Below are 230,686 nucleotides of genomic sequence, written 5' to 3' on the forward strand. Positions count from 1 at the left end.
GATGGTGAACTTACGCGCCAGAATGATGATGTAGCCAATTGCCAGGCCAATCACCAGACCGGTGACCAGCGAGGCAGCAAAGTTAGCGACCGGGAAAATAATGCCAGCCCCCAGCAGCAGTGCCGGCACGCCCAAACCAACGCCGGTCTGGATGGCCCCGCCGATGTCCAGGATACCCACCAGCGAACCTTCAATAATGCGGGCAAACAGGAAGCTCGCACCAAACGCCGCTACCGCCCCGTAAGAACCGGTGTCCATTCCCGCTTTCAGCATTGCCACAAAGGCCACTTCGTTAAACGCACCGATGCCATACAGGTAGTACATGTGCGTGCCGGCAAAGACGCCGGAGGAGAGCAGTCCCACGAAGATCGGGAACGACCAGTCGGCGAACCAAAAACCTTTATTCTGTTCCATTGTGGCCTCCGTTATTTGCCGCTGAGTGAGTTGTGGATCAGTTCCAGCCAGTTAGGCACGGTCAGATGGAAGGATTCGATCATCTTCATATCGAAGCCGCGGAAGAAACCACTCAGCACGAACAGCGCCACGATCGCCACCATCATCACTTTAGTGACGTGGTTCCAGCCGCTCTCTTCGACGCCTTTACCAATCAAAATACCGAGCACCAGACCCGGTACGGCGTTGCCCATTATCAGCTGCGCCGCGCCGCCAAAGACGGTCGCCCAGAAACCCGATTTCTTCCCGGCATCGATTGCCGCCAGCCAGAAGATCACCGGCATCACGGTGTTGACCAGCAGGTTTGCCGCCGGTACCAGCACCTTCACGGCAGTAACCTGCAGCGCCGCCGGTACGGATGACGCGGTCAGGTTCAGGAAGGTCACGACAATCATGCCAATCACGCCACAGGCAATCGCCATGCGTCTGGGGTCATGCAGCGTCTCACCGACATTACGGTTTTTGAGCATCAATGCCGCCGCACCCCAGTTAGGGATGATGCGGTGGTCAACGTCCTGCGTGAACGCCCCCGCCGCAACGGATGAAGCCCAGGCGTTAAAGAAGAAGCCCAGGCCGAATGAGAAGTGAGAAGCAGGATCCCCTTCACAGGAATTCAGCTCCCCCAGAGTACGAAACGCGCCCATCCCCTGAGAGGTAGGCGCATGAAACATGCGTGCAGCCCCAGCGCCGACACCTACGCCAACCAGCGCGCCGATGATGAGCGATTTTATTAATATTATCAGGAACATAATTATGCCTTTTAATAGTGAATCAGCGTTGCGTGACGAAATCCACCTTCTCAAGATTGATGGCAGTCACGTTGACGGTCACATCCAGCTCCACGCTGAAAGTGCGTCTTTCGCGGCGCAAAAATAGGAATAAAAACGCCTCTTTACGCACCGTTTCACGCGCTTGAACAACCTGCACATCCTGTGGCTCAATACGCAGTAAGATATGCGGTGACCCTTTCATCACCGCGGCCTGAACGTGGTTCAGGGCATCGGCAAAGGCGCGCGCTTTGGCGTCACCCTTACCCGTGACTCTCACCGTTGTGGTGAATTGCTCTTTCATACTTAAGCGCCGTATTTCTTTTGCCACGCCTGCACCAGGCGCTCGCCGAGCTCTTCTTTGTCCATAAAGCCGAATCCCAGCACGTTACAACCTTCGTTGATGGCGGTGACGCCCTCTTCAACCGAGCGCATACCGTATTTGGCTTTGTAACCATATTTGGTCTGCGCGGTGATAGCCCCCGCGCCGCCGCTGCCGCAAAACGAAATGCCAAAGGTGGCATTTTCCGCTTTCATCATGTCACCCAGCTTCATATCTGCCGCCACGCCCGGTACCACGACCGCACGTCCGCCTGCTTTCTCAACGCCTGCCGCCACTTTCTGGCCTTTACCCAGACGATCGCCAATCACCACAGTAATCTGTTCCATCTTGTGCTCCTTAAAGGTTCTCTTTTGCGACTTCGAAATGTACCGACAGCAGCCAGGCCTCTTCTTCAGGAAGGTTGCCAAACTCCGCCACGATGTCGCGGGCAAGTGCCATTGATTCGGCTGAAATTTCATCAAATAAGCTGGCATCAACGTCGGGTAAAGGCTCACCCGTCACCGAGCGGTGCGCCATGGCGCGAACATGCGATGTCAGCATTTGTTCCTGTACGGCATTGGGAATGATGTGGCGTGCGCGCAACAGGGCATACACCTGCGCCAGCATGCGTTCGGCCAGTTCACCAGACGGTGTCACCGATTCCCCCCTGTCATTCATTACCGCTCCGTTATTCACTCGTCATACCCCACTAATGGCTCTAAGCGTAAACTAACGGTGGAGGTTAAAAGTTTGTAGCGAGTTGTTTTCCACTTCGAAGTGGAAAGACGGGTGGGGATGGCGATCTGTGTCGCATTTTGGGGAAGTATCGAAACACTATAGGTACTAATGATAGAAAAACAAAAAAACATAGTTTTATTGAATTCATTAATCCATTAGTTACCTTGAATATTATTGCTCTTTCATCGGGCATCAACAGATGATATATTTTTGACAAATGGTAAAAGGAGTTAACATGAAAACATTATCACCTCGACATTCATCAGGAAAGGCTAAACCATCTAAAAATGGTGAAGTTAATACTGTAACTGTACAAATCAGCAGAGAAGATAAATATATATTAACCGTTGGCTTTGAAGTTAATTACCCTGAGGCATTTCATAATAATGTACTTAATCTGTCTGTAGATTTTGGACATGCCTTCTTTTATGTCACCAGACGCCCAACCCTGTCTGACTACGATATCGTTGATACATTTTTCAGTTTTGGTCCGGCAGAACTCGGCGAGAGTGGAAAGATAACTGACGAGTATAATGGAGAAAGACCGGGAAATACAAAATATGAAATCACAGAAAAAACCAAAATGTTCCGACTGCGTATTTCTAAAGAGCAGGCGGAAAAAATAAAGATGAACAGCACTGAATTCACTAAAAAAGTCGATAACAAAACCATTTTTTATGATACATCGTTAAACAATACCTGTGCAGAAACGGCAAGAGATATTCTATCAACCAGTCGTGTATCAACTCCTGATGGTCATGGTTCGGTTATTGGGACAGGTAATAACGTTGTCGATATAGCGGCATACAGCCTTGCGCTGGTTAATCCTTATATGTGGTTTAAAAATTTTCAGGCGACCTGGGGCGATCCTATTTCCTGGTATGAAAAAACAGGAAAAATAAAAGCTCAACAAGGCGAAGAAAAAGATGAAGACGGATACAGGATTAAACTATATAAATCATGGGTTCTTTCTCCCGGTGATTCAGATCTTTTACCCGAAGATAAAAGGCAGGTAATACATGATGATATAAGGGAGTAATCAACATGCGCCTATTACTTTTGTTCATATTATCACTCCCATTTTTCTTTTCCGCAGTTCATCGTCCAAAAGAAAACGCATTAGAGGAAATTAATGATGAGGTGCTCAGACCAAAGGAGAGCAAAGAACAATATATTTTTAGTGCACAGGAAAAAGATGAACTTATCACAGGAATAAACCTGTGGATTGATCTTATCGCCAACAAGTCTCCAATGATAACTCAGGAACTCGTTTCATTTTTTGATGAAATAAGGAAAACATATCCTAAAAAAGGTCCCTCTGATGGTATTTCGGCTGAGAAATTAACGAAGTGGGGAAGGATATATTTATTCCTAAGGATGGATAAAAATCTGAAAGGGAAAAACTCTGGTAACATCTCCATTTCTGATACAGAATTTAACATTATTTTCCCCAATTTTAGTCAGGATAACTTTAGAAAAGATCTTGGATTACGATTTATAAACAAAAATAAAAAAGTAAATAGCGACTGTGCCAGACTACAAAAAGATGGAACCTGCATAAATACCTATACCAGTATTTATTATGAATATAAATACCAATCGATCAAACACCCAAACATTCTTATTACCTTTGGCATGGGAGATAAAGTTGAGAAGAACAACGATGGTGGCGTGTACCCCAAAAAATTTTCCAGCATCTTTATTGAGATGAAACCCAACCAATAAATAAGAACATTAAGTATCCTGAGTTCATATTATAAAATCCCATCAGATGCTCACCATTAAGAGCACCTGATGGGGATAGATAATAATAAATTAGCGGAACTTCTTGTGGTTTTCGTTGCGCGTGGTTTTCAGGTCTTCCGCAACGGCTTTTGCCTCTTTGACTTTACCTTCGTTCGCCAGTTTTAACGCGCCGTCGATCTGGCCGATCAGCGTGTCAAAGCCGTGACGGAAATCTTTCATCTCCGGGCTGTCCGGGGATTTAGTTTCCAGCTTCGGTGGCGTTCCTTTTTGTGCATCCTGCGCGGCTGCACGCATTTTGGTTAACGCGTCTTTCAGTTCAGTTGCGTTATCCGTTTTTTCCACGATTTTCAGGTTGTCGTTGAGGATCCCCATATCGTCTTCGAGATCGGCTGCAAACGCAGATGAACCTAAAACCAGCGTTGAAGCCGCGACGATCGCTAACAGGTGTTTACGCATTGCTCACTTCCTTTTTTATTATTAAGAATAACGCCAGATACCCGTAATAATTCACGCCGCAGCTCGAAGTATGACGGGTATTACTGCCCGGCGATTTTCATCTCCGGCAGTAGCACAGAACCACACTGTATATTACTGCGCGTTTCAATATCGTTACCGACGGTGACAATATTGCGCCACATGTCTTTCAAGTTACCGGCGATGGTGATTTCACTCACCGGGTACTGAATTTCACCGTTTTCGACCCAGAAGCCAGCCGCGCCGCGCGAATAATCGCCGGTGATACCACTCACGCCCTGCCCCATCAGCTCGGTTACGACCAGACCAGTGCCCATCTCTTTGAGCAACTGCTCGAAGCTTAGACCTTGTCCGGGAATACGCCAGTTATGAATACCACCGGCATGACCGGTGCTTTTCAGTCCCAGCTTGCGGGCAGAATAGTTGGTCAGCAGCCACTGAGTCAGGACGCCGTCTTTGATAATATCGCGACGTTCCGTACGCACGCCTTCGCTGTCGAACGGCGAAGAGGCCAGCCCTTTCAGCAGATGCGGGTGTTCTTCAATGGTCAACCATTCCGGCAGAATTTGTTGGCCCAGCGAGTCCAGCAGGAAGGTAGATTTACGATACACCGAGCCACCGGCAATGGCCCCGACCAGGTGTCCGAACAGGCCGGTCGCCACTTCATTGGCGAAAATAACCGGTGCTTTCATTGTGGACAGTTTACGCGGTGACAGACGGGATAAGGTGCGGCGCGCACAGTCGGCCCCCACCCATTCCGGCGTTTGCAGATCGCCGATTGCGCGGCCAATGGTGTAGGCGTAGTCGCGTTCCATATCGCCATTTTCTTCGGCGATCACGCAGCTGGAGAGAGAATGACGCGTGGAGCAGTAGCCCTGCAGCATACCGTGGCTGTTACCAAACACTTTGATGCCGTAGTGGCTGTTAAAGCTGCCACCTTCGGTGTTAGTAATGCGCTTATCGGCCTGCAACGCCGCTTGTTCAGCACGTGCCGCCAGTTCGATGGCTTCGTCAGGCGAGACTTCCGCCGGGTGGAACAAGTCTAAATCTGGCGCATCAAAGGCCAGCAGTTCTTTATCCGCCACGCCTGCGCACGGGTCCGGCGAGGTGTAACGAGCAATATCCAGCGCAGCCTGCACGGTACGCGCAATCGCCTGTGGACTTAAATCGGTGGACGACGCACTACCTTTACGGTTCTGGTGATACACCGTAATGCCCAGCGCCCCGTCGCTGTTGAATTCTACGTTCTCCACTTCACCATAACGGGTGCTGACGCTAATACCCGTCGTCTTGCTTACGGCGACTTCTGCACCGTCCGACTGAGCTGATGCTAATTCCAGTGCTGTCGAGACTGCTTCTTCCAGAATCTTACGCTGCGCTTCAACTTGTGAGATTACTTTCATCGCAAATGCCATAATGTAGAGAGAGTTTCTCTGAAGTCTAACAGAGAACCGTTTTTCAGTGCGCATCTTAACTGGTAACATTAGCCTCTTTTTTTAAGGAGCCTGACATGACTAAGCAGCCCGAAGACTGGCTCGACGACGTTCCCGGTGATGACATCGAAGACGAAGACGATGAAATTATCTGGGTCAGTAAAAGTGAAATAAAACGTGACGCCGAGGAGTTAAAGCACCTGGGCGTGGAACTGGTAAAACTGGGGAAAAACGCGCTGGATAAAATCCCGCTCGATGCGGATTTACGTGCCGCCATTGAGCTGGCTCAGCGTATTAAGATGGAAGGCCGTCGCCGCCAGCTGCAGCTGATTGGCAAGATGCTGCGTCAGCGCGATGTCGATCCTATCCGTCAGGCGCTGGATAAGCTGAAGAACCGTCACAACCAACAGGTTGTAATGTTTCACAAGCTGGAGCAGCTGCGCGATCGTTTGATCGTTGAAGGTGATGATGCGGTAGCGGAAGTCCTCAGACTGTGGCCGCACGCCGATCGCCAACAGCTTCGTTCTCTGGTTCGCAATGCGAAGAAAGAGCAGGAAGGCAATAAGCCGCCGAAATCAGCACGTCAGATTTTTCAGTATTTGCGTGAGTTGGCAGAAAACGAAGTCTAATTTCTCCGTATGCTGAAAGTGCCGGATGGCGGCGTAAACGCCTTATCCGGCCTACAGTCGATCGTAGGCCCGGTAAGCATTGCGCCACCGGGCATTTTTTTACTCTTCGGCTTGTGTTTGCGCTTTCTTCGCCAGGCCGTCCAGCAGTTTTTGATGAATACCGCCAAACCCGCCGTTGCTCATCACCAGAATGTGATCGCCAGGCTGCGCGGTTTTCACCACCATGTCCGCCAGCGCGTCAACATCACCGCTCCAGTGAGCAGGCTGCACGCAGGCTTCCGCGACTTCCGATACCAGCCACGGAATGTGCGGCGGTTGCAGCAGGAACACTTCATCTGCACGACCTAACGACGGCGCCAGATCGTCTTTGCACAGTCCCATTTTCATGGTGTTAGAACGTGGTTCCAGCACGGCAATAATGCGCGCCGTGCCACCGACTTTTCCGCGCAGCGCGGCGAGCGTTGCCAGAATCGCCGTCGGGTGATGGGCGAAATCGTCATACACCGTCACGCCATGGGCTTCGCCGCGCAGTTCAAGACGTCGACGTGCGTTAATGAACGAGCCCAGCGCATTGGCGGCATCCGCAGGCTGAACACCAACGTGGCGAGCGGCAGCAATGGCCATCAGGCCGTTGTGCATGTTGTGTTCGCCGACCAGGCCCCACTTCACTTCGCCCACTTTTTCACCGTCTAACAACACTTCCCATTCGGAGGCATCGGTCGTCAGTTTCTTCGCCTGCCAGTGACCTTGCTCACCAACCAGTTCCTGTTCGCTCCAGCAGCCCATCGCCATCGTCTGTTTCAGATTGATGTCGTTTTCCGGGTAGATGATGCGTCCCTGACCCGGCACGATACGTACCAGATGGTGGAACTGTTTCTGAATGGCTTTCAGATCGTCAAAGATATCCGCGTGATCGAACTCAAGGTTGTTGAGGATCAGCGTACGCGGGCAGTAATGTACGAATTTGGAACGCTTATCGAAGAATGCGCAGTCGTACTCGTCCGCTTCAATAACGAAAAAGTCGCTTTCACCCAAACGCGCAGAAACCTCGAAGTTCCCCGGCACACCGCCGATGACAAAGCCTGGCTTATAGCCGCAGACTTCGAGGATCCAGGTCGCCATTCCAGCCGTGGTGGTTTTGCCGTGAGTTCCCGCCACTGCCAGCACCCAGCGATCGCGCAGCACAAAGTCATGCAGCCACTGCGGGCCAGACATGTACGGAATGTTCTTCTCCAGCACCGCTTCCACGCACGGATTACCGCGTGTCATGGCATTGCCGATGATCACCAGGTCCGGTTGCGGGTCGAGCTGGCTGGCATCGTAACCCTGAATCAGTGAGATGCCCTGCTTCTCAAGTAAGGTGCTCATCGGCGGATACACATTGGCGTCCGAACCCGTTACTTCATGACCGAGCGAGCGAGCCAGCATCGCCAGACCGCCCATGAAGGTGCCACAAATTCCCAAAATATGAATGCGCATACGTCACTATCCTTTTTTAATCTGGGGGTCATTTTACGCACATGTCAGGCAACTGAGAAACGCATTTCAGGATAATCCGCAGTTTGCTGGCGCGATTCACCTAAGCGCGAGGGCTGAAATATTTGTTAAGATTATGGCGGTCGCTTTACTCCATACAATTTGCAGGGAAAGTGTTATGAAAACGTTAGGTGAATTTATTGTCGAAAAGCAGCACGAGTTCTCTCATGCTACCGGTGAGCTGACTGCTTTGTTATCGGCAATAAAGCTGGGCGCCAAGATCATCCACCGCGATATCAACAAGGCCGGCCTGGTCGATATCCTGGGTGCCAGCGGTGCTGAGAACGTGCAGGGAGAGGTTCAGCAGAAGCTCGATCTGTTCGCGAACGAAAAACTGAAAGCTGCACTGAAGGCACGCGATATTGTGGCGGGCATTGCCTCTGAAGAAGAAGATGAAATCGTCGTCTTCGAAGGCTGTGAACACGCAAAATACGTTGTACTCATGGATCCACTGGATGGTTCATCGAACATCGATGTTAACGTCTCTGTCGGCACGATCTTCTCGATTTATCGTCGTGTCACCCCTGTCGGTACGCCGGTAACGGAAGAGGATTTCCTGCAACCGGGCAACAAGCAGGTGGCGGCGGGCTACGTCGTTTACGGTTCATCCACCATGCTGGTGTATACCACCGGTTGTGGCGTACATGCGTTCACCTACGATCCTTCTCTGGGCGTATTTTGCCTCAGCCAGGAGCGCATGCGTTTCCCGGCAAAAGGCAGCACCTACTCCATTAACGAAGGCAACTACATCAAATTCCCGAATGGCGTGAAGAAGTACATTAAGTTCTGCCAGGAAGAGGATAAAGCCACCCAGCGCCCGTATACCTCGCGCTACATTGGCTCTTTGGTGGCGGATTTCCACCGCAATCTGCTGAAAGGCGGGATCTATCTGTACCCGAGCACGGCCAGCCATCCGGATGGAAAACTGCGCCTGCTGTACGAATGCAACCCAATGGCCCTGCTGGCCGAGCAAGCGGGCGGCAAAGCAAGTGACGGTAAAAACCGTATTCTGGATATCATCCCGGAGAGCCTGCACCAGCGTCGTTCATTCTTCGTCGGTAACGACCATATGGTTGAAGACGTTGAACGTTTAATCCGTGAGTTCCCGGACGCGTAAGACTCAGACGCCGGAGCAATCCGGCGTCCTTTACGTGCTTAGTTGACGAAGGTCAGTTTGACCCGTTTTGATACGCGGAAATACGGTATCCAGATAAGGATCTGGGCCGCGCAGGAGACAAACGCTTTTATATCGTCAGTGCTCAACCCCACGCCATAGAACATGGCACCCAACCAGCTGTCCATCGCGTAGTAAAGCGTGGTGCCTAAAATGAAGGCAGTATAAAACTTGGGTAGCTGACGTTTCTTTTTGAAAAACAAAAACGTCGTGTAAACCAGCAGCATTAAGAGAACAGCCATACAGACGAGTTCAAAAATAACCAGCGCACTCACGTCCGTTTCAGTGTGCAAAACAAACATCGCCACACCGAAAAAGCCAATGACCCCAGAAATGACGGACATCACCAGCGTCACCGCCGGTAAATAAAGCCAGCCGCCAATTCCCGTATATTTTTTATTCTCACAACGCGTGCAGTGGGTATCCGGAGGCAGTACGTTCTCCCCACAGCTGGCGCATGCTGTCGGTAGCCCTTCGCCTTCGATTCCTTTCATGCTTTTGATTCCATTAAGTAAGTGTAGCCTCCTAGTGTATACGCATTACCCGCTATACGCGAAAAACAGCCCACGACATCATTTTGACGCGCTCGTGGTATTCACCCGTGTGACCGGTGAACTTTGGCGGTTTTCCCATAGCACCGTCAGACCGCGCTGTAAGGCGATAAAAACAAACAGCAGAATACCGATGGCGATCTTCGTCCACCATGAGCTTAATGTGCCGTCAAAGTTAATGTAGGTCTGAATCAATCCCTGGATTGCCACGCCAAACAGGGTGCCCAGCACCGTGCCCACGCCACCGCTCAGCAACGTACCGCCGATCACCACCGAGGCAATGGCATCCAGTTCAACGCCGACGCCTGCCAGCGCATAACCGGCCTGGGTATAAATGGAGAAGACAATCCCGGCCAGCGTCGCCAGCCCAGTAGAAAGCATATAGATGCGGATTGTCGTGCTGCGGGTCGAGATCCCCATCAGGTTAGCTGACGTCGCGCTACCGCCAATGGCGTACACCTGATTGCCAAAGCGTGTACGGTGCGCAAGGAAGATACCGATCACCACTACGCCCAGCATCAACAGTCCCATAGCGCTCAGACGACCACCGCCGGGGATCTTCCAGGCAAGGCTGGAGAGCGTGTCATAAATCGGGTGGTTAATGGGGATAGACTCTTCGGAGACCAGATAGCTGACGCCACGCAGAAAGAACATTCCCGCCAGCGTAATAATAAACGCCGGTATCTTCAGGGCATCAATCAGTAACCCCATAAAGGCGCCAAACGCGCAGCCCATCGCCAGAACCAACGGGAACGCCAGCAGCGGGGAAATCCCCCAGTAACCAATGGCTTTTGCCAGAAATACGCCGGTAAAGGCAATCACCGAACCGACGGAAAGATCGATGCCGCCGGAGAGGATCACGAAGGTCATACCCACAGCGATAATGCCTAAAAAGGCGTTGTCGGTCAGGATATTGCAGATCACGCGCGTCGAGGCAAAGGCCGGGAACTGCGTCAGGCAGTAGAGGTAGCCCAGCACAAAGACGCCAAGGGTGATCATCAGCGGTAAGTTACGTTTTATCATGACCACGCACTCCTTTTATCAGGCTGATAAAGCGTTGCGACTGGACGACCAGCACGCACAGCACCACGATGGCTTTAACCACCTGGTTGAGCTCCGGCTGGAAGCCGGACAGTAAAATCCCGGTGTTCATGCCCTGAATAATCAACGCCCCTACCACCGACAGCAGCAGGTTAAATCGCCCGCCCATCAGCGAACCGCCGCCGATCACTACCGCCAGAATGGCATCCAATTCCAGCCATAACCCGGCGTTGTTGGCATCGGCTCCGCGAATATCCGCCGTGACGATAATCCCGGCAATGGCCGCGCACAGACCGCTCAGCACATAGGTGAGCATCACGATAACGCGGGTATTCACACCGGCATTTTTCGCCGCCCGAATGTTGATGCCGACCGCCTCAATAAACATACCCAGCGCCGTTTTACGCGTCAGCAGCCAAAAAGCGACCAGCGTTAGCAGCGCGATGATCACCGGCGTCGGGAACAGCAACAGCGATCCGCTACCGAACCATGACAGATCGGGCGAGTTAAACGTGACGATCTGCCCGGAGGTGATCAACTGCGCTACCCCACGCCCGGCCACCATCAGGATCAACGTGGCAACAAACGGTTGGATCTTGAGGATGGCCACCAGAATCCCATTCCACAATCCCGCCAGGATACCGGAGCCTAACGCCGCAAGCAGGACCACCGGGAGGCTGTGCCCGGCAACCGTCATCGCGGCGGTGGTTGCCCCCGCAATGGCCATCACCGCGCCAACGGAAAGATCGATACCGCCGGTGGCAATCACCAGCGTCATGCCAATCGCCAGCAGCGCCACGGGCGCGGCGCGGTTGAGAATATCAATCGGGCTGCCGAACAGACGGCCATCCTGCAAAATCACCTGATAAAAGTGCGGGGCGACCAGGCTGTCAACCAGCAGCACCAGCAGCAGCGCCACCAGTTGCGGCATGCCCTTCGGCCAGCGAAATCGTCGTTTCGTGGTGTTGGATTGAGGGAGAGATTGAGGCATCACAACAGTCTCCTTAGGCCGCAATGGCGTTCATGATTGCCGGTACGGACAGTTCAGCCAGCGGGATCTCGGCCACCTGTTTGCGATCGCGCATGATAATGACCCGATCGGCGTAACCCACCAGTTCTTCCAGTTCAGAAGAGATCACCAGCAGCGCCAGACCGTCGGCGCACAGTGTCTCGATCAGGCGAATAATCTCGGCGTGCGCCCCAACGTCGATCCCACGCGTGGGTTCATCGAGGATCAAAAACTGCGGTTTAGTCAGCAGCCAGCGCGACAGCAGAACTTTTTGCTGATTACCGCCGGAGAGAAACTCGATCGGCTGTTCGGCGTTGGGGGTGCGGATACCCAACTGGCGGATAAAACGCTCGGCAATGTCATTTTGCTCTTTGCGCGGAATCGGCCGCAGCCAGCCGCGCTGTGCCTGCAGGGCCAGGATGATATTTTCCCGCACCGAGGCGGCAGCAATAATGCCGTCCGTTTTCCTGTCTTCCGGGCAGAAGCCGATCCCCAGACACGAGGCCTGATGCGGCGATCGCAGGGTCTGCGGTTTGCCTTTGATCAGCGCACTGCCGCTGTCGGCAGGTTTAATGCCAAAGATCACTTCTGCGGTTTCTGTACGTCCCGATCCCAGCAACCCCGCCAGGCCGACGATCTCGCCGGGACGGACCTGCAGATCGAACGGTGCGATCGTGCCTTTTTTGCCAAAACCACTGAAGGCAGCCACCGGTTTGTCACTCAGCAACGTGCGGCCCGCACGCTGCAACGCGTGGGTATCTAGTTCCCGACCGAGCATCATCTTCACCAGTTCGATCTGCGGCAGTTCGCGGGTTTCGCGACAGCCGACAAAGCCGCCGTTACGCAGAACGGTGATCCGATCGCTGACTTGATAGACCTGATCGAGAAAATGGGTAACGAAGATCAGGCTGACGCCGCGATCGCGCAGATGCCGCATCAGACCGAATAGCATCTCGACTTCCTGGGTATCCAGGCTGGCGGTGGGTTCGTCGAGGATCAATACTTTCGCCGACAGATCGATAGCCCGGCAAATGGCGACAATCTGCTGCATCGCCACCGAAAAACGGTTTAACGGCTCGCGCACATCAAGGGAAAAACCGTAGGAGGCCATCAGCTCCGTAGCACGCTTTTCCATTTGCTTGCGCTGCAGCAGGCCAAAGCGTCGCGGCTCGCGGCCAATAAACAGGTTATCTGCCACCGACATATTGGGCAGCAGGTTCACTTCCTGATACACGGTGCCAATCCCCAGTTGCTGGGCATGGGCGGTATTCTTGGGTGAGATAGCCTGGCCTTCAAGCCAGATGGTGCCGCGATCGGCGTGGTAAACGCCGGTCAGCGCTTTGATCAGCGTCGATTTACCGGCTCCGTTTTCACCGAGCAACGCCATAATCTCGCCACGCCGCAGGCTGAAATCCACGTTATCCAGCGCTTTGACGCCAGGAAAAAATTTACTTAACCCTTCGGTGCGAAGGATTTCCTGATGTTGGTCGGTGGTCATGGTATTCCTCCGGCATTACGCCGGATGGCGCTACGCTTATCCGGCCTACAAAAGCGCTTAATGTAGGCCGGGCAAGCGCAGCGCCCCCGGCATTTTCATGAAGGCTTAGTAGCCCATGTTTTTCTTCTTCTCTAGCTCTTCTTTCGCGGTATCCGGCAGATAGAGGATAGATTTGGTAATGGTCAGCTTCTCAGGCATGGTGCCGTCTTTTTTGAATTTCTCCAGCGCGTCAAAGGCTGGACCGGCCATGTTTGGCGTCAACTCGACGCTGGCGTTGGCTTCCCCGTCAATCATCGCTTTATAGATATCCGGCACGCCGTCGATAGAGCCAGTCAGAATGTCTTTGCCCGGTTTCAGACCCGCTTCTTTGATTGCCTGAATCGCCCCGATCACCATGTCATCGTTGTGGGCGTAAACCATACAGATGTTCTTGCCGTTGTTTTCCGCTTTGATAAAGCTCTCCATGACTTCTTTGCCTTTACTGCGGGTAAAGTCGCCGGACTGAGAGCGGATAATTTTGATGTTTGGTGCCTTGGCAATGGCTTCAGCAAAGCCTTTTTTACGGTCAATCGCCACGCTGGCACCGACGGTTCCTTGTAGCTCCACAACGTTACACGGCTTGCCGTTCACTTCTTTAATCAGCCAGTCGCCAATCAATTTGCCTTCCAGCACGTTGTCGGCCGTCACGGTGGTCATATAGAGAGATTTGTCTTTAACATCGATGGAACGATCGAGCAAAAAGACCGGGATCTCGGCATCTTTCGCTTCTTTTAATACCGGCTCCCAACCAGTTGCTACCACTGGCGCAATGAAAATAGCATCCACGCCCTGCGCCACGAATGAACGTACCGCTTTAATCTGGTTTTCCTGTTTTTGCTGGCCGTCGGCAATTTTCAGCGTAATGCCGCGCTTCTCGGCCTCGCTTTTCGCTACGTTGGTTTCTGCTGCACGCCAGCCGGATTCAGACCCGACTTGCGAAAATCCTACGGTTAAAGGGGCGGCCATCGCCATAGATGACATGGCTGCCGAAACTGCTGTGACTAAAAGTAAGCGCTTCCACATAAGTGCGTCCTCGTAGGGTGATTATTGTTGATTAATAAACCGTCGCGAAAAAACTATAGACAATCGAGCATGTAACGGATTGCGTTACATCACACTTCAAAAAAGTAAATAAAACGTTAATCACAAGTTTGTAATCGCTTTCATTACCCTATGAAAAATGCAGCTGAAGTTATGGATTTTTCTGTCATCAAGACAGGGAGAAAAAGCGAAAATCCGAGGTGGCAAATCGAAAACAAGCGGAGACATTCAGCGCGAGTTGGCTATAATACCCGCCACTTGTTTGCCATAGCATATTTAAAGGAAACAGACATGAGCTTACTCAACGTCCCTGCCGGTAAAGATCTGCCGGAAGATATCTACGTTGTTATCGAGATCCCTGCGAACGCAGATCCGATCAAATACGAAGTTGACAAAGAGAGCGGCGCCCTGTTCGTTGACCGCTTCATGTCCACTGCGATGTTCTATCCGTGCAACTACGGTTACATCAACCACACCCTGTCTCTGGATGGCGACCCGGTCGACGTTCTGGTCCCGACACCGTACCCGCTGGAGCCAGGTTCAGTGATCCGCTGCCGTCCGGTTGGCGTACTGAAAATGACCGACGAATCCGGTGAAGATGCGAAACTGGTTGCGGTACCGCACACCAAGCTGAGCAAAGAATACGCTCACATCAAAGATGTGAACGACCTGCCGGACCTGCTGAAAGCGCAGATCACTCACTTCTTCGAGCATTACAAAGATCTCGAAGCAGGCAAATGGGTGAAAGTTGACGGTTGGGACAACGCTGAAGCCGCTAAAGCTGAAATCGTTGCATCCTTCGAGCGTGCGAAGAAATAAGTTCGCCTGAGCTCAAAACCCTGAACGCCAGCGTCTGGTTAGTAAGGGTTTTTTACTTCTCATTTTCCCTCTCTTCGTTTTTCCTTTCTCCGCTGTTTTCTTTTTGACCTACCAGATTGGGTAGTCACATTTTGCTCATCTTATTTGCGAATGAGACTAGATCTCATTATCATTCGCAACACGTAAATAAATGTGAATAAACGTCAATGAACCTCCACACTGTGAAGTCCCTGAAACACTATTCCGCCGTGGCCCTCGCCACAACATTGTTATTTACCAGCCTGCCCAGCGTGGCAGAGATGCTGTCTGAGAAAGATTTCCTGACCCGCGACGTCGGTAACGGGGTGTATGAGTTGGCGGTTGATGGCCAGCAGAAGGCGCTTTTTGCCGCCTCTTCACCGTCGTTTGATAAAGACAAAACCCGCGGGGTTATCTACAAACTCGATCTGGAGAAACTCACCACCACCGAAGTCATCGAAACCAGCCGCCGGGCGTTTGCTACCGCGCTGGATGAAGAAAATCAGGTGCTGTATGTCGGTAATACGCTGGAAGGTTCGGTGACGATTATCGATACCCGCAGCGGTAAAGAACGGGCGATACTGCAACTGAGCGATACCAGCAACCCGAAGGAAATCATCCATACGCGTGAAATGGTGCTGGATAAGCAACATCACCGCCTGTACGTTTCCGGCGTGGCTGAAAAAGGCGTTATCTGGGTGGTGGATACGCAAAAGCGTGAAAAAATAGCCACCCTTGAAAATATGGGCGAATACCCGACCGGCATGGCGATTGATGCTACAAACGATCGTCTGTACGTGGTGAACGGCAGAAACGAGCTGATTACGCTGGATACCACCCGCCACAAAATAATTAACCGTTTTTCCGTTGAACCCGCTAAAAAGCATTTCTTCCTGAATATCGCCCTTGATAGCAAAAATAATCGCGCGTTCCTGACCGATCCTGATTTAGCCGATGTTCTGGTTGTCGATATTCATACCGGAAAAGTCATTGCCCCAATCAAAGTCATTAATTCACTGGCCGTTCTCTATAACGAGACGCGTCAGGAAGTTTATATTACACACCGCAATGCCAAGCAGGTCAGCATTGTCGATAGCAACACCTATCAGGTAAAACACAGCATTGAAACCAATGCTTTACCTAACAGTCTGGCGCTTTCACCGGACGCTAACACCTTGTATGTCAGCGTAAAACAGCCGGAAAAAATGATTGGCGTCAAGCCCGACTACGTGCTGAAAATCGATTTATCTCAATACTAATAATCAAAAACTATTTTGCACCTTGTCGCCATGTTGCGCGGCAAGGTGGCGCTTTTATTTTTTACTTTTCAGGTGTCTTATATTATGAAAACGCGTCAACTTATTACGCTGACAGGGATCGTTGCATTCTCAGGCGGGGTTATTTTTCCCGCGCAGGCCGAAGAATTAACGGAAACCTCACGCAATAGCGAAGATGAAATGGTGATTACGGCGTCCGGTTTCTCGCAGCAAAAGCGTGAAGCCCCGGCGACTATTTCAGTTATCGACCGTAAAACGCTGGATATTCAGCCGGACCGCAACGTGGGGGAAGCCATTAAAAATATTCCCGGCGTCTCGGTGTCGAACAGCAGCGGCATGAATGCTGGCAGCATTATGATCCGCGGCATGGACCCGTCCTATACCGCCTTCATGGTGAACAGCGTCAAACAAAATACCGGCCAGTCACGCCCCTATGGGCACGACATCGGCACCGAAGCCAACTTCTTACCGCCAATGGAAGCCATTGAGCGCATCGAGGTTATTCGTGGGCCGATGTCATCATTGTACGGTTCCGATGCCATCGGCGGCGTGGTTAACGTCATCACCAAAAAGCCGTATGGGGCGAAAGACTGGACGACGGCAATTGCCGCGAATACCTGGCTTCAGGAACACCAGTATCTCGGCAATACCAGTCAGATGAATCTGTTCACCATGGGGCCAATTATTCCCGATGTTCTCGGCTTAAGCGTGGCTGCCGACTGGCTCGACCGTCGCGACGACGATCGGAATAATTACTTCGGCAAACATAACCGCAAATCCGTGGATATGACGCTGGGTCTGGCCGCCAGCGAAAATAACCTCTTCGATCTCAACGTTGTCACCGGCGAGCAGGAAAAAAACCGCACCCAGAAACGCGGTGCGCCGTGGTCATGGTTATATGATCGTAACGCCGCCACCCTGACCCATACCGGCTGGTATGCCGATGATACTATCGCGACAACTAACTACATTAACTACGAAAAAGGCCGCTCAAAATACGTTTATGACGGGCAGTCACCGCAGTATGTGCAGATGGAAAACTACGTCGCCAATTCACAAACCACCTTCACGCTCGACACCCATAAGCTGACCGTCGGGGCGAACTTCACCCGCGAAGAGTTAAACGACCGGTTTGATGTCGCCAACAAAACGCTGCCAGGCTCGGAGCCTGTTACCAAAATCAGCCGCAACGGTTGGGCGTTGTTCGTGGAAGACGGCTGGAGCATCAACGATTTCATCCTGACGACCTCCGCGCGTATGGATCAGGACGATAACTTTGGTACGCACATTACGCCGAAAATGTACGGCAACTGGGCATTCAACGATGCCTGGGCGCTGAAAGGCGGCGTCTCCGCCGGGTATAAAAAGCCGGAACTGCGAGCCACCTCCAGTAACTTCGTCACCCCTTACGGTTCAACCGTGCCCTATCCCTTCCTGACGGTCGGCAATGACGACTTAAAACCGGAGAAAAGCGTTAACTCTGAGCTGGGTCTGTACTGGACGGGCGATGTGTTGTCGCTCGATGGCACCGTGTTCTATACGCAATTCAAAGACAAGATTGCGGAACAAACCATTTGTGAAACCACGGCGACCAACCAGTGCTCAGTCAATGGCTACAACGCCGACTCGGTGAGTAAATACTTTAACGTCAGCGAAGCCGATGTGTACGGCGTCGAGCTCAACGCCGACTGGCAAATTAGCACCGACGTCAAAGCCAATGCCAACTACACCTACAACCACAGCGAGCAGAAAAGCGGCGTCAACAAAGGCTACGCGCTGAACGATTACCCACGCCATATGGCGAACCTTTCACTGAACTGGACGGCGACGCAAAGCCTCGACGTGTGGAGTACGGTGAACTACCGCAGCAGCAACCGCAACAGCGGTAATAACAACAAGTACGATGATTACACGATGGTGGATGTGGGCGTACGCTACCAGTTGAATAAGCACACACAGCTGATGGCGGGGGTCTACAACGTGCTGGATGAGGATCCGAAACTCACGACCGCATGGAGTGAGTCCGCTCAGGTGGAAGGACGCCGCTATAACCTTGGCGCGCGCGTGGAGTTCTAAATCCTAAAAAACAACGCCACCCGAGGGTGGCGTGTTATACCTGTCGTCTTTCAAACTGCCTCTGCGTTGGCTTTCCTCGCTTACCCCAGTCACGTACTGATGTACGTGACTGGGGATTCCTGCGTCGCCGCCTTGATGCAACTCGAAATCCATCAGGTATATGTTAGTACTTGTCGCGGTCTAACCAGTTACCGCTTTCTATCAGCGTTAACCCATCTACCGGACGTTGATATACATACATCCATGCACTTCCGTAAGGCGTCTGAATTAACTGGCGTGCGTACTCTCCGCCGCGCGAGCGCAGCGCATCAAGCTCTGCCAGCGTGGCGTTATCAATACGATAAACTTCCCCGTGTACCGTTCCGTTTCCCGGAACCGCGCCTGGATAGTGGCCCAGACTGTACAACTGGTAGTTATCGATGCTGAAATTACCCAGCAACTGGGCGTTGGTCATCCAGTGGCTGTTACCTTGCTTGGTACGTAAACTACCATAAACAAATATTCGCATTGCTAAAACTCGAACTGATAGAGCAAATCAAGTGCCTGATCAACGCCAGACACAGCTTCCAGATATAGCTTAGGCATCAGACGATAACGTAGCGTGAGTGTCGCTAAAGAGTCAAATATACCCACACCATATTTCACCTGCAGACCTGGCAGTACATATCCGCTGACAACCACCTGAGATGAATCGCCCACCCCTTGCGTGTCCAGCGCCAGATTGCTTACGCCAAACGTCTCCCCGATTTTACCCACAATCTGACCACTTTGTGCAACCCCTAAGCCAATAAGCATAGACGTCATTGCCGCACTATCGCTCTGTTCGCTGTCCAATCCTTGCCCGCGCAGCAGGTAAGAGAGTGCCATTTGCTGCGACATCGCCGGGTCGGAGAAGATTTCCGCTTTCGGTTCATCTGCCGTACCCGTTACGCGAACACCGGCGATCACGTCGTCTTCGGTGGCATCCGGGTTACGAATAGCCTCGATATTGAGCAACGGCTGATCCGGTGGACCGGAGAACAACAGCTCACCTTTACGTACAATCAAATCCTGACCATACGCATGGAAGCGGCCGCTTGGGATATTAATCTGCCCGTTGAGGCCCAGCCCCTGCTTATCCTGTGCCACTTTGAGATCGCCCGTCAAACGTGCTTTCAGACCAAAGGCATCGATACGCACGTTGTTGCCGACGTGGATGTTCAGGTTGCTGTTGATCGGGATCCCGGCGCTCTGCGGTTTCTCCGGCTGTAGATTGTCATTGAGCATCACCATATCACTGGAAACACCGACTGCGCTTTCCGGCAGGTCGTGCACCACAATACGCGCCCACGGCACATCAACATTGCCGTTCAGAGTAAACAGGTTCGGCGTGGCTTCAAATTCCACATCCGGCGAGACATCCAGGCGCACCATTGGCGGCACGGTGATACGCACCCGGCTGCCTTTGGCCGCAATGCGCGCTCGCCAGTTGTCTAGTTGACTCCAGTCGGCGTCACCGCTCAGGTTTATCTCTCCCTGCTGCGTGCGCACCACGCCCGCAATTGTCGAACGGGTCCCGGTGAAGTTAACGGCCAACTGGCTGGGTTGCATGTCGAACGGCATAAAGTTGCCGTCAACGTCCAGGCCGCTCAGCTGCAACTGGCCGAGCAATTGTGGACTTTGCAGGTCACCTCCGAGGCGCAGGTTGGCGTTTAGCATTCCGGCGGCTTTTTCGCCGCGCGAGAAGATAGGATTCACCATCGCTAAATTGAAATTGCGGATATTGACGTTCCCGCCCAGATTGCGTCGTCCTTGCGGGTCACTTATCTGCACCTGACCGTCAAACTGGCCGTTATTGGTCAGGCGGATCAGCCAGCCCAGTTCGGCACGGTTGTTGTGCAGGTCGGCGGTGAGATTCAGCGTGTCAAACGCCACCGGCAGCGGGGCATCGTTGACGCTTTGTGTCACCTTCACATTACGTCCATTCAGCGTCACCTGCCCCTGCGGCAGTCCTTCTTTGGTGGTGTCCCAGCTCACATCGGCCTTGCCTGTAAACACGCCGCTGGCCTGGGTGGCATCCGGCATAAACGGTTTCAGCATCGCCAGATCGAAACGGTTAAGGCTCACCACTGCGCGACCTTCCGCTCCGGCATCTATCGTCTGCGGTACGCACAGTTCCGCATTTGGGTTGTTCCAGCAGTGCGGCCCGATGCTGATTTTCTGTTCCTGATTGCGGTAATCCAGCGCAATGGCGCGGTTCAGCGACCACGGACCAACCGGGGTCTGGAAGCGGGTATTGCTTAATTCCCCTTTCCAGCGCTGCTCTTTGCGATCAAAACTCCCGGCCAGATCAAGCTGTCCCGAAACCGGCTCGCCCTGAATACGTAGCTGCAGCTCATGCTGCTTTTCGCTTCCTTTGGCGTTCAGCGTAACCAGATTGATGTTCACATCAGGTTGCACAATCCGCTCAACGCGCACGTTGAGGTTACCGGCAATCTGCTCCGCTGATTTCACATCGCCTTCAACACGCACCTGAGCCACGGACAGTTCCTGCCAGCGCAGGCCACGGGCGGTGATATCCGCCAGCAGTTCCGGCGCCTCTACCGTACCACGCACCTTGACCTGCCCCTTCGCCGTGCCGCCCAGCCCCGGCAGCGCGTTATCCAGACTTGGGGCATCAATCGTCGCGTCGAGATTGAGATCTTTGACGCCCAGCTCACCTTTCACCTCAGCGCTGTTGCGCCCCAGTTCCAGATGCAGGCCGGGGATGGTCCACTGCAGGTAGCTGTTACCCTTCAGCGAGCCGTTCACATTGACCTTGTTCTGCTTCACGTTACCGCTCAGCTTCAGCTCTGGCACCTCCATCTGCCAGCTTCCGCCGTACAGGCTACCGCGGGTTTTGATCACACCATTCAGTTTCGAGGGCCAGTCCGGCACCTCTTTCGCCGTATTGATGCCGTCCAGCGTCAGCTCCCCGCGCCAGCTAATGGCTTGCTGCCAGTCCACCAGCGCTTTCAGCTCGGTTTTACCTTCCAGCGCGGCAACGCTAAGTTTGTCGAGATTGATCTGCTGCTCATTGCCTTTGGCATCCAGCGTGATGATCGCCGGAGGAATATCCTGGCCTTTCACGGCGGCGTGCATCGAGAGCGTATAGTCGGTCATCTTACCAGTCAGCTTGAGCTTGATGTCATCGGCCTGGAACTGCTTATCGCCGGTAAATGGCCAGTAAACCTGCTTACTCACCACCTCCAGATTGAGCGGTAATCCCGCTTCCGCCAGACGTGTCTGTGCACGCAGATCCATGTCCACCGGACCAGACAGATTGACACCCACTTCCAGCTGGTCACGCAGCGCGCCGCCAACCTTCAGCTTCACCTTCTCGCCTTTTAACGGTTCGATGTTCAGCGTGCTGTTGAGGGTAATATCAACCGGCCATTTGTCGGTCAGTTGCGCCGTACCGCTGGCCTTCACTGCCCCCTGGCTGGAGTCGATATCCAGCGCGTCGAGCTTCATGTTGCCGTCAATGCTGCTCACCTTCAGCAGCATGCTGTGCACCGTTAAATCCGTATCACCAGTGACGCGCAACTGCTCACCGCGAAATTCTTCGATATTAAGATTCAGCGGCAGATGAACGTCGGTCATTTCCGGCAAAACAGGTTTTGAGAACAGATCTTTCAGCGTTTCGCCCAGCGGTTTTTCATCCGGCTGCGGGTTTTGGATCTTCGGTTCCACCACCTCTTCCTGCGCCACGTCCGCCACTTTTGGCAGGGCGATTAACAGCCCCTGCAATGACGTAGGTTTCAGGGTCAGCGTTTTTTCCTGCCAGTTCAGTCCGGAGGTAAAATCCAGCACCGACACCGTGGTGTCATCGATTTTGATATTGATGTTGTTAAGCGCCACGCGGGAAAGCGTGATCGGGTAAGGCGTGGAGAGGTTTAGCGGGCCGCTGTCTTCTTCCTCAACCGGCGCAGAAGGCGGCATCTTTTTGCTGTCGATCGCCACGTTGATGTCTTTCAGCGACAGATCGTTGACGCACAGGCTGCTGTCCCACAGGCAGTTAAGACCAACGGCCAGATGCACTTCACCGGCATTCACCGCCACACCAGGTTGGTCGTAGCGAATATTTTTAAGCGACAGATCCCGCCAGCCGCCGGTGACCTGGCCAATCTCCAGCCCTGGAACCCAACGATTAGCGGCCTTGAAGACCAAATGCAGGCCCGAGGTCGTGCCGACGAGGAACGCCACGGAGCCCAACAACAGCAGGATAACAATCAATACGCCGAGGCTTATCTTCTTCCATAAACTCATAATTCAGGCCCCAGACCGATGTAAAACTGTAAACCATGTTCATCTTTGTCGCCGATCGGCGCAGCTAAATCGAGCTTGATCGGCCCGACCGGTGACTGCCAACGAACGCCAACCCCAGCACCGGTTTTGAAATCGCTTCGGCGGATATCGCTCACCGCTTCACCGCTATCCACAAACATCGCCCCCCACCATTTACCGGTTACGTTGTACTGGTATTCCAGCGATCCTGTCGCCAGCTTGGAGGCCCCTTTCAGCTTGCCGTCACTCCCTTCAGGCGAAATAGATTTGTATTTATAGCCGCGAATACTGCGATCGCCCCCGGCGAAGAAACGCAGGTCCGGCGGGACTTTGTCGAAATCGCCGGTTTCAATCCAGCCGAGGTTGCCACGCATCACAAAGCGATGGCTGTCGTACAGCGTACGGATCCAGACGTTTTGCGCCTGAAAGACGGAGAAGTCGACGTCAGAGCCCCAGGCAGTATTGGAGTAATCAATGGAATAGCGCTGGGAATCGCCCCAGACGGGCATCAGGCCGCCGCGCGAGCGCGTCCGGCTGATCATCACGCCCGGATACAGCAGCATCGTGGTGTTGGTGACGTTACCCTGAGTAAAGTGGTCAAGACTCCAGCGCAGGTTGATCGCACGCTGCCAGCCGCTGGAGAGGTCCCAGTAGCGGGAGACGGCAAGCGTTGTTGAGTCCTGCTCGGTGTCGTTTAAATCGGTACGTTTAAAGCCCCCCTGCACCAGGTAATACTGCTCCAGCGGGTTCTTTAACAGCGGCATTTTATAGCTGAAATCCAGGACCTGCTCCGGCGCAGAGATACTGGCACTGGTGGTCAGGCTATGGCCGTAGGAGTTCATCCACGGCTTTTTCCACGTGGTTTTTAACCGTGGCCCGACGTCGGTTGAATAGCCCACCCCGGTTTCAATGGTGTTTTCCGTGCGTGGTGAGACCACGCCTTTCAGCGGTAACACTTTGGTTTCGCGGGCTTTGTCGAACTCTGGTGCCACAACGACAGAATTAAACCAGCCGGTTGCTGAGAGACGGCGGTTCAGCTCCGCCAGGTCCTTGGATTCGTACTCTTTGCCCTCTTTGAACGGCACCAGGTTTTGCAGGTACTCATCGCGAATTTGCGAACCTTCAAAGGTGACATGACCAAAGCGATAGCGCTCACCGCTGTTGTAATCGATATCCCAGAACGCCTGGCGACGATCGAGCGCAATCCCCAGCTGGCTTTTATTAAATTCACTGTCAAAGTAGCCTTTGCGCAGCGCCACGCTGGTTAATGACTTTTTGAAGCTGTCATAGTCTCCTTGATTGAGCACCGTGCCGATTGCCGGACGCGTTTTCAGCAGATCCAGGTAATCGCTATCGGTGCGCGCCCCGCCGCGTAAAACAACGTCGGTGCCACCAATAAGTACCGGCTCTCCGGGCGTCACTTTAGCGATTAATACCTGACGTCCCTTCGCCGGCGGCGGACGCAGTTCAAAATCAATGGTCGGCTCAAAATAGCCCAGCGCTTTTAACCCTTCGCGAATAGCGTCATCAACGCGCGCACGAAAACGTCGGTCCGGTGTGACTTCATCACTTTGAATCGTGGACAACTGCGCACGGACGTTTTTCTCCAGCGGTCCCGATAATCCTTCGACCTGTAAGCGAACATTTGCGGCGACGGCCGGGCCGCTTAAGCACAGCAACCCCACCCAACACAACTGACGGATATGTGGCACATTTTCTCCTGAATATCCTTTTTTCCCACCCCTGGAAAAAAATACTCTGCCGTTCCTCGGCTTAACAAAAAATCAACAATAAGAGTTGAAAAACAGACGGCAACCCAAATATTTCTTATGTTTAACTCTAGACGTATTCACGCCAGTTATTGTGGGCAAAGACGCGTCTTGTTACAACCTTAACCCAAATGACTGATTTCGGGAGAACGGCCATGAGTTTATTTGATAAAAAGCATCTTGTTTCTCAAGCAGATGCTCTACCTGGACGCAACACCCCGATGCCCGTGGCAACGCTGCATGCGGTGAACCAACATTCGATGACCCACGTACCCGAAGGGATGGAAATCGCCCTGTTCGCGATGGGCTGTTTCTGGGGCGTGGAGCGTTTGTTCTGGTCTTTACCCGGCGTTTACAGCACGGCTGCCGGGTATACCGGCGGCTACACGCCTAACCCAACCTATCGGGAAGTCTGTTCTGGCGAAACGGGCCATGCCGAAGCGGTGCGTATCGTTTATGACCCGCATGTTATCAGCTACGAGCAACTGCTGCAGGTGTTCTGGGAGAATCACGACCCGGCGCAGGGCATGCGTCAGGGCAATGACCAGGGCACGCAGTATCGTTCGGCCATTTATCCGCTCACGCCGGAGCAAAAGAGTGCCGCAGATGCCAGCCTCGCGCGTTTTCAGGCGGCGATGACCGCTGCGGGCGATGACCGCCACATCACGACAGAGATTAATACCGCCACGCCGTTCTATTATGCCGAGGACGATCACCAACAATATCTGCATAAAAACCCTTATGGATATTGTGGTATTGGCGGCATTGGCGTGTGCCTGCCGCCGCAGAACTAATCTGCTGCTGCCCGATGGCGCTACGTTTATCGGGCCTGTCGGGTCAACTATTGCTCCCGCGCCAGCGCGGCATGGCGCGTGGCATTGGCGACGGTTCCCCTTTCCGTCACTTTGCCCTTGAGCAGCAGATTAAACACCGGCGCAGCCGGGCGATTGAGGCGGTTTTGCAGCAAATGCACCGCTTCTACGCCTAATGCCCGACAGGGAATGGTAATGCTGGTGACCGCAGAAACCACATGGCCATCCAGTTCTTTGACGTCCGTGGTCATCAGCGAGATATCATCGGGAATGCGTACCCCCAACGCTTCCAGCACGCGACGAACGCCGCTGGACATTGACGCCCCGGCACAGAAAATCACTTCCGGCCATTCGCTCTGCGGCAGTTCACGTAGCCGGTCGCTAATCGCCTGTATCGCCTCTGGTTCAGAAAATCCTTCCGTCACCAACAGATCGCGCCGGGCATCAAACGGCACCTGATACTGCCGATAGATCTCCTTTATGCCTTCCAGACGCCAGTACAGGGTTTCACGTCGTAGGCTGGTGACGTGGAGAATGCGCCGATGCCCCTGCTCAAAAAGATACTGCACCGCCTGGTTGCCAATCGATCGGTGATCGGGCGAGACCGCGTCCAATACCCCTTCTTTATCCTGTGAGTTGATCAGCACGCAGGGTTTTCCCAGCGACTGCGCCAGCTTATGCACGGTGGGGTCATCAATGCCGATGAGAATAATAGCGTTGATATTCTTACTGTTGGCCTTTTGCAGAAAGAGCTTGATGTCGGCTCGCTGCTCATCTAACCCGCAGTAGCTCAGATAGACATCATGCGGCGCAATAGCTTCAGCAATACCGCGCGTCACTTCGAGGTAAAACACATCGCCCTGCGCAATGAATGTGCGCTGTGGAGCGAAGACCGCAATCCCGTTGATCAGCAGCCGCCCGCAGGCCAGCGTATCAAGCACCCCTAGCTGGCGCGCGCATTTCACGATGGCTTCCCGAGCTTTATCGCTGGTACAGGACTTCCCGCTCAGTACCCTCGACACGGTACTCACGGAGAACCCGGTTAAGGCAGCGATTTCATCCATTTTTAGCTTGCCTGACATTCTGTGACCTCGCTCGCAATCTATTTTTGCAAGTTTTTGCAAACCTAGTTCATTGACTCTAAAACACTTTTTTAATATCTGTGCGAACTTCTTCCTCATCCTGCAACCGCTCTCACAAAATCACATTGTCGATATTCCAGGCGTTTCTTATGGTCCGCTTATCCCTTATTTCTGATGAAAAGGCCTGACATGAAAAAATTACGCTTTGGCATTATTGGCGTGGGAAATATTGGCACCGTCCACGCCCGCTATCTGCTGGCTGGGACCGTAAAGGACGCCTGCCTGACGGCGGTCTGTGATAATAACGCCGACAAGCATGCCGCTATTCGCCAGTTAGTAGGCGATGCGGTTGCACTGTTTATCAGCGCTGAGGAGATGCTGAACAGTGGGCTTGTCGACGCGGTTATCGTCGCTACGCCGCACTATGCGCATCCGGGTTTATCGATGATGGCGATGCGTCTTGGCATTCATACGTTGTGCGAAAAACCGGCCGGGGTCTGTACCGCGCAGGTCCACGAGATGAACACCTGCGCCCGTGAATGCGATGTGGTGTTCGGCATGATGTACAACCAGCGCCCGAACCCGCTGTATCAGAAAGTAAAAGATCTGATCGACAGCGGCGAGCTGGGCGAATTGCGCCGCTCCAACTGGATAATCACCAACTGGTATCGCTCACAGAGTTACTACAACTCCGGCGGCTGGCGCGCGACATGGAAAGGCGAAGGCGGCGGCGTGCTGCTCAATCAAGACCCGCACCAGCTTGATTTGTGGCAATGGCTGGTCGGTATGCCCATACGCTTGCGCGCGTTTTGCCAGTTTGGCAAACACCGCCAGATTGAAGTAGAAGATGAGGTCACCGCCTACGCGGAATACGCCAACGGTGCAACCGGCGTGTTCATCACCACCGTCGCCGAAACCCCCGGCACCAACCGCCTCGAGATCGTCGGCGATCGCGGAAAAGTGGTGGTGGAAGAAGGCCGCCTGCGCTTCTGGCGACTGCGTGAATCCGAAACCGACTTCAACGCCCGCTGGCAAAACGGCTTTGGCGAGCCGGAGTGCTGGGAAGTGACTATCCCTACCGCACCAGAATGCAGTGAGCATCATGTCATCACCGCCAATTTCACCGCCGCGGTCCTGCACGGCGAACCGCTCATCGCCCCTGGTCTGGAAGGCATTCGCGGCCTGACGCTGTCCAACGCCATGCACCTCTCCACCTGGACCGATGACTGGGTTGAGCTGCCAATTGACGAGCAGCGCTATGCCCGGTTGTTGCAGGCGCGTATCGACTCATCGGTCGAGAAAACCACCGCCAGCCGCACGCTGGACGCCTCCGCAAGCTGGCAGCGTTAAGGGGATGACCATGCTGAATATTGCCATTGTCGGCACCGGAAACATCTCCCATAACCACATTCAAAGCTATTTACAGTTTGCGGATCGCTGCCGGATCGTCGCGCTGGTCGACATCTGGCCGGAAAAAGCCGAAGAGAAGAAAACGCGCTACGGCCTAAGCGAAGCACGGGTCTACAGCAGCCATCAGGCCATGCTGGACGCGGGTATTAATGTGGACGTTGTCGACGTCTGTACTCCGCCGTACGTCCACGCCGACATCAGCATTGATGCTCTGCACGCGGGCAAACACGTGCTGTGCGAAAAACCGATGGCCGCCTCGCTCGCAGAGTGTGATGCGATGATTGCCGCGCAGAAAGCCAGCGGAAAAATGTTATCGGTCATCGCACAAAACCGCTTTACCGATGCCTTCTGGCGCTTAAAAGCCGCCGTTGATTCCGGCCTTGCGGGCAAAATTTGCCACGCACAGGTGGACTCGTTCTGGTGGCGCGGGCATTGCTATTACGATCTGTGGTGGCGCGGCACCTGGCAGAAAGAAGGCGGCGGCTGCACGCTGAATCATGCGGTACACCACATCGATGCAATTCAGTGGATGCTCGGCTTCCCGAGCGAAGTGGTAGCGATGATGAGCAATGTCGCCCATGACAACGCGGAAGTGGAAGATCTCAGTGCGGCCATTTTCAAATATTCAGACGGGGCGCTGGCTCAGCTCACCGCATCCGTTGTGCATCATGGTGAAGATCAGAAAATCGTTATTCAGGGCGAAAAGGCGCGGATCTCCGCCCCGTGGAAGGTGTATGCCAGCCAGTCGGCGGATAACGGCTTTCCACAAGCGGACAATAATCGCGAACTGGAAGAGCAACTGGACGCGCTGTTTCATGCCATGCCTGCGCTTCAATGGACGTTGCATAGCGGACAAATCGACAACCTGCTCAGCGCTATCGAACAACAGACGCCCCCACTGGTCGACGGGGAACAGGGTAAACGTTCGCTGGAGCTGATTACCGCTATCTACAAATCCGCCATTATCCGCACGGTGGTAACGCTGCCCATCCCCAGCCACGACGATTTTTATCGTACCGGCGGCCTGATGGCAAAAGCCCCGCATTTTTATGAGAAATCCGCCTCCGTGAGCAATTTCACGGAAGTCGGTGCTATCCCTCTGGGTAAAGACTTAGATTCAGGAGCAGAGTAATGAACAAGACAGATGGAATGAACTACGCCCCGACCGGCAAACCGCAGCCGGTGGTAAAACCTGGTGAGTTTGTGATTGCCGCTGCCACGCTCGACCACGGTCATATCTACGGGATGTGCAACGGGCTGATCGAAGCCGGAGCCACCCTGAAGTGGGTGTACGACCCGGACCCGGCGAAAGTGGAGAAATTCCTGCAACAGTACCCGCAGGCGCAGGTGGCTGACTCACTGGAGACCATTCTCAACGACCGCGATGTCAGGCTGGTCGCCGGGGCGGCAATCCCCTCTGAACGCTGCCCGCTGGGACTAAAGGTGATGGCGGCGGGTAAAGATTATTTCACCGACAAAGCACCGCTGACTACTCTCGAACAGCTGGAAGACGCCAAAGCTATGGTGGCCAGGACCGGGCGCAAGTACGCGGTTTACTACAGCGAGCGCCTGCACGTTGAAAGCGCAGTTTTTGCGGGCGATCTGGTCAAGCGGGGGGCAATTGGCCGGGTGATCCAGACCCTGGGCACCGGCCCGCATCGTGAAGGCAGCGGACGTCCGGACTGGTTCTACGATCGACGCTATTTCGGCGGCATTCTGTGTGATATCGGCAGCCATCAGATTGAGCAGTTCCTGTTTTACACCGACAACCTCGAGGCGCGTGTGGTCGCAAGCCAGGTGCGCAACGTTAATCATCCACAGTATCCACAGTTTGAAGACTTTGGCGATGCGATGCTGGCGGGCGAGAACGGCGCAACGGGCTATTTCCGCTGCGACTGGTTCACGCCGGACGGCCTCAGCACCTGGGGGGACGGACGCCTGACGCTGCTGGGCACCGAGGGCTATATCGAGATCCGCAAGTATGTCGATATTACCCAAGGTGAACAGGATGTAGTGTATCTGGTTAATAAAGAGGGGGAATTCCGCTATCCGGTCGCCGGTAAGGTAGGGTTCCCGTTCTTCGGCGAGTTTATTCTCGACTGCCTGAACCGTACCGAAAACGCCATGACCCAGGCCCACGCGTTTAAAGCCGCCGAGCTGTGCGTGAAGGCGCAAATGCTCGCCAATGCGCATGCATAATGGGGGCAGCATGAAAACGTTAAATGCCGCCATTATTGGTGCCGGTGCCATCCACCGTAGTCACGTCAACGCCCTACGGCTCTTGCCGGGGGTGACGCTACGCGCGCTGGTCGACACCGACAGCGTCAACGGGCTACAGCAGGCGATGACCTATAACTGCCGCTTTTATCCCAATTACCGGGAAATGCTGCTGGATAACGACATTGACGTCGTGCATATCTGTACGCCGCATTTTGAGCATAAAAATATGATTCTCGCCGCCCTTGCTGCCGGGAAGCATGTGTTTTGCGAAAAACCGGTAGGCATGAATGGAGGGGAAGTTGCCGACATCGCTGACGCCGCAGCCTCGGCGCCGGGACTACTGGGCGTGTGTTACCAAAACCGACTGAATCCCACCAGCCTACGCATACGCGATGAACTGGCGAAAAATACGCTTGGCAAAATGCTCAGCATGAAAGCCGTGCTGACCTGGTCACGCTCCGGGGCGTACTACAGCGACAGTCCGTGGCGCGGGCGTTTTGCCCGCGAAGGCGGCAGTTTGCTGATTAATCAGGCCATTCATACTCTCGATCTGATGCAGTGGTTCGCCGGGGGCGTCACACGCTTAAAAGGCGTGGTGGATAGCAGCGAACTGGCAGCGGTGACGGAAGCAGAAGACAGCGCGATGGCAACGCTGCATTTTGCCAACGGTGCACGTGGCCTGTTTTACGCCAGCAACTGCAATACGCTCGATTCGCCGCTGCTGCTGGAGATCCACTGTGAAAACGGCATGCTTCAGCTAACTGACAACGCGCTATGGCGCGTCACAAAGGACCAGCGCCTGAAGCTGGAAAGCGATGGTTCACCAGACGGCAGCGCCAAAAGCTACTGGGGTCTTGGTCACCAACTGGCCATTCGCCAGTTCTATCATGCTATTACCCATCGCGGTCAGACAGAATATATCGATATCCATCAAGCCCAAAAATCGCTGTTGATGGTGGACGCTATTTATCGTTCATCTCTGACGCGACAATGGATAAATATTAATAATTAAAATTCATTAAGCATTCCATAAGTAAATAAATAAGCCGGGTAATACCGGCATACAGATACCCTATACACAAAATCATTCAAGATGCTTTAAGGCGGCAAGTCTGGTAACGCCCAGGCGCTTACATAAATAAGTGACTGGGTGAGCAGGCGTAGCCAACAAAGAGGCTGCTTGAAGGATGACGTATATATACACTGGAAAAATAATTATGGTTAAACCAACTGAACGCAGAGTCGGTTATGGTGTAGCAATTGGCTACGGCATCACTGATTTATTTGGCGGCGGGGCTTTCGCTATTATCGGCACCTGGCTGTTATTTTTTTACACTACCTATTGCGGTTTAAGCGTCCTGGAGGCAGGTTCCATATTTGCTATTGCCCGCGTGATTGATGCTTTACTCAGCCCGATTATGGGCTACGTCACCGATAATTTTGGCAATACCTGGCTTGGGCGGAAATTTGGCCGTCGCCGCTTCTTTTTATTACTCAGTTCGCCGCTCATGTTTCTCTATGCCCTGCTGTGGCTGACCGATATGGGTTACTGGTATTACCTGGGAACCTATTTGTCGATTGAATTGCTGTCGGCCATGGTACTGGTACCGTGGGAAACCCTGGCAGCAGAGATGACTAACCGTTACGAAGAGCGTAGCCGCCTTTCCGGCGTGCGCATGATCTGCTCGCAGCTCGGCGGCTTTCTGGCCGTCTCAGTTCCCGGCATTCTCATGCAGTTTACGGGCAAAGATAATCCGTTTACCTACACCCTGACCGGGATTATCTTTTCCGTCGTTTTCTGTATCGCCGTGTTTATTACCTGGCGCTGCACATGGGAGGCCAAAGATGTGCAAGAGGAGACATTTAAAACGGACCTTCAGCGCAGTAGCGGATTGTTCAATCATCTGAAGTACCTGGTACTCGATCTCTTCTCCTCGTTCAAAATTCGCGCCTTTCGTTTGCATATTATTATTTATATTTTCTCTTTCACCGCGATGGATGTATTCGGTTCAGTATTTACCTTTTACGTTATCTATTGTTTGAATCAGGATGCTGCATCGGTTTCCGGCTGGTTAAGCATTGCCGCGTTTGCGTCGGTGTTTGGCACCTATGGTTTTATGCTATTACTGAATAAACTCAATATTACGCCGTCCGCGGCGCTGCGACTCTCTTATAGCTGTATATTTGCGGTGCTGGCATTTTTATTTATTATCTATTACACCCAAACTCAGGTCTCCAACGTGTTGTTCTCCGCCGTCTTTATTCTGCTCGGCATGGCGCGCTCGGGTCTCTATTATATTCCGTGGAATATTTACAGTTTTATCCCCGATATCGACGAGATGGTGACCCAACAGCGGCGCGAAGGCATTTTTGCGGGCGTAATGGTACTCACCCGCAAAAGTACCGTGGCTATCGCTATCCTGCTGATCGGCATGGTGCTGGAGGAGTCGGGTTTTGTGAAAGGCAGCGGCGCCCAGCCTGCAATGGCGCTGCACGCCATTATCGGCTTGATGATCTTTGCTACCACCGCGCTGCTGGCCGTCAGTTTCTACACCACCTACAAATTCAAGCTTACGCGTGAGACGCATAAATTGCTGCTCAAAGAGATAGCCCGCCGCAAGCTGGGAGGCAACTATCGCGACTGCGATGAGGAAACACGGGTGGTGATAAAGCAGCTCACCGGCTACGAGTACGATGAAGTCTGGGGTGGCAGTGCAACGCAGCGGGCCACGGGGCGCGTCAGTCTTTCAGAAGCAGAATAAGGAGCGCATCATGTATAAACCCTGGAGCAAAACGCAGGCACAGCGCTGGTATCAGCAGCAACCTTGGGGCTGTGGTTTTAATTACTTACCACGTACTGCGGTCAACTGGCTCGACATGTGGCAAGCCGAGAGTTTCGATATCCACACCATCGAACAGGAACTTCGCTGGGCCAGCCAGTACGGCTATAACCAGCTGCGAACGAACTTACCGTTTACCGTCTGGCAGCATGACCGCGATGGCCTGATTGGCCGTATCGACACCTTTCTAAGCATTGCACACACCCACGGTATCAAGGTGATGTTGACGCTGCTCGACGACTGCGCCTTTTCCGGCGATGAACCGTTTATCGGCCTGCAAAAAGCCCCGGTTCCCGGCGTGCATAATAGCCAGGCGGCGGGCAGTCCGGGACGGGCCTGCGTAATGGACAGAACATGCTGGCCGCACATTGAAGCCTACGTTCGCGATATCATTCGATACTATCGTCATGACTCGCGCATCTGCGTCTGGGATCTCTACAATGAGCCCGGCAATGGCGGGATTTTCTGTAGCACAGGTGAATTTGCCCGTTACGACGACCGGCTGGAAATTTACGCCTTGACCCTGCTAACTCACCTGTTTAGCTGGGCGCGACAGGAGTCGCCGTCTCAGCCCCTAACCGTCGCCGCCTGGCATATTGACGATCGCGCAGCATGCGGGAACGCCTTTACCCATCCGATAGATGTTGCCGCACTGCGACTTTCAGATGTCATTAGCTACCATGCGTATGTTGATACCCCAGGCCAACTGTCTCTTTTGTCACAGCTCGCTGAGTTTGGCAGACCGGTTTTCTGTACCGAATGGCTGGCCCGCCACGTTGGTAGCCGAATAGAAGAACAGCTGCCGCTGTTTAACGCGCAGCGCGTTTCCAGCTATCACTGGGGGCTGGTGCAGGGCAAAACGCAAACCTGGCTACCGTGGCCGGATATCGCGCTCAACGACAAGACCGCACAGCTATGGTTTCATGATGTCCTGAAGCCAGACGGTTCACCCTATTGCGAACAAGAGATGCAGACCGTACGCCGGATTAACGCCGTTGGATAAGCCGCAATAATCCCCCTCTGGCGACTTTACAGTACCTTACGCTATACTAGCTTCTGAATTTACCGGCTCACTTCCACGAGCCGGTCTTTAGTTTGAATTCAATATAGATTCATACGGATTTATCCATTTCCCTTCCGAGGATCTGGCCTTAACGGCTGGATAAGATATGTTAAACAGTATTTTAGTCATTCTCTGCCTGATCGCCGTGAGTGCGTTTTTCTCGATATCCGAGATCTCGCTTGCCGCATCACGCAAAATTAAACTTAAGCTGCTTGCCGATGAAGGCAACATTAATGCGCAACGCGTAATGAAGATGCAGGAAAACCCCGGCATGTTCTTCACGGTGGTGCAAATTGGCCTTAACGCCGTCGCCATTCTTGGCGGTATCGTGGGTGATGCGGCATTTTCCCCGGTCTTTTACGGCCTTTTCTCAAAGTACTTTGCTCCAGAACTGTCCGAACAACTGAGCTTTATTTTGTCGTTCTCGCTAGTAACGGGTCTGTTCATCCTGTTCGCGGATTTAACCCCGAAACGCATCGGTATGATTGCGCCAGAAACTGTGGCTTTGCGCATCATCAACCCGATGCGCTTCTGTTTAATGGTGTTCCGTCCGCTGGTGTGGTTCTTCAATGGGCTGGCAAACAGTATTTTCCGGCTGTTCAAGATCCCAATGGTGCGTAAAGATGACATCACCTCCGATGATATCTATGCCGTATTTGAAGCCGGTGCGCTGGCGGGTGTCTTGCGTAAGCAGGAGCATGAGCTGATCGAAAACGTGTTCGAACTGGAATCCCGTACCGTACCGTCATCCATGACCTCACGTGAGAACGTCATCTGGTTCGATCTGCACGAAGATGAGCAGAGCCTGAAGAACAAAGTGGCGGAACATCCACATTCCAAGTTTCTGGTGTGTAACGAAGATATCGATCACATCATCGGCTACGTGGACTCCAAAGATCTGCTGAACCGTGTGCTGGCCAACCAAAGCATGGCGCTGAACAGCGGCGTGCAGATCCGCAATACGCTGATCGTCCCGGATACCCTGACGCTGTCTGAGGCGCTGGAAAGCTTTAAAGCCGCAGGCGAAGACTTTGCCGTTATCATGAACGAGTACGCGCTGGTGGTGGGCATTATCACACTGAACGACGTGATGACCACGCTGATGGGTGACTTAGTCGGTCAGGGTCTGGAAGAACAGATTGTAGCGCGTGACGAGAACTCCTGGCTTATCGACGGCGGTACGCCCATTGATGACGTGATGCGCGTACTGGATATCGACGAGTTTCCGCAGTCTGGCAACTATGAAACCATCGGTGGTTTTATGATGTTTATGCTGCGTAAAATCCCGAAACGTACCGACTCAGTGAAGTACTCAGGCTATAAATTCGAAGTGGTGGACATCGATAACTACAAGATCGATCAGCTGCTGGTGACGCGTCTGGACAGCAAACCCACCGTTCTGGTGCCAAAGCTGCCGGATGCGAAAGAAGACGGCGCGGCATAAGTTTGCCGACCTGAAAACATCAACGGCTCCTGTTACAGGAGCCGTTTTTTTATAGACTACTTAAACTACCGCATAGCACTTTGATCAAGCCATCTCAGTTTGCAGACGCAAGACCTGACGGTTAACTTCGGACATAACAGAAAAATGCAGTTTGTCCTTCACTTTTGGGATAAGAATCTTACCCTTATCAAATTCAAAAGCGCCTACGTCCTTGATATATAACCGTCCACGAAACAGGATCTTCACGTACTTCGCCACCTGCAGCGGGTTGTACCGTTGGAAAATTTTCATTGTTGTCTCCTGCTGAGCATTACGCCTTTGCGGTACCACAATCGGTCCGACAATCCTCAGGCGCAAATTTTAATGCCATATGACTATAGACTATCTCTACGTTGTTTCCAGCGTGTATAAGTTTATTTACCTTCAGGTTACAATTATTCAGAATTATCTTTTCAACGTTTCGCTGTCCTCAGTATAAGCCTTCATTTTTCACAGGATTTGTGCGCTCGTCCGCAAACTGGCATTGCGCTTGCGGGAAAAAGCATCAATCGCACATATGCTTAAACTCCACACCCAAGTGGTCGGATCACCTGCAAAATAAGAAAGAAGGAAACACCATGACCTTACAAAAACTGCTGGCACTGTCGTGCCTGTTGCTGCCGATGATGGCCTCTGCCCATAAATTTGAAACCAACCAGCGCGTGCCGCCGGTCGGGATCGCCGATCGCGGCGAACTGATTCTTGATAACGATAAGTTTAGCTACAAAAGCTGGAATAGCGCGCAGTTGCCGGGGAAAGTTCGCATTGTGCAACACATCGCCGGACGCACCTCAGCAAAAGAGAAAAACGCCACATTGATTGAGGCCATCAAAGCGGCGAACTTGCCGCACGACCGCTATCAGACCACCACCATCGTTAACACGGATGATGCCATTCCCGGCTCCGGCATGTTTGTACGCAGCAGCCTTGAGAGCAACAAGAAGCTTTACCCGTGGTCACAGTTTATTGTCGACAGCAATGGCATCGCGCGTAAAACCTGGCAACTGGACGAAGAGAGCTCAGCCATCGCGGTCCTCGACAAAGACGGTCGCGTTCAGTGGGCGAAAGACGGGGCGTTAACGCAAGAAGAGGTGCAGCAGGTTATCGCCCTGCTGCACAAATTGCTCAGTAAATAGAGACCCGGAAGCCGGGGTTAAGGAACGATTCACGCGGGGTGTAATCCAACGGTTTACCCTGCCAGTCGTGAACGTGCGCTCCGGCTGCCGCGGCAACGGCGTGGCCTGCTGCGGTGTCCCAGACGTTGGTCGGCCCAAAACGCGGGTACAGCTGTGCCTGCCCTTCTGCCACCAGGCAGAACTTCAGCGATGAGCCAATCGACGTGGTCTGGTGCTCACCGAGCTGTTGCAGATACTCTTTTAGCTCGTTGTCGGCATGCGAACGGCTTATCACCACCAGCGGTGGACGCGCGTCGCGCACCTGGATTTGTTTGTGCACGCCGCACTCTTCTTTCCAGGCTTTACCTTCGGCCGCGCTGTACATCACCTTCATTACCGGGGCATATACCACGCCCAGTACCGGTTTTCCTTTCTCGATCAGCGCGATATTAACGGTAAATTCACCGTTACGTTTGATGAACTCCTTGGTACCATCCAACGGATCAACCAGCCAGTAACGCTGCCAGTGCTGGCGGATATCCCAGCCCGGCGGGTCCTCTTCTGACAACACCGGAATATCTGGCGTCAGCGCCTGTAATCCTGCAAGGATCACCGTGTGCGCGGCAATATCCGCCGCCGTGACCGGAGAATCATCCTGCTTGCTGGTGATTTCTATCGGTTTGATTCCATCGTAGACCTGCATAATGGCATCGCCCGCGTTCCGTGCAAGCTGGCATACATGTTCTAGCATTCTCCACCTCATTTATAGCAGCGGTGTTAACTCGTTGTTTTACTTATACCCGATCGTCAGAGGATCCGCCAACTGTGATAGCGCCTGCGGTTTTAAACGCTCTATTCATGGCATGATTCACACTTCTGTAAGCAATAAGCTGTATATACATTTTCTTTTGTGGCCTGGTTCTAAAAAGGATGCCCTCTGATGATTAAGTTTAGTGCAACGCTTCTGGCCACGCTGATAGCGGCCAGCGTGAATGCCTCAACCGTCGATCTGCGCATAATGGAAACCACTGATTTGCATAGCAATATGATGGATTTCGATTATTACAAAGATACGCCAACGGAAAAATTCGGCCTGGTACGTACGGCAAGTCTGATCAATGCCGCCAGAAATGAAGTCAAAAACAGCGTACTGGTCGATAACGGCGATCTGATTCAGGGCAGCCCGCTCGGGGATTACATGGCGGCGAAAGGGCTGAAAGCCGGCGAAACGCACCCGGTTTATAAGGCGCTGAATACGCTGGATTACGCGGTCGGCAACCTCGGCAACCATGAATTTAACTACGGTCTGGACTATCTGCATAAGGCGCTCGCAGGCGCGAAGTTCCCTTACGTTAACGCCAATATCATCGACGTTAAAACCAAAAAACCGCTTTTTACCCCCTATTTGATTAAAGACACCGAGGTGGTCGACAAAGAGGGTCACAAGCAGACGCTGAAAATTGGCTACATCGGTTTTGTGCCACCGCAAATCATGACCTGGGATAAAGCCAATCTCAGCGGCAAAGTGACAGTGAATGACATCACCGAAACCGCACGTCAATACGTACCGGAAATGCGGGCCAAGGGCGCGGATGTGGTCGTCGTGGTGGCTCACTCGGGCCTTTCTGCCGACCCGTATCAGGCTATGGCGGAGAACTCGGTTTATTACCTCAGCGAAGTACCGGGTGTTGATGCCATCATGTTTGGTCATGCTCACGCCGTGTTCCCGGGGAAAGACTTTGCCAACATCAAAGGCGCAGATATCGCTAAAGGTACCCTGAACGGCGTTCCGGCAGTAATGCCAGGCATGTGGGGCGATCATCTGGGCGTGGTGGATTTGGTGCTGAATAACGACAGCGGGAAATGGCAGGTCACCCAGGCGAAAGCTGAAGCCCGCCCGATTTATGATGCGGCGGCAAAAAAATCCCTGGCCGCTGAAGACACGAAAATCGTTGAGATCCTGAAAGCCGACCATGACGCCACGCGCGAATTCGTCAGCAAACCAATCGGTAAATCGGCCGATAACATGTACAGCTATCTGGCACTGGTGCAGGACGATCCAACCGTGCAGGTGGTGAACAACGCGCAAAAAGCTTACGTTGAACGCTTTATTCAGGGCGATCCGGATCTGGCGAAACTGCCGGTACTTTCCGCCGCCGCACCGTTTAAGGTGGGCGGCCGTAAGAACGATCCGGCCAGCTTTGTTGAGGTGGAAAAAGGCCAGCTCACCTTCCGCAACGCCGCCGATCTGTACCTCTATCCCAACACGCTGGTAGTGGTAAAAGCCAGCGGTAAAGAGGTGAAAGAGTGGCTGGAATGTTCCGCAGGACAGTTTAATCAGATTGATATTCACAGCAGCAAACCGCAGTCGCTGATCAACTGGGATGGCTTTCGTACCTATAACTTCGACGTGATCGACGGCGTAGACTATCAGATTGATGTGTCACAACCCGCCCGCTACGACGGCGAATGCCAGACGATCAACCCGCAGGCAGAGCGTATTAAGCATCTGACCTTTAACGGTAAACCTATCGACCCGGACGCTACCTTCCTGGTAGCAACCAATAACTATCGCGCCTACGGCGGTAAGTTTGCCGGTACCGGCGACAGCCATATCGCCTTTGCCTCACCGGATGAAAACCGCTCGGTGCTGGCCGCATGGATAGGGGCCGAGACGAAGCGTGCCGGTGAAATTCACCCGGCGGCGGATAATAACTGGCGTCTGGCGCCGATCCACAGCGAGACGAAGCTGGATATTCGTTTTGAAACCTCGCCGTCCGATAAAGCCGCCGCGTTTATCAAAGAAAAAGGACAGTATCCGCTGCAAAAAGTCGCCACCGACGATATCGGTTTTGCGATTTATCAGCTGGATTTGAGTAAGTAATTTTAGTGCCGGATGCGACGCAATAGCGTCTTATCCGGCCTACGCATGAAGCCGACTTGTAGGCCGGATAAGCGCAGCGCCATCCGGCACATCGTTCACGCCGGGATCCGCTGCGCCAAAACCTGCGGTAAATTCATTTCGATCCAGTCCGCCAGTGCGGCAACTTTATCACTCACCTGCTCACCCAACGGCGTCAAACTGTATTCCACGTGCGGCGGTACCACCGGATACGACACCCGGTTGATAAACCCGTCCTGCTCCAGCGCCTGTAAGGATTGCGCCAGCATCTTTTCACTGACACCGCCCATCTTACGGCGCAGATCGCTAAAACGGTGCGTGCCGTCGCGCAGCGCCACCAGAATCAATACTCCCCAACGGCTGGTAACGTGTTTTAACACCTCGCGGGAAGGACACTGTTCAGCAAATAAGTTGCCGTCGCGCAGTTGCTGAGAAAGCGTCGAATCTGTCATTTTCATACTTACCTTTTTGTGCGTACTTACTAAAAGTAAGTTTAGGTGTTAGCGTGAGTCAACACAAGACAAAAACCTGGAGTTCCTCATGATTGCGATTACCGGCGCCACTGGCCAACTGGGCCAACACGTTATTGAAAACCTGCTGAAAACCGTTCCCGCCAGCCAGATTGTGGCGATTGTGCGTAACCCAGCGAAAGCCGCTACCCTCAGCCTGCAGGGTATTACCGTCCGCCAGGCGGATTACACCGACGAAGCCGCCTTTACCACCGCGTTGCAAGGCATCGACAAACTGCTGCTGATCTCCTCAAGCGAAGTCGGACAGCGTACCCCACAGCACCGCAACGTGATCAATGCGGCGAAATCTGCACGTGTGAAATTCATCGCCTACACCAGCCTGCTGCATGCCGATACCTCCCCGCTGGGGCTGGCAGATGAACACGTGGCAACCGAGAAGATGCTGGCAGAATCCGGCCTCGATTACGCGCTGCTGCGTAACGGCTGGTACAGCGAAAACTATCTCGCCAGCGCCCCCGCAGCCCTCGAGCACGGCGTGTTTATTGGTGCCGCCGGAGACGGCAAAATCGCCGCCGCCACCCGCGCGGACTACGCTGCTGCCGCCGCGCGCGTCATCAGTGAAGAAGGCCATGCCGGGAAAATCTACGAGCTGGCGGGAGATGAAGGCTGGACGCTGAGCCAATTGGCCGCCGAACTGGCTCAACAGAGCGGCAAAAAAGTGGTGTATCAGAACCTTAGCGAGGCCGATTTTGCCGCCGCGCTGAAAGGGTTTGGCCTGCCTGCCGGACTGGCAGAGATGTTGGCCGACTCTGATATCGGTGCCTCAAAAGGCGGGCTGTTTGACGACAGCCATACGCTGAGCACACTGATTAAACGCCCGACCACATCGCTGGCGGAGAGCGTCAGCGGCATCGTAAACTGTTAAAATTTGGTTAATTACGGTGGCATCCCCGCGCATCCTCTCTGATAATGATAAGACGATGTGTGGGGAGAGATAACGTGCAGGGTGTACCTGAGCAGTTTATTGATGAGAAAGACAGCGCCCGTTTTCGCCATCTGGCGCAGATACCGGGCGTTGAGCTGTATCATGCGCATATCTCGCGTTACGCGTTTGAGCCTCATACCCACGAAGCGTTTGGCATTGGCGCGATCGAAGCCGGCGCCGAGCGTTTTCGCTATCGTGGCACCCAGTACGTGGCACCGGCCCATTCCGTCGTGACCATGAATCCCGATGAGCTGCACACCGGCGAGGCTGAAACCGCCGACGGCTGGCGCTACCGGATGATTTATCTCGACCCCTCTCTTCTGCAAGAGGTCACCGGGATCCGCCACTGGTGGTTCCATGATGTGACGCGCCACGATCCCCACCGTTCACGCCAGATCTGTTCGCTGATCCACGGGATGTGGAACACCGAGGATCCGCTGGCACAAAAAGGATTGCTGCTCGATCTGATCGACACCTTCCAGCCACTGGCTCGTCATGCGCCGGTGTCGCGGGAAGGCGCGCATCGCTTTGATCGCGTGCGCGAATATCTGCATGATAACTACATGCACCCGGTTACGCTCGACGAACTGGCTCGCGTGGCTGCGCTCAGCCCCTGGCATTTTCAGCGCCAGTTCAAACTGCACTTTCACGTCACCCCGCATCAGATGCTCATGGCTGTTCGCCTGTGGCGCGCCAAAGATTTTCTCACGCGCGGTATGCCCGCCGCCGACGTTGCTGCGGCAACCGGCCTGACCGACCAGTCTCACCTCACCCGCGCGTTTACCCATCGCTACGGTATTACGCCTGTGCGTTATCAGAAGCAGGTTTATTCGCGCTAATGCGCAATCTCATACAATACAGCGGCATTTTCCCTGCCTACACTCGGCGCAATGTTCAATGATGTGGATGTCAAAATGATTAGCGGTGTGTTGTACGCCCTGCTGGCGGGGTTGATGTGGGGGCTGATTTTTGTCGGGCCGTTGATCGTGCCGGAATACCCGGCAGTATTACAGTCGATGGGGCGCTACCTGGCGCTGGGGCTGATTGCCCTGCCGCTGGCCTGGCTGGGTCGCGGACGTCTGCGTCAGCTATCGCGCAAAGACTGGAAAACCGCGCTGGCTCTGACGATGATGGGCAACCTGATTTATTATGTTTGTCTGGCCAGCGCCATTCAGCGCACCGGTGCGCCGGTCTCGACGATGATCATCGGCACGCTACCGGTAGTGATCCCGGTCTTCGCCAATCTGCTCTATAGCCAGCGTGACGGTAAATTATCCTGGTGGCGCTTGGCCCCGGCGCTGGTGCTGATCGGCATTGGCCTGCTGTGCGTGAATATTTCTGAGTTGAATCAGGGGTTACCTGATTTTAGCGGCTGGCGCTACGGGTCGGGTATCGCCCTGGCACTGGTTTCCGTGGTGTGCTGGGCATGGTATGCGCTGCGTAATGCCCGCTGGCTGCGTGAAAACCCTGATAAGCATCCGATGATGTGGGCCACCGCCCAGGCACTGGTGACGCTGCCCGTTTCTCTGCTCGGTTACATTGCGGCCTGCCTGTGGCTGAACGGGCAAACGCCGGACTTCTCCCTGCCCTTCGGCCCGCGTCCAGGCGTATTTATCGGCCTGATGGTCGCCATTGCGGTGCTGTGTTCGTGGGTGGGGGCATTGTGCTGGAACATCGCCAGCCAAAAGCTGCCAACGGTGATCCTCGGGCCGTTGATTGTATTCGAGACGCTGGCGGGACTGCTGTATACCTTTATCTTGCGCCATGAAATGCCGTCGGCGCTGACGATTAGCGGCATCGCGTTATTGGTTATCGGTGTGGTTGTGGCCGTCAAAGCCAAGCCGGAGAAACCGAGCGTCGTCGTGGTTCCACAATCATAATGTGCCGAATGGCGCTGCGCTTATCCGGCCTACGCGATAATAGGCCGGATAAGGCGTTTACGCCGCCATCCGGCGCGACACTTTAAACACCGCAACGGTCTGATTCAGGCGTGCCGCCTGTTCTTCGAGCGCAGCCGCCGCTGACGCGGATTCTTCCACCAGCGAGGCGTTTTGCTGCGTCACGCGATCCATCTCGGCAACGGCCTGACCAACCTGATCGATTCCCCGACTCTGCTCATCAGAGGCCGAAGCAATCTCACCCATGATATCGGTCACGCGGGTGACGGCGCTGACGATCTCCGCCATTGTTTCACCCGCCTCATGCACCAGTGCGGTACCGGCGTTGACCCGATGACCAGAATCATCAATCAGGGCCTTAATCTCTTTAGCCGCCTGCGCGCTGCGCTGCGCCAGAGTGCGCACTTCTCCTGCTACTACCGCAAAACCACGCCCCTGTTCACCGGCGCGTGCGGCTTCTACCGCCGCGTTCAGCGCCAGAATATTGGTCTGGAAGGCAATACCGTCAATAACAGTGGTAATTTGCGCGATTTTGCTGGAACTGGTGGCAATTTCATCCATGGTACGCACCACGCCATCAACCACCGTGCCGCCTTTTTGCGCCGTCTGCGAGGCATTTTTTGCAAGGCTAGTCGCCTGTCGTGCATTATCCGCATTCTGTCTCACGGTAGCGGTGAGCTGTTCCATGCTGGCTGCCGTTTCCTCCAGCGATGCGGCCTGCTGTTCGGTACGCGAGGAGAGATCGTTACTGCCCGCGGCGATTTCACCCGCCCCGGTGTAAATGGTATCGGCCCCATCACGCACCACGCTAACCGTGTTCGCCAGCGACTGCTGCATATCGCGGACGTTACGTGCCAGCAGCGCCATTTCATTGCTGCCGTCAGCACTGATGCTGTGGGTCAGGTCACCTGCGGCAATATGGCGAATATGTTCCATCACCTCGCGCAGTGGCTTCAACAACACGCGCTGCATGGCTATCCAGCTAACGACAATCACCGTGATCACAATCAGCATGACGGCAGACAGCAACCAGATAATTTTCTGGTAGTCATTCTCGTTATCCTGCACGCCCGCATTTGCCAGCGCGGATTGTGCCGCACGCCATTCCTGATACACACCCTGCATTGCCGTCTGCTTTTGTTCAGCATTCTGTTTGAACATCTCTTCCAGTTTGCCTTCCGCCAGCAGCGCGTTCATTTTGGCAAGCGTGGTCGAATAAATGCCGTACTGCTCTTCCAGTCGATCAGCCAGATGTTCATCCAGACCCGGCGTTTCCGGCAACGCATAGTATTTATCGTAATGCTCTTTCGCTTCTGCCAGCAGTCGATTTGCCGTGCTTACCAGCTCTGTTAGCTGCCCGCCGTTCACCTCGCTGGCCATCGTGCCCTGCAGACGCAGCATGCCCCGGTTGAGCGTGACGCGCGCCTGGTTCAGGCTAATCCACGCATCGGTAAACTCGGCCACGTTCTGGCTGGAAAGCTGAGACACGTTAAAATTTTGCTTATCGTTGTTGAGTGCGCCAATAAAAACGCCTGCGGAGATGAGCTGCATCGCGCCCAGGGAAAGTAACACGGTGATAAGTAAGGTTATCACTTTGATTCGTTTGAACATCTGTTGCCTTTTTATTATGCAGGTATTGTCTGAGGTCTAACTATCGGCAGCCGCGCCCGCTTATTTAATCTTCTGACGCGGCTTTTTTCGCCGTTTTGCGCCTTTTCAATAAGATTCAGCAGGTTAACGGTATAAGAAATTTTCGTGACAGCCATCACAAATCCCACCACCCCGAAAGGGGTATATCCTTCGCTATAAGTTGCATTTAAAATACATCTTATATTATTGAGAATGAGGTAACGGCTATGTCTTATCGCGATCAACCTTTAGGTGAACTGGCGCTCTCTATTCCTCGCGCTTCGGCACTGTTTCGTAAGTACGATATGGATTACTGCTGCGGCGGTAAGCAAACGCTGGCACGCGCTGCCGCACGTAAAGAGCTGGATGTCGAGGCTATCGAAGCCGAACTGGCAAAACTGGCTGAGCAACCGTTGGAAAAAGACTGGCGCAGCGTGGCACTGGCAGAAATTATCGACCATATCGTCGTTCGTTATCATGACCGCCACCGCGAACAGCTGCCGGAACTGATCCTGCAGGCCACCAAAGTTGAACGCGTGCACGCAGACAAGCCAAACGTACCACGCGGTCTGGCGAAAAACCTGACCATGCTGCATGACGAGCTGTCCAGCCACATGATGAAAGAAGAGCAGATCCTGTTCCCGATGATCAAACAGGGAATGGGTAGCCAGGCGATGGGGCCAATCAGCGTGATGGAAAGCGAGCATGACGACGCCGGTGAGCTGGTCGAAGTGATCAAGCACATCACCCAAAACGTGACGCCGCCGCCGGAAGCCTGCACCACCTGGAAAGCCATGTATAACGGCATTAACGAACTGATCGACGACCTGATGGAACACATCAGTCTGGAAAACAATGTGTTGTTCCCGCGTGCCCTCGCTGGTGAATAAAAAGGGCGCCTGAGAGCGCCCTGATTGATGAAGCATTAGAGCCGCGTCGCGGCTCTTTTTTTATTAACGTACACCTGCCATACGTTTCTTACCGATAAACAACCAGCCCAGCCCCAGCGCAATGAACCACAGCGGCGTGACGATCAGCGCCTGACGGGTATCTTCTTCCAGCGTCAGCAGTACCAGCACGAACACGAAGAACGCCATGCACACCCAGCACATCACCTTGCCCCACGGCATTTTGTAAATCGACTTCTCATGCAGCTGCGGACGCTGTTTGCGGTACACCAGGTACGAGCAAAGAATGATGGTCCAGACAAACATGAACAGAATCGCCGATACGGTGGTGATCATGGTGAACGCACCGATTACGCTCGGATTAACGTACAGCATCACCACACCGCCCAGCAGGCAGATACAGGAGAAGGTTAAGCCTTTCGCCGGAACAGCACGTTTGGACAGCTTGGCGAACGCTTTCGGTGCCACGCCTTCCTGCGCCAGACCGAACAACATACGGCTAGTCGAGAACACACCGCTGTTCGCAGAAGACGCCGCAGACGTCAGAACCACAAAGTTAATCAGGCTCGCCGCCGCCGGCAAGCCGACCAGCACGAACAGTTCGACAAACGGGCTCTTGGTTGGAACCACCGAGCCCCACGGGGTGACAGACATAATCACAATCAGCGCGAACACGTAGAACATGATGATACGGATTGGAATCGAGTTAATCGCACGCGGCAGGGATTTCTCCGGATCTTTGGTTTCCGCCGCTGTCGTCCCGACCAATTCAATACCCACGAACGCAAACACCGCAATCTGGAAGCCCGCAAAGAAGCCGCTCAGACCTTTCGGGAACCAGCCACCGTCATTCCACAGGTGGGTGAACGATGCCTGAACGCCAGTAGGTGACTGGAAGTGCGTCAGCACCATCACCAGACCAACCACGATCAGGCCGACGATGGCGACAATTTTGATCATCGCAAACCAGAATTCCATCTCACCAAACATTTTCACCGTGGCGAGGTTGAGGACCAGCAGCAGAATGATTACCGCCAGCGATGCCACCCAGTCGGATAGCCCAGGGAACCAGAATTGCGCATACGCGGTAATGGCAACGACGTCCGCCATTCCGGTCACGACCCAGCAAAACCAGTAGGTCCAGCCGGTAAAATACCCAGCCCACGGCCCGAGCAGGTCGGAGGCGAAATCACTAAAAGATTTGTATTCGAGATTCGAGAGCAGCAATTCTCCCATTGCGCGCATCACGAAAAACAGCATAAAACCGATGATCATATAAACAAAGATGATCGACGGCCCGGCGAGGCTGATGGTTTTCCCGGAGCCCATAAACAGGCCGGTACCGATAGCGCCACCAATGGCAATAAGTTGAATATGACGGTTTGTGAGATTGCGCCGCAGCGACTGTTCAGACGAAGCCTCTTCGTCGGCAACGACTTTTACCTGATCTACCATGTTTTTTTCTTCCTGTACCTGTCTGTGTTGTTCAGGCTCTACGGCCTTTGGTGTGTCTATGATACGACGATCCCGTTATCAGGACTCATCGATATTAGGTAAGAATTGGCGGGATGAATACTAAGATTTAGATATAATGTTAATTTTATGTTTAAAGTGAGTGTCATATCACTCTGATAGCGCGAATCAGCTCACAAAAATACGCGCAAGTGCGCTATTTGCAAGATAAAATATCGACATCGGTATAACTATAGCTTTTCACGCTATTTCTCTGCTCCCCCCAAGGCTGAGGGGAACAGAAGTCACTGCTTACAGGATTTCAAGCAGCTCAACGTCGAATACCAGCGTGCTGAACGGAGGAATGGACGCACCCGCGCCACGCTCGCCGTAGGCCAGTTCCTGAGGGATAGTCAGCTCCCATTTGGAACCCACCGGCATCAGGGTCAGCGCTTCAATCCAGCCAGGGATAACGCCGTTAACCGGGAATTCAGCCGGTTCACCACGGGCAACGGAGCTGTCGAACACGGTACCGTCGATCAGTTTACCGGTGTAGTGCACGCGTACACGGTCGGTACGTGCCGGGATAGCCCCTTCGCCCTGCGTCAGAACGCGGAACTGCAGACCGGATTCAGTGCTGTTTACACCGTCTTTCTCACGGTTTTCTTCCAGATATTTGACGCCATCAGCAGCCATAGACTGGAAACGCTCGCGACGGACCGCATCAGCACGTTCGTGGATTTCACGCAGCGCACGGTGCACAACGTCAACCGGCACAGCTGGATGTTTGCCTTCCAGCGCGTCAGCAATACCCGCAACCAGCGCTTCAGGCAACAGCCCTTCCAGACCGGATTCGCTCAGCTGCTGTCCTACCTGCAAACCAATGCCGTAGCTTGCTTGCGCTTCGATAGTGTCAAAAGTCGGGGTGGCCATCATATTTCCTTTCATCGGAGGTAAAGTAGCGGGCAGCATAGCAGCCATGCCGCATCCGGTAAAACTTTGTCTCGGGAACAGATGACAAATCGCGAGGAAACATAAACAATAGGAATATCCCGCGTTGACGTCACGAAAGCGGGCATGAAGGCAAATATCATAGAATCAGGCATCTATACTCTATGATTCAGGAACGAGACGCGGAGCAGGAGGAAAGCCATGCCCGGGCGCTTTGAATTAAAACCAACCCTGGCGAAAATCTGGCATGCACCGGACAATTTTCGCATTATGGACCCGCTACCGCCTATGCATCGCCGCGGCATTATTGCTGCCGCCATCGTGCTGGTGATAGGTTTCCTGCTCCCTTCCAACGATACCAGCGATACTCCTGCGGTCACACGTGATGCCCAGTTGGATCTCCAGTCGCAATCGCAGCCACCCACTGAAGCTCAGCTGCAGGCGCAGCTGGTCGCCCCGCAAAACGATCCGGGTCAGATGGCACCGGTCGCACCGGAACCCATCCAGGAAGGCGATCCCGATGCGCAGCCGCAAGCCCAGCAGTCCCAGCCTCAGACGCAGCCTTTTCAGCCCGATAGCGGGATTGACCAACAATGGCGTACCTACCGTGTAGACTCCGGAAAAACGCTCGCCCAGGTGTTCCGTGACCATAATCTTCCACCGACCGATGTGTATGCCATGGCGCAGGTTGAAGGTACCGGAAAACCGCTGAGCAACCTGAAAGACGGTCAGATGATACAAATCAGGCAGAATGCCAATGGCGTGGTCACGGGGTTAACCATCGATACCGGCAACGGCCAGCAGGTGCTGTTTACCCGCCAGCCTAACGGCAGCTTTATTCGCGCACGTTAAATGTACTGATTGCCGGGTGGCGACTTCGCCTTACCCGGCCTACGGCTCCCGCGATTGTAGGCCTGATAAGCGGTAGTGCCATCAGGCGTTACCGCTTCACCTTATTCACCCACCAAATCCCCGAACAGACCAGCACCAGCGCCACTGCGTATTTCCATTCGAGAATGTTCTCACCAAGAAAAATCGACGACAGCACCGCACCAGAGACCGGGATCAGGAAGTTAAACGGCGCGATCATTCCCACGCGGTTGTATTTGAGCAGAATACTCCACAGTGCGAACGCCACTGAGGAGAGCAGCGTCAGGTAGCCCAGAATCGCCACCGATGCAGAGCCGTGGACGGTAAGTGTTCCGCCAAAAGCGTAGCCACCGATAACCAGAGCCAGACCGCCCATCCCCAGCTGATACCCCGTCATTACCGTCGGGTCAACCGTCTGCGAAATACGTTTTCCGTACAGCGTAGCGGCAGAGAGAATAAAGGCCGCCAATACCACTGAACCGTCTCCTAACAGGGTAAAGCTAAAATCCATCAGCCCACTGTTAAAATTCACCACCATCACGCCAGCAAAGCCCAGAATGCAGCCCAACGCTTTGTTGTAGCTCAGCTTGTCGTTCTGATAGATAAAGTGGGCCAGCAGCACACTAAAGAACGTTCCGGTGGCGTTCATGATTGAGCCTTTCACACCCGTGGTGAAGGCCAGACCAATATAGAAGAAGATGTATTGCAGCGAGGTTTGCGTCAGCCCCAGCAGCGTAAGCTGACCAAATTGACGCGGACTTAACCTGCCAATGGCTTTGCGCTGCGCCATCGCCAGCAGTAGCAGCAATAACCCCGCAAACAAAAATCGGTATCCGGCAAAAACAATCTTTGACGGAATATCATCGGTGGCAATCTGGAAAATCTCATATCCGCTTTTAATCGCCGGATAGGCGCTCCCCCACAGCAGGCAGCAAAATGCCGCGCTCAGGTAGACCACGTTTTTACGCGCGAACAGAGGTTGGTGCGTTGTGTCCATGCCATCACCGCTTTGAAATTGTGTTTTATTTTTATGATTATCGCGAAAAGGATAAAGAATAGCCAGAGCGAAAAACAGGAGGGCAGAAAAGCAAAACGCCGGCACAAGGCCGGCGCTTTTACGCGGTTTTTAGAATAAAAACTTATTCTGCAACTACGTTTACAGTCAGCTTAGCAAACACTTCGCTGTGAACCTGGAAGCTCACTTCGTGCTCGCCAGTGGTACGCAGAACGCCGTTCGGCAGACGAACTTCGCTCTTAGCCACTTCAACGCCAGCTGCAGTTACAGCGTCAGCGATGTCGCGAGTACCAATGGAACCGAACAGTTTACCTTCGTCGCCTGCTTTAGACGCGATGGTTACGGTTTCCAGTGCATTGATTTTCTCAGCGCGAGCTTCAGCAGCAGACAGAACGTCAGCCAGTTTGGCTTCCAGTTCAGCGCGACGTGCTTCGAAGAATTCAACGTTTTTCTTGGTAGCAGGAACAGCTTTACCCTGTGGTACCAGGAAGTTACGAGCGTAGCCCGCTTTAACGTTAACCTGATCACCCAGGCTACCCAGGTTTGCTACTTTATCAAGCAGAATAACTTGCATTACCTTATCCTCTTAAAGTCGTTAATAGACAGCGGCCGATTACTGATGACGATCGGTATACGGCAGCAGGGACAGGTAGCGAGCGCGCTTGATGCAGCGAGCCAGCTGACGCTGGTATTTTGCACGAGTACCGGTGATACGGCTCGGGACAATTTTACCGCTTTCGGTAATGTAGTTTTTCAACGTTGCGATGTCTTTGTAATCAATCTCAACAACGCCTTCCGCGGTGAAACGGCAGAACTTGCGACGACGGAAATAACGTGCCATATGGCTAGTCTCCAGAATCTATCAATTCAATCTGCTCGGCATGCAGAACCATTTTGCTCAGGCCGTTCTTTGCCTTGTGGCAAGAAATGAACCCCTGAACAGTTACTGCGCTACCGACCGTTATACTGTGAGTAATGGCCTGGTTTTCGTGTCCGCTAATAATAACGGGCATTTGGCACCACGCCTGCCGGTGGAAACCGGCTTCCTCCTGCACAGAACGATGCTCAAGCACGAACTGGCAATGAGGAATTCCTGATGGGCTGACCTTGCGAAGCGGCGTCCTGCACACTGTGCCAGATAACACCAAACGGTTGGTCATCAGAAATTACTCTTCAGAATCCCCAGCTTCAGCATCATCTGCGGTTTCGTTAGCGAAATCATCGCGACGTTCACGACGCTCGTCTTTCGCTTTAACCATCGGAGATGCTTCGGTAACAGCGTGCTTAGTACGCATTACCATGCTACGGATAACGGCATCGTTGAAGCGGAAGTTTGTTTCCAGCTCATCGATAACTTCCTGCGGCGCTTCAACGTTCAGCAGAACGTAGTGAGCTTTGTGCAGTTTGTTGATCGGGTAAGCCAGCTGACGGCGGCCCCAGTCTTCCAGACGGTGGATCGTGCCTTCTGCTGCAGTGATTGCACCAGTGTAGCGTTCGATCATACCCGGAACCTGTTCGCTCTGGTCAGGATGGACCATAAAAACGATTTCGTAATGACGCATCGAATTGCTCCTTACGGATTATTCAGCCTCCTGTCTGGGTCAGCCGAGGCCCATGGAGGCAAGGAACGTGTTAAAGGTCGGCTGAAAAATGACGCGTCATAATACTGGCGGTAGCAGGTAAACTCAAGGTGATTGTATGAATATTTATCAAACCGTCATTAATACATATCCACCAGCATTTTGACACTGATGCAAATCGAGACAATCACAATCATCGGTCGGATGACTTTCTTCCCACGCGTCAGTACCACCGAGGCTCCAAGACGCGCACCGAGAGATTGCCCAACGAACATCACCAGTCCCAGCGACCAGATCATTTTACCGCCGAAAATGAAGAACAGAATCGAGGCGATGTTCGACGCCAGGTTAATAAAGTTGGAGTGAATTTGCGCCTTATCGATGCCGTATCCCCATAACGTGATATAGCAGAGCGTATACAAGGAGCCGGCCCCTGCGCCGAGAAAACCGTCATAAAAACCTACGCACCCACCGCCGATAAGTGAAAAGAGAAACAGCGATACCTGCTGCTTTCTTTTTGGTTCGCTCAGGTTAGGGGCAAAAATAAAGTAGATGGCGACGGTAATTATCAGCACCGGCAGCAGCTTTTTTAGCAGGTCCGGCTCAATGAACTGAATCAGTGTGGTACCCAGCGCGGAACCGATAAAGGCAGATAAGAACACATACTTGTGTTCCTGCACGTTGATATGCCCCCGGCGCAAAAAGTAAATCCCAGAGGTGAGTGAACTACCCAAGGCCTGAATTTTATTGGTCGCCAGCGCATTGGCCGGCGGTAAACCGGAGATCAACAATGCGCCAATTGAAAGAAACCCACCGCCCCCTGAAACCACATTAATAAAACCCGCCACCAGCGCAACCATAAACATAATCACGAAGTAGCTGAAATCCATGAATGAAGTATCCATAAGCTTTTGCCTTATAATCATGAAGTTATATTCTTTTTCAGCTCACTATAAACGGCGTACCCTTCCGGTTAAATTGACCATTTGGTAAGAGCTTATGCCGGGCAAACAGGAATTTTTTAACCGTAGCGGAAGGTATCAGTTGATTGTTAATTAAAGAAAAGACGGCTATGCGGTAATTTTTTGAACAACTGCATCAGAAATGGTCGCTATCGACTCTGTCGGTTGTGGTTAAAATTAAATCAGAAGTTATCCACTCACAGGAGAGCGCTAACCAGAGACCGCGGTCGAGGAGGTACCTATGCGAACCCGTGTGTTGACCCTTTTGGCCGTGCTATTGCTCAGTGCAAATGCAATGGCAGCCATTGAAATTACCCACCGTCAGGCCAGGAATATGGATGATGTGCAGAGCTTAGGCGTGATTTACATAAACCATAACTTCGCCACTGAAAGTGAAGCAAATCAGGCCCTGAATGAAGAAACAGATGCGCAAGGCGCCACCTACTACCACGTGATCCTCACCAGGGAACCCGGAAGTAACGGAAATATGCACGCCAGCGCGGATATTTATCGCTAGCTACCCAGAAATAACCAACGAGAACATTGCCACAGTTTGACTTGCCCCCTTGATTGGGGGCTTTTTTTTGCAGTAAAACGCCGCCGAAGCCAGACCGATAACATCCCCTTAAAGATTTAGCTCCGGGGCATTTTTCTTACTTCTGCCCGTAATAGGCGTTCGGACCGTGCTTACGCATGAAGTGTTTATTCATCAGGTAATCGTCGATGGGGTTAAGCCCGGGGTTAATGCCGCGCGCAATCCACGCCATCTTTGCCACCTCCTCCATCACCACCGCATTATGCACCGCATCCTCGGCATCTTTACCCCAGGCAAACGGGCCGTGCTGATAGACCACAATGCCCGGCGTATGTAACGGCTCAACGTCGGCTAGCGTTTCTATGATCACCTTTCCTGTGTTCAGCTCATATTCGCCCTGCACTTCTTCTTCCGTTAATGCCCTGGTGCAGGGAATATCGCCAAAAAAGTAATCCGCATGGGTGGTTCCCAGCGCCGGGATCGCCTGCCCCGCCTGCGCCCATGCTGTGGCGTGGGTAGAGTGGGTATGCACTACGCCGCCAAGCGATGGATAACGCTGATACAGCGCCAGATGAGTCGCGGTATCAGAGGAAGGGCGATAGCCACCCTCCACCACTTTCCCTGACATATCCACCACCACCATATCGTCTACTGTCATATGCGTATAGGCGACACCGCTGGGCTTGATTACCACCTGCCCGCGTTCACGGTCGATAGCGCTGACGTTGCCCCAGGTAAAGGTCACGAGGCCATAGCGCGGCAGATCCATATTGGCTTCGAACACCTGCTGTTTGAGTTTTTGCATTACGCCGCCTCCACCAGACCTGCGCTTGCCATTCGGGCCTTCACCCAGTCACGCGCTTTCGCCACTTCCGCCGCCGGGTCGTCAGTGGTTTCACTCCACATCTCAATCAGATAGGGTCCGCAATAGCCACTCTGCTTGAGCGTCTCAAAACAACGCTCGAAATCGACAACGCCCTCGCCAAACGGTACGTTCTTGAATACGCCGGGTTTAGTGTCTTTCACGTGTACGGCGACGATGTGTCCGATTCCGGCCTGTAGCTCCATCTGTACGTCGTTATCCCACGCCGACAGGTTGCCGATGTCTGGGTAGAGCTGGAACCACGGGTTATTCAGGTAGTGCGCGTAGCCTAGCGCCTTGCTGATCGAGTTCATCAGCGGGTAATCCATGATCTCCATCGCCAGCGTCACCTGTGCGCGGCTCGCCATCTCGACGCTCTCTTTCAGCCCGTCACGAAAACGCCGACGCGTCTCGTTGTTGGCTTCTTGATAGTAAACGTCATAGCCCGCCAGTTGGATGACTCGAATGCCGACGTCCTGGGCGAACTGGATCGCTTTACGCATGATCTCCAGCCCCTGCGCACGTACCACGTCATCTTCACTGCCGAGCGGGAAGCGACGATGGGCGCTCAGGCACATCGACGGTACCCGCACGCCGGTTTCGGCAACGGCGTTAACCAACGTCAGACGCTGCTCACGGCTCCAGTCGAGACGCGCCAGGCGAGCGTCGGTTTCATCTACTGACATCTCAACGAAGTCAAAACCCAGCGTTTTCGCAAGCTGTAGCCGCTCTATCCAGCACTCTCCGGCGGGGAGTGCTTTCTCGTAGATGCCGAGCGGAATTTGTTTCGACAGCATAATTGCTCCTTAGCCCCACAGCTGGGCAATAGAGCGTTTAAACTGACGCGCGGCTTCAACCGGGGAAGCGGCATCGCGAATGCTGCGACCCGCGATAAAGACGTGAATCGGAATGCCTTTGAACAGCGGCAGATCTTCCAGCGCCAGGCCACCGGTCACCGTGACCTTAAAGCCCATATCAGACAGACGTTTGATCGCGCTGATATCCGCGTCACCCCACGCCACACCTGCAGCCTGTGCATCGCGACTGCGGTGATACACCACCTGTTGAATGCCCGCTTCACGCCACTCCTGCGCTTGCTCCCAGGTCCAGTAGCCGGTCAGTTCAATCTGCACATCGCCATTGAACTCTTTCGCCACGTCCAGCGCACCTTTGGTGGTATTGATATCTGCACAGCAGATAACTGTCACCCAATCCGCGTTGGCTTCAAAACACATGCGGGAGAGAATTTTTCCCGCGTCGGCGATTTTGGCGTCTGCCAGCACGATTTTATGCGGATACAGCGCTTTCAGGTCGCGAACCGCACGCACGCCTTCGGCAACGCAAAGAATGGTACCCACTTCAATAATGTCTACTTCATCGGCAATCAGGCGTGTCGTTTCATACGCGGAAGACATGGATTGGTTATCCAGCGCAACCTGCAACATAGGTAATGACATTTTGGTGTTCCTTTTAAACAGCCGCCGCGGTGGCGTTATCAATTAAATCAAGCACTTCCTGCGCGGTACGGCAGGCACGTAAACGGTCGAAGTTAGCTTCATCGTCAAACAGGTTAACGATCTGCATGATGCCCACTTCTTGATGGGTGTTGGCGTCAACAGCCGCCATCGTTATCAGGATATCGACAGGGTCGTTATCTTCATGGTTGAAGACCAGCGGCGTTTTCAGGGTCACCAGCGCAAAACCGGTTTTCTTCACACCTTCTTCTGGGCGCCCGTGCGGCATCGCCAGACCCGGCGCTATCACAAAATAGGGACCATGTTGGGCAACGCCATCCAGAATGGCCTGGTAGTAGCGCGGCTCAACCACATCAGCCTTAACCAGCAGATCAACGCCCAGCTTGACCGCCTCCTGCCAGGTGCTGGCCTCGGCCTGTAATAGGATCGCGTTATTGTCCGCCAATGAATCTCGTAATTTCATATGGCGTCCTTACTTCACATCTTGTGGGAAATGCGCATTGATCACTTCCAGCAGCTTTGGACCAAAGTCAGCGGGCGACAGCATGTTACGTACACCCACCACGTATTTATTGCCGGTAACGGTAATCTCACCGGCGATGTGGGTGGAGGCGATGATGATATCCGCGCCGCTCAGTTCACTTTTGTATTCACCCACCGCGCAGCTGTTCACCGTGTGGTCGATATTTGACTGGGTTAAAAACTGGTCCACTTTCATTTTCATAATCATGGAGCTGCCTTGCCCATTACCACATACAGCCAGAATACGTACGGTCATAATCGGAACTCCTTATTAAGCAGACTGTTCTGCCAGTTGTTTTTCTGCGTCTTCCTCAGCGCGCAATGAGCGTCCTGCGAAAAACATATAAGCCAGTGCAATCACAATAATGACGGCCATAAAAATCAGCCCTATGGAGGCGAAGCCCTGCATCATCGGCGGTGCCAAAATTGACCAGTCCGCCATACCCATCCAGGCGCTCATACCGGTGAGTTTCACCGCCCAGACGCAGCCGAAGATTTCAATCATCCCCATCACCAGGCAAATCTTGAGCGCAGCACGCCAGCCGCCAAAGTGATTAGCAAACACGCCGATAGTGGCGTTAGAGAAGAACATCGGGATAAAGCCCGGAATGATCAGAATGGAGGAACCTACGCCGACAAGGATGCCGACGGCGATCAGCTGACCGATAGTGCCCCACATAAAGCCCCAGACCACGGCATTCGGCGCGAAGCTATAAATAGCCGCACAGTCGATGGCCAGTACCGCCCCTGGGATTAGACGCTGGGAGATACCGTTAAAGGCTTCAGAGAGTTCGGCGACAAACATGCGCACGCCCTGAGTAATAATGAAAATGGCCACCGCAAACGAGAAGCCGGTTTGCAGGATATAGACCGTCCAGTGGGTTTTCCCCGCCATCGCCTGCACCACATCGATACCGAAAGAGAGCAGGATCGCACCGAAGAAAATGGTCATCACAATCGCTGTCGAGACGATGTTGTCGTGGAAGATATTCAGCCAGCCTGGCAGCTTGAGGTCTTCAACGCTTTCCTCCTTTTTGCCCAGATACGGTGCGATTTTATAAGCAATCCACGACGCAAACTGCTGCTGGTGCCCGATAGAGAAGCCGCAGCCATCAGTCACTTCCTGCGTCGGCTTGTACATCATGTTTGAAGTGATGCCCCAGTAAAGCGACACCAGCACCGCAGTGCAGATAATGGTGGTCCACATGGAATAGCCGAAGATATAAAACGAGACCGCAATCAATCCCGCCTGCTGAAACATAATGTGCCCGGTCAGCATGATGGTGCGAATCCCGGTAACCCGTCGTAGCAACACGTAACAGATATTCAGCGCCAGCGCTAACAGCACCGCATAGCCCACCCAGCTATAAGCGTCGCCCATGCGTTCGATGGTTGCCATCATTGAGGCGTAGGTATCGGAAATCGCCCCGTTGATGCCATAAACCTCAGACATCTTCGCCACTACCGGTTTGAACGTGCTGGTGAGAATGCCGGACCCGGCCTGCAGCAGCATAAAGCCGATGATCGTTTTGATAGTGCCCTTGATGATAACGCTGACACTTTTACGCAGCAGGATGTAACCGAGGCAGGTCACAATACCCAACAGCAGCGGGGCGTTGGTCATGACCTGATTAAAGAACACGGTAAAGATGTTGTAGAGGATCTCCATAACGATCTCCAGTAGACGAAGTTGCTGAACATTCATTACAGATGCCCAGGATATTGTGCCCTCACTTTAGTTTTCAAAAGTAATCACATCAAGATTGAATTTGATTAAATGTGATGCAGTACGCAAATTATTCACTTACGAATGAAATGGTTTTTCCCACATTCAATCAAACGAAAATAAAATCAATAAAAACAATTAAATATGATTATTAATTAATGAGAGGGCACTTTATCTTATTGCAATAATTATCGAGAGCGTCTCTTTTTGTTGAAAAAACACGCATTGCCATTTTGATAAAATGGTGTCAGGATTAATCAAAATAAGTCACAATTTGATTCAACTTGAACAAACCTGAAGGTAAATGCGATGAGTAAAGTAAAAAGTATCACGCGTGAATCATGGATCCTGAGCACATTCCCGGAGTGGGGCAGCTGGCTAAACGAAGAGATCGAACAAGAACAGGTTGCACCAGGCACCTTTGCGATGTGGTGGCTGGGCTGTACCGGAATTTGGCTGAAATCGGAAGGCGGGACTAACGTCTGCGTTGATTTTTGGTGCGGAACAGGCAAGCAGAGCCACGGTAATCCACTGATGAAAACAGGCCATCAGATGCAGCGTATGGCAGGCGTGAAGAAACTCCAGCCAAACCTGCGCACCACGCCGTTTGTTCTCGATCCTTTCGCTATTCGCCAGATCGATGCCGTTCTCGCCACGCACGATCATAACGATCATATCGACGTGAACGTTGCTGCCGCCGTCATGCAGAACTGTGCCGACGATGTGCCGTTTATCGGACCACAAACCTGTGTGGATCTGTGGGTGGGTTGGGGCGTGCCAAAAGAACGCTGCATCGTGGTGAAGCCAGGCGACGTCGTTAAAGTAAAAGATATTGAAATCCATGCGCTCGACGCGTTTGATCGTACGGCATTAATCACCTTGCCTGCGGATCAAAAAGCGGCAGGTATCCTGCCTGACGGCATGGATGCACGTGCGGTTAACTACCTGTTCAAAACGCCGGGCGGTACGCTATATCACAGCGGTGATTCTCACTACTCCAACTATTATGCAAAGCACGGCAACGAGCATCACATCGACGTCGCACTTGGCTCCTACGGTGAGAACCCGCGCGGTATCACCGACAAAATGACCAGTTCCGATATGCTGCGTATGGCAGAAGCGCTGAACACCCAGGTGGTTATCCCCTTCCACCATGATATCTGGTCAAACTTCCAGGCCGATCCACAGGAGATCCGTGTTCTTTGGGAGATGAAAAAAGACCGGCTGAAGTATGGCTTCAAACCGTTTATCTGGCAGGTTGGCGGCAAGTTCACCTGGCCGCTGGACAAAGATAATTTTGAGTATCACTACCCGCGCGGCTTTGAAGACTGCTTTACCATTGAACCGGATTTACCGTTTAAATCCTTCCTGTGATTGCAGTTAAAATGCCGGGTCTTCCCGGCATTTTTACCCATTTATCTTAGTATTTTCAGGCTATTTCAAATATCATCTTTTCAAATCAATTTGTATCGGAATAGCTCATGACTGAAGCACAAAGACATCAAATATTGCTGGATATGCTGGCGCAATTGGGCTTTGTTACCGTTGAGAACGTGATTGAACGTCTGGGAATCTCACCCGCCACAGCGCGCCGGGATATCAATAAACTCGACGAAAGCGGCAAGCTCAAGAAAGTCCGTAACGGTGCAGAAGCCATTACCCAGCAGCGCCCGCGCTGGACCCCAATGAATCTGCATCAGGCGCAAAACCACGACGAAAAAGTGCGGATTGCCAAAGCCGCTTCCCAGTTAGTGAACGCGGGTGAAAGTGTCGTGATCAACTGTGGATCAACGGCGTTCCTGCTTGGCCGCGAAATGTGTGGCAAACCGGTGCAAATCATCACCAACTACCTGCCGCTGGCGAATTTTCTGATCGACCAGGAGCATGAAAGCGTCATCATCATGGGGGGACAGTACAACAAAAGTCAGTCCATCACGCTGAGCCCACAAGGCAGCGAGAATAGCCTGTATGCCGGACACTGGATGTTTACCAGCGGTAAAGGACTGACCGCTGACGGACTGTATAAAACCGATATGCTCACCGCGATGGCTGAACAAAAGATGCTTAACGTGGTCGGCAAACTGGTGGTGCTGGTCGATAGCAGCAAGGTCGGTGAGCGCGCGGGCATGCTGTTCAGCCGTGCCGATCAAATCGACATGCTGATTACCGGCAAAAATGCGAACCCTGAGATCCTGCAACAGCTGGAAGCACAGGGCGTGACTATTCTGCGCGTTTAGAGGTGTTGGCGGAAAAACGCGACTGTCGCCGCCAGCGCTTCTGGCGTGATGCGATGCCGTACGCCTGCTTCCCACAGGCAGGTCAGCGAGTTGTCCAGACCTGCCTGGATTAGCGCCTGTTGTAAGCGGAAGGTTTCCACTGCCGGCACCACGTCGTCATCCTGGCCATGCCACAACAGCAGCGGTCTGTCGGCAAGGCGCTCCAGTTGATGCGTTACCTCCCAGTCAGCCAGTGGCGCGACAATCGCATCAAATTCCGCCTGCTGCTCCGTCGTCTGTACCAATACTGGCGGAAAAAGCGTATGGGCAAGTCGGGTAAAATAGCCCGATCCCATCAGGCAGGCTGCACATTTCACCTCGGGATGGCGCGCCATAATGCCCAGCGTTGTCATGCCCCCCATAGATGCCCCTGCCACGGCAAGACGTTCATCCAACAGCCAATTTTCAGCCACCAGCGCCGCACGTAACGCCGTAAATTCCTGCATGTTTTGCTGCAATATCTGCCAGAAGCGGTGCATTCTTTCCTGCGCATTACCGTGGAAGCGCGTGCCATGATCGGGCGCATCGGGCATGATGACCCGAAACCCGGCCTGTGCCAGTGCAACGGCAAAATAGCTGTAGACCAGACTGGAAGAGGTAAACCCGTGATAGACGATAACGCAGGGGAGTGAAAGGTCGTGTTTATTCGTGGGAAATGCGTGCAGGACAGGGATCCCCGCCAACTGTCGTGTTTCAATTTCTATCATATGTCGCCTCTTTTTTTCTGGTATGCCATGGCGAAATACTTAACGCAAGTGAATGTGTGCGGCAATGATTCATAATGTTGAGAACTGGGTTACGCTTTCGCAACATTTTCATTCGAAAATCGCGTGAGAGATAACAATTCGGGAACATTCCCCCTAAAGGGAAATTAATAAGGCACTACACTATGGCTATCAGGAAACGAGATAGAGTTATGCGTCGGTTTGCCTCTTTGATGCTGGTGATGTTGTTAAGCGCCTGTAGCGTGCTGCAGGGCACGCCACAACCAGCACCGCCCGTCGCCGATCACCCACAAGAAATCCGCCGTGACCAGAGTAATGGGTTACAGCGATTGGGGGTTGTGAGCGCGTTGGTAAGAGGTTCTCCAGATGATGCGCTGGCAGAGATCCGCGCCAAAGCCGCTGCGGCTAAAGCTGATTATTACGTTGTCTTATTAGTCGATGAGACCATCGTAACAGGCCAATGGTATTCACAAGCCATTTTGTATCGTAAATAACATTGGGTTGAAATTTAGTCAGTTTTACATTGCTTTGCGCCCCTATGCGTTTTCCTGTGCACAATAAACCAACAGCAGGGAGCTGGAGGTTTATTCTCGCGATGGAATGCCCTGCCACGTGTAGGGGTACGAATAATGGAGCTGACGATGAAACAATCACTAGCCTTATCCTCACTGCTGCTTTCTGCTGGAATGGTGGATACCACGGCACAGTCTGCCGAGTTCGCCAGCGCTGACTGCGTAACGGGTCTCAACGAAATTGGCCAGATATCTGTCAGTAACATTGCGGGAAATCCGCAGGATGTGGAGCGTGTTGTGGCGTTAAAAGCGGATGAGCAAGGTGCCTCATGGTACCGGATTATTCAGATGTACGAAGAACAGCAGCCCGATAACTGGCGCGTACAGGCCATACTTTATGCATAACAGATTGCCGGATGGCGTAAACTTATCCTACCTACAACGAACGTAGGCAGGATAAGACGCGCCAGCGTCGCCATCAGGCATATTATTACCGTAATCCCCCCGTTGCCCGCAGTAGCAAATCATTCTGTACCTGTTCAGACAACTTCATCCCGCCGCGCGTATCCAGCATCATCTGACACCAGGACTGCGCCACGGGCGGAGACGCATAACGCAACATCTGCGTCCCGCAGCCGAGCAGGAACAGTTGCTGGGTAATTTCCCGTCCCAGCGCTTCACTGGGTTTGTGTAAATGCGGCTGTAGCTTACGCACCATTCGATCGTAATGCCTGTCTTGCCCTTTGACCTCGGCAAAGGCCTCGCTGAGCATGTCGACCATACCAGGTTGTTTCGCCAACACCCGCAGCACATCAAGGCACATAATGTTGCCAGACCCTTCCCAGATGCTGTTGACCGGCATTTCACGGTATAAACGCGGCAGCTCACTCTCTTCGCAATAGCCTGCACCGCCGAGGACCTCCATGGCCTCTGCAACAAATGGCATACCGCCTTTGCAGATGGAAAACTTGGCTGCCGGGGTGAACAACCGGGCCCACAACGCTTCTTTCGCATCCGTTCGACGATCCCAGGCCCGCGCCAGGCGAAACAGTAGCGCGGTTTGACCTTCCAGTTGAAGCGCCATGCGGCTTAATACCTGTCGCATCATCGGTTGCTCAATCAACGGCTTGCTAAATACCTGGCGTTGATGCGCATGATAAATGGCGACAGAAAAAGCGCGTCGCATCATACTGTGGCTCCCCAGCGCACAGTCAAAACGCGTCATGCCGCCCATTTTCAGAATATGGCGAATACCTTCACCTTCTTCTCCCAGCAGCCAGCCCATCGCGTCCTGAAATTCAACCTCACAGCTGGCATTAGAGCGATTGCCTAGCTTATCTTTCAGGCGCTCAAGACGGATGGAGTTACGCTGGCCATCAGGTAAAAATCGCGGCACAAAAAAGCAGGATAAGCCGCCTCTGGCCTGCGCCAGCACCAGATGGGCGTCACTTTGCGGTACCGAGAAGAACCATTTATGCCCCACCAGCCGATACGCACCATCCGCCAGCCGTTCTGCCTGAGTGGTATTGCTCAGCACATCCGAGCCACCCTGCTTTTCCGTCATCCCCATACCAATCAGCAGGCCGCGTTTTTGCCCGCCGGGCAGAAGATGAGAATCGTAGCGATCGCTACGCAGCGGCGTCAGCCAGTCATGAAATTGCGAAGGTAACATCTGGAGTAACAACGGCGTAGCGGCAAAGGTCATGGTCACCGGGCATAAGGTTCCCGCTTCCACCTGTGCATGCAGCATAAAACGTGCAGCTCGGGCAACAAACGTTCCCTGCCGCGCATCCTCTTCCCAGGCAAGATTATGCACGCGGTTGGCGCACAATCCCTGCATCAGTAAATGCCAGGCGGGATGAAAGCGCACATCATCCAACCGCTGCCCCTGCGGATCGTATCGCAGCAGTTCAGGCGGATACGCGTTAGCCAACCTACCCAGTTCAAGCGATTCTGCAGTGCCTAATTGCTGACCAATACTGGCGAGGAGATCGCTATCCCAGGCAGCGCCTTCGCGGTTGACTGCTTCACACAGTGCTCCATCCGATAGGTATAAGTTGCTGTTATTGAGTGGTACAGGTTGGTTAAAAACGGTATGCGTTTGCCAGTGCATTGTGTCTCCCTCCATCAATGGCCATCGCCTTAAGTATGGTCAGAACCACACTCTCTGCGAAGGAGGGAGATCACAAAAGTACGTTTAGCCAGCAATGTAATGAGGAATAAAACGAGAAGTATCTTTCGTAATCAACGTATTGTCTTCACGGATCCCCATGCCGCAGGCTTCATCGTCGACGATCCAACTACCAATCAGCGTGTAGCTATCGCCAAAACGCGGCAGCGGCTGAAACGCCTGATAGATCATCGGTTCTTCTGCGTAGTCGCCATCAGCATGTTCAACAATCTGCTGCTGACCATTAAAAATGGTGACGTTGCCCCCCTCACGGGAAAATATCGGTTTGCGTACATAGCTTTCGCCGGGTGCAATTTTTGACGTTTCACCTTCGAACCAGGCTGGCAGGAGGTTTGGATGGTTGGGGAAGTATCGCCACAGCAGAGGCATCAACCCTTTGTTACTGAGCACGCTCTTCCACAGTGGTTCGACCCACTGTTCCCGGCGATGACGTAGCAACGGACCGTTATCGTCACGCATCATCCACTCCAGAGGATAGAGCTTAAAGGCGCGACGAATGACGTTGTCATCAAGATCCGTCAGCACACCGCCGACGCCAAGCCCCAGATCCTCAACATAAATAAACCGCGACGCTTGACCTGCCTGCTGCGCACAATCCTGCAAATACAGCACGGTGGTGCGATCTTCGTCGGAATCTTCACAGCAGCAGAAGTAAAACGGCTCCGGACTGTAAAGCTCACTAAAACGGGCGATCAGACGTTCCTGGATAGCGTTGTACTGGTCAGTGTCCCGCGGGATCGCCCCACTGCGGCGAGCATCTTCCAGCCATAGCCACTGGAAATACGCCGACTCGTACAACGACGTTGGTGTATCAGCGTTGTATTCCAGCAGCTTGACCGGCGCATTGTTGCCACACCAGACAAAATCCATTCGCCCATACAGCGAAGGATCGCGATTGCGCCAGCTCTCAGCAATAACATCCCAGTACAGTGGGGGAATGGCCAATTGCTGAAGAATCTGCTCGTCCTTAACTGCTCGCTCAACGACGTCCAGACACATTTGATGCAACTCAGCAGTAGGCTTTTCGATCTGCTCTTCAATTTGCCGTAGCGTAAAGCGATAAGCCCGGCTTTCATCCCAGTAGATTTCGTTGTCGATAATGTGAAAATCAAAACCATGATCGTAGGCGATCTGGTCCAGATCCTGGCGAACAGGAATATCATGTCGTAACATCGTTAGCCTCCCCAGTGCCCGCGCGCGCTGGACGAACGCCCGTAACCCCCGCGAGAAACCGTCGAGACTTTCTTCGTCGTGTAGGCATGCGTCGTGGCGGTATCGTTTTTTCCGCTACCGGAACGCCAGGCATAGTCGCCTGAGGTCGTACGCCAGACGGGGCGGGAAACGTATGAAGAGCCGCCACTGCTGTAAACATACTGCTCGTCACGATCTTTGCGAATCACCCGACTGAGCAAAAACCCGGTAAACACCGGCACCCAACTATGATCGGTACTGTCGAGATAGCATTCGCCAAACTGGGTCTGACAACTCGCCTTACTTAATTGCGTTGGCACTTTGCCATAGAACTCTGTCTTGGCATTGTTCCAGCCGTCCGCACACACGGTAGCGGTATTACCGTCATCAATACATTCGCTCACCGTGGAGTAAAACCGGCCGTCGCCGTCGTTGTCCGAGCCTGTATCATCCCCGCATCCCTTGAGGATAAAAAATGCTGCGCCGCCCATAATCGCCAGCGTCAGATACTTTCCACTGTAGCGACTGCGTTTTTTCTCAAAGGGATTCACCGGGCGATTCATTCGGGCGATCGCCGAATGACCTGTTCCCAATTTCTTTTGTCCGGATTTACGTTTTCTAGCCATGATCGTCCATTACCATGTCATACAGGCGGCATTAAAAATCCCGCCAGCCAGCGCAGCGGTTCCCATAAACAGTCCCGCAGCGGTGTTGTGGTTAATAATTTTTTCACTCAATGCTGGCATATATAAGCGTACACCACCGTAGATAATAAGCTGTATCACCAACGCAATACCGCCCCAGGCAAAATAATCAGGAATACTGACCGCGTTGATTGCTGCGCTGGATAAAGGAATAACATAGCCCAGCAGCGTGCCGCTAAATGCCAGAGAGGCTGCCGTATTGTTATTTTTAATCAACTGCCATTCATTGTGCGGTGTTATCTTTGAATAGATAATAAGAAAAATTATCACCATGGCCGCACCAATAAAAAAATAGGCACAAAAGGCCAGTAATGATTCCAGGATATGCATTGTTTTCGTCCCTGACGTTAACCAATAATATTAAGAGATGTTAATGGGATATCGACACCCAGCGCCCGTGAGAATATCCACTCTGGCTCGCCTTGTTCATTGAACGACTCTTCGCCGTTCAACAGCAGATATTCCCAGGTATCTGCTGTTACCTGTCGTTGGTAGCCCATGGCAAAGTTATGCACTTCCCACTTTGCATGCTGCTGATTCTCGACCTTTTCCAGCATGTAGACTGGCTCAATATTCCCCGGTTCTTCGTCATTAAAAAAACGCTGCCAGTGCTGACCCTGCCAGAAAAGCGCTGGCATGCCGATCTCTGCCGGGCTAATGGCGGACTGCCAGTGTTTTTTCTGAGTTAAGCCATAGCTTTCTTCATACACAAACAGTTTGATATCGTCGATATCATCCATATCTGACCCGCCGGTAGTATTGATTTGCAGAAATTCCTCGCCCGAGGTGTAGTAGCGGAAAATCTGGCTTCCACCGCCCAAATTAATATGGCTGATTGCCGCAACGGTATACTCCTCGCCGGGCAACACCACCAACAAATCCTCTTCTAACAGGCGAAACGCCAGTGTGTCGAGCGTAAACCCTGCGCTCAAATGTAGGCCCAATGGGCCACGAACGGGCGTAGCGGCCTCTGCTGTGCCAAATATACGCTGTAAAAAAGTCGACATCGTTATCCCTTACTAACCTGCCAGCTAGCAATCTTTGCGGGCAGGCTTTGCCGTATAATTACTCGCCTTGCTGGCGTTGTAGTCGCGCCAGCACATCCTGGGCAGAACTTTTGTTGGCAGCGCCAATGCCGACTTCAGCCAGTTTCTCGTCCAGATCACGTCCGTCAGCCACTTTCTCCAGCTGTGTTGCCGCATCCAGCCGGGCCTGTCGCTCTGCCTGACGTGTTTGCAGACGTTTAAGTGACTCTGCTGCCGTCGATACGCTGGAAGAAGCCCCGACTGTAGATGTTGTCACGGCCTGTTGAGCGCGCTGCATCGCTTCCGTTGCCTTAACCACCTCAAGCTGCTGTTCAAACTGGGCAATCCGCTGGCCCGTTGCGGTAACAGCCTTTTCAACGCCATCACGTGAGATTTCTAAGTTAGTAAGCACTTGCTGTTCAGCCGCAATCACGTTCTCCAGACGCGCGATCTCTTCGGCGACTTCGTTAATTAACGACGGATTGACGTTTTTACTTAGCGCTTCCAGCGCCCGCGCTTCAAGAGTGGACTGACGTTCGCGCAGATCTTTCAGTTTGTCATTGCTCAGTTTCACGCGTGCCAACAGGTCAACTCGCGATTTCCCGGCTTTTTCCAGTTCATTTCTTGCGTCACGAATGTGTTGCTCCAGCATTCTGACGCCCTGTGCTTCTTCGATTGACTCTTCTGCCTGAGAAAGCACAGATTTGCCGAGGGTAAACAGGCTTTTCAAGATTCCCATCAACAGCGTTCCTTGTTATTTGTGAGTATATTCTTCAGTGATTTCCGCCAGATCTAGCGCGTTATCCACGAGCGTTGTCATTTCAAGCACCACGTCCTCTAATGTGGAGTTCAGCGACAGCGCACCAAATGCGACGTAGTATTCATCCTGCCGCACACGAGAAATGCCTACAGACGACAGTGGAAGCAGCTTTTGATTGCGTAATAAGAAAAGATTAAATGCGTCCTGATGCTGAATATTATTCACTGGGCAAATAACAGTTTCGATAATCATCTGGCGGGAGGTAAATAGAATACTGAGAAGTAAGTCTCCATAATCATTCATTTTAATAATCAATGACTGCTCATTACTTATAATATCTATATTTAAACCATGAAAATTAGTGAGCGCTTTAGTCAGCACCTGCGGGGTCCATGCCATATATAAATCCTGTATGTTATACTTAAATAAATATAAAAATATTTTCCTTCTCTTATTAGAATATCAGTTTTAGATAAAAAAAAACCATCCGAAATTGGATGGCTTTTTCTGAAAATTAACGTTTATCCACGCTGGCGGACGGCCTCAAACAGGCAAATCCCCGTCGCAACAGAAACGTTAAGCGATGAAACGCTCCCCGCCATCGGAATACTGATCAGCTCATCACAATGTTCGCGGGTCAGACGACGCATACCTTCGCCTTCTGCGCCCATCACCAATGCCAGACGACCGGTCATTTTACTCTGGAACAGAGTATGGTCCGCTTCACCGGCGGTTCCGACGATCCAGATATTCTCTTCCTGCAGCATACGCATGGTACGTGCCAGATTGGTCACGCGGATCAGCGGTACGTTTTCAGCAGCACCGCAGGCTACTTTTTTCGCCGTGGCATTCAGCAGCGCAGAACGATCTTTCGGTACGATAACCGCGTGCACACCGGCAGCGTCTGCACTACGCAAGCAAGCACCAAGGTTGTGCGGATCGGTGACACCATCGAGGATCAAAAAGAACGGTTGATCAAGTGAGGCAATCAGATCCGGCAGATCGTTCTCCTGATACTGACGACCCGGTTTCACGCGGGCAATGATTCCCTGATGAACTGCACCCTCACTTTTCTCATCCAGGAACTGGCGATTCGCCAACTGGATGACAACACCCTGGGCTTCCAGGGCATGGATCAGCGGCAGCAGGCGTTTGTCTTCACGCCCTTTGAGAATAAAGACCTCCTGAAAGCGCTCAGGCGCACGCTCAAGCAGGGCCTGCACCGCATGGATGCCGTAAATCATTTCACTCATGAATGTACTCGTTAAGATAGTTTAAGTGTAACGCCGGGCAACGCGTGGCCGCCCGGCTTACGGTTTATGGCTGTTATTGCGCGACGTTCTTTTTCGCCGCGCGTTTGGCTTTGGTGGCGGCCGCGATTTTAAGCGTTTTTGTCGAAGGCTTTTTCGCTTTTTTATCGCCTTTTTTCTCAGCCGTTTTTTTATCCGCCTGAGGTTTAGCTTTGCCTTTTTTCTCGCCGCGGAATGCGCTATCCGGTTCGAAATTCACCTTTTTTCCCGCCTGACGACGTCGGCCGGTGCTTTTACCCGTATCGCCTTTCTTCGCCTTTTCACGCGCAGTTTTACCCTCGTTGCGCGGGGCACGTTCGCTGGAGATCAGGCTAAAGTCGATTTTACGCTCGTCCATGTTGACGGCTTCCACACGCACTTCGACGCGATCGCCCAGGCGATACATCTGACCGCTTGATTCACCGGTCAGGCGTTGCCCAACCTGATCGAAGCGATAGTAGTCGTTATCCAGCGAGGAGACATGCACCAGGCCGTCAATAAACAGTTCATCCAGGCGGACAAAGAAGCCAAAACCGGTCACACTGGCAATGACGCCTTTAAAGACATTACCGACCTGATCCAGCATGAAGTCACACTTCAGCCAGTCAGATACATCGCGCGTAGCTTCATCAGCACGACGTTCTGCCATAGAACAGTGCTGACCCAGTTGCAGCATCTCTTCCATCGAATAGTGGTAGCCACCGGTTTCCGTGGTATTGCCTTTGTGGCCCTGCTCCTGCGCCAGCAGATACTTGATCGCACGGTGCAAAGAGAGGTCCGGGTAACGACGGATCGGCGAGGTAAAGTGGGCATAAGACTGCAGCGCCAGACCAAAGTGACCGCGGTTTTCGGGATCGTAAATCGCCTGCTTCATCGAGCGCAGCAGCATAGTTTGCAACATTTCTGCGTCAGGTCGATCGGCAATCGACTCCAACAACTCGGCGTAATCGCGCGGCTCGGGTTTGTTACCGCCCGGCAGCTCCAGTCCCAACTCCGCCAGCACGGAACGGAAGGAGGTAATCGCTTCAGTCGTCGGCTTGTCGTGGATACGGAACAGTGCCGGCTCTTTGGCTTTCTCAACAAAACGTGCCGCTGAGATGTTCGCCAGGATCATGCACTCTTCGATCAGCTTGTGTGCGTCGTTACGCTGAGTCTGCTCAATGCGTTCAATACGGCGTTCGGCATTGAAGATAAACTTCGCTTCTTCGCTCTCAAACGAGATACCGCCGCGCTCTTCACGGGCTTTATCCAACACTTTGTAGAGATTGTGCAGCTCTTCAATGTGTTTCACCAACGGTGCGTATTGCTCACGCAGTTCCTCATCACCCTGCAGCATGTGCCAGACCTTGGTGTAGGTCAAACGCGCGTGGGAGCTCATCACCGCTTCATAGAATTTGTAGCCCGTCAGACGCCCTTTCGTGGAGATGGTCATCTCACAAACCATGCACAGCCTGTCTACCTGCGGGTTCAGCGAGCATAACCCGTTGGAAAGGACTTCCGGTAGCATCGGTACAACCTGCGACGGGAAGTAGACGGAAGTCCCGCGGCTGCGCGCTTCCTGGTCCAGCGGGGTAGGCGGACGCACGTAATAACTGACGTCAGCGATAGCAACCCACAAACGCCAGCCACCGCCGCGTTTCTTCTCACAGTAGACTGCGTCATCAAAGTCACGCGCATCCTCACCATCAATTGTCACCAACGGCAAATCACGCAGGTCAACACGACCGATTTTGGCCTCTTCCGGTACTTCTTCTTTCAGCCCGGCGACCTGTTTAACGACTGCATCAGGCCAGATATAAGGGATTTCGTGCGTACGCAGGGCCATATCAACGGCCATGCTGGTACCCATGTTGTCACCCAGCACTTCAACAATTTTACCCACCGCTTTAGTTCGACGAGTCGGGCGCTGGGTCAGTTCAACCACCACCACGAAGCCCATGCGGGCGCCCATCACCTCTTCTGGTGGGATCAGGATATCAAAGCTGAGACGGCTGTCGTCCGGGACGACAAAACCTACGCCCGCATCGGTAAAGTAACGACCGACAATCTGACTGGTTTTCGGCACCAGTACACGCACAATACGCGCTTCGCGGCGGCCTTTACGATCCGCGCCCAGCGGTTGCGCCAGTACTTGATCGCCATGGATGCAGGTTTTCATCTGCTCACTGGAGAGATACAGATCGTCTTTACGTCCTTCGACGCGCAGAAAGCCGTAGCCATCACGGTGGCCAATAACGGTACCTTTCAGCAGGTCAAGACGCTCCGGCAGTGCGTAACACTGCCGGCGGGTGAAGACCAGTTGCCCATCACGCTCCATCGCGCGCAGGCGGCGACGAAGCGCTTCGAGCTGCTCTTCGCCTTCAATGTTGAGTTCAACGGCCAGCTCATCGCGGTTGGCCGGTTTTTCACGTTTAGTTAAATGTTCGAGGATAAATTCCCGGCTCGGGATGGGATTCGCGTATTTTTCTGCTTCGCGTTCCTGGAAAGGATCATGTGACATCGAGGTTCCTCCATTGTCAGCTCTGATGAAGATTTTCGTCACTCCACCAGCAATAATTTATATAGCGGTTGATTCTTTTCAACCAAATCAGCAAGTGTGTAGTTGTCCAGTTCCGTGAGAAAACTTTGCACTGCCTTAGAAAGCGCCTGTTTGAGTCGACAGGCAGGGGTAATGTGGCAAAACTCGCTGCTGCAGTTGACCAACGTCAACGGCTCCAACTCGCGGACCACATCACCAATACCAATATCCTTTGCCGCTTTACCCAAGCGGATACCGCCATTTTTTCCACGGATAGCAGTAACGAAGCCAGCCCGGCTAAGTTGATTAATTATTTTGACCATATGATTACGGGACACGCCGTAGACTTCTGTCACCTCAGAAATACTGGTCATACGTCCTTCGGGTAGCGACGCCATGTAGATTAGCGCACGTAATCCGTAATCGGTGAAACTCGTTAACTGCACATCAACCTCTGGAAAAAGGATAAAACGGATAAGCCTGGTAGTATTAATTATATTGATGATAAACCAGCCACCAGCCAGGTCGCTAATTTATTTCAATTCGGGAAGGAAAAAAGCGAGGAACCTACATGATTTTAAGCCAGATACTGATACAAAGCCTTGCATCCGGCTTGCTTTAAAGCAAGCGCAGCGCCATCTGACGCTACGCTACAACCTACATTATGCGTCGAACGGGTCGCGCAGAATCATGGTTTCAGTACGGTCTGGGCCAGTTGAAATGATATCAATCGGCACACCGGTCAGCTCTTCAATACGCTTGACGTAGTTCAGCGCTGCCTGCGGCAGACCGCTACGCTCTTTCACACCGAAGGTGGACTCAGACCAGCCAGGCATGGTTTCGTAGATCGGCTCGATGCCTTTCCAGTCGTCAGCTGCCAGCGGGGTAGTCGTGACTTCACGGCCATCCGGCATACGGTAAGCGACACAGATTTTCACTTCTTTCAAACCGTCCAGGACGTCCAGTTTGGTCAGGCAGAAGCCAGACAGGGAGTTAATCTGTACTGCACGACGCACAGCAACGGAGTCCAGCCAGCCGGTACGACGACGACGACCGGTGGTTGCGCCATATTCGTTACCCTGCTTGCACAGGAACTCGCCGACATCATCAAACAGTTCGGTCGGGAACGGACCTGCACCTACACGAGTAGAGTAGGCTTTGATGATACCCAAAACGTAGTCCACATAACGCGGGCCCAGGCCGGAGCCGGTCGCCACGCCACCTGCGGTGGTGTTGGAGGATGTTACGTACGGATAGGTACCGTGGTCGATATCCAGAAGCGTACCTTGCGCACCTTCAAACATGACGAAATCGCCACGCTTACGCGCCTGGTCCAGCAGATCGGAGACATCAACAACCATAGAGGTCAGGATGTCGGCAATCGCCATCACATCATCCAGCACTTTCTGGTAGTCAACGGCTTCAACTTTATAGAAATTCACCAGCTGGAAGTTGTGATATTCCATCACTTCTTTCAGTTTTTCAGCGAAGGTTGCTTTATCAAACAGATCGCCAACGCGCAGACCGCGACGTGCTACCTTGTCTTCATAAGCTGGCCCGATGCCACGACCGGTGGTGCCGATCGCTTTCGCGCCACGTGCTTTCTCACGCGCATTATCTAACGCAACATGATAATCAAGGATCAGCGGACACGCTTCAGACAGCAGCAGGCGCTCACGGACAGGAATCCCGCGGTCTTCCAGTCCTTTCATCTCTTTCATCAGCGCGGACGGAGACAGCACAACACCGTTACCGATGATGCTGATGACGTTTTCGCGAAGAATACCTGATGGAATAAGATGGAGGACGGTTTTTTCACCGTTGATTACGAGAGTATGGCCTGCGTTGTGACCACCCTGGTAGCGCACAACATATTTAGCCCGTTCAGTCAGGAGATCGACGATCTTCCCTTTACCTTCGTCACCCCATTGGGTGCCCAGTACGACGACGTTGTTACCCATTTTTCAAAATCACCGTTTGCTTAAAAATGGATTCTACCACCGCTTTTTCAGATATACAGCACTTTTTGCATGCGGAAATCCGTAAATTAGTCTACTTATTGGTCAGCCAATCGTTTTCTTCAACATGTAGTAGACCACCACGCCTGCAACCACAAGACCTCCACCAAAACGCCGCAAAATATTTTCAGGAAGTTGCGCCATTGCCCCGATCATTTTCTTCCAGGCACTGGGATAAAGCATCGGACCCAGTCCTTCCAGCACCAAAACCAGCGCGAGTGCCAACAAAATTGTTGAGTTCATCCGTTGTCCTTATCTAAAAAGAAAACCACCGCATCCTTGGGGATGCTGGTGGTTTTGCTGGTTTAAAACCGCGGGTGCGAGTTTAGCGTGTTGCGTTGCTCGGCGTCTTCATGTAGCGGAAGAAATCGCTGTCCGGGCTCATGATCATCACGTCCTGATTGCCTTCGAAGCTCTTCTCATAAGCACGCAGGCTACGGATGAAGGCGTAGAAGTCAGGATCCTGACTGAATGCATCAGCAAACAGTTTAGCGGCTTCTGCATCGCCTTCACCGCGCATAATACGGCCCTGACGCTCAGATTCTGCCAACGTTTTGGTGACTTCATAGTCCGCTGTTGCACGCAGTTTTTCCGCTTCTTCCTGACCCTGTGAACGATGGCGACGTGCTACGGCTTCACGCTCAGCACGCATACGGTTGTAGATCGCCTCAGACACTTCAGCAGGCAGGTTGATTTGCTTAATACGCACGTCAACCACTTCGATCCCCAACGCCGCCATACTGTTCGGGTTGATGACCGGTACTTTACCGTTGGTTTCAGCCTGAACACGCTCAGCCGCTTCGGCAATCGCGCTATCCGCTGCCGGCGTTGCGACTTCGTCTTCCGTACCTGCAGAACCCGAGTTCAGCGCGTCACGGACTTCCAGCGTTAAGCGACCACGAGAGTCGGTAACGATGTCTTTTACGTCCAGACGACCAATTTCAGAACGCAGACGGTCAGAGAACTTACGTTTCAGCAGAACTTCTGCCTGAGAAACATCGCCACCGCCCGTTGCCAGGTAGTAACGGCTGAAGTCACTGATACGCCACTTGATGTAGGAATCAACGATCAGGTCTTTCTTCTCTTTGGTGACAAAGCGATCGGCCTGGTTGTCCATGGTCTGAATACGCGCATCAAGCATCTTCACGGATTCAATAAATGGAATCTTGAAGTGCAGGCCCGGTGCAACAACCAATGGTTTGTTGTCATCGTCACGTAAAACTTTGCCAAAGCGCAGAGTAATACCACGCTCGCCTTCTTTGACCACAAAGAGAGACATGAACAGCACTACCAGAACGATGATGATAATCGCAATAACTGACTTACGCATCGTTATTCCCCCTGACGCTGGTAGTCGTTACGCTGCGCGTTAACGCGGCGTTGGTCCATAATATCGCCCTGACTGGTGGACGAAGTGTTGCTTGCTCCCGTGCTGGAAGAGGATGCTGGCGGCAGAGTCAGCAGGTTTGAGCTGCTCTGACTCTTGGCTGCCGGAGCGTTGCCGCCTTTTAGCATTTGATCCAACGGCAGAACCATCAGATTGCCACCCTTGTCGTTAACCAACACCTTACGGGTATGGCTCAGCACTTTTTCCATGGTCTCGATATACAGACGCTCGCGAGTAATTTGCGGTGCGGCTTTATATTCCGGCAGGATTTTGGCAAAACGCGCCACTTCACCCTGAGCTTCCAGGATGGTTCGTGTTTTGTATGCACGCGCTTCTTCAAGAATACGCTGCGCCTGACCATTAGCACGCGGCTGTACTTCGTTGGTATACGCTTCTGCTTCACGAATGTACTGCTGCTCGTTTTCACGCGCCGCAATGGCATCGTCAAATGCCGCTTTCACCTCTTCCGGCGGACGAGCAGCCTGGAAGTTGACGTCCAGCAGGGTAATACCCATGTTGTATGGACGAATGGTCTCTTCCAGTTCACGCTGGGTATCGCTACGAATAACGGTACGCCCTTCGGTCAGGATACGGTCCATGGTGTATTTACCGATAACCCCACGCAGTGCACTGTCGGTTGCCTGACGCAGGCTGTCATCAGCACTGGTCACGCTAAACAGATATTTCTGCGGGTCGGTCACGCGGTACTGCACGTTCATCTCAACGCGCACGACGTTTTCGTCAGAAGTCAGCATCACACCGGAGGCTGCCAGTTCACGCACGGCTTCAACGTTTACCGGCGTAACGGTATCCACAAATGTCGGTTTCCAGTTCAGACCCGGCTCAACCAAATGGCTGAATTTACCGAAGCGTGTCACTACGCCGCGTTCCGCTTCTTTAATGGTGTAGAAACCGCTGGCTGCCCAGATAATGACAATAGCGGCAGCAGCAATAGTAAAGACTCGACCGCCCAGTTGCGGACGCGGGCCTTGCGATGAACTACCGCCACCACCAGAGCCTGTACCTTTACCGCCACCCAGACCACCGAGTTTTTTACTCAGCTTGCGGAAGATATCATCAAGATCGGGAGGCCCCTGCTCGCGACCACCTTTGTTTCCATTTCCCTCAGGGTTGCCGCCAGGTTTGCTGCTTCCCCAGGGGTCGCGGTCTTGTCCGTTATTACCGGGCTGATTCCACGCCATGTTTGTGCTCCATATTTGTTATGCGATGCTATACCTGCGTCTTTTGCGTTGCAGATGCGTTGGCTACGCCCTTCACCCCCAGTCACATAGTTGACTATGCGTTTGGGGATGCCGGGACTTGCCGCCTTCCTACCGTACAAAATCCACGAGGTATAGAGGCGAAAAAATCTTCAGGCCATATCCGACAGGTCAGACAACATAGTCTTCCAGTGCCGGTTCTTGTTTACAGAGGCGACGCCAGTCAACGATCGGCATACGTACTTGCAGACCTACGCTGCCGTCCTCCTCCATCCACTCTCTTTCTATTGCCTGAAGTTGGTAAAACCGGCTTCTCAGACGCCCTTCCTGCGGCGGCAAACGCAGCGTATGCTGCGCAACCTCACCAGAAAGACGCTCTGTTAAAGCCTGAAAAAGCTGTGGTATGCCAATACCGGTTTGCGCTGAAACCCAAACGCGGATTGGTTTATTTTCTTCATCTCTGTCGATACGCGGTTCAAAATCGTCCAGCATATCGATTTTATTCATTACCAGCAGAGTCGGGATCTCATGCGCATCGATCTCTTCGAGTACCGTATCGACGGCCTCAATGTTTTCCTGCACACGAAAATCTGCCGCATCAATAACGTGCAGCAGCAATGTCGCCTGACGAGTTTCCTGTAAAGTGGCTTTAAATGCCGCTACCAGGTCATGCGGTAAATGACGGATAAACCCTACGGTATCCGCCAGCACGGTTTCGCCGACGTCCGCTACGTCGATACGACGTAGCGTCGGATCCAGGGTCGCAAACAGTTGATCTGCTGCATAAACCCGGGCTTCGGTTATCTGGTTGAACAGGGTGGATTTTCCGGCGTTGGTATATCCCACCAGTGATACGGTTGGGACATCCGCTTTCTTGCGCGACTGCCGCCCCTGCTCACGTTGCTTTTCAACTTTTTGCAGGCGCGACTGGATCTGCAAAATACGATTACGCAGCAAACGACGGTCGGTTTCGAGCTGGGTTTCACCCGGACCGCGCAAACCAATCCCGCCCTTTTGCCTTTCAAGGTGGGTCCAGCCACGGACCAGACGCGTAGCCATATGGCGCAACTGCGCCAGCTCAACCTGCAACTTACCTTCATGGGTACGCGCACGCTGGGCAAAAATATCTAAAATGAGACCGGTCCTGTCGATAACAAGACACTGGCATAACTGTTCCAGGTTACGTTCCTGGGCAGGGCTCAAAGCATGATCAAAAATCACCACCGCAGCGCCAGTCGCTTTTACGGCTTCCGCAATTTCGATTGCCTTACCTTCACCAACAAAAAACTTCGGGTGCGGTGCTTTACGGCTCCCGGTAATCACCTGCATTGCTTCGACACCGGCGGAAGAAACCAGAGATTCAAACTCCTGGAGGTCTTCCATATCTTTGTCTTGCGAAAAATAGATGTGTACCAGTACCGCCTGCTCACCGGCATCATAACGGTCAAACAAGCGTCAACCCCTTAATATATATCAACGGGGAACGCAGGATCTCTGGCTCCCCGTGTGTAAAACAGCCCAAAACCTTATTCGGTTTCTTCGCTGTCCTGTTGCGCAGAAGAACCCTGCGCGCTGCTACCATGATGGTAGTTACTGCTACCTGTGCCGCCGGTGGCATTATTGCTGTGATGAGATACCGGGCGAGACGGGACAACAGTAGAAATCGCGTGCTTGTAAACCATCTGGCTGACCGTGTTTTTCAACAGGATCACGAACTGATCAAAAGACTCGATTTGACCTTGCAGTTTAATACCATTCACCAAATAAATAGAAACTGGAACACGTTCCCGACGCAATGCGTTCAGGAACGGATCTTGTAAAGATTGCCCCTTAGCCATTCTCTCTTTTCCTTATATGCTTATTTGTACTTTGAACCTTTCGATTCTGAAAAATTGCGCACGATACGTTTCAATTGTACACATTCAATTCGCGATAGCACCAACAACCTGTAATACTTCGTTTCGCGCCTGGTCAGGCTTTTCACTGTCAAGCCAGTGCACCCCTTCCCAACCACGTAACCAGGTTACCTGCCGCTTCGCCAATTGCCTCGTGGCGCAAACACCTCTATAAACCATTTCATCGTATGAAATTTCGCCTTCAATGTACGACCACATCTGGCGATACCCAACACAACGAATGGAAGGCAAATCCGTATGCAAATCTCCTCGGGCAAAAAGCGCCCGGACTTCTGCTTCAAAACCTGAAGCTAACATCTGATGAAAACGCTGCTCAATTCGCTGATGGAGCAGTTCACGGCTCGCCGGGGCGATTGCAAACTGATGCACCTGATACGGCAAAGCATCTCCTGACGTTTGCGTCAGCTCCGTTAAAGTTTTACCCGAAATGAAAAAAACTTCCAGTGCCCGGGAAAGTCTTTGCGGATCATTTGGATGAATCCGCGCCGCAGCAACCGGATCGATCTCCTGAAGCTGTCGGTGTAACGCATCCCATCCACGCTCTGCCGCCTGCTGCTCAATGCTGGCTCTGACCTCCGGGTCCGCCGACGGTAACGGCGACAACCCTTCCAGCAAGGCTTTGAAATATAACATTGTGCCACCCACTAACAGCGGAATTCGTCCCGCTGCGGTGATATCGGCCATCTCCGCTAGCGCATCGCGACGAAAATCCGCCGCAGAATACGCCTGTGCTGGGTCGCGAATATCCAGCAATCGATGCGGCGCAGCCTTTAACTCTTCAGCATCCGGCTTAGCTGTACCGATATCCATCCCCTTGTAGATAAGGGCGGAATCAACGCTTATCAACTCTACTGGCAAAACTTTACGCAATTCAATTGCTAATGCTGTTTTACCGGAGGCCGTCGGCCCCATCAAAAATAGTGCCTTTGGCAGGCTCGCCTTACTGATATCACTCATGTTTCAGGGCGTTCATTACCGAATGTAAGTCAACAGGTTGTAACAGACCACCCGGCGGCGCCTTCACTAATTGTGGGCATAGCCGCTCAACATCCGTTAACAGCGTAATGGCCTGAGCCATGCTCCACTGCGGATGTTCACTCGTGACGTTTCGCGCAATCCACTGTGCAATATCGCCAGGTTCGGATACGGACTGCAGCGCCAGGTAGCCTATCAGTTCAGGAATCAAGATTTGTAAATTTTGTTGGCGTAAGGGTAAAGGCACCGCTCGGATGGTCACATGCTGCGCATCCAGTTGAAATTCAATGCCCAACTCAGCCAACTGACTCTGTGCTTTTTCCAGTGCCGTCTTCTCATCATCGGTCACTTTCAAACGCAAAGGGATCAGTAACGGCTGGGCGCAAACGGGTCCTTGCGCTGGCGTTAACTGCGCCTGACGCAGCCAGCGCTCGGCCACCGGCAACGCCAGCAGGCGAATATGACCGTCACATTCCAGTAATGCACAGTCAGCCCCCACGATCGTCAATACACGACCAAAACTTTGGCTATTTCCGGTAAGCGGTGCCGCGGGTGTTTCAGGCATCGTGGTTTTATGCGTTGGCGCAGGTGTCTGCAGCAGTTGCTGATAAACTTCCCCCTGCTGCTTTTGATACCCAGGCTGAGCATGTGGCCAACTGGCACTCGCCTGACGGCCACCACCACCACCACCGCCTGCCGATACGGAATAACGCGGCGTAGCCGGTTCACGCGCGGGGGCAGGTTCGGCAAAGTGGTTTCGTCCAGCCGCAACCCGGTTCTCCGGGATATGCCTTGGCGCAGGCGTGTCGTCATCGGCCAACGGCAGCGACGTTTCAAGCTGCTGTTGCAATACGCTCAACACCCCCTGATAGATAAAGTCATGCACCAGCCGGGACTGATGGAAACGGACTTCATGCTTGGCTGGATGCACGTTAACGTCCACCTGATGCGGGTCGATTTCCAGGTACAGGACAAACGCTGGCTGTTGATCGGCCCCAAGTTTGTCTTCACAGGCCTGACGGATAGCATGGTTGATCAGCCGATCGCGCATCATACGGCCATTCACATAGCAGTACTGTATTTCGGCCAGCGCCGTCGTGGTGTGATTCGGGTCAGCGACCCAGCCACGCAGCGTTAAATCTCCATGCTGCCACTCAATCGCCAGCGCATGCTCCAGAAACGGCGTGCCGCAAATCGCGCCCAGACGACGCTCTTTCTGTCCATCGGCGGCGACTGCGCGGTACTGACGCACCATTTTACCGTTGTGCGACAAATTTATGGTCACATCAAAACGCGCCAGCGCAATGCGGCGGATTATCTCGTCGATATGGTTAAATTCGGTTTTCTCGGTGCGCATGAACTTACGCCGTGCTGGCGTGTTGTAGAACAGATCCAACACTTCCAGCGTGGTGCCCACCGGATGTGCGGCAGGTTTAATCGTCACATCCATATCGCGCCCTTCGGCATAGGCCTGCCAGGCTTCGGATTGTTCTTGCGTACGTGACGTCAGGGTTAAACGAGAGACCGAGCTGATGCTGGCCAGCGCTTCCCCGCGAAATCCGAGGCTAACAATAGCTTCGAGATCGTCAAGGGAGGCAATTTTACTGGTCGCATGACGCGCCAGCGCAAGCGCCAGCTCGTCTTTTTTAATGCCACAGCCGTTGTCACGAATACGGATCAGCTTGGCGCCACCACGTTCGATATCAATATCAATGCGCGTTGCACCCGCATCGATACTGTTTTCTAGCAGTTCTTTAACCACTGACGCAGGCCGTTCTACCACTTCACCTGCGGCAATTTGGTTCGCCAGCTGTGGCGGTAGAACCTGAATCGGCATGGCTAATCCTTAATTGGTTAACGTGTCGCCCGGCGAAATGGCACTGGCAGTTTGCGCCGGTGCGCCCTGTGGCCCGGTTTGCATCGGATGCGACTGGAAGTAATTACGCAATCCTTTGTAAATCGCCTCGGCCAGCTGCTGCTGATAATCATCGCTCGCCAACAATCGTTCTTCGCTGTTGTTACTGATAAAGCCGGTTTCAACCAGCACAGACGGGATATCCGGCGAACGCAATACGCCAAGACTGGCGTGCTCCGGACGACGCTTATGCATCGAACCAATGCGCTCCAGCTGGCCGATCATACTGGTTGCCACATCATACCCTACACGCTGTGAATGACCGAACTGCAGGTCCAGCACCGCCTGACTCAAATACGGGTCGGACTGACTGTTGGCCAGCACATCACCCGCGCCACCCAACAGCTCCGATTGCTTCTCGTGCTGTTCCAGCCAGCCAGCCATTTCAGTGTTGGCTCGACGGTTTGACAACACCCAAACGGAAGCACCCGTGGCATCCCGGTTGGGTGCCGCATCAGCATGAATGGAGACCAGGAAGTTGGCATTTTGTTTACGCGCCACGTCAGAACGGCCCATCACCGAGATGAAGTAATCGCCGTCACGAGTGAGTACGCCCTTAAACATCGGATCGTCATTGAGCAGACTGCGCAGCTTACGCGCGACGGCGATGGTGACGTTTTTCTCACGCGTGCCGCCAGGACCAATCGCGCCAGGATCTTGTCCACCGTGCCCGGCATCAATCGCAATGACCACTTTATCGCCATTATTGTTGCTCACCGCCCGAGCGGCAGGCCGCGTGGCCGTATTACTGTTGATGACGGCTGTCGTGCGATTATTTTCCGTTTTAAACGGGTTACGCGCAGGTTCTGACGGACGCGGAGCGACAACGGGTGCTTCAACGCGCTTCACCACCACAGGAGGTGGCGGTGGCGGCGGAGGTGCATCAGCATTGATGGTAAACACCACGGTATAGTTACCGCCGTTTTGCCGTTTTACAGCGGCGGCTTTTCCGTTCTCGGTTAAATCGACAACCAGTCGCAAAGACTGTGGATCGTTCGGTGTACCCGCACGGATGGCCTTAACCAGGTTATTACCGCTAAACAGCAGCGGCAGTCCCTGAATCACGCCGGTTTGTTTAATATCCAGCGCAACGGTGCGCTTCCCGTCCTGCGAAACAGCATATTCAGGCTCGCCAATAAAACTGAGCGTAATCCGCGCCTGCTGTTCGCCGTTAGAAACCTGAAGATCGGAAAGGCTGGCGGCCCCTGCCTGCGCGCACAGCAGGACCAGGGTTGCCATCAGCCAATTTCTGATGCGATAAATCATCCCGCCACCCTTTAAGGTTATTCGGCTAAACGCGCCAGCAATAAATTACCCGATGAGGAGACGGCACTTACGCGCGCCTCTCGACCTTGCGCCTGGTATTCGATGTGTATTTCGACGTCCGGGTCCGGGAGCACACCTTTACCTTGTTGTGGCCATTCCACCAGGCAAATTGCATCATTGGCAAAATAATCACGGATCCCCATAAATTCGAGCTCCTCGGGGTCCGCAAGTCGGTACAGATCGAAGTGATATACCATTAAGTTTTCAAGCGAATAGGGTTCGACCAGCGTATAGGTGGGGCTTTTTACATTGCCTTTATGACCTAGCGCCTGCAGGAATCCCCGGCTGAAGGTGGTTTTACCCGCACCTAAATCGCCGTACAAATAAATAACCGTTGCGCCGTCACAGGCCTTCGCGACCCGCAGTCCCAGGTCTAACGTCGCCTGTTCATCCGGTAGCGGAATTACTCTATTCATCATGATAAACGTCAATCACATCAGGGTTAACAATACGCTGTAGCGTGGTAAAGAGATCTGTCGCCAGCATGCCGCGCGTACCAAATCGCGCCGCCAGCACATCCGCTGCCGCGCCGTGCGCCACACATCCCGCACACGCAGCATCATACGGGGTAAGCTTCTGTCCGAGCAATGCGCCAATGATTCCGGAAAGGACATCACCCATACCGCCGCTGGCCATTCCTGCGTTACCGGCATCGATAATGGCTAATGCATTGTGCTCCGAGGCCACTACCGTACCCGCGCCTTTCAGCACCACCACACCTCCGTACCGTTTTACCAGACGTTGTGCAGAAAGTAAGCGATCGTCTTCAATTTCTGTAATGGAGCAGCCCAACAGTCGCGCAGCCTCGCCCGGATGCGGCGTGATCACGCGATTGTGACGTTTATCGGGATTGATTGCCAGCAGGTTAAGCGCATCGGCATCCCACAGCATCGGTTTGCGAAAATTCTCAACTTTTTGCAGTGCTTTTTTTCCCCACTCTTGCTGCCCAAGTCCGGGACCGATGACCACGACATCCGCCCACACCAGACTTTCCTCCACCGCGCGAGGCGTCAACTCATCGACCATCAGTTCCGGACGGGCGGTCAGGATCGGTGCAATATTTTCACTGCGCGTGAGCACCTTAACCAATCCGGCACCAGCGCGAAGCGCCGCTTCACCGGCCATGCGTATGGCGCTTGCTGTGCCATAGTCACCCCCGATGATCGCCAGTCGACCATGGTCACCTTTGTGCGATGTTGCGCGGCGTGGTGTCAGCCAGCATCTAAGCTGTGAGGCATCAACGCGCTGAATGGGCGCGTCCTGCCCCGCCAGCCAGGCATCCAGCCCGAGCGCGTTAAAATGGATACGCCCTGTGACATCACGCGCTTTGCCCGTGATCAGACCGGGCTTCAATGCAATAAAGGTAACGGTATGGGTAGCATGAATCACCGCTCCGGGCGTTCCCCCCGTCTGCGCCAGCAGACCGGAAGGAATATCAATAGCCACTGTGGGAGCAGAATGCGCATTCGCCTGTTTGATTAATGTCGCCAGTGGGTCGCGAGGTGCATGTTTTAAGCCGGTGCCGAGCAGCGCATCGATAATCACATCCACCTCTTGCGGCCAGATAATATCCGGGGCGTGGATAACGCCACCTGCGTTCAGCCAGGCATGACGAGCATGTTCTGCCTCCTGTGGGAGCGGTTTGTCGCTTTCTTGCGCTAATAGCGTGACGTGAATCCCCGCGGCTTTGGCAAGTCTCGCCACGACATAGCCGTCGCCGCCGTTATTACCGTGGCCACAGAGCACCAGCCAGTGCCGAGCGGCAGGATATGCATTGCGAGCAACCTGGAACGCCGCCTCTCCCGCACGTTGCATCAGCTCATACAGCGTCAGCCCAAGGCTGTCTGCCGCCTCATGCTCCATCCGTTTGATGTCATCGGCGTGCCAGATGGAGTGTGGTATACTTGCGGGGTTTTTCTTCATTGTATGGTCCGTCATGTCAGAGCCCCTCGATCTCAATCAGTTAGCACAAAAAATTAAGCAGTGGGGGCTGGAACTTGGCTTTCAGCAGGTCGGTATTGCCGATACAGACCTTAGCGAAGCCGAACCCAAACTGCAGGCCTGGCTGGATAAACAATACCATGGCGAAATGGACTGGATGGCCCGTCACGGTATGATGCGCGCCCGCCCCCACGAGTTATTACCCGGAACTTTACGCGTCATCAGCGTACGGATGAATTATCTCCCCGCCAACGCCGCGTTTGCCAGCACGCTAAAAAATCCGTCGCTGGGCTACATCAGCCGTTATGCACTGGGCCGTGACTACCATAAGCTGCTGCGTAACCGTTTAAAAAAGCTGGGAGAGTTGATCCAGCAGCATTGCGTTTCGCTGAATTTTAGACCTTTTGTCGACTCTGCGCCCATTCTGGAGCGTCCGCTGGCGGAAAAAGCCGGACTTGGCTGGGTTGGCAAGCACTCACTAATTCTTAGCCGTGAAGCCGGGTCATTTTTCTTCCTTGGTGAACTGCTGATCGATTTACCGCTTCCTGTGGATCAGCCTGTAGAAGAAGCCTGCGGCAAATGCGTGGCCTGTATGACCATTTGCCCCACGGGCGCCATCGTTGAACCCTACACCGTTGATGCCCGCCGCTGTATTTCCTATCTCACGATCGAACTAGAAGGCGCTATCCCGGAAGAGTTTCGCCCACTGTTGGGCAACCGAATCTATGGCTGCGATGACTGCCAGCTCATTTGCCCCTGGAATCGCTATTCGCAGCTCACTGTAGAAGATGACTTTAGCCCAAGAAAACAACTGCATGCCCCGGAACTGATTGAGCTGTTTGGCTGGAGCGAAGCGTGGTTTTTAAAAGTGACGGAAGGTTCGGCTATTCGTCGCATCGGACACCTGCGTTGGTTGCGAAATATCGCCGTCGCGCTGGGAAATGCCCCGTGGGATGAAACCGTAATAAATGCGCTGGAAAATCGCAGAGGTGAGCACCCACTTCTCGACGAACACATAGAATGGGCGATTGCGCAGCAGATTGAGAAAAGAAATGCCTGCGTGGTTGAAGTGCAGTTACCGAAGAAACAGCGGCTGGTCAGGGTGATTGAAAAAGGTCTGCCGCGTGATGCTTAAGTCATCCACAGCTTGTGCATAAAAATAAAAACACATTGATATTCAAGAAGGAAAAAATCGTCAAGTGATCACATTAACAGTTTGAAATGATAATTAATTCATTAAATTCAAATGGTTATAAAGATACTATTCACCAAGCGAAGTTTTTTGCATTCCAGGAATATTACTCTGACCTGTGGATAAGTCTGTTTACAAGAGTATGTCAAAGACAAAAGAAAACAGCCCCAACGCGATTATTCGTTGTGGATATGTTTATTGAGATAAGAATTTGGAGCGGGAAACGAGACTCGAACTCGCGACCCCGACCTTGGCAAGGTCGTGCTCTACCAACTGAGCTATTCCCGCTTGGGTGGTGCGTATCTTGCGATACTTTTCAAATTTTGGAGCGGGAAACGAGACTCGAACTCGCGACCCCGACCTTGGCAAGGTCGTGCTCTACCAACTGAGCTATTCCCGCTTAATCTTCGTCTTTCGAAACGCTACTGCGTTGGCTGCCTTCATTCACCTTAGTCACTTACTCAAGTAAGTTCCCAAGGATTCATTCAGTTGCCGCCTTGTCGCAATTCGAAATCCTGCGATTGGTGGTCTGTGCTTAGAAAGCACTTTTCAAATTTTGGAGCGGGAAACGAGACTCGAACTCGCGACCCCGACCTTGGCAAGGTCGTGCTCTACCAACTGAGCTATTCCCGCAAATCTGTACTGCTTTTGTTGCTGTCGTAACGCGTAAATCTCTGTCGTTACGGGAGGCGCATTATACGAGAAATTCGTTTAGCTGCAACCCCCTTGAATACGATTTTTTTGAAAACTCGTTCAAGTGATTACTTTACAATCAAGCTGGACAATTTAGCGTCAAAAAGCCGGTGACGCAAGCCACCGGAGAACAAAATCAAAGCTTAATAAAATGCTCACGGTAGTAAGCCAGCTCAGCGACGGACTCACGAATGTCGTCCATCGCCTGGTGTGTCCCCTGCTTCGTGAAGCCATCGAGGATCTCCGGCTTCCAGCGACGGGCCAGCTCTTTCAACGTGCTAACGTCCAGATAGCGATAATGGAAATACGCTTCCAGTTCCGGCATGTATTTGAACAGGAAACGACGATCCTGGCCGATGCTGTTGCCACAAATCGGGGATTTCCCTGCCGGAACCCACTCTTTTAAAAATGCCAGCGTCGCCAGCTCCGCTTCACGATCGCCCATGGTGCTCGCCTTCACGCGCTCCACCAGACCACTTCCGGTATGCGTACGCACGTTCCAGTCATCCATTAGCGCCAGCTGCGCGTCGGACTGGTGGACGGCAATCGTCGGTCCTTCAGCCAGAATATTCAGATTGGCGTCAGTCACCAGCGTCGCGATCTCAATAATGCGATCGCGCTCGGGATCCAGACCTGTCATCTCCAGATCGATCCAAATCAGGTTGTTTTCATTGCCACTCATGCTATTTTCCACCCTTCAGACGTCACATTCAGTGTGACTATATTCATCTAAAATTGCGTGTATCATAAATGTTTTGCCCATCATGGGCGACCAGGAGTCAGTACGATTGAGTAAAAATAAACTCTCCAAAGGCCAACAGCGCCGCGTGAACGCCAATCACCAGCGTCGTCTTAAAACGTCCACGGAGAAGCCCGACTACGACGACAACCTGTTTGGCGAGACCGCTGAAGGTATTGTTATCAGCCGCTTTGGCATGCATGCCGACGTGGAGTCTGCCGACGGCGATGTCCACCGTTGCAACATCCGTCGCACAATTCGTTCGCTGGTAACCGGCGATCGTGTAGTCTGGCGTCCAGGTAAGGCCGCAGCCGAAGGCGTGAACGTTAAAGGGATCGTTGAAGCGGTACATGAACGTACCTCGGTGCTAACGCGTCCGGACTTTTATGACGGTGTAAAACCCATTGCGGCCAACATCGACCAAATCGTCATTGTCTCAGCCATCTTACCCGAGCTGTCACTCAATATTATCGACCGATATCTGGTTGCCTGCGAAACGTTGCAGGTTGAGCCCATTATCGTACTCAACAAAATCGATCTGCTCGACGATGAAGGCATGGTCTTCGTGAATGAGCAGATGGATATCTATCGCAATATTGGCTATCGCGTGTTGATGGTCTCCAGCCATAAAAAAGACGGCCTGCAGCCGCTTGAGGAAGCGCTGACCGATCGCATCAGCATTTTTGCTGGTCAATCAGGCGTGGGCAAATCCAGCCTGCTCAACAACCTGCTCGGCCTGCAGAAAGAGATCCTGACCAACGATGTCTCCGATAACTCCGGTCTTGGGCAACACACCACCACGGCCTCTCGCTTGTACCACTTCCCGCACGGCGGTGACGTCATTGACTCCCCCGGCGTACGTGAATTTGGGTTGTGGCATCTTGAGCCGGAACAAATCACCCACGGGTTTGTCGAATTCCATGACTTCTTAGGTCATTGCAAATACCGCGACTGTAAACATGATACGGATCCAGGCTGCGCTATCCGTGAAGCAGTAGAGAAAGGGGCTATCGCCGAAACTCGGTTTGAGAATTATCACCGCATCCTTGAAAGCATGGCGCAGGTAAAAACGCGTAAAAACTTTTCTGATACGGACAACTGACAACTAAGCTAAGCATCGCTAGAATCGTCCCCCTTTTTTCAGGATCCGGCCCGCATGCCGGATCGGGAACAAATTATGGCCTGGAGGCTACCTTGTTAAATTCATTTAAGCTTTCGCTACAATACATTCTGCCGAAACTATGGCTCACTCGCCTGGCGGGTTGGGGTGCAAGCAAACGAGCAGGATGGCTAACTAAACTGGTTATCGATCTGTTCGTGAAATATTACAAGGTCGATATGACAGAGGCGCAGAAGCCGGATACCGCCAGCTATCGCACCTTTAACGACTTCTTCGTGCGCCCACTGCGTGACGATGCCCGCCCAATTAATACCGACCCGAATGTTCTGGTTATGCCAGCTGACGGCGTGATTAACCAGTTGGGGAACATCGAAGAAGACAAACTGTTGCAGGCCAAAGGGCACAGCTACAGCCTTGAAGCACTGCTGGCAGGTAACTACCAAATGGCGGACAAGTTCCGTAACGGAACGTTTGTCACGACGTACCTCTCACCGCGTGATTACCACCGCGTACATATGCCGTGTAACGGTATCCTGCGGGAAATGCTGTACGTGCCCGGCGATCTTTTCTCGGTCAACATTCTGACCGCGCAAAACGTGCCCAACCTTTTTGCCCGTAACGAACGTGTTATTTGCCTGTTTGACACTGAATTTGGCCCGATGGTGCAAATTCTGGTCGGTGCAACCATCGTCGGTAGCATCGAAACTGTCTGGGCTGGCACCATCACGCCACCGCGTGAAGGCGTAATTAAGCGCTGGACATGGCCTGAAGGTGAAAGTGAAGGTTCAGTGGCGCTGCTGAAAGGCCAGGAAATGGGCCGCTTTAAGCTTGGTTCAACCGTCATCAACCTGTTTGCGCCAGGCAAAGTTAATCTGGTCGAGCAGTTGCAGGATCTTTCGGTCACCAAAATCGGTCAACCGATGGCAATCTCTACCGAAACGTTCGTGACGCCAGAGGCCGAACCCGCCCCGCTTGCGCAAGACGAGATCGAAGCAGAACACGCTGCCAGCCCGCTGGTTGACGACAAAAAAGACGAAAGTTAAACATAGGAATCGCTGCTGTGCGCCTGATTATCACTTTTCTGATGGCCTGGTGCCTCAGCCAGGGGGCGTACGCTGCGACGGCCCCCGATACCAAACAAATCACCCAGGAACTGGAGCAGGCCAAAGCGGCAAAACCCGCTCAGCCAGAAGCCGTCGAGGCGCTCCAGTCCGCGCTGAATGCCCTTGAAGAGCGTAAAGGCTCTCTCGAGCGCGCCGAACAGTATCAGCAGGTTATTGATAACTTCCCCAAGCTGTCCGCGACGCTACGCGCGCAGCTTAGCAACCTGCGCGATGAACCTCGCAGCATCCCCACGGACCTCTCGGCTGACGCCTTAAACCAGGAGATCCTGCAGGTCAGCAGCCAGTTGCTGGAAAAAAGCCGTCAGGCCCAGCAGGAGCAGGATCGCGCCCGCGAAATCGCCGATTCATTAAACCAGCTCCCTCAACAGCAAACCGATGCTCGCCGTCAATTAAATGAAATTGAACGACGCCTTGGCGCAGCCAGCGGTAATACGCCGCTCAATCAGTCGTTGCAGGCTGAATCCGCCAGACTCAAAGCGCTGGTCGATGAGCTGGAGCTGGCACAACTTTCCGCTAACAATCGTCAAGAACTGGCGCGTATGCGCTCCGAACTGGCCGAAAAACAGAGCCAGCAGCTCGACGCTTACCTGCAGGCATTACGAAATCAGCTCAATAGCCAGCGGCAGCGTGAAGCGGAGCGGGCGTTGGAAAGCACCGAACTGCTGGCAGAAAACAGTGCAGGACTGCCGGAAGGCATTGTCGATCAGTTTAAGGTCAACCGCGAACTGTCACAGGCGTTAAACCAACAGGCACAACGTATGGACCTGGTGGCGTCTCAGCAGCGTCAGGCCACCGGTCAAACGTTGCAGGTACGTCAGGCATTGAACACGCTGCGCGAGCAGTCACAGTGGCTGGGGGCGTCGAATATGCTGGGCGAAGCGCTTCGCGCGCAGGTTTCCCGTCTACCTGAAATGCCTAAGCCGCAACAGCTCGATACCGAAATGGCGCAGCTGCGCGTACATCGCATGCGCTATGAAGACCTCCTCAACAAACAGCCGCAGCTGCGCCAGATCCATCAAGCGGATGGACAGCCGCTTACCGCAGAGCAGACCCGTATTCTCAATGCCCAACTGCGTACCCAGCGTGAGCTGTTGAATTCCCTGCTACAGGGCGGCGATACGCTGATACTCGAGTTAACCAAGCTGAAAGTCTCCAATAGTCAGTTGGAAGATGCGCTGAAAGAGGTTAACGAAGCCACGCACCGCTATCTGTTCTGGACCTCTGACGTCAGCCCGATTTCACTCTCCTGGCCGGTCGATTTGGTTCAGGATCTGCGTCGTCTAATCTCATTAGATACGTTTAATCAGCTTGGTAAAGCCAGCGTCATGATGCTCACCAGTAAAGCCACGCTGCTGCCGCTGTTCGCCGCGCTGGTGCTGGTAGGGTTTAGCCTCTATTCGCGTAAGCACTTCACCCGCTTTCTTGAGCGATCGTCTGCGCGGGTCGGTAAAGTCACCCAGGATCACTTCTGGCTGACGATACGAACGGTATTCTGGTCAATTCTCGTTGCCTCGCCGCTGCCGGTGCTGTGGGCGACGCTGGGTTACGGCCTGCAGGAAGCCTGGCCCTATCCGCTGGCCGTCGCCATCGGCGATGGTGTGACCGCCACGGTGCCTATGCTGTGGGCGGTGATGATTTGCGCTACCTTTGCGCGGCCGAATGGTCTGTTCATCGCGCACTTTGGCTGGCCGCGCAACCGCGTCGCTAAAGCTATGCACTATTACCTGATGAGCATCGGACTGATTGTTCCGCTGATCATGGCGGTGATCATGTTTGATAATCTCAATGACCGGGAATTCTCCGCTTCATTAGGACGCCTGTGCTTTATGTTGATTTGTGGCGCACTGGCCATCGTCACTCTGAGCCTCAAGCGCGCCGGGATCCCGCTGTACCTCGACAAAGAGGGCAACGGCGACAACATGGTCAACAGCATGCTGTGGAATATGCTAATGGGTGCCCCGTTAGTTGCCATTCTTGCGGCCGCGGTAGGTTACCTGGCCACAGCACAGGCGCTGCTGGCCCGCCTGGAGACGTCTGTTGCTATATGGTTCTTGTTGCTGGTGGTTTATCACGTCATCCGCCGCTGGATGCTTATCCAGCGCCGTCGTCTGGCTTTTGACCGCGCCAAACACCGACGCGCAGAAATGCTGGCGCAGCGTGCACGTGGTGAAGAAGAACCCGCGCACTCCACCAGCCTGGAAGGAGCGATAGATATCGATGAAAGCGAAGTCGATCTGGACGCGATAAGCGCGCAGTCGCTGCGCCTGGTGCGGTCTATCCTGATGCTCATCGCCCTGCTTTCAGTCATCGTGCTGTGGTCAGAAATTCATTCCGCGTTCGGCTTCCTGGAAAATATCTCACTATGGGATGTGACGTCCACGGTGCAGGGCGTAGAAAGCTTAGAGCCGATTACGCTGGGCGCAGTGCTTATTGCCATTCTGGTGTTTATCATCACCACCCAGCTGGTGCGTAACCTGCCTGCACTGCTGGAACTGGCGCTGTTGCAGCACCTGGATTTAACACCAGGTACCGGTTACGCCATCACCACTATAACCAAGTATCTACTGATGCTAATTGGTGGCCTGGTGGGCTTCTCAATGATTGGTATTGAGTGGTCGAAACTGCAGTGGCTGGTTGCTGCTCTCGGTGTTGGTTTGGGCTTTGGTTTGCAAGAGATCTTCGCCAACTTTATATCCGGCCTGATCATCCTGTTTGAAAAACCAATTCGTATTGGCGACACGGTGACCATTCGCGACCTCACCGGCAGCGTGACCAAGATTAACACCCGCGCGACCACCATCAGCGACTGGGATCGTAAAGAGATCATCGTGCCCAACAAGGCGTTTATCACCGAGCAGTTTATCAACTGGTCGTTATCCGACTCAGTGACTCGTGTGGTATTGACCATTCCTGCACCGTCAGAAGCCAACAGCGAGGAGGTCACGCAAATCCTGCTCACTGCCGCCCAGCGCTGCTCACTGGTTATCGACACACCGGCGCCGGAAGTCTTCCTGGTTGACCTTCAGCAGGGGATTCAGATCTTTGAGCTGCGTATCTATGCCGCAGAGATGGGACACCGTATGCCATTGCGCCACGAGATCCACCAGCTGATTCTGGCGGGCTTCCGTGAGCACGGTATTGATATGCCATTCCCACCGTTCCAGATGCGTCTGGAGAGCCTCAGCGGAAAGCAAACGGGGAGAACGTTAAGTTCTGCGGGCAGAGGTAAGCGCCCGGCGGGAAGCTTGTAAACGTGAGTGGTGCCTGATGGCGGCTTCGCCTAATCCGGCCTACGAAGATGCTTCTTTAGTAGGCCGGATTAGGCAGGTCGTTTATTCAACCGCCCATTCAGGCTCATTGGCTATACGACGGCTGTAGTTCTGGTAAATCGCCATGGCTAACAACGAGAAGAAAATCGGCCCGCCGGTCATCCACAGTGCACTGTTCCAGTCGCCAGCTTCAATCACCGGCTGGATAATGGTGAACACGTTGGCGAACGTCACCACCAGCACCACGACACTCGTTGCCAGTAGCGTTGCGGCTCGGGTTTTAAATATCACAAACGGTCTTTCCAGACCGACGCGAGATTTAAAGAAAGGGAACGCCAGCGCGAGGAACAGATACGGCAGCGTCATCGAGACGTTCGCCATCAGCGTCAGCTTGTTATAGAACGCTGAGGCCGTATCGCCGCCAAACGACACCAGAAGAATAAACAGGCTCACCAGCAGACACTGCATCCACATCGCCGTCGTCGGCATCCCCATAGCGTTCAGTCTGGTCATCGGTGCAGGCCACAGTGCTTTTGGCGTCCCCTGAATAATCGCTTTCAGCGGCGAGTAGCTGAGCGTGAAGAATGCCCCGGTATAAGCAAGGAACATAGACAGGCCGGTAATACGCGCAAACCAGACGCCCGTAGTGATTGCCGCCTCAGGTGAAAGATGCAGCGCATGGCCCAGCGTCATCCCCAAACTCTTCATCAGGATATAAGTAATATTACCCAAGTTCACTGAACTATTACTTAATACATCCTGCCAGTTGGTACTCACGCCCCATAAAAAGATGGCCAGCGAATAACCCACTGAAATGACAATCGCCGCGAAGACAATGCCTTTCGCGAAGTTCTTTTCAGGTTTCTCTGTTTTATCAACCAGTCCACCCACGGCTTCTATTCCGCCATAGGCAAAAATAGCAAACACCACAAATGACAGCATGGCCAGACCGGACTGATATCCCGGATTCGGTGAAGAGACAAAATTAATATCCTGTGCAAAGTGGCCACCGGTTAATAACAAAATAGCGATACTCACTAACAACAGAACTAAATTAAGACACATGACGGCAATTCCGCCAACCGCCGTAATGCGAGCAATCTTATTAATACCCCGTGACGCTACGCCAGTCACCAACACCATCCAGCCAACAGCAAGCAGTCCGACGACCTGCGTGGGCTCAAACCCGGCGATACGCCAGGTCTGCGTCATATCCGCGCCGAATATAAAGGTGGAAAAAGGCACCCAGACTTTCGCCGCGGTGCTCACCATCCAGATAACGTAGGAAGAGAACCACATAAAGGTGCCGATAAACGCATAACGAGGTCCGACGCTATTATTCATCCACGAATAGATCCCACCCTCTTCTTTCCGATAGGCAGACCCCATTTCAGCCATCATTAAGGCAAATGGGATAAAGAATAATAATGCAGAAAATACATACCATGGAATGGCACTGTATCCCATTAAATAGAAAGCCGAGGGGCTATTAGCAAATCCAAAAACAGACGTAAATATCATCAGGATGAGACCAGTCAGGCTCATCTTTTTTATTGTTTGGGTCATTAAACTATCCCTTACTCTGGAGAGTGTTTATCAAACACCACTCACCGGTGAATACTGCCCCCTTGCAGAGATCAGCAATAAGAAAATCAACACAGGATTGATACCTGAATGCTAACAAAATTCCAGAGTTAAATTGTGGCTATTAGAGGGGAAATGAAAAAAGATGCTACAAAGTGGCGACTATGCGCCACTTTGCAATGCGGAGACGTGAATTACGCACGATCGACGGTAAAGGCGATAACATCAGCGAGGCTATCGGCCCCCAGTGCCAGCATAACCAGACGGTCGACGCCCAGCGCCACGCCTGAGCAATCCGGCATCCCAACTTTTAGCGCTTCAAGCAGATTGTTATCGATAGGCTGTTGCGGTAAGCCACGGGCGGCTCGTTTGCGGTTATCCTGTTCGAAGCGTTGCTGCTGCTCGCGTGCATCGGTCAACTCATGGAAACCATTCGCCAGCTCAATACCTTTGTAGTACACCTCAAAACGTTCGGCCACGCGGTGGTCTTCAGTACTGATTTGCGCCAACGACGCCTGGCTGGCCGGGAAATGATATACAAACGTCGGTTTATCTTTGCCAATGTGCGGTTCGACGCCCATCGCAAACAGCAGTTGCAGCAAGGTATCCCGGTCTTCTTCGGTGTCCGCGATATTGCTGAGATCCAGCTTAGCCGCCGCTTCGCGCAACTGTGTTTTATCCGCTGACAGCGGGTCGATTTCAAGATGACGCTGGAAGGCTTGCTGATAAGAGAGGCTTTCCGCCGGAGAGCAGTCCAGCACTTGCTGGAGCAAATCATCCACTTCATTCATCAGACGGTACATGTCGTAATGAGGACGGTACCACTCGAGCATGGTGAACTCGGGGTTATGGTGACGCCCCATCTCTTCGTTACGGAAACTGCGACACAGTTGGTAGACCGGACCACACCCTGCAACCAGCAGGCGCTTCATATGGTATTCCGGGCTGGTCATCAAATAGAGGTTCATGCCCTGAGAATGACCCGGGCCAACGAAACGCGTTTCGAACGGGAACAGATGAATATCCGTAACCGTCGCCTGACTCATACAAGGTGTCTCAACCTCAAGCACGCCACGGTCGGCAAAAAAGCGGCGGATTTCCGCTATAATTGCTGCACGTTTTAACAGATTGGGGATGGACGCGCTCGGCTGCCAGGTTGCCGTTTCGCTCATGGTTGTTTCTCCGATTTAAGACAAGGGCACGAAGTCTACTCGTAACGCGTTAGCGAGACAAATTTCGGGAGGGAATAACAAACACGGACAAGTTGATAAAAAAAGCAACATTGGGTGGTTTAGTAATTAAATTAATCAAAATCAATGATAATTCCCCCCTGTGATACGCTAAAAAAATCGAACACGTCAAATTTCCCGCTCCTCCCTGAGACTATACTATTGTACCTATAAAGGAGCAGTGGAAACGCGTTCATAACCCGTTTGACTCAGATGAAGCATCTGATTACGGGCGGGGATGAAATAACAACAATCTGGAGGAATGTCGTGCAAACCTTTCAAGCCGATCTTGCCATTATAGGCGCCGGTGGCGCGGGATTACGTGCTGCAATTGCTGCCGCACAAGCAAATCCCAACGCTAAAATCGCACTGATCTCAAAAGTGTACCCAATGCGCAGCCATACCGTTGCTGCCGAAGGCGGCTCTGCTGCTGTCGCGCAGGATCATGACAGCTTTGACTACCATTTTCACGATACGGTAGCTGGCGGAGACTGGCTGTGTGAGCAGGATGTCGTGGATTACTTTGTCCACCACTGCCCAACTGAAATGACGCAACTGGAACAATGGGGTTGCCCATGGAGCCGTCGTGAAGACGGTAGCGTCAACGTACGTCGCTTCGGCGGTATGAAAATTGAGCGCACCTGGTTTGCCGCGGATAAGACCGGCTTCCACATGCTGCATACGCTGTTCCAAACGTCTTTGCAGTTCCCGCAAATTCAGCGTTTCGACGAACACTTCGTCCTGGACATCCTGGTTGATGACGGTCAGGCTCGCGGCCTGGTTGCGATGAACATGATGGAAGGCACGCTGATGCAAATCCGTGCTAATGCGGTTGTCATGGCAACAGGCGGCGCTGGCCGTGTGTACCGTTACAACACCAACGGCGGCATCGTTACCGGCGACGGTATGGGCATGGCACTGAGCCACGGCGTTCCGCTGCGTGATATGGAATTCGTTCAGTATCACCCGACTGGTCTGCCAGGCTCCGGTATCCTGATGACCGAAGGCTGCCGCGGTGAAGGCGGTATTCTGGTCAACAAAGATGGCTATCGCTATCTGCAGGACTACGGCATGGGTCCGGAAACCCCACTGGGCGAGCCGAAGAACAAATACATGGAACTGGGTCCGCGCGACAAAGTTTCTCAGGCCTTCTGGCACGAATGGCGTAAAGGCAACACCATTTCCACACCACGTGGCGATGTGGTTTACCTCGACCTGCGTCACCTCGGTGAGAAAAAACTGCTCGAGCGCTTACCGTTCATCTGCGAACTGGCGAAAGCCTACGTGGGTGTCGATCCGGTTAAAGAACCGATCCCGGTACGTCCGACCGCGCACTACACCATGGGCGGTATTGAAACCGATCAGCACTGTGAAACCCGCATTAAAGGTCTGTTCGCCGTTGGTGAATGTTCCTCTGTTGGTCTGCATGGCGCTAACCGTCTGGGTTCTAACTCTCTGGCAGAACTGGTGGTCTTTGGCCGCATGGCGGGTGAACGTGCAGCAGAACGCGCTGCAACGGTAGGCGCAGCAAACGGTGCCGCACTCGACGCACAGGTTGCTGGCGTTGAAAAACGTCTGAAAGATCTGGTGAACCAGGAAGGTAACGAAAACTGGTCCAAAATCCGCGACGAAATGGGTCTGTCCATGGAAGAAGGTTGCGGTATCTACCGTACGCCGGAACTCATGCAGAAAACCGTTGATAAACTGGCCGAACTGCAGGAACGTTTCAAGCGCGTACGTATCACCGATACCTCCAGCGTCTTCAACACCGACTTGCTGTACACCATCGAACTGGGTCATGGTCTGAACGTTGCTGAATGTATGGCGCACTCTGCGCTGGCACGTAAAGAATCCCGCGGCGCGCACCAGCGTCTGGATGAAGGCTGCACCGAGCGTGATGACGTTAACTTCCTCAAACACACTCTCGCCTTCCGTGATGCTGACGGCACAACTCGCCTGGAATACAGCGACGTGAAAATCACCACTCTGCCGCCAGCTAAACGTATGTACGGTGGCGAAGCGGAAGCAGCCGATAAGAAGGAGAAGGCGAATGGCTGAGATGAAAAACCTGAAAGTTGAGGTGGTGCGCTATAACCCGGAAACCGATACCGCGCCGCACAGTGCTTTCTATGAAGTTCCTTATGATGAAACCACATCTCTACTGGATGCGTTGGGTTACATCAAAGATAACCTGGCACCGGACCTGAGCTACCGCTGGTCCTGCCGTATGGCAATCTGCGGCTCCTGCGGCATGATGGTCAACAACGTGCCTAAACTGGCGTGCAAAACCTTCCTGCGTGAATACACCAACGGTATGAAGGTTGAAGCGCTGGGCAACTTCCCGATCGAACGCGATCTGGTCGTCGATATGACGCACTTTATCGAAAGCCTGGAAGCGATCAAGCCGTACATCATTGGTAACCCGCGTACTCCGGATCAGGGTCCAAACACCCAGACTCCGGCGCAGATGGCGAAGTATCATCAGTTCTCCGGTTGCATCAACTGTGGTCTGTGCTATGCCGCGTGCCCGCAGTTCGGCCTGAACCCAGAGTTCATTGGACCGGCTGCAATCACCCTGGCGCATCGTTATAACGAAGATAGCCGCGACCACGGTAAGAAGGAGCGTATGGCTCAGTTGAACAGCCCGAACGGCGTCTGGTCCTGTACTTTCGTGGGCTACTGCTCCGAAGTCTGCCCGAAACACGTCGATCCGGCTGCGGCCATTCAGCAGGGTAAAGTTGAAAGTTCAAAAGACTTTCTTATCGCTACCCTGAAACCACGCTAAGGAGTGCACGATGACGACTAAACGCAAAGCCTATGTGCGGCCAATGACGTCCACTTGGTGGAAAAAACTGCCATTTTATCGTTTTTACATGCTGCGTGAAGGCACGGCAGTTCCGGCAGTCTGGTTCAGCATTGAACTGATTATCGGCCTGTTTGCACTCAAGCATGGTGCAGAGTCCTGGATGGGTTTTGTCGCCTTTTTACAAAACCCGGTGGTGGTAATTCTTAATATTATCGCCCTGGCTGCAGCGCTGCTGCATACCAAAACCTGGTTTGAGCTGGCGCCAAAAGCTGCCAACATCATCGTAAAAGACGAAAAAATGGGGCCAGAGCCGATCATCAAAGGTCTCTGGGCAGTTACTGTGGTTGCGACAGTAGTAATACTGTTTGTTGCCCTGTTCTGGTAAGGAGTCCGGAATGATTAATCCAAATCCAAAACGCTCTGACGAACCCGTATTCTGGGGCCTGTTTGGTGCAGGCGGTATGTGGAGCGCTATCATTGCGCCGGTGATGATCCTGTTGGTAGGCATTATGCTGCCGCTGGGCTTTGTTCCTGATGCTTTCAGCTATGAACGCGTACTGGCATTTGCTCAGAGCTTCATCGGACGTGCGTTCCTGTTCCTGATGATCGTTCTGCCGCTGTGGTGTGGTTTACACCGTATGCACCACGCGATGCATGACCTGAAAATCCACGTGCCGGCTGGCAAGTGGGTATTCTACGGTCTGGCTGCGATCCTGACCGTTGTAACGGCGATTGGTATTCTGACCATCTAATCGCTCCGCCCTCTTATCATCCGGTAAGAGGGCGTTTTTTCGCTCTCTCTTCCCTTAATTCCCCGCCAGGTTCTACACTTAGGAAAAACCTTAAAAGGAAAATCCTATGCGCTTGCTGCCTGTAGTTGCTGCCGTTACGGCTGCATTTCTGGTTGTCGCTTGCAGCTCCCCTACGCCGCCTGCAGGCGTGACCGTTGTCAATAACTTTGACGTTAAACGCTATCTCGGAACCTGGTACGAAATCGCGCGCTTCGATCATCGCTTCGAACGAGGACTGGAAAAGGTCACTGCAACCTACAGCTTACGCGATGACGGGGGTATCAACGTCATCAACAAAGGCTACAACCCCGACAGAAGCATGTGGCAAAAAACGGAAGGCAAGGCTTATTTCACTGGTGATCCTACGCGAGCGGCGCTGAAGGTGTCGTTCTTCGGTCCATTCTACGGTGGGTATAACGTGATTGCTCTCGATCGGGAGTATCGCCACGCGCTGGTTTGTGGCCCGGATCGCGACTACCTGTGGATCCTCTCACGTACCCCCACTATTTCAGACGAGATGAAACAGCAAATGCTGGCAGTCGCGGCCCGGGAAGGGTTTGAAGTGAACAAGCTAATTTGGGTAAAACAGCCTGGCGCCTAGTGGGTACTGAGCTTCAGACCAATAATTCCGGCGACAATCAGACCCAGACTCAGCAAACGTGCCGGACTGGCGGATTCCCCCAGCAGCAGGATACCGGTAATGGCCGCCCCTACCGCACCAATACCGGTCCAGACCGCATAAGCTGTTCCAACGGGCAACGTTCGCATCGCCCAGGAAAGCATGGCGATACTGACGATCATGGCCACAATGGTAATAATGCTCGGCGTCAGACGGGTAAAACCGTGGGTATATTTCAGGCCAATTGCCCATACGACTTCAAGCAGGCCAGCAATCAATAAAACGATCCAGGACATGTCAGGCTCCAGAATAACAATGGGGCCGTCCCCGGTGAGAGAAGCGTTTGCAGGTCGTCCTACAACGCTGAAGTATGAAAAAGCATTTTTGCCCGAAAGAAAATGAATTTCAACATTTTTATCCATTGCCTGCTTAAAGCAAGAATTGAGCACAAATAGCAGCGTAGTTCCCGCATTTGGCTGCCATTGGTCTTATCTATGATAAATGGCTTTCTGAAGTCAGGAAGCCGTTTTTCCCACTTCTGAATGCGAAAAGTTTATGCATAAAATTTTAGTGATTGACCGGTGCCACTTTACCCGTACAGGGGTCGAGGCCTTGCTTAATCATTCTGGTAGGTTTAATTCGTCGTTTCTGGTATCAGGAATCAATAACCTCTTACTGGCAAAAGAACATATTTCGCAGTGGAAACCGCATCTGGTGATCGCAGATTTATATGGTTTTCTCAGCGATGTACATGCCAGTCCGCCTATTGCGCCTTTTTTTATGAGCTGTGGTCTGATCCCCCTGATTTTACTGCAATCAGGAGACAGAAAGCCTGTACCCGCTCACAACCCGCAATACGCCGTCCATTCGGTATTATCCAAACGCACTACGCTCTCTGAGTTGTCAGACAGTATTCAGGATGCTCTCTGCGTTCGTCCTGCGCTAAAGACCACTAAAAACGCGACACCGCTGCTTACGCCGCAGGAAGAGAAAGTACTGTCGATGTGGATGGATGGCGTGAGTAACACTGCGATAGCCTCGGCACTCGGCATTCATGGCAAGACGGTTTACACCTATAAACGCAACATTCGCATCAAGCTGCATTTAGGAAACCGCTTTTCACCGTTTCTGTCGCTACCCGAGAAAATGAATTAACGGTACGACAGAGCGTCGTACCGTTCATGATTATTGCTGAGCTTTTGTCGCTGCACCAGAGATTGCGCTACCGCCTTCAGAAATATCCTGCCCAACACCTTTTGTTGTATTACACGCAGTCAACACTGAAGAAAGAACCAACACAGAAAAGAGCGCTGCAATTGTCTTTTTAACCATAACGTCTTCCTTTTCTAGCCAATATTGTTTGTGTATAGCTACTTAATGATAGACAAGATCCGGAAGGATGACGGAAAAACGCATATTTTTAAGACAATATGACAGGCTCAACTGGCCGCGTGAGAGATGGAATTACCAAGATGTTTGATGTCTTCACCGAAGCCACGTGCGGTATTACAGCCCGTCAGGAGTGTGCTGGTGAACAGGATAAGCATTACAAGACCGAGAAGACGTTTCATCATTCCTGCCCTGGAAAAGTATGGCGCAGCAGCCTGCGCCATCGATCAAATAGGATGTATTACTTAACGCGGGAAACGTATTCGCCTGAACGCGTATCCACTTTGATCACTTCGCCGATCTGTACGAACAGCGGAACTTTAACAACTGCGCCGGTAGACAGCGTCGCTGGTTTGCCACCCGTACCCGCGGTGTCACCTTTCAGACCCGGGTCAGTTTCAACGATTTCCAGCTCAACAAAGTTCGGTGGGGTCACGGAGATAGGCTGACCATTCCACAGGGTCACGATGCACTCAGCCTGATCCAACAGCCATTTAGCGCTATCGCCTACCGCTTTCGCGTCAGCAGCCAGCTGTTCGAAAGTGGAGTTGTTCATGAAATGATAGAACTCACCGTCGTTGTACAGGTAAGTCAGGTTCATATCTACAACGTCTGCGCCTTCAGCGGAGTCGGTGGATTTGAAGGTTTTCTCTACACGAGTACCGGTCAGCAGGCGGCGCAGCTTAACGCGCGCGAAAGCCTGGCCTTTACCCGGTTTAACGAATTCACTGGCTTCAACCGCATAAGGTTCGCCGTCCATCATGATTTTAAGACCGGCACGAAAATCGTTGCTATAGTAAGTCGCCATAAGGCCCTCTGAAATTGTTAACTGGTAGCTTAGCCACAAAATGGCGCATATTGTAACCCTAAACACCCCATCCAGAGAAGATTGGTTAGTACAACTTGCCGATGTTCTCACCGATCCGGATGAACTATTACGTCTTTTGAATATAGACGCTGATGAAAATATGCTCGCAGGTCGTGAGGCAAAACGTCTTTTTGCCCTGCGCGTCCCGCGATCGTTTATCGCGCGGATGGAAAAAGGCAACCCCAACGATCCGCTGCTGCGCCAGGTACTCACCTCCCAAGATGAATTTGTCGCCGCGCCAGGATTCTCGACCGACCCGCTGGAAGAACAGCACAGCGTCGTGCCGGGATTACTACATAAGTATCGCAATCGGGCGTTGCTGCTGGTAAAAGGCGGATGCGCGGTCAACTGTCGCTACTGCTTCCGTCGCCATTTCCCTTATGCCGATAACCAGGGGAATAAGCGTAACTGGCAGATTGCGTTAGATTACATCGCGGCGCACCCGGAGCTGGATGAGATTATCTTCTCCGGCGGCGATCCGTTAATGGCCAAAGACCACGAACTGGACTGGTTGCTCACGCAACTGGAAGCCATCCCACATATTAAGCGCCTGCGTATTCACAGCCGTTTGCCGATTGTCATCCCGGCGCGAATTACCGACGGATTGGTCGAGCGTTTTGCTCACTCTTCTCTGCAAGTTCTGCTGGTGAATCACATTAACCACGCCAACGAAATTGATGAGACATTTCGTCAGGCGATGGCAAAACTGCGTCGGATTGGCGTCACACTGCTCAACCAAAGCGTGTTATTGCGCGGCGTGAACGATAACGCCCAGACGCTGGCGAATCTTAGCAACGCGCTATTTGATGCCGGCGTGATGCCCTATTACCTGCACGTGCTGGATAAGGTGCAAGGGGCCGCACACTTTATGGTCAGCGACGATGAAGCGCGTCAAATCATGCGAGAACTGTTGACGCTGGTGTCTGGCTATATGGTCCCCAAACTGGCGCGTGAAATTGGCGGAGAGCCCAGTAAAACGCCGCTGGATCTGCAATTACGTCAGCAATAATCCAAATGAGTGTCCGTTTTCGGACACTCACTGCCAAATAATATAATTTCAATTTATTCAGTCCTTCTCTGACTTTTAATTTATGTTATTTTAGCGATAGCTATCTTTTAATATATTTATAAATCATATAAATAGATCAATATTTAGTTTTCCGTTGAATATTAGGTGAGAGAGAGAACCGCCGTGGCTATAACGATTAAAGGTATTAATACGGGCATTATTCGTCAAAAAAATGAGTTCATTGCGCTGGCATTAAAGATAAAGGAACCCAGAAATAAAGAGTCGCTGTTTTTTCTGTCACCATTCGGGCTACGAGACCTGCTTATCGCGCTGGAGAGCAGACTGCATACCAAGCACCTGTTGGGCGAGGATGCGCGTCTGCAGTATGAAAAAGCACGTGACAAAGTCAGTCAAAAAATGCATGAAAACATGCCATTAATTCAGGAGGATGAACTTAAAAATGCGGATATTAATCGTCGGATAAATTCACTGGTATTAGTAAGCGACGAAGGCGAAAACTTAACGCTCTCTCTTACACTGCATAATGGTCGAGTTTGCGAGCTATTAATTAATGAACTACAAATTACGGTACTGGCACATGCAATTATTCACGCAATAAATAATGCAGGGATGCGCGAATTAGCACTGCGTATCACATCGTTATTAGATTTCCTGCCTCTGTACGACATTGATTGCCTGGATAACGATAATCTTGAATACGATGCCTATACACAATCAGAATGGAAACATAATCTGTTTAATCATTATCTGGCTGTCATCTATCGCTATCAAGATAAAGCAGGGAAAGTTCGGTTCTGTGGTTCAGTGGTGAAAACTCGAGCCCCTTCGGATGATAAAGACGTAGAAGCGATCTCTCGTCGGCTTATCGACTTCAGCCCACGGCTAAAAAAACTGGCCGGTGTACCGTGCAAAGTGTTTGTCAGAACACTCACGGGGGATAAAACACAAAAGCTGACACAGGATCAGTGCCTGCGCGCGCTGCATCATTTACGCCTACAGTCTGCCAGTAAAGCGCAGAATGCCTGATGGCGCTGCGCTTATCAGGCCTACGCTCATGTGTACCGTAGGCCGGATAAGACGCTTCAGCGTCGCCATCCGGCATCAACAGCGTTTATCAATTAGGGCACTTATAAACCTGACCAATCATCTCGCTGGCGGTTGGGACAAAACTCGACAACATACCTTGTGATGGGCTGCTTACACCATAAATCACATTACCGCCCATTGCCGCAGCCTGGTTACGCAGATCGTTCGCCGCGCCGCGCATAGAGCCGCCCTCTTCGCCGTGCTGACCAGAAAGCCAGTTGCTCTGCTTACCTGTTGCGGTACCAATCAGCTGGCACTCGGCACCTGGCTTCTCTTCAACGAAGCGTACGCTTTGTCCGGCTGAACTCAGTTCGTTGCTGGAGCTACAACCCGCCATCAGTAGCGCGGCACCAACGATCCCTGCTAAATATTTCACGTGCATGTTATTCCCCATAATCAATGCGCTGGACGTTTTGTCCGTAGCTGAATCATATACTAAAAAGATGACCAAAAGAAAAACCCCCGGACATTTCTGCCCGGGGGTTTCTCATTTTTCGCGAGATGCGTATTTAATCAAATAATTCAAGTTGCAGCCAACGAACCTGCGGCTTGAAGTATGAAGATTAAATTACATCATGCCGCCCATTCCGCCCATGCCGCCCATACCACCAGCAGCACCTAAGTCAGCGGAATCGCCTTTCGGCAGGTCGGTTACCATGCACTCGGTGGTGATCATCAGACCCGCAACAGAAGCCGCGTACTGCAGAGCAGAACGGGTTACTTTAGTCGGATCCAGGATACCCATGTCGATCATGTTGCCGTATTCTTCAGTTGCAGCGTTGTAACCGTAGTTACCGTCACCCGCTTTCACGGTGTTAGCGACAACAGACGGTTCTTCGCCGCAGTTCAGAACGATCTGACGCAGCGGGGATTCCATTGCGCGCAGCGCAACTTTGATACCCACGTTCTGGTCTTCGTTCTGACCACGCAGTTCGCTCAGTTTGGATGCTACGCGGATCAGCGCAACACCACCACCAGCAACCACGCCTTCTTCTACCGCAGCACGGGTCGCGTGCAGGGCATCTTCAACGCGTGCTTTCTTCTCTTTCATTTCAACTTCGGTAGCAGCACCCACTTTGATGACTGCAACGCCGCCTGCCAGTTTCGCTACGCGCTCCTGCAGTTTTTCACGGTCGTAGTCAGAAGTTGCTTCTTCGATCTGCTGGCGAATCTGGGTTACACGACCCTGGATTGCCGCTTCTTCGCCCACACCATCGATGATGGTGGTGGTGTCTTTGTTGATCACAACGCGTTTTGCCTGGCCCAGATCTTCCAGGGTCGCTTTTTCCAGCTCCATACCGATCTCTTCAGAGATAACGGTACCGCCGGTCAGGGTCGCGATATCCTGCAGCATAGCTTTACGGCGGTCGCCGAAGCCAGGTGCTTTAACCGCAGCCACTTTCACGATGCCACGCATGGTGTTAACGACCAGGGTAGCCAGCGCTTCGCCTTCAACATCTTCAGCAATGATCAGCAGCGGTTTGCCTGCTTTCGCAACGGCTTCCAGAACCGGCAGCATTTCGCGGATGTTGGAGATTTTCTTATCAGCCAGCAGGATGAACGGCGTTTCCAGTTCTACTGCGCCCGTTTCCGGCTTGTTGATGAAGTAAGGAGACAGGTAGCCACGGTCGAACTGCATACCTTCAACTACGTCCAGTTCGTCCTGCAGACCGGTACCGTCTTCAACGGTGATCACGCCTTCTTTACCGACTTTGTCCATCGCTTCTGCGATCAGTTTACCTACGGTTTCGTCGGAGTTAGCGGAGATGGTACCAACCTGAGCAATCGCTTTAGAGTCGGAGCACGGTACGGACAGGGCTTTCAGTTCTTCAACCGCAGCAGCGACAGCTTTGTCGATACCACGTTTCAGATCCATCGGGTTCATACCCGCAGCAACAGCCTTCAGGCCTTCAGTGATGATGGACTGAGCCAGTACGGTCGCAGTAGTCGTACCGTCACCTGCAGCGTCGTTCGCTTTAGAGGCAACTTCTTTCACCATCTGCGCGCCCATGTTTTCGAACTTGTCTTCCAGCTCGATTTCACGTGCTACGGAAACACCATCTTTAGTGATAGCTGGGGCACCGAAAGATTTATCCAGAACCACGTTACGGCCTTTCGGACCGAGGGTAACTTTTACTGCGTCTGCCAGTACGTTCACGCCGCGCAGCATTTTCACACGAGCGTCGTTACCGAATTTTACGTCTTTAGCTGCCATTTTCTCTTTCCCTTAAATTCGTATGTTCAGTGTCGTTCGCGGATTAAGCTTCAACAATCGCCAGGATGTCACTTTCAGACATGATCAACACTTCTTCATTGTCGATCTTCTCAGATTTAACACCGTAGCCATCGTTGAAAATGACGATATCGCCAACTTTCACGTCCAGCGGCTGTACGGTACCGTTGTCCAGGATGCGACCCTTACCGACAGCGATGATTTCGCCACGAGTTGATTTACCCGCTGCGGAACCGGTCAGTACGATGCCGCCAGCAGATTTGGATTCAACTTCTTTACGTTTGACGATCACACGATCATGTAACGGACGAATACTCATTGATAGCTCTCCTTTGAGAAAGTCTTTATCAGTTATGGGTGGCGCCGGCCCGTGAACGGTTTACCGGCTAGTGACCAGAGAGATGGGGATGGGGTTTTCTCCCTTCAAGGGGGCAAGCGAAAAATTTTTTTTATCAGGAGAAAATCCCGCCAAAACACCGACACACCTCACATTTAATACCGATTTCAGTCACGTCGTCATAAGCAAATCCGATTGTGATACCATCGAAAATCTGCGCTGTAGCCTATTTAACGGGCATAATCGGATAACAATTTATGAGTGGACTGAAGCAAGAGCTGGGGCTGGCTCAGGGCATTGGCCTGTTGTCGACATCATTGTTAGGGACAGGCGTTTTTGCTGTTCCCGCATTGGCTGCCCTGGTGGCGGGTAACAATAGCCTGTGGGCCTGGCCGGTCCTCATTCTTCTAGTCTTCCCCGTAGCGATTGTCTTTGCCGTGCTCGGTCGCCATTACCCCAGCGCCGGCGGTGTGGCACATTTTGTCGGCATGGCCTTTGGCTCTCGCCTGGAGCGTGTTACCGGCTGGCTGTTTTTATCGGTGATTCCGGTCGGGCTGCCAGCGGCATTGCACATTGCCGCCGGATTCGGTCAAGCCATGTTTGGCTGGCATGGCTGGCAGCTTTTGTTGGCAGAACTCGGTACGCTGGCGTTGGTTTGGTATGTGGGTTCCCGCGGTGCCAGCTCCAGTGCAAACCTGCAAACGGTTATCGCCGGGCTGATTGTTGCCCTGATCGTTGGCATCTGGTGGGCGGGTGAACTTAAACCCGGCGAAATCCCCTTTCCTGCCATTACCGATGTTGAACTGCCTGGGCTATTCGCGGCGCTGTCGGTGATGTTCTGGTGTTTTGTCGGTCTTGAAGCATTCGCACACTTGGCCTCGGAGTTCAAAAAACCGGAGCGAGACTTTCCCCGTGCACTGATGATCGGCCTGCTACTGGCCGGTTCAGTCTACTGGGCATGTACGGTCGTGGTACTACATTTTGGCGCCTATGGTGAGCAAATGGCTGCGGCAGCATCGCTACCTAATATTGTCGTGCAACTGTTTGGCGTACAAGCTCTGTGGGTAGCCTGCATCATTGGTTATCTGGCCTGCTTTGCCAGCCTGAACATTTATATTCAGAGTTTCTCCCGCCTGGTGTGGTCGCAAGCGCAATATAAGCCGGAGAGTTACCTGGCTCGCTTGTCCCCTCTCCATCTTCCGCGCAATGCTTTGAACGCGGTGTTAGCTTGCTGCGTGGTCAGCACATTGTGCATCTATATACTGCAAATCAACCTTGATGCATTAATCATCTATGCCAACGGCATCTTTATTATGATTTATCTGCTGTGCATGCTGGCAGGGTGCCGACTGCTAAAAGGACATTATCGTGCGTTGGCGGTGATTGGCTGTCTGTTGTGCCTGTTGCTGCTGGCAATGGTTGGCTGGAAGAGTCTGTATGCACTGGTTATGCTGGCTGGACTGTGGTTGTTACTGCCAAAAAGGAAAGTGGCTGAAAATAGACTGTAGGCCGAATAAGCATTAGCGCCATCCGGCAAAAAAGCCCGGTGGCGCTATGCTTACCGGGCCTACGGAATCAATCCCGACGGTCGTCGTCTTTATGATCAAGGCGGTTGCGCTCATCATCTTTACGCTGGAACTCGCCGTCAAAGGTCTCGCCCCCACCAGTTCCTGCACTAAAGCCGCCCCCCGGCATACGAGAAAAGCGCAGGTGCGGCAGCAGCTTCATGGTCAGATGCTTCTGCACCGGAGGTAATAAAAGAAGAAGACCAAGGAAATCTGTGAAGAAGCCCGGCAGCACCAGCAGCAAACCAGCAATAATCAGCGACACGCTCTTTATCATTTCTTCAGCAGGACTTTCACCCGCCGCCATTTTTTGTTGCATCAACAAAAAGTTCTTAAACCCTTGGTTACGAACCAGAGACATACCGATAACCGAGGTAAAAATGACCAAAATCAGCGTCATCAGAACACCCATAACATGGGCAACCTGAATGAAAATAGATATCTCTATGTAAACATAGAGAAAAATGGCAAGTAATGGTATCCAGCGCAAAGGACTCTCCTGTAAATAACAGCCGTTTTCGCCACGTCTGTCCGAATGGTTATGTGACTCGCATCGGAAAGATGTGGGGGGAATTAGCAAAATTTCAAGCGGGTTCTACACTTATTTTTGGTATTAATCCTAAAGGGGTGATCTATTTCACAGAATAATAATTAAGGGGTAATTTCCGCGTTTTAAGTGATCCAGATTACGGTAGAAATCCTGAACCAGCATATGATCTCGGGTATCAGACCGATGCAGGGGATAATCGTCGGTCGAGAAACAATCGAAATCACATATATCCTGTGTGTTTAGTAAAAAATCATTGGCAGCTTGAAAAAGAAGGTTCACATGTTAAACAACATTCGTATCGAAGAAGACTTGTTGGGTACCAGGGAAGTTCCAGCGGACGCCTACTACGGTGTTCATACTCTGAGAGCGATTGAAAACTTCTACATTAGCAACAACAAAATCAGCGATATCCCTGAATTTGTTCGCGGTATGGTAATGGTGAAAAAGGCAGCGGCCCTGGCCAACAAAGAGCTGCAAACCATTCCTAAGAGTGTGGCAAATGCCATCATCGCAGCATGTGATGAAGTTCTGAATAACGGAAAATGCATGGATCAGTTCCCGGTAGATGTTTACCAGGGTGGTGCGGGTACCTCCGTCAACATGAACACCAACGAAGTGCTGGCCAATATCGGTCTGGAACTGATGGGTCACCAGAAAGGTGAATATCAGTACCTGAATCCGAACGACCACGTGAACAAATGTCAGTCTACCAACGACGCTTATCCGACCGGCTTCCGTATCGCTGTTTACGCATCCATCATCAAACTGATTGATGCCCTTAACCAACTGCGTGAAGGCTTCGAACAAAAAGCTGTTGAATTCCAGGACATCCTGAAAATGGGTCGTACCCAGCTGCAGGATGCTGTACCGATGACTCTCGGTCAGGAATTCCGTGCTTTCAGCGTTCTGTTGAAAGAAGAAGTGAAGAACATTGGCCGTACTGCTGAGCTGCTGCTGGAAGTTAACCTCGGCGCAACCGCAATTGGTACAGGTCTGAACACCCCGAAAGAGTACTCTCCGCTGGCTGTACAGAAACTGGCTGAAGTGACTGGTTTTGCCTGTGTTCCGGCTGAAGACCTGATTGAAGCAACGTCCGACTGTGGCGCATACGTTATGGTGCACAGCGCACTGAAACGCCTGGCTGTTAAGATGTCCAAAATCTGTAACGACCTGCGTTTGCTCTCCTCTGGCCCACGTGCCGGCCTGAACGAGATCAACCTGCCGGAACTGCAGGCGGGCTCTTCCATCATGCCAGCAAAAGTAAACCCGGTTATCCCGGAAGTCGTCAACCAGGTGTGCTTTAAAGTCATCGGTAACGACATCACCGTCACCATGGCGTCTGAAGCAGGTCAGCTGCAGTTGAACGTTATGGAACCGGTTATTGGCCAGGCGATGTTTGAATCTATCCACATCCTGAGCAACGCTTGCTATAACCTGCTGGAAAAATGCGTTAGTGGCATTACGGCTAACAAAGAAGTGTGTGAAGCATTCGTGTATAACTCTATCGGTATCGTGACCTATCTGAACCCGTTCATCGGTCACCACAACGGCGATATCGTCGGTAAAATCTGTGCCGAAACCGGTAAGAGCGTGCGTGAAGTTGTCCTTGAACGTGGCCTGCTGACCGAAGCTGAGCTGGACGATATCTTCTCTGCTCAGAACCTGATGCACCCTGCTTATAAAGCAAAACGTTATACTGATGAAAGCGAACAGTAATCGTGTAGGGTAGTACCAGAGAAGGCACGTCAGATGACGTGCCTTTTTTCTTGCACGAAGTTACTTAAAAACAACAATTTAATATCAACTTGTTAAACAACAAGGAAGGCTAATATGATAGTTTTAGAACTTATCATCGTTTTGCTGGCAATCTTTTTAGGTGCCAGACTTGGGGGTATCGGTATTGGATTTGCAGGTGGGCTGGGTGTTCTGGTTCTCGCCGCTATTGGCGTAAAACCGGGTAACATTCCGTTCGATGTTATTTCCATTATCATGGCGGTCATCGCTGCCATTTCTGCTATGCAGATTGCAGGTGGTCTGGACTATTTGGTTCACCAAACTGAAAAACTGCTGCGTAAGAACCCAAAATACATCACGATCCTTGCACCGATTGTGACCTATTTCCTGACTATCTTTGCAGGTACAGGCAACATCTCTCTGGCAACGCTGCCGGTTATCGCTGAAGTAGCGAAGGAACAAGGCATCAAACCTTGCCGTCCGCTGTCTACTGCAGTGGTTTCTGCACAGATTGCGATTACTGCGTCGCCAATCTCCGCAGCTGTGGTGTACATGTCTTCCGTCATGGAAGGTCATGGCATCAGCTACATCCACCTGCTGTCCGTGGTCATTCCGTCCACGCTGCTGGCGGTACTGGTGATGTCCTTCCTGGTCACTATGCTGTTCAACTCCAAGCTGTCTGACGATCCGATTTACCGTAAACGTCTGGAAGAAGGCCTGGTCGAACTGCGCGGTGAAAGACAAGTTGAAATCAAAGCGGGCGCAAAAACCTCCGTATGGTTGTTCCTGCTGGGCGTAGTTTGCGTGGTGGCTTACGCCATTATCAACAGCCCAAGCCTCGGTCTGGTCGCTAAACCGCTGATGAACACCACCAACGCCATCCTGATCATCATGCTGAGCATCGCGACGCTGACCACGATCATCTGCCGCGTTGAAACGGACTCTATCCTGAACTCCAGCACCTTCAAAGCCGGTATGAGCGCCTGTATTTGTATACTGGGCGTTGCATGGCTGGGTGATACTTTCGTCTCTCATAACATTGACTGGATCAAAGAGACTGCAGGTAGCGTCATTCAGGGTCATCCGTGGCTGCTGGCTGTCATCTTCTTCTTTGCTTCTGCACTGCTGTACTCTCAGGCAGCAACGGCAAAAGCTCTGATGCCGATGGCTCTGGCACTGAACGTTTCTCCGTTGACCGCTGTCGCATCCTTCGCGGCTGTTTCTGGCCTGTTCATTCTGCCAACTTACCCAACGCTGGTTGCGGCGGTTCAGATGGATGACACCGGGACAACCCGCATCGGTAAATTCGTCTTTAACCATCCGTTCTTCATCCCGGGTACGCTGGGTGTGGTACTGGCTGTCTGCTTCGGCTTCCTGCTGGGCAGCTTCATGCTGTAAGTTTTACCTGCAGGGCGCCTGTGCGCCCTGCAGTTCCTCTCTCCCGTCTCGCTTTGACTAACATCCTTCTTCCGTCCGTTGTATAGTGACTCCTCTCTTGCTGGTTACTCTGTGCTTTCGAGGTGTTTATGCTTGATGTAAAGAATCAGGATATCTCCATCCCCGATACCGTTGTCGTGCTCTGTACCGCCCCGGATGAAGCAACCGCTCAGGATCTGGCCGCTAAAGTGCTGGCGGAAAAACTGGCTGCCTGCGTCACACTGCTGCCCGGCGCTACCTCCCTCTATTATTGGGAAGGCAAGCTGGAGCAGGACTATGAAGTCCAGATGATCTTAAAAACCGCAGTTTCACACCAGCAAGCACTTCTCGATTGCCTGAAGTCACATCACCCGTACCAAACACCTGAACTTCTGGTTTTACCCGTCACTCACGGAGATTTTGATTACCGCTCATGGCTCAACGCATCCTTACGCTGATCCTGCTGCTCTGCAGCACATCAACTTTTGCTGGCTTATTTGACGCACCAGGTCGCTCGCAGTTTGTCCCGGCCGACCAGGCATTTGTGTTCGATTTTCAGCAAAACCAACACGTTCTGAACCTCTCCTGGCAGGTCAAAGACGGCTATTATCTATATCGTAAACAGATAAGCATAACCCCATCTCAGGCCGAGACTGCCGAGGTAAAATTGCCGCCCGGGGTCTGGCATGAAGATGAGTTTTACGGCAAAAGTGAAATTTATCGTCAGCAGTTGACTATCCCTGTCACCGTCAAGCAGGCTGCTGCGGGTGCGACGCTAACGGTTACCTACCAGGGCTGTGCCGACGCCGGGTTCTGTTATCCGCCTGAGACAAAAACCGTGCCGTTACGTGAAGTGGCGGCCAGTGCAGAAACACCACCAACGACCTCTTCAGCAACGGTATCGCCAGAAGAACAACCACAACCCACGATCCAACTGCCGTTCTCCGCATTGTGGGCACTGCTGATCGGGATTGGTATTGCCTTTACACCTTGCGTCCTGCCGATGTACCCGCTGATTTCCGGTATCGTGCTAGGTGGAAAACAGCGCTTATCAACCGGACGAGCACTACTGCTAACCTTTATCTATGTCCAGGGAATGGCGCTCACCTACACCGCGCTGGGTCTGGTGGTTGCCGCTGCGGGGTTACAGTTCCAGGCGGCGCTACAGCATCCTTATGTCCTGGTTGGCCTTGCTATCGCCTTTACGCTGCTGGCTTTATCGATGTTTGGCCTGTTCACGCTACAGCTGCCTTCATCACTGCAAACACGCCTCACGTTAATGAGTAACCGTCAGCAAGGCGGCTCTCCCGGCAGCGTATTTACAATGGGGGCGATTGCCGGTCTGATCTGTTCGCCTTGCACCACCGCCCCACTGAGCGCAATTCTGCTGTATATCGCTCAGAGCGGAAACATGTGGCTAGGCGGCGGCACGCTGTATCTGTACGCGCTGGGAATGGGACTGCCCCTGATGCTCATTACCGTCTTTGGTAACCGTCTGCTACCGAAAAGCGGCCCGTGGATGGAGCATGTCAAAACCGCCTTTGGTTTTGTCATCCTGGCGCTTCCCGTATTTTTACTGGAACGTATTATCGGTGACGAGTGGGGGATCCGCTTGTGGTCGTTACTCGGCGTCGCGTTCTTTAGCTGGGCCTTCATTACCAGTCTGCAAGCCAAACGCCCATGGATGCGCCTTGTGCAAATAGCCCTGCTCGCCGCCGCTCTGGTGAGCGTACGTCCCTTGCAGGACTGGGCATACGGTACGCCGCATGCACAAACGCAGGCACATCTGAACTTCAAACCCATCGCGACGGTCGATGCGTTAAATCAGGCGCTGGCAGAGGCAAAAGGTAAGCCGGTGATGCTGGATCTGTATGCCGACTGGTGCGTAGCCTGCAAAGAATTTGAGAAATACACCTTCAGCGATCCGCTGGTTCAACAGGCATTAAGCAACACGGTATTACTGCAGGCGGACGTCACGGCAAATAATGCCCAGGATGTCGCACTGCTGAAGCATCTGCAGGTTTTAGGGCTGCCAACCATTTTGTTTTTTGATGCTCAGGGTAAAGAGCAGCCAAACGCGCGGGTAACAGGCTTTATGGATGCCGCAACATTTAGCGCACATTTGCACGATCGCCAACCGTGAGCGACACTTGCAAAAGGAAAACGGAGGAGAATACCGTGCAACGTGAAGATGTCCTGGGAGAAGCCCTGAAATTACTTGAGGTGCAAGGGATAGCCAATACCACGCTGGAAATGGTGGCCGACCATATTGATTATCCGCTTGATGAGCTGCAGCGCTTCTGGCCCGATAAAGAGGCCATCTTGTACGATGCCCTGCGGTACCTTAGCCAGCGGGTAGATATCTGGCGGCGTCAGCTTCTGCTTGATGACACCCTGAGCGCTGAGCAGAAGTTACTGGCTCGCTATAACGCCCTGGCCGAATGTGTGAGCAACAATCGTTACCCCGGCTGCCTGTTCATCGCCGCCTGTACCTTCTACCCTGACCCTGGCCACCCTATCCATCAACTTGCGGATCAACAAAAAAAGGCGGCACATGATTTTACCCATGAACTGCTGACGACGCTGGAAGTTGACGACCCGGCGATGGTCGCCAAACAGATGGAACTGGTGCTTGAAGGTTGCCTGAGCCGCATGCTGGTCAATCGTAGCCAGGCCGACGTGGAAACGGCACACCGGCTGGCGGAAGACATCCTGCGCTTCGCTCAATGTCGTATGGGCGGTGCGCTGACCTAAGCAAACATCCCCGCCCATGCGGAGATAAGCAGACACAGCGCCATCACCCGTTGAAAACGCACCATCGCCGTGGTGGTGCGAAACACCCTGTTTACCGCCTTACCCAGCCACGCCCAGCACAACAAGCACGCCACAGATATCAGTAAGAACCACAGCGCCATTAGCGCGACATCCCGCAGCATATGCTCACCCGTAGGGGCAAACAGACTCACCACCGCCAGCGCCATCATCCACGTTTTGGGATTGATAATCTGCAACAGTGCCGCTGCTTTGGCAGTAAAGCGATGGCGCGTTTGCCCAGCAATATTCGTTGCCGGAGCACAAAACAGCTGCCAGCTCATCCATGTCAGCCACAGTACACCCGCCCAGCTCATCACCTGGCGTACCAGCGGATACTGGCGCAGCAGTTCACCTGCACCGGCTCCAGATATCAGCACAATGGCGCTGGCGGCCACACAGCCGCTGACAAGCGCAGGCAGTGTGGCTCTCACGCCATAATGCTGACTGCTGGTCAACACAAGAATATTGGTGGGGCCTGGCGTTATCGAAGCAACAAAAGCAAACAGCAAGTACGGCATAATATTCACAGGTGACTCCTTATTATTGGAGTCCTGACTGTGCCGTTATTTATTGGAAACGTCTGGAAGGTTTGTGCACAACTTACGGTAATGTGCAGGCGTAATCCTGTACGCCCGCTGGAACCAGCGCCCAAGATGACTTTGATCGGCAAAGCCCAGCGTTGTCGCCACAGCGACGGGCTGTTCCCCTCGCGCCAGGAGCTGACGTGCTTTTGCCAGCCGCAACTGGATAAGCCAGGCATGCGGTGCCATATGGAATTCTCGCTTGAAACTGCGGGTCAGGGTAAAGCGGTCTGTCCCTGTCTCCCGTGCCAGATCGGAAAGGCCGATATTGTCGCCCATATGCGCATGCATATAGTCCCGCGCTCGATGCGCCATTGCACAACCCTGTATTTGTGATGGCAGACGCTTACGCCACCGACAATGTGCCGTGAGCTGAGTCAGCAAATTATCCATATTGCTTTGCTGCACGATACGCATTTCATCGGTATGCAGTGAACCAAATGTCTCACCAATCGCCCGAACCAGATGCGGCTCACGGGTCAGCGTTTGGTTAAAGTGCAGTGAATAGCTACCCGGAGTAGCCTCGTACAGCCCATGTAACGTGTGGGTCAGCCACTGTTCATCAAGGTAAAAGGTCAGATAGGTAAAACCGCCTGCAACCGGGGCATCACCATCATGGATTTCACCCGGTTCTAGCAGAAACGCATCACCCGGCTGGCTGTGATGACGCTCCCGGCGACAGTGAAACTGCTGGGTACCGGAAAGGGTGATCCCCACCAGATAGCTGTCATGCCAGTGCGGGTCAAAGGCATGGCCTTCAAAGTGCGCCTTAATAGTCTCAATACCGGTATCGGCATGCTGTCGTAGTTCAAGCCAGTCGTTTGCCATACTGCCCTCCTCTCGCTGCCAGCATTGCCTGGTTAAATCACACCTGTCTGGAAGATTTGTGCAAACGTCAGGCATAAACGTACAGACTGCCGTAATATTAAGCGGTTGAACAGCTTTTCACGATATTTGATTGACTGCCAGGCGTGAATGCGGTTTAATGCGCCCCGTTGCCCGGATAGCTCAGTCGGTAGAGCAGGGGATTGAAAATCCCCGTGTCCTTGGTTCGATTCCGAGTCCGGGCACCACTATTTAGAAAAACCAGCCTAAGGGCTGGTTTTTTGCTTTCTGGGGTTACGGTAGATTTCTGGTCACTTTGACCGCTGATGTCATTACCTAGCTTCCGCCATCCAGTCTGAGGATGTTGATGGCACTGAAAAATTTGTGACCTTTTTTAAGTTGTCCACTCAGGATTTCTGTAACTTCTTTGCGCTTCCTTGTGGCTCATTCAGATTTAATGGAGAGCATTAAACTATATTGCTTTCGGAATAAAATAATCCTGAACGCCTTATCTTGATAGCCTCGGTTTTGGGTATAGAACCTATTCACATCGGTAGAGGCGCCAGCATAAGCAAATGGATAACGCGACTAAAAAAACAGCGTTATAAAGGTAGCTTTCGTTCCCTTTAATAACTTATTTAGTGTTGTTGCCGTATGCTGGCGCGACATCGTCGTCTCCTTATCCGATTAGAATAAAATCATCAATATTGACGCTTTTAGAGTTTACGTTTTCTAAAGTAATGACATTGGCATAAACAGGATCGCCGATGGTAATTACGGTACTGTTACCGGTTCCCCCGGCAATCTTGACGCTGCTGGCAAAATTCGCCACACCAATGCCGAATAAACTCACATCGAGGTAATCCTGTCCGCCGCTGGGGTTACTGTCGAAGCCGCTGGTAATACGGTCTCGCCCAAAGCCTGCGCTAAAGACGAAGGTGTCATTTCCGGCACCACCGGTCATGATATCGTCACCCTGGCCCCCCTCGAGTCTGTCGTTACCCGCTCCACCTGTCAGTTTATCGTTACCGGCCCCGCCCTGAAGGTTATCGGCACCGTCACCCCCATCAAGGGCGTCATTTCCTGCGCCACCGTAGAGCGTATCGTTTCCTCCCATCCCATACAAAAAGTCATTACCGCTGCCACCGGTGATGGTGTTGGCAATGGCATTACCTCTGCCGGTAAACGCGCCTGTCCCGGTGAACACCAGGTTTTCAACGTTATTGGTCAACGTGTAATTGTGGAGGGTGGTCTGGACAGCATCTGTCCCGCCATTAAGACCTTCTGTGACGACGTCTCCATTATTATCAACAATATAGGTGTCATTGCCGAGGCCGCCCACCATCACATCAGCCCCTTCGCCACCGTCAAGTCTGTCGTTACCCGCTCCGCCTGTCATTTTATCGTTACCGGTCCCGCCCTGAAGGTTATCGGCACCCTCCCCTCCATCAAGGACGTCATTTCCTGCCCCACCGTTGAGCGTGTCGTTTCCTCCCATCCCATACAAAAAGTCATTACCGCCACCACCGGTGATGGTGTTGGCAATGGCATTACCTCTGCCGGTAAACGCGCCTGTCCCGGTGAACACCAGGTTTTCAACGTTATTGGTCAACGTGTAATTGTGGAGGGTGGTCTGGACAGTATCTGTCCCGCCATTAAGACCTTCTGTGACGACATCGCCATTATTATCAACAACATAGATGTCATTTCCGGCACCGCCCACCATCACATCGGCCCCGAGGCCACCGTTGAGAATATCGTTGCCAGCCCCACCGTTGAGCGTATCGTTGCCGCCCCCGCCATTCAGGACGTCGTTGCCGAGCCCACCATTCAGGATGTCAATGCCGTTCCCACCATTCAGGACGACGTTATTGTGGGCAATGACCGGCGGTTTATCGAGCTGACTCGTCCCGAAGATGTTCTCGGGAAGATTGGTCAGGCCCGTGTTGCGTGCCACGATCCCGGCAAAACCCTGTTCCTCGATAACCTCGTAGAGGTCCAGATGCTCCACGCGATCGAGATAATACAGCCGGTCACCTTCCTGGATGCGGTCAAGTTGTTCGTGGATGATGACCCAGAAGGTCTGGCCAACCACACCACCATTGATGTGCTTCTCGGCGAGTCCGCCAACGAACAGATCCACTCTGTCGATACCTTTGACGGTGTTTCCGTTGACCAATTTATAGCCAGGATTCGCCGCCAGGAAGTCTGCAATTTGACTATCCTCTAGTACGAGGTCGGGATAGGCCTTCTTGAATTGCGCAATGACGGTGTCGCTGAGATTGTTCCGTGCCTGGAAGTCTTCCCATGAACCGTAGGGTGTGAGATCACCAGCAAAGCTGACCGCCTCTTTGACGTACGGATCGAGAGAGGCCATCAGGTCGGCCCGGATCTGGTTCATCGAACCCAGACCAACGTCCCACTCGCGGGCGACGTCGAAGGCGAACACGTCAGCACTCATACGAACAAGGTCGTTGCGCACAGCATCGACGATATTGACGTCGACTTCTTCCGCAGGCTGGACAACACCCCCGGCAATGATCCCGGCGGCACCCAGTTGCTCATAGCCTGGCTGTGGAGAGTAAGGCAATTGCGATTTGGGGAAGTTAAACGCGCCCGTATCGTTGGTCGGGTTGAGGAACGCGTCGAACAGCGGCACCTGCGTTGCATTGCCCTCAGCGTCGAGCACCGTCAGCGTCTGCCCTATCAGCGAATGCCCGAACCGGTAAGCGGCAACCGCGAACTCGTGCGAGACTCGTGCATCCACTTCCGGATTGTACTCGGCGAAGCCGTGATCGCCCTCACCTCTCATGCCACCAAGCAACTTGTCGGCAAAGTCGGTGTAAATAACGCGCTGATATTCAGCTTCGTTAATGATCTTGGCAGCCTGGAACAGCTCTTCAGCTGTTCCATTAAATCCGGCTTCGAGCAATGCGTTGACATGGAAGTTGTGATTCCGTTCCCAGATGTTGTGGATCGCGGTTAGTGCGATGTTTTCGTTCGCACGTCCATCACCCGCCACGTAGTGGTCGAGCAGGTTGATAAAGGGGTTGGTGTCGAGCAGCAGCGCAAAGCCACTTCCCATGAAATTAGAGGTCATGGCAGGAAGCATCGCTTGGTTGATAACGCCATTACTGTCGACCAGTCCGGCGAAGTACTCCCGGAAGGCTACGCGGTGGTCGCCCGGCAGCGAGCTGTCGGTGAACAGCGTGTTGTTGTTCCAGTGATGCAGGATCAGTTCACTCAGCGTGGGCAGTAGCTTGAAATTTGGATTTGATGGATCCAGTCCGCCCTCTAACAGCTTGCCCGTAAACCCGCCCAGTCCATCACCTTCTCGCAGGAACTGCCCGACGAGTTCGTTAGAGCCATAAGTTTGGTTCTGGTCAGCGAATGGCGATGTCTTATTGAGATGCTGCGGGATTCCATTGGCATCAATACTGTCAACGGTGCCACGAGTCAGGTCCGCGGGGTTTGGAACCGAGCCCGGAGTGCCAATCTGGATCGTTCCGTTACCTCCCTTACCGAGGAAATCGAGACCGTGATCGAAGTACTGACCGAAGGCCGTAAATAAGCTGTTCACGCCAGCGGCATTGCCGGACAGGTTTGCTTCCTGTGCACCAAGGGCATCGCTGATGGCTCGCGGATCCAGCCCGGAGAACAGGGGGTTGATGTCGCGGTTTTGGGTCGTCTCATTCCAGGCACCGTAGTGCGCGTCGGTGAGCCGTATGAACGGCTGATCGGCTGATCCATAGTCAAGGTGAACCCGGTTATTACCGGTGCCTTCGAGATCTCGGATCCCGAGCGCATCGTTGTCTTCCCCTCCTTCAAGCCCGTTGACGAGATTCTTCAGGTTGGCGACATCACTGGCGGTGAGAGGGAAAGCACCGTCGCCGCCGACATCGTCATTGTCATTGTCATTGTCATTGTCATTGTCATTGTCATTGTCATTGTCATTGTCATTGTCATTGTCATTGTCATTGTCATCGTCATCGGCTTCCGTCGACGTTTCCTTGCGTGCTAAGACAATGGGATCGGTAGGTTTCAACTTGGTGTTTATGCCATCATGCACCGTGATCTTATCCTGAGTTAGCGTAGAAGCCTTGGATCTCGGTGCCAGCTCAATCACCTCCTGCGGCGTCGGCGTGCCAAACACATCATCCAGACTTATGCCGAGCACCGGATCGGTCTCTTTGTTCACTTCAACTGCGGATAAGAAATTGGCGGTCCGGTTGCTGATAATCCATGACGGCGGATCTATAACCGACCATATCCCAGCGTATCCCGCCTGAAATGAGGAATCAAAAAAGCGCAGGAAGGAAAAGTCTGTAACACCAAACTTGCCTTGCCCTGTGACCAGGTTGTTAAAGCTAGCATCGAAGGTTCGCATACTGAATGGCACAAGATGGTTAGATAATATATTGAAGTTGAGATCGTCGACATCCATTTGTGCTATAGATATTTGTTTGAGGGTATATTTCAGGTCAGGTTTTATGACATTCTTCATTTTCATTTCTCTCAGTAATGATTATGAAAGGCACGAAAAGGCGAAGCCGGTAAGCGGCACTCGAATTACGCGCCTGGAATTGCTAACTGAGCGAATAGGTAGAGCGACTTCGAGCTCCGGGTGGACGCACAACCTATATATCACCCTTTAACGTCACAAAAGACCCTATGATAGATATGCTCAGCCCCCACTGGAAAATCGCGACGACTTACTTTGCCAAACTGATAGCAGGCTTCAGACAAGCGACCCCTTAATATTGAATAAAGCCAAAAAAATAACATCCGTCAATTAGTAGCAACTATTTTTAAATTTCGAATGGCAAAAAAATCATCAATATTACATAGCTAATACATCACCCAGAATTTAATCGATCATCACTGTGTTAACAGTCGCACATTAATCTACTTTAAATTCAACACCCTACAAAAACCCATTCAGACAAGTATTGAATAAATCATAAAGAAAAAATTGAACACCCATCAAGCCGCACTAATAAAAATGATATAAAAGTTTAAATGGCGACAATAAAAATAATACATCCTCATTACCGCGCCGCTGAAATTCCGGAGCTAAACTATATTAATATATCATTACCAACATAAATGAAGTCATTATATGTAATGTTAAATTTTCTTATGCGGTTTAAATTATGATGTTCCTGACTGGATATACGGAATAGCCTCGGATTTCCTGGAGGTTTTACTGGATAACTCCGGAATGTAAGGACGCGCGGAAAATTCAGATGACTTCCTTGAAAGAAGTTATTTCGCGATAGGATCGAAGCTAAATAGGGTACACTGGCAAGATGGACATTTAACAGCCAAATTTGACATGAGTTTTGATAATCCCCGTGTCCTTGGTTCAATTCCGAGTCCAGCACCACTATTTAGAAGAACCAGCCTACGGGCTGGTTTTTTGTTATTGTATTTCCCAAGGCTTTTCAGCCAATCCCAAGCCATCTCCTTATCAATTACCCGCAACCGTCGCTGCTACCCCCAATAAATTAATGGGCAGTTAGATTTTATAATTAAAGAAGAATGCTTAGTCGTTTACGGGCAGGATAAAGGACATTTTACGCGGACAGAAGAGAGGTTTTCGCTGGACAGATAAGGCGCTGACGCGGCTATCCACCCGCTTTCACATACAACAGACGTAAAAAAGCCCATCCGTCAGGATGGGCTTCTTCACTTGTTTGATGCCTGGCAGTTTATGGCGGCCGTCCTGCCCGCCACCCTGCGGGCCGTTGCTTCGCAACGTTCAAATCCGCTCCCGGCAGATTTGTCCTACTCAGGAGAGCACTCACCGACAAACAACAGATAAAACAAAAGGCCCAGTCTTTCGACTGAGCCTTTCGTTTCTATTTGATGCCTGGCAGTTCCCTACTCTCGCATGGGGAGACCCCACACTACCATTGGCGCTACGGCGTTTCACTTCTGAGTTCGGCATGGGGTCAGGTGGGACCACCGCGCTACAGCCGCCAGGCAAATTCTGTTTATCAGACCGCTTTTGCGTTCTGATTTTATCTGTATCAAGCTGAATTGATGTCTTTCTTTCGCCAAAACACCTTTGGCGTTGTAAGGTTAAGCCTCACGGTTCATTAGTATCGGTTAGCTCAATGTATCGCTACACTTACACACCCGACCTATCAACGTCGTAGTCTTCAACGTTCCTTCAGGACTCTCAAGGAGTCAGGGAGAACTCATCTCGGGGCAAGTTTCGTGCTTAGATGCTTTCAGCACTTATCTCTTCCGCATTTAGCTACCGGGCAATGCCATTGGCATGACAACCCGAACACCAGTGATGCGTCCACTCCGGTCCTCTCGTACTAGGAGCAGCCCCCCTCAATTCTCCAGCGCCCACGGCAGATAGGGACCGAACTGTCTCACGACGTTCTAAACCCAGCTCGCGTACCACTTTAAATGGCGAACAGCCATACCCTTGGGACCTACTTCAGCCCCAGGATGTGATGAGCCGACATCGAGGTGCCAAACACCGCCGTCGATATGAACTCTTGGGCGGTATCAGCCTGTTATCCCCGGAGTACCTTTTATCCGTTGAGCGATGGCCCTTCCATTCAGAACCACCGGATCACTAAGACCTGCTTTCGCACCTGCTCGAGCCGTCACTCTCGCAGTCAAGCTAGCTTATGCCTTTGCACTAACCTCCTGATGTCCGACCAGGATTAGCTAACCTTCGTGCTCCTCCGTTACTCTTTAGGAGGAGACCGCCCCAGTCAAACTACCCACCAGACACTGTCCGCAACCCGGATCACGGGTCTACGTTAGAACACCAGCCATTAAAGGGTGGTATTTCAAGGTTGGCTCCATGCAGACTGGCGTCCACACTTCAAAGCCTCCCACCTATCCTACACATCAAGGACCAGTGTTCAGTGTCAAGCTATAGTAAAGGTTCACGGGGTCTTTCCGTCTTGCCGCGGGTACACTGCATCTTCACAGCGAGTTCAATTTCACTGAGTCTCGGGTGGAGACAGCCTGGCCATCATTACGCCATTCGTGCAGGTCGGAACTTACCCGACAAGGAATTTCGCTACCTTAGGACCGTTATAGTTACGGCCGCCGTTTACCGGGGCTTCGATCAAGAGCTTCTCCTTACGGATAACCCCATCAATTAACCTTCCGGCACCGGGCAGGCGTCACACCGTATACGTCCACTTTCGTGTTTGCACAGTGCTGTGTTTTTAATAAACAGTTGCAGCCAGCTGGTATCTTCGACTGATTTCAGCTCCATGAGCAAGTCACTTCACCTACCATCAGCGTGCCTTCTCCCGAAGTTACGGCACCATTTTGCCTAGTTCCTTCACCCGAGTTCTCTCAAGCGCCTTGGTATTCTCTACCTGACCACCTGTGTCGGTTTGGGGTACGATTTCGTGTTACCTGATGCTTAGAGGCTTTTCCTGGAAGCAGGGCATTTGTTACTTCAGCACCGTAGTGCCTCGTCATCACACCTCAGCGTTATACAGAAGTCCGGATTTACCTAAACTTCCCGCCTACATGCTTAAACCGGGACAACCGTCGCCCGGCTAACATAGCCTTCTCCGTCCCCCCTTCGCAGTAACACCAAGTACAGGAATATTAACCTGTTTCCCATCGACTACGCCTTTCGGCCTCGCCTTAGGGGTCGACTCACCCTGCCCCGATTAACGTTGGACAGGAACCCTTGGTCTTCCGGCGTGCGGGTTTTTCACCCGCATTATCGTTACTTATGTCAGCATTCGCACTTCTGATACCTCCAGCACCCCTCACAGGACACCTTCAACGGCTTACAGAACGCTCCCCTACCCAACAACACATAGTGTCGCTGCCGCAGCTTCGGTGCACAGTTTAGCCCCGTTACATCTTCCGCGCAGGCCGACTCGACCAGTGAGCTATTACGCTTTCTTTAAATGATGGCTGCTTCTAAGCCAACATCCTGGCTGTCTGTGCCTTCCCACATCGTTTCCCACTTAACTGTGACTTTGGGACCTTAGCTGGCGGTCTGGGTTGTTTCCCTCTTCACGACGGACGTTAGCACCCGCCGTGTGTCTCCCGTGATAACATTCTTCGGTATTCGTAGTTTGCATCGGGTTGGTAAGTCGGGATGACCCCCTAGCCGAAACAGTGCTCTACCCCCGAAGATGAGTTCACGAGGCGCTACCTAAATAGCTTTCGGGGAGAACCAGCTATCTCCCGGTTTGATTGGCCTTTCACCCCCAGCCACAAGTCATCCGCTAATTTTTCAACATTAGTCGGTTCGGTCCTCCAGTTAGTGTTACCCAACCTTCAACCTGCCCATGGCTAGATCACCGGGTTTCGGGTCTATACCCTGCAACTTAACGCCCAGTTAAGACTCGGTTTCCCTTCGGCTCCCCTATACGGTTAACCTTGCTACAGAATATAAGTCGCTGACCCATTATACAAAAGGTACGCAGTCACCCTGATAAATCAGGGCTCCCACTGCTTGTACGTACACGGTTTCAGGTTCTTTTTCACTCCCCTCGCCGGGGTTCTTTTCGCCTTTCCCTCACGGTACTGGTTCACTATCGGTCAGTCAGGAGTATTTAGCCTTGGAGGATGGTCCCCCCATATTCAGACAGGATACCACGTGTCCCGCCCTACTCTTCGAGTTCACAACACATGCGATTTTGTGTACGGGACTATCACCCTGTACCGTCGGACTTTCCAGACCGTTCCACTACCACACATGCTGATTCAGACTCTGGGCTGCTCCCCGTTCGCTCGCCGCTACTGGGGGAATCTCGGTTGATTTCTTTTCCTCGGGGTACTTAGATGTTTCAGTTCCCCCGGTTCGCTTCGTTAAGCTATGTATTCACTTAACGATAGTGTGTCGAAACACACTGGGTTTCCCCATTCGGAAATCGCCGGCTATAACGGTTCATATCACCTTACCGACGCTTATCGCAGATTAGCACGTCCTTCATCGCCTCTGACTGCCAGGGCATCCACCGTGTACGCTTAGTCGCTTAACCTCACAACCCGAAGATGTTTCGTAAAACACATCGTGTTGCGAAAATTTGAGAGACTCGAACACACCGCTTATCTGTTCTTATTACGGAGAACAGACACAGTGTGTCGTTTCAATTTTCAGCTTGATCCAGATTTTTAAAGAGCAAATATCTCAAACGTAACTCACTGAGTTAGTTTTGAGATATCGATGGGTTGTGCCTTTCACTCACGACCAGCAAGTGGCGTCCCCTAGGGGATTCGAACCCCTGTTGCCGCCGTGAAAGGGCGGAGTCCTAACCGCTAGACGAAGGGGACACGGAGTGTCACGACTTCGCAGCCGTCTTGCTTCTTTACTTTTCATCAGACAATCTGTGTGAGCACTACAAAGAACGTTTCTTTAAGGTAAGGAGGTGATCCAACCGCAGGTTCCCCTACGGTTACCTTGTTACGACTTCACCCCAGTCATGAATCACAAAGTGGTAAGCGCCCTCCCGAAGGTTAAGCTACCTACTTCTTTTGCAACCCACTCCCATGGTGTGACGGGCGGTGTGTACAAGGCCCGGGAACGTATTCACCGTAGCATTCTGATCTACGATTACTAGCGATTCCGACTTCATGGAGTCGAGTTGCAGACTCCAATCCGGACTACGACATACTTTATGAGGTCCGCTTGCTCTCGCGAGGTCGCTTCTCTTTGTATATGCCATTGTAGCACGTGTGTAGCCCTACTCGTAAGGGCCATGATGACTTGACGTCATCCCCACCTTCCTCCAGTTTATCACTGGCAGTCTCCTTTGAGTTCCCGGCCGAACCGCTGGCAACAAAGGATAAGGGTTGCGCTCGTTGCGGGACTTAACCCAACATTTCACAACACGAGCTGACGACAGCCATGCAGCACCTGTCTCAGAGTTCCCGAAGGCACCAAAGCATCTCTGCTAAGTTCTCTGGATGTCAAGAGTAGGTAAGGTTCTTCGCGTTGCATCGAATTAAACCACATGCTCCACCGCTTGTGCGGGCCCCCGTCAATTCATTTGAGTTTTAACCTTGCGGCCGTACTCCCCAGGCGGTCGACTTAACGCGTTAGCTCCGGAAGCCACTCCTCAAGGGAACAACCTCCAAGTCGACATCGTTTACGGCGTGGACTACCAGGGTATCTAATCCTGTTTGCTCCCCACGCTTTCGCACCTGAGCGTCAGTCTTTGTCCAGGGGGCCGCCTTCGCCACCGGTATTCCTCCAGATCTCTACGCATTTCACCGCTACACCTGGAATTCTACCCCCCTCTACAAGACTCTAGCCTGCCAGTTTCGGATGCAGTTCCCAGGTTGAGCCCGGGGATTTCACATCCGACTTGACAGACCGCCTGCGTGCGCTTTACGCCCAGTAATTCCGATTAACGCTTGCACCCTCCGTATTACCGCGGCTGCTGGCACGGAGTTAGCCGGTGCTTCTTCTGCGAGTAACGTCAATGAATGCGGTTATTAACCACATCCCCTTCCTCCTCGCTGAAAGTACTTTACAACCCGAAGGCCTTCTTCATACACGCGGCATGGCTGCATCAGGCTTGCGCCCATTGTGCAATATTCCCCACTGCTGCCTCCCGTAGGAGTCTGGACCGTGTCTCAGTTCCAGTGTGGCTGGTCATCCTCTCAGACCAGCTAGGGATCGTCGCCTAGGTGAGCCGTTACCCCACCTACTAGCTAATCCCATCTGGGCACATCCGATGGCAAGAGGCCCGAAGGTCCCCCTCTTTGGTCTTGCGACGTTATGCGGTATTAGCTACCGTTTCCAGTAGTTATCCCCCTCCATCGGGCAGTTTCCCAGACATTACTCACCCGTCCGCCACTCGTCACCCAAGGAGCAAGCTCCTCTGTGCTACCGTTCGACTTGCATGTGTTAGGCCTGCCGCCAGCGTTCAATCTGAGCCATGATCAAACTCTTCAATTTAAGTTTGATGCTCGTGAATTAAACTTCGTAATGAATTACGTATGTTCACTCAGAGACTTGGTATTCATTTTTCGTCTTGCGACGTTTAAGAATCCGTATCTTCGAGTGCCCACACAGATTGTCTGATAAATTGTTAAAGAGCAGTGCAACACGGCTTTCGCTCACTGTTGCGAGGTGGCGTATGTTACGCTTTCCTCTTTCAGAGTCAACCGTTTATTTTCAGGTTTTTCTCTTCAACCGAACCGGCTGTTTGTGTGAAGTGATTCACATCCGCCGTGTCGATGGAGGCGCATTATAGGGAGTTCTCTGGCGCCCGCAACCCTTAAATTACAGAAAAATGACTGACTGCTGCATTCCACAGCAAAACCCCGCCTTATACCCATTTACACACAGAGTTATCCACAAAGCCGTCAGAATCTCTAACCTCATATTACGGAATCCCATGGAAATCGACCTGGAATTCCCTATCCTATAGAGAAGAAACCAACGCATACCCGTTTTCTACTCTATATATAAGGAGAGCAAACGGCAGTAGCCCCATAATCCCCTACCATCTTTGAATTACGTATCCCATCAGGTGATAATAACCACACAATCAGTCATTCCAGGACCGTGATGAGAAACGCTCTGCAACGTACTGCTATACGCAAACGCCCGATGAAGCTCGGCACCACCGTGATCCTCATGGTCAGTGCTGTACTTTTCTCCGTGCTGCTCGTCGTTCATCTGATTTACTTCTCACAAATTAGCAATATGACGCGCGATGCCTTAGCGGACAAAGCCCTTGCAGTGGCCCGAACGCTGGCTGACTCCCCGGAGATCCGCCAGGGTCTGCAGAAAGCGCCTCAAGAAAGTGGCATTCAAGAGATTGCCCAGGCGGTGAATAAAAGCAACGACTTCCTGTTCATCGTCGTCACGAATATGCAAAGCATCCGTTATTCACATCCCGAGGCCCAGCGAATCGGCCAGCGGTTTAAAGGCGACGATATTTTGTTGGCCCTGGAAGGGAAAGAAAACGTCGCAATTAATCGTGGCTTTCTGGCTAAAGCACTGCGTGTGTTTACCCCCATCTATGACGAAAACCACCGCCAAATTGGCGTCGTGTCGATTGGCCTTGAGCTCAGCAGAGTCACTGAACAGATTAATAACAGTCGCGACAGTATCTTCTGGTCCGTCTTATTTGGTGTTCTGGTTGGCTTGTTGGGTACCTGGGTGTTGGTCAAGGTGCTCAAACGTATTCTGTTTGGCCTCGAACCCTATGAAATCTCCAACCTGTTTGAACAGCGCCAGGCGATGCTGCACTCTATAAAGGAAGGCGTAATTGCCGTTGACGACAGTGGTGAAGTCACGCTGATAAACCAGGCGGCCCAGGAACTGCTGGATTACCGCAAGTCACAAGACGATGCACAACTCTCCACGCTCAGTCATGCCTGGTCACAGGTGGTCGATTTTTCTGAAGTCTTACGTGATGGAACACCACGGCGCGATGAAGAAATCACCGTGAAAGACCGGCTACTGCTGATCAACACTGTGCCGGTCATCAGCAACGGTAAAATCATCGGTGCTATTTCAACGTTCAGGGATAAGACGGAAGTCCGTAAACTAATGCAACGCCTGGATGGTATGGTCAACTATGCCGATGCACTTCGTGAACGATCCCACGAATTCATGAATAAGTTGCACGTGATTCTGGGATTATTGCATCTGAAAAGTTATAAGCAGTTGGAAACTTATATAATTAAGACAGCCAACAACTATCAGGAAGAAATCGGCTCATTGCTGGGAAAAATAAAGTCCCCGGTTATCGCGGGATTTTTACTCAGTAAGATTAATCGCACATCCGATTTAGGCCATACCCTTGTCATTAGTAATGAAAGTCAATTACCGGAAAACAGCAATGAAGATCAAGTGACCGTGCTGATTACCGTTCTGGGGAATTTGATTGAAAACGCACTGGAAGCGTTAGGTCAAGAAGCCGGTGGTGAGATCAGCGTATCCTTACACTATCGACACGGCTGGTTACATTGTGAAGTTAATGACGATGGTCCGGGGATCGCTCCCGATCGCATTGACCACATATTTGAGAAAGGCGTCTCGTCAAAAGGAAGCGAACGGGGCGTTGGTTTAGCGCTTGTTAAACAGCAGGTTGAAAGTGTTGGCGGCAATATCGCCGTCGAATCTGAACCTGGGATCTTCACCCAATTTTTTGTACAGTTACCGTGGAATGGTGAGAGGGCCAGCAGATGATCAATGTCTTAATTGTCGATGACGACGCAATGGTAGCGGAGTTAAATCGCCGATATGTGGCGCAGCTCTCCGGTTTTCATTGCTGTGGGACAGCGTCTACGCTGGAGAAAGCCAAAGAAATACTTTTTCATGGCGAACATCATATCGACCTGATTTTGTTAGACATTTATATGCAAAAAGAGAACGGTCTGGATCTGCTGCCCGTTCTGCATAGCGAAGGCTGCAAATGTGACGTCATTGTCATCTCTTCCGCCGCCGATGCTACCACCATTAAGGACTCGCTCCACTACGGGGTCGTCGATTATCTGATAAAACCTTTTCAGGCTTCCCGTTTTGAAGAAGCGCTTACCGGCTGGCTGCATAAAAAGACGGAGATGGAAAAACATCAGTACTATGAACAGTCGGAGCTTGATCAGTTGATTCACGGCAGTTCCTCTACCGAGCAGGAAACACGTCGCTTACCCAAAGGATTAACGCCTCAAACGTTACGTACCTTGTGCCAGTGGATTGATGAGCACCAGGATCAAGAGTTCTCTACTGATGAGTTGGCGAACGAAGTCAATATCTCGCGTGTGTCCTGTCGCAAGTACCTCATCTGGCTGGTCAATTGTCATATCTTATTTACCAGCATTCATTACGGCGTGACTGGCAGACCGGTGTATCGTTATCGCGTTCAGGCTGAGCATTATTCGCTGCTAAAACAATACTGCCAATAAACAGCATTACGGGGATTATTCGTTATATAAAAGTAACAGTTATTAAAATAATGAAAAATCCCCCTACTGCTGTCTTAGACAGCAAAATACTGAATTTGCGTTAGATCAAATATAATTGTATCCAACATGTTAACGCTCTATTTTATTATTGACAAACATCACACTGTTTTTAATTTCAAAATCACTAACAAAAGTTAATTAAGTATTATCTAACTCGCAGAATGTGTATTTTTACCCCTAAAGGATTAGTCTGATTTTAACCAGACATAAAAATCTATATCGGTAGCAATGGAGAACATGCTACGTACTATGGACACCGTACATTTTTGTGAGCAAATAAAAGAATCCGTTCGCCAACCTCATAGCATCATGAATTGGCGTGAGCGTGATCACATAAATAATACACTCACCTATCCTGCCGGTGGTTCACGTAATAGTAGAATACGTAAAGCTGACGATAAGTTTCCGGTTAACCGGGACAACGTACCTACACTACAACATCAGCCAATGCTCTTCATAACATGCTCTGCTTCCCATCGCCTGAGGATTCTCTCCTCAGAACAAAGTCACAGAAAAAAAGTTAAATATTTCCAATAACGTTTAAAAATTTTCTAGAAAGATATTTGAACATTAATCACAAATACGGACATACCGAATATTGACCGCTTTCTGATGCTTATTACAGCATAAAAGAGTGTGGCACAGATCCATTTATCAAAAATTGACTGAGTTTTTTGCGAGGGTAAATAAAATGTTATTTAGTATACAGCTTCTTATAATATTAATATGTTTGTTTTATGGTGCCAGAAAGGGCGGTATCGCACTGGGTTTGTTAGGCGGTATCGGTCTGGTCATTCTGGTTTTCGTGTTCCATCTCCAGCCGGGTAAACCGCCAGTAGACGTTATGCTGGTCATTATTGCCGTGGTCGCTGCTTCCGCAACTTTGCAGGCCTCCGGCGGTCTTGATGTTATGCTGCAAATTGCTGAAAAGCTGCTGCGTCGTAACCCAAAATACGTTTCCATCGTGGCACCGTTTGTCACCTGCACCCTGACTATCCTGTGTGGTACAGGTCACGTGGTGTACACCATTCTGCCTATCATCTATGACGTTGCGATTAAGAACAATATTCGCCCGGAACGTCCGATGGCGGCGAGTTCTATCGGTGCGCAGATGGGTATCATTGCCAGCCCGGTTTCCGTGGCCGTCGTGTCACTGGTCGCGATGCTGGGTAACGTAACGTTTGAAGGCAAGCACCTCGAATTCCTCGACCTGCTCGCTATCACCATCCCCTCTACCCTGCTGGGTATTCTGGCGATCGGTATCTTCAGCTGGTTCCGTGGTAAAGATCTGGACAAAGACGAAGATTTTCAGAAGTTCATTTCCGTTCCTGAAAACCACCACTATGTCTATGGCGACACCGCTACGCTGTTAGACAAAAAACTGCCTAAGAGCAACTGGCTGGCAATGTGGATCTTCCTGGCCGCTATCGCTGTCGTTGCCGTCCTGGGTGCGGTATCTGAACTGCGTCCTTCTTTTGGTGGCAAACCGCTGTCAATGGTTCTGGTTATCCAGATGTTCATGCTGCTGACTGGCGCACTGATTATCATCCTGACCAAAACCAACCCCGCATCTATCTCTAAAAATGAAGTCTTCCGTTCAGGTATGATCGCGATTGTAGCGGTGTACGGTATTGCCTGGATGGCGGAAACCATGTTCGGCGCACATATGTCTGAAATTCAGGGCGTACTGGGCGAGATGGTGAAAGAATATCCGTGGGCCTATGCGGTTGTCCTGCTGTTGGTCTCCAAGTTTGTAAACTCCCAGGCTGCGGCGCTGGCGGCTATCGTGCCGGTCGCGCTGGCTATCGGCGTTGATCCAGCGTACATCGTTGCCTCTGCTCCGGCATGCTACGGTTACTACATTCTGCCGACCTACCCAAGCGATCTGGCGGCCATTCAGTTTGACCGTTCCGGCACCACCCGCATTGGCCGCTTCGTCATTAACCACAGCTTCATTCTGCCTGGTTTGATCGGCGTAAGCGTATCCTGTGTATTTGGCTGGGTGTTCGCTGCAATGTACGGTTTCCTGTAATCACACTTCGCGTGCCGTCCACTTTTGTACGGCACGCTACTCATAAGATGCAGAACAATTTACGTTTCTGATAAAAAAGAAAAGGCTGGAAGCAAATGTCAAAAGTTGAATTCACTTACCAGGCGCCTTTCCCGCTGGGGGAAGACAAAACTGAGTACTATCTGCTGACATCCGATCACGTCAGCGTCGGCGAGTTTGAAGGCGAGACAATCCTCAAGGTAGAACCAGAAGCACTGACGCTCCTGGCCCAGCAAGCCTTCCACGATGCCTCCTTCATGCTCCGCCCGGAACACCAGCAGCAAGTCGCCTCCATTCTTCACGATCCAGAAGCCAGCGAAAACGATAAGTACGTGGCGCTGCAATTCCTGAGAAACTCTGAAATCGCCGCCAAAGGCGTGCTGCCAACCTGTCAGGATACCGGCACGGCTATTATCATGGGTAAAAAAGGCCAACGCGTCTGGACCGGTGGCGGGGACGAAGCCGCGCTCTCCAAAGGTGTCTTTAATACCTACATTGAAGATAACCTACGCTATTCACAAAACGCCGCACTGGATATGTACAAAGAGGTCAATACCGGGACGAACCTGCCCGCGCAAATCGACCTGTACAGCGTGGATGGTGACGAATACAAATTCCTGTGTGTGGCCAAAGGCGGCGGCTCAGCAAACAAAACGTACCTCTATCAGGAAACGAAAGCACTGCTGACCCCCGGCAAGCTGAAAAATTACCTGGTTGATAAGATGCGCACGCTGGGTACGGCGGCCTGCCCGCCTTACCACATCGCCTTTGTCATTGGCGGCACCTCAGCAGAAAGCACCCTCAAAACGGTGAAACTGGCCAGCACGCACTACTACGACGCGCTGCCGACCGAAGGTAATGTCCATGGTCAGGCGTTCCGTGACGTTCAACTGGAACAAGAACTGCTTGAAGAAGCACAGAAACTGGGTCTCGGCGCACAGTTTGGCGGCAAATACTTCGCACACGATATCCGCGTGATCCGCTTGCCTCGCCACGGTGCATCTTGCCCGGTAGGCATGGGTGTATCCTGCTCTGCCGACCGTAACATCAAGGCCAAAATTAATCGCGACGGTATCTGGATTGAAAAACTGGAGCATAATCCAGCCCAGTACATTCCTGAATCGCTGCGTCAGGCTGGTGAAGGTGAAGCGGTTAAGGTTGACCTGAACCGCCCGATGAAAGAGATCCTCGCCCAGCTTTCTCAATACCCGGTATCTACGCGCCTGTCGTTAAGCGGCACCATCATTGTGGGTCGCGACATTGCCCATGCGAAGCTGAAAGAGCGTATTGATTCCGGTGAAGGTCTGCCGCAGTACGTGAAAGATCACCCGATCTACTACGCGGGTCCGGCAAAAACACCAGCGGGTTATCCATCAGGCTCCTTAGGCCCAACCACCGCGGGTCGTATGGACTCCTACGTTGATCTGCTGCAATCCCACGGCGGCAGCATGATCATGCTGGCGAAAGGGAACCGCAGCCAGCAGGTGACCGACGCCTGCCATAAACACGGCGGCTTCTACTTAGGCAGCATCGGCGGTCCGGCGGCAGTACTGGCGCAGCAGAGCATTAAGCATCTGGAATGCGTGGAGTATCCGGAACTGGGTATGGAAGCTATTTGGAAAATCGAAGTTGAAGATTTCCCGGCCTTCATCCTGGTCGATGACAAAGGCAACGATTTCTTCCAGCAAATTGTCAGCAAGCAATGCGCTAACTGCGCGAAGTAACCTATCTGGCCCGGCACCGGACTGCTCCCAATCGTTGGACACCCAACCGTTGAGGACAGCCCGGTGATCCCCCCGGGCCACTCTCCCCCCTCAATAACGGGTATTGAATTTTTATCACGCCCGATAAATAGTAGCCTTTTCGACTACTCGCTAAATCATCATGATCCGCACACTGAATACTTCGATGCTGAATACTGGCGCACTGGTGCTGGCGCTCATTCTTGCCTACACCGGCTTCTGCGCCACAGAAAAAATCACCTGGCTGATGGAAGTCACGCCGGTCATTATTGTCGTCCCGTTGCTGCTGGTGACCGTTAAGCGCTACCCGCTGACGCCGCTGCTCTACACGCTGATATTCTTGCATGCCATCATTCTGATGGTGGGCGGTATGTACACCTACGCTAAGGTGCCGATTGGCTTTGATGTTCAGGAGTGGCTGAATCTGAGCCGCAACCCTTATGACAAGCTGGGCCACTTCTTCCAGGGGCTGGTACCTGCCCTGACGGCCAGAGAGATTTTAGTACGCGGCAATATTGTCCGTGGGCGTAAGATGTTGGCGTTTTTAGTCTGCTGTGTCGCGCTGGCGATCAGCGCCACCTATGAACTGATTGAATGGTGGGCGGCGCTGGCGATGGGTCAAGGTGCAGATGATTTCCTTGGCACGCAGGGCGATCCGTGGGATACCCAGTCAGATATGTTCTGCGCCCTGCTCGGCGCATTAACCACGGTGATACTGCTGGCGCGGGTTCATTGTCGGCAGTTGCGCCGCTATGGGTTAATCACCGTGAACTGATTGCCGGATGTCGCTGACGCTAATCCGGCCTGTACGTTACGCCTTAGCTTCACTGGCGGTTGCTACCGCAACCACCGGTATATCCAGTTGCTCATCCACCGAAGGCACCTTGCGGTACTTATCCAACAAGTGGATCTGGATCCGGCGCAGCGTATCGCCGTTCAGTCGGTAGAAACGGAAGTAGAGGATTAGCGTGACCATAAAAAAGAGGGCCGGTAGCGCTATCATAATGAATTGCATACCCACGATGGTTTCGGCAGACTGCTCAACGTTCGGCAGATAGCCAATTATCCCGAGCACCAGCGCAATAAAGAAAGCAGCAAACGCTGATCCCCCTTTGACCACCATGGTTTGTACCGAATAGGCAATGCTTTCACAACGTACATTGAGCTTGTATTCACCGTAATCGACGGTGTCCGCGACCATAATGACCTGCAGCACCCAGAAAAGCGCCGAACCAATGTTCAGTAAAACCCCGGCAATCACAATCAGCAGGGTATTATGAAAACCCGCTAATGCCATCGCCAACAGCACGCCGCAGCTAAGTACCGGCATTATCGATGCCCCAGCCCATAAGATCCGCCGGGACAACGCTTTCACCAGTCGAGGAAAAAGGATCAGCGTCAGCAGATTAGCCGCACCGGCGTAGGACATGTAGTACGGGAAGAGGGCCGCATCGCCAATTACGTAGGTAAAATAGTAAATAGCAAAACCCGCAATAATATTGGCCGCGATATTGTAGGCCAGCGCCATGCCCAGCAAGCAGGAAAGCTGGTCGTTTTTATAGATAAGCCCGACGATCGCTTTCAAACTCAGGCGACTGCTGTCGGCTGTTGCATCGCTGTCCGACGAATACACCTCATGCACATTACGTAGCGTCACGAATGTCGACACGATAAAGAATGCGATCAGCACCAGCGTAAACATCTGGAAACCAAATCCGCGATCGGCCCCGCCAACATAGCTGACAAAGGGCAACGTTACCCCGGCGGTCACAAACCCGGACAAGCTGGCGAAAAAGCGGGGAAACGGCACCAGTTGCTCACGTTCGCGTTTATCTAGCGTAATGGTCGGCACCAGCGACCAGAAGGGAATATCCATAATGGTGTAGGTCATCCCCCACAGAATGTAGGTGACACATACAAAGACAACCTGCGTTGTCCCTTCGAACAGATGGGCGCTAAATAGCAAGAACAGCACCAGCGAGTTCGCCAGGGTGCCGAGTAGAATCCAGGGTTTAAACTTTCCCCAGCGTGAGCGGGTGGCGTTAACAATCCAGCCCATGATCGGATCGTTAATCGCATCCCAAATCCTTGCCGCCAGGAACAATGTCCCGACCAGTCCCACTGATAATCCCACCACATCGGTGTAGTAATACATCAGGTACATGTACACAATACCAATAGCGAAATCCTTACCAAACGCTCCAAATCCATAACTGAGTTTTGTTGTCAGAGATATGCTCATAGGGTATCGGGTCACTGTTACCAGCGCCCGCCTTCTGTAATAGGAAACGTGAGACGTCGGGCGCCGGACATGCTGCCGGCGCGCAAGGGGCTTATCGATGTAACCAGGCCGGTAACCAGTCGCCATGTGAAGCGATCAGGTCGTCCACCAGCGCATAAATCTCCTCAATGCCCAATACTGCCGCGGTATGGGGGTCCATCATTGCCGCGTGATACACCCGATCGCGGTTTTCCGTCAGGATGGCTTCGGTCAGCAGGGTCTGCACATTGATATTGGTTTGCATCATTGCCGCCAGATGCGATGGGAGAGTGCCCACCTTCGTCGGTTGAATGCCATTGGCATCAACCAGACACGCCACTTCCACACAGCAGCCCTGTGGCAGGTTATCGATCAGGCCGTCATTACGCACATTGCCATAAATCACACTCGGCTCACCGGTCCAGATGGCATTCATGATCGTGCTGGCATATTCCCGCGACGGTTTAATATCAATCCGCGCCGCCGTTTTGTACTCCTCCAGCTCTTTATGCCAGTTCGCCAGTTGTTCCACGCAACGTTTCGGGTATTCATCCAGCGGCACCTTGTAGCGCTCAATCAGGTCTTCACGTCCCGGCTTAATAAACCACGGCGTATATTCAGCAAAATGTTCTGAAGACTCAGTAACGAAGTACCCCAGTTTTTTGAACATCTCATACCGCACGATGTTCTGGCAGCGGCTATTCCCGTGAATGTTAGGCTTCGGCGCCTGACCGGCTTCATAAGCAGCCAGCAGTTCCGGGTACAAATCCACATAGCTGCCCTCTGCTGTTTTTCGTTCCAGCTCCAGGTAAAACGCCATATGGTTGATCCCGGCGCTACGGTAGCGCAACGTGGCGGGATCGATATTCAAATCACGCGCCAACTCCTCCGCCGTCCCCTGAACAGAGTGGCACAGCCCAACCTGTTTAATCTGCGGATACCGTGCATACATAGCCCAGGTGTTCATCGCCATCGGATTGACGTAGTTAAGCATCGTGGCATGCGGGCAAACTTCGGTCATGTCTTCACAAATCTGCCATAAATGCGGGATGGTGCGCAGCGCGCGCATAATGCCGCCCGGCCCCAGCGTATCGGCAATGGTTTGTTCCAGACCATGACGTTTACACACGTCAAAATCAGTGACGGTACACGGCTCATAGCCGCCAATCTGGAAGGCGACAACCACAAAATCGGCATCCTGCAACGCCGCTTTCCGATCGGTATGGCAGGTAATGTGACCGGATGCGCCCGCTGAATCCATCAGTTTGCGCACCACAATATGCGATTCTTCAAGGCGTGTGGGATCGATATCCATTAAGGCAATATGCGCAGATTTCAGTGCATCGCGGTGAAAGACATCCCCGAGAATATTTTTGACGAAAATCGTGGAACCGGCGCCGATAAAGGTAATTTTGGGTGCAGACATCATCACTCTCCAGAACGTTGTTGGTCATCGTCAGGATGGCACGCGATGGCGATGAAAGCCTCCGGCTTCTGTAATGAGCATTCCCAAAAACTCAGATCACCTTTCTGCCCACGCAGAATCTGAGTTAATGGGATTAAATTAGCCGAAAAGCAGAGTATGTGGCCCAAAAACTCTACTATGCTGAGGTCTAATGACTCAATTTGCGTCCCAATTCGCAGTCTTATCTGTATACAAATGGCATGATTCTGAGCATTCAGGAAATGGAGTGACCATGACGACGTTACCGATACCGCTTCTCCCTCCCGATCCACACATGTGCAGTAGCGATGAACAGCAGACCCGCAGCCCGCTGACGCTGTACTCAGAGTATCAACGCATGGATATCGAGCTGCGCCCGCCGCATGCCATGGACTCCAGTCACTGGCACGGCCAGGTGGAAGTGAATGTACCGTTCGATGGCGACGTTGAGTATGTTATCAATAACGAAGTGGTGCAGATAAAACAGGGACATATCACATTATTCTGGGCCTGTACGCCGCACCAGCTCACCCGTCCGGGTACCTGCCAGCAGATGGCGATTTTCAATTTACCGATGCACCTGTTTCTCTCCTGGCCGCTGGATCGCGAACTGATCAACCACGTCACGCATGGCATGGTCATTAAATCACTGGCGACGCAACAGCTCAGCACCTTTGAAGTTCAGCGCTGGCAGCAAGAGGTGAACAGCCCGAACGAACAAATTCGCCAGTTGGCGATCGACGAAATTGGTCTGATGCTTAAGCGCTTTAGCCTGTCGGGCTGGCAGCCAATTCTGGTCAATAAAACCTCGCGCACGCACAAAAACAGCGTTTCCCGACACGCTCAGTTTTACGTCAGCCAGATGCTGAGCTTTATTGCCGACAACTACGATCAGGCGCTCACCATTAACGACGTCGCGGAGCATGTGAAGCTCAATGCCAACTATGCGATGGGAATTTTCCAGCGCGTAATGCAGCTCACCATGAAGCAGTACATTACCGCGATGCGGATCAACCACGTCCGCGCGCTGCTAAGCGATACCGATAAAACAATTCTGGACGTGGCGCTGACCGCCGGATTCCGCTCCAGCAGCCGCTTTTACGACACCTTCAACAAATTTGTCGGCATGTCACCACAGCAATACCGCAAACTGAGTCAGCAAAGACGACAGTCCTCAGCCCTCTGACCCCGGCAATATCACTATCAGCCAAAAAAATAATTCCCCTGTCGATAAACGACGGGGAAAAATCGCCAAATGCACCAATCAACCATTTGTTTTTAAAAAATAAAAACACAAAATCGCCTAATTTTCGCCCCCTTTACTCCCGTATTTATCAGGTAAATACTTGCCCTCGTCACACATCCTCCACTACGGGAAACAGACGATGAAAGTATTAATTGTTGAAAGCGAATTTCTGCATCAGGACACCTGGGTCGGCCACGCGGTCGAACGTCTGGCGGACGCCCTGAGTCGGCAAAATGTGACCGTCATTAAGTCCACATCATTCGATGATGGTTACGCCATCCTGGCCGCCAATGAGGCCATTGACTGCCTGATGTTCAGCTACCAAATGGAACAACAGGACGAACACCTCAACGTCAGGCAATTGATCGGCAAGCTTCACGAACGCCAGCAAAATGTTCCCGTTTTCCTGCTGGGCGATCGGGAAAAAGCTACCGCATCGCTGGATCGCGATCTGCTGGAGCTTGTCGATGAATTCGCCTGGATTCTGGAAGATACTGCCGACTTTATCGCCGGGCGCGCCGTTGCGGCAATGACCCGTTATCGCCAGCAGCTTCTGCCGCCACTGTTCAGCGCATTGATGAAATACGGCGACATCCATGAATATTCCTGGGCCGCACCAGGCCACCAGGGCGGCGTCGGATTTACCAAAACCCCTGCGGGTCGTTTCTACCATGATTACTACGGTGAAAATCTGTTCCGTAGCGATATGGGTATCGAACGCGCCTCTCTCGGCTCACTGCTTGACCACACCGGCGCATTTGGCGAGAGTGAAAAATATGCCGCCCGCGTCTTTGGCGCTGACCGTTCGTGGTCCGTAGTGGTCGGCACATCCGGCTCTAACCGCACCATCATGCAGGCCTGCATGACCGACAACGACGTGGTCGTTCTGGACCGAAACTGCCATAAATCGATCGAGCAGGGGCTGATCCTCACCGGGGCAAAACCGGTGTATATGGTGCCAAGCCGTAACCGTTACGGCATTATCGGGCCTATCTACCCGCAGGAAATGCAGCCGGAAACGTTGCAGAAAAAAATCAGCGAAAGCCCGCTGACGCAAGGTAAAGCCGGGCAAAAGCCATCTTACAGCGTGGTCACTAACTGTACCTACGACGGCGTCTGCTACAACGCGAAAGAAGCGCAAGACCTGCTGGCACAAACCAGCGATCGTATACACTTCGATGAAGCCTGGTACGGTTATGCGCGCTTCAACCCGATTTACAACGACCACTACGCCATGCGTGGAGAGCCAGGCGACCATAACGGCCCCACCGTATTTGCCACGCACTCCACCCACAAACTGCTGAATGCGCTGTCACAGGCCTCTTACATCCACGTGCGTGAAGGCCGTGGAGCGGTGAATTTCTCCCGCTTTAACCAGGCGTATATGATGCACGCCACCACCTCACCGCTGTATGCCATCTGCGCCTCAAACGACGTGGCGGTCTCAATGATGGACGGTAATAGCGGCCTGTCGCTCACTCAGGAAGTGATCGACGAAGCGGTTGATTTCCGCCAGGCAATGGCACGGTTATACAAAGAATTCACCGCCGAGGGCGACTGGTTCTTCAAACCGTGGAACAAAGAGGTGGTCACCGATCCACAAACCGGCGAAACCTACGACTTCGCGGATGCACCGACCCAACTGCTGACCACCGACCAGAATTGCTGGGTGATGCGCCCGGGTGAATCCTGGCACGGCTTTAAAGACCTGCCGGATAACTGGAGCATGCTGGACCCGATTAAGGTCAGCATTCTGGCACCGGGAATGGGCGACGACGGCGAGCTGGAAGAAAATGGCGTGCCGGCCGCGCTGGTCACCGCCTGGCTTGGACGTCACGGTATCGTACCGACCCGCACCACCGACTTCCAGATTATGTTCCTGTTCTCAATGGGGATCACCCGCGGGAAATGGGGCACGCTTATCAACACGCTGTGTTCCTTCAAGCACCATTACGATACCAATACCCCGCTGTCACAGGTGATGCCGGAACTGGTAGAGGAACATCCTGACACTTACGCCAACATGGGCATTCACGATCTGGGCGACACCATGTTCGCCTGGCTGAAAGAAAATAACCCAGGTAGCCGCCTCAATGCGGCCTATTCCGGCCTGCCTGTCGCTGAAATCACCCCGCGCGAAGCCTATAACGCGATCGTGAGCGACAACGTTGAGATGGTAGCCATCGAAAATCTGCCGGGCCGTATTGCCGCCAATTCCGTTATCCCTTACCCACCGGGAATCCCGATGCTGCTGTCCGGGGAAAACTTTGGCGATGCCAATAGCCCACAGATAAGTTACCTGCGTTCGTTGCAATCCTGGGACCATAACTTCCCTGGCTTTGAACATGAAACCGAAGGAACGGAAATTATCGACGGCATGTATCACGTCATGTGCGTGAAAGCATAATGTCGCTTTATAGATAGTCCGATGTTTAAGGTAGACATGTCATGCTTGAGTAATTCCTGAGTATTGCTGCAAAACAATAACATTGTCATACCTTTTGCGCGGGGCCACCCCGCGCTTTTTTTATGCAGCGAAAACACGTTGCCACTCGCGTAAATTATTATGTACACCCCAATAATCCCCACAGATATTGTAATTCCTTTGAATCACGCTATTTTATCGCAGGTTTTGATTCATCATACAATTCTATTTAACCGGTATTACTCACCCTTCGGCGAGCGACGGTATTTTATATTCATATTCCAGGAGTTCGGGTATGAGGGTTTGCAGCAAAGAAGCTTGTGTTGTTGTATTAACGGAGAAAGATGTTTGGTTAAGGATTAACGGTAAAGAAGCCATCAGTTTAAAAGCCAACCACATGGCACTGGTGGCATGTGATAATAATATTATCGACTTCTCTTCACTCAATAACGCCCTGGTGGTTCACATCAGTCGCGACATTATTAAAGATTACTTACGATTTTTAAATAAAGATCTCTCACAAATCCCCCTCTGGCAACGCAGTGCCAGCCCGGTAATGACCGCTGCCTGCCTGACGCCGGATGTGTTTCGGGTCGCCGCCCAGCACAGCGTGATGGAAACGCTGAACGAAGGGGAGGCAGAACGGACGCGTGCACTGCTGTTCACCGTGCTATCACGCTTTCTCGACAGCAAAAAGTTTCTCCCGCTGCTGATGCATATGTTACGCAGCCGCATTAGAGACAGCGTTTATCACATCATTGAGAGTGATATTCATAAAGACTGGAACTTGAGTTTGGTCGCCAGTTGCCTGTGCCTGAGCCCCAGTTTGTTAAAGAAAAAGCTCAAAAATGAAAATACAAGTTACAGCCAAATAATTACCACCTGTCGCATGCGTTATGCCGTCAATCAATTATTGATGGACGGAAAAAACATATCTCAGGTGTCGCAACTGTGCGGATATAACAGTACGTCATACTTCATCTCTGTATTCAAAGAGTTCTACGGGATGACCCCACTGCATTATGTTAGCCTGCACCGGGAACAAACGGCCGCCTGATTTTTAATCATTTAGCAATAAGCCATAATAATATCAGCATTGGCGATACTCACCTTTCGCCATAATTCAATCATCTTCTGCGGAGGTATGATACGTCGTCATTTATCCTTATCAGGAGTTAAGAAATATGTCGACGGATGCTGATGCTCACAAAGTGGGCTTAATCCCCGTCACCTTAATGGTGTCGGGGAATATTATGGGTTCCGGTGTATTCCTGTTACCCGCCAATCTGGCGTCAACTGGCGGGATTGCAATCTACGGATGGCTGGTCACGATTATCGGCGCGCTGGCGCTGTCGATGGTGTACGCCAAAATGTCGTCCTTAGACTCCAGTCCCGGTGGTTCTTACGCGTATGCCCGCCGCTGCTTCGGTCCCTTCTTAGGCTATCAAACCAACGTCCTGTACTGGCTGGCCTGCTGGATCGGTAACATCGCGATGGTGGTCATTGGCGTGGGTTACCTGAGCTACTTTTTCCCCATCTTAAAAGATCCGCTGGTGTTGACGCTGACCTGCGTCGCCGTACTGTGGGTCTTCGTGTTGCTGAATATCGTCGGGCCGAAAATGATCACCCGCGTGCAGGCCATTGCTACCGTGCTGGCACTGGTGCCCATTGTCGGGATTGCCGTCTTCGGCTGGTTCTGGTTTCGCGGTGAAACCTATATGGCAGCCTGGAACGTCAGCGGCATGAACACCTTCGGCGCGATCCAAAGCACCTTGAACGTCACCCTGTGGTCATTCATCGGGGTAGAAAGTGCTTCTGTGGCTGCGGGCGTGGTCAAAAACCCTAAACGTAACGTTCCTATCGCCACCATTGGCGGGGTACTGATTGCCGCTGTCTGCTACGTGCTTTCTACCACCGCGATTATGGGCATGATCCCTAACGCGGCGCTGCGCGTTTCGGCTTCACCATTCGGCGATGCGGCACGCATGGCATTGGGTGACACCGCAGGCGCGATTGTCTCCTTCTGCGCAGCGGCCGGGTGTCTCGGCTCACTGGGCGGCTGGACGTTGCTTGCCGGGCAAACCGCAAAAGCGGCGGCCGACGACGGTCTGTTCCCACCGATTTTCGCTCGCGTCAACAAAGCCGGTACGCCGGTTGCCGGGTTAATTATCGTCGGGATCCTGATGACTCTCTTCCAGTTCAGCAGCATGTCACCGAACGCCGCCAAAGAGTTTGGTCTGGTCTCTTCTGTCTCGGTCATCTTCACGCTGGTGCCTTACCTGTATACCTGTGCCGCCCTGTTGCTGCTGGGCCATGGTCACTTTGGTAAAGCACGTCCTCTGTACTTGCTGGTCACCTTCGTGGCATTTATCTACTGCATCTGGGCAGTGGTCGGCTCGGGCGCCAAAGAAGTGATGTGGTCATTCGTGATGCTGATGATCATCACCGCGCTGTATGCCCTTAATTACAACCGGATCCATAAAAATCCGTATCCACTGGATGCCCCAGTTAACAATAATTAATGTAAGCAGCAGGGGTGCATATAGGCCGGACAAGGCATCGCAGCCATCCGGTATTAAGCCAATCTTAAGTTCTTAAGGTTGGCTTAACTTTACTTTGCGAGGATCTGCCCCACTTAGTCGATGGAATTTCCTCTTCATGTTAAAGCACCTGTTTAAAAGACCGACTCTCGGGCACATCAGCTGGCTGCTGCTGATCTCTTTTTATCTGGCCACCTTTCTGAACGTCGCGTTCTATAAGCAGGTGCTGCAAGACCTCCCGCTGGACTCCCTGCGCAACGTGCTGGTGTTTCTCTCCATGCCGGTGGTGGCCTTCAGCGTCATGAACATTGTGCTGACGCTGGCTTCATTCCTGTGGCTTAACCGCCCGTTGGCCTGCATTTTCATTCTGGTGGGTGCCTCTGCCCAATATTTCATCATGACCTACGGCATCATCATTGACCGCTCGATGATCGCCAATATGATGGATACCACGCCCGCTGAAACCTTCGCCTTGCTGACGCCGCAAATGATCATCACGCTCGGGATAAGCGGTATTCTGGCGGCGATCATCGCCTGCTGGATCAAAATTAAGCCAACGACGCCGGTGTTGCGTAGCGTGCTGTACCGGGGGGCAAATATCCTGGTCTCGGTACTGCTGATCGTACTGGTCGCCACCTTCTTCTACAAAGATTACGCCTCACTGTTTCGCAACAACAAAGAGCTGGTTAAATCCCTCAGCCCGTCCAACAGCATCGTCGCCACCTCGTCCTGGTATTCACACCAGCGCCTGGCCGATTTGCCGCTGGTGCGTATTGGCGAAGATGCCCACCGCAATCCGTTAATGCTGAAAGAAAAGCGTAAAAATCTCACCATCGTGGTGCTGGGAGAAACCTCGCGCGGGGATAACTTCTCGCTGTCGGGGTATTCACGCCAGACCAACCCGCAGCTGGAAAAAGATGACGTGGTCTATTTCCCGCACACCACGTCCTGCGGGACGGCGACGGCGGTGTCCGTCCCCTGCATGTTCTCCGACATGCCGCGCGCGCACTACGATGAAGAGCTGGCACACCACCAGGAAGGCGTACTTGATGTCATTCAACGGGCGGGAATCAACGTGCTGTGGAATGATAACGACGGCGGCTGTAAAGGCGCATGCGACCGCGTACCGCATCAGAATATGACCAAGCTAAATCTGCCGGGGCAATGCATCGACGGTGAATGCTACGACGATGTTCTGTTCCACGGACTGGAAGAGTACATTAACCATCTTCAGGGCGACGGCGTGATTGTGCTGCATACCATCGGCAGTCACGGCCCGACCTATTACAACCGCTATCCGCCGCAGTTCAAGAAATTCACCCCAACCTGCGACACCAATGAGATCCAAACCTGCTCGCAGCAACAACTGGTGAATACCTACGACAATACCATCCTGTATGTTGACTATATTGTTGATAAAGCAATCAATATACTGAAAGCGCATCAGGACAATTTCACCACCAGCCTGGTCTATCTTTCCGATCACGGTGAATCGTTAGGGGAAAACGGCGTCTATTTACACGGCCTGCCGTATTCCATTGCGCCAGCAACACAAAAGCATGTACCGATGCTGCTGTGGTTGTCAGAGGACTACCAGCAACGCTACCAGATCTCGCAAACATGTTTGCAAAAACGGGCCAGCGCAGAAGACTTCTCACAAGATAATCTGTTCTCCACCCTGCTGGGATTAACGGGCGTACAGACCAGGAATTACCAGGCGGCAGATGATATTCTGCACCCATGCCGGGGAGGCTAACTGAATGAAAATTCTGATTGTTGAAGACGATACGCTGTTATTACAGGGACTGATCCTTGCCGCCCAAACGGAAGGCTATGCCTGCGACGGCGTGTCAACCGCCCGTGCCGCAGAGCAATGTCTGGAGACCGGGCATTATAGTCTGGTGGTACTGGATCTCGGTTTACCTGATGAAGACGGCCTGCACTTTCTCAACCGCATCAGGCAGAAAAAATACACGATTCCGGTACTGATCCTCACCGCCCGCGACACGCTCAAAGACCGGGTTGCCGGGCTGGACGTCGGTGCCGATGACTATCTGGTCAAACCGTTCGCGCTGGAAGAACTGCATGCCCGTATTCGGGCCTTGCTGCGCCGCCATAACAATCAGGGCGAGAGCGAGTTGACTGTCGGTAACCTGATGCTGAACATTGGTCGTCGCCAGGTATGGATGGACGGGCAAGAGGTTATCTTAACGCCGAAAGAGTACGCGCTGCTGTCGCGCTTGATGCTCAAAGCGGGCAGCCCGGTACACCGGGAAATCCTGTATAACGATATCTACAGCTGGGATAACGAACCGTCGACCAATACGCTGGAAGTTCACATTCATAACCTGCGCGATAAAGTGGGTAAAGCCCGTATTCGCACGGTCAGGGGATTTGGCTACATGCTGGTCGCCACTGAGGAAAACTAAGTGAAGCTGATACGTTATTTAAAACAGCCGCTGCCGCTGCGCCATCGTTTGATGATAACGATCGGCCTGATTCTGGTGGTCTTTCAGCTGATTAGCACCTTCTGGCTGTGGCATGAAAGCACCGAACAAATACAGCTGTTCGAACAGGCGTTGCGCGAAAACCGTAACAACGATCGCCACATCATGCATGAGATCCGCGAGGCCATCGCCAGCCTGATCGTCCCCGGTCTCTTTATGGTCAGCCTGACGCTGCTGATTTGCTATCAGGCAGTGCGACGGATCACCCGCCCGCTTGCCAACCTGCAAAAAGAGTTAGAAGCGCGCACGGCCGATAATCTGACCCCTATAGAGATCCGCAGCTCTACCGTTGAGATACAGGCGGTCGTCACGGCACTGAATCAACTGGTGACGCGACTCACCAACACTCTCGACAATGAGCGTCTGTTTACTGCCGACGTCGCTCACGAGCTGCGCACACCGTTATCTGGCGTTCGCCTGCACCTGGAATTACTATCAAAAACCCACAACGTGGACGTTTCACCGCTTATTGCCCGCTTAGACCAAATGATGGACTGCGTGTCGCAGCTGCTGCAGCTTGCCCGCGTGGGTCAGTCGTTTTCAGCGGGGAATTACCAGCATGTCAAACTGCTGGAGGACGTCATACTGCCTGCCTACGATGAACTCAGCACCATGCTGGATCAGCGGCAACAAACGCTTCTATTACCCGAGAGCGCTACCGATGTCGTGGTGCGTGGCGACGTTACGCTGTTGCGTATGCTGCTGCGTAACTTAGTCGAAAATGCGCATCGTTACAGCCCGGAGGGCAGTAATATTAGAATTAGCCTGCATACTGACCCGGAGGCGCAAATGGTCATTGAAGACGAAGGGCCGGGCATTGATGAAAGTAAATGCGGGGAGTTAAGCAAAGCGTTTGTGCGCATGGACAGTCGTTTTGGCGGTATTGGACTGGGGCTGAGCATTGTCAGCCGCATAACCCAGCTCCATCGCGGGCAGTTCTTTTTGCAAAATCGCACGGGAGCTACCGGCACCCGAGCCAGCGTAGTACTGGAGAAAGATCAGTAAGAGCTCACCCACACGTACACAAAGCTGCTCACAATCAGCAGGCTGCACACGGTGGTTAAACTTTCATAGATACGGGTTTTCATGACACTCTCCTCCGATAGTATGGAGGAGAGTTTGCCTGACAGAGATTAAGCCAACCTTAAGGCCACGCGCCGGATGGCGGCTAACGCCTTATCCGGCCTACTGAGTACAACGCTACCCGTAGGCCTGAAAGCTGCGCGCCATCAGGCAATAACACGATTACTCATCAATACGCGGATGCTGCTGGACTAGGCGTGAACGCTTAACCTGCAAATCCGCAATTTCCTGATCGATATCTTCAATCTTCTGCTCGATATTATCGTAGTGCTCGCCGAGGATTTCTTTCGCTTCCTGAATATCCGAAGCGGCAGGCGTCGCCCCTTTCAGCGGCTGGTTAGCGGTCTCTTTCATGGTTATACCGGTAATTAAACCGACCACCGCAACCACCATCAGATAGTAAGCCGGCATCATCAGGTTCTGCGAACTTTCCACCAGCCAGGCGGCCAGCGTCGGTGTCAGACCAGCAATCAGTACCGAAATATTAAATGCCGCAGCCAGCGCACTGTAACGAATGTGCGTCGGGAACATTGCCGGTAACGTTGACGCCATCACCCCGGTAAAGCAGTTGAGGATCACCGCCAGCATCAGTAAACCGGCAAAAATCAAGCCGATGACGTTACTGTTAATCAGGATGAAGGCCGGGATGGCCAGCACAAACAGCGCAATACTGCCCATGATCACAAACGGTCGACGCCCGAAACGGTCACTCAGCAGCCCCATTATCGGTTGCACAAACAGCATACCAATCATAATGGCGATAATAATCAGCACACCATGATCTTCAGAGTAATGCAGGTTATGCGACAGATAGCTCGGCATGTAGGTGAGCAGCATGTAATAGGTGACGTTGGTGGCAATCACCAGACCGGTACACGCCAGCAGACTACGCCAGTGTTTAGTGGCGATTTCTTTAAACGAAACCTTCGGCCCTTCCTGCAGCCCCTGGCGATCGCCCTGTTCCAGCTTATCGACATGCTGCTGAAACGCCGGGGTTTCTTCCAGCGCGTGGCGCAGATACAGACCAATCAGTCCTAACGGCAGCGCGATAAAGAACGGAATACGCCAGCCCCACTCAAGGAAGTTTTCCTCACCGACGACGGTCGAGATCAGCACGACTACGCCCGCACCCAGCACAAACCCGGCAATCGAGCCAAAGTCCAGCCAGCTGCCCATAAATCCGCGCTTACGGTCCGGGGAATATTCCGCGACGAAAATCGAAGCACCGGTGTATTCCCCGCCCACCGAGAATCCCTGCGCCATCTTACACAGCAACAGCAATATTGGCGCCCAGATACCAATCGAGGCATACGACGGGATAAGCCCAATACAGAAGGTGCTTATCGACATAATGACAATGGTGATAGCGAGGATCTTCTGGCGACCGTATTTATCGCCGAGCATACCGAAGAACAGTCCGCCAAGCGGTCGAATCAGAAAGGGAACGGAGAAGGTGGCGAGTGCAGCAACCATCTGCACGCTGGGGTCAGCCCCCGGAAAGAACACTTTACCTAATGCGTAAGCAACAAATCCATAAACGCCAAAATCGAACCATTCCATCGCATTACCCAGCGACGCTGCGGTAATGGCTTTTCGCAGTTTACCGTCATCAATAATGGTGACGTCGCGAAGCGTAATGGGTTTTATTTTTTTCCTTTTTAGCATACCAGTCCTCATAGACTTAGCCCTGTCGCGCACGAGACTCTCCCAACGCAGCATGCGCTAAGGTCATCGCCGAGCGGGGAATGCACAGGCGCAATCCCTGTAACAAGCGTAGCAGGTTTACTTACACTGAACGGCAATGCGCAGTACAACCGAACCTGTTGACGCCTGATTGGGCGGTTAATGACCTCTTTACCCTAACAGTGTTTAAATCTGTGATCAACTTCACACATAGTATTTCATTTCGTCAACCTGCGTAAATAAGGTCATTCTTAGTCAACTTTTTTACACACCAGGGTTGCGATTAATTCCCTATTTACTACAAGTAAAAATCGCTTTTCAGCATCAACAATCACGATCGTCATTATTACCCTGCCAGGCAAAAAAACACCTAATCCCGTCACAACTTATTCACAGGTTTTTTAATAATCGGAAGCTTTAGGAATTTTTGCGTGAAATATGTGATGAAGATAACTAAAACGCTGTTTTATTTTGATTGAATCATCGTTCTTATGAATGCACACTAATTCCAGACGCACTATCCCTGGGGGCAATGACACGCTCAACGTATGCCGCGTTAGATTTTAAAAAACAAAGAGATAGCTGTTTTTCTTTGTTAAGACTTACGAATAACCTGTTGAATTTAAATAATATTTTGTTTTCTTGCGCATTTATCATCGGCGACAAGATATGAGGACGTTTATGAAAATTAAGGCCACGATTGAACGCATCCCCGGCGGAATGATGTTGATTCCTCTGTTATTAGGTGCGGTGTTAAATACGTTAGCTCCCGATACCGGTGCGTATTTCGGTTCATTTACTAAAGGGATGATTAGCGGCACCGTTCCCATTCTGGCCGTGTGGTTCTTTTGTATTGGTGCTTCTATTGATTTACGGGCAACCGGCACGGTATTACGCAAGTCCGGTACGCTGGTATTAACCAAAATCGCCGTGGCCTGGGCAGTGGCAATGATCGCCGCATCATTCATTCCTGATACCGGTATTCAAACAGGATTCTTTGCGGGTCTTTCTGTCCTGGCAATTGTCTCTGCAATGGACATGACCAACGGCGGTCTGTACGCCAGCCTGATGAACCAGTACGGCACTAAAGAAGAGTCCGGCGCATTTGTCCTGATGTCTCTGGAATCCGGCCCGCTGATGACCATGGTCATTCTGGGTTCTGCAGGTCTCGCCTCCTTTGAGCCACACCATTTCGTTGGCGCCGTATTACCGTTCCTGATTGGTTTTACGTTGGGTAACCTGGATCACGACCTGCGTACCTTCTTCAGCAAAGCGACGCCGGTACTGATTCCGTTCTTCGGTTTCGCACTGGGGAACACCATTAACCTGAGCGTTATCGTTGATACCGGTCTGCTGGGTATCCTGCTGGGTGTCGCGGTCATCGTGATTACCGGTATCCCGCTGATTATTGCTGACCGTGTGATTGGTGGCGGGAACGGTACGGCGGGCGTAGCGGCTTCTTCTGCAGCCGGTGCTGCGGTAGCAAACCCGGTCATTATCGCCCAGATTAACCCGGCATTTGAACCGGTTGCCGCCTCCGCTACCGCGTTGGTTGCCGCCAGCGTGATTGTCACGGCGATTCTGGTCCCGATTATCACCGCCCTGTACGCCAAACGTTTTAACAAAACACCGGTCGTCACAGAATCGACAACCGCGCCGGCAGACTCGTTACACCACTAAGTCCGCTGCGTACTCACCGTCCCTTTTCAGCCTCTGCGAGGGGACGGTGCAAAAATCTCCTCAACCATCGCATCCACCAGTCGCTTCGCCGAACACAGTCGCGGCATCCCCAGCGCCACATTTTGCCAACGCTGCGTCACCGACCCGCTCACCGGATGCTGCTCCATATCACACCAGTCGCCCAACCAACTCAGCATATCGTTATGCTCGCGTGATCCCCCAGCGGTAGGTGAACTGAGCCATTGATGATAATAATGACGCGTGGTGGGTGCGGCATTCACACTGTGCGCCAGCGCCTGGGTCGCCATAGTGCGTAGATTATCTGTGAGCATCGCCACCACATCGGCATTGCCCAGCCGACAAGCATCACCAAACGCGCCCCAGCGCAGCTCTTCCAGCGCGACAAAACAACGCCCCGGCAGCGACCAGCCGTCATACGCCCCCGCCCGCCAACGGGTAAAAATTTGTTCGCTGTGTTCACCCGCCTGAACGGTCAGCCCGCGCTGCGTCAGCGCCTTCTCTTTATAAGCACTGCGTTGGCTAAACCAGCTGGAGAGCGTATTGATCTGCTGCATAATGCCGGGCGTGGATTGCCCGCGCGGACGTTCCGTCTCTTGCAGGAACGCTAATCCTTCGGTAATACGCACCAGCGCCAGATGACCGGGGTCAATCATGCTCGCCAGTTTTTCCACCAGCTTCAGGCGCATCATCAGATTCTCGCTGGAGACGCCCGCCAGAACCCACGCCCGCAGCTGTGTCTGGGATAACACTTCCTGCGTCAGGCGCGCGCGCATACGCTGCTGCTGTTGCAGAAAACCGCCGGAACGTTTGGTTTCATCTCCCTGAACCAGATCGACCATAAACTTTGGGTAGACGCACTCCAGCGCCCGCCCGGGGCCTTCCAGTAACACGTTAGTCATGTATGCTCAGCTGCAAAAAGGGTATGGATATCATCACGTAGCAAGCGGGAGTCTTCATAAATCCATGACGCAATCGTAATACGGTGCTGCAGTTGTTCACTCAATGCGCTCACAGCAGATTCATTTTGCTGACGCAGGATCAGACTCTCACGCAGGCTCGCCTGCAATTGCGTCAGACACAGCGAAAAATCGGCAAAAAACGTCGCCATGCCAGCCGTAACAGAAATATCGACCTGCGCCACTAAAGCTTTACGAATTTGTTGGCAAAACAGCGTAACGTACTGCCCAAGGCTGTTGTGCAGTGCGTTGATATCAATCAGGTACCGCGTTTTTGCGGCGACATCATCATTCCATCCCCAGTTCGGCTGATTCAGCCAACGTGAGAACGTATCCCGCACTCCGCCTGCGGAGGATGTGCCTTCATCCAACGGCGTATCCTGCTCAATCGCTTCGTTAAACAACTGGCGGGTATTGAAGTTAAACATCGCCGAATGAAACGCCGGAAAGCGGATCCGGGCACGGAATCCGGCATGGCTTAACTCCTCTTTCACCCGCTGCTCAATGGGTCGTATGGCGTCATTTAACGCCCGCGACAACGTCGACTCAAGTTGCTCAAAGCGCAGGGCTAAATCGCGGCTGATACTCTCCTGTGCCGCCAGCAGGACGACTTCACAGGCGGAACGAATTTTATCTAACACAATTTTCGCTTGCCCTTCATCATGCAGCACCAGCATTTCTCCGGCCATTTCCGTCGCCGCAACGCCCGACCCCATACCGTGTCGTGACATCCTCAGCACGCTTTCTTTTTCAAACAGCCTATCGATACTGCCCAGGATCTCAGCCTGCTGCTGATTGAGAAACGCGGTGGTCGCCTCCAGTGCCAGATCAACTTCGTGTTTAACCTCATCGCTGACCTGCTCCTGACCCACCAGGATCTGCTGCATATCCTCTTCAATATGGTCGATGTTCAGCTGCAGCTTGTCACACGCGACCGTTAATCCGTGATAGCGAAACTCAAGGTATTCGTGTGCGCTTTGCGCATAGTTCAACAGCTTATGGGACGCGGAGCGGAGCGCATAGAGCGAGGCATTCGCGTAGGCGGCATAAATAACATTCTGAATCGGCTGCTCAAACAGCGAGTCTTGCCACAGTAAATCGGCAGCATGCCGAATATGCTCGGTATCATCCAGATCGGCGGTACGCCAACGCCGACCCAGCGCCGCTTCGGCAAAATCCTGTACCCAACGTTGTTGCTGGTGATCCGGCAGCCGCCCGTGAGTCATCAGTTCATGACGTGCGCGGTTCGCCAGATACCCCCACATGGAAGACACCGGATAAATACGCTCAGGCGTAATACAGCCCTTCATCAACGTGCCAGAAATCAGCGCCCGCACCTGCTCTTCATCATCGCTATTACGGTCTTTTTGATCGAATTTATTGACCAGGGCATACAGCGGTACCGATTTACCCACCGCGGTGATCGCCTGGCGCACTTCCTCATCCGAAATCGACTTCAGTTGGGTATAGTCCATCACCGCCAGTACCGCAGACGCCCGCGCCAGCTGTTCCTTCAGCATCTTTTGTAAGTGCGGCTGTCCGGCTTCATTCGGCCCCGGCGTATCCAGCAGGGTTAACTGCCCCGGATAATTTTCCTGCCCGGCCAAATGCACAAACTCAATCTCAATCACCGGAATATGCTCAATGGCGGCATACGCAGAAAAAGGAAAATCAACCTCCAGCGCTTTTGACAGACGCACCAGATCGTTCAGGCTCTTGAGGCACTGGAAAATAGGTTCGGCACCTAAATAGGTGCGCTCGAACGCCACACCGTTTTCAATACGTAGCAGCAGCGTATTCATATCTTTATCAATTTCCAGCTCATGGCTAAGAGACTGGCGATCGCACTCGCGCACACGCTGCTGCAAGGTTTTCATTAAGGCATCAATCGGCGCGACATGAGAAAAATACAACACCGGATCTTTCTGGCCTGGCGTATGGCGGATCAGCGTCGGCAGGGCCGTCATCGGACGATTACGATTGGGTAACACTTCCGTCCCCACAATCGCATTAATCGTCGTCGACTTTCCCGCTTTCATCGTGCCGACAATGGCCAGTACCATTTCCAGACGCGTGACCTTCCGTAGCTCATTATTGAGCGTTGCTTGCTGGACATCCATGCCACGCGCAGTGAAATGCAGGGGCTGTACGTGCCCGCTATGCTCACCTTTTTTCAACGCGACATCATCCAACGACGTCGTCGGCAATTTTTTCAACTGCCTGAGATGGTCAAGAGAGAGCATCAGCAAGCGTTCAGCTTCCTGACTTAATTCATATATTGTCTGTGTGTACATGGAAAATTTTTCCTTAACGCAAATAATCTTACTTTTATTCAGCCAAATCTTTTTATTTATGAATTTTCGGCTTTTATCATTACGTGTGGAAATAATTAAAATCAAAATAACTAATTGATATTATTAAATTAAATTTATTTTATAACCGCTGGCCCGATGCCTCTCCCTTACTGTAATAAGTAAGAAAGATAAACAGAGTAGTTCAGTTTTGAAAAATGCCAGTTTAATTCCCCTACCTAAATTAAGGGGGATGCGATATCCACTTACAATAACTAAGCCATTCTGAGAGCCATGTTATCAATGAATATCAGGTGGTTCGCCTCACCTTAACTTAAATAACAAAGCGGAGCAATTTCCCTTAAAAAATATTCCGCCAAACGTGCAAGTAGTGGAAAGTACAGGTATTGAGGCCTTTATCTGCGCCGTGCCTCAGCGCTTAATCAGACAGTAGTCCCGACAACCGCAGGGATTTTATGTATAATTGCGGCCTTTTTCGGCAATCTGCCATTTTTTGGGCGCTTTTGCCCCTGCTGACTTTTGAGGAAATCCACATGTCATTACCACACTGCCCACAATGCAACTCCGAATACACCTACGAAGATAACGGCATGTTCATCTGCCCGGAATGCGCTCACGAATGGAACGATGCTGAACCCGCGCATGACGGCGACGAACTGATCGTGAAAGACGCTAACGGTAATCTGCTGGCCGACGGCGACAGCGTAACCGTCGTGAAAGATCTGAAGGTCAAAGGTAGCTCTTCCATGCTGAAGATCGGTACCAAAGTGAAAAACATCCGCCTGGTGGAAGGCGACCACAACATCGATTGCAAGATTGATGGATTCGGACCGATGAAACTGAAATCCGAGTTTGTGAAAAAGAACTAATTTTGTTGGCCGGATAAGGCGTTAGTCGCCATCCGGCTTTTATTGCCCGGTGGCGCTTCGCTTACCAGGCCTACGCTAACTACACTTAACGGGCTTCTTTTACCTGAGGTAAAGATCATGTCGTTAAGTCCCTACATCTCTTTTGCAGGCAACTGCGCTGACGCCATTGCGTACTACCAACAGACGCTGGGCGCAGAACTGCTCTACAAAATCAACTTCGGTGAAATGCCCCAGTCGGCGCAGGACAGTGAAGAGGGTTGCCCTTCTGGAATGAAATTCCCTGATACCGCCATCGCCCACGCCAACCTGCGCGTTGCGGGCAGCGACATCATGATGAGCGACGGCGTCGCGACGGGAAAAGCCCATTACTCCGGCTTCACGCTGGTCCTCGACACGCAGGATGTCAACGAAGGGAAGCGCTGGTTTGACAACCTGGCAGCAACAGGTCAAATCGAAATGGACTGGCAGGAAACATTCTGGGCGCACGGTTTCGGTAAAGTCACCGACCAGTACGGTGTGCCGTGGATGATCAACGTCGTCAAACAACAGCAGCCCCCCACGGAGTAATCCTACGGGAGGCTTGTCCTCCCGTACTGTCATCAAATATCGCTCAACTCTTCATCTTCGAGTAACCATCCCTTAACGAAAATGTCACATTAATCCGCCACGATGGGGCCACTTTTTTAGGGAGGCCGCATCATGCAAACGGTTATTCGCGTCGAGAAACTCTCCAAATCATTCAATCATCATCAGGCGCTGAATGCGGTTGATCTGACTATCCATTCCGGTGAGATGGTGGCTCTGCTTGGGCCATCAGGTTCCGGCAAATCCACCCTTTTACGTCATTTAAGCGGGTTGATTACCGGTGATAAATCGCCAGGTAGCCACGTCGAGCTATTAGGCCGCACGGTACAACGTGAAGGCCGACTGGCGCGTGACATCCGCAAAAGCCGTGCCCATACGGGCTATATCTTCCAACAGTTCAATCTGGTGAACCGTCTCACCGTGCTGGAGAACGTGCTGATTGGCGCCCTCGGCAGCACGCCGTTCTGGCGCACCTGTTTTAGCTGGTTTACGCCACAGCAGAAGCAACGGGCGTTACAGGCGCTGACCCGCGTTGGCATGGCGCACTTTGCCTACCAGCGCGTTTCTACGCTCTCCGGCGGACAGCAGCAGCGCGTCGCCATCGCCCGCGCCCTGATGCAACAGGCAAAAGTGATCCTCGCCGATGAGCCGATTGCCTCGCTGGACCCGGAATCTGCACGCATCGTGATGGACACCCTGCGCGACATTAACCAGACCGACGGCATCACCGTCGTGGTCACGCTGCATCAGGTGGATTACGCCCTGCGCTACTGCGAACGCATTGTTGCGCTGCGCCAGGGACACGTCTTCTACGACGGCAGCAGCCAGCAGTTTGATAACGAACGTTTTGACCATCTCTACCGCAGCATGAACCGCGTCGACCAGAACGCACAGGCTGCCTGACATCCCCACAATGAGGAATGGAAATGAGTTATAAGACAGTTGCCGCGCTGGCCTTCACCAGCATGTTTAGTCTCAGCACCTTCTTAAGCCCGGCATATGCCGAAGAACAGGAAAAAGCGCTGAACTTTGGCATTATTTCGACCGAATCACAGCAAAACCTGAAGCCACAGTGGGAACCGTTCCTGAAGGACATGGAAAAATCGCTGGGCGTAAAAGTGAATGCCTTCTTCGCCCCGGACTACGCCGGGATCATCCAGGGCATGCGCTTTAACAAAGTCGATATCGCCTGGTACGGCAACCTCTCGGCGATGGAAGCGGTGGATCGCGCCAATGGACAGGTCTTCGCCCAGACCGTCGCGGCAGACGGATCGCCGGGTTACTGGAGCGTATTGATCGTCAATAAAGACAGCCCGATCAACAACCTGAACGATCTGATCGCCAAACGTAAGGATCTAACCTTCGGTAACGGCGATCCAAACTCCACCTCGGGCTACCTCGTCCCCGGTTACTACGTCTTCGCGAAAAACAACATTGCTGCCAGCGACTTCAAGCGCACCGTTAACGCCGGGCATGAAACTAACGCCCTGGCCGTCGCCAACAAGCAGGTGGATGTTGCCACCAACAACACCGAAAACCTCGACAAGTTAAAAACCTCTGCACCAGAAAAATTGAAAGCGCTGAAGGTGATCTGGAAATCGCCGCTGATCCCAGGCGATCCGATCGTCTGGCGCAAAAACCTCTCCGAAACCACCAAGGACAAGGTGTACGACTTCTTCATGAGTTATGGCAAAACGCCGGAAGAGAAAGCCACGTTGGAACGCCTGGGCTGGGCGCCGTTCCGTGCCTCCAGCGATCTGCAACTGGTACCGATTCGCCAGCTGGCGCTGTTTAAAGAGATGCAGGGCGTGAAGGACAACAAGAGCCTGAACGCGGAAGAGAAAACCAGCAAAACCTCGGTGATTAAAGCACAACTGGATGATCTCGACCGCCTGACCGCCGCGCTGGGTGCCATGACCAGCGTAAATAAAGCGGTGCAGTGATTTGTAGGCCTGATAAGCGCAGCGCCATCAGGCAATCGCGTAAATGCCGGATGGCGGTGCAAACACCTTATCCGGCCTACAACGCAAACACCTGTTCCAACGGAGCCAAATATGCAAACCATCACCGTCGCCCCGCCCAAGCGTAGCTGGTTCTCGCTGCTGAGCTGGGCCATTCTTCTCGCCGTGCTGGTCGTATCATGGAAAGGGGCCGAAATGGCTCCACTCACGCTGATCGAGGATTCCGGCAATATGGCGACCTTCGCCGCTGACTTCTTCCCGCCGGACTTCAGCCAGTGGCAGGACTATCTCAGCGAAATGGCCATCACCCTGCAAATCGCCGTCTGGGGGACAGCCCTCGCCGTGGTGCTGTCGATTCCTTTCGGCCTGATGTGCGCCGACAACCTGGTGCCGTGGTGGATTTACCAGCCAATGCGTCGCCTGATGGACGCCTGCCGCGCCATCAACGAAATGGTCTTCGCCATGCTGTTTGTGGTTGCGGTCGGTCTCGGGCCGTTCGCCGGGGTGATGGCGCTGTTTATCCACACCACCGGGGTGCTCTCCAAACTGCTTTCCGAGGCGGTAGAAGCCATTGAGCCGGGTCCGGTCGAAGGCATTCGCGCCACGGGTGCTAACAAAATTGAAGAGATCCTCTACGGCGTTCTACCGCAGGTCATGCCGCTGCTCATCTCCTACTCGCTGTACCGCTTTGAGTCCAACGTCCGCTCCGCCACGGTGGTCGGCATGGTTGGCGCAGGCGGCATCGGCGTGACGTTATGGGAGGCGATTCGCGGCTTTCAGTTCCAGCAAACCTGCGCCCTGATGGTGTTAATCATCGTCACCGTCAGCCTGCTGGATTTCCTCTCTCAGCGTTTGCGTAAGCACTTCATCTAATCAGCGAGGCATTGATTGCTATGCACTTGTCTACACATCCGACCAGTTATCCGACGCGTTATCAGGAAATTGCCGCCAGACTTGAGCAGGAGCTTCGTCAACATTATCGCTGCGGTGACTACCTTCCGGCCGAGCATCAGCTTGCCGCCCGCTACGCGGTCAACCGCCACACGTTGCGCCGCGCCATTGACCAGTTGGTCGAACGCGGCTGGGTGCAGCGTCGTCAGGGCGTCGGCGTGCTGGTGCTGATGCGCCCGTTCGATTACCCACTGAATGCCCAGGCGCGCTTCAGTCAGAACCTGCTGGACCAGGGCAGCCATCCCACCAGCGAGAAGTTGCTGGCGGTGCTGCGCCCGGCCTCGAGCCATATTGCCGACGCGCTCAGCGTCACTGAGGGTGACAACGTCATCCATTTGCGCACCCTGCGCCGGGTGAACGGCATCGCGCTCTGTCTTATCGACCACTATTTTTCCGACCTCACCCTCTGGCCGCTGTTGCAGGGCTTTAACCACGGCTCACTGCACGACTACCTGCGCGAGCAGTTGGGTCTGATGTTACTGCGCACGCAAACACGCATCAGCGCCCGCCGCGCGCAGGCCAAAGAGAGCAAGGTACTGGAAATCCCCAACATGGCGCCGCTGCTGTGCGTGCGCACCCTGAACCACCGTGAAGGCGAAGAACACGCGACGGAATACTCCGTCAGCCTGACCCGCGCCGACATGATCGAATTCACCATGGAGCACTGAATGCACCTTGATACCGCCACCCGCCAGCGCTGGATGCGCGCGCTGGCTTACAGCAACGCTGAAGACCTGAATGCGCGCGTCAACGCGCTGAAACTGACACCAGAATATGAACTTATCCGCGCACCTGAAAGCGGGCTGATGCAGATCCAGGCCCGCATGGGCGGCACCGGCAACCGTTTTTTTGCCGGTGATACCACGATAACGCGCGCCGTCGTACGCCTGAAGAGCGGCACGCTGGGTTATAGCTACCTGCTGGGACGCAACAAACCCCACGCCGAGCAGTGCGCCGTGATTGACGCACTGCTGCAGGAACAGACGTATTTCCAGAGCGTAATGGAAACCTTAATTACCCCGCTGGAAGCGGAACGCGATGCGCTAATTAACGCTCGCCGTGCCGAAGTCAACGCCAGCCGGGTCGACTTCTTCACACTGGTACGCGGAGATAACGCATGACACGATCTACGGCACTACAGAGCGCCTTTAATTTACCCGTCCAGGATGCGCAGCAGTGCTTTCGTCGCCTGCTGAAGGCCATGAGCGAACCGGGGGTGATTGTCGCCCTGCATCAGCTGAAACACGGCTGGCAGCCGCTGGGTCTGGCGACCACCAGCGTGCTGCTGACCCTGGTCGACGGTGACACCCCGGTGTGGCTGGCTCCAGCCATGGATAACGACATTGCCCGACAGAACCTGCGTTTTCACACCAATGCCCCACTGGTAGAACAACCGCAGCAGGCGGCCTTTGCCATCGCCGACAATCGCATTAGCAGCGAACAGCTCAACGCCCTCTCTTCCGGTTCCGCCGTAGCACCAGAGACCAGCGCGACCCTGATTGTGCAGATCGCGGGCTTAAGCGGTGGACGCATGCTGCGCCTGACCGGGGCCGGTATCGCCGAAGAACGGATGATCGCCCCGCAGTTACCGGAATGCCTGATTCATGAACTGACCGAGCGCCCGCATCCGTTCCCGCTGGGGATTGATCTGATCCTCACCTGCGGCGAACGGCTGCTGGCTATTCCGCGAACCACCCACGTGGAGGTGTGCTGATGTACGTTGCCGTCAAAGGGGGCGAGAAGGCAATAGCCAACGCCCACGCGCTGCAGGATAACCGACGCCGAGGCGATGCGCACATTGCCGAACTGAGCGTGGCGCAAATCGAACAGCAGATGAACCTCGCCGTTGACCGGGTCATGACTGAAGGCGGTATCGCCGACCGTGAACTGGCGGCACTGGCGCTCAAGCAGGCCAGCGGCGACAACATTGAAGCCATCTTTTTGCTACGCGCTTACCGCACGACGCTGGCAAAACTGGCGGTGAGCGAGCCGGTCAACAGCGCAGAGATGCGCCTGGAACGGCGTATTTCCGCCGTCTACAAGGATATTCCCGGCGGGCAGTTGCTGGGTTCAACTTACGACTATACCCACCGCCTGCTTGATTTCACTCTGCTGGCCAACGGCGAGACGCCGCCGCTGCGCGCCGCGGAGAGTGAACAGGACGCCGCCCCGCACGTCTTCTCCCTGCTGGAAAATCAGGGGCTGGCGAAGCACGAAGAGGACGACGGCGCTCAGCCCGATGACATCACCCGCACGCCGCCGGTGTACCCCTGCTCGCGCGCCTCGCGCCTGCAACAGCTAATGCGCGGCGACGAAGGGTATCTGCTGGCGCTGGCTTACTCCACCCAGCGCGGCTACGGGCGCAATCACCCGTTTGCCGCCGAGATCCGCAGCGGCTATGTGGCGCTGGAAATAGTAGCGGAAGAGCTGGGATTTGCGGTAAACGTCGGCGAACTGCTGATGACCGAATGCGAAATGGTGAACGGCTTTGTCGCGCCAGAAAATGACTCTCCCCATTTTACCCGCGGCTACGGGCTGGTGTTCGGCATGAGCGAACGCAAAGCGATGGCAATGGCGCTGGTAGACCGCGCCCTACAGGCACCCGACTACGATGAAACGGTCACGGGACCGGCGCAGGACGAAGAGTTCGTGCTGGCGCATGCGGATAACGTCGAGGCGGCGGGTTTTGTTTCCCACCTCAAACTCCCCCACTACGTCGATTTCCAGGCCGAGCTGGAACTGCTCAAACGCCTGCAACAGGAGGCCGTCCGTGACCGCTAATCTTTCCGGCTACAATTTTGCTTATCTCGATGAACAAACGAAACGCATGATCCGCCGGGCACTGCTGAAAGCGGTCGCCATTCCGGGGTATCAGGTGCCGTTCGGCGGGCGTGAAATGCCCATGCCCTACGGCTGGGGCACCGGCGGTATTCAGCTTACCGCCAGCGTGATAGGTGAAGCTGACGTGCTGAAGGTCATCGACCAGGGCGCGGATGACACCACCAACGCGGTGTCCATTCGCAACTTCTTCAGGCACGTAACCGGGGTAAACACCACCGACGCGACCTGCGACGCGACGCTTATTCAGACCCGTCACCGCATCCCGGAAACGCCGCTCAAGGAAGATCAGATTATTATTTTCCAGGTGCCGATCCCCGAACCGCTGCGCTTTATCGAGCCACGCGAGACGGAAACCCGCACCATGCACGCGCTGGAAGAGTACGGCGTGATGCAGGTGAAGCTGTATGAGGATATCGCCCGCTTCGGCCATATCGCCACCACCTACGCCTATCCGGTCAAGGTCAACGGGCGCTACGTGATGGATCCGTCACCCATCCCAAAATTCGACAACCCAAAAATGGACAGGATGCCCGCGCTGCAGCTGTTCGGGGCCGGGCGTGAAAAACGTATCTACGCCGTACCGCCGTATACCCGAGTCGAGAGCCTCGATTTCGACGATCACCCGTTTACCGTGCAGAGCTGGGATGAACCCTGCGCCATCTGCGGTTCCACCCACAGCTATCTCGACGAAGTGGTGCTCGACGACAGCGGCAAACGGATGTTTGTCTGCTCCGACACCGACTACTGCCGCCAACAGAGTGAGGCCCTTAGCCAATGACGCAACCGCTGCTTTCCGTCAATAACCTGACCCATCTCTACGCGCCGGGCAAAGGCTTCAGCGATGTCTCTTTTGACCTGTGGCCTGGCGAAGTGCTGGGCATTGTGGGCGAGTCCGGTTCCGGCAAAACAACCCTGCTGAAGTCGATTTCCTCGCGCCTGACACCGCAGTCTGGCGAAATTGTGTATCAGAACCGTTCGCTGTACGGCATGAGCGAAGCCGACCGTCGCCGCCTGCTGCGCACCGAATGGGGCGTGGTACATCAGCACCCGATGGACGGCCTGCGTCGTCAGGTTTCGGCGGGCGGTAATATCGGCGAACGCCTGATGGCCACCGGCGCACGCCACTATGGCGACATCCGCGCTACCGCGCAGCGCTGGCTGACCGACGTCGAAATTCCCGCCTCGCGCATCGACGATCTGCCCACCACCTTCTCCGGCGGCATGCAGCAACGTTTACAGATTGCCCGCAACCTCGTCACCCATCCCAGGCTGGTATTTATGGATGAACCCACCGGTGGGCTGGACGTCTCGGTACAGGCCAAACTGCTGGACCTGCTGCGCGGCCTGGTGGTGGAACTGGATCTGGCCGTGGTGATTGTCACCCATGATTTGGGCGTGGCGCGCCTGCTGGCAGACCGTTTACTGGTGATGAAACAGGGTCAGGTGGTGGAAAGTGGATTAACCGACCGCGTGCTCGACGATCCGCATCATCCGTACACCCAACTGCTGGTGTCGTCGGTGTTGCAGAACTGATTTTTTGTTGTGCCGGATGGCGGCTTACGCCTTATCCGGCCTACAGGTGCGTTTTTTGTAGGCCGGATAAGCGCAGCGCCATCCGGCAATAAGAACCATGAGGCTCAAATGATCCGCGTAGAAAATGTCAGTAAAACCTTTGTACTGCACCAGCAAAACGGCGTGCGTCTGCCGGTGTTGCACAACGCCACTCTGGACGTAAAAAGCGGTGAGTGCGTGGTGCTGCACGGTCACTCGGGCAGTGGGAAATCAACGCTGCTGCGTTCGCTGTACGCCAACTATCTGCCGGACACCGGCCATATTCATATTCAGCACGGCGACGAGTGGGTGGATCTGGTGCAGGCTCCGGCGCGGAAAGTGCTGGAAGTGCGCCGTTCCACCATCGGCTGGGTCAGCCAGTTCCTGCGCGTGATCCCCAGGGTCTCGGCGCTGGACGTGGTGATGCAACCGCTGCTGGATCTGGGCGTCTCCCGCGACATGTGTGCGGCCAAAGCGGCGCGCCTGCTGGAACGTCTGAACGTCCCGGAAACGCTGTGGCATCTCGCCCCATCGACCTTTTCCGGCGGTGAGCAGCAGCGCGTCAACATTGCGCGCGGGTTTATCGTCGATTACCCAATTTTACTGCTCGATGAGCCCACCGCGTCGCTGGATGCCAAAAACAGCACCGCCGTAGTGGCACTGATAGAAGAAGCCAAAGCGCGCGGCGCGGCAATTGTCGGTATTTTTCACGATCAAACCGTTCGCGACCGCGTGGCGGACCGTTTGCACCTGATGGGAACCACAGCATGATTATCAATAACGTAAAGCTGGTGCTGGAAGACGAAGTGGTACAGGGATCGCTGGAAATGGAGGGCGGCGTGATTCGCGCCTTTACCGAAAGCCAGAGCCGTCTGCCCGAGGCGCTGGACGGTGAAGGTGGCTGGCTGCTGCCGGGGCTTATCGAACTGCACACCGATAATCTCGACAAATTCTTCACCCCGCGCCCAAAGGTGGATTGGCCCGCGCATTCGGCGATGAGCAGCCATGACGCGCTGATGGTCGCCAGCGGCATCACCACCGTGCTGGATGCAGTAGCGATTGGCGATGTTCGCGACGGCGGCGATCGCCTGGAAAATCTGGAAAAGATGATCAATGCGGTGGAAGAAACGCAGAAGCGCGGGGTCAACCGCGCCGAGCATCGTCTGCATCTGCGTTGCGAACTGCCGCATCACACCACCCTGCCGCTATTTGAAAAACTGGTCGGGCGCGAACCAGTGACGCTGGTTTCACTGATGGATCACTCGCCGGGCCAGCGCCAGTTCGCCAACCGCGAAAAATACCGGGAATATTATCAGGGCAAGTATTCACTCACCGATGAGCAGATGGCCCGCTATGAAGAGGAGCAGTTAGCCCTCGCGGCGCGCTGGTCGCAGCCCAACCGGACCGCCATCGCGCAGATGTGCCGCGAACGCCATATTGCGCTGGCAAGCCACGACGACGCTACCCATGACCATGTTCTCGAATCACATCAACTTGGCAGCGTGATCGCCGAGTTTCCCACCACCTTTGCAGCCGCAGAGGCTTCACGCCAGCACGGCATGAACGTGCTGATGGGCGCACCCAATATCGTGCGCGGCGGCTCGCACTCCGGCAACGTCGCGGCGCATAAGCTGGCTGAACTGGGGCTGTTGGATATTCTCTCCTCTGATTACTACCCCGCCAGCCTGCTCGACGCCGCGTTTCGTGTAGCGGACGACGATGCCAACCGCTTCACGCTGGCGCAGGCGATTCATCTGGTGACCCGTAATCCGGCGCGGGCGCTGAATCTCGACGATCGCGGTGTTATCGCTGAAGGTAAACGCGCGGATCTGGTGCTGGCGCACCGCAAAGGCGATCACGTGCATATCGACCACGTCTGGCGGCAGGGAAAAAGGGTGTTCTGACTATGGGAAAACTGATCTGGCTGATGGGGCCGTCCGGCTCCGGTAAGGACAGCCTGCTGGCCGAACTCCGCCAGCAGGAACAGGCGCAACTGCTGGTGGCGCATCGTTACATTACCCGGGCCGCCAACGCCGGGAATGAAAACCATATTGCGCTGAGCGAACAGGAGTTTTTTACCCGCGCCGGACAGAACCTGCTGGCGCTGAGCTGGCATGCCAACGGCTTGTACTACGGCGTCGGCGTGGAGATTGACCTCTGGCTACACGCCGGGTTTGATGTGGTGGTAAACGGCTCCCGCGCCCATCTGCCACAGGCAAAATCACGCTACGGCGCGGCGCTGCTGCCGGTCTGTTTGCAGGTATCACAAGACGTGTTGCGCCAGCGCTTACTGGCGCGCGGGCGAGAAAATGAAACGGAGATTGTCGCCCGTCTAGAACGTGCAGCCCGCTATGCACCAGAGGACTGCCATACGCTAAACAATGACGGTAGTCTGCTACAGTCAGTGAATACATTGCTCACACTGATGGGACGTAAGCATTCTTATGCCTGAGAGCGCACGGACCCGTAGGCCGGATAAGACGCCTGCGTCGCCATCCGGCTATACATGACCTGGGGAGCAACAATGAGCTTAACGATCACTTTAAGCGGCACCGGCGGCGCGCAACTGGTGCCGGTTTTTGGCTGCGACTGCCCCGCCTGCCAGCGGGCGCGTATTCAATCGCAATATCGCCGCCGACCCTGCAGCGGCGTGGTCAAATTCAACCATGCCGTGACGCTGCTCGACGCGGGGATCCCGCATCTGATGGACGACTGGCCCGCCGGCAGCTTCCGCCAGTTTCTGCTCACCCACTACCACATGGATCATGTTCAGGGACTGTTTCCGCTGCGCTGGGGCGTGGGGAAAACGATCCCGGTATATGGGCCGCCGGATGAACAGGGCTGCGACGATCTGTTTAAGCATCCCGGCATTCTCGACTTCAGCCACACCGTCGAACCGTTTGTGGTGTTTAATTTGCAGGGGTTGCAGGTGACACCGCTGCCGCTCAACCACTCAAAGCTGACGTTTGGCTATCTACTGGAAACTGCGCACAGCCGCGTGGCGTGGCTCTCTGATACCGCCGGGCTGCCCGACAAAACGCTGAAATTTCTGCGCAACAATCAGCCGCAGGCGATGATCATCGACTGTAGCCATGCCCCGCGCACGCAACCGCCGCGCAACCACTGCGATGTAAATACCGTGATTGCGCTCAATGACGTTATCCGCTGCCCACGGGTGATTCTGACCCACATCAGCCATCAGTTCGACGAGTGGCTAATGCATAATCCGCTACCGACAGGCATCGAAGCCGGGTATGACGGCATGGAGATTGTGCTGGATTAAGCGGAGACACTTCATAATAAGACTTGTTAACAGGTCTTTCCCATCCTATATTAAGACCAGTTAAATGGTCTTAAGGAGCGATTATGCCACATATCATTTTAAGCGACACCACCGCCAGCGTGAGTGAGCTAAAAAAGAACCCGATGGCGACTGTTAGCGCAGGGGATGGGTTTCCGGTCGCAATCCTGAACCGTAACCAGCCTGCCTTTTATTGTGTTCCCGCTGAGCTTTACGAAAAAATGCTTGATGCGCTGGACGATCAGCAACTGGTTAAATTAGTCCATGAACGGAACCAACAGCCACTGGTGGATGTTGATCTGGACAGCTATTTATGAGTTATACGGTAAAGTTCAGGGAAGATGCGCTGAAAGAATGGCAAAAATTGGATAAAACCATTCAGCAGCAGTTTGCCAAAAAACTCAAGAAATGCGGTGAAAATCCGCATGTCCCCTCCGCGAAGCTCAGGGGAATAAAAGATTGCTATAAAATCCAACTACGCACTTCAAGGTTCCGTCTTGTTTATCAAGTTATTGACGACACCCTGGTCATCGCTGTCGTTGCCGTCGGTAAACGCGAGCGTAGTGAAGTTTATAATCTTGCCAGCGAAAGACTACGTTAACGATCGTAATCGTCTTCCATTCTACGTTCTTCATCTTCCAGCTGACGCCGTTCCTGATCGAGCCGACGCTGGCGGTCATCCAGCTGCCGACGGCGGTCTTCAAACTGGCGACGACGATCGTCATATTGCCTGCGGCGATCGTCGCTTACCTGGCGTTGCCAGCTTTCGTCGCGCGAGTCGTCGTAATCCCGATTATTATCAGGCTTATAGGCATCGCTGACGGCGCGTTGAATATTGCCAATGGCGTCATCAATAATATCCGCCTGCGCCGACACGGTGGTCAGCATCAGCAAACTGAAAAAAAAGATCGTCGGGGAGCGTGTCATAAACCAGCCTCAAAAAGAAACTCGCCCCACGGTAATCAAAGCGCTTGCTCACGAGTAGCGGAGGAATCTCAATTGCGCGGATGACGCAGCGCCTGCGCCAGCTCCCCGCGGGTAAACGGTTTTCGCAGTAGCGCCACCTCCGGCAGGGCCGGGTTGTGTGCCGGACGCAAATCCTGACCGCTGATCAGAAGGATACTCAACTGCGGGTAATGCTTTAGCGCATGGTTAACCACATCCACGCCGCTTAATCCACCGGGCAGCATGAGGTCGCTGATCAGAATGTCGATCTCTGAAGATGCGGCAAGCAAGTGCATCGCCTGCTCGCCGTTGGCGGCCTCCAGCGTCAGATAACCCAGCAGATGAAGCTGCTCACACAACGTCTGGCGCACATCGGCCTCATCTTCGAGCACCAACACCAGTTTCTCACCGCTGTTCGCCGCATGTTCCACCACAGGGATGTCCTGAGGCTGCACCGGCACAATAGCGCGCGGAAGCTGTAACCGGACCGTGGTCCCTTGCCCCGGCGCGCTCTCAATTTCCACCCGACCACCAGACTGACGCACAAAACCGTACACCATCGACAGCCCCAGTCCGCTGCCGCTGCCGGTCTGTTTGGTGGTGAAGAACGGTTCAAAGACCTGCGCTTTGATCTCCTGCGACATCCCACAGCCCTGGTCGGCCACCTCCAGCATCACCATGTCCTGCTTGCGTCCGTCGCTGCGCGTGACCCGCTGATTCCAGCTGCGAATTTTAATCGTACCCGCCTGCCCGTCCATCGCATCACGGGCGTTCATCACCAGATTAATAATGGCGTTTTCCAGCTGGCTGACGTCGATCCACGCCGGCCAGGCGGGTGACTGCGCTTCAATCTCCAGCGTCATCGTCGCCGGTAGCGAATGGCGCATCAGCTCCCCCAGGTTCTCCAGCAACGTTTTCAGCTCCACCGCATGTGGGTGCAGCGATTGCTTGCGCGAAAAAGCCAGCAGTCGCTGGGTCAGCAGCGCCCCGCGCTCGGCGGCTTTTAGCGCCCGGTTGATGCGCGGCGCATCGGGCGAGTCCGGACTGACCAAATCCAGACTGCCAATAATCACTGCCAGCAGGTTATTGAAATCATGCGCTAATCCACCCGTTAACTGCCCCACCGCCTTCAGCTTTTGGCTGTGCAGTAACGCTTCTTCCAGCCCCTGACGCTCGGTGCGGTCGATTTCCATCTGCGTCGTTTTTTCTTTCAGCAGCCGAGTGGTGTGTTCAAGCGACGCCGTATTGCGGGCAAACACGCTAAAGGCGCGCGCCAGCTCTCCCAGCTCATCGCGCCGCTGCAGGGCCGGCACGCTGACGTCCGATTCGCCATGCGCCAGCCGGGTCATCGCCCGCGAGATAGCCGTCAGGTTCGAGCCTAAGTTGCGGTAGATATACCAGCCGGCAAAGCCGGTGATCACCACCGCCAGCAGCGCAAAAATCATGATAAACAGCACGCCGGACTGTAGTTCCTGATGGCTTTGCGCCACCCGCTGTTCGGAGATACTCGCCACCTGTGAGACATACTGGTTGATATCGCTGTTGAGGATCGCCACCAGCGCTTTGATATGGAACATATACCAGCTGATTGCCAGGTCACTCTGCTCCAGCGCGGACGAAAGCGGCTCCAGCTTATGCAGTTCCAGGTTGAAGTCGCTAAGAATACGACTCACCAACTGGCTGGGGTTTTGCAGAACAAGCGCGGGCATCACGCCGCCCAACTGTTTAATTACCGAACGCGGCGTCGGCGTTTCAATAGCGGCAACGATCAGGCGGTCCATCTGCCTCAGCAGCGCGTCATCCTGCGCACCGGTGAGTTTTTGTAGATGGCGTAAATAACTTTGATTCTGGTACAACGAACTGAGCAGAGCATTACGTTCCAGATGCCGCAACTGCCCGCGCTGCAGCATGCCTTCAACACTGCTTTGCAGTTCGTTACTGCGCTGGATAATGCGCTCGACCAGCCCCGGTTCCTGCTGCGCCAGCGGGGCGCTGGCCAGCTGTTCCAGCGAATGCTTGAGCGCGCGCTGGGTCTCCTGTAGCCGTTCCGCTTCACCTTTGTATTCCAGCGCCCCCACGACCTGTGAGAGCCGCACCGCCGCCGTCGCGACGTTCGCCGTGTCGCGCGCCAGATTCATGCTGCCGGTCATGTCATCAACGGTTTGCTGTTGCACCTGTTCCTGGATCTGGCTGGCGTGCTGAAAGCCCAGCACCGCCACCCCGCTGACCATCAGCGTGACCGCCACCACCAGCAGATTGAAGAACAGCAATCGCCCGCGCGCACTGGCGAAAAAGTGACGTCCAGGTTGCGGCATATCACGCTCCATGAAGAAAAATCGCAATATGACAAATATGAACGGCTTCTGACATTTTGCATTTACATTCCTGTGATGGACTGCTGATATCGGCCACCCCGCAGGAGATCCGTTATGAGCAAGACACCGGTTCTGGAGATGCGCAACATTGCCAAAGCATTCGGCAAATTTTACGCGCTGAAAGGGGTCGATTTAACGGTGTGGTCCGGCGAAATCCACGCCCTGATGGGTGAAAACGGCGCCGGGAAAAGCACCCTGATGAAGATCCTCGCCGGGGCCTATACCGCCACCAGCGGTGAGATCTTAATTGACGGTCAGCCCTTTCATATTCGCGGACCCAAGGATGCGCTGAGCGCTGGCATCACGCTGATTTATCAGGAGATGCAGCTCGCGCCAAATCTGACGGTAGCAGAAAATATCTTTCTTGGCAGCGAACTGTCGCGCGGTGGTCTGGTACAGCGCAAAGAGATGGTGATGCAGGCGCAAAAGGTCATCGACCGGCTCGGGGCACAGTTTAAGGCCAGCGATCGGGTCATGACGCTGACCATCGCCGAGCAGCAGCAGGTCGAAATCGCCCGCGCCCTGCACCGTAACAGCCGCATCCTGGTCATGGATGAACCCACCGCCGCCCTCTCTTCACGTGAAACCCACCGCCTGTTTGAGCTGATCATGCGCCTGCGTGATGAAGGGATGGCAATTATCTACATCAGCCACCGCATGGCGGAAGTATATGAACTTTCGGATCGCGTCAGCGTGTTGCGCGACGGGCAGTACGTCGGCAGCCTGACCCGCGACAAGCTTAACGCCTCTGAACTGGTGCGCATGATGGTCGGCCGCCCGTTAAGCGATCTGTTCAACAAAGAACGCGATATCCCTTTAGGCAAGGCGCGCCTGAACGTGCATCACCTGACCGATGGCAACAAAGTCCAGCCGTGCAGTTTACTGGTGCGTTCCGGGGAGATTGTCGGCCTGGCCGGGCTGGTCGGCGCCGGTCGCTCCGAGCTGGCGCAGCTGATATTTGGCGTGCGCAAAGCCATCAGCGGCATGATTGAAGTCGACGGCGAGCCGGTGGTGATCCACTCCCCGCGTGAGGCCATCGATCACGGTATCGGCTTTCTGACCGAGAACCGCAAAGAACAGGGGCTGTTTTTAGAGCTGGCGGCGGCTGAAAACATCACCATGGCCACGCTGGAGCGTGACGCCAACTGGGGCATGCTCAACCGCAAAAAAGCGCAGACCATCTCCGATGACGCCATTCAGTTGCTCAACATCCGCGTACCCCACTCGCAGGTCCGCGCGGGCGGACTATCCGGCGGCAATCAGCAAAAATTACTTATCTCGCGCTGGGTCGCGATTGGCCCACGCATTTTGATCCTCGACGAACCCACGCGCGGCGTGGACGTCGGCGCCAAAAGCGAGATATACCGGATCATGAACGAAATGGCGCGCAAAGGTGTGGCTATCTTAATGATCTCCAGCGAACTGCCGGAAGTGGTCGGCATGAGTGACCGGGTGTACGTGATGCGCGAAGGCAGTATTGCCGGTGAGCTGAACGGACAAAGCATTACTCAGGAAAATATTATGACGCTGGCAACCGGCGTGAACGACTCCCATCATCAGGCGGTGTCCCATGAATAATCCAACCCCTTCCCAGCCGGTGGCCAAATCCGCCTCGGCGAAAAAAATGTTGATGGGCGATCTGATGCAAACGGTCGGTATCTTGCCCATTTTAATCCTGATTGTGGCGGTATTTGGCTTTATCGCACCCAACTTTTTTACCGAAAGTAACCTGCTCAACATCACCCGTCAGGCGTCGATCAACATCGTGCTGGCAGCGGGGATGACCTTCATCATTCTCACCGGTGGGATCGACCTTTCCGTCGGTTCCATTCTCGGCACCACTGCGGTGGCGGCGATGGTCGTGTCGCTGATCCCGGAGCTGGCACTGTTGTCGATTCCGGCGGCATTGATGCTTGGCCTGGCACTGGGGCTGTTTAACGGCGCACTGGTCGCCTTTGCCGGACTGCCACCGTTTATCGTCACCCTTGGCACCTATACCGCGCTGCGCGGCGCGGCTTACCTGCTGGCGGACGGCACCACGGTTATCAACTCCAATATCAGCTTCGAGTGGATCGGTAACAACTACCTCGGGCCGATCCCGTGGCTGGTGGTGATTGCGTTGGCGGTCATTGCGGTGTGCTGGTTCATTCTGCGTCGCACCACGTTGGGCGTTCATATTTACGCGGTGGGCGGCAACATGCAGGCCGCGCGGTTAACCGGTATCAAAGTGTGGCTGGTGCTGCTGTTCGTCTACGGCATGAGCGGGCTGCTTTCCGGCCTCGGCGGGGTGATGAGCGCCTCGCGACTGTACAGCGCCAACGGCAACTTGGGCATGGGCTATGAGCTGGACGCCATCGCCGCGGTGATCCTCGGCGGCACCAGTTTTGTCGGCGGGATCGGCACCATCACCGGCACGCTGGTGGGGGCGTTGATTATCGCTACGCTCAATAACGGCATGACGCTAATGGGCGTGTCTTATTTCTGGCAACTGGTGATCAAAGGGGCGGTGATCATCATAGCGGTGCTAATCGACAAATACCGTACCCGACACCATCAAAGTGCATAGACAAGCTTACTGGCCTACATATTCGTAGGCCTGATAAGCGCAGCGCCATCAGGCGTATAACAACAATACCCTACGTGAGGAAACGAGTATGCGTTTGAAGCCATTAGTTACCGCGCTCTGTGCTGGCGCACTGCTTGCCGCGACGCCGTATGTGCAGGCAAAAGAACTGAAATCCATCGGCGTAACGGTCGGCGATCTTGCTAACCCGTTCTTCGTGCAGATAACCAAAGGTGCAGAGCTGGAAGCGCGCAAGCTGGCGGGGGATAATGTCAAAGTGACGCTGGTGTCCAGCGGCTACGATCTCGGTCAACAGGTGTCGCAGATAGACAACTTTATTGCCGCTAAAGTCGACATGATCATTCTTAACGCGGCAGATTCCAAAGGCATCGGCCCGGCGGTAAAACGGGCGAAAGACGCGGGGATTGTGGTCGTCGCCGTTGACGTGGCAGCGGAAGGCGCTGACGCCACCATCACCTCCGACAACACCCAGGCCGGCGAAATGGCCTGTAAATACATCACCGACCGCCTGAAAGGGAAAGGCAACGTCGTTATCATCAACGGGCCGCCGGTTTCCGCCGTGCAGAACCGCGTAGAAGGCTGCCAGACCGAGTTCAAACGCCACCCGGACATCAAGGTGCTGTCGCATAATCAGAACGCGAAGGGCAGCCGTGAAGGCGGGCTGGAGATCATGACAGCTCTGCTGGCGGCCAATCCGAAGATCGACGGCGTGTTCGCCATTAACGATCCGACAGCGATCGGGGCCGATCTGGCTGCAAAACAGGCGCAGCGTAGTGAATTCTTTATTGTCGGCGTCGACGGATCGCCGGACGGCGAAGAGGCGCTGAAGCGGGAAAACTCATTATTTGTGGCGACCCCGGCACAAGATCCGCAGGTGATGGCAGCCAAAGCGGTCGAAATCGGCTATGACATATTGCAGGGTAAACCCGCGCCGAAAGAGCCCGTGCTGATCCCGGTGACGATGATCGATAAGAACAACGTCGGCAGCTATAAGGGTTGGACGGTGAAATAAGTCGCCACAACAACGCCGGATGGCGGCAAAAATGCCTTATCCGGCCTACAAGATCGCTATGAATTTGTAGGCCGGATAAGCGCAGCGCCATCCGGCATTATATTAAGGAGAATTCTGTCCATGAAACGCTCCGCAATAAATGAGATTCTGGGTCACACGCGCCAGTTTTTTTCCTTGCACGACGTGCATCTCCCACCCTTCGCCAGCTTCCCACCCACCCAATGGCGCAAACTCGACGCCGGAGCCTGGAGTGAAGTCTTTGACCTCAAACTCGGCTGGGACGTCACCGCATTCGGCGGTGATAACTTTGCCGCCCTGGGCTTAACGCTGTTTACCCTGCGTAATGGTTCACCAAAAGGCATGCCCTATGAGAAATGCTACGCCGAAAAAATCATGCACGTCCGCGATGGCCAGGTGACACCCATGCATTTTCACTGGCGCAAACGCGAAGACATTATCAATCGCGGCGGCGGTAATTTGATTGTGGAACTGTGGAACGCCGGAGTCAGAGAACAAACGGAAGACAGCGACGTCAGCGTAGTGATTGACGGCTGCCGGCAAACGCACGCAGCGGGCAGCCAGCTGCGCCTGACGCCAGGGGAAAGCATCTGCCTGACGCCCGGTCTGTATCATAGCTTCTGGGCCGAAGAAGGGTTTGGCGACGTGCTGGTTGGCGAAGTTTCTTCGGTTAACGACGACGATCACGATAACCATTTCCTACAACCCATCGCCCGCTATAACGACATTGAAGAAAACGAACCGGCGCTGCTGGTGTTGTGTAACGAATATCGCCTGTTCCGCTAACCAAGGAGCGCATTATGCCGTTGATTTCCCTCGCCGATGGCCTCGCCCATGCCCGCGAGCACCGCTATGCCTTAGGCGCGTTTAACGTTCTGGATTCGCACTTCCTGCGTGCGCTGTTTGCCGCCGCGAAGCAGGAACGATCGCCATTTATTATCAACATTGCCGAAGTGCATTTTAACTATATCTCGCTGGATTCTCTGGTTGAAGCGGTAAAGTTCGAAGCCGCACGCCATGACATTCCGGTGGTGCTTAACCTCGATCACGGCCTGCATTTTGAGTCGGTGGTGCGGGCGCTGCGCTTAGGCTTCAGCTCGGTGATGTTCGATGGTTCTACGCTGGAGTACGAGGAGAATATTCGCCAGACCCGCGAGGTGGTGAAGATGTGCCACGCCGTCGGCGTGTCGGTGGAAGCGGAGCTGGGGGCCGTCGGCGGCGATGAAGGCGGAGCGCTGTACGGCCATGCCGACGAGTCGCTGTTTACCGACCCGATGCTGGCACGGGATTTCGTCGACAGAACCGGCATTGATGCCTTAGCCGTCGCCATTGGCAATGCCCACGGCAAGTACAAAGGCGACCCCGAACTCGACTTCCCGCGGCTGGACGCCATTCGACAGCAGGCGGCAATCCCGCTGGTACTGCACGGCGGCTCCGGCATTAGCGACGACGATTTCCGTCGCGCCATCGAGCTTGGCATCCACAAAATCAACTTCTATACCGGTATGTCACAGGCGGCGCTGGCGGCGGTGGAGTCGCGGATGAACAACCGCCAGCCGCTGTACGACGAATTTGCTGAGCTGCTGTTGGGTATCGAAGAGGCCATTACCGATACCGTTTCCGAACAGATGCGCATCTTTGGCAGCGCGGGGCAGGCCTGATGGAACGCAGAGGCATTATCGCCGCAGGCAACATGCTGGTCGATCATGTGCATCAAATTGTGCAGTGGCCGGAGTGCGGCTGGCTGGCGGAGATCACCCACAGCGAACGCGCTACCGGCGGTGCGCCTCTGAACGTGCTGCTGACGCTGGCGAAAATGCACACCGGGCTACCGCTGCAGGCGGTGGGATTGATCGGTCAGGACAGCGATGGCGACTACATTATGGCGATGCTCGAGCAGTATCACGTGAATCGCCAGCACGTGCAGCGCACCACATCCGCCCCCACCTCGATGTCGCAGGTGATGACCGACCCGAGCGGCCAGCGCACTTTTTTTCATTCTCCCGGCGCAAACCGGCTGCTGGATCTGCCCGCCTTTGAGCAGCTTGATAGCACGATGAAAATTTTCCATCTCGGCTATCTGCTGCTGCTCGACAGCCTGGACAAGCCGGATGATACCTTTGGCACGCGCAGCGCTCGGCTACTGGTGCAAATGCGCGATAACGGGTTTGAAACATCGCTGGACCTGGTGTCGCGCAAGGGCGATCCGCGCTATCAGCCGCTGGTAATGCCAGCGCTCCGTCATCTCGATTATCTGGTGATTAACGAGCTGGAGGCCGGGGAATTCAGCGGGCTGGCGATCCGCCAGCCTAACGGTGAGCTGCATATCCCGCACATCGCCAGCGCTGCACGTGAGCTGCTGGACGCGGGCGTGCGCCAGCGGGTGGTGATCCACTGCCCGGAAGGCGCCTGGGGCGAAACGCCGGATCGAGACGGCACATGGATCCCTTCGCAGTATCTGGCGCAGAAGGAGATCGTCGGCAGCGTCGGTGCGGGGGATGCATTTTGCGCCGGATTTTTGTACGGCTGCCATGAGCACTGGTCGCTGGAAGAGAGTATCCGGCTGGCGCACGCCTGCGCGCGGGCCAGCTTGCTGTGCGCCAATGCCATCGATGGCGCGAAAACGCTGGCAGAGTTAAAAGCTGGGATGGCTGATGCCTGATGCGCTGCGCTTATCAGGCCTACGTAGCCATTATCGCTTTTGTAGGCTGGATAAGGCGTTTACGCCGCATCCGGCAACTGCACACGATCACGCCGCTTTTTCGTGATGCTGGACGTCAGCGGCAAACACGTACCCTAACCCGCGCAGGGTTTTAATCAGCATAGGCTGATGCGGGTTGGCTTCTATTTTGCGCCGCAGTCGCATGATTAACACGTCGATGGTGCGATCAAACACCTCGACGCTGTCGCTGCGCGTCAGTTCCAGCAGCTGCTCGCGGCTCAGCACCCGCCGGGCATTTTGTGCCAACGCCAGCAGCAGGCTGTATTCGCCCTGCGTCAGGTCGACTTTCAACTGCTGGGGATTACGCAACTGGCAGCCCGCGGTATCCAGATGCCAGCCATTAAAGGAAAGCCCGGTGGTTTGCGCACCCGAGCCTTCAGGCGTGAGCACGCCTACGCGTCTGAGCACCGCCTTCACCCGCGCCACCAGCACCCGCGCATTGAACGGTTTACCAATGTAATCATCAGCGCCCATTTCCAGCCCGACCACCACATCCGACTCACTGCCCATTCCTGTGAGCATCACTACCGGCAGGCCCGGCCTCATCTTTTGCACCTGTTGCAGCACCATCAGGCCGTTGGTGTCGGGCAACACCATATCCAGTAAAACCAGCGCAATATCCGGCTGAGTCTCAATGCAGCGCAACGCCGCCTGTCCGGTATGACAGGCCGTCACGGCAAAGACGTGTTCGCTCAGCACATCCTCCAGGAGTGCGCAGATTGTTACGTCATCATCCACAACCAGTATCGCCGGCTTCATTGTTTTTCCCCATCTCGCGCCAACTCAAATGAGTGTGAATGATTCTGCACAGAGTGACAGCGATAAGGCACAAGGACGTGCGGGAAACATAGCCCCGGTCACACTGCCGGGCCGTCACACTTGTAGGATTCGTCACGTCAAATATGACGACAGCCTGTTTTTCGTCAGGGTTTTGCGCAAATGATGCCCGTATTATCGGCCAATGCCCCTGCTAAAAACATGGCATAAAAGATGCATAACAAAAACGACAAGCGCGTATGCGCGATTTGATTAACTGGAGCGAGACCGATGAAAAAAGTCGTCACGGTTTGCCCATATTGCGCATCAGGTTGCAAAATCAACCTGGTGGTCGATAACGGCAAAATCGTCCGGGCTGAGGCGGCGCAGGGGAAAACCAACCAGGGTACCCTGTGTCTGAAGGGCTATTATGGCTGGGATTTTATCAACGATACCCAGATCCTAACCCCTCGCCTGAAAACCCCAATGATCCGTCGCCAACGTGGCGGCAAACTGGAATCTGTTTCCTGGGATGAAGCGCTGGATTACGTGGCAACTCGCCTGAGCGCCATCAAAGCGAAGTATGGCCCGGATGCTATTCAGACGACCGGTTCATCTCGCGGAACGGGTAATGAAACCAACTATGTAATGCAAAAATTCGCACGCGCCGTTATTGGTACCAATAACGTTGACTGCTGCGCTCGCGTCTGACACGGCCCTTCGGTTGCAGGTCTGCACCAATCGGTCGGTAACGGCGCAATGAGTAATGCGATTAACGAAATTGATAACACCGATTTAGTGTTTATTTTCGGGTACAACCCGGCGGATTCCCACCCTATCGTGGCGAATCACGTGATTAACGCTAAACGTAACGGGGCGAAAATTATCGTCTGCGATCCGCGCAAAATTGAAACCGCGCGCATTGCCGACATGCACATCGCGTTAAGAAACGGCTCGAATATCGCGCTGCTCAACGCTATGGGTCATGTCATCATCGAAGAAAAACTGTACGACCAGGCGTTTGTGGCCTCACGTACGGAAGGCTTCGAAGAGTACAGCAAGATTGTCGAAGGCTATACGCCGGAGTCCGTCGAAGACATTACTGGCGTGAGCGCACAGGAAATTCGTCAGGCTGCGCGTATGTATGCATCGGCAAAAAGCGCGGCTATCCTGTGGGGCATGGGCGTGACCCAGTTCTATCAGGGCGTGGAAACCGTGCGTTCACTGACCAGCCTCGCCATGCTGACCGGCAACCTCGGTAAGCCAAGCGTGGGCGTTAACCCGGTTCGTGGCCAGAACAACGTTCAGGGCGCGTGCGACATGGGTGCGCTGCCGGATACCTATCCGGGCTATCAGTACGTTAAATTCCCGGAAAACCGCGAGAAATTTGCTAAAGCCTGGGGCGTAGAAAGCCTGCCTGCCCATACCGGCTACCGCATCAGCGAGCTGCCGCACCGTGCGGCGCATGGCGAAGTGCGCGCGGCGTACATTATGGGTGAAGATCCATTACAGACCGATGCTGAACTGTCCGCAGTGCGCAAAGGTTTTGCGGATCTGGAACTGGTCATCGTGCAGGATATCTTCATGACCAAAACCGCCGCTGCCGCAGACGTTATTTTACCGTCTACGTCATGGGGTGAGCATGAAGGCGTCTACTCTGCGGCTGACCGTGGCTTCCAGCGCTTCTTTAAAGCAGTTGAGCCGAAGTGGGATCTGAAAACGGACTGGCAGATTATCAGTGAAATTGCTACCCGTATGGGCTACCCGATGCACTACAACAACACCCAGGAAATCTGGGATGAGTTGCGCGGCCTGTGCCCGGATTTCTACGGCGCCACCTACGAGAAGATGGGCGAACTGGGCTATATCCAGTGGCCTTGTCGCGACACCTCGGATGCCGATCAGGGCACGTCTTACCTCTTCAAAGAGAAGTTTGACACCCCGAACGGTCTGGCACAGTTCTTTACCTGCGACTGGGTTGCGCCAATCGACAAGCTGACCGACGAGTACCCGATGGTCCTGTCGACGGTGCGCGAAGTCGGCCACTACTCTTGCCGTTCAATGACCGGCAACTGTGCGGCGCTGGCGGCATTAGCGGATGAACCGGGCTACGCCCAGATCAACACCGCCGATGCTGAACGTCTGGGCATTCAGGATGAAGAGCTGGTGTGGGTTAACTCGCGTAAAGGTCGTGTCATCACGCGTGCAGCAGTCAGCGATCGTCCGAACAAAGGCGCGATTTACATGACCTACCAGTGGTGGATTGGGGCCTGTAATGAACTGGTCACCGAGAACCTGAGTCCGATTACCAAAACGCCAGAGTACAAGTACTGTGCCGTCAACGTTGAGCGCATTGCCGATCAGCGTGCTGCCGAGCAGTATGTGATTGATGAGTACACCAAGCTGAAAGCCAGTCTGCGCGAAAGCGCGATGGGCTGATCTGTCGGATGGCGGCATGAATGCCTTATCCGGCCTACGACCTGTTTCCACTGTAGGCCTGATAAGATGCGTTGGCATCGCCATCAGGCATTTTCCTTACAACGGTCTCCATTCGGAGGCCGTTTTTTTATGCAAATAATCTCTCTATACTGTTCGTTCCCTACTCTAAATCTAAAAATAAGATGAAACGACTTTTCGCCTTGATGGTGTTATTGACATGTTTTGCCCATGCCGAAGAACCAGGTAGCCAGTTCCTGAAGGCCGCAGAGGCTGGAGACCGACGCGCACAATATTTTCTCGCCGATACCTGGTTTAGTTCAGGCGATTTGAGTAAAGCCGAATACTGGGCGCAAAAGGCTGCCGACAATGGCGATTCGGACGCCTGGGCTCTGTTGGCACAAATTAAAATTACCAATCCAGTCAGTCTGGATTATCCGCAAGCCAAAACGCTGGCTGAAAAAGCGGCCCAGGCGGGCAGTAAGAGCGGCGAAATTACACTGGCACGTATCCTGGTCAATACCCAGGCGGGGCGTACCGATTACCCCAAAGCCATTACGCTGTTACAAAACGCCTCGGAGAATCTGGAGAGCGACTCAGCCGTTGATGCGCAGATGCTGCTCGGCCTGATTTACGCCAACGGCGTGGGCATTCCCGCAGACGATGACAAAGCCACCTGGTATTTCAAACGCAGCTCGGCCATTTCGCGTACCGGGTATTCCGAGTACTGGGCCGGGATGATGTTCTTAAACGGTGAGCAGGGTTTTATTGAAAAGAATAAACAGAAGGCGCTGCACTGGTTGAATCTGAGCTGTACGGAAGGGTTTGATACCGGCTGCGAAGAGTTTGATAAGTTAACGAACGGGTAGTGAAGGTGGATTGCCTGATAAGCATAGCGCCATCCGGCAATCCAGAGCGGGTTGCCGGATGGCGGCGTTGCCTTATCCGGCCTACACGGCGGTCTTATCAAATTTGCCCAATACTTCGCGCTCATAGGCCAGCGCTTTTTTACGGTCAAATTTGTGTTCCCACTTGGCGATAACCAGTACCGCCAACGCGTTACCCACCACGTTCAGCGCAGTACGCGCCATGTCGAGGATACGGTCAACACCGGCGATAAATGCCAGACCTTCCAGCGGAATACCCACGCTACCCAGCGTAGCCAACAGCACCACAAACGACACACCCGGCACACCCGCGATCCCTTTCGAGGTCACCATCAGCGTCAGCACCAGTACGATTTCCTGCCACAACGACAGGTCAATGCCGTACAGCTGGGCGATAAAAATCGCGGCGATACTCTGGTACAGCGTCGAACCGTCAAGGTTGAACGAATACCCGGTCGGCACCACAAAACTGGTGATGGAGGCCGGTGCGCCATAGGCTTCCATCTTCTCAATAATACGCGGTAGCACGCTCTCAGAGCTGGCGGTAGAGTAGGCCAGAATCAGTTCGTCTTTCAGGATACGAATCAGGATCCAGATGCTCAAACCGCACACGCGCGCCACGATACCGAGCACCACCAGCGCGAAGAACAGGATGGCGAAATGCACCAGCAGCACCAGCTTCGCCAGCGGCCACAGGGAGGCAAAACCGAAGTTCGCCACGGTGACGGCGATCAGCGCAAAGACACCGACCGGCGCATAACGCATCACCATGTGCGTCACTTTAAACATCGTTTCAGAGATGGAACGGAACACGGTCACCAGCGGTTCGCGGTGAGTGGCCGGCAGTGAAGACAGGCCCAGACCAAACAGCACCGAGAAGAAGATAATCGGCAGCATGTCGCCTTTCGCCATCGACGCAACGATGTTGGTCGGCACCAGTGACAAAATCGTACCCATCAGGCCATGCGCGTGGCTCTGCACTTCTGCGGTTGTACTTTGATATTTCGAAATATCCACGGTCGCCAGCTGCGACATATCGACACCGGTACCAGGCTGGAACACATTCGCCAGCGTGATGCCGAGGATAATTGCCACGGTGGTGATCACTTCGAAATAGATAATGGTTTTGGCGCCAATACGACCCAGCTGTTTGGCATCACCGACCCCGGCAATACCGACGATCAACGTGGAGATAACTATCGGCACAACAATCATTTTGATCAGGTGGATAAAGATATCCCCTGCCGGAGACAGCAGGTTAACTACCAGCCATTCGCGGCTGTCACTGTGATAATGCAGGTAACTCCCCAGCAAAATGCCCAGCACCATGGCGATCAAAATCTGCCAGGCCAGGCTGACTTTCAAATTTTTCATAACAACGGACTTCCTCGATGGAGCGCTATTTCACATATAACCTATGGGAATAGTACATACTGAAAGGGTATGAATTGTGTTGCGTTCGTTTATGGAATTTTTTAACGCTTATTATCATTATCATTTGCATGGCATTCAGCGCAACCCTTTAAGAACAGGGCCTTTAGCTGATTTTATGCATAAAAACGCGAGTTTATGCGGGTCATCATGAATAACTTTTTGTTATAAAAGAATATTCATTTGATAAAAAATGAAGAATTATGACTGTGCGTTTTTTTCGCTAATTTGTTCAACTGCTGTTTTTTTGCACAGCAAAAACGACGCAAATCACAAAAAAACAAAAATTATTTTTGTCGATTCTGCAGCAATTTCGCCATATTGATTGAGTCAATCAACTGAGCACGATCCACCCTCGGCGAGTTTAAATCGAGAACTTTTTGCCACTGCAAAATAGCCTGTGCATAGTCGGCCTGCATAAACGCATCAGCAGCCAGCAGCATCAGCGCGGTAACTTCTGTCGGGTCCAGCGCCAGCGATTTCTCAATCATCTCACGGGTTTGCGGCGTCATATGCTGCCCGGACTGATAGTACAGCACCGTCGCCAGTGCCGAATAGATCTCGGCGTTTTCACCGCGCAAACGCAGCGCCTGCTCATAGGCCAGTAGCGCATTATGATACGCGTTTTGCCAAAGATAATACTCACCCAGTTGCGCCCATTGCGTGCTGTCTTGCGGGTTGGCACGTATTTTTGACTGCAGCGAAAGCAGCTGTTTTTCCTGCATATTTTCATCAGAAAACGCATGTAACGGGTCAGCCAGTCGCGCCTGCTCCTGCTGGACCGCCTGCCATTTTGGCGACAACAAATACCCTCCCGTGCAGGCAATCACCATCAGCACAGCTATAGCGGCCAGGCGTTTTACCGGCATCGGACGCAACGGTGCACAACATTCAGGCTGACTCATCGTTCATCCTCTTCTACGCGCTGATGCGTTCTCACCCGCCAGATAATCACGCCCACCAGCAGCAATAACAGGCACGGCAGTGCCCACAACAACAGCGTCTGCTTATTGAGCGGCGGGTTATAGCGGACGAAATCACCGTAACGATCGGTCATCCACGTGGTGATCTCATGTTCACTTTTGCCCTCTGCCACCATGCTATACACCTGATGACGCATACTGACCGCCACCGGCGCATTGGATTCCAGTAAGTTTTGATTCTGGCACTGTGGGCAGCGCAACTGGCTGGCAATAGACAGCGCTTTTTCCTGCTGTTGCGGGTTGTCAAAACGCCAGGTGTCGACAACCTGGGCATGCGTAGCGAAAGTGATGAAAAACAAGACGATCGTTAAGAGTAAAAACTTTCTGCCGGATGGCGCTGCGCTTATCCGGCCTACGGTTTGCGTACCCTGTAGGCCGGATAAGGCGTTTACGCCGCCATCCGGCAACGCTGTGATTAATTTACGCATCGCGCTTTCTCCCCCGCCAGCCGCTGAGCAGCGCGCCGAATACCATCAGCAGCCCTCCGCCCCAAACCCAACGCACACCACTTTGCACGTACAAGCGCATGGCATAGCGCTCCGGTCCGGTTTTTTCGCCGATCACCGCGTACCAGTCGTGCAGCAGGTTCCAACGGATACCCGGCTCCATCATTTGCTGGCGACGCGCGGAATAGAAGCGTCTTTCGGGCTGCAGGCTGCCGATGCGTTTCTCATCCTGCCAGAGCGTAATCAGCGCCTTTTCACTGGTGTAGTTTCCTTTTGCTTCCAGAGAGAGGTGCTCAAAGCGGAAAACATAGCCTGCCAGTTCAACCTGCTGCCCAGGACTCAGATTCAGGCTCACTTCCTGGCGGCTCCCGCTGGAGAACACGATCCCTGCAGCAAAAACCAGCACGCCAGCATGCGCCAGCAGCGCCGGAAGCTGGCTTCGCAGCGGCACCTTCCGGCTTCTGATCGTCGCTATCACGATGACCACCAGCATCAGCAGGCCAAACGGCAGCGTTGCACGGTTGAAGTAAGGCGCGCCAACGGAGAGTCGTCCCCAACCAAACAGGCCGTAAATCATCGGATACAGCGTGCCAATCAACACGATAAGCAGCACCGCGCAAAACAGCAGCAGCGCGACCAGAATCATCATCTCACGCGACCAGCCGCCAAAACGTACCGTGTGACCGACGTCCCGCGCCCGCCAGGCATACAGACCGAGCGATGCCAGGCTTAACACGGTAAACAGCGCAAACAGCGGCGCAGCGCGGACGTTGTCCAGCGCAAAGGCATGAACAGAAACCAGTATGCCGGAACGCACAATCAGCGTGCCCAACAGCGATAAAATCAGCGTGACAATCGCCAGCAGCAGCGACCAGTGCGGGAAACCTCCACGCTGCCGTGAGACATACAGGCTATGCAGTAACGCACTGGCGGAAAGCCAGGGTAATAAGGAAGCGTTTTCTACCGGGTCCCAGAACCACCAGCCGCCCCAGCCCAGTTCACAATAAGCCCACCAGGAACCAAGGATGATCCCAAGCGTCAGGGCGCACCAGCCGGGCAGCGCCCAGCGCCAGCACACCCAGGCAGTCCGCGCGTTAAAGCCGCCGCGCAGCAGCGAAGCCAGCGCCACGCCGGCCGCCACCATCAGCCCACCGTAGCCCAGATACAGCAGCGGTGGATGCAGAATCAGCCCCAGGTGTTGCAGCATCGGGTTCAGGTCGCGCCCTTCAATTGCCGGCGGGAAGATGCGTACGAACGGATCGGACCACACCACCACGAACAGCAGCAATGACGCGGTCATCATTGACAAGACACAGAGGGTTAACGGAAATAGCGCGTCCGGCTCACGCCTGGAGCGCCAGGCGAACAGTGCGCTCCAGGCAGAAAGAAACAGCACCCACAGTAGCAGCGATCCTTCATGACCACCCCACACCGCCGCCAGCTTTAATCCCCACGGCAGCAGGCTATAGCTGTGCTGAGCTACGTAAACAACGGAGAAATCACTGGTCAGGAAACAGAACACCAGAATGGCAAAGGCCAGCAACAGCAGCGCAAACTGCGTCCACACGCCCACGCAGGCCAGACGCATAACGCCCTGCCAGCGCTGACGTACGCCCGTCAGCACGGCAAGCGGGGTCAACACGTTGACCCCGAGACTTAACAACAATGCCAGAAAACCGGCTTCAGGAAGGAGTACGTCCAGAAATCACCTTGCCCTACGCAACCGTCAGTTGCCCTGCATACAGAATGAAAAAGCGCAGCAGCAGCACGCCGGTCAGGCTGGCACCACACACTGCCAGCACACCGTGAAACGTCGGGCTGCGATTCGCCCACGGTTTCAGCAGCATCGGCAGGATCAGCCCCAACCCGGCCACGCCCAGCCAGAACCACCAGGTCCAGAAACCACCGCCCAACGCCGCAACCAGCGCGCGCATTTTGCCGTCATCGCCCAGCGCCAGCCCGATAAAGAACGCCGCCAGCAGGAAGATTTCCAGCCACACTACCGGGGTTTCCATGCGGTGTACAAAATGCGCCTCGGTGGTGTGCGGGTTACCGCGATGGCGCAATGCCATGGCGATCAGCGCCACCGCCGCACCGGACGAGATCCCGGAAAACAGGAACAGCACTGGCAAGATCGGGTTATTCAGGAACGGATAGGATTTCAGCGCCGACAGCAGGAACCCGGTGTAGGCCCCGAGCAGCACCGCCAGCACCAGCATCACTGTTTCCAGCAGACGATGGAACGGCGCGATCAGCGCCAGCAGTTTTGGCACGATCGTCAGACGAGGCACGAAGCGCTGTTGCAGGGCAATAACCTCTTTATCAAAGATTTTTGCCAGCCACAGCACCAGCACCACCATATACAACTGGAATAGCATGACCCCCATCGACATCACCGAGGTGAAGCTGTAGTGGAACATCAGTTTCCAGAAGGTCCATGGACGCGTCAGGTGCAAGACCAGGATCAGCAGGCCGAGAATAATCGCTCCCGGCCCGAGTACCAGCGTGGTACGCAGTAACGTACTGTCTGAACCGCCCGCTTCCGGATGCAGCCGTCGAAGCAATACCGACAGCGTCACCAGTCCGGCGGAAATACCGATCAGGAACAGATAGATGGCGATGGGCCAGTCCCACACCAGTGATTCAAAATGGAATGCAGAAGCGGGTGTCATTGGCTCACCTCCCCGTATTTAAAGGGAACGCGGTAGACCTTCGGTTTGGTGCCTAACGCCAGCTTGTAACGGTAGGTATTTTTCTGGTGCAACAGACGAGAGATCTCGCTGTTGGGATCGTCCAGATTACCAAACGTCAGCGCTTTCGTCGGACATGACTCAACGCAAGCAGGCTGCTTGCCCGCTTTCAGGTTGGTTTTACGGCAGAAGTCGCACTTATCTGCCGTCTTGTTGACCGGATGAATAAAGCGCACGCGATACGGGCAGGCGGCGATGCAATACTGGCAACCGACGCACAGATCCGGGTTCACATCCACAATGCCGGTGGCAGCATCGCGATACGATGCCCCCGTCGGGCAGACGTCAACACAGGGGGCGTGATCGCAGTGCTGGCACGAATGGCGGAAGAAGCGGTACTTCACATCAGGAAACGTCCCCAGCGGCTCGCTGCGAATAATCGTCAGACGCGATACGCCTTCCGGCACGTTGTTCACTTCCCGACAGGCATCCATGCAGGCGGTACAGCCGATGCATAATGATTCATCATGTATCATGCCGTAACGCACGCCGTTAATGTTTAACGTCTTCGCCACGACGCGTCCCGCCGTCCCGCTAACAGCCACCAGCGCGCCGACGCCGGTGATAAACTGGCGACGAGAGCAACTCATGGATGCTCCTTAAGCAAGGGAATCGACGCCGGATTAAAGTTTGGATTATTACGCTGATCGCTGTGGCAATCGACGCAAATCTTGATCCGTCCTTTATCGCTTAGCGTCTGCATCGTGTCTTGCTTCGGATGCAGTGAGTGACAGCTGGCACACGCTACTTTCGTCACGTGGACATCGTGCGGCCAGAACGCTTTTTGCAACTGCTCAGGCAGGTGACAGGACATACAGACGCTGTTCTGCTGCTCCACGTTGTACATCGGCTCATTAAAGCGCATCACATCCTTCACCCCTTCGCGGTGATTGGGTGACGGCTGGCCGTGACAGTTGGTGCAGGTAACCGGCAGTTTATTATTTGGGTTGATGACTTCGGCATGTTTACCATGCATGCCTTCGGTGTCTGGCTTGTGACAATCCAGACAGGCGGCATCCGGATTACGCTGTTGGGTGACCGTAAAGCGTTGATCTGAGTCCTGTGGCGTGGGGGTCGCGGCATTCCCGCACAGGCTCCAGAACAGGCCTGACGCCAGCACCCCAGCAGTTAATAACGAACGTAATACGCTCATATTCACTCCGTTGAGTTATCCGCCCCTTGCGAGGCGGAAAGGGGTTATTGGCTTAACAGACCGTTTTTACGCGCCTGGTCTTCCCACTGCGGAATCACCGTTTTGATGAAGTCCTGCTTCTCAGCATTGATTTGCTGCATGTTCAAACCGATCGCCTTCTGGGCTTTCTCTTTCGTCGAGATATCCGGCAGCGGAATTTCATGGGTGATGCCTTTGGTCGCCAGCAGACGGACCAGTTTGGTACGGGCATCGGCCGCTTTATCCATCGCGCTACCCAACATACGCAGACCTTCTTCCGGCGCGTGCATGTGAATCCCGTGCGAGGCGATAGACAGATCCCAGCGCCATTGCGCATGGCGAATATCTTCCAGAATCGGCTTCATTTCAGCTTCCGTTGCGCCCGCATCCCATGCAGCTTTCGCTTCGAAGTGGGCATGTACCAGCTGATCTTCAACCTTGATTTTCAGGTCATGAATCGCTTGTTTACGCTCGGCAACCACTTTTTGCAGGGACGCTTTGTCCTGGGTGTGACAGTTGGCGCAGGTCTGAGGGAAGTTATCGAACGGGTTACCAATTTTATGGTCGGTGTAGATCTTGCCTTCAGCGTTTTGCACTTTCGGCATATGACAGTCGATGCAGGTCACATTGTTCTTGCCGTGAATGCCCGCAGTCCAGGTTTCATATTCCGGGTGCTGCGCTTTCAGCATCGGCGTTTTAGACAAGGAGTTGGTCCAGTCGGAGAACGCAATGGCGTCGTAGTATTTCTCCATGTTCTCAACTTTCATCCCCTCGTCCCACGGGAACTTAACGGCTTTGTTTTTACCGTCGAAGTAGTACTCCACGTGACACTGGCCGCAGACCATGGACTGCTGGTCAAAGCGACCGGCTTTATCAAACGGTTTACCGATGCTTTCCATCGCGCGTTCTGCATAAGGGCGGGACAACGTCAGCTCGGGCTTCCCTTTGGCGAAATCTGCCGAGGCGGTGTTATGGCAATCCGCACAGCCTAAATTGTTAACAATTTCCGGGCCGCCGCGCGCCCATTTACCGTGGAAATAACCGTCTTCGCCGTCTTTCTGGATCAGGCGCGCCACGTCAGGGCTTTTACAGCTCCAGCAGGCCATCGGCAGCGGACCATCTTCTGCAGTTTTTGGCGCGCCGGTACGTAATGTTTCACGGACATCGGTCACCGCGTAGGCATGCCCACGCGGTTTGTTGTAATCACGCGAGAAAGGATATCCCGCCCACAGAATCACCAGTCGTGGATCCTCTGCCAGCGCATCTTCACGTGCGGACTGCTCCGACGTGGCTTTCCATGAGAGGTATTGATCGGGATGCTGAGGGGCGAAGGTTTCATTCTTCGCTTCAACGGTGACGGTTTTTGCGGGTACTGGGGTTTGTTCAGCGTGAACGGCAGAGATAAATAAAAACGGTAATATCAGGCTGAAGAAACGGAGTACGGGTGATTTTGTCCTTGCCATAGGGGGGTCTCATCCAGATGACGCCATTGTCTGCAATGGCGATTCTTTTATTGTTTTCCATAACAGCAACCACACGTATACTGTCATGACATTGCTCCACCCTCTTTTTATCAAAAAACCACACTTAGAATGTTGTTTTTAATCAATTGTAAGTGCATGTAAAATACCACTTTAGAGTTAGTAAACCCCTCCAGCCTCTCACTCTTTGGTCTATTCCCAACACCGATCACCTTTTTCAAACTTCTTCATATAACTGCATGTTATCTCGAGATTTAATCAATTTTTGCTAGTTCTCTTCAAAAATCAGTTTGCCGCTAATTTGCACAATTCGCTTATTGCGTGATCTGCCGCTCAAATCCCAAACAAAACTCCAAACGCCCCTACATTTAACGTTTATGAGACATATTATTAACATCCTACAAGGAGAACAAAAGCCATGAGCCAAATACATAAACACGCTATTCCCGCAAATATTGCGGATCGTTGCCTGATAAACCCGGAGCAGTACGACGCGAAATACCAACAATCTATTACCGACCCCGACACATTTTGGGGCGAGCAGGGAAAAATTCTCGATTGGATGCAACCTTATAGCCTGGTAAAGAACACCTCTTTTGCGCCCGGCAATGTGTCCATTAAATGGTACGAAGACGGCACGCTGAATCTGGCAGCGAACTGCCTTGACCGTCATCTACAGGAAAACGGCGATCGCACCGCCATCATCTGGGAAGGCGATGACGCAACTCAAAGTAAACATATTACCTATCGCGAACTGCATCGCGACGTTTGCCGTTTTGCCAATACATTGCTGGATTTAGGCATTAAAAAAGGCGATGTGGTGGCGATCTATATGCCAATGGTCCCGGAAGCTGCGGTGGCGATGCTGGCCTGCGCCCGTATTGGTGCGGTGCATTCGGTGATCTTTGGCGGGTTCTCGCCGGAAGCCGTTGCCGGACGTATCATCGACTCAAACTCGCGCCTGGTGATCACCGCCGATGAAGGTGTGCGTGCTGGACGCGGCATCCCGCTGAAAAAGAACGTGGATGATGCGCTGAAAAACCCGAACGTGAAGACCGTTGAGCACGTGGTGGTCCTCAAACGTACCGGCGGAAAAACAGACTGGCAGGAAGGCCGCGACCTGTGGTGGTCCGACCTTATTGAGAAAGCGAGTCCTGAGCATCAACCGGAAGAGATGAACGCGGAAGATCCGCTGTTTATTCTGTATACCTCCGGTTCAACCGGTAAGCCAAAAGGCGTGCTGCACACCACCGGCGGGTATCTGGTTTACGCGGCGACCACCTTCAAATACGTGTTTGATTATCATCAGGGCGATATCTACTGGTGTACCGCTGACGTCGGCTGGGTAACCGGGCACAGCTATTTGCTGTACGGCCCGCTGGCCTGCGGCGCTACCACGCTGATGTTCGAAGGCGTACCCAACTGGCCAACGCCTGCGCGTATGTCGCAGGTCGTGGATAAGCATCAGGTCAATATTCTCTATACCGCACCCACCGCGATCCGTGCCCTGATGGCAGAAGGCGATAAAGCGATTGAAGGCACCGATCGTTCGTCACTGCGTATTCTGGGCTCTGTCGGCGAGCCGATTAACCCGGAAGCCTGGGAATGGTACTGGAAGAAGATTGGCAACGAAAAATGCCCGGTCGTCGATACCTGGTGGCAGACCGAAACCGGCGGTTTCATGATCACCCCGCTGCCGGGCGCTACCGAACTGAAAGCCGGTTCGGCAACACGTCCGTTCTTCGGCGTGCAGCCGGCGATTGTCGATAACGAAGGCAACCCGCTGGAAGGCGCGACCGAAGGCAACCTGGTGATCACCGATTCCTGGCCAGGTCAGGCGAGAACCCTGTTTGGCGATCACGATCGTTTTGAGCAGACCTACTTCTCCACCTTCAAGAATATGTACTTCAGCGGCGACGGCGCGCGTCGTGACGAAGACGGCTACTACTGGATAACAGGACGCGTGGACGACGTGCTGAACGTTTCCGGCCACCGTCTGGGGACGGCTGAAATCGAGTCGGCGCTGGTGTCGCATCCGAAGATTGCCGAAGCCGCGGTAGTGGGTATTCCGCATAATATTAAAGGCCAGGCCATCTACGCCTACGTCACGCTGAACCACGGCGAAGAGCCAACACCTGAGCTGTACGCTGAAGTGCGCAACTGGGTGCGTAAAGAAATTGGCCCGCTGGCAACGCCAGACGTGCTGCACTGGACCGACTCACTGCCAAAAACCCGCTCCGGCAAAATTATGCGCCGTATTCTGCGCAAAATTGCGGCGGGCGATACCAGCAATCTGGGCGATACCTCGACCCTCGCCGATCCTGGCGTGGTAGAGAAACTGCTCGAAGAGAAGCAGGCTATCGCGATGCCATCATAACCCTAACCGTGAAATGCCCGATGGCGCGCTGCTTATCGGGCCTACAGGTTCAGCATCCCTTGTAGGCCGGATAAGGCGTTAGCCGCCATCCGGCAAAATAAAAAATCCCCCTACCCTCTCTTCATCGGGAGGGAAATTATAAAACCTCCCCCAAAGGATTTCGTGTTGCCGGACTGCGACAGCTAACAGGTCATGCCTGCAGTGTGAAAGACAAAGGGGACCTCTGGAGAGCTCTGCGATGAATGACAATATTTATCAGCGGATAGAAGACAGTGCGCGTTTCAGGGAGTTAGTTGAAAAAAGGCAACGGTTTGCCGCTGTACTATCCATCATCATGCTGGTGGTTTATATCAGCTTTATTTTACTGATTGCCTTTGCGCCTGGCTGGCTGGGGACGCCGCTACATGCGGGAACCAGCGTCACCCGGGGTATTCCAATTGGGGTGGGCGTGATCCTCATCTCCTTCCTCCTGACCGGAATCTATATCTGGCGGGCTAACGGTGAATTCGATCGTCTTAACAATGCGGTTCTGCACGAGGTTAAAGCATCATGAAGAGAGTCCTGACGGCGCTAGCCGCCACGCTGCCCTTCGCCGCAAATGCGGCGGATGCTATTAGCGGTGCAGTCCAACGCCAGCCAACCAACTGGCAGGCGATTGTTATGTTCCTGATTTTCGTCATCTTTACGCTCGGCATTACCTACTGGGCGTCTAAGCGCGTGCGTTCGCGTAACGACTATTACACCGCGGGCGGTAACATCACCGGTTTCCAGAATGGGCTGGCGATTGCGGGCGACTATATGTCGGCGGCGTCGTTCCTCGGGATTTCCGCGCTGGTCTTTACCTCTGGCTATGATGGGCTGATTTACTCACTCGGCTTCCTGGTCGGCTGGCCAATCATTCTGTTCCTGATTGCCGAACGTCTGCGTAACCTCGGTCGCTACACCTTTGCGGACGTCGCCTCTTACCGTCTGAAGCAGGGGCCTATCCGTATTCTGTCGGCCTGTGGTTCACTGGTGGTGGTCGCGCTGTACCTGATCGCCCAGATGGTGGGTGCCGGGAAGCTTATCCAACTGCTGTTCGGTCTGAACTATCACATTGCTGTGGTGCTGGTTGGCGTACTGATGATGATGTACGTGCTGTTCGGCGGCATGCTGGCCACTACGTGGGTGCAAATCATCAAAGCCGTGCTGCTGCTGTTCGGCGCCAGCTTTATGGCCTTCATGGTCATGAAGCACGTCGGCTTCAGCTTCAACAACCTGTTCACCGAAGCGATGGCGGTACACCCGAAAGGCTCGGCGATTATGAGCCCGGGCGGATTGGTGAAAGACCCAATATCGGCGCTATCGTTAGGCCTCGGACTGATGTTCGGAACCGCGGGTCTGCCGCACATTCTGATGCGTTTCTTCACGGTCAGCGATGCCCGCGAAGCGCGTAAGAGTGTGTTCTACGCCACCGGCTTTATGGGTTATTTCTACATCCTGACCTTTATCATCGGTTTTGGCGCAATCATGCTGGTCGGTGCAAACCCGGCATATAAAGACGCGGCTGGCGCACTGATTGGCGGCAATAACATGGCGGCGGTGCATCTGGCCAACGCGGTGGGCGGTAACCTGTTCCTCGGCTTTATCTCCGCAGTGGCCTTTGCCACCATTCTGGCCGTGGTTGCTGGTCTGACGCTGGCGGGTGCCTCGGCGGTCTCTCACGATCTGTACGCTAACGTGTTCCGTAAAGGTGCTACCGAGCGTGAAGAACTGCGCGTGTCGAAAATCACCGTACTGGTACTGGGCGTGATTGCCATCCTGCTCGGCGTGCTGTTTGAAAACCAGAACATCGCCTTTATGGTCGGCCTGGCGTTCGCTATCGCGGCAAGCTGCAACTTCCCAATCATCCTGCTTTCCATGTACTGGTCACGACTGACCACGCGTGGTGCCATGCTGGGCGGCTGGTTAGGTCTGATAACGGCAGTGGTGCTGATGGTGCTTGGCCCAACGGTATGGGTGCAAATTCTCGGTCACGAAAAAGCCATTTTCCCGTATGAATACCCGGCGCTGTTCTCCATTAGCGTGGCGTTCCTCGGTATTTGGTTCTTCTCTGCCACCGATAATTCCGCAGAAGGTAATCGCGAGCGTGAGCAGTTCCGTGCTCAGTTCATCCGTTCCCAGACCGGGTACGGCGTAGAGCAAGGTCGCGCGCACTAATAGATCTCCTCCCCGACTTCACCGGTCGGGGAGTGTTCGGCACAGATTCAACCTGCGGTAAAACTCGCCACCAGACGGAGTTTTCCATCAATTAGCTTAAACAAATATGACGATGCTCCGTCACAAGACTCTGAGAGGCCAGGCCGTTGTTTATTCGCATCGGTACCCTGAGAAAGCCTTAAAACGCCCTCGTCAAATTCCCCCATAGCAGCCGTGTCGCAGGTTCCGTCAACCACGTGACGCTGACCGTTTTCTTCATAATAAAACGTGCCGTCTTCATCACCCGGAAAGTATTTCCGTTTCTGCTCTTGTGCCGATAGCGCGTTTATCCGGTGTTCTTTGATTTCCAGAGTGTCAGGGTTAACATCAAGACTACTCAAGATGTGTAAACCCTTAATAATCTGCGACGCATTTTTATCAAACACCGCCTCGGTAAGCTGATCCGACTGAGATGATTGTGATTCATCGTAAGGAATAAAATCATCAAGGCTGCCCGGTAATGGGAATACAAAATAAGACTTTAATGCGGCAACGTTTTTCTCACTCAGCGCCTGCTGGAACTGTTGAAACTGAATCAGCGCGCTTTTCTTTTGTTCGGGCGTGTTGAGGGGGGTAACATCTTTCACATCATCAAGGATGAGCAAGACAGAGGTAAAGTGGAGGCCAGTTTGGGCATACATCGTTTTCCCGGTCAGGATGACATCTTTTCCCAGAGAAGGAGCAAGATCGGCGTAACCAGGCTTACTTTTTCCCATCAAAATAAGCTGTACTAGCGGTACACTTTCACTCTCACCGGTAATATCACACTCAAAAGGTTGATCCAACTTTAGATAATCATAAGTTACCGCTTCATCGCCGTCCTTGATGCTTTCGTAATTTGGCGGGCCGGGTAGCGTCTGTTGTATCAATGTTCCCTGAAGTACCACCTTTTGGTCCTCATCAGGACACCAGGCCATAACGACCTGGCTGAACAGGAGAGCAGATAACCACAAATATTTCACACTGAATATCCTTACACTGGCCAACGGAATTAATAACGATTGTAAAATATGAGCGTAAGGCTAAAAAGCGTTCATGGGAAAATCAGAATATCGACATCTTCTCCGGTCTTTTTCGCTGGGGATCACAGTTTTCTCTCTCCAACGTATCCATCACTGTTGATAGCGCTACAGTACCAAAATGAAATTGAAACACTGTTTTTATTACATAAACACGTTAATTCATTTTGAGAAAAGAGGATGCGATGAAGAAATATGCCCTGGTAGGAACCGGCGGGCGAGCGGGCCTGTATATCTCAGCGATTGGTGGGCAATGGAAGGAAAACGCCCGGCTGGTCGCCTTTTGCGACACCAACCAAACCCGTATGAACTACGCGAATCAGCTATTAAAAAATGAGGGGGCCGCTCCGGTATCCACCTGGAAAGCCGCACAGTTTGAAGACATGATCCGCGAAACCCGCCCCGATGTCATCATCGTGACCACTATGGACCGCACCCACGATGACTATATCGTGCGGGCGCTGCACGCGGGCTGTGATGTGATCACTGAAAAACCGATGACCATCGATGAGAAGCGCGCCCTGCGTATTCTCGACGCCATTGAAGAGACCGGACACGAGGTGCGCGTCGCCTTTAACTATCGCTATGCTCCGCATCACAGCAAGGTACGCGAGCTGCTGATGAACGGTGCCATTGGCGACGTCTTTTCGGTTCACTTTGAGTGGTTACTGAATACCGAACACGGCGCCGATTACTTCCGCCGCTGGCATCGGGAAAAGCGCAACAGCGGCGGCCTGCTGGTGCATAAATCAACCCATCATTTTGACCTGATGAACTTCTGGCTGGACAGCTATCCACAGCGTGTTTATGCCGAAGGCAGCCTGCGTTTCTACGGAAAAGAAAATGCCGAACGCCGCGGTGTGACGCAGTTTTATCCACGTGCTCATGGCTATGCGCAGGCCAAGGACGATCCGTTTGCACTGCAAATGGCGGAGAATCCGCAGCTTAAAGCGCTGTATCTGGATGCTGAACACGAAGACAACTATTTCCGAGATCAAAGCGTATTCAGCGATGGCATCACCATTGAAGACACACTGTCGGTGCTGGTGAAGTATCAAAACCAGGTACAGCTCACCTACTCGTTGAACACTTATCTGCCGTGGGAAGGACTGAACGTGGTGTTTAACGGTAGCGAAGGTCGCCTGGAGATGAAGATCGTGGAGAAATCATACGTCAATGCAGGCGGGGCGAGGGAGAACGAAGGCAGCCTGGAAAGCTGTGATATTACCGTTTTCCCGATGTTCGCTGCGCCCTGGCAGGCCGACTTCACGCTGGGCGAAGGTGGCCACGGCGGCGGTGATAACGCGATGCTGGCCGATCTGTTTGGCGAGCCGCGACACGATCCGCTGCAGCGAGCCGCCGACCATCGCGCGGGCGCCATGTCAATTCTGACCGGCATCGCCGGGAATCGCTCCATGCAGCAGCAGCGCCCGGTAAATTTTAAAGAGTTTGAACTGATTTCACGGCTGAAATAGCGTACGGGCCGCTGGTCAGAACATCAGCCTCGCGACCAGCGGTGCCACCAGCACCATCACCACGCCGGAAAGCATCATTACCAGGCTGGCAATCACCCCTTCCTGTTGGCCAAGCTCATAGGAGCGCGCGGTGCCTGCGCCGTGCGACGCCGCACCAAACCCAGCCCCTTTCGCCATTCCTTCACGGATGGAAAGGCGCAAAAACAGCATGTCGCCCACCGCCATACCGAATACACCGGTGATCACCACAAACAGCGCCACCAGATCCGGTTGCCCGCCCAGCGGCTCGGCCGCCGCCAGCGCAAATGGCGTGGTTACCGAGCGCACCGCCAGGCTGCGCTGGATTTCATCGGGTAACATAAACAGACGCGCCAGCCATACCGAACTGGTGACGGCCACCAGCGTTGCCGTCACCACGCCTGCCGTCAGCGACATCCAGTGACGCTTAATGACCGCGAGGTTATCGTAAACCGGCACGGCAAATGCGATGGTCGCCGGGCCCAGAAGCCACATCAGCCAGTGCGATTCACCAATATAGTTTTGCCAGGAGATATGCCCGAACACCAGCATCAGCACCAGCAGCGCGGGCGTGAGGACCAGCGGCATCAGCGGCAATGTCCGAAAACGACGATACAGGCGCTTGTTGGCAAAATAGATACCCAGCGTAATCACCAGACACAACACGCTTAACTGGAAATTACTCACGGTTTAACCTGCTCATTTCATAGCGATACACTTTATCAACCACCCACGCAGTGGCACCGAGCACCATCAGCGTGCTGATGGCAATAACGGCAAAAATGCGCCAGCCATCCACCAGCAACAGGTGCGTATAGTTCACCACGGCAACAACCGCCGGGACAAAAAACAGCAGCATTTCAGCCAGCAACCAACGGGCGCCTGCGCGTATCCAGCTAAGCGGGATCACCCTGCACACAATCAGCGCCAGCATCAGTACCATCCCGACCAGGTTGGCGGGAAGCGGCAAATGTAGCCAGGAGACAAGATATTGAGCAAAAACAAATAAACCTGCGTACAACAGAACCTGAACGGGGACCTGGAGTCGATGAATAACCGCAGGCGTCACGCGGCTAATCGCCACAGCCATGAGGGAATGTCCGTAAAAAAGAGAGAGCGCCAGTATAGAGACCCTCCCCCAAGGACTGAAATGAATTAAACTCATTGCAGGCATAGTCTTAAGGAATAATCATGGATATCAGAACGCTGCGATATTTTGTTGAGGTGGTTCGCCAGCAGAGCTTTACCCGCGCGGCAGAGAAGCTGTTTGTCACCCAGCCGACCATCAGCAAAATGTTGAAGAACCTTGAAGACGAGCTGAACTGCACGCTGCTAATCCGCGACGGGCGGCGATTGTTGTTGACCGATACCGGACGTATCGTCTTTGAACGCGGCCTGGCAATCCTCGCCGAATTCCGCCAGCTTGAGGCAGAACTGAGCGATATTAACCATCTGAATAAGGGGATCCTGCGACTCGGTATCCCCCCGATGGTCGGCATGTTAATGGCCGGCCCCATCAGCCTGTTTCGCCAGCGTTATCCCGGCGTTGAGCTGAAAATATCAGAATTTGGTGGCTTAACCGTCCAGCAGGCAGTGATGAACGGCGATCTGGATGTGGCGATGACGGCGCTACCGGTCGAAGAAGAGAGCGGTCTGGCGACCTTGCCGCTTTTCAGCCATCCACTTTGCGTGCTGGTGCCGCGCTCCGGCCAGTGGACAACCTGTGATTCTATTTCCCCCGAGGCGCTGGCCGAGCACCCGCTGCTAATCTACAACGAAGATTTCGCCCTAAGCCGTCAGTTGCTGGAGTTGTTTAGCCAGCACCACGTCAAGCCACGCATTGCGGTACGCAGCGGACAGTGGGATTTCCTCGCTGCGATGGTACAAGCCGGGGTTGGGATCGCCATTTTACCAGAACCCATTTGCCAAAAACTGGATAAGCAGACGCTACGCTGGATCCCGCTGGAAAGCCATTTACGCTGGCAGTTGGGCATGATCTGGCGCGAAGGCGTGTATCTGTCGCACAGCGCACAGGCGTGGCTAAAATGCTGCGAAGGGTTTTGGTTAACGCAGGAGACGTAAGTTGCCGGATGGCGGCGTAACCGCCTTATCCGGCCTACAATTGCGTTCCGTAGGCCTGATAAGCGTAGCGCCATCAGGCACGTTCACCAGCACGGAGGTCCGTTATCTCACCTGCCCAGTTCTCCGGATACAACCCCAATTTAACATCACGATGAAACGTTGAAAAAGGCCATGACTTCACCTGCTGCGCCCAACCATGTTTCACAGGATTAATATAAATGTAATCCACATGCTGGCAATAATCGCGCACATCCCGGATGGTATGCTCCCAAAAGCGAGGCTGCCAGACATGCTGTGCAGACAACGATCGGGTGAAATGCTTCTTAATCTCCCGCCAGCGGGACGAAAAATCAGCGTCATTTTCAGGCAACGTCCAGATACAATGCATATGCTCAGGCAAAACGACCCACGCATTGATATAAAAAGGTTTAACCTTGTTTACCTCGGAGATAGCACTGCGAAGATGATAGATTTTTGATGTCAGAAGATGGCTTCCGCGGTCTTGTAGATTCACCGTAAAAAACCATGTCCCACCGTTGATGTAGTGACGCCGATAATCAGACATGTTTCCCCCTTTTCTTAACCGTATGGAGAAAAGAGGGAATCGACAAGACAAACAGATCAGTTCAGGAAAGCGGCTCGCAAATTCCGTAATGATAGATTTGCCGGATGCGGCGTAACCGCCTTATCCGGCCTACAATTGCGTTCCGTAGGCCTGATAAGCGTAGCGACATCAGGCGCTACCGTTTATTGATTCTCTATCAGCAGTGCTTCCAGCAAATCCAGATCGTGCAGCAGTTTCTGCAGCGTTTCATTGCTGATTTCACGCGTGGCGCGCAGATGATACAGCTCTGCACGCTCCGAGCGCAGCGCCGCCAGACGGAAACGCCGTTCGAGGTTTTCTTCCTGCATCGAGCTTTCCACGTCGTTTCGCCCATCGGCACGACGGCGCAGGTTACCAATCACCCGCGAGCTCACCTCGGTCAGCAGCTGATTATCAATATTCTCTTCGCTATCCGCAGCCAGACGCTCTTCCATTTTCTGGATGGCCACAATCGCCACTTCCGCCGTCGCGGCACGGGCAATGCGGATCTCTTTTTGCTGCTGCGAGTGATCCGCCACTTCAAGATGCTGCAGCAGGATCGGCAGCATCACCACGCCAACAAACAGCGAGAACAGAATCACACCGGCGGCAAGGAAGATCAGCTCATAACGTGCAGGGAAGCCGCTGCCGTCAGGCAATAATAGCGGAATAGAAAGGACACCAGCCAGCGTGATCGCCCCACGCACACCCGCAAAGGATGCGATCAGGATTTCGCGCGTGGTCCACGAGCCAAACTCCATCGGCTTCTTCTTCAGAAAGCGCATGCTGAAGTTTTTCATGGTCCACAGCCAGCCAAAACGCACCAGCATCAGTGCCGCATAGATCAGCACGATATCGGTAAACAGCATCCACATTTCGACATTCGGATCGGCGTCTGCCGCCGCCAGCGAAGACTCCAGAATACCCGGTAACTGCAGCCCTAACAGCAGGAAGACCATGCCGTTAAACACGAACTCGAGCATGGCCCAGGTACTGTTTGCACGTAAGCGCATCGCCAGCGGAGCACGGCGCATGACACCTGAACGGGTAATCGTCATCCCGGCCGCCACCGCCGCGAGGATCCCGGAAACACCGATATGTTCCGCAATCAGATAAGAGGCAAACGGCAGCAGGAACAACAGGACGATTTGCGTGGCTGGCTCATCGCCACCCCAGCGGCTGAGAAAACGCAGGGAGCGACCGTACAGCCAGCTGACAACAAACCCAGCCAGGATACCGCCGATTGCCACCTTGAAGAATTCAACCGTCGCGCCGCCGACGGTAAACACCATCGTGCCCATCGCCACCGCGACAGCAAACTTGAGTGAAACCAGGCCGGAGGCGTCGTTCATTAACGCTTCGCCCTGCAGGATGCCCATGATTTTCTTCGGGATGCGGCCTTCACCGACAATGCCAGAAAGTGCCACGGCGTCAGTTGGCGACAGCACGGCGGCCAGCGCGAAAGCCGGGATCAGCGGAATACCCGGCACCAGCCAGTAAATCATAAAGCCTATTCCGACCACCGTGACCAGCACGAGCGCCAGCGCAAGGCCGAAAATCTCTCGCCCATGCTCGAGAAACTCACGCGTTGGCGTCTTCCAGCCATCGGCAAACAGCAGCGGCGGGATAAACAGAACCAAAAACAGTTCAGGGTCGAACTCCACATGCAAACCAAACGTCGGCCACGCCAGCAAGGCGCCGATGGCGATCTGCATAAGAGGTAAAGGGAGTTGGAAGGGCAATACGCGAGTCACTACCCCCGACAGCGAGACCACAAGGGTCATGATGAGTATGGTAAAAAAGATTTCCATGCGTTCCCTGTTTGCGATGTTTCTTATGATATGCGACGAGAGGCGTCGTGCCTCAATTCTATCTTCCTCAGAGTAACGCAAAAGACAACGGGATGTGTTCCGAAAATAAAAACGGGCGGCAAAAGCCACCCGTTTTCAGGATCATCATGATGTGAGTATCAGATTGCCCAGCCGCCGGCATAGAAGGCCACCAGCGCGATAGAAATGACTACGGTACCGATGTTCAGCTTACGCCATTCACCGGAAACAATGCGTCCAATCACCAGCGTAGCAAAGCCGATCATAATGCCGGTAACGATGTTACAGGTCAGCACGATGAACACAGCAGTCACCAGACCCGCCATCGCATCCACAAAGTCTGCGAAGTCAATTTTCGCTACGTTGCTCAGCATCAGCAGGCCGACATACATCAGCGCCGGTGCGGTCGCGTAGGCAGGAACCAGATAAGAGAGCGGAGAGAGGAACAGGATCAACAGGAACAGCACGCCGACGGTGATCGCGGTCAGACCGGTTTTACCACCCGCCGCCGTACCCGCTGCGGACTCAATATACACTGCCGCAGGAGCCGCCCCCACCAGACCAGAGAACACGCTGCTCAGGGAGTCGGTGGTTAACGCTTTACCGCCATCAATAATCTGTCCGTCTTTATCCAGCAGATTCGCCTGCCCCGCCACGGCACGGATAGTCCCGGTCGCATCGAAGACGGCGGTCATCACCAGCGCCAATACGCTCGGCAGGACGATCGGGTTCAACGCCCCCATAATGTCCAGGCTGCCGATCAGGGAATTCCCTTCCGCATCGCTCAAAGAAGGCATGGCAAAAATACCGGAAAAATGCACGGTAGGGTCGAAAATCAGGCCAACAACAGAAATACCGATGATGGTCAGCAGGATGCCGCCCGGTACTTTCAGTTTTTCAAGGCCGATAATGACCGCCAGGCCAATCAGCGACATGATCACCGGGAAGGTATCGAAATCGCCCAGAGCAACCGGCAGGCCGTCCAGTGGGTTCTTAATCACCAGCCCAACGCCGTTTGCCGCAATCAGCAGCAGGAACAGGCCGATACCAATCCCCGTGCCGTGCGCAACGCCCTGCGGCAGGTTGCGCAGGATCCAGCTACGGATACCGGTCGCAGAAATAATGGTAAACAGGACGCCCATCAGGAACACCGCACCCAGCGCCACTGGCACGCTAATATGCTGCCCCAGCACCAGGCTAAATGCGGTAAACGCCGTCAGCGAGATAGCGCAACCAATCGCCAGCGGCAGGTTTGCCCACAGGCCCATTACAATAGAACCCACGCCTGCTACCAGGCAGGTCGCTACGAAAACTGCAGCCGGTGGGAACCCGGCTTTACCCAACATCCCCGGAACCACAATGACGGAGTAGACCATTGCCAGAAACGTCGTTAATCCGGCAACGACTTCCTGACGAACGGTACTGCCGCGGTGCGAAATTTTAAACCAGGCGTCGAGTGAGCCGCCGGTACGCGCTGAAGGCGTAGACATAGAAAACATCCCCTGAGAGTTTATTTTTCGTCAATATGCGTGATGGACAATCCACTGCCTGCTAAACGTTTTCTCCATGTGCCAGGTTTGCGCCAAAAGGGGTGTCGCAAAAAAGCAAACGTTTAGCTTCACGCATAAAAAACGGGTGGTAAAAAAAAGCAAACGATTATCCTGCGATCATACGGCGGTTTTCAACAGAACTTTGCCGCTTTTTATGCATTTCTTCTTATAGCGCACAAGAAATAGCCAACCGATGCGCAAACGTTATCGTTAATGCGCAATCTGGCAACAAATTTCGCTGGGTTATTGCAACATGCGCTACTATTTCAGGCGCAAAGTCGCACAGGAAAACAGGTGAAGATGCAGGAAAAATTTCGGCTAAAAAACCGCCAATTGACTGGCAATTGTCCTGGGGTGACTTACAATTACTTTATCAACACAGACCGGAACCTCCACTACGTGCTCGACTGAGGGGTGTTGATGTCGGGGGAAACCCTCCCGTGAACCAGCGGGATAGAGTGAAAGACAAAGACCGGAACCAAACTAAAGCGCCCAGTTGTGGCGCTTTAGTTTTATACCCATCACCGGTTTCAAACTCATCAATCATCTTCCAGCAATCGCGCCCCAGTCCCCTGCTCACCAAGCTGATCGCCTGGGTTACGCAACGGACAATCACTGCGTGACAAACAGCCGCAGCCAATACAGCCGTCCAGCTCATCGCGTAGTGCCACCAGAGTATGAATGCGTCGGTCAAGCTCTTCGCGCCATTGTGAAGAAAGCTGCCTCCACTCCTTCGCACTGAGCGAGTGGCCTTCGGGTAATACGCCCAACGCATCACCAATTGTTGCCAGCGGAATACCAATCCGTTGAGCAATCTTGATGATGGCCACATAACGCAGCACATCTCGTTTGTATCGACGCTGATTACCGCTATTGCGCATGCTGCTGATTAACCCTTTGCTTTCATAGAAATGCAGGGTCGATACTGCCACGCCGCTACGCTTTGCCACTTCACCAGGGGTGAGCAGCGCTTTAATCCGGGGTAATTTCTTTTCCATAAATCGCTTTACCTCAAGTTAACTTGAGGAATTATACTCGCCGACAGACAAAACGACGAATCGAATACTGAGAAAGAGGCTGCCATATGTCCCATCAGCAAATTATTCAGACACTTATTGAATGGATTGATGAACATATCGACCAACCGCTGAATATCGAAGCGGTCGCGAAAAAATCAGGTTATTCAAAGTGGTATTTACAGCGAATGTTCCGTACGGTGATGCGCCAGACGTTAGGCGACTATATTCGTCAGCGTCGACTGCTGCTGGCCGCCGTTGAGCTACGCAATACTGAGCGACCTATTTTTGATATTGCGATGGATCTCGGCTATGTATCGCAACAAACATTCTCACGTGTGTTCCGCCGCGAGTTTGATCGAACCCCCAGCGACTATCGCCATCGTTTGTAGAATTATTGCCCGCCCTGCGTCAGTATGGCGGGCGAGCGCTTAACCCAGTGCATGAACTCCTGCGGCGGCAATGCTTTCGCAAAGTACCATCCCTGACAAAACTGTACGCCGCGCTCCAGCAGCCAGCTGATTTGATCCGCTGTTTCGACCCCTTCTGCAATTGTCTTCAGGTGTAAACTTTGCGCCATTTCGATGATATGTTCGGCAATCATGTGGCTGGTACTGTTGGTGGTCAGCGTACTGATAAACGATTTATCGATCTTCAGAATATCCACATTCAACGAAGACAGATTGTGCAGATTGGAATACCCAGTCCCAAAATCATCAAACGCGACTTCATAACCCGCCTGACGAAATGCCTGAATAACCGGGGTCATCTTCTGCAAATCAATAAATCCGCGCTCGGTGACTTCAACCTTAATTTGCTGCGAACGTACAGAGTAGTCGCGTGATTTTTCAGCAATCAGCGCGATCAGCCGGGATGAATGAAAGTCGGAGGCAGAGAGATTTATTGAGATGTAAAGCTGAGGGTGTGCTGACAGAAAATAGCCCAAATCGTTGAACACTTCTTCGACCACATAATCCGTTATCTTCTCAATCATCCCTTCCTTTTCCGCCAGCGGAATGAATTCTGTCGGACTCATGACCTCACCTTTGCAACCGGGCCAGCGCAACAGCGCCTCGGCCCCAACGCATTGACCATTTTTGATATCAATGATCGGCTGGTAATGCAGGCAAAGCTGGCGTTTTTTGAGCGCGCGTTTTAACAGACGGCGAGGAGAATAGTATTGTTGGCGCGTACGCCACCACATCAATAGGATCAGGATGCTACAGATCACGCCGAAAGGGAGCGTTAATACAGCTTCATGATAGAAATTCTGATCAACGCGATCGTCCGTGGTCGACACAATAACCGCAATGGGCCGCTTTTCTGAATGCACGATGGTATAGAAACGATCGTCTTGCTGGAATGTCGGGGCATCGCCGCGTACCAGCGGCAGTAATTGCGCAACGTTTGACCCTTCACTGGCAGAGAAAAAGCTATCTGTTACCGTATCATAGACACCCCAGGCGAGGTCCGGATCATCAGACATGACCTCGCTGTAGGATAAAGGATTGATAACGACAACGTAGTTTCCTCTTTGCATATACGTCATTCTGTAGCCAGAAAAAAACGGCGTATCGCGATAGTAATAAATGGAGATGTCCGGCGTCCGCTTATAGTCAGCGGTGGGCATAATATATGAGGCTGGCGGCACCATCGACGTTGAGCACAAAAAATGATCGCCCTGCGCATAAATGAGATCGCTGATATATAAACGCCCACGAATAATATTCAGCATACTTTTTTGATGCGCCGGGGTACACATCTCCCCTTGATACAGTTGTGCCATATCACGCGCGAGATCGGCTTGCTGGATCACCAGCTCTGTTTTATTGAGGGCCAGCTGCGCAAAAGTGCGGAGTTGATTGCGGGTTTCGGACGTCGCCCTGACATGAGCAAACCATAACGCCAGTACCACGGGGAGCAATACCACCGTGAGTGTTCCAAGGAACCTCAGCGTCTTACGTCGCGCACTGTGAGTCATGTCAGCCCTATTTCCCTGTATCGTATATGCCAGTACCCATCAAGGCAGGATGCTATAAACGCCGGCTAGTTAAGTTGTATGAATCTATCAACATTCGCAACCGCCGTCTCTATGTAAAAGTCTGATAATAGCGGATGATGATATTCTTTTTCCGTAAGGCAAACTTAAAGTTAAGCTTATTTGAAAATAGCACACTGTAAAAGTCGTAATGTTTTATACGCGTTATACGGGCTTCGCATAAAAAATACATAAATTTTTTTAAAGATTAATTTAGGATAAAGATAACAAGCAGCGTAAATACACCTTCTATTACGAATGATGCATTCGCTCACCACATCCTATAACCACAATTAAATAAAGGCTATTAACCAATAAAAAGAGCGTCCCGCACTGGTGAACAAACGAACAGATGTGATATAGTTCACAAAAATCATGTAACAGAAACAGTGTTTCATTGATGTGCATGCCCGCCGATAGCCAGAGTGCCACACCTGTTGTGAACAACCCCGTGCTGTCCTGGGCATCAAGACTTTTTGAGGACGTTTTTCATGGCAACAATAACAACTGGCGTAGTTCTTCTGCGGTGGCAACTGCTGAGCGCAGTGCTGATGTTTTTAGCCAGCACGCTCAATATCCGTTTTCGTAAATCAGATTATATTGGCCTGGCCGTTATCAGCAGCGGTTTAGGGCTGGTTTTCGCCTGCTGGTTTGCAACCGGATTGCTCGGCATCACCCTGATGGACGTGTCCGCTATCTGGAATAACATCCAGTCTGTGATGGTAGAAGTGATGAGCCATACGCCGCCAGAGTGGCCGATGGTATTAAACTGATCAAAAGAAAGCGTCCGACTGAACTAAAATTTCAATCGGACGCTTATTTTTAGGTTAAGTGAACCCATTCAAAGCTATGAACTACCACTCCATACGGAAACCCGCGTTAACCTGCCAGTTCATATCAATGTCACCTCCCGCCGATCTTTCCAGATCAACATACAACCGGGAGTTATTGTTCTGAGTGAGATGGATATTGGTACCTATACCATAGTTGATCCAGGAGTCACTTCCCCCTTCGCTCACTTTCAGTGCGGCATCTTTACCCCAAACGGTGACATCACGATCGCCAGCAAACTCATGCAGCAAATCCAGCTTCACGTAAATATCGCTATCCGGGCGCGATTCAAACCGATAACCTCCGCGCAATCCAACACGGCCAATAACGCTGTCTATATCGTTTTGACGGACTTTCAACCCACTACTGGTGGTGTAACTGGCCTCATCCAGATAGGTATACACGAGCTGACCTTGCGGTTCGATAAACGTAGAGTTTCCTAAGCTAAACTCGCGACCGTATTCTGCGCTGGCACTGATTGACCATGTGCTGCTATCTGCAAAGCCAGAGTTGCCGTATGTGTTCCTGTAATTGAAGTCACTTTCATGGCGGCTATATTTCAACACCAGATCCAGGTAATCTTGTTTCTCTGGGCGATTCCATGCAGCATAAAGTGAACCACCGTAGTTCTTGTTATCGCCAGTACCATAAGTGAAGTCGGCATTGCCTCTCATGTAATGCGCGGCAATCCCTCGCGTCCAGACAGACGATTCGCCTTCGTCTTTGTTGTCATAACCGAGTTGCCAGAAGCTATACAGGTTTTTGAAGTAGCTCCCAGTATCACTCTCTATTTCACCACCTTTATAGCGTATCCACAGACCATTTTGCTGCTGATCCTGGCGGAGTTCGCCTAAACGCTTATTCAGGCTGTCGATTTCAAGACGAGCGGTCGCCATTGCGTAGTTCAGCCCAGCATTGGCGATCACGGTGTTACTACCTGCGCTGGCTTTCGTCGAAACACCCGTGATATACCAGTTGGTACCGTACTGGCTTTGCGGATCGCCTTCACGGATATCAGAACGCAGCAGTGGTTTATAGTCATACACATACTCGTTCGTAATATCGACTTTATCGTACGCTTCGAATGTCACATTACTTGCCGCATCGGCAACCCAGATATCTTCCTTCAAATCAGTGAGCTTGTTGATATTCAACGCTTCAATCGCATGTGTACCGCCGGTACTACTTTTGACAACTTCAATGAAGTCGCTGCCGTTACGTCGCTGCTCATCCGTTTTATTGGTATTGACATCAATCAGGAAAATACCGTTGTTCCCTTTCAAATCATGAATTTTAACGGTTTCGTTGATACTCTGATTGGTGTGCAGGTTAAAACCATGCAGGTTTACCGTACCGCCGTCTTTCAGGGTGATGGCACTGATTTCCGCATCTTTACCATCGGGGATCCAGTGGGCGTTATTCGCCAGCGTAAGGTTGAGATCGCCGCTCCATTTCCCGGTTGTTGCGTCAAAGAAGTTTGCTTCATGCCCATGCCAGTATGAATCTGCCCCATTAAGCGTAATATTCATCTGGCTTGTATTAGAATAAAGCTTATCACCGAAGTCGAGGTTACCTAATAGATTAACCTTGTTGCCTCCGGCCTGATTAATATTAACGACACCACCGTCTTTAGCACTGACCGCATCACTTTTTGATGAGCCTTCCGGGTAACCGCTATTGTTCTCCAGGAGTTCTTTAAAGTTACTGGCATAGGTATTAATGTAAACATCTCCACCGTTTGCCGTAATGGTTGAACCCGCACCCCGAGCATAGACTCCGTTATTAGCCAGCGTTGCATCTTCGCCCTGTTTGGTGTGCTCAACTTCAGAACGAATGTACACATTGCCGTTCACAGACACATCCGCGCCACCGCCTACATATAACGCAGTATTGTTGTGTGTATACTTATTGCCAATTAGGAAATTATTTTTAAGACTAAAATTGTCGACAGTCACTTTGGTGTCACTGCCTTCTGCAGACAACCCAAAGAAGGCTAACCCGGCACGATGATCCTGCTCCGTGGTCCCGCTAATATTGACGTTGTAATTACCAATATGATACTCACCGCCCTGATCACTCGTGATGTTGCCAATCTTGACCTCAAGACCGTTACCTTCGCCTCGCACAGGATTATCAATTTTAACCGTAAAATCGTAGTTGTTGTCGCCGGCAATCGTATCTTTGATGCTGATACCAGGGAGCTCGGGGTCCTTACCGATATAGTTCAGTGTATAATCTTTAGCGAATGCTGCCCCAGAATATAGCGCATTACTAATGCTCACCGACAAGGCTAAAGGCAATATTACCTTAGCGTTATTCTTCCATTGATACATATATAGACTCCGAAGTACAAAAGAATATAGAAATATCAAGACGACTATCAAATCCTCATTAATAAAAAGAGATCGGAGAGCAATACACTTGTATCAATGATGAATTGACAATCTCAGAGCATTATTTAATGCGGTACATCACGCTGTCAATATTTTTTGAATCATGAAACAAATAACTTCGCAATAGTTTATTTAAATTTGATTACTATCAATGTTATTAATTGCATATATTAAAATAGTAATTATAAACAATGATTATATTTCGTTTTTTCCTTGCAAAATATTCGAATATTATATGTGAGAAGATCGCCAAATACAAAAAAGCCCCAAAATGGGGCTTTTCATTCATTACGGTAATAATCGTTAAATCACGATCAGAATGGAATGTCGTCGTCAAAGTCGATTGGCGGTTCGTTAGACGGCGCTGCCGGAGCGGACTGCTGCGGACGAGACTGTTCACCGCCGCTGAACTGGTTGCCACCCTGCGGCTGCTGAGGCTGACCCCAACCACCCTGTTGACCGCCACCTGCATTACCGCCCGCCGGTGCACCGCCGCCCTGGCGACCACCCAGCATTTGCATGGTGCCGCCGACGTTCACAACAACTTCAGTCGTGTACTTCTCGACACCTGACTGATCGGTCCATTTGCGGGTACGCAGCTGACCTTCAATGTAGACCTGAGAACCTTTGCGCAGATATTCGCTGGCGACTTCCGCCAGTTTGCCAAACAGCACAACACGGTGCCATTCAGTCTGCTCTTTCATCTCGCCGGTCGCTTTATCACGCCAGGATTCGGAAGTAGCCAGCGTAATGTTGGCAACTGCACCACCATTCGGCATATAGCGTACTTCCGGGTCCTGGCCCAGATTACCGACGAGAATCACCTTGTTTACGCCTCTGCTGGCCATGATCGTGTCTCCTGAAAAACGTTTCTTAATAAGTGTAAGCGCGGGATTGTAGCATTTCCAATAGCGCTTTTACTACGTTGAGAGGTGGATTCCAGTAAACAACCTCAGCCAGACATTGTTACACAGACACCTGCGTTTTGCATTCCAATACTGTATATCCATTCAGGTCAGGTTGTGTCATAATTAACCGTTTGTGATCGCCGGTAGCACCATGCAGCCAGGCAAAAAAGCGTTTAATCCGGGAAAGATGAATGGATAAGATCGAAGTTCGGGGCGCCCGCACCCATAATCTCAAAAACATCAACCTCGTCATCCCGCGCGACAAGCTGATTGTCGTCACCGGGCTTTCGGGCTCAGGCAAATCCTCGCTGGCTTTCGACACCTTGTATGCCGAAGGGCAGCGTCGTTACGTTGAATCGCTTTCCGCGTATGCGCGTCAGTTCCTGTCGCTGATGGAAAAACCGGATGTCGACCACATTGAGGGGCTGTCGCCAGCCATCTCAATTGAACAAAAATCGACATCCCATAACCCGCGATCCACGGTAGGTACCATTACCGAAATTCACGACTACCTGCGCCTGCTGTTTGCCCGCGTCGGTGAGCCGCGCTGTCCGGATCACGACGTACCGCTGGCAGCGCAGACCGTTAGCCAGATGGTGGACAACGTGCTGTCACAACCGGAAGGCAAGCGCCTGATGCTGCTGGCACCGATCATCAAAGAGCGCAAAGGCGAACACACGAAAACGCTGGAGAATCTGGCAAGCCAGGGTTATATCCGCGCCCGTATTGACGGTGAAGTGTGTGACCTGTCCGATCCACCAAAGCTGGAGCTGCAAAAGAAACATACCATTGAAGTGGTCATCGACCGCTTTAAAGTCCGTGACGACCTGTCACAGCGTCTGGCGGAGTCTTTTGAAACCGCGCTGGATCTCTCCGGTGGCACGGCGGTGGTTGCGGATATGGACAACCCGAAAGCGGAGGAGCTGCTCTTCTCCGCCAACTTTGCCTGCCCGATTTGCGGCTACAGCATGCGCGAGCTGGAACCTCGCTTGTTCTCGTTCAATAACCCGGCGGGCGCATGTCCTACCTGCGACGGTCTCGGCGTGCAGCAGTATTTCGACCCTGACCGCGTGATCCAAAACCCAGAGCTGTCGCTGGCTGGCGGCGCGATCCGTGGCTGGGATCGCCGTAACTTCTATTACTTCCAGATGCTTAAGTCACTGGCAGAGCATTATAAGTTCGACATAGAAGCCCCATGGGCCAGCCTGAACCCAACGGTTCACAAAGTGGTGCTGTACGGTTCCGGCAAAGAGAATATCGAATTCAAATATATGAACGACCGCGGCGATACTTCCGTACGTCGTCACCCGTTTGAAGGTGTGCTGCACAATATGGAGCGCCGTTATAAAGAGACGGAATCCAGCGCGGTACGCGAAGAATTATCTAAGTTCATCAGCAACCGACCGTGCGCCAGCTGTGAAGGCACGCGCCTGCGTCGTGAAGCGCGCCACGTGTTTGTTGAGAACACACCGCTGCCTACTATTTCTGACATGAGCATCGGTCATGCGATGGATTTCTTCAACAATCTCAAACTTGCCGGTCAACGGGCGAAGATTGCGGAGAAAATCCTTAAAGAGATTGGCGACCGCCTCAAGTTCCTGGTTAACGTCGGTCTGAACTACCTGACGCTGTCGCGTTCGGCCGAAACGCTCTCCGGCGGCGAAGCCCAGCGTATCCGTCTGGCAAGCCAGATCGGTGCGGGCCTGGTCGGCGTAATGTACGTGCTGGATGAACCGTCCATCGGTCTGCACCAGCGCGATAACGAACGCCTGCTGGGTACGCTTATCCATCTGCGCAATCTGGGTAATACCGTGATTGTGGTTGAGCACGATGAAGATGCGATTCGCGCCGCTGACCATGTGATCGATATCGGTCCAGGCGCGGGCGTCCACGGTGGACAGGTGGTGGCGGAGGGTACGCTCAATGACATTATGGCAGTGCCTGAGTCACTAACCGGCCAGTATATGAGCGGCAAGCGCAAGATTGAAGTGCCGAAACAACGCGTGCCCGCTAACCCGGAAAAAGTGCTGAAGCTCACCGGTGCGCGCGGCAACAACCTGAAAGATGTCACCCTGACGCTGCCGGTTGGCCTGTTTACCTGTATTACCGGCGTATCCGGTTCCGGTAAATCAACGCTGATAAACGACACGCTGTTCCCGATTGCTCAGACCCAGCTCAACGGCGCCACGCTGGCTGAACCTGCACCTTATCGCGACATTCAGGGGCTGGAGCATTTCGATAAAGTTATCGACATCGACCAGAGCCCCATTGGTCGTACGCCACGTTCCAACCCGGCAACCTATACCGGCGTATTTACGCCCGTCCGCGAACTGTTTGCTGGCGTGCCGGAATCACGCGCGCGCGGCTACACGCCGGGGCGCTTTAGCTTTAACGTGCGCGGTGGACGATGTGAAGCCTGTCAGGGCGACGGCGTAATCAAAGTTGAGATGCACTTCCTGCCGGATATCTACGTGCCGTGTGACCAGTGCAAAGGCAAGCGCTATAACCGCGAAACGTTGGAGATCAAGTACAAGGGCAAGACTATCCACGAAGTGCTGGATATGACCATTGAAGAGGCGCGTGAGTTCTTTGATGCCGTCCCGGCGCTGGCGCGTAAACTGCAAACGCTGATGGACGTTGGCTTGACTTATATTCGCCTTGGGCAGTCCGCAACAACCCTTTCTGGCGGCGAGGCCCAGCGCGTGAAGCTGGCGCGTGAGTTATCAAAACGCGGTACAGGACAAACGCTGTACATCCTCGATGAGCCGACTACCGGTCTGCACTTTGCGGATATTCAGCAGTTGCTGGACGTGCTGCACCAGCTCAGGGATCAGGGCAACACCATCGTGGTCATTGAGCATAATCTGGACGTGATTAAAACGGCCGACTGGATTGTCGATCTCGGTCCGGAAGGGGGTAGCGGCGGCGGAGAAATCCTGGTTGCCGGTACGCCGGAAACGGTTGCAGAGTGTGAAGGCTCACACACCGCCCGCTTCCTCAAACCACTGCTGTAGTTACTCATGCCCGATGGCGCAAGCTATCGGGCCTACAGGATAGACGTATTGGGTTGTAGGCCAGATAAGGCGCTTACGCCGCATCCGGCAAAAAGGCTCAGAACTGCGCCAACATCCTGCGTTTATCTTCTGGCAGCGTCTTGATAGCCTGTTGATAAGAGGCGTCCACCAAATAGTAAATTTGTGAATCTGGCAGCGAACCATCCAGGTACACCGTGCTCCAGTGCGCCTTATTAAGATGTCGGCTTGGCCGGACATCGCTATGCTGCTGGCGCAATAACTCGGCCAGTTCAGGGCTGGTTTTCAGCGACACAGCAGGGCGTTCTTCCACCTCTTTTACCATCGCAAAAAGCACATCTTCGACTTTAATTTGCGTGGCTTTCCAGTCGCTGTGCACGCTCTGTTCGGCACCTGTTTTCGCCATGCAGTATTGCAGCAACTCCGAGTTCGTCATCTTTATTCCCCTTACCAGCAGCTCGCCTAATGAGAACATCTTTTACTCAGTGTGCAGCAACTCTGCCAAAGGTAAAAGCCAGCAACGCAAATTTGTTTAAAAAATCACCAATAAAGAACCTGTACCCTCAGTATTCTGAGTTTACAATCACCTCTTCGCCATATGCCCCGGCCTGCGGCAGTGGTTTATAGGTGGAGTTGGAGGCGCGCAAAATGCGAATACCGCGAATACCTACGTCGCGCGCGGCGGTGATGTCATTGTCGGAATCGCCGTAGAACATGCGGATGTTTTTATCCTGTAACCACTGCGTTTTGGTGTTCTGCCCGGCTTTATCACCGGCAAAGATAACCGGATTCATATTAGCGGATGGAATGTGGAAGTTATCGGACAGTGTTTTAGACACGGTTTCGGTTTTTGTCGGGCTACGTCCCGTGACAAAAAAGATGCTGTCACCGCGACGAACATGCATATCAATCAACTGACGCGCGACTTCTTTTGGAATACTAAATTCATCCCAGCCATTGTTCATTTTTTCCCAGAACGCCGGATTCTTCAGGTAATCCTCACTCTCCGGGGACCAGGTTTTTTTGCCACGCCAGAAACCCGGGCTGGAAAAAAGAACGGTGTCATCAATATCGAATCCGACGGCCATTGGCGGGCGTCCGGTCAGGCTGTTTTCAATCTGAGCAACAGAGACCCAGTGAACCGGAGACTGCTCAGCGAGTTTTGCAACGTTGGTGCCTGGATTAAGCTGCGAGGGGGAAGAAACTAAAGCCTGGGCGGAATGGTTTAACGTGAACAATAAGCAAACGGCACTAAGTGCCAACGTAATCTTGCGCATATTTTTCCCTAAGTAGTCAGCTAGTTATCATTTTTTTATTAACAACTGGTCAAAAAACTATCTGACCTTACCCCCTGGGGAAGGTGAAAGGAAGGGGTTTCTCTCGTTTTGTTACAGAAAAAGAGGATGATCACACAGAAAAAGCGTGCCTGATGGCGCGACACTTATCAGGCCTACAAACGAAAAATCCAATGCTTTGTAGGCCGGATAAGGCGTTTACGCCACCATCCGGCATCACTGTGCGAGAAATGACAAATCCGGTTACATGACAGCAGCAAACGCTTTTGCCACACGCTGGACGTTACCGTGATTCAACCCGGCGACGCACATGCGGCCGCTGGCGATCAGGTAAACCCCGAATTCATCACGCAGGCGATCGACCTGGGCGGCACTCAACCCGGTATAGCTGAACATACCGCGCTGTTGCAGAAGGTAGTCAAAGTTACGGCCCGGTATCTCGGCATGGAGAACATTGACCAATTCCTGACGCATCGCCAGGATGCGGGTACGCATCGCTTCTACTTCCGCCAGCCAGTTGGCTTTAAGCGCATCATCGCCCAGCACGGCGGCAACTACCTGCGCACCAAAGTTAGGTGGGCTGGAGTAGTTACGACGCACCGTGGCTTTTAACTGCCCCAACACGCGGCCCGCAGTCTCAGCGTCTTCGCACACCACGGAAAGGCCGCCGACACGCTCACCGTATAAAGAGAAAATTTTAGAGAACGAGTTGCTGACCAGGGCAGGCAATCCAGCGCTGGCAATGGCGCGGATCGCATAGGCGTCGTCTTCCATTCCCGCGCCAAATCCCTGATAGGCAATATCAAGGAAAGGGATTAGATCGCGCGCTTGCAGAATCTCGATAACCGCATCCCACTGCGCAGGCGTCAAGTCCGCACCGGTCGGGTTATGGCAGCACGGATGCAACAGTACAATGCTGCGAGCCGGTAAGGTGTTCAAGGTTGCCAGCAGGTCGTTGACGCGCACGCCGTTAGTCGTGTTGTCATACCAGGGGTAAGTACTTACTTCGAATCCAGCCCCTTCAAAAATCGCGATGTGGTTTTCCCATGTCGGATCGCTGACCCAGACGCCAGAATCAGGGAAGTAACGCTTCAGAAAATCCGCACCTACTTTTAGCGCACCTGATCCTCCCAGCGTCTGAATCGTCGCCACGCGCTGCTGCTGAAGAACCGGGTGTTCTGCGCCAAACAGTAGTGGCGCAATGGTGTGGCGATAGCTGTTCAGGCCTTCCATCGGTAAATACAGTGACGCACCCTGCGGCTGAGCATTGAGCCGGGCTTCCGCTTCGCTTACGGCGTTAAGCTGAGGGATTATCCCGTCTTCGTTGTAATACAGACCGATGCTGAGATTCACTTTGTCACGACGTGAATCTTCCTTGAAGCGCTCCATGAGCGATAAAATCGGGTCGCCGGCGTAGGCGTCAACTTTTTGAAACACGTGGTGGTTCTCCAGGTTTACAGAAAGGGGATAAGAACACAATAAACCGGAAGCGGGAGAAGATCGAGAGGATGTTGAGAGGATTATTGCCGGATGGCGGCAGAACCGCTTTATCCGGCAGACAGCCAGATTCAGTCCACGTACTTCATCGCTACCCTTGATGTCAGGCGCGTGATAAGTTCGTAAGCACTTACTTTCGTTATTTCAGCAATGCGTTCAACGGGTAGACCATCGCCCCACAGAATCACCGGATCGCCGGCTTTTTCCTGCGCTTCTGGTCCCAAATCAACGCAGATCATGTCCATTGCCACACGACCAACAATCGGCACTTCCCGACCATTGACCAGTACCGGCGTGCCGGACGGCGCTGCACGCGGATACCCGTCGCCATAGCCCATCGCCACCACGCCCAGGCGCGTGTCACGCGCGCTTTCCCACGTTCCACCATAGCCAACAGGTTCGCCCGCTTTGTGCTCGCGCACGGCGATCAGGCTGGAGGTGAGCGACATCACCGGCTGGCAGCCAAAATCAGTCCCGGCGGAATGATTCTCCAGCGGCGATACGCCATACAGAATTAGCCCCGGACGCGCCCAGTCGAAATGGGACTGCGGCCACAGCAGGATACCGCCAGATGCGGCAATAGAACGCTGTCCCGGCTTGCCTTCACAAAAACGATTGAAGATATCGAGCTGCTTTTCCGTCGCGCCGCATTCGGGTTCGTCTGCACGGGCAAAGTGGCTGACGATGTTGACCGGCTGACGCACGTTTTTACAGTGGGTCAAGCGTTGATAAAACGCCTCAGCCTGCTCCGGACGTACGCCCAGACGGTGCATCCCGGTGTCGAGCTTCATCCAGACGGTGACGGGTTCCGCCAGTTCAGCCGCTTCCAGCGCCGCAAGCTGCTCCTCATTGTGCACGGCAGTATGCAGCCGCTGTGCGGAGATGGTCGGCAGATCGGAGGCATCGAAAAAACCCTCCAATAGCAGGATGGGTTGCGTGATCCCACCCGCGCGCAGTCGCAGAGCTTCTTCAAGACGAGCGACACCAAAAGCGTCCGCATCAGGGAGCGTTCGCGCGGTCTCTAACAGACCATGGCCGTAAGCGTTCGCTTTCACCACCGCAACCAGTTTACTGGCAGGTGCCAGTTCACGCAGACGTTGCAGGTTGTGTCGCAGAGCGCGGCGGTTAATGACAACAGTTGCCGCTTGCATTTGTGTTCCTTAATAAATGGACGACGGAGCGTTACTCATCGTCATACTGTGGTCCGGCATAATTATCGAAGCGTGACCACTGGCCGTTAAACGTCAGGCGCACCGTACCGATTGGGCCGTTACGTTGCTTACCAATAATAATTTCCGCGATGCCTTTTAAGTCGCTGTTTTCGTGATAAACCTCGTCACGATAAATAAACATGATTAAGTCGGCATCCTGCTCGATAGACCCCGATTCACGGAGATCCGAGTTGACCGGACGCTTGTCGGCACGTTGTTCCAGAGAGCGGTTAAGCTGCGACAGCGCCACCACCGGCACATGCAGTTCTTTTGCTAATGATTTCAGCGAGCGCGAAATTTCAGCAATTTCCAGCGTACGGTTATCGGAGAGCGACGGCACCCGCATCAGCTGCAGGTAGTCGATCATAATCAGTCCGATACCGCCGTGTTCACGGGCGATACGGCGTGCGCGCGAACGCACTTCCGTTGGCGTCAGACCGGAGGAGTCATCAATGTAGATGTTTCGTTTCTCCAGTAAGATCCCCATGGTGCCGGAAATTCGCGCCCAGTCTTCGTCATCCAACTGACCGGTACGGATTTTAGTCTGGTCTACGCGCGACAGCGATGCCAGACAACGCATCATGATCTGTTCGGAGGGCATTTCAAGACTGAAGATAAGTACCGGCTTATCCTGCAACATCGCCGCATTTTCGACGAGGTTCATTGCAAACGTCGTTTTACCCATCGACGGACGCGCGGCGACGATAATCAGGTCCGACGGCTGTAGACCGGCAGTCTTTTTGTTGAGGTCGTCGTAGCCGGTATTCACCCCGGTGACGCCGTCATGCGGCTGCTGGAACAGCTGTTCGATGCGCGCGACGGTGGCGTCGAGCACCTCGGTAATATTTTTCGGGCCTTCGTCTTTATTGGCGCGGCTTTCGGCGATTTTAAAAACGCGGGATTCCGCGAGATCCAGCAAATCTTCACTGGAACGCCCTTGCGGATCAAATCCGGCCTCCGCGATTTCATGGGCTACCGAAATCATGTCGCGCACGACGGCGCGTTCGCGGACGATATCCGCATAGGCGCTTATGTTCGCCGCACTTGGCGTATTTTTAGATAACTCAGCCAGATAGGCAAAACCGCCGACGCTGTCGAGTTGCCCCTGCACTTCCAGCGACTCGGCTAGGGTTATCAGATCGATGGGTTTGCCCATCTCCTGCAAACGATGCATTTCGGTGAAGATATGCCGGTGCGGTCGGGTGTAAAAATCCTCCGCGACGACACGCTCGGCAACATCGTCCCAGCGTTCGTTATCCAGCATTAAACCGCCCAACACCGACTGTTCCGCTTCAATCGAGTGCGGCGGTACTTTCAGCCCGGCGACCTGCAGATCGCGGTCACGAGCATCAGTCTGTTGTTTGTTGAAGGGTTTATTTCCTGCCATAGTGAATGGAGTTACCGAGATAATGATTGGGTCGAAAGATTACCACATTTCTGGAGGAAGCATGGCAACACGTATTGAATTTCACAAGCACGGCGGCCCTGACGTACTGAAGGCTGTGGACTTTACGCCCGTTGATCCGGCCGAGCATGAAATCCAGGTCGAAAACAAAGCGATTGGTATCAATTATATCGATACCTACATCCGCAGCGGACTGTATCCGCCCCCTTCTCTGCCCAGCGGACTCGGCACCGAAGCGGCCGGCGTGGTCAGCAAAGTCGGTAGCAAAGTAACCCACATCAGCGTTGGCGATCGCGTGGTCTACGCCCAGTCAATGCTCGGCGCCTACAGTTCCGTACATAATGTCCCCGCCGATAAAGCCGCCATTTTACCTGATGCCATCTCGTTTGAGCAGGCTGCCGCGTCCTACCTGAAAGGGTTAACCGTTTTCTATCTGTTGCGTAAAACCTATGAAATCCAGCCTGACGAGCCGTTTCTGTTCCATGCCGCCGCAGGCGGCGTTGGTCTGATTGCCTGCCAGTGGGCAAAAGCATTGGGGGCGAAGCTAATTGGTACCGTCGGCACTGCGCAAAAGGCGCAAATTGCATTACAGGCCGGCGCATGGCAGGTGATTAACTATCGCGAAGAGAGCATTGTCGAGCGGGTTAAAGAAATTACGGGCGGTAAAAAAGTCCGGGTAGTTTATGACTCGGTGGGTAAAGACACCTGGGAAGCCTCGCTGGACTGCCTGCAACGCCGGGGATTGATGGTGAGTTTTGGTAATTCTTCCGGGCCGGTGACCGGCGTTAACTTAGGTATTCTGAACCAGAAAGGCTCGCTGTACGCCACACGCCCTTCTCTGCAGGGTTACATCACCAACCGCCATGAATTGACCGAAGCCAGTAATGAGCTATTTTCACTGATTGCCAGCGGCGTGATTAAAGTCGATATCGCGCAAGGTCAGACGTTTGCGTTAAAAGATGCCCAGCGGGCGCATGAAGTACTGGAAAGCCGGGCCACGCAGGGGTCGAGTTTGCTGATCCCGTGATACTTCTCCCTTAAATAATTCAAGCAGCCAATACGCCTGCGGTTTGAATTATGACGGGGAAGAAAAGAATTAGGGCTTCCCGTAGGAAGCCCTTTCTTTTTTTAGTTCGGCTGTATGTAGGGTACAGCTCGATGAATTCGTTAACCGCGCAATAGTGACAGATTTAATAATCAATTCCTATTTGGTTCTAAAGGCAATGTTGCAGGTTGTGATGTACCGCTCAATACCTTAGTAAAATCGACGGTTATTGCGCTGATAGTGCGGGACTTTTGGCGCTTTTATGGCCTTGATAACCCACACCACGGCGACAGCCAATAACAGCCATGGCAGCAGTTTTATCATCAGCGCAAACATCCCGCCGAGGAACATCACGGCGGTCGCCACCATCAGCGCAGCCAGAATCCCCAGCAGCGACACGCCGGTGACCATCAGCATGACAAAAAAGCCAATCACAAAAAGTAGTTCCAGCATGATGCTCTCCCATAATGAATTTCTGCTTAAACCATTACAAAAATCATGCCAGAATTAATTGATTGATTTATAAAGAAAACGCCCCGCGACAGTGCGCAGGGCGTGGTGAAATTGACTAACTTTTGGTGAACAATTAACGTTTGTCTGCTACCAGCTTCAACGCATGTTCCAGCACGTTGATATCCGCACCGGCTTTGTGCGCATTTTCGCTCAGGTAACGACGCCACTGACGTGCGCCCGGAATGCCCTGGAACAGCCCCAGCATATGGCGGGTAATATGTCCCAGATACGTTCCCTGGCTCAGTTCCCGTTCAATATACGGGTACATGGCGCGCACCACGGCAACAGGGTCCACGTCAGCACCCGTTGAACCGAAAATTTCGCGATCCACGGATGCCAGAATACCGGGGTTCTGATAGGCTTCACGTCCCACCATCACGCCATCCATATGTTCAAGGTGCGCTTTCGCTTCTTCCAGCGATTTAATGCCGCCGTTGATCGACATGGTCAGCTGCGGGAAATCACGCTTCAGCTGGTACACGCGGGCGTAATCCAGCGGTGGGATTTCACGGTTTTCTTTCGGGCTCAGTCCGGACAACCAGGCCTTGCGCGCATGAATGATAAACATCTCACATTCTCCTTTGCCGGAGACCGTGTTGATGAAATCACACAGAAATTCGTAGCTGTCCTGGTCATCAATGCCAATACGGGTTTTGACCGTTACCGGAATTGACACCACATCGCGCATCGCCTTGATGCAGTCGGCAACCAGCTGCGCATTGCCCATCAGGCAGGCACCAAACATCCCGTTTTGTACGCGATCAGAGGGACAGCCCACGTTGAGGTTTATCTCGTCATAGCCCCGTGCTTCCGCCAGCTTCGCACACTGTGCCAACGCGGCCGGGTCGCTACCACCAAGCTGTAAGGCTATCGGATGCTCTTCGTCGCTATACGCCAGATAGTCGCCTTTACCATGAATGATTGCCCCGGTGGTTACCATCTCCGTATAGAGCAGCGTCTGGCTGGACAGTAAGCGCAAAAAGTAGCGGCAGTGTCTGTCCGTCCAGTCGAGCATCGGCGCGATAGAAAAACGATGTGCAGGGAAAGCGGTGGACTGAGATTCAGGCAGCATGGCGAATAATTAAGCATCCGGTTAAAAAAGGGGCGCCACTATAGCATAGACCGCGACGATAGTGAGCCACATCGTCACGGCCCCCCTCATGCTATTTCGATCCGGGTTTACCGTCGTGGGAACCAAAAAACTGTGGTGGATGGTCAACCCAGCGATCCTCGCGCGTGGCCGCATACACCGGATTCAGTGGGTAATAGATACGATTGAATTTTTTATTTGCCTCGCCGACGACCAGCAGTCGCACCTCTTCACTGGTGTTATTGATAAAGGTGTGACACACGCCGGTTCCCGCTGGAAATCCGACGCTGTCCCCCGGTTCCAGCTTCCATAAATAGCCGTTAATCCAGGCCTCCGGATACCCTTCCAGCACGTAGATAAACTCTTCTTCGTCGCTTTCGGCGTGAGGGTACGAGGTGCGACGGCCCGGAGGCAGGCGTTCATGGTGAATGCCGAGGCGACCCAAGCCCAGTTTACGAGCAAGCGGTGCGCCGATAGAAAACAGCTCATCGCTTCCGGGATAGGTAGCGTCGTCAGCCCCCTCCACCTCACGCCAGTGGCGAATACAATCCGGTCTTTTCATTTTATATTTTCCAGTATTGCGATGCGTCAGGTATAGCACACCACGGCTGATCTCGGCGTTTTATGCAGAACATGATAAAGTAAGGGATTAACCTTCCACGCAAATCGAGGCGCAAAAATGGAAAGAACCCCTACGCAGGAGTTGCTGGCTCACGCTGAAAAACTCTGTGCGCAACGTAACGTGCGACTCACGCCGCAACGCCTCGAAGTGCTGCGCCTGATGAGCCTCCAGGAAGGGGCAATCAGCGCATATGACCTGCTGGATCTATTACGGGAAACTGAACCACAGGCTAAACCGCCTACCGTCTATCGTGCGCTCGATTTTCTGCTCGAACAAGGTTTTGTCCACAAGGTAGAATCCACCAACAGCTACGTGCTTTGCCATTTGTTCGATCAGCCCACCCACAGCTCCGCGATGTTCATTTGTGACCGCTGCGGCGTGGTGAAAGAAGAGTGTGCGGAAGGCGTGGAAGATATCATGCATACGCTGGCGGCCAAGATGGGCTTTGCTCTACGTCATAACGTAATTGAAGCGCATGGCCTGTGTCAGGTCTGTGTGGAAGTTGAAGCCTGCCGTCATCCTGGCGACTGCCAGCATGATCATACGATTCAGGTAAAAAAGAAGGTCGGGCGTTAAGCGAGAGAACGTACATCCTTGTACATTCAGGCGGGAGGGGATAATTACCAACGGTAGTCGTTGCGGGTTTCCCAATCCTTCACTTCTTTCTCCGCCTGATCTTTCGCATAACCGTAACGTTCCTGGACTTTACCCACCAGCTGGTCACGCTTACCTTCAATGACCGTCATATCATCATCGGTCAGTTTGCCCCATTGCTCTTTCACTTTACCTTTCAACTGCTTCCAGTTACCACCGACTTCGTCTTTATTCATCATCAAATCCTCATCGTTAGGTTGTGAATAGCGAGAGTGCTGCGTCCAGACACGCTATGTTTTTGCTGGACGTGAGAATAAGTGTAGTCAGTGATTCTGAGTTCTATTTATTATTCGGAATTTTTAACCATACGACTCAGGCAAACCAGGTGCCATTTCGCCAGTGACGCTGCCAGATAAAAGCCAGCGAGAGTCCGCGCAGCGCCAGAAAAACGGCGAGTGCCAGCCACAAACCGTGGTTGCCTAACAGCGGTAACGTGAATAAGGTTAAGCCGAATCCCGCAGCGGCAACGGCCATACTGTTACGCATTTCCGCAGCACGCGTTGCGCCAATAAACATGCCGTCCAACAGGTAACACCAGACGCCCACCAGTGGTAACACCACCTGCCAGATAAGGTAACGATCGGCCAGTTGCTGAATCTGCGGTAGTGAGGTCAACGACGCAATAATGTGCTCGCCAAACAGGGCATAGACCAGTGAAAAAAGGATCGCCACAATGCCCGACTGTCGACACGCCGCGCGCCAGACATCCAACAGTTGGCTGCCATCCCGCGCACCATAAGCCTGACCAGAGTGCGCTTCCACGGCATAGGCAAATCCGTCCAGCGCATAGGCGGTGAAGGTCAACAGGGTCATCAGAACGGCGTTGACCGCAATAATATCGCCCCCGAGACGCGCCCCGAGTACCGTAATCGCACCAAAACACAGCTGCAGCAACAGCGAACGCAGCATGATGTCGCGGTTAAGCGCCATCAGACGGCGGAAGTTTCCGCGCCATGCCTGTTTCAGCATCATGAGCGAAACACCGCGCAGGTGGAGAACCTTGCGCACCATCAGCAGGCCAATCAGCAACGTGGCATATTCGGCAATCACCGTCGCCAGCGCGGCGCCCTGCACGTTCATATGCAGCCCCATCACCAGCCATATATCGAGCACAATGTTGAGGATATTGCCGACAATCAACAGGATCACCGGTGCTCGCGCGTACTGAACGCCCAGCAGCCAGCCAAGCAGTACCAGGTTCGCCAGCGAGGCAGGCGCGCTGAGCCAACGGATTTCAAGAAAGCGCCGGGCCTGTTCCAGTACCGCTTCGCTCCCCCCCACGATGTGTAACGCCAGATCGATAATCGGCGTACGAAATAGCGCAATTGCCGCCCCCGCCCCCAAAGCCAGAATCAGCGGCTGCACCAGTGCTCGGGCCAACGCCTGCGGATTTTTTGCGCCAAATGCCTGAGCCGTCAGCCCGGTGGTACTCATGCGTAGAAAGAGCAGCAGCATAAAGAGAAAACTGGTTGCCGTCGCCCCCACGGCGACACCACCCAAATAGACCGGGCTATCCAGATGACCAATCACAGCCGTATCCACCAGTCCCAGCAGGGGAACGGTGATATTGGAGAAAATCATTGGCAGGGCAAGGTGCCAGAGTGCTTTATCAGAGGAGGTAAAAAAAGGCATACAGGAGAGCCTGAGAAGACGTTAGAGATACTGGAAAAAATCGTACAGGCCCGGTAAACAGAGTGCCACCGGGCACGTTGCCGGATGACGACGTAACCGTCTTATCCGGCCTACAGGAAATCAACAGACCGTTACAGCCATTCACCGTTACGGATAACGCCGACGGCCAGTCCTTCAATGGTGAAGTTCTGCTCACGCAGGTCGACAACGATCGGTTTGAACTCGCTGTTTTCTGGCAGAAGCTCGACCTTATTGCCCTGTTTTTTCAGGCGTTTAACCGTCACTTCATCATCAATGCGGGCAACAACCACCTGGCCGTTACGCACGTCCTGTGTCTTATGCACTGCCAGCAGATCGCCATCCATAATACCAATGTCTTTCATTGACATACCGCTGACGCGCAGCAGGAAATCAGCATTAGGTTTGAACAGGGATGGATCAACCTGATAGTGGCCTTCGATGTGCTGTTGCGCCAGCAGCGGCTCACCTGCAGCAACGCGGCCTACAAGCGGTAATCCTACCTCTTCTTCATGCAACAGACGAATACCACGCGATGCGCCAGAGACGATTTCGAGCACCCCTTTACGCGCCAGCGCTTTAAGGTGTTCTTCAGCCGCGTTTGGGGAACGGAATCCCAAACGCTGCGCGATCTCCGCACGCGTCGGTGGCATACCTGTCTGGCTGATGTGATCCCGAATGAGATCAAACACCTCTTGCTGCCTGGCCGTTAACGCTTTCATTCCGCCCCCTGGGTGTATATACAGTTATGCTGTGAGTATATACAGCTAAAGGCGATTTTGGAACCGCAAACTGCACAAAAAACAGGAGATTTATGAAGTTGTGGAATCCTTATCGAAAATGGGACCACAACAGGATGCCCCAGGTGATCAGGGCGACAAAAATAGACAGCAGAACAGCCGCCGACCCCATATCTTTCGCTCGACCGGAAAGTTCGTGATACTCCGATCCAATACGGTCGACCACTGCTTCAATAGCGCTGTTTAAGATTTCAACGATCATCACCAGCATTACTGAACCAATCAACAACACACGGGTAATGGCGTCGACGTCCAGCCAGCAGGCGATGGCGACGCCCAGCAGTACGGCAACACTTTCCTGACGAAATGCCGCTTCATTTATCCATGCGGCGCGAAAACCTTTCCACGAGTAGCCAGCAGCTTTGATAATTCGGGTGAATCCAGTGGTATTATTGGCCATCAAAAGAACCTTTTTACATTATTAGCGTCAATGTCATTGTAACGTTACCCCGTTTGTTTCAGGGTGTGGCAAAGCAGCGCGAAGTATGACGGGATACACCAGAAATTCACTAAACTTTCTGATATCCTTGCAGCGCATTTGCATTATTAACCAGAGGCTTTACATCGTTTATGTCCGGCTGGCCACGAATTTACTACAAATTACTGAATTTACCATTAAGCGTCCTGGTAAAAAGCAAGTCTATTCCGGCAGAACCTGCCCCGGAGTTGGGGCTCGATACGTCTCGTCCCATTATGTACGTCCTACCGTACAACTCAAAAGCAGACTTGCTGACGCTACGTGCCCAATGTTTGGCGCACGATCTTCCCGATCCCCTGGAACCGCTGGAGATAGACGGGACTTTACTGCCGCGCTACGTGTTTATTCACGGCGGTCCGCGTGTGTTCACCTATTACACACCAAAAGAAGAGTCCATCAAGCTGTTCCATAACTATCTCGATCTGCATCGCAGCAATCCTGACCTGGATGTGCAGATGGTGCCGGTTTCGGTGATGTTTGGCCGCGCGCCTGGCCGCGAAAAAGGTGAAGTCAACCCGCCGCTGCGCATGCTGAACGGCGTACAGAAATTCTTCGCCGTTTCCTGGCTCGGTCGCGACAGTTTTGTCCGTTTCTCGCCGTCGGTCTCTCTGCGCCGCATGGCAGACGAACACGGTACGGATAAAATCATCGCTCAGAAACTGGCGCGCGTGGCGCGTATGCACTTTGCCCGTCAGCGTTTAGCTGCTGTTGGCCCGCGCCTCCCTGCCCGCCAGGATCTGTTTAATAAGCTGCTGGCCTCAAAAGCAATCGCCCGTGCGGTAGAAGATGAAGCCCGCAGTAAAAAAATCTCCCACGAAAAAGCGCAGCAAAATGCCATTGCGCTGATGGAAGAGATCGCCGCCAACTTCTCCTACGAGATGATCCGCCTGACTGACCGTATTCTGGGATTCACCTGGAACCGACTGTATCAGGGTATTAACGTTCACAATGCAGAACGCGTTCGCCAACTGGCGCACGACGGACATGAAATTGTCTATGTCCCCTGCCACCGCAGCCATATGGATTACATGCTGCTGTCGTACGTTCTGTATCACCAGGGGCTGGTTCCTCCGCACATTGCGGCCGGGATCAACCTGAACTTCTGGCCGGCTGGCCCGATTTTCCGCCGCCTGGGTGCGTTCTTTATTCGTCGTACCTTCAAGGGCAATAAGCTCTATTCCACCGTCTTCCGCGAATACCTCGGCGAGTTGTTCAGCCGCGGTTATTCGGTTGAGTACTTTGTCGAAGGTGGGCGCTCACGTACCGGTCGTTTGCTGGATCCGAAAACCGGCACGCTATCGATGACCATCCAGGCAATGCTGCGCGGCGGTACGCGTCCTATCACCCTGGTGCCGATTTACATTGGCTACGAGCACGTGATGGAAGTCGGCACCTACGCGAAAGAACTGCGTGGCGCGACAAAAGAGAAAGAGAGCCTGCCGCAGATGCTGCGTGGCTTAAGCAAGCTGCGTAATCTGGGTCAGGGCTACGTCAACTTTGGCGAACCGATGCCATTGATGACCTACCTCAATCAGCACGTGCCGGAGTGGCGTGAGTCTATCGATCCTATCGAGTCGATTCGCCCTGCCTGGCTGACGCCGACGGTCAATAACATTGCCGCCGATCTGATGGTGCGCATTAACAACGCCGGTGCGGCCAACGCCATGAACCTGTGCTGTACCGCGCTACTGGCATCCCGCCAGCGTTCCCTGACCCGCGAGCAGTTAACTGAGCAGCTTGATTGCTACCTCAGCCTGCTGCGTAACGTACCGTATGCATCAGATGCAACGGTTCCGACGCAGAGTGCCAGTGAGCTTATCGATCACGCCCTGCAGATGAACAAGTTTGAGGTCGAGAAAGATACCATCGGTGACATCATCATTCTGCCGCGCGAGCAGGCGGTATTGATGACTTACTACCGCAACAATATTGCGCATATGCTGGTACTGCCGTCACTGATGGCGGCGATTGTGACTCAGCATCGCCGGATTTCACGCGTCGCATTGCAGCAACATATTGATGCACTGTATCCGATGCTGAAAGCCGAGCTGTTCCTGCGCTGGGAGCGCGATGAGCTTACAGGGGTGATCGACGAACTGGCTGGAGAAATGCAGCGTCAGGGTCTGATTACGTTGCAAAACGATGAGCTGCAAATCAACCCGGCACGCTCCCGCACGCTACAGCTGCTGGCCGCAGGTGCGCGTGAGACTCTGCAGCGCTACGCCATCACCTTCTGGCTGTTGAGCGCGAATCCGTCGATCAACCGCGGTACGCTGGAGAAAGAGAGCCGCACCGTCGCTCAACGTCTTTCCGTACTGCACGGTATCAACGCACCGGAATTCTTCGATAAAGCGGTGTTCAGTTCCCTGGTGCTGACCCTGCGTGACGAAGGCTACATCAGCGACACCGGAGATGCCGAGCCGGAAGAGACGATGAAGATTTACCAGATGCTGGCCGAACTGGTGACGTCGGATGTCCGTCTGACCATCGAGAGCGCCACTCAGGGTGAGTAAGCATAAAAAAACCGGTCGAAATGACCGGTTTTTTTTTATCGCAGACTAAAACTCAAAGATGCCAGTAACTCATCGCAAGGCCTAAGAACAACACCAGGCCCACGTAGTTGTTATTCATAAATGCTTTAAAGCAGGCATCCCGCTCGCGGTTAACGATCAGCTTCTGCTGATACACAAACAGCGCCCCTGCTACCAGCAAAGACCAGTAATAGCCCAGCGCCAGTCCGTTCAGCCAGCCCACCAGCGCCATCAGCACCAGTACGCCCACTTGCAGAAGACCAATAATCAGTTTGTCGTTTTGGCCGAACAGGATAGCGGTCGATTTAATGCCAATCTTCAGGTCATCATCGCGGTCGACCATCGCATATTGGGTGTCATAAGCCACTGCCCAGAGAATATTGGCCAGAAACATCAACCAGCAGCTGAGCGGTACCGACTCGCTCACGGCGGCAAACGCCATCGGGATAGACCAGCCAAACGCCGCACCCAGCACCACCTGCGGCAGGTGCGTATAGCGCTTCATGAAGGGATAAACCCACGCCAGCGCCAACGCGGCAATCGACAACAAAATGGTCATCGTGTTGAGCGTCAGGACCAGCAGGAAGGCGAGCAACACCAGCACAACAAACAACGTGCGGGCTTCTTTCTCCGTCACGGCACCGCTTGGCAGCGGTCGGTTCGCGGTGCGTTTCACATGACCGTCAAATTTGCGGTCAGCGTAATCATTCACCACGCATCCGGCGGCGCGCATTAACCAGACGCCAGCCACAAACACCGCCAGGATCCTCAATTGCGGAACCCCAGGGGTCGCCACCCACAACGCCCACAGCGTTGGCCAGAGCAGCAGTAAGGCGCCGATTGGCTTATCCGTACGCATCAAGCGGTGAAACGCCAGCAGCTTATTCTGCGTCAGACTCCACTCCATCTTTATCTTCCTCTCAGTACAACGGCGATGCAGGTAAAAAAAGCTCGGTAAGCATCAGTGGCTTACCGCTCAGCCGCAGGCGGGAACGACGCCCCCACAGCTCTGCATCGCGGCCAATCTCAATAAAATCTCGGGTCAATGTCGATGACGTAAACAGGTAGCGCCCGAGCGGGGTTTTCCCCAGATTTTGCAAGGCCAGTTCAGGGCCACACAATGTCGATTCCGGCACCACGGTGCGCCCGGCAAGCCAGGGTTCACCATCCGCGCAGAGCAGGATTTCACGTAACCAATAGCGGGATTCTGTCGGCAGCAGCGTCAGTTCTTCGGCCACCTCATTTTGCCCAACAAATCCTTCTCGTATCAACGTTACGCTGACCTGCTTTCCCTGCTGCTCAAAACGTTGGGTCATGGAGTCTTCCAGTAACAACCAGTCAAGCAGTTGGGGGTCCAGCGTCGGGATCGCATCAAAATAACGCAGCGCACGCAGTTGCGTTAACGCAGGGTGTGGCATGCCTTACTCTCCGATTTATCACGTTCAGGCATTGTATCGCAGAAAAGGCATTACGGGGTGAGCAAACATGATTAAGTGATCGGCGGAGCAACACAAGCATAACAAGTAGCATGGAAGGATAAAAAAAGGTGCGCCAGGAGACGCACCAGTTGTTGCAAAATCAGCAATGTGGGGAGACGGTTACCCCTTGCCTTTTACACTGCTGATAAAGGTGGAACGGGCAGATTTGGATCCCAGACGTTCAGCTTCATCAAGCAGCTTCAGCGCTTTATCGACATCGCCTTTCGCCACAGCATCCTTAATCGCCTGGTTAAAATAGCTTTCCGTGTCGTTCAGCATCGGCTCGCTTTTCTGCGGGGCTGGTGCGGCGACCGGGGCAGCTGCCACCGCAGCCGGAGCCGCATAGGCCGCTGCTGGTGCGGCAGTGTTGCCCACCGTCACCGGTCCCGGACCGGATGAGCCAAACAGCGGCCCGACCAGCACGCTGGAGGAGGAGCTGGTTTTGACTTTTAGTTTCAGCAAGCCATCTGTGGTATGACGGGCGATCGGATCCGGGATATCCGGCACGGCGTTACCCACGCCCTTGGCATAGGCTTTTGCCGGGTCAAGCAGAGTCGTGGTCTGCTGGAGATCTTTCTCGGTGGTGAAGACCAGAACATAGAGCTTCTGCTGGCCCAGCGCTGGCGTCAGGCGCATGACCCCTTCCAGGCGATCCGCGCTCATCACGCCGGGCTCCTGATAGGTGAAATAGCTGCTGGGGAAGAAAGCAGATGGCGTCATGTTCTGATCAAGAATCAGGACGTTTGGCGCAAATACGCTGGTTTGTTTGTTAACTTCACTGGAGAGCGTCAGAGTCAGCTCACCAATATTGGCCGGTACGCTATAGGCGGCAACCGGACCGCTAATCCCCGCCACGTCCAGACGCTGACCGGCAGTCGCAAGCTGTGTGGACTGAACCTTGGATTGATCAACAGGCGTCCAGGCTAATTGTTGCAGTGCGGCAGTGGGGATTGCGGGTGCACCGGTGGTGTTCTGCGGCACAAAATTCACATCGGCCAGGCTGATGCCGGGCGCACTGGCAAATAACCCTGCAGATAAACAAAGGGCAACGAGACTTTTCTTCATTTTCATTGTTATCACCTCAGATAGCATGGGTTCAGCGGTGGCCAGGCAATAGCGCGCTAAACCTTAAGTAAGAGGGGCTTACGCCCCTCTTTCGGTCTTTACGTCAGGTTAATGCTGGATTACCACCAGATTTCCATCTGGGCACCGAAGGACCACTCGTCGCTGTCGCCACGGCTGGTGGTGCTGATACCGGAGTTAGTTGCTGCCGCGAATTTGGTAACGTCGTTACCATTTTTCACGTAGCCCCACTCTTCATCCCATTTGGCATAGGTTGCGAAGACGCGGATTGCCGGACGAGACCAGATGCTGTCGCCAGCCTGCCATTGTTGCGCCAGGGTAACTTTGTACTGGCTGTTGCGATCGCTGGTCTGCTGCGATTTCACGTTGTCATAGCCCACTTCCAGCAGGGTGCTCATGATCGGCGTCCATTTGTACATCGGACGGATACCCACGGTGTACCATTCGGTACCCAGGTCGTTATCCATGTCGAGGTTCTGGTACATACCGACGTACATCAGGTCCCATTTGTCGCCCAGCGAGATAGCACCGTGGTCCAGCACGCGGAACAGGCTACCGTTGTTATTCACCACGTTATTGGCGAAGTTAGTCTTAGTACCATCTGGATTGGTAATGGTTGTCGTAGAAGAACCGTAAGAGCCCTGGTTCAGGCCTTTACCCTGCGTGGTCATGGAGTCTGTCGCATACTGAACAACAAACTTGTTATAGCCTTTCAGCATGCTCTGGGTATGTTCAGCGGTGAACATCCAGCCATCTTTTGATGCGCCGTCTGCCAGGTGGTAGTCATCGGTGGTATTAGCACGACCGTAGTCCACACCCAGTTCCAGCATACCGTCCGGGTTAATCGCCATTTGCGCTAAACGCACGTCGAACACGTCGTTGGCGGTGTCTTTGGTACGATCATAAATATTCTGGCTGCTGAACGCGTAAGAGCCGCCCGCTTCCTGAGAACGGGTCGCTGCCAGCGCCAGTTTACCGAAGCCCAGATCGATGTTTTCAATACCGGCACCAGGACCTGAAATATCCCAGTAGTAGAAGTCGATCATGTGCACATCATGACGCTGGTAGAAGCGCTTACCGGCCCAAATGGTGGAACCTGGCAGCCATTCAATCAGGTTTTTACCCTGCACGTTTGCTTCACGGAATGCCGGGTCAGTTCCTTCCCAGTCATTCTGCTGTGCGACGGAGTAGGCGACGTTAGTGTCGAAGTAGAAGCTCTTATCGCCCTCTTTCCACACTTCCTGACCCAGTTTAATTTCCGCATAGGTTTCACATTCGTTACCGAGACGGTATTTACTTTGTGCACCGGTTGCCTGGAAACACTGTTGTTCGCCGCCACTACCCGTCCAGCCGATACCGGAACGAGCATAACCATGGAAATCCACGGCCATTGCCTGAACAGACATAATGCCTGCTGCTACAGCAACCGCCAGAGGGAGTTTGCGCAGAGTAATCATCATTCTATCTCCTGAGATCATTGCTTTTCTTTGAACGCTTCACCTTGACGGATTTGCGCTTTTTTTTAATGGGACACCTTAAACGCCCGGCTCTTGATGCAACCGACGACATGCAGTGCCATCTTCACGGAACAGATGGCAACGCTCTGGCGGCAGGCCGATAGCGAATGTGGCACCCTCTTCTACCAACACCACGTCATTCTGGCGGTACACCAGGTTTTGACGGATGGCGGGGATCTGGATATGAATTTGCGTTTCGTGGCCCAACTGCTCGACCACCTGAACTTCACCTTCGAGGGTGACGTCAGCGATATCGCTGGGCAGCAGATGTTCCGGGCGAATACCTAAGGACATGTTGGCGCCAACCTGCACGGCACGGCTTTCTACCGGTAGCCAGATTTGCTGGCGGTTAGGTAATTCAACCTGCACTTGGTCGATTGCGGTTGCGGTGACTTTCACCGGCAGGAAGTTCATCTTCGGTGAACCAATAAAGCCCGCCACAAAGCGGTCGGCTGGGTAGTGGTACAGCTCCAGCGGCTTGCCGACCTGCGCGACGCGGCCCGCATCCAGCACCACGATTTTGTCGGCCAGCGTCATCGCTTCGACCTGATCGTGGGTGACGTAAATCATCGTGCGGCCCAGACGTTTATGCAGGCGGGAGATTTCAATACGCATCTGCACACGCAGTGCTGCATCCAGGTTAGAAAGCGGTTCATCGAGCAGGAACACGCGCGGTTCAGCCACCAGCGTACGGCCAATCGCCACGCGTTGACGCTGACCGCCAGAGAGTGCTTTTGGCTTACGCTCAAGCAGGTGCGCCAGCTGCAGGACTTCAGCGACCTGATTCACACGCTGGTTCATGACGTCTTTTTTGGCACCGGCCAGTTTGAGACCGAAAGACATGTTCTCGGCGACGGATAAATGGGGATACAGCGCGTAGGACTGGAAGACCATACCCACGCCGCGTTCGGCGGGCGGGATGTCGTTCATTCGGGTGTCCCCGATAAACAGGTCGCCGCTGGTGATGGTTTCCAGCCCGGCGATCATACGCAGCAAGGTCGACTTACCGCAGCCTGACGGTCCGACAAATACCACGAACTCTCCTTCGTGAATGTCGAGATTGATATCCTTCGATACCACCACGTCACCCCAGGCTTTCGTTACATTTCGCAGCTGTACGCTCGCCATGCCCTTCTCCCTTCGTTACAACCTGTCATCGACAGCAACATTCATCATGGGCTGACTATGCGTTATCCATTAGGAGCGTGAATCCTCCACCCCCCAGCTTTTTTATGGGGGAGGAGGCGGGAGGATGAGAGAGTCGCGTCTGAGACCCGGGCCGTACGCCGCCAAGGAATTTCGTGATGTCGCCCGCAAAAATCAGTGGGTTTTTATGTGCGCCAGCACGCATTACTCACATTTCTGTAACACAGATCACATAAAGAGTGGGTGGGGCGTAGGGGTAAGGAGGATGGAAAGAGGTTGCCGTATAAAGAAACTAGACACCGTTAAGCCACCTCTGTGTATCCAAGCGCACATCACCAAAAAGGATGGGGAATATGAAAATCAAAACCGGCGCACGC

The 230,686-nt window shown here is 53.2% G+C and carries 208 protein-coding genes, 5 tRNA genes, 3 rRNA genes and 1 pseudogene (2 of these 217 only partly in view); 96 read left to right on the plus strand and 121 right to left on the minus strand.

What is annotated here, in order from left to right:
• The 5 genes in view from AC3ITF_RS19725 to AC3ITF_RS19745 are tightly spaced (at most 22 nt apart) and all read right to left on the minus strand, a layout consistent with a single transcriptional unit that may run on beyond the window.
• Positions 1 to 414, minus strand: partial view of a DUF4310 family protein gene (locus tag AC3ITF_RS19725; RefSeq protein ID WP_096758519.1) — the 5' portion only. The gene continues 231 nt to the left of window position 1, outside the view; the window shows 414 of its 645 coding nt (coding positions 1–414); the start codon lies at positions 412 to 414; its stop codon lies off the left edge, out of view.
• An 11-nt stretch (positions 415 to 425) separates the two neighbouring features.
• Entirely contained in the window at positions 426 to 1,202 is a 777-nt protein-coding gene (locus tag AC3ITF_RS19730; RefSeq protein WP_096758520.1) for a DUF4311 domain-containing protein, read from the minus strand.
• 22 nt (positions 1,203 to 1,224) lie between these two features.
• Positions 1,225 to 1,524: a DUF4312 family protein gene (locus tag AC3ITF_RS19735; protein ID WP_096758521.1), complete on the minus strand. Its 300-nt coding sequence runs from the start codon at positions 1,522 to 1,524 to the stop codon at positions 1,225 to 1,227.
• Between the two features lie 2 nt (positions 1,525 to 1,526).
• Positions 1,527 to 1,889 carry an SFCGS family glycine-rich protein gene (locus AC3ITF_RS19740; RefSeq protein WP_096758522.1) on the minus strand — a complete coding sequence of 121 codons (363 nt, stop codon included), beginning with the start codon at positions 1,887 to 1,889 and terminating at the stop codon, positions 1,527 to 1,529.
• A gap of 10 nt (positions 1,890 to 1,899) precedes the next feature.
• A complete protein-coding gene (locus AC3ITF_RS19745; protein WP_115259581.1) occupies positions 1,900 to 2,220 on the minus strand; it encodes a glycine dehydrogenase in 321 nt (106 codons plus the stop codon).
• A 295-nt stretch (positions 2,221 to 2,515) separates the two neighbouring features.
• Between AC3ITF_RS19745 and AC3ITF_RS19750 the strand changes: the two genes are divergently transcribed.
• Both AC3ITF_RS19750 and AC3ITF_RS19755 read left to right on the plus strand, forming a co-directional pair.
• Entirely contained in the window at positions 2,516 to 3,319 is an 804-nt protein-coding gene (locus AC3ITF_RS19750; protein WP_135912667.1) for a hypothetical protein, read from the plus strand.
• Between the two features lie 5 nt (positions 3,320 to 3,324).
• Complete coding sequence (locus AC3ITF_RS19755; RefSeq protein WP_489175959.1) at positions 3,325 to 4,005, plus strand: hypothetical protein; 681 nt, start codon at positions 3,325 to 3,327, stop codon at positions 4,003 to 4,005.
• A 90-nt stretch (positions 4,006 to 4,095) separates the two neighbouring features.
• Here the strand turns inward: AC3ITF_RS19755 and cybC are convergent, their stop codons facing one another.
• Positions 4,096 to 4,482: a cytochrome b562 gene (gene cybC / locus AC3ITF_RS19760; RefSeq protein WP_135912669.1), complete on the minus strand. Its 387-nt coding sequence runs from the start codon at positions 4,480 to 4,482 to the stop codon at positions 4,096 to 4,098.
• Positions 4,483 to 4,562: 80 nt separating this feature from the next.
• Complete coding sequence (pmbA, locus tag AC3ITF_RS19765; protein ID WP_096758525.1) at positions 4,563 to 5,915, minus strand: metalloprotease PmbA; 1,353 nt, start codon at positions 5,913 to 5,915, stop codon at positions 4,563 to 4,565.
• A gap of 95 nt (positions 5,916 to 6,010) precedes the next feature.
• On the opposite strand from pmbA, the gene yjgA reads away from it, so the two are divergent.
• Positions 6,011 to 6,562 carry a ribosome biogenesis factor YjgA gene (gene yjgA / locus AC3ITF_RS19770; protein WP_115259582.1) on the plus strand — a complete coding sequence of 184 codons (552 nt, stop codon included), beginning with the start codon at positions 6,011 to 6,013 and terminating at the stop codon, positions 6,560 to 6,562.
• Between the two features lie 99 nt (positions 6,563 to 6,661).
• On the opposite strand, the gene mpl is transcribed toward yjgA, so the two are convergent.
• Complete coding sequence (mpl, locus tag AC3ITF_RS19775; RefSeq protein ID WP_489175960.1) at positions 6,662 to 8,041, minus strand: UDP-N-acetylmuramate:L-alanyl-gamma-D-glutamyl-meso-diaminopimelate ligase; 1,380 nt, start codon at positions 8,039 to 8,041, stop codon at positions 6,662 to 6,664.
• A gap of 175 nt (positions 8,042 to 8,216) precedes the next feature.
• Between mpl and fbp the strand changes: the two genes are divergently transcribed.
• Positions 8,217 to 9,215 carry a class 1 fructose-bisphosphatase gene (fbp, locus tag AC3ITF_RS19780; protein ID WP_096758530.1) on the plus strand — a complete coding sequence of 333 codons (999 nt, stop codon included), beginning with the start codon at positions 8,217 to 8,219 and terminating at the stop codon, positions 9,213 to 9,215.
• Between the two features lie 38 nt (positions 9,216 to 9,253).
• Here the strand turns inward: fbp and AC3ITF_RS19785 are convergent, their stop codons facing one another.
• The 5 genes from AC3ITF_RS19785 to ytfQ all read right to left on the minus strand — a co-directional run bounded on the left by AC3ITF_RS19785 (position 9,254) and on the right by ytfQ (position 14,433).
• Complete coding sequence (locus AC3ITF_RS19785) at positions 9,254 to 9,766, minus strand: DUF2569 domain-containing protein (protein ID WP_115259584.1); 513 nt, start codon at positions 9,764 to 9,766, stop codon at positions 9,254 to 9,256.
• Between the two features lie 78 nt (positions 9,767 to 9,844).
• Positions 9,845 to 10,846: a galactofuranose ABC transporter, permease protein YjfF gene (yjfF, locus tag AC3ITF_RS19790; RefSeq protein WP_096758532.1), complete on the minus strand. Its 1,002-nt coding sequence runs from the start codon at positions 10,844 to 10,846 to the stop codon at positions 9,845 to 9,847.
• Positions 10,833 to 11,855: a galactofuranose ABC transporter, ATP-binding protein YtfT gene (gene ytfT / locus AC3ITF_RS19795; RefSeq protein WP_146717642.1), complete on the minus strand. Its 1,023-nt coding sequence runs from the start codon at positions 11,853 to 11,855 to the stop codon at positions 10,833 to 10,835. Before ytfT ends, yjfF begins: the two co-directional genes overlap by 14 nt.
• 13 nt (positions 11,856 to 11,868) lie before the next feature.
• Complete coding sequence (gene ytfR, locus AC3ITF_RS19800) at positions 11,869 to 13,371, minus strand: galactofuranose ABC transporter, ATP-binding protein YtfR (RefSeq protein WP_117342409.1); 1,503 nt, start codon at positions 13,369 to 13,371, stop codon at positions 11,869 to 11,871.
• Between the two features lie 105 nt (positions 13,372 to 13,476).
• Positions 13,477 to 14,433, minus strand: a complete 957-nt coding sequence (ytfQ, locus tag AC3ITF_RS19805; RefSeq protein ID WP_096758535.1) for a galactofuranose ABC transporter substrate-binding protein YtfQ — start codon at positions 14,431 to 14,433, stop codon at positions 13,477 to 13,479.
• A 309-nt stretch (positions 14,434 to 14,742) separates the two neighbouring features.
• On the opposite strand from ytfQ, the gene ppa reads away from it, so the two are divergent.
• The 3 genes from ppa to AC3ITF_RS19820 all read left to right on the plus strand — a co-directional run bounded on the left by ppa (position 14,743) and on the right by AC3ITF_RS19820 (position 18,641).
• Positions 14,743 to 15,270, plus strand: coding sequence for an inorganic diphosphatase (gene ppa / locus AC3ITF_RS19810; RefSeq protein WP_489175961.1), 528 nt, complete (start codon positions 14,743 to 14,745; stop codon positions 15,268 to 15,270).
• Between the two features lie 206 nt (positions 15,271 to 15,476).
• Complete coding sequence (gene yncE / locus AC3ITF_RS19815; RefSeq protein ID WP_489175962.1) at positions 15,477 to 16,547, plus strand: 7-bladed beta-propeller protein YncE; 1,071 nt, start codon at positions 15,477 to 15,479, stop codon at positions 16,545 to 16,547.
• 84 nt (positions 16,548 to 16,631) lie between these two features.
• On the plus strand, positions 16,632 to 18,641 hold the full coding sequence (locus tag AC3ITF_RS19820; protein WP_135912674.1) for a TonB-dependent receptor domain-containing protein: 2,010 nt from the start codon (positions 16,632 to 16,634) through the stop codon (positions 18,639 to 18,641).
• Positions 18,642 to 18,804: 163 nt separating this feature from the next.
• Here AC3ITF_RS19820 and AC3ITF_RS19825 read toward each other — a convergent pair whose 3' ends face one another.
• The 3 genes from AC3ITF_RS19825 to tamA are packed head-to-tail and all read right to left on the minus strand — an operon-like array spanning position 18,805 to position 24,658.
• On the minus strand, positions 18,805 to 19,149 hold the full coding sequence (locus tag AC3ITF_RS19825) for a gamma-glutamylcyclotransferase family protein (RefSeq protein ID WP_096758538.1): 345 nt from the start codon (positions 19,147 to 19,149) through the stop codon (positions 18,805 to 18,807).
• Between the two features lie 2 nt (positions 19,150 to 19,151).
• A complete protein-coding gene (tamB, locus tag AC3ITF_RS19830) occupies positions 19,152 to 22,928 on the minus strand; it encodes an autotransporter assembly complex protein TamB (RefSeq protein ID WP_489175963.1) in 3,777 nt (1,258 codons plus the stop codon).
• Positions 22,925 to 24,658 (minus strand): autotransporter assembly complex protein TamA, encoded by a 1,734-nt coding sequence (gene tamA / locus AC3ITF_RS19835; RefSeq protein ID WP_115259591.1) that lies wholly within the window; start codon positions 24,656 to 24,658, stop codon positions 22,925 to 22,927. Before tamA ends, tamB begins: the two co-directional genes overlap by 4 nt.
• Before the next feature lie 212 nt (positions 24,659 to 24,870).
• Between tamA and msrA the strand changes: the two genes are divergently transcribed.
• Positions 24,871 to 25,509, plus strand: coding sequence for a peptide-methionine (S)-S-oxide reductase MsrA (gene msrA, locus AC3ITF_RS19840; protein ID WP_115259592.1), 639 nt, complete (start codon positions 24,871 to 24,873; stop codon positions 25,507 to 25,509).
• A 47-nt stretch (positions 25,510 to 25,556) separates the two neighbouring features.
• Here the strand turns inward: msrA and AC3ITF_RS19845 are convergent, their stop codons facing one another.
• Complete coding sequence (locus AC3ITF_RS19845) at positions 25,557 to 26,609, minus strand: LacI family DNA-binding transcriptional regulator (protein ID WP_117342413.1); 1,053 nt, start codon at positions 26,607 to 26,609, stop codon at positions 25,557 to 25,559.
• Positions 26,610 to 26,798: 189 nt separating this feature from the next.
• On the opposite strand from AC3ITF_RS19845, the gene AC3ITF_RS19850 reads away from it, so the two are divergent.
• From AC3ITF_RS19850 to paeA, 7 genes are all read left to right on the plus strand, one after another.
• Positions 26,799 to 27,959, plus strand: a complete 1,161-nt coding sequence (locus AC3ITF_RS19850; RefSeq protein WP_096758543.1) for a Gfo/Idh/MocA family protein — start codon at positions 26,799 to 26,801, stop codon at positions 27,957 to 27,959.
• 10 nt (positions 27,960 to 27,969) lie between these two features.
• Entirely contained in the window at positions 27,970 to 29,151 is a 1,182-nt protein-coding gene (locus AC3ITF_RS19855) for a Gfo/Idh/MocA family protein (protein WP_489175964.1), read from the plus strand.
• Positions 29,151 to 30,218 carry a Gfo/Idh/MocA family protein gene (locus AC3ITF_RS19860; RefSeq protein WP_115259595.1) on the plus strand — a complete coding sequence of 356 codons (1,068 nt, stop codon included), beginning with the start codon at positions 29,151 to 29,153 and terminating at the stop codon, positions 30,216 to 30,218. Before AC3ITF_RS19855 ends, AC3ITF_RS19860 begins: the two co-directional genes overlap by 1 nt.
• 10 nt (positions 30,219 to 30,228) lie before the next feature.
• Entirely contained in the window at positions 30,229 to 31,251 is a 1,023-nt protein-coding gene (locus AC3ITF_RS19865; RefSeq protein WP_146717616.1) for a Gfo/Idh/MocA family protein, read from the plus strand.
• A 205-nt stretch (positions 31,252 to 31,456) separates the two neighbouring features.
• Positions 31,457 to 33,001 carry an MFS transporter gene (locus AC3ITF_RS19870; RefSeq protein ID WP_115259597.1) on the plus strand — a complete coding sequence of 515 codons (1,545 nt, stop codon included), beginning with the start codon at positions 31,457 to 31,459 and terminating at the stop codon, positions 32,999 to 33,001.
• Between the two features lie 10 nt (positions 33,002 to 33,011).
• Positions 33,012 to 34,082 carry a glycoside hydrolase 5 family protein gene (locus AC3ITF_RS19875; protein ID WP_489175965.1) on the plus strand — a complete coding sequence of 357 codons (1,071 nt, stop codon included), beginning with the start codon at positions 33,012 to 33,014 and terminating at the stop codon, positions 34,080 to 34,082.
• A 166-nt stretch (positions 34,083 to 34,248) separates the two neighbouring features.
• Complete coding sequence (gene paeA, locus AC3ITF_RS19880) at positions 34,249 to 35,586, plus strand: polyamine export protein PaeA (protein ID WP_096758548.1); 1,338 nt, start codon at positions 34,249 to 34,251, stop codon at positions 35,584 to 35,586.
• A gap of 84 nt (positions 35,587 to 35,670) precedes the next feature.
• Here the strand turns inward: paeA and AC3ITF_RS19885 are convergent, their stop codons facing one another.
• Positions 35,671 to 35,877, minus strand: a complete 207-nt coding sequence (locus AC3ITF_RS19885) for a DUF1107 domain-containing protein (protein WP_003025710.1) — start codon at positions 35,875 to 35,877, stop codon at positions 35,671 to 35,673.
• A gap of 326 nt (positions 35,878 to 36,203) precedes the next feature.
• Here AC3ITF_RS19885 and AC3ITF_RS19890 point away from each other — a divergent pair, with 326 nt between their 5' ends.
• On the plus strand, positions 36,204 to 36,761 hold the full coding sequence (locus AC3ITF_RS19890; protein ID WP_135912677.1) for a YtfJ family protein: 558 nt from the start codon (positions 36,204 to 36,206) through the stop codon (positions 36,759 to 36,761).
• On the opposite strand, the gene cysQ is transcribed toward AC3ITF_RS19890, so the two are convergent.
• Positions 36,751 to 37,491, minus strand: a complete 741-nt coding sequence (cysQ, locus tag AC3ITF_RS19895) for a 3'(2'),5'-bisphosphate nucleotidase CysQ (protein ID WP_115259599.1) — start codon at positions 37,489 to 37,491, stop codon at positions 36,751 to 36,753. The two genes, AC3ITF_RS19890 and cysQ, sit on opposite strands and share 11 nt — an antisense overlap.
• Positions 37,492 to 37,680: 189 nt before the next feature.
• Between cysQ and cpdB the strand changes: the two genes are divergently transcribed.
• Complete coding sequence (gene cpdB, locus AC3ITF_RS19900; protein WP_137363250.1) at positions 37,681 to 39,624, plus strand: 2',3'-cyclic-nucleotide 2'-phosphodiesterase; 1,944 nt, start codon at positions 37,681 to 37,683, stop codon at positions 39,622 to 39,624.
• Between the two features lie 95 nt (positions 39,625 to 39,719).
• Here cpdB and AC3ITF_RS19905 read toward each other — a convergent pair whose 3' ends face one another.
• Positions 39,720 to 40,094, minus strand: coding sequence for a winged helix-turn-helix transcriptional regulator (locus tag AC3ITF_RS19905; RefSeq protein WP_411509644.1), 375 nt, complete (start codon positions 40,092 to 40,094; stop codon positions 39,720 to 39,722).
• Positions 40,095 to 40,182: 88 nt separating this feature from the next.
• On the opposite strand from AC3ITF_RS19905, the gene AC3ITF_RS19910 reads away from it, so the two are divergent.
• The 3 genes from AC3ITF_RS19910 to AC3ITF_RS19920 all read left to right on the plus strand — a co-directional run bounded on the left by AC3ITF_RS19910 (position 40,183) and on the right by AC3ITF_RS19920 (position 42,977).
• The gene (locus AC3ITF_RS19910; protein WP_115259601.1) at positions 40,183 to 41,037 is read left to right on the plus strand and encodes an SDR family oxidoreductase; all 855 of its coding nucleotides are present in this window, start codon (positions 40,183 to 40,185) and stop codon (positions 41,035 to 41,037) included.
• A 74-nt stretch (positions 41,038 to 41,111) separates the two neighbouring features.
• Complete coding sequence (locus AC3ITF_RS19915; RefSeq protein WP_096758553.1) at positions 41,112 to 41,936, plus strand: AraC family transcriptional regulator; 825 nt, start codon at positions 41,112 to 41,114, stop codon at positions 41,934 to 41,936.
• A 75-nt stretch (positions 41,937 to 42,011) separates the two neighbouring features.
• Positions 42,012 to 42,977: a DMT family transporter gene (locus tag AC3ITF_RS19920; RefSeq protein WP_341516734.1), complete on the plus strand. Its 966-nt coding sequence runs from the start codon at positions 42,012 to 42,014 to the stop codon at positions 42,975 to 42,977.
• Between the two features lie 57 nt (positions 42,978 to 43,034).
• Here AC3ITF_RS19920 and AC3ITF_RS19925 read toward each other — a convergent pair whose 3' ends face one another.
• Complete coding sequence (locus AC3ITF_RS19925) at positions 43,035 to 44,606, minus strand: methyl-accepting chemotaxis protein (RefSeq protein ID WP_135912682.1); 1,572 nt, start codon at positions 44,604 to 44,606, stop codon at positions 43,035 to 43,037.
• Positions 44,607 to 44,851: 245 nt separating this feature from the next.
• Here AC3ITF_RS19925 and ytfE point away from each other — a divergent pair, with 245 nt between their 5' ends.
• The gene (ytfE, locus tag AC3ITF_RS19930; RefSeq protein ID WP_115259604.1) at positions 44,852 to 45,514 is read left to right on the plus strand and encodes an iron-sulfur cluster repair protein YtfE; all 663 of its coding nucleotides are present in this window, start codon (positions 44,852 to 44,854) and stop codon (positions 45,512 to 45,514) included.
• A 63-nt stretch (positions 45,515 to 45,577) separates the two neighbouring features.
• Here ytfE and cycA read toward each other — a convergent pair whose 3' ends face one another.
• Positions 45,578 to 46,987: a D-serine/D-alanine/glycine transporter gene (cycA, locus tag AC3ITF_RS19935; RefSeq protein WP_096758556.1), complete on the minus strand. Its 1,410-nt coding sequence runs from the start codon at positions 46,985 to 46,987 to the stop codon at positions 45,578 to 45,580.
• Between the two features lie 309 nt (positions 46,988 to 47,296).
• Entirely contained in the window at positions 47,297 to 47,917 is a 621-nt protein-coding gene (bamJ, locus tag AC3ITF_RS19940) for a BamJ family beta-barrel-assembly machinery protein (RefSeq protein ID WP_168246986.1), read from the minus strand.
• 219 nt (positions 47,918 to 48,136) lie between these two features.
• On the opposite strand from bamJ, the gene AC3ITF_RS19945 reads away from it, so the two are divergent.
• Positions 48,137 to 48,787: an OapA family protein gene (locus tag AC3ITF_RS19945; RefSeq protein ID WP_096758557.1), complete on the plus strand. Its 651-nt coding sequence runs from the start codon at positions 48,137 to 48,139 to the stop codon at positions 48,785 to 48,787.
• An 88-nt stretch (positions 48,788 to 48,875) separates the two neighbouring features.
• Here AC3ITF_RS19945 and AC3ITF_RS19950 read toward each other — a convergent pair whose 3' ends face one another.
• The 6 genes from AC3ITF_RS19950 to AC3ITF_RS19975 form a co-directional block, all read right to left on the minus strand.
• Positions 48,876 to 49,802: a DMT family transporter gene (locus AC3ITF_RS19950; protein ID WP_181517616.1), complete on the minus strand. Its 927-nt coding sequence runs from the start codon at positions 49,800 to 49,802 to the stop codon at positions 48,876 to 48,878.
• 142 nt (positions 49,803 to 49,944) lie between these two features.
• Positions 49,945 to 50,394 carry a 50S ribosomal protein L9 gene (gene rplI / locus AC3ITF_RS19955; protein WP_003025676.1) on the minus strand — a complete coding sequence of 150 codons (450 nt, stop codon included), beginning with the start codon at positions 50,392 to 50,394 and terminating at the stop codon, positions 49,945 to 49,947.
• Between the two features lie 39 nt (positions 50,395 to 50,433).
• Entirely contained in the window at positions 50,434 to 50,661 is a 228-nt protein-coding gene (gene rpsR / locus AC3ITF_RS19960) for a 30S ribosomal protein S18 (RefSeq protein WP_002210155.1), read from the minus strand.
• Between the two features lie 4 nt (positions 50,662 to 50,665).
• A complete protein-coding gene (gene priB, locus AC3ITF_RS19965) occupies positions 50,666 to 50,980 on the minus strand; it encodes a primosomal replication protein N (RefSeq protein ID WP_096758558.1) in 315 nt (104 codons plus the stop codon).
• 6 nt (positions 50,981 to 50,986) lie between these two features.
• Positions 50,987 to 51,382, minus strand: coding sequence for a 30S ribosomal protein S6 (gene rpsF / locus AC3ITF_RS19970; protein WP_096758559.1), 396 nt, complete (start codon positions 51,380 to 51,382; stop codon positions 50,987 to 50,989).
• Positions 51,383 to 51,540: 158 nt separating this feature from the next.
• Positions 51,541 to 52,305: a TSUP family transporter gene (locus AC3ITF_RS19975; protein ID WP_096758560.1), complete on the minus strand. Its 765-nt coding sequence runs from the start codon at positions 52,303 to 52,305 to the stop codon at positions 51,541 to 51,543.
• A 298-nt stretch (positions 52,306 to 52,603) separates the two neighbouring features.
• On the opposite strand from AC3ITF_RS19975, the gene yjfY reads away from it, so the two are divergent.
• On the plus strand, positions 52,604 to 52,879 hold the full coding sequence (gene yjfY / locus AC3ITF_RS19980) for a DUF1471 family protein YjfY (RefSeq protein WP_096758561.1): 276 nt from the start codon (positions 52,604 to 52,606) through the stop codon (positions 52,877 to 52,879).
• A 136-nt stretch (positions 52,880 to 53,015) separates the two neighbouring features.
• Here yjfY and AC3ITF_RS19985 read toward each other — a convergent pair whose 3' ends face one another.
• The 6 genes from AC3ITF_RS19985 to ulaA are packed head-to-tail and all read right to left on the minus strand — an operon-like array spanning position 53,016 to position 57,425.
• Positions 53,016 to 53,702: an L-ribulose-5-phosphate 4-epimerase gene (locus AC3ITF_RS19985; protein WP_137363245.1), complete on the minus strand. Its 687-nt coding sequence runs from the start codon at positions 53,700 to 53,702 to the stop codon at positions 53,016 to 53,018.
• Positions 53,702 to 54,556, minus strand: a complete 855-nt coding sequence (ulaE, locus tag AC3ITF_RS19990) for an L-ribulose-5-phosphate 3-epimerase UlaE (protein WP_489175966.1) — start codon at positions 54,554 to 54,556, stop codon at positions 53,702 to 53,704. The genes AC3ITF_RS19985 and ulaE overlap by 1 nt, the downstream gene beginning before the upstream one ends.
• Positions 54,557 to 54,565: 9 nt before the next feature.
• Positions 54,566 to 55,216, minus strand: a complete 651-nt coding sequence (gene ulaD / locus AC3ITF_RS19995; RefSeq protein ID WP_096758564.1) for a 3-keto-L-gulonate-6-phosphate decarboxylase UlaD — start codon at positions 55,214 to 55,216, stop codon at positions 54,566 to 54,568.
• A gap of 13 nt (positions 55,217 to 55,229) precedes the next feature.
• On the minus strand, positions 55,230 to 55,697 hold the full coding sequence (gene ulaC / locus AC3ITF_RS20000; RefSeq protein WP_096758565.1) for a PTS ascorbate transporter subunit IIA: 468 nt from the start codon (positions 55,695 to 55,697) through the stop codon (positions 55,230 to 55,232).
• A gap of 9 nt (positions 55,698 to 55,706) precedes the next feature.
• Complete coding sequence (gene ulaB / locus AC3ITF_RS20005; protein WP_096758566.1) at positions 55,707 to 56,012, minus strand: PTS ascorbate transporter subunit IIB; 306 nt, start codon at positions 56,010 to 56,012, stop codon at positions 55,707 to 55,709.
• A gap of 15 nt (positions 56,013 to 56,027) precedes the next feature.
• Entirely contained in the window at positions 56,028 to 57,425 is a 1,398-nt protein-coding gene (gene ulaA, locus AC3ITF_RS20010) for a PTS ascorbate transporter subunit IIC (RefSeq protein ID WP_137400517.1), read from the minus strand.
• A 366-nt stretch (positions 57,426 to 57,791) separates the two neighbouring features.
• Between ulaA and ulaG the strand changes: the two genes are divergently transcribed.
• Positions 57,792 to 58,856, plus strand: coding sequence for an L-ascorbate 6-phosphate lactonase (gene ulaG, locus AC3ITF_RS20015; protein ID WP_096758568.1), 1,065 nt, complete (start codon positions 57,792 to 57,794; stop codon positions 58,854 to 58,856).
• Between the two features lie 107 nt (positions 58,857 to 58,963).
• Positions 58,964 to 59,719 carry an HTH-type transcriptional regulator UlaR gene (ulaR, locus tag AC3ITF_RS20020; protein ID WP_096758569.1) on the plus strand — a complete coding sequence of 252 codons (756 nt, stop codon included), beginning with the start codon at positions 58,964 to 58,966 and terminating at the stop codon, positions 59,717 to 59,719.
• On the opposite strand, the gene yjfP is transcribed toward ulaR, so the two are convergent.
• A complete protein-coding gene (gene yjfP / locus AC3ITF_RS20025; protein ID WP_115259609.1) occupies positions 59,716 to 60,465 on the minus strand; it encodes an esterase in 750 nt (249 codons plus the stop codon). The genes ulaR and yjfP overlap by 4 nt on opposite strands.
• A 182-nt stretch (positions 60,466 to 60,647) precedes the next feature.
• Here yjfP and bsmA point away from each other — a divergent pair, with 182 nt between their 5' ends.
• Both bsmA and yjfN read left to right on the plus strand, forming a co-directional pair.
• Positions 60,648 to 60,977, plus strand: a complete 330-nt coding sequence (bsmA, locus tag AC3ITF_RS20030; RefSeq protein WP_096758571.1) for a biofilm peroxide resistance protein BsmA — start codon at positions 60,648 to 60,650, stop codon at positions 60,975 to 60,977.
• Positions 60,978 to 61,124: 147 nt separating this feature from the next.
• Positions 61,125 to 61,400, plus strand: coding sequence for a DUF1471 family protease activator YjfN (yjfN, locus tag AC3ITF_RS20035; RefSeq protein WP_135912687.1), 276 nt, complete (start codon positions 61,125 to 61,127; stop codon positions 61,398 to 61,400).
• Between the two features lie 85 nt (positions 61,401 to 61,485).
• Here yjfN and AC3ITF_RS20040 read toward each other — a convergent pair whose 3' ends face one another.
• From AC3ITF_RS20040 to nnr, 21 genes are all read right to left on the minus strand, one after another.
• Positions 61,486 to 63,108, minus strand: a complete 1,623-nt coding sequence (locus AC3ITF_RS20040) for an isovaleryl-CoA dehydrogenase (RefSeq protein ID WP_489175967.1) — start codon at positions 63,106 to 63,108, stop codon at positions 61,486 to 61,488.
• Between the two features lie 84 nt (positions 63,109 to 63,192).
• The gene (locus AC3ITF_RS20045; protein ID WP_096758574.1) at positions 63,193 to 64,359 is read right to left on the minus strand and encodes a glutathionylspermidine synthase family protein; all 1,167 of its coding nucleotides are present in this window, start codon (positions 64,357 to 64,359) and stop codon (positions 63,193 to 63,195) included.
• 2 nt (positions 64,360 to 64,361) lie between these two features.
• A complete protein-coding gene (locus AC3ITF_RS20050; protein ID WP_181506290.1) occupies positions 64,362 to 65,003 on the minus strand; it encodes a DUF1190 domain-containing protein in 642 nt (213 codons plus the stop codon).
• A 9-nt stretch (positions 65,004 to 65,012) separates the two neighbouring features.
• Complete coding sequence (locus AC3ITF_RS20055; RefSeq protein ID WP_096758576.1) at positions 65,013 to 65,411, minus strand: DUF350 domain-containing protein; 399 nt, start codon at positions 65,409 to 65,411, stop codon at positions 65,013 to 65,015.
• Positions 65,412 to 65,428: 17 nt separating this feature from the next.
• A complete protein-coding gene (locus AC3ITF_RS20060; RefSeq protein WP_489175968.1) occupies positions 65,429 to 66,088 on the minus strand; it encodes a YjfK family protein in 660 nt (219 codons plus the stop codon).
• A 58-nt stretch (positions 66,089 to 66,146) separates the two neighbouring features.
• The gene (locus AC3ITF_RS20065) at positions 66,147 to 66,845 is read right to left on the minus strand and encodes a PspA/IM30 family protein (protein WP_096758578.1); all 699 of its coding nucleotides are present in this window, start codon (positions 66,843 to 66,845) and stop codon (positions 66,147 to 66,149) included.
• A 15-nt stretch (positions 66,846 to 66,860) separates the two neighbouring features.
• Positions 66,861 to 67,265, minus strand: a complete 405-nt coding sequence (locus AC3ITF_RS20070) for a YjfI family protein (protein WP_135912690.1) — start codon at positions 67,263 to 67,265, stop codon at positions 66,861 to 66,863.
• 122 nt (positions 67,266 to 67,387) lie between these two features.
• Positions 67,388 to 68,119 carry a 23S rRNA (guanosine(2251)-2'-O)-methyltransferase RlmB gene (gene rlmB, locus AC3ITF_RS20075; protein ID WP_096758580.1) on the minus strand — a complete coding sequence of 244 codons (732 nt, stop codon included), beginning with the start codon at positions 68,117 to 68,119 and terminating at the stop codon, positions 67,388 to 67,390.
• Between the two features lie 73 nt (positions 68,120 to 68,192).
• On the minus strand, positions 68,193 to 70,655 hold the full coding sequence (gene rnr, locus AC3ITF_RS20080; protein ID WP_096758581.1) for a ribonuclease R: 2,463 nt from the start codon (positions 70,653 to 70,655) through the stop codon (positions 68,193 to 68,195).
• Between the two features lie 38 nt (positions 70,656 to 70,693).
• Positions 70,694 to 71,119 carry a nitric oxide-sensing transcriptional repressor NsrR gene (gene nsrR, locus AC3ITF_RS20085; RefSeq protein WP_096758582.1) on the minus strand — a complete coding sequence of 142 codons (426 nt, stop codon included), beginning with the start codon at positions 71,117 to 71,119 and terminating at the stop codon, positions 70,694 to 70,696.
• 216 nt (positions 71,120 to 71,335) lie between these two features.
• On the minus strand, positions 71,336 to 72,634 hold the full coding sequence (purA, locus tag AC3ITF_RS20090; protein ID WP_096758583.1) for an adenylosuccinate synthase: 1,299 nt from the start codon (positions 72,632 to 72,634) through the stop codon (positions 71,336 to 71,338).
• Between the two features lie 102 nt (positions 72,635 to 72,736).
• The gene (locus tag AC3ITF_RS20095; RefSeq protein WP_096758584.1) at positions 72,737 to 72,934 is read right to left on the minus strand and encodes a DUF2065 domain-containing protein; all 198 of its coding nucleotides are present in this window, start codon (positions 72,932 to 72,934) and stop codon (positions 72,737 to 72,739) included.
• 82 nt (positions 72,935 to 73,016) lie between these two features.
• Positions 73,017 to 74,021, minus strand: a complete 1,005-nt coding sequence (gene hflC / locus AC3ITF_RS20100) for a protease modulator HflC (RefSeq protein ID WP_115259618.1) — start codon at positions 74,019 to 74,021, stop codon at positions 73,017 to 73,019.
• Positions 74,022 to 74,023: 2 nt separating this feature from the next.
• A complete protein-coding gene (hflK, locus tag AC3ITF_RS20105) occupies positions 74,024 to 75,280 on the minus strand; it encodes an FtsH protease activity modulator HflK (protein ID WP_115259619.1) in 1,257 nt (418 codons plus the stop codon).
• Positions 75,281 to 75,469: 189 nt separating this feature from the next.
• Entirely contained in the window at positions 75,470 to 76,750 is a 1,281-nt protein-coding gene (gene hflX, locus AC3ITF_RS20110; protein ID WP_096758587.1) for a ribosome rescue GTPase HflX, read from the minus strand.
• A gap of 74 nt (positions 76,751 to 76,824) precedes the next feature.
• Entirely contained in the window at positions 76,825 to 77,136 is a 312-nt protein-coding gene (gene hfq, locus AC3ITF_RS20115) for an RNA chaperone Hfq (RefSeq protein WP_096758588.1), read from the minus strand.
• 84 nt (positions 77,137 to 77,220) lie between these two features.
• Positions 77,221 to 78,171 (minus strand): tRNA (adenosine(37)-N6)-dimethylallyltransferase MiaA, encoded by a 951-nt coding sequence (gene miaA, locus AC3ITF_RS20120; protein WP_096758589.1) that lies wholly within the window; start codon positions 78,169 to 78,171, stop codon positions 77,221 to 77,223.
• Complete coding sequence (gene mutL, locus AC3ITF_RS20125) at positions 78,164 to 80,026, minus strand: DNA mismatch repair endonuclease MutL (protein ID WP_181506292.1); 1,863 nt, start codon at positions 80,024 to 80,026, stop codon at positions 78,164 to 78,166. Before mutL ends, miaA begins: the two co-directional genes overlap by 8 nt.
• A 9-nt stretch (positions 80,027 to 80,035) precedes the next feature.
• On the minus strand, positions 80,036 to 81,370 hold the full coding sequence (gene amiB / locus AC3ITF_RS20130; RefSeq protein ID WP_117342430.1) for an N-acetylmuramoyl-L-alanine amidase AmiB: 1,335 nt from the start codon (positions 81,368 to 81,370) through the stop codon (positions 80,036 to 80,038).
• 17 nt (positions 81,371 to 81,387) lie between these two features.
• Positions 81,388 to 81,849, minus strand: a complete 462-nt coding sequence (tsaE, locus tag AC3ITF_RS20135) for a tRNA (adenosine(37)-N6)-threonylcarbamoyltransferase complex ATPase subunit type 1 TsaE (protein WP_096758592.1) — start codon at positions 81,847 to 81,849, stop codon at positions 81,388 to 81,390.
• Complete coding sequence (nnr, locus tag AC3ITF_RS20140) at positions 81,839 to 83,368, minus strand: bifunctional ADP-dependent NAD(P)H-hydrate dehydratase/NAD(P)H-hydrate epimerase (protein WP_489175969.1); 1,530 nt, start codon at positions 83,366 to 83,368, stop codon at positions 81,839 to 81,841. The genes tsaE and nnr overlap by 11 nt, the downstream gene beginning before the upstream one ends.
• On the opposite strand from nnr, the gene queG reads away from it, so the two are divergent.
• Positions 83,367 to 84,506 carry a tRNA epoxyqueuosine(34) reductase QueG gene (gene queG / locus AC3ITF_RS20145; RefSeq protein WP_115259624.1) on the plus strand — a complete coding sequence of 380 codons (1,140 nt, stop codon included), beginning with the start codon at positions 83,367 to 83,369 and terminating at the stop codon, positions 84,504 to 84,506. The two genes, nnr and queG, sit on opposite strands and share 2 nt — an antisense overlap.
• 269 nt (positions 84,507 to 84,775) lie before the next feature.
• Here the strand turns inward: queG and AC3ITF_RS20150 are convergent.
• The 4 genes from AC3ITF_RS20150 to orn form a co-directional block, all read right to left on the minus strand.
• A tRNA-Gly gene (locus AC3ITF_RS20150) sits at positions 84,776 to 84,851 on the minus strand.
• 36 nt (positions 84,852 to 84,887) lie between these two features.
• Positions 84,888 to 84,963, minus strand: a tRNA-Gly gene (locus tag AC3ITF_RS20155).
• A 157-nt stretch (positions 84,964 to 85,120) separates the two neighbouring features.
• A tRNA-Gly gene (locus AC3ITF_RS20160) sits at positions 85,121 to 85,196 on the minus strand.
• Between the two features lie 196 nt (positions 85,197 to 85,392).
• Positions 85,393 to 85,938, minus strand: a complete 546-nt coding sequence (gene orn / locus AC3ITF_RS20165) for an oligoribonuclease (RefSeq protein WP_096758595.1) — start codon at positions 85,936 to 85,938, stop codon at positions 85,393 to 85,395.
• Between the two features lie 106 nt (positions 85,939 to 86,044).
• Here orn and rsgA point away from each other — a divergent pair, with 106 nt between their 5' ends.
• The 3 genes from rsgA to mscM all read left to right on the plus strand — a co-directional run bounded on the left by rsgA (position 86,045) and on the right by mscM (position 91,490).
• Positions 86,045 to 87,097: a small ribosomal subunit biogenesis GTPase RsgA gene (rsgA, locus tag AC3ITF_RS20170; RefSeq protein WP_170972982.1), complete on the plus strand. Its 1,053-nt coding sequence runs from the start codon at positions 86,045 to 86,047 to the stop codon at positions 87,095 to 87,097.
• Positions 87,098 to 87,189: 92 nt separating this feature from the next.
• Positions 87,190 to 88,158 carry an archaetidylserine decarboxylase gene (gene asd, locus AC3ITF_RS20175; RefSeq protein ID WP_096758597.1) on the plus strand — a complete coding sequence of 323 codons (969 nt, stop codon included), beginning with the start codon at positions 87,190 to 87,192 and terminating at the stop codon, positions 88,156 to 88,158.
• 17 nt (positions 88,159 to 88,175) lie between these two features.
• Positions 88,176 to 91,490 (plus strand): miniconductance mechanosensitive channel MscM, encoded by a 3,315-nt coding sequence (gene mscM / locus AC3ITF_RS20180; protein WP_096758598.1) that lies wholly within the window; start codon positions 88,176 to 88,178, stop codon positions 91,488 to 91,490.
• An 81-nt stretch (positions 91,491 to 91,571) separates the two neighbouring features.
• Here the strand turns inward: mscM and yjeM are convergent, their stop codons facing one another.
• A complete protein-coding gene (yjeM, locus tag AC3ITF_RS20185; protein WP_135912694.1) occupies positions 91,572 to 93,074 on the minus strand; it encodes a glutamate/gamma-aminobutyrate family transporter YjeM in 1,503 nt (500 codons plus the stop codon).
• Positions 93,075 to 93,286: 212 nt separating this feature from the next.
• Entirely contained in the window at positions 93,287 to 94,264 is a 978-nt protein-coding gene (epmA, locus tag AC3ITF_RS20190) for an elongation factor P--(R)-beta-lysine ligase (protein WP_096758600.1), read from the minus strand.
• A gap of 324 nt (positions 94,265 to 94,588) precedes the next feature.
• Between epmA and frdA the strand changes: the two genes are divergently transcribed.
• The 5 genes from frdA (at position 94,589) to AC3ITF_RS20215 (ending at position 98,519) form a co-directional block, all read left to right on the plus strand.
• Positions 94,589 to 96,379: a fumarate reductase (quinol) flavoprotein subunit gene (frdA, locus tag AC3ITF_RS20195; RefSeq protein ID WP_117342443.1), complete on the plus strand. Its 1,791-nt coding sequence runs from the start codon at positions 94,589 to 94,591 to the stop codon at positions 96,377 to 96,379.
• Positions 96,372 to 97,106 carry a fumarate reductase iron-sulfur protein gene (frdB, locus tag AC3ITF_RS20200; protein ID WP_096758601.1) on the plus strand — a complete coding sequence of 245 codons (735 nt, stop codon included), beginning with the start codon at positions 96,372 to 96,374 and terminating at the stop codon, positions 97,104 to 97,106. Before frdA ends, frdB begins: the two co-directional genes overlap by 8 nt.
• Before the next feature lie 10 nt (positions 97,107 to 97,116).
• Positions 97,117 to 97,512: a fumarate reductase subunit FrdC gene (gene frdC, locus AC3ITF_RS20205; protein ID WP_003025537.1), complete on the plus strand. Its 396-nt coding sequence runs from the start codon at positions 97,117 to 97,119 to the stop codon at positions 97,510 to 97,512.
• Positions 97,513 to 97,522: 10 nt separating this feature from the next.
• The gene (gene frdD, locus AC3ITF_RS20210) at positions 97,523 to 97,879 is read left to right on the plus strand and encodes a fumarate reductase subunit FrdD (protein ID WP_003025535.1); all 357 of its coding nucleotides are present in this window, start codon (positions 97,523 to 97,525) and stop codon (positions 97,877 to 97,879) included.
• Between the two features lie 106 nt (positions 97,880 to 97,985).
• Positions 97,986 to 98,519, plus strand: a complete 534-nt coding sequence (locus AC3ITF_RS20215; protein WP_489175970.1) for a lipocalin family protein — start codon at positions 97,986 to 97,988, stop codon at positions 98,517 to 98,519.
• Here the strand turns inward: AC3ITF_RS20215 and sugE are convergent.
• Entirely contained in the window at positions 98,516 to 98,833 is a 318-nt protein-coding gene (gene sugE, locus AC3ITF_RS20220; protein ID WP_016151397.1) for a quaternary ammonium compound efflux SMR transporter SugE, read from the minus strand. The genes AC3ITF_RS20215 and sugE overlap by 4 nt on opposite strands.
• A 259-nt stretch (positions 98,834 to 99,092) precedes the next feature.
• On the opposite strand from sugE, the gene AC3ITF_RS20225 reads away from it, so the two are divergent.
• Entirely contained in the window at positions 99,093 to 99,692 is a 600-nt protein-coding gene (locus AC3ITF_RS20225) for a helix-turn-helix domain-containing protein (RefSeq protein ID WP_096758603.1), read from the plus strand.
• A 30-nt stretch (positions 99,693 to 99,722) separates the two neighbouring features.
• On the opposite strand, the gene ecnB is transcribed toward AC3ITF_RS20225, so the two are convergent.
• The 3 genes from ecnB to efp all read right to left on the minus strand — a co-directional run bounded on the left by ecnB (position 99,723) and on the right by efp (position 100,734).
• Positions 99,723 to 99,869: a lipoprotein toxin entericidin B gene (gene ecnB, locus AC3ITF_RS20230; protein ID WP_096758604.1), complete on the minus strand. Its 147-nt coding sequence runs from the start codon at positions 99,867 to 99,869 to the stop codon at positions 99,723 to 99,725.
• Positions 99,870 to 99,976: 107 nt separating this feature from the next.
• Positions 99,977 to 100,111 carry a lipoprotein antitoxin entericidin A gene (gene ecnA, locus AC3ITF_RS20235; RefSeq protein ID WP_043018154.1) on the minus strand — a complete coding sequence of 45 codons (135 nt, stop codon included), beginning with the start codon at positions 100,109 to 100,111 and terminating at the stop codon, positions 99,977 to 99,979.
• A 56-nt stretch (positions 100,112 to 100,167) separates the two neighbouring features.
• On the minus strand, positions 100,168 to 100,734 hold the full coding sequence (gene efp / locus AC3ITF_RS20240) for an elongation factor P (RefSeq protein ID WP_096758605.1): 567 nt from the start codon (positions 100,732 to 100,734) through the stop codon (positions 100,168 to 100,170).
• 40 nt (positions 100,735 to 100,774) lie between these two features.
• Between efp and epmB the strand changes: the two genes are divergently transcribed.
• Positions 100,775 to 101,803, plus strand: a complete 1,029-nt coding sequence (gene epmB / locus AC3ITF_RS20245; RefSeq protein WP_096758606.1) for an EF-P beta-lysylation protein EpmB — start codon at positions 100,775 to 100,777, stop codon at positions 101,801 to 101,803.
• A gap of 183 nt (positions 101,804 to 101,986) precedes the next feature.
• Positions 101,987 to 102,850, plus strand: a complete 864-nt coding sequence (gene yjeJ / locus AC3ITF_RS20250) for a YjeJ family protein (protein WP_135912696.1) — start codon at positions 101,987 to 101,989, stop codon at positions 102,848 to 102,850.
• An 88-nt stretch (positions 102,851 to 102,938) separates the two neighbouring features.
• Here yjeJ and AC3ITF_RS20255 read toward each other — a convergent pair whose 3' ends face one another.
• The 3 genes from AC3ITF_RS20255 to AC3ITF_RS20265 form a co-directional block, all read right to left on the minus strand.
• Complete coding sequence (locus tag AC3ITF_RS20255; RefSeq protein WP_042999161.1) at positions 102,939 to 103,292, minus strand: DUF4156 domain-containing protein; 354 nt, start codon at positions 103,290 to 103,292, stop codon at positions 102,939 to 102,941.
• Between the two features lie 186 nt (positions 103,293 to 103,478).
• Complete coding sequence (gene groL / locus AC3ITF_RS20260; protein ID WP_096758608.1) at positions 103,479 to 105,125, minus strand: chaperonin GroEL; 1,647 nt, start codon at positions 105,123 to 105,125, stop codon at positions 103,479 to 103,481.
• A gap of 43 nt (positions 105,126 to 105,168) precedes the next feature.
• On the minus strand, positions 105,169 to 105,462 hold the full coding sequence (locus tag AC3ITF_RS20265; protein ID WP_000027827.1) for a co-chaperone GroES: 294 nt from the start codon (positions 105,460 to 105,462) through the stop codon (positions 105,169 to 105,171).
• 275 nt (positions 105,463 to 105,737) lie between these two features.
• Here AC3ITF_RS20265 and yjeH point away from each other — a divergent pair, with 275 nt between their 5' ends.
• Complete coding sequence (gene yjeH / locus AC3ITF_RS20270; RefSeq protein ID WP_489175971.1) at positions 105,738 to 106,988, plus strand: L-methionine/branched-chain amino acid transporter; 1,251 nt, start codon at positions 105,738 to 105,740, stop codon at positions 106,986 to 106,988.
• A gap of 67 nt (positions 106,989 to 107,055) precedes the next feature.
• Here the strand turns inward: yjeH and AC3ITF_RS20275 are convergent, their stop codons facing one another.
• Positions 107,056 to 107,535: an FxsA family protein gene (locus AC3ITF_RS20275; protein ID WP_115259635.1), complete on the minus strand. Its 480-nt coding sequence runs from the start codon at positions 107,533 to 107,535 to the stop codon at positions 107,056 to 107,058.
• Between the two features lie 339 nt (positions 107,536 to 107,874).
• Here AC3ITF_RS20275 and aspA point away from each other — a divergent pair, with 339 nt between their 5' ends.
• The 5 genes from aspA to AC3ITF_RS20300 all read left to right on the plus strand — a co-directional run bounded on the left by aspA (position 107,875) and on the right by AC3ITF_RS20300 (position 113,499).
• Positions 107,875 to 109,311, plus strand: coding sequence for an aspartate ammonia-lyase (gene aspA, locus AC3ITF_RS20280; protein WP_096758611.1), 1,437 nt, complete (start codon positions 107,875 to 107,877; stop codon positions 109,309 to 109,311).
• Positions 109,312 to 109,425: 114 nt separating this feature from the next.
• Positions 109,426 to 110,727 (plus strand): anaerobic C4-dicarboxylate transporter DcuA, encoded by a 1,302-nt coding sequence (dcuA, locus tag AC3ITF_RS20285; protein ID WP_115259636.1) that lies wholly within the window; start codon positions 109,426 to 109,428, stop codon positions 110,725 to 110,727.
• Positions 110,728 to 110,855: 128 nt separating this feature from the next.
• Positions 110,856 to 111,203, plus strand: a complete 348-nt coding sequence (gene cutA, locus AC3ITF_RS20290; RefSeq protein ID WP_489175972.1) for a divalent cation tolerance protein CutA — start codon at positions 110,856 to 110,858, stop codon at positions 111,201 to 111,203.
• Positions 111,179 to 112,888 (plus strand): protein-disulfide reductase DsbD, encoded by a 1,710-nt coding sequence (locus AC3ITF_RS20295; RefSeq protein ID WP_489175973.1) that lies wholly within the window; start codon positions 111,179 to 111,181, stop codon positions 112,886 to 112,888. The genes cutA and AC3ITF_RS20295 overlap by 25 nt, the downstream gene beginning before the upstream one ends.
• Before the next feature lie 35 nt (positions 112,889 to 112,923).
• A complete protein-coding gene (locus tag AC3ITF_RS20300) occupies positions 112,924 to 113,499 on the plus strand; it encodes a transcriptional regulator (protein WP_115259638.1) in 576 nt (191 codons plus the stop codon).
• Here the strand turns inward: AC3ITF_RS20300 and AC3ITF_RS20305 are convergent.
• Complete coding sequence (locus tag AC3ITF_RS20305) at positions 113,496 to 114,086, minus strand: LysE family translocator (protein WP_115259639.1); 591 nt, start codon at positions 114,084 to 114,086, stop codon at positions 113,496 to 113,498. The genes AC3ITF_RS20300 and AC3ITF_RS20305 overlap by 4 nt on opposite strands.
• A 36-nt stretch (positions 114,087 to 114,122) precedes the next feature.
• The gene (locus tag AC3ITF_RS20310; protein WP_137400510.1) at positions 114,123 to 114,968 is read right to left on the minus strand and encodes an AraC family transcriptional regulator; all 846 of its coding nucleotides are present in this window, start codon (positions 114,966 to 114,968) and stop codon (positions 114,123 to 114,125) included.
• A 169-nt stretch (positions 114,969 to 115,137) separates the two neighbouring features.
• On the opposite strand from AC3ITF_RS20310, the gene AC3ITF_RS20315 reads away from it, so the two are divergent.
• Positions 115,138 to 115,213: transfer RNA gene (locus AC3ITF_RS20315), tRNA-Phe, on the plus strand.
• 431 nt (positions 115,214 to 115,644) lie between these two features.
• On the opposite strand, the gene AC3ITF_RS20320 is transcribed toward AC3ITF_RS20315, so the two are convergent.
• The 5 genes from AC3ITF_RS20320 to AC3ITF_RS20340 all read right to left on the minus strand — a co-directional run bounded on the left by AC3ITF_RS20320 (position 115,645) and on the right by AC3ITF_RS20340 (position 125,877).
• A complete protein-coding gene (locus AC3ITF_RS20320) occupies positions 115,645 to 119,469 on the minus strand; it encodes a peroxidase family protein (RefSeq protein WP_489175974.1) in 3,825 nt (1,274 codons plus the stop codon).
• A 1,366-nt stretch (positions 119,470 to 120,835) separates the two neighbouring features.
• Positions 120,836 to 120,951: ribosomal RNA gene (gene rrf / locus AC3ITF_RS20325) — 5S ribosomal RNA — on the minus strand.
• Positions 120,952 to 121,045: 94 nt separating this feature from the next.
• Positions 121,046 to 123,955: ribosomal RNA gene (locus AC3ITF_RS20330) — 23S ribosomal RNA — on the minus strand.
• 217 nt (positions 123,956 to 124,172) lie between these two features.
• A tRNA-Glu gene (locus tag AC3ITF_RS20335) sits at positions 124,173 to 124,247 on the minus strand.
• Between the two features lie 88 nt (positions 124,248 to 124,335).
• Positions 124,336 to 125,877: ribosomal RNA gene (locus AC3ITF_RS20340) — 16S ribosomal RNA — on the minus strand.
• The 16S, 23S and 5S rRNA genes sit together here with 1 tRNA gene alongside, the layout of an rRNA operon.
• A gap of 615 nt (positions 125,878 to 126,492) precedes the next feature.
• Between AC3ITF_RS20340 and AC3ITF_RS20345 the strand changes: the two genes are divergently transcribed.
• The 5 genes from AC3ITF_RS20345 (at position 126,493) to AC3ITF_RS20365 (ending at position 133,467) form a co-directional block, all read left to right on the plus strand.
• Positions 126,493 to 128,124: a sensor histidine kinase gene (locus AC3ITF_RS20345; RefSeq protein ID WP_135912702.1), complete on the plus strand. Its 1,632-nt coding sequence runs from the start codon at positions 126,493 to 126,495 to the stop codon at positions 128,122 to 128,124.
• The gene (gene dcuR / locus AC3ITF_RS20350; RefSeq protein WP_096758636.1) at positions 128,121 to 128,840 is read left to right on the plus strand and encodes a two-component system response regulator DcuR; all 720 of its coding nucleotides are present in this window, start codon (positions 128,121 to 128,123) and stop codon (positions 128,838 to 128,840) included. The genes AC3ITF_RS20345 and dcuR overlap by 4 nt, the downstream gene beginning before the upstream one ends.
• 751 nt (positions 128,841 to 129,591) lie before the next feature.
• On the plus strand, positions 129,592 to 130,932 hold the full coding sequence (gene dcuB / locus AC3ITF_RS20355; protein ID WP_096758637.1) for an anaerobic C4-dicarboxylate transporter DcuB: 1,341 nt from the start codon (positions 129,592 to 129,594) through the stop codon (positions 130,930 to 130,932).
• Between the two features lie 95 nt (positions 130,933 to 131,027).
• Positions 131,028 to 132,674 carry a class I fumarate hydratase FumA gene (fumA, locus tag AC3ITF_RS20360; protein WP_181218268.1) on the plus strand — a complete coding sequence of 549 codons (1,647 nt, stop codon included), beginning with the start codon at positions 131,028 to 131,030 and terminating at the stop codon, positions 132,672 to 132,674.
• A 160-nt stretch (positions 132,675 to 132,834) separates the two neighbouring features.
• Positions 132,835 to 133,467, plus strand: a complete 633-nt coding sequence (locus AC3ITF_RS20365) for a DUF2238 domain-containing protein (RefSeq protein ID WP_153880548.1) — start codon at positions 132,835 to 132,837, stop codon at positions 133,465 to 133,467.
• A 36-nt stretch (positions 133,468 to 133,503) separates the two neighbouring features.
• Here AC3ITF_RS20365 and melB read toward each other — a convergent pair whose 3' ends face one another.
• Together melB and melA are read right to left on the minus strand one after the other, a co-directional pair.
• On the minus strand, positions 133,504 to 134,934 hold the full coding sequence (gene melB / locus AC3ITF_RS20370; protein WP_489175975.1) for a melibiose:sodium transporter MelB: 1,431 nt from the start codon (positions 134,932 to 134,934) through the stop codon (positions 133,504 to 133,506).
• A gap of 91 nt (positions 134,935 to 135,025) precedes the next feature.
• Positions 135,026 to 136,381: an alpha-galactosidase gene (gene melA / locus AC3ITF_RS20375; protein WP_115259658.1), complete on the minus strand. Its 1,356-nt coding sequence runs from the start codon at positions 136,379 to 136,381 to the stop codon at positions 135,026 to 135,028.
• A 268-nt stretch (positions 136,382 to 136,649) separates the two neighbouring features.
• On the opposite strand from melA, the gene melR reads away from it, so the two are divergent.
• The 7 genes from melR (at position 136,650) to pmrB (ending at position 146,119) form a co-directional block, all read left to right on the plus strand.
• Positions 136,650 to 137,582, plus strand: coding sequence for a transcriptional regulator MelR (gene melR / locus AC3ITF_RS20380; protein ID WP_117343567.1), 933 nt, complete (start codon positions 136,650 to 136,652; stop codon positions 137,580 to 137,582).
• Positions 137,583 to 137,781: 199 nt separating this feature from the next.
• Complete coding sequence (gene adiA / locus AC3ITF_RS20385) at positions 137,782 to 140,049, plus strand: arginine decarboxylase (protein ID WP_115259660.1); 2,268 nt, start codon at positions 137,782 to 137,784, stop codon at positions 140,047 to 140,049.
• Positions 140,050 to 140,362: 313 nt separating this feature from the next.
• Positions 140,363 to 141,124: an AraC family transcriptional regulator gene (locus tag AC3ITF_RS20390; protein ID WP_489175976.1), complete on the plus strand. Its 762-nt coding sequence runs from the start codon at positions 140,363 to 140,365 to the stop codon at positions 141,122 to 141,124.
• Between the two features lie 127 nt (positions 141,125 to 141,251).
• Positions 141,252 to 142,589, plus strand: coding sequence for an arginine/agmatine antiporter (gene adiC / locus AC3ITF_RS20395; protein WP_096758642.1), 1,338 nt, complete (start codon positions 141,252 to 141,254; stop codon positions 142,587 to 142,589).
• Between the two features lie 136 nt (positions 142,590 to 142,725).
• Complete coding sequence (gene eptA, locus AC3ITF_RS20400; protein WP_181695085.1) at positions 142,726 to 144,363, plus strand: phosphoethanolamine transferase EptA; 1,638 nt, start codon at positions 142,726 to 142,728, stop codon at positions 144,361 to 144,363.
• A 4-nt stretch (positions 144,364 to 144,367) separates the two neighbouring features.
• On the plus strand, positions 144,368 to 145,036 hold the full coding sequence (gene pmrA, locus AC3ITF_RS20405) for a two-component system response regulator PmrA (RefSeq protein ID WP_181490709.1): 669 nt from the start codon (positions 144,368 to 144,370) through the stop codon (positions 145,034 to 145,036).
• A gap of 51 nt (positions 145,037 to 145,087) precedes the next feature.
• Positions 145,088 to 146,119, plus strand: a complete 1,032-nt coding sequence (gene pmrB / locus AC3ITF_RS20410) for a two-component system sensor histidine kinase PmrB (protein ID WP_220469489.1) — start codon at positions 145,088 to 145,090, stop codon at positions 146,117 to 146,119.
• On the opposite strand, the gene pmrR is transcribed toward pmrB, so the two are convergent.
• Both pmrR and proP read right to left on the minus strand, forming a co-directional pair.
• Positions 146,113 to 146,202 carry an LpxT activity modulator PmrR gene (pmrR, locus tag AC3ITF_RS20415; RefSeq protein ID WP_096758646.1) on the minus strand — a complete coding sequence of 30 codons (90 nt, stop codon included), beginning with the start codon at positions 146,200 to 146,202 and terminating at the stop codon, positions 146,113 to 146,115. The genes pmrB and pmrR overlap by 7 nt on opposite strands.
• A 157-nt stretch (positions 146,203 to 146,359) precedes the next feature.
• Positions 146,360 to 147,862, minus strand: coding sequence for a glycine betaine/L-proline transporter ProP (gene proP, locus AC3ITF_RS20420; protein ID WP_096758647.1), 1,503 nt, complete (start codon positions 147,860 to 147,862; stop codon positions 146,360 to 146,362).
• A 699-nt stretch (positions 147,863 to 148,561) separates the two neighbouring features.
• Here proP and kdgT point away from each other — a divergent pair.
• Positions 148,562 to 149,560, plus strand: a complete 999-nt coding sequence (kdgT, locus tag AC3ITF_RS20425) for a 2-keto-3-deoxygluconate transporter (RefSeq protein WP_096758648.1) — start codon at positions 148,562 to 148,564, stop codon at positions 149,558 to 149,560.
• 26 nt (positions 149,561 to 149,586) lie between these two features.
• Here kdgT and AC3ITF_RS20430 read toward each other — a convergent pair whose 3' ends face one another.
• Positions 149,587 to 150,480, minus strand: a complete 894-nt coding sequence (locus AC3ITF_RS20430; RefSeq protein ID WP_489175977.1) for a diguanylate cyclase regulator RdcB family protein — start codon at positions 150,478 to 150,480, stop codon at positions 149,587 to 149,589.
• Positions 150,477 to 152,831, minus strand: a complete 2,355-nt coding sequence (crfC, locus tag AC3ITF_RS20435) for a clamp-binding protein CrfC (RefSeq protein ID WP_489175978.1) — start codon at positions 152,829 to 152,831, stop codon at positions 150,477 to 150,479. Before crfC ends, AC3ITF_RS20430 begins: the two co-directional genes overlap by 4 nt.
• Before the next feature lie 551 nt (positions 152,832 to 153,382).
• On the opposite strand from crfC, the gene AC3ITF_RS20440 reads away from it, so the two are divergent.
• From AC3ITF_RS20440 to AC3ITF_RS20520, 17 genes are all read left to right on the plus strand, one after another.
• Positions 153,383 to 153,718, plus strand: a complete 336-nt coding sequence (locus AC3ITF_RS20440; protein WP_117343575.1) for a zinc ribbon domain-containing protein YjdM — start codon at positions 153,383 to 153,385, stop codon at positions 153,716 to 153,718.
• Between the two features lie 117 nt (positions 153,719 to 153,835).
• On the plus strand, positions 153,836 to 154,285 hold the full coding sequence (gene yjdN / locus AC3ITF_RS20445) for a VOC family metalloprotein YjdN (RefSeq protein WP_096758652.1): 450 nt from the start codon (positions 153,836 to 153,838) through the stop codon (positions 154,283 to 154,285).
• Positions 154,286 to 154,417: 132 nt separating this feature from the next.
• Positions 154,418 to 155,206, plus strand: a complete 789-nt coding sequence (phnC, locus tag AC3ITF_RS20450; protein ID WP_115259667.1) for a phosphonate ABC transporter ATP-binding protein — start codon at positions 154,418 to 154,420, stop codon at positions 155,204 to 155,206.
• Positions 155,207 to 155,229: 23 nt separating this feature from the next.
• Positions 155,230 to 156,246, plus strand: a complete 1,017-nt coding sequence (phnD, locus tag AC3ITF_RS20455; RefSeq protein ID WP_489175979.1) for a phosphonate ABC transporter substrate-binding protein — start codon at positions 155,230 to 155,232, stop codon at positions 156,244 to 156,246.
• Between the two features lie 111 nt (positions 156,247 to 156,357).
• A complete protein-coding gene (gene phnE, locus AC3ITF_RS20460; protein WP_096758655.1) occupies positions 156,358 to 157,137 on the plus strand; it encodes a phosphonate ABC transporter, permease protein PhnE in 780 nt (259 codons plus the stop codon).
• A 20-nt stretch (positions 157,138 to 157,157) separates the two neighbouring features.
• Positions 157,158 to 157,883, plus strand: coding sequence for a phosphonate metabolism transcriptional regulator PhnF (phnF, locus tag AC3ITF_RS20465; RefSeq protein ID WP_115259669.1), 726 nt, complete (start codon positions 157,158 to 157,160; stop codon positions 157,881 to 157,883).
• Complete coding sequence (gene phnG, locus AC3ITF_RS20470; RefSeq protein WP_117343577.1) at positions 157,884 to 158,336, plus strand: phosphonate C-P lyase system protein PhnG; 453 nt, start codon at positions 157,884 to 157,886, stop codon at positions 158,334 to 158,336. It begins immediately after the preceding gene.
• Positions 158,333 to 158,929, plus strand: coding sequence for a phosphonate C-P lyase system protein PhnH (gene phnH / locus AC3ITF_RS20475; RefSeq protein ID WP_096758658.1), 597 nt, complete (start codon positions 158,333 to 158,335; stop codon positions 158,927 to 158,929). Before phnG ends, phnH begins: the two co-directional genes overlap by 4 nt.
• Positions 158,929 to 159,996, plus strand: coding sequence for a carbon-phosphorus lyase complex subunit (locus AC3ITF_RS20480; RefSeq protein ID WP_489175980.1), 1,068 nt, complete (start codon positions 158,929 to 158,931; stop codon positions 159,994 to 159,996). Before phnH ends, AC3ITF_RS20480 begins: the two co-directional genes overlap by 1 nt.
• Positions 159,997 to 160,042: 46 nt before the next feature.
• Entirely contained in the window at positions 160,043 to 160,834 is a 792-nt protein-coding gene (locus tag AC3ITF_RS20485; RefSeq protein WP_489176460.1) for an alpha-D-ribose 1-methylphosphonate 5-phosphate C-P-lyase PhnJ, read from the plus strand.
• Entirely contained in the window at positions 160,831 to 161,589 is a 759-nt protein-coding gene (phnK, locus tag AC3ITF_RS20490) for a phosphonate C-P lyase system protein PhnK (RefSeq protein ID WP_115259672.1), read from the plus strand. Before AC3ITF_RS20485 ends, phnK begins: the two co-directional genes overlap by 4 nt.
• A 108-nt stretch (positions 161,590 to 161,697) precedes the next feature.
• Positions 161,698 to 162,378: a phosphonate C-P lyase system protein PhnL gene (phnL, locus tag AC3ITF_RS20495; RefSeq protein ID WP_489175981.1), complete on the plus strand. Its 681-nt coding sequence runs from the start codon at positions 161,698 to 161,700 to the stop codon at positions 162,376 to 162,378.
• A complete protein-coding gene (gene phnM / locus AC3ITF_RS20500) occupies positions 162,375 to 163,511 on the plus strand; it encodes an alpha-D-ribose 1-methylphosphonate 5-triphosphate diphosphatase (RefSeq protein ID WP_096758663.1) in 1,137 nt (378 codons plus the stop codon). Before phnL ends, phnM begins: the two co-directional genes overlap by 4 nt.
• A 2-nt stretch (positions 163,512 to 163,513) precedes the next feature.
• A complete protein-coding gene (phnN, locus tag AC3ITF_RS20505) occupies positions 163,514 to 164,059 on the plus strand; it encodes a ribose 1,5-bisphosphokinase (RefSeq protein ID WP_096758664.1) in 546 nt (181 codons plus the stop codon).
• A 72-nt stretch (positions 164,060 to 164,131) separates the two neighbouring features.
• Positions 164,132 to 164,890, plus strand: coding sequence for a phosphonate metabolism protein PhnP (phnP, locus tag AC3ITF_RS20510; protein ID WP_489175982.1), 759 nt, complete (start codon positions 164,132 to 164,134; stop codon positions 164,888 to 164,890).
• Between the two features lie 83 nt (positions 164,891 to 164,973).
• Positions 164,974 to 165,225, plus strand: coding sequence for a type II toxin-antitoxin system Phd/YefM family antitoxin (locus AC3ITF_RS20515; RefSeq protein ID WP_137399198.1), 252 nt, complete (start codon positions 164,974 to 164,976; stop codon positions 165,223 to 165,225).
• On the plus strand, positions 165,222 to 165,509 hold the full coding sequence (locus tag AC3ITF_RS20520; protein WP_181517643.1) for a type II toxin-antitoxin system RelE family toxin: 288 nt from the start codon (positions 165,222 to 165,224) through the stop codon (positions 165,507 to 165,509). The genes AC3ITF_RS20515 and AC3ITF_RS20520 overlap by 4 nt, the downstream gene beginning before the upstream one ends.
• Here AC3ITF_RS20520 and yjdP read toward each other — a convergent pair.
• Both yjdP and AC3ITF_RS20530 read right to left on the minus strand, forming a co-directional pair.
• Positions 165,506 to 165,835 carry a DDRRRQL repeat protein YjdP gene (gene yjdP, locus AC3ITF_RS20525; protein WP_096758667.1) on the minus strand — a complete coding sequence of 110 codons (330 nt, stop codon included), beginning with the start codon at positions 165,833 to 165,835 and terminating at the stop codon, positions 165,506 to 165,508. The genes AC3ITF_RS20520 and yjdP overlap by 4 nt on opposite strands.
• A gap of 68 nt (positions 165,836 to 165,903) precedes the next feature.
• The gene (locus tag AC3ITF_RS20530) at positions 165,904 to 168,168 is read right to left on the minus strand and encodes a hybrid sensor histidine kinase/response regulator (protein ID WP_117343583.1); all 2,265 of its coding nucleotides are present in this window, start codon (positions 168,166 to 168,168) and stop codon (positions 165,904 to 165,906) included.
• A 114-nt stretch (positions 168,169 to 168,282) separates the two neighbouring features.
• Here AC3ITF_RS20530 and AC3ITF_RS20535 point away from each other — a divergent pair, with 114 nt between their 5' ends.
• The 6 genes from AC3ITF_RS20535 (at position 168,283) to AC3ITF_RS20560 (ending at position 174,504) form a co-directional block, all read left to right on the plus strand.
• Complete coding sequence (locus AC3ITF_RS20535; RefSeq protein ID WP_489175983.1) at positions 168,283 to 169,806, plus strand: sugar ABC transporter ATP-binding protein; 1,524 nt, start codon at positions 168,283 to 168,285, stop codon at positions 169,804 to 169,806.
• Complete coding sequence (locus AC3ITF_RS20540; RefSeq protein WP_115259679.1) at positions 169,799 to 170,794, plus strand: ABC transporter permease subunit; 996 nt, start codon at positions 169,799 to 169,801, stop codon at positions 170,792 to 170,794. The genes AC3ITF_RS20535 and AC3ITF_RS20540 overlap by 8 nt, the downstream gene beginning before the upstream one ends.
• 88 nt (positions 170,795 to 170,882) lie before the next feature.
• Positions 170,883 to 171,824, plus strand: coding sequence for an ABC transporter substrate-binding protein (locus AC3ITF_RS20545; RefSeq protein WP_096758671.1), 942 nt, complete (start codon positions 170,883 to 170,885; stop codon positions 171,822 to 171,824).
• Positions 171,825 to 171,944: 120 nt separating this feature from the next.
• Positions 171,945 to 172,628, plus strand: a complete 684-nt coding sequence (locus AC3ITF_RS20550) for a D-lyxose/D-mannose isomerase (protein WP_489175984.1) — start codon at positions 171,945 to 171,947, stop codon at positions 172,626 to 172,628.
• Positions 172,629 to 172,642: 14 nt separating this feature from the next.
• On the plus strand, positions 172,643 to 173,503 hold the full coding sequence (locus AC3ITF_RS20555; RefSeq protein WP_489175985.1) for a ketose 1,6-bisphosphate aldolase: 861 nt from the start codon (positions 172,643 to 172,645) through the stop codon (positions 173,501 to 173,503).
• Complete coding sequence (locus AC3ITF_RS20560) at positions 173,500 to 174,504, plus strand: carbohydrate kinase family protein (RefSeq protein ID WP_489176461.1); 1,005 nt, start codon at positions 173,500 to 173,502, stop codon at positions 174,502 to 174,504. The genes AC3ITF_RS20555 and AC3ITF_RS20560 overlap by 4 nt, the downstream gene beginning before the upstream one ends.
• A gap of 87 nt (positions 174,505 to 174,591) precedes the next feature.
• On the opposite strand, the gene AC3ITF_RS20565 is transcribed toward AC3ITF_RS20560, so the two are convergent.
• On the minus strand, positions 174,592 to 175,323 hold the full coding sequence (locus AC3ITF_RS20565) for a response regulator (protein ID WP_174361441.1): 732 nt from the start codon (positions 175,321 to 175,323) through the stop codon (positions 174,592 to 174,594).
• Between the two features lie 288 nt (positions 175,324 to 175,611).
• On the opposite strand from AC3ITF_RS20565, the gene fdhF reads away from it, so the two are divergent.
• Together fdhF and yjcO are read left to right on the plus strand one after the other, a co-directional pair.
• Positions 175,612 to 177,759 carry a formate dehydrogenase subunit alpha gene (gene fdhF / locus AC3ITF_RS20570; protein WP_115259684.1) on the plus strand — a complete coding sequence of 716 codons (2,148 nt, stop codon included), beginning with the start codon at positions 175,612 to 175,614 and terminating at the stop codon, positions 177,757 to 177,759.
• Between the two features lie 182 nt (positions 177,760 to 177,941).
• A complete protein-coding gene (yjcO, locus tag AC3ITF_RS20575) occupies positions 177,942 to 178,625 on the plus strand; it encodes a Sel1 family TPR-like repeat protein YjcO (protein ID WP_135912719.1) in 684 nt (227 codons plus the stop codon).
• Positions 178,626 to 178,706: 81 nt separating this feature from the next.
• Here yjcO and gltP read toward each other — a convergent pair whose 3' ends face one another.
• The 7 genes and pseudogenes from gltP to nrfA all read right to left on the minus strand — a co-directional run bounded on the left by gltP (position 178,707) and on the right by nrfA (position 186,887).
• Positions 178,707 to 180,017, minus strand: a complete 1,311-nt coding sequence (gene gltP / locus AC3ITF_RS20580; RefSeq protein WP_096758683.1) for a glutamate/aspartate:proton symporter GltP — start codon at positions 180,015 to 180,017, stop codon at positions 178,707 to 178,709.
• A 344-nt stretch (positions 180,018 to 180,361) separates the two neighbouring features.
• Positions 180,362 to 180,979 carry a heme lyase NrfEFG subunit NrfG gene (gene nrfG / locus AC3ITF_RS20585; protein WP_096758684.1) on the minus strand — a complete coding sequence of 206 codons (618 nt, stop codon included), beginning with the start codon at positions 180,977 to 180,979 and terminating at the stop codon, positions 180,362 to 180,364.
• A pseudogene (nrfF, locus tag AC3ITF_RS20590) lies at positions 180,976 to 183,205 on the minus strand (heme lyase NrfEFG subunit NrfF). Before nrfF ends, nrfG begins: the two are co-directional and overlap by 4 nt.
• Before the next feature lie 13 nt (positions 183,206 to 183,218).
• Positions 183,219 to 184,175, minus strand: a complete 957-nt coding sequence (gene nrfD / locus AC3ITF_RS20595) for a cytochrome c nitrite reductase subunit NrfD (RefSeq protein ID WP_096758687.1) — start codon at positions 184,173 to 184,175, stop codon at positions 183,219 to 183,221.
• A complete protein-coding gene (nrfC, locus tag AC3ITF_RS20600; RefSeq protein WP_135912720.1) occupies positions 184,172 to 184,843 on the minus strand; it encodes a cytochrome c nitrite reductase Fe-S protein in 672 nt (223 codons plus the stop codon). The genes nrfD and nrfC overlap by 4 nt, the downstream gene beginning before the upstream one ends.
• Positions 184,840 to 185,406: a cytochrome c nitrite reductase pentaheme subunit gene (gene nrfB, locus AC3ITF_RS20605; RefSeq protein ID WP_146718042.1), complete on the minus strand. Its 567-nt coding sequence runs from the start codon at positions 185,404 to 185,406 to the stop codon at positions 184,840 to 184,842. The genes nrfC and nrfB overlap by 4 nt, the downstream gene beginning before the upstream one ends.
• 44 nt (positions 185,407 to 185,450) lie before the next feature.
• A complete protein-coding gene (gene nrfA, locus AC3ITF_RS20610; protein ID WP_096758690.1) occupies positions 185,451 to 186,887 on the minus strand; it encodes an ammonia-forming nitrite reductase cytochrome c552 subunit in 1,437 nt (478 codons plus the stop codon).
• Positions 186,888 to 187,323: 436 nt separating this feature from the next.
• On the opposite strand from nrfA, the gene acs reads away from it, so the two are divergent.
• From acs to actP, 3 genes are all read left to right on the plus strand, one after another.
• Positions 187,324 to 189,282, plus strand: coding sequence for an acetate--CoA ligase (gene acs, locus AC3ITF_RS20615; protein WP_115259691.1), 1,959 nt, complete (start codon positions 187,324 to 187,326; stop codon positions 189,280 to 189,282).
• 238 nt (positions 189,283 to 189,520) lie between these two features.
• Positions 189,521 to 189,835: a DUF485 domain-containing protein gene (locus AC3ITF_RS20620; protein ID WP_096758693.1), complete on the plus strand. Its 315-nt coding sequence runs from the start codon at positions 189,521 to 189,523 to the stop codon at positions 189,833 to 189,835.
• Positions 189,832 to 191,481, plus strand: a complete 1,650-nt coding sequence (gene actP, locus AC3ITF_RS20625) for a cation/acetate symporter ActP (RefSeq protein WP_096758694.1) — start codon at positions 189,832 to 189,834, stop codon at positions 191,479 to 191,481. Before AC3ITF_RS20620 ends, actP begins: the two co-directional genes overlap by 4 nt.
• Before the next feature lie 47 nt (positions 191,482 to 191,528).
• On the opposite strand, the gene AC3ITF_RS20630 is transcribed toward actP, so the two are convergent.
• Positions 191,529 to 192,482, minus strand: coding sequence for a DUF4431 domain-containing protein (locus AC3ITF_RS20630; protein WP_181218302.1), 954 nt, complete (start codon positions 192,480 to 192,482; stop codon positions 191,529 to 191,531).
• Between the two features lie 242 nt (positions 192,483 to 192,724).
• Between AC3ITF_RS20630 and AC3ITF_RS20635 the strand changes: the two genes are divergently transcribed.
• On the plus strand, positions 192,725 to 194,014 hold the full coding sequence (locus tag AC3ITF_RS20635; protein WP_115259692.1) for a Gfo/Idh/MocA family protein: 1,290 nt from the start codon (positions 192,725 to 192,727) through the stop codon (positions 194,012 to 194,014).
• Between the two features lie 15 nt (positions 194,015 to 194,029).
• Here the strand turns inward: AC3ITF_RS20635 and AC3ITF_RS20640 are convergent, their stop codons facing one another.
• Both AC3ITF_RS20640 and AC3ITF_RS20645 read right to left on the minus strand, forming a co-directional pair.
• Complete coding sequence (locus AC3ITF_RS20640) at positions 194,030 to 194,719, minus strand: LrgB family protein (RefSeq protein ID WP_115259693.1); 690 nt, start codon at positions 194,717 to 194,719, stop codon at positions 194,030 to 194,032.
• Complete coding sequence (locus AC3ITF_RS20645) at positions 194,712 to 195,122, minus strand: CidA/LrgA family protein (RefSeq protein ID WP_115259694.1); 411 nt, start codon at positions 195,120 to 195,122, stop codon at positions 194,712 to 194,714. Before AC3ITF_RS20645 ends, AC3ITF_RS20640 begins: the two co-directional genes overlap by 8 nt.
• A gap of 101 nt (positions 195,123 to 195,223) precedes the next feature.
• Here AC3ITF_RS20645 and AC3ITF_RS20650 point away from each other — a divergent pair, with 101 nt between their 5' ends.
• The gene (locus AC3ITF_RS20650) at positions 195,224 to 196,114 is read left to right on the plus strand and encodes a LysR family transcriptional regulator (RefSeq protein WP_096758697.1); all 891 of its coding nucleotides are present in this window, start codon (positions 195,224 to 195,226) and stop codon (positions 196,112 to 196,114) included.
• Positions 196,115 to 196,187: 73 nt separating this feature from the next.
• Here the strand turns inward: AC3ITF_RS20650 and AC3ITF_RS20655 are convergent, their stop codons facing one another.
• The 4 genes from AC3ITF_RS20655 to soxR all read right to left on the minus strand — a co-directional run bounded on the left by AC3ITF_RS20655 (position 196,188) and on the right by soxR (position 201,074).
• Positions 196,188 to 196,679, minus strand: a complete 492-nt coding sequence (locus AC3ITF_RS20655) for an REP-associated tyrosine transposase (RefSeq protein ID WP_181517651.1) — start codon at positions 196,677 to 196,679, stop codon at positions 196,188 to 196,190.
• Between the two features lie 182 nt (positions 196,680 to 196,861).
• On the minus strand, positions 196,862 to 198,508 hold the full coding sequence (locus AC3ITF_RS20660) for a Na+/H+ antiporter (RefSeq protein ID WP_096758699.1): 1,647 nt from the start codon (positions 198,506 to 198,508) through the stop codon (positions 196,862 to 196,864).
• 158 nt (positions 198,509 to 198,666) lie between these two features.
• A complete protein-coding gene (gene ghxP, locus AC3ITF_RS20665) occupies positions 198,667 to 200,016 on the minus strand; it encodes a guanine/hypoxanthine transporter GhxP (protein ID WP_096758700.1) in 1,350 nt (449 codons plus the stop codon).
• 599 nt (positions 200,017 to 200,615) lie between these two features.
• Entirely contained in the window at positions 200,616 to 201,074 is a 459-nt protein-coding gene (gene soxR / locus AC3ITF_RS20670) for a redox-sensitive transcriptional activator SoxR (RefSeq protein ID WP_096758701.1), read from the minus strand.
• Between the two features lie 86 nt (positions 201,075 to 201,160).
• On the opposite strand from soxR, the gene soxS reads away from it, so the two are divergent.
• The gene (soxS, locus tag AC3ITF_RS20675; RefSeq protein ID WP_096758702.1) at positions 201,161 to 201,484 is read left to right on the plus strand and encodes a superoxide response transcriptional regulator SoxS; all 324 of its coding nucleotides are present in this window, start codon (positions 201,161 to 201,163) and stop codon (positions 201,482 to 201,484) included.
• A gap of 2 nt (positions 201,485 to 201,486) precedes the next feature.
• Here soxS and AC3ITF_RS20680 read toward each other — a convergent pair whose 3' ends face one another.
• On the minus strand, positions 201,487 to 203,073 hold the full coding sequence (locus AC3ITF_RS20680; protein ID WP_115259698.1) for an EAL domain-containing protein: 1,587 nt from the start codon (positions 203,071 to 203,073) through the stop codon (positions 201,487 to 201,489).
• A 548-nt stretch (positions 203,074 to 203,621) separates the two neighbouring features.
• Between AC3ITF_RS20680 and AC3ITF_RS20685 the strand changes: the two genes are divergently transcribed.
• Positions 203,622 to 203,903 (plus strand): YjcB family protein, encoded by a 282-nt coding sequence (locus tag AC3ITF_RS20685; protein ID WP_096758704.1) that lies wholly within the window; start codon positions 203,622 to 203,624, stop codon positions 203,901 to 203,903.
• 81 nt (positions 203,904 to 203,984) lie between these two features.
• Here AC3ITF_RS20685 and AC3ITF_RS20690 read toward each other — a convergent pair whose 3' ends face one another.
• A complete protein-coding gene (locus AC3ITF_RS20690) occupies positions 203,985 to 206,294 on the minus strand; it encodes an autotransporter outer membrane beta-barrel domain-containing protein (protein WP_489175986.1) in 2,310 nt (769 codons plus the stop codon).
• Between the two features lie 374 nt (positions 206,295 to 206,668).
• Positions 206,669 to 207,202, minus strand: coding sequence for a single-stranded DNA-binding protein SSB1 (gene ssb1 / locus AC3ITF_RS20695; RefSeq protein WP_489175987.1), 534 nt, complete (start codon positions 207,200 to 207,202; stop codon positions 206,669 to 206,671).
• Positions 207,203 to 207,453: 251 nt separating this feature from the next.
• Here ssb1 and uvrA point away from each other — a divergent pair, with 251 nt between their 5' ends.
• Entirely contained in the window at positions 207,454 to 210,276 is a 2,823-nt protein-coding gene (gene uvrA, locus AC3ITF_RS20700) for an excinuclease ABC subunit UvrA (protein ID WP_181506321.1), read from the plus strand.
• A gap of 97 nt (positions 210,277 to 210,373) precedes the next feature.
• Here uvrA and AC3ITF_RS20705 read toward each other — a convergent pair whose 3' ends face one another.
• The 5 genes from AC3ITF_RS20705 to dnaB form a co-directional block, all read right to left on the minus strand.
• Positions 210,374 to 210,730: an MmcQ/YjbR family DNA-binding protein gene (locus AC3ITF_RS20705; RefSeq protein ID WP_096758708.1), complete on the minus strand. Its 357-nt coding sequence runs from the start codon at positions 210,728 to 210,730 to the stop codon at positions 210,374 to 210,376.
• A 127-nt stretch (positions 210,731 to 210,857) separates the two neighbouring features.
• Positions 210,858 to 211,571, minus strand: coding sequence for an acid phosphatase AphA (aphA, locus tag AC3ITF_RS20710; RefSeq protein WP_117343604.1), 714 nt, complete (start codon positions 211,569 to 211,571; stop codon positions 210,858 to 210,860).
• Positions 211,572 to 211,832: 261 nt separating this feature from the next.
• On the minus strand, positions 211,833 to 213,026 hold the full coding sequence (gene tyrB / locus AC3ITF_RS20715) for an aromatic amino acid transaminase (RefSeq protein WP_117343605.1): 1,194 nt from the start codon (positions 213,024 to 213,026) through the stop codon (positions 211,833 to 211,835).
• 131 nt (positions 213,027 to 213,157) lie between these two features.
• The gene (gene alr / locus AC3ITF_RS20720) at positions 213,158 to 214,237 is read right to left on the minus strand and encodes an alanine racemase (RefSeq protein ID WP_115259702.1); all 1,080 of its coding nucleotides are present in this window, start codon (positions 214,235 to 214,237) and stop codon (positions 213,158 to 213,160) included.
• Positions 214,238 to 214,268: 31 nt separating this feature from the next.
• Entirely contained in the window at positions 214,269 to 215,684 is a 1,416-nt protein-coding gene (gene dnaB, locus AC3ITF_RS20725; RefSeq protein WP_096758712.1) for a replicative DNA helicase, read from the minus strand.
• A gap of 61 nt (positions 215,685 to 215,745) precedes the next feature.
• On the opposite strand from dnaB, the gene AC3ITF_RS20730 reads away from it, so the two are divergent.
• A complete protein-coding gene (locus AC3ITF_RS20730; protein WP_137399210.1) occupies positions 215,746 to 216,729 on the plus strand; it encodes a quinone oxidoreductase in 984 nt (327 codons plus the stop codon).
• A gap of 228 nt (positions 216,730 to 216,957) precedes the next feature.
• Here the strand turns inward: AC3ITF_RS20730 and pspG are convergent, their stop codons facing one another.
• The 3 genes from pspG to AC3ITF_RS20745 all read right to left on the minus strand — a co-directional run bounded on the left by pspG (position 216,958) and on the right by AC3ITF_RS20745 (position 218,912).
• Positions 216,958 to 217,200, minus strand: coding sequence for an envelope stress response protein PspG (gene pspG / locus AC3ITF_RS20735; RefSeq protein WP_096758714.1), 243 nt, complete (start codon positions 217,198 to 217,200; stop codon positions 216,958 to 216,960).
• Between the two features lie 133 nt (positions 217,201 to 217,333).
• Positions 217,334 to 218,332 (minus strand): tRNA dihydrouridine(20/20a) synthase DusA, encoded by a 999-nt coding sequence (gene dusA / locus AC3ITF_RS20740; RefSeq protein WP_096758715.1) that lies wholly within the window; start codon positions 218,330 to 218,332, stop codon positions 217,334 to 217,336.
• A gap of 91 nt (positions 218,333 to 218,423) precedes the next feature.
• Complete coding sequence (locus tag AC3ITF_RS20745) at positions 218,424 to 218,912, minus strand: cupin domain-containing protein (protein ID WP_115259704.1); 489 nt, start codon at positions 218,910 to 218,912, stop codon at positions 218,424 to 218,426.
• Between the two features lie 117 nt (positions 218,913 to 219,029).
• Here AC3ITF_RS20745 and zur point away from each other — a divergent pair, with 117 nt between their 5' ends.
• On the plus strand, positions 219,030 to 219,548 hold the full coding sequence (gene zur, locus AC3ITF_RS20750) for a zinc uptake transcriptional repressor Zur (RefSeq protein WP_096758717.1): 519 nt from the start codon (positions 219,030 to 219,032) through the stop codon (positions 219,546 to 219,548).
• 44 nt (positions 219,549 to 219,592) lie between these two features.
• Here zur and AC3ITF_RS20755 read toward each other — a convergent pair whose 3' ends face one another.
• The 4 genes from AC3ITF_RS20755 to AC3ITF_RS20770 all read right to left on the minus strand — a co-directional run bounded on the left by AC3ITF_RS20755 (position 219,593) and on the right by AC3ITF_RS20770 (position 222,476).
• The gene (locus AC3ITF_RS20755; protein WP_096758718.1) at positions 219,593 to 219,802 is read right to left on the minus strand and encodes a CsbD family protein; all 210 of its coding nucleotides are present in this window, start codon (positions 219,800 to 219,802) and stop codon (positions 219,593 to 219,595) included.
• Between the two features lie 136 nt (positions 219,803 to 219,938).
• Positions 219,939 to 221,258, minus strand: coding sequence for an MATE family efflux transporter DinF (gene dinF / locus AC3ITF_RS20760; RefSeq protein WP_489175988.1), 1,320 nt, complete (start codon positions 221,256 to 221,258; stop codon positions 219,939 to 219,941).
• Positions 221,259 to 221,389: 131 nt separating this feature from the next.
• Positions 221,390 to 221,998 carry a transcriptional repressor LexA gene (gene lexA / locus AC3ITF_RS20765; RefSeq protein WP_096758720.1) on the minus strand — a complete coding sequence of 203 codons (609 nt, stop codon included), beginning with the start codon at positions 221,996 to 221,998 and terminating at the stop codon, positions 221,390 to 221,392.
• Between the two features lie 109 nt (positions 221,999 to 222,107).
• Positions 222,108 to 222,476, minus strand: coding sequence for a diacylglycerol kinase (locus AC3ITF_RS20770; RefSeq protein ID WP_045438520.1), 369 nt, complete (start codon positions 222,474 to 222,476; stop codon positions 222,108 to 222,110).
• A gap of 170 nt (positions 222,477 to 222,646) precedes the next feature.
• Between AC3ITF_RS20770 and plsB the strand changes: the two genes are divergently transcribed.
• Positions 222,647 to 225,067: a glycerol-3-phosphate 1-O-acyltransferase PlsB gene (gene plsB / locus AC3ITF_RS20775; protein WP_115259706.1), complete on the plus strand. Its 2,421-nt coding sequence runs from the start codon at positions 222,647 to 222,649 to the stop codon at positions 225,065 to 225,067.
• Positions 225,068 to 225,119: 52 nt separating this feature from the next.
• Here plsB and ubiA read toward each other — a convergent pair whose 3' ends face one another.
• The 5 genes from ubiA to malK form a co-directional block, all read right to left on the minus strand.
• Complete coding sequence (ubiA, locus tag AC3ITF_RS20780) at positions 225,120 to 225,992, minus strand: 4-hydroxybenzoate octaprenyltransferase (RefSeq protein WP_489175989.1); 873 nt, start codon at positions 225,990 to 225,992, stop codon at positions 225,120 to 225,122.
• 13 nt (positions 225,993 to 226,005) lie between these two features.
• Entirely contained in the window at positions 226,006 to 226,503 is a 498-nt protein-coding gene (gene ubiC, locus AC3ITF_RS20785; RefSeq protein WP_096758723.1) for a chorismate lyase, read from the minus strand.
• A 180-nt stretch (positions 226,504 to 226,683) separates the two neighbouring features.
• On the minus strand, positions 226,684 to 227,634 hold the full coding sequence (malM, locus tag AC3ITF_RS20790; protein ID WP_115259707.1) for a maltose operon protein MalM: 951 nt from the start codon (positions 227,632 to 227,634) through the stop codon (positions 226,684 to 226,686).
• A gap of 113 nt (positions 227,635 to 227,747) precedes the next feature.
• The gene (locus tag AC3ITF_RS20795; protein ID WP_137399214.1) at positions 227,748 to 229,106 is read right to left on the minus strand and encodes a maltoporin; all 1,359 of its coding nucleotides are present in this window, start codon (positions 229,104 to 229,106) and stop codon (positions 227,748 to 227,750) included.
• A 75-nt stretch (positions 229,107 to 229,181) separates the two neighbouring features.
• Complete coding sequence (malK, locus tag AC3ITF_RS20800) at positions 229,182 to 230,291, minus strand: maltose/maltodextrin ABC transporter ATP-binding protein MalK (protein ID WP_096758726.1); 1,110 nt, start codon at positions 230,289 to 230,291, stop codon at positions 229,182 to 229,184.
• 371 nt (positions 230,292 to 230,662) lie between these two features.
• Between malK and malE the strand changes: the two genes are divergently transcribed.
• Positions 230,663 to 230,686, plus strand: partial view of a maltose/maltodextrin ABC transporter substrate-binding protein MalE gene (malE, locus tag AC3ITF_RS20805; RefSeq protein WP_096758727.1) — the start only. 1,167 nt of this gene lie beyond the right edge of the window; 24 of the gene's 1,191 nt are visible here — the first part of the coding sequence; the start codon lies at positions 230,663 to 230,665; its stop codon lies off the right edge, out of view.

The organism is Citrobacter sp. KH_055_1 (assembly GCF_057838705.1).

Bases quoted from the DNA above. Each gene is read 5' to 3' on its own strand.
- AC3ITF_RS20540 (WP_115259679.1), top strand. From the start codon at position 169,799: ATGAATAATCCAACCCCTTCCCAGCCGGTGGCCAAATCCGCCTCGGCG.
- AC3ITF_RS20485 (WP_489176460.1), top strand. From the start codon at position 160,043: ATGATCCGCCGGGCACTGCTGAAAGCGGTCGCCATTCCGGGGTATCAG.
- alr (WP_115259702.1), bottom strand. From the start codon at position 214,237: ATGCAAGCGGCAACTGTTGTCATTAACCGCCGCGCTCTGCGACACAAC.
- AC3ITF_RS19975 (WP_096758560.1), bottom strand. From the start codon at position 52,305: ATGGATACTTCATTCATGGATTTCAGCTACTTCGTGATTATGTTTATG.
- pmrB (WP_220469489.1), top strand. From the start codon at position 145,088: ATGATAACGATCGGCCTGATTCTGGTGGTCTTTCAGCTGATTAGCACC.
- yjeH (WP_489175971.1), top strand. From the start codon at position 105,738: ATGAGTGGACTGAAGCAAGAGCTGGGGCTGGCTCAGGGCATTGGCCTG.
- miaA (WP_096758589.1), bottom strand. From the start codon at position 78,171: ATGAGTGATATCAGTAAGGCGAGCCTGCCAAAGGCACTATTTTTGATG.
- melR (WP_117343567.1), top strand. From the start codon at position 136,650: ATGACGACGTTACCGATACCGCTTCTCCCTCCCGATCCACACATGTGC.
- AC3ITF_RS20755 (WP_096758718.1), bottom strand. From the start codon at position 219,802: ATGAATAAAGACGAAGTCGGTGGTAACTGGAAGCAGTTGAAAGGTAAA.
- AC3ITF_RS19925 (WP_135912682.1), bottom strand. From the start codon at position 44,606: ATGTTCAAACGAATCAAAGTGATAACCTTACTTATCACCGTGTTACTT.
- phnG (WP_117343577.1), top strand. From the start codon at position 157,884: ATGCACCTTGATACCGCCACCCGCCAGCGCTGGATGCGCGCGCTGGCT.
- proP (WP_096758647.1), bottom strand. From the start codon at position 147,862: ATGCTAAAAAGGAAAAAAATAAAACCCATTACGCTTCGCGACGTCACC.
- AC3ITF_RS20655 (WP_181517651.1), bottom strand. From the start codon at position 196,679: ATGTCTGATTATCGGCGTCACTACATCAACGGTGGGACATGGTTTTTT.
- epmB (WP_096758606.1), top strand. From the start codon at position 100,775: ATGGCGCATATTGTAACCCTAAACACCCCATCCAGAGAAGATTGGTTA.
- adiC (WP_096758642.1), top strand. From the start codon at position 141,252: ATGTCGACGGATGCTGATGCTCACAAAGTGGGCTTAATCCCCGTCACC.
- malK (WP_096758726.1), bottom strand. From the start codon at position 230,291: ATGGCGAGCGTACAGCTGCGAAATGTAACGAAAGCCTGGGGTGACGTG.
- AC3ITF_RS19860 (WP_115259595.1), top strand. From the start codon at position 29,151: ATGAACAAGACAGATGGAATGAACTACGCCCCGACCGGCAAACCGCAG.
- AC3ITF_RS20320 (WP_489175974.1), bottom strand. From the start codon at position 119,469: ATGAAGAATGTCATAAAACCTGACCTGAAATATACCCTCAAACAAATA.
- rpsF (WP_096758559.1), bottom strand. From the start codon at position 51,382: ATGCGTCATTACGAAATCGTTTTTATGGTCCATCCTGACCAGAGCGAA.
- AC3ITF_RS20705 (WP_096758708.1), bottom strand. From the start codon at position 210,730: ATGACGAACTCGGAGTTGCTGCAATACTGCATGGCGAAAACAGGTGCC.
- AC3ITF_RS20645 (WP_115259694.1), bottom strand. From the start codon at position 195,122: ATGGCTGTGGCGATTAGCCGCGTGACGCCTGCGGTTATTCATCGACTC.
- pmbA (WP_096758525.1), bottom strand. From the start codon at position 5,915: ATGGCATTTGCGATGAAAGTAATCTCACAAGTTGAAGCGCAGCGTAAG.
- pmrR (WP_096758646.1), bottom strand. From the start codon at position 146,202: ATGAAAACCCGTATCTATGAAAGTTTAACCACCGTGTGCAGCCTGCTG.
- AC3ITF_RS20690 (WP_489175986.1), bottom strand. From the start codon at position 206,294: ATGTATCAATGGAAGAATAACGCTAAGGTAATATTGCCTTTAGCCTTG.
- amiB (WP_117342430.1), bottom strand. From the start codon at position 81,370: ATGATTTATCGCATCAGAAATTGGCTGATGGCAACCCTGGTCCTGCTG.
- AC3ITF_RS20520 (WP_181517643.1), top strand. From the start codon at position 165,222: ATGAGTTATACGGTAAAGTTCAGGGAAGATGCGCTGAAAGAATGGCAA.
- AC3ITF_RS19885 (WP_003025710.1), bottom strand. From the start codon at position 35,877: ATGAAAATTTTCCAACGGTACAACCCGCTGCAGGTGGCGAAGTACGTG.
- groL (WP_096758608.1), bottom strand. From the start codon at position 105,125: ATGGCAGCTAAAGACGTAAAATTCGGTAACGACGCTCGTGTGAAAATG.
- AC3ITF_RS20215 (WP_489175970.1), top strand. From the start codon at position 97,986: ATGCGCTTGCTGCCTGTAGTTGCTGCCGTTACGGCTGCATTTCTGGTT.
- AC3ITF_RS19730 (WP_096758520.1), bottom strand. From the start codon at position 1,202: ATGTTCCTGATAATATTAATAAAATCGCTCATCATCGGCGCGCTGGTT.
- phnH (WP_096758658.1), top strand. From the start codon at position 158,333: ATGACACGATCTACGGCACTACAGAGCGCCTTTAATTTACCCGTCCAG.
- efp (WP_096758605.1), bottom strand. From the start codon at position 100,734: ATGGCGACTTACTATAGCAACGATTTTCGTGCCGGTCTTAAAATCATG.
- AC3ITF_RS20555 (WP_489175985.1), top strand. From the start codon at position 172,643: ATGCCGTTGATTTCCCTCGCCGATGGCCTCGCCCATGCCCGCGAGCAC.
- AC3ITF_RS20345 (WP_135912702.1), top strand. From the start codon at position 126,493: ATGAGAAACGCTCTGCAACGTACTGCTATACGCAAACGCCCGATGAAG.
- AC3ITF_RS19890 (WP_135912677.1), top strand. From the start codon at position 36,204: ATGACCTTACAAAAACTGCTGGCACTGTCGTGCCTGTTGCTGCCGATG.
- AC3ITF_RS19755 (WP_489175959.1), top strand. From the start codon at position 3,325: ATGCGCCTATTACTTTTGTTCATATTATCACTCCCATTTTTCTTTTCC.
- AC3ITF_RS20515 (WP_137399198.1), top strand. From the start codon at position 164,974: ATGCCACATATCATTTTAAGCGACACCACCGCCAGCGTGAGTGAGCTA.
- ulaA (WP_137400517.1), bottom strand. From the start codon at position 57,425: ATGGAGATCCTCTACAACATCTTTACCGTGTTCTTTAATCAGGTCATG.
- AC3ITF_RS20620 (WP_096758693.1), top strand. From the start codon at position 189,521: ATGAATGACAATATTTATCAGCGGATAGAAGACAGTGCGCGTTTCAGG.
- ytfQ (WP_096758535.1), bottom strand. From the start codon at position 14,433: ATGTGGAAGCGCTTACTTTTAGTCACAGCAGTTTCGGCAGCCATGTCA.
- frdB (WP_096758601.1), top strand. From the start codon at position 96,372: ATGGCTGAGATGAAAAACCTGAAAGTTGAGGTGGTGCGCTATAACCCG.
- AC3ITF_RS20365 (WP_153880548.1), top strand. From the start codon at position 132,835: ATGATCCGCACACTGAATACTTCGATGCTGAATACTGGCGCACTGGTG.
- eptA (WP_181695085.1), top strand. From the start codon at position 142,726: ATGTTAAAGCACCTGTTTAAAAGACCGACTCTCGGGCACATCAGCTGG.
- crfC (WP_489175978.1), bottom strand. From the start codon at position 152,831: ATGTACACACAGACAATATATGAATTAAGTCAGGAAGCTGAACGCTTG.
- ssb1 (WP_489175987.1), bottom strand. From the start codon at position 207,202: ATGGCCAGCAGAGGCGTAAACAAGGTGATTCTCGTCGGTAATCTGGGC.
- queG (WP_115259624.1), top strand. From the start codon at position 83,367: ATGTCAGAGCCCCTCGATCTCAATCAGTTAGCACAAAAAATTAAGCAG.
- tamB (WP_489175963.1), bottom strand. From the start codon at position 22,928: ATGAGTTTATGGAAGAAGATAAGCCTCGGCGTATTGATTGTTATCCTG.
- rplI (WP_003025676.1), bottom strand. From the start codon at position 50,394: ATGCAAGTTATTCTGCTTGATAAAGTAGCAAACCTGGGTAGCCTGGGT.
- AC3ITF_RS19950 (WP_181517616.1), bottom strand. From the start codon at position 49,802: ATGGACACAACGCACCAACCTCTGTTCGCGCGTAAAAACGTGGTCTAC.
- yjeM (WP_135912694.1), bottom strand. From the start codon at position 93,074: ATGACCCAAACAATAAAAAAGATGAGCCTGACTGGTCTCATCCTGATG.
- AC3ITF_RS20225 (WP_096758603.1), top strand. From the start codon at position 99,093: ATGCATAAAATTTTAGTGATTGACCGGTGCCACTTTACCCGTACAGGG.
- AC3ITF_RS19820 (WP_135912674.1), top strand. From the start codon at position 16,632: ATGAAAACGCGTCAACTTATTACGCTGACAGGGATCGTTGCATTCTCA.
- ulaE (WP_489175966.1), bottom strand. From the start codon at position 54,556: ATGCTGTCGAAACAAATTCCGCTCGGCATCTACGAGAAAGCACTCCCC.
- AC3ITF_RS20430 (WP_489175977.1), bottom strand. From the start codon at position 150,480: ATGACTAACGTGTTACTGGAAGGCCCCGGGCGGGCGCTGGAGTGCGTC.
- soxR (WP_096758701.1), bottom strand. From the start codon at position 201,074: ATGGAAAAGAAATTACCCCGGATTAAAGCGCTGCTCACCCCTGGTGAA.
- AC3ITF_RS20535 (WP_489175983.1), top strand. From the start codon at position 168,283: ATGAGCAAGACACCGGTTCTGGAGATGCGCAACATTGCCAAAGCATTC.
- tsaE (WP_096758592.1), bottom strand. From the start codon at position 81,849: ATGATGAATAGAGTAATTCCGCTACCGGATGAACAGGCGACGTTAGAC.
- plsB (WP_115259706.1), top strand. From the start codon at position 222,647: ATGTCCGGCTGGCCACGAATTTACTACAAATTACTGAATTTACCATTA.
- nrfD (WP_096758687.1), bottom strand. From the start codon at position 184,175: ATGACACCCGCTTCTGCATTCCATTTTGAATCACTGGTGTGGGACTGG.
- hflC (WP_115259618.1), bottom strand. From the start codon at position 74,021: ATGCGTAAGTCAGTTATTGCGATTATCATCATCGTTCTGGTAGTGCTG.
- rlmB (WP_096758580.1), bottom strand. From the start codon at position 68,119: ATGAGTGAAATGATTTACGGCATCCATGCGGTGCAGGCCCTGCTTGAG.
- AC3ITF_RS20680 (WP_115259698.1), bottom strand. From the start codon at position 203,073: ATGACTCACAGTGCGCGACGTAAGACGCTGAGGTTCCTTGGAACACTC.
- AC3ITF_RS19985 (WP_137363245.1), bottom strand. From the start codon at position 53,702: ATGCAAAAACTCAAACAGCAGGTGTTCGAAGCCAATATGGATCTGCCG.
- phnF (WP_115259669.1), top strand. From the start codon at position 157,158: ATGCACTTGTCTACACATCCGACCAGTTATCCGACGCGTTATCAGGAA.
- ytfR (WP_117342409.1), bottom strand. From the start codon at position 13,371: ATGACCACCGACCAACATCAGGAAATCCTTCGCACCGAAGGGTTAAGT.
- epmA (WP_096758600.1), bottom strand. From the start codon at position 94,264: ATGAGCGAAACGGCAACCTGGCAGCCGAGCGCGTCCATCCCCAATCTG.
- nnr (WP_489175969.1), bottom strand. From the start codon at position 83,368: ATGACGGACCATACAATGAAGAAAAACCCCGCAAGTATACCACACTCC.
- AC3ITF_RS19825 (WP_096758538.1), bottom strand. From the start codon at position 19,149: ATGCGAATATTTGTTTATGGTAGTTTACGTACCAAGCAAGGTAACAGC.
- AC3ITF_RS19845 (WP_117342413.1), bottom strand. From the start codon at position 26,609: ATGTCAGGCAAGCTAAAAATGGATGAAATCGCTGCCTTAACCGGGTTC.
- malM (WP_115259707.1), bottom strand. From the start codon at position 227,634: ATGAAAATGAAGAAAAGTCTCGTTGCCCTTTGTTTATCTGCAGGGTTA.
- yjcO (WP_135912719.1), top strand. From the start codon at position 177,942: ATGAAACGACTTTTCGCCTTGATGGTGTTATTGACATGTTTTGCCCAT.
- rpsR (WP_002210155.1), bottom strand. From the start codon at position 50,661: ATGGCACGTTATTTCCGTCGTCGCAAGTTCTGCCGTTTCACCGCGGAA.
- pmrA (WP_181490709.1), top strand. From the start codon at position 144,368: ATGAAAATTCTGATTGTTGAAGACGATACGCTGTTATTACAGGGACTG.
- AC3ITF_RS20480 (WP_489175980.1), top strand. From the start codon at position 158,929: ATGTACGTTGCCGTCAAAGGGGGCGAGAAGGCAATAGCCAACGCCCAC.
- AC3ITF_RS20745 (WP_115259704.1), bottom strand. From the start codon at position 218,912: ATGAAAAGACCGGATTGTATTCGCCACTGGCGTGAGGTGGAGGGGGCT.
- ecnA (WP_043018154.1), bottom strand. From the start codon at position 100,111: ATGATGAAACGTCTTCTCGGTCTTGTAATGCTTATCCTGTTCACCAGC.
- ubiC (WP_096758723.1), bottom strand. From the start codon at position 226,503: ATGCCACACCCTGCGTTAACGCAACTGCGTGCGCTGCGTTATTTTGAT.
- AC3ITF_RS20040 (WP_489175967.1), bottom strand. From the start codon at position 63,108: ATGCACTGGCAAACGCATACCGTTTTTAACCAACCTGTACCACTCAAT.
- dcuR (WP_096758636.1), top strand. From the start codon at position 128,121: ATGATCAATGTCTTAATTGTCGATGACGACGCAATGGTAGCGGAGTTA.
- phnL (WP_489175981.1), top strand. From the start codon at position 161,698: ATGATCCGCGTAGAAAATGTCAGTAAAACCTTTGTACTGCACCAGCAA.
- AC3ITF_RS20060 (WP_489175968.1), bottom strand. From the start codon at position 66,088: ATGTCGACTTTTTTACAGCGTATATTTGGCACAGCAGAGGCCGCTACG.
- bsmA (WP_096758571.1), top strand. From the start codon at position 60,648: ATGGCTATCAGGAAACGAGATAGAGTTATGCGTCGGTTTGCCTCTTTG.
- ubiA (WP_489175989.1), bottom strand. From the start codon at position 225,992: ATGGAGTGGAGTCTGACGCAGAATAAGCTGCTGGCGTTTCACCGCTTG.
- AC3ITF_RS20070 (WP_135912690.1), bottom strand. From the start codon at position 67,265: ATGGCATGGACCCCGCAGGTGCTGACTAAAGCGCTCACTAATTTTCAT.
- sugE (WP_016151397.1), bottom strand. From the start codon at position 98,833: ATGTCCTGGATCGTTTTATTGATTGCTGGCCTGCTTGAAGTCGTATGG.
- AC3ITF_RS20065 (WP_096758578.1), bottom strand. From the start codon at position 66,845: ATGGGAATCTTGAAAAGCCTGTTTACCCTCGGCAAATCTGTGCTTTCT.
- yjdP (WP_096758667.1), bottom strand. From the start codon at position 165,835: ATGACACGCTCCCCGACGATCTTTTTTTTCAGTTTGCTGATGCTGACC.
- mutL (WP_181506292.1), bottom strand. From the start codon at position 80,026: ATGCCGATTCAGGTTCTACCGCCACAGCTGGCGAACCAAATTGCCGCA.
- frdC (WP_003025537.1), top strand. From the start codon at position 97,117: ATGACGACTAAACGCAAAGCCTATGTGCGGCCAATGACGTCCACTTGG.
- AC3ITF_RS20730 (WP_137399210.1), top strand. From the start codon at position 215,746: ATGGCAACACGTATTGAATTTCACAAGCACGGCGGCCCTGACGTACTG.
- AC3ITF_RS19740 (WP_096758522.1), bottom strand. From the start codon at position 1,889: ATGGAACAGATTACTGTGGTGATTGGCGATCGTCTGGGTAAAGGCCAG.
- adiA (WP_115259660.1), top strand. From the start codon at position 137,782: ATGAAAGTATTAATTGTTGAAAGCGAATTTCTGCATCAGGACACCTGG.
- ytfE (WP_115259604.1), top strand. From the start codon at position 44,852: ATGTCTTATCGCGATCAACCTTTAGGTGAACTGGCGCTCTCTATTCCT.
- yjfF (WP_096758532.1), bottom strand. From the start codon at position 10,846: ATGATAAAACGTAACTTACCGCTGATGATCACCCTTGGCGTCTTTGTG.
- dcuA (WP_115259636.1), top strand. From the start codon at position 109,426: ATGATAGTTTTAGAACTTATCATCGTTTTGCTGGCAATCTTTTTAGGT.
- AC3ITF_RS20770 (WP_045438520.1), bottom strand. From the start codon at position 222,476: ATGGCCAATAATACCACTGGATTCACCCGAATTATCAAAGCTGCTGGC.
- cpdB (WP_137363250.1), top strand. From the start codon at position 37,681: ATGATTAAGTTTAGTGCAACGCTTCTGGCCACGCTGATAGCGGCCAGC.
- pspG (WP_096758714.1), bottom strand. From the start codon at position 217,200: ATGCTGGAACTACTTTTTGTGATTGGCTTTTTTGTCATGCTGATGGTC.
- AC3ITF_RS20550 (WP_489175984.1), top strand. From the start codon at position 171,945: ATGAAACGCTCCGCAATAAATGAGATTCTGGGTCACACGCGCCAGTTT.
- yjgA (WP_115259582.1), top strand. From the start codon at position 6,011: ATGACTAAGCAGCCCGAAGACTGGCTCGACGACGTTCCCGGTGATGAC.
- AC3ITF_RS19920 (WP_341516734.1), top strand. From the start codon at position 42,012: ATGATTAGCGGTGTGTTGTACGCCCTGCTGGCGGGGTTGATGTGGGGG.
- nrfB (WP_146718042.1), bottom strand. From the start codon at position 185,406: ATGAGCGTATTACGTTCGTTATTAACTGCTGGGGTGCTGGCGTCAGGC.
- acs (WP_115259691.1), top strand. From the start codon at position 187,324: ATGAGCCAAATACATAAACACGCTATTCCCGCAAATATTGCGGATCGT.
- cysQ (WP_115259599.1), bottom strand. From the start codon at position 37,491: ATGCTAGAACATGTATGCCAGCTTGCACGGAACGCGGGCGATGCCATT.
- AC3ITF_RS20055 (WP_096758576.1), bottom strand. From the start codon at position 65,411: ATGCATATCCTGGAATCATTACTGGCCTTTTGTGCCTATTTTTTTATT.
- nrfC (WP_135912720.1), bottom strand. From the start codon at position 184,843: ATGAGTTGCTCTCGTCGCCAGTTTATCACCGGCGTCGGCGCGCTGGTG.
- AC3ITF_RS20440 (WP_117343575.1), top strand. From the start codon at position 153,383: ATGTCATTACCACACTGCCCACAATGCAACTCCGAATACACCTACGAA.
- yjfY (WP_096758561.1), top strand. From the start codon at position 52,604: ATGCGAACCCGTGTGTTGACCCTTTTGGCCGTGCTATTGCTCAGTGCA.
- AC3ITF_RS20795 (WP_137399214.1), bottom strand. From the start codon at position 229,106: ATGATGATTACTCTGCGCAAACTCCCTCTGGCGGTTGCTGTAGCAGCA.
- phnM (WP_096758663.1), top strand. From the start codon at position 162,375: ATGATTATCAATAACGTAAAGCTGGTGCTGGAAGACGAAGTGGTACAG.
- AC3ITF_RS20095 (WP_096758584.1), bottom strand. From the start codon at position 72,934: ATGAACTCAACAATTTTGTTGGCACTCGCGCTGGTTTTGGTGCTGGAA.
- phnK (WP_115259672.1), top strand. From the start codon at position 160,831: ATGACGCAACCGCTGCTTTCCGTCAATAACCTGACCCATCTCTACGCG.
- paeA (WP_096758548.1), top strand. From the start codon at position 34,249: ATGTTAAACAGTATTTTAGTCATTCTCTGCCTGATCGCCGTGAGTGCG.
- AC3ITF_RS20635 (WP_115259692.1), top strand. From the start codon at position 192,725: ATGAAGAAATATGCCCTGGTAGGAACCGGCGGGCGAGCGGGCCTGTAT.
- orn (WP_096758595.1), bottom strand. From the start codon at position 85,938: ATGAGTGGCAATGAAAACAACCTGATTTGGATCGATCTGGAGATGACA.
- phnN (WP_096758664.1), top strand. From the start codon at position 163,514: ATGGGAAAACTGATCTGGCTGATGGGGCCGTCCGGCTCCGGTAAGGAC.
- yjdN (WP_096758652.1), top strand. From the start codon at position 153,836: ATGTCGTTAAGTCCCTACATCTCTTTTGCAGGCAACTGCGCTGACGCC.
- ytfT (WP_146717642.1), bottom strand. From the start codon at position 11,855: ATGCCTCAATCTCTCCCTCAATCCAACACCACGAAACGACGATTTCGC.
- AC3ITF_RS19850 (WP_096758543.1), top strand. From the start codon at position 26,799: ATGAAAAAATTACGCTTTGGCATTATTGGCGTGGGAAATATTGGCACC.
- AC3ITF_RS19945 (WP_096758557.1), top strand. From the start codon at position 48,137: ATGCCCGGGCGCTTTGAATTAAAACCAACCCTGGCGAAAATCTGGCAT.
- AC3ITF_RS20045 (WP_096758574.1), bottom strand. From the start codon at position 64,359: ATGTTACGACATGATATTCCTGTTCGCCAGGATCTGGACCAGATCGCC.
- yncE (WP_489175962.1), top strand. From the start codon at position 15,477: ATGAACCTCCACACTGTGAAGTCCCTGAAACACTATTCCGCCGTGGCC.
- aspA (WP_096758611.1), top strand. From the start codon at position 107,875: ATGTTAAACAACATTCGTATCGAAGAAGACTTGTTGGGTACCAGGGAA.
- melB (WP_489175975.1), bottom strand. From the start codon at position 134,934: ATGAGCATATCTCTGACAACAAAACTCAGTTATGGATTTGGAGCGTTT.
- phnE (WP_096758655.1), top strand. From the start codon at position 156,358: ATGCAAACCATCACCGTCGCCCCGCCCAAGCGTAGCTGGTTCTCGCTG.
- AC3ITF_RS19910 (WP_115259601.1), top strand. From the start codon at position 40,183: ATGATTGCGATTACCGGCGCCACTGGCCAACTGGGCCAACACGTTATT.
- AC3ITF_RS20650 (WP_096758697.1), top strand. From the start codon at position 195,224: ATGGATATCAGAACGCTGCGATATTTTGTTGAGGTGGTTCGCCAGCAG.
- rnr (WP_096758581.1), bottom strand. From the start codon at position 70,655: ATGTCACATGATCCTTTCCAGGAACGCGAAGCAGAAAAATACGCGAAT.
- nrfG (WP_096758684.1), bottom strand. From the start codon at position 180,979: ATGAGTCAGCCTGAATGTTGTGCACCGTTGCGTCCGATGCCGGTAAAA.
- AC3ITF_RS20255 (WP_042999161.1), bottom strand. From the start codon at position 103,292: ATGCACGTGAAATATTTAGCAGGGATCGTTGGTGCCGCGCTACTGATG.
- AC3ITF_RS19735 (WP_096758521.1), bottom strand. From the start codon at position 1,524: ATGAAAGAGCAATTCACCACAACGGTGAGAGTCACGGGTAAGGGTGAC.
- ulaD (WP_096758564.1), bottom strand. From the start codon at position 55,216: ATGTCATTACCTATGTTGCAGGTTGCGCTGGATAACCAATCCATGTCT.
- cycA (WP_096758556.1), bottom strand. From the start codon at position 46,987: ATGGTAGATCAGGTAAAAGTCGTTGCCGACGAAGAGGCTTCGTCTGAA.
- dusA (WP_096758715.1), bottom strand. From the start codon at position 218,332: ATGCTGCCTGAATCTCAGTCCACCGCTTTCCCTGCACATCGTTTTTCT.
- purA (WP_096758583.1), bottom strand. From the start codon at position 72,634: ATGGGTAACAACGTCGTCGTACTGGGCACCCAATGGGGTGACGAAGGT.
- frdD (WP_003025535.1), top strand. From the start codon at position 97,523: ATGATTAATCCAAATCCAAAACGCTCTGACGAACCCGTATTCTGGGGC.
- AC3ITF_RS20565 (WP_174361441.1), bottom strand. From the start codon at position 175,323: ATGAAGCCGGCGATACTGGTTGTGGATGATGACGTAACAATCTGCGCA.
- fbp (WP_096758530.1), top strand. From the start codon at position 8,217: ATGAAAACGTTAGGTGAATTTATTGTCGAAAAGCAGCACGAGTTCTCT.
- AC3ITF_RS19745 (WP_115259581.1), bottom strand. From the start codon at position 2,220: ATGAATGACAGGGGGGAATCGGTGACACCGTCTGGTGAACTGGCCGAA.
- ecnB (WP_096758604.1), bottom strand. From the start codon at position 99,869: ATGGTTAAAAAGACAATTGCAGCGCTCTTTTCTGTGTTGGTTCTTTCT.
- ulaB (WP_096758566.1), bottom strand. From the start codon at position 56,012: ATGACCGTACGTATTCTGGCTGTATGTGGTAATGGGCAAGGCAGCTCC.
- AC3ITF_RS19870 (WP_115259597.1), top strand. From the start codon at position 31,457: ATGGTTAAACCAACTGAACGCAGAGTCGGTTATGGTGTAGCAATTGGC.
- AC3ITF_RS19865 (WP_146717616.1), top strand. From the start codon at position 30,229: ATGAAAACGTTAAATGCCGCCATTATTGGTGCCGGTGCCATCCACCGT.
- melA (WP_115259658.1), bottom strand. From the start codon at position 136,381: ATGATGTCTGCACCCAAAATTACCTTTATCGGCGCCGGTTCCACGATT.
- dcuB (WP_096758637.1), top strand. From the start codon at position 129,592: ATGTTATTTAGTATACAGCTTCTTATAATATTAATATGTTTGTTTTAT.
- AC3ITF_RS19905 (WP_411509644.1), bottom strand. From the start codon at position 40,094: ATGACAGATTCGACGCTTTCTCAGCAACTGCGCGACGGCAACTTATTT.
- AC3ITF_RS20050 (WP_181506290.1), bottom strand. From the start codon at position 65,003: ATGGCTAGAAAACGTAAATCCGGACAAAAGAAATTGGGAACAGGTCAT.
- dnaB (WP_096758712.1), bottom strand. From the start codon at position 215,684: ATGGCAGGAAATAAACCCTTCAACAAACAACAGACTGATGCTCGTGAC.
- ulaC (WP_096758565.1), bottom strand. From the start codon at position 55,697: ATGAAATTACGAGATTCATTGGCGGACAATAACGCGATCCTATTACAG.
- AC3ITF_RS19875 (WP_489175965.1), top strand. From the start codon at position 33,012: ATGTATAAACCCTGGAGCAAAACGCAGGCACAGCGCTGGTATCAGCAG.
- yjfN (WP_135912687.1), top strand. From the start codon at position 61,125: ATGAAACAATCACTAGCCTTATCCTCACTGCTGCTTTCTGCTGGAATG.
- ghxP (WP_096758700.1), bottom strand. From the start codon at position 200,016: ATGTCTACGCCTTCAGCGCGTACCGGCGGCTCACTCGACGCCTGGTTT.
- yjfP (WP_115259609.1), bottom strand. From the start codon at position 60,465: ATGATAGAAATTGAAACACGACAGTTGGCGGGGATCCCTGTCCTGCAC.
- ppa (WP_489175961.1), top strand. From the start codon at position 14,743: ATGAGCTTACTCAACGTCCCTGCCGGTAAAGATCTGCCGGAAGATATC.
- phnD (WP_489175979.1), top strand. From the start codon at position 155,230: ATGAGTTATAAGACAGTTGCCGCGCTGGCCTTCACCAGCATGTTTAGT.
- priB (WP_096758558.1), bottom strand. From the start codon at position 50,980: ATGACCAACCGTTTGGTGTTATCTGGCACAGTGTGCAGGACGCCGCTT.
- bamJ (WP_168246986.1), bottom strand. From the start codon at position 47,917: ATGGCCACCCCGACTTTTGACACTATCGAAGCGCAAGCAAGCTACGGC.
- AC3ITF_RS20295 (WP_489175973.1), top strand. From the start codon at position 111,179: ATGGCTCAACGCATCCTTACGCTGATCCTGCTGCTCTGCAGCACATCA.
- AC3ITF_RS19785 (WP_115259584.1), bottom strand. From the start codon at position 9,766: ATGAAAGGAATCGAAGGCGAAGGGCTACCGACAGCATGCGCCAGCTGT.
- soxS (WP_096758702.1), top strand. From the start codon at position 201,161: ATGTCCCATCAGCAAATTATTCAGACACTTATTGAATGGATTGATGAA.
- AC3ITF_RS20545 (WP_096758671.1), top strand. From the start codon at position 170,883: ATGCGTTTGAAGCCATTAGTTACCGCGCTCTGTGCTGGCGCACTGCTT.
- ulaG (WP_096758568.1), top strand. From the start codon at position 57,792: ATGAGTAAAGTAAAAAGTATCACGCGTGAATCATGGATCCTGAGCACA.
- AC3ITF_RS20390 (WP_489175976.1), top strand. From the start codon at position 140,363: ATGAGGGTTTGCAGCAAAGAAGCTTGTGTTGTTGTATTAACGGAGAAA.
- ulaR (WP_096758569.1), top strand. From the start codon at position 58,964: ATGACTGAAGCACAAAGACATCAAATATTGCTGGATATGCTGGCGCAA.
- msrA (WP_115259592.1), top strand. From the start codon at position 24,871: ATGAGTTTATTTGATAAAAAGCATCTTGTTTCTCAAGCAGATGCTCTA.
- lexA (WP_096758720.1), bottom strand. From the start codon at position 221,998: ATGAAAGCGTTAACGGCCAGGCAGCAAGAGGTGTTTGATCTCATTCGG.
- actP (WP_096758694.1), top strand. From the start codon at position 189,832: ATGAAGAGAGTCCTGACGGCGCTAGCCGCCACGCTGCCCTTCGCCGCA.
- dinF (WP_489175988.1), bottom strand. From the start codon at position 221,258: ATGCCTTTTTTTACCTCCTCTGATAAAGCACTCTGGCACCTTGCCCTG.
- AC3ITF_RS20530 (WP_117343583.1), bottom strand. From the start codon at position 168,168: ATGCCGCAACCTGGACGTCACTTTTTCGCCAGTGCGCGCGGGCGATTG.
- cutA (WP_489175972.1), top strand. From the start codon at position 110,856: ATGCTTGATGTAAAGAATCAGGATATCTCCATCCCCGATACCGTTGTC.
- aphA (WP_117343604.1), bottom strand. From the start codon at position 211,571: ATGCGCAAGATTACGTTGGCACTTAGTGCCGTTTGCTTATTGTTCACG.
- nrfA (WP_096758690.1), bottom strand. From the start codon at position 186,887: ATGGCAAGGACAAAATCACCCGTACTCCGTTTCTTCAGCCTGATATTA.
- cybC (WP_135912669.1), bottom strand. From the start codon at position 4,482: ATGCGTAAACACCTGTTAGCGATCGTCGCGGCTTCAACGCTGGTTTTA.
- hfq (WP_096758588.1), bottom strand. From the start codon at position 77,136: ATGGCTAAGGGGCAATCTTTACAAGATCCGTTCCTGAACGCATTGCGT.
- AC3ITF_RS20265 (WP_000027827.1), bottom strand. From the start codon at position 105,462: ATGAGTATTCGTCCGTTACATGATCGTGTGATCGTCAAACGTAAAGAA.
- AC3ITF_RS20310 (WP_137400510.1), bottom strand. From the start codon at position 114,968: ATGGCAAACGACTGGCTTGAACTACGACAGCATGCCGATACCGGTATT.
- gltP (WP_096758683.1), bottom strand. From the start codon at position 180,017: ATGAAAAATTTGAAAGTCAGCCTGGCCTGGCAGATTTTGATCGCCATG.
- uvrA (WP_181506321.1), top strand. From the start codon at position 207,454: ATGGATAAGATCGAAGTTCGGGGCGCCCGCACCCATAATCTCAAAAAC.
- phnC (WP_115259667.1), top strand. From the start codon at position 154,418: ATGCAAACGGTTATTCGCGTCGAGAAACTCTCCAAATCATTCAATCAT.
- AC3ITF_RS19855 (WP_489175964.1), top strand. From the start codon at position 27,970: ATGCTGAATATTGCCATTGTCGGCACCGGAAACATCTCCCATAACCAC.
- kdgT (WP_096758648.1), top strand. From the start codon at position 148,562: ATGAAAATTAAGGCCACGATTGAACGCATCCCCGGCGGAATGATGTTG.
- zur (WP_096758717.1), top strand. From the start codon at position 219,030: ATGGAAAGAACCCCTACGCAGGAGTTGCTGGCTCACGCTGAAAAACTC.
- fumA (WP_181218268.1), top strand. From the start codon at position 131,028: ATGTCAAAAGTTGAATTCACTTACCAGGCGCCTTTCCCGCTGGGGGAA.
- mpl (WP_489175960.1), bottom strand. From the start codon at position 8,041: ATGCGCATTCATATTTTGGGAATTTGTGGCACCTTCATGGGCGGTCTG.
- AC3ITF_RS20685 (WP_096758704.1), top strand. From the start codon at position 203,622: ATGGCAACAATAACAACTGGCGTAGTTCTTCTGCGGTGGCAACTGCTG.
- phnP (WP_489175982.1), top strand. From the start codon at position 164,132: ATGAGCTTAACGATCACTTTAAGCGGCACCGGCGGCGCGCAACTGGTG.
- AC3ITF_RS19750 (WP_135912667.1), top strand. From the start codon at position 2,516: ATGAAAACATTATCACCTCGACATTCATCAGGAAAGGCTAAACCATCT.
- AC3ITF_RS20660 (WP_096758699.1), bottom strand. From the start codon at position 198,508: ATGGAAATCTTTTTTACCATACTCATCATGACCCTTGTGGTCTCGCTG.
- hflK (WP_115259619.1), bottom strand. From the start codon at position 75,280: ATGGCGTGGAATCAGCCCGGTAATAACGGACAAGACCGCGACCCCTGG.